The organism is Mesorhizobium sp. M0590, assembly GCF_040320905.1.
Taxonomy (GTDB): domain Bacteria; phylum Pseudomonadota; class Alphaproteobacteria; order Rhizobiales; family Rhizobiaceae; genus Mesorhizobium.
Window position 1 is genome coordinate 22,501 of the sequence record NZ_JAMYQN010000001.1, and the last position, 223,172, is coordinate 245,672.

The following is a 223,172-nucleotide window of genomic DNA, read 5'->3' on the forward strand; positions in this document are numbered from 1 at the left end:
TGACGAGAACATTCACACCTAGACACTTGCGTATCTTGGTAGATTTTATTCTCTCAAAACGTGTCCGCCAAAGTCTCGTTCGAACCGTCCCATCCCTGGCGGGATGAGGGGTTCAGCAGGACTCTGCCGCCCACGTTTCTCTTTCTTCAATATTCAATTTTCAAAGAACAGACTCTGCAGACGCAGTGTCGTGGCCCGTTACGCTTTTGGCTTCGGGGCCTGTCGAGTGTCGCTCACGCGGCTCTCTTGAATTTCGCGGAGGGCAGATTTAGAAGCGAACTTCTTCGTCGCCAGCGGCGCGCCGCCCTCGTTGTTGAGGCGTATATAGTCGGGGGGCGTCCAAAGTGTCAACAGCGATTTCGAACTTTTTTGAATTTTTTGCGACGAAAGTTGGGGCGCCGCTTTTCTGTAGCCGACTGCCGCTACGGCATGGGGACAACAAAGCCGGCTGTCGCGGTGGAGCCCTATTGCCGCCGTATTGCAGTTTGACACCAAGGCCAACGAAGCAGGCGAAAGCGCCACCCGCGCAGGGCCTTCTATAAGAGACCAAACGGCGCCTCCCAGGCGCTTCCTATAAGAGACTAAAGAGAACCCATAGAGACAGACGTGTGATTGGGGATTTCGGCCGGGGCCAGGCGCTTCGTTGACTTCACCCGCCGTGACAGGCAAATGTCATGGCCACAACAAGAACGACAAGCCGTTCCGCCCCGGGGAAGAAGCAGCCTTTCTGGATGCCAGACACGGAAGATGTCATAGCCGACCTCGGCAACGAGCCGCCGCTGATCGCGGACGGCCGCAGCGGCCCTCCCGACCGGCGCGAGGTTTCGGCGCGCTGGCTGTCGGGCACCTTCCTTACCGGCGTGACCTCGAGCGTGCTGATGGGCGTGGCGCTGTTTGCAGCGCTTGACGGCCGCCAGCAGTTGGCGACGCCACCCGAGATCGCCGAACTGATCAGCCTTGCCAGTGGCGACGATTCCGGTGAGATCGCCAAGACGACACGGCTGGTCGCGCTGCGCCAGATCGCCAAGGCCAAGGATCGCCGGCGCATGGAAGTGTCGATGGTGACCAAGGTTGGCGACCGCGACGTCATCCACACCATGCCTTTCGTGCAGATCAAGATGGCGCTTGCCGCCGGTCACACGACCAGCCGTTCCTATCCGCCTTTCGACCCGATGCAGGTGTTTGGCAATGGCGACGACAATGCCGCCCAGCCGGCAGCCGCCACCGCCAGCCAGATCTATGGCGCCAAGGTCGAAAGCGAGATGAGCCTGAAGACCGTCGATTTCCCGATCGAGACGGCGGCCTTCGACGAAAAGAGCGACCTTTCGGCCGACGAGGTGGAAAAGGTGGTGCACGAGGCCGGCACCGATCTGAGCGACGGCGCCGTCCAGGTCGCGTCGCTGCACTATGTCGACCCACAGCGGTTCGGTGACGGCTTCGCCGAGAGCATGGCCGGCTCCTATGACGTCAAGATCGTCCCGGAAAACGTCTCGGTGTCGCCGCGTGCCGCGGTCGACGATCAGGCGCCGGCCTTCGCCGAGGAAATCATCCCCTTCACCAAGGATCTCGACATTGCCGAGGCCTTCGCCGATTCGGGCTATACCGGTGACGACGCAACCGGGATGGCCGAGGCGATCGCCAAATTGCTGAATGCCACGGCCCTCAAGGCAGGAACCGTGCTGCGCGTTGGGCTCGAGGTCCATGGCGACGCCGCCAAGATCGTTCGCACCAGCGTGTACGACAGGACCCAGCACATCGTCACCATCGCGCTCGACGACCACGACCAGTACGTGCCGGCGCAGGAGCCGGAGCCAAATCCCGAATTGCTGACGGCGTTCGACGATTCGCCTGCGCCCATAGTGCGCGGCAATCTGCCGAACATCTATGACGGCATCTACCGCACCGCCTATTCCTACGGCATGTCCAAGGCGATGACGCAACGGCTGATCAAGTTGCTGGCATCCGGTGTCGACTTTCAGTCGCGCCTCAATCCCACGGACCGCATCGAGGTGCTGTTCTCGCAGCCCGATGGCGACGACCAGGCGTCTGACGAATCCGAGCTGCTTTACGTCTCCGCGACTTTCGGCGGCACGACACGAAATTTCTATCGTTTCCAGATGCAGGACGGCAGCACCGACTACTTCGACGAAAACGGCAGCAGCGCCGAGCAGTTTCTGCTGCGCAATCCCTTGCCCAATGGCCGGTTTACGTCCGGGTTCGGTGCCAGGCGTCACCCCATTTTGGGGTATGTGAAAATGCACACCGGCACCGACTGGGCAGCTCCCGTGGGATCGCCGATCATTGCCGCGGGCAACGGCGTCGTCGAAAAGGCCGGCTGGGCCGGCGGCTATGGCAAGCAGATCATCTTGCGTCACGCCAATGGCTACGAGACGTCCTACAATCACCAGAGCGCCTTTGCCAAAGGCATCGAGCCGGGTGTTCGCGTTCGCCAGGGTCAGGTTATCGGCTATCTCGGCTCAACCGGCCTCTCCACCGGTCCGCATCTTCATTACGAACTGATCGTCAACGGCACAAAGGTCGATTCGATGCGCGTCCGCCTACCGGTCGGTAAGACGCTGAAGGGCGACGACCTCGTCGCCTTCAAGCGCGAGCGCGAACGCATCGACGACCTGCTCAAGCAGGAAGACAGCAATCAGTTGAAGGTCGCGAGCGCCAAGATCGAAGGCTGAGCCGACGTTTTTCGTCGTCAGCCCTGCTGATTCGCCGTGTCGCGCGCCCATGGCAGCCGCTCGCCGGAAACCGTCGTCCACGCGGTGATTGCCGAAAACAGGCAAAGCAGCGCGGTCACCGCGGCAACGGCGGCGAATGCCGCGTCGCTGGCGGCAAGTCGTGCCGTATCGAGGCCGGGCGCCAGGCCGGCTGGCGGCGGTTCGCCGAAACCCGGAATGCCGGAGCCGGCAGCGGTGCCGAGCACGCCAGCATAGACCCAGGCCGCCAGCGATCCCATCGCCGCCACGGCAATCAGGCCGCCGATGCGCGAGACGGCGTTGTTGATGCCCGAGGCCGCACCCGTATCCTTGTCCTCGACCGCCCGCATGACCGCCGTGGCCACCGGCGCTACCACCAGCGCCATGCCGAACCCCATCAGAGCCATCAGCGGGAATACCCCGATCCAGAAATTGTGGATGCCCCAATAGGCCAGCAGGGCAAGTCCGGCAAAGGCAAGAGCCACAACCAGACTGCCGCTGGCGATCGGAAAGCGAGGCCCGATGCGGTCGGACCACTGGCCGACCGGTCCGGACAACACTGCGATCAATGCCGAAAGCGGCAGGAAGATGAAACCGACCTCGGCCGCGCTCAGCCCCCATCCGGCGATCATGAGCATCGGCAGATAGAACAGATTGGCCGACAGCGCGAAATAAAGGAAGAAGGTCGCCACATTGGCGCCCGCGAACGCGCCGATTCGAAACAACGACAGCTCGATCATCGGCTCGCGCCGCCGGCGCTCGAAGACGATGAACACGACGAGCAAAACCGCACCGGCGGCAATACTCGGGCCGGACATCAGCCCCTCCCCGTCGCCGCTCATCGAGGTCAGACCGTAAGCGAGAGCTCCGAACGCCAATATGGCGAGTGCAGCGCCGCCGAGATCGAGGCCGCGCTTTTCCGCCGGCGCGTCGGCAGGGACCTTGGCCAGCAGAAGATAGACCGAGATAAGGCCGAGCGGCAGATTGATGGCGAAGATCGCCCGCCAGATGCCGTCGCCGAACGCCGACAGCACGAAGCCGCCCAGCACCGGGCCGAGCGCCGTCGTCAGTGCTGATGCTGCGGCCCAGATGCCGATCGCCCGGCCGCGTTCCTTTTTCGGATAGGCTTTGGCGATAATGGCCAGGCTGCCCGGCACCATGATGGCCGCTCCGACACCCTGGATAGCCCGAAACGCAATAAGCACCGTCGGGTTAGGCGCCAGCGCGCAGGCAAGCGAGGCGGCAATGAACAGGACGATGCCGGCGACGAAGGAGTGGCGCAGGCCGAAGCGATCGCCGGCGGCGCCGCCGACGAGAATGAGGGCTGAGAGTGTCAATGCGTAGGCATTGGAAATCCATTGTGCCTCGGCGAGGCTGGCGCCGAGGTCGACGCGGATCGCCGGCGTCGCAATGGCCAGGACCGACCCGTCGATGAAGCCGAGCGCAGAAGCCAGGATCGCGGCGATCAGCACGAACCGCCGCTGCGCCTGCGGACAGAACGTATCGGCGGGAAGTGAGCCGGTCAGGGGAACGGCGCCGGTACCGACTTTGGTTGGCGTGTGCATGCCGCCTTACCTAGATCGCCGGCGCGCCGGCGACAACCGGCCAGCACGCTGTTCTCGTTGAAACCAGGCCCAACCTGGCCACACAGGCAGGATCACGCCGCTCAGGGTGCAAACGGCAAGTGCCGTGCTAAGCTTCTCGCAGCGCTACAGGCAAGGGGGAAATACCGCATGAAACGACCGCTCGAACCCTCGGCGGAAGGACGCGGGCGCGTCGTCGGCATCACCGACGGCGTGTTCGCCATCGCGCTCACCCTGATCGTTCTCGAGATCAGGGTGCCGGCGCATGAAACGGTGCATTCCGAACGCGAGTTGATCACAGCGATCACAGCACTGGCGCCGCGCTTCCTGACCTATGCGCTCAGCTTCCTGACGCTGACCATCTTCTGGTTCGGCCAGCAGGCGCAACACGGGCTGATTGCAAAATCCGACCGGCGGCTTGCCACGCTGAACCTCTGTGTCCTCGGCTTCATCGCCTTGCTGCCGTTCTCGACCGACCTTCTCGCCGACTTCCTCGAATTCAGGACTGCGGTGCTCGTGTACTGGTTCAATCTTTTGATGCTCGGACTGACGCTGCTCGCCAGTTGGCGCTACGCGGACAAAAACGGATTTCTGGCCGAAGGTGTCGACGCGGAGACCACCCGAACGGTCTATCTGCGCATCGTCAAGGCACAGATCCTGTGGGCCGTCGGCGCTGCACTCTGCCTGATCAGCCCGTTGCTCAGCGTCGGCTTCATCCTGGTGGTGCAGCTGATCTATGCCGCAGCGCTGCGCGCGCCACTGCTGCGCAAGGTCATCGGGTGATTCGGGCGAAGGCGTTGCGCTTTAGTCGACGAACTCCACGATAACGCCGGGCGTCACGATCTTGGCAAGCTCGCGCGCGTCCCAATTGGTCAGCCGCACGCAGCCATGGCTTTCGGTCTTGCCGATCTTGGACGGATCCGGCGTGCCGTGAATGCCGTAGGTCGGCTTGTCCAGCGCAATCCAGACCGAGCCGACCGGGCCGTTCGGCCCCGGCGGGATGGTCAGGATCCTGTCGTTTTCGCCCTGCTTGAAATTGATGTTCGGGTTGTAGGTGTAGTTCGGGTCCAATGCGACACGCGACACCGCATGCGTGCCGGACGGCGACGGCGTGTCGGACGAGCCGATAGTCGCCGGATAGGCTGCGACCAGCTTGCCCGCAGCATCATAGGCGCGGACCTGCTTATTGGACTTGTCGGCGATGATGCGCGCCACCGGCGTCGCCACCAGCCTGCCGAAATTGGCGACCTTGATGATGGTGCCCGGACGATTGAAATTGGCGTCCGGATTGAGCTTGTTCAGATAGGTTTCATCCATATGGAAGCGCTCGGCCAGCGCTTCGGGTACCGACGTGTAGCCCATCCGATCGAGCTGGGCCTTTTGGCTGTAGTCCTCCGGTATCGAGGCGACATAGGGGCCGGCCGCATCCTCGGGCGTGATCGTGTAGGAGGCGAAGGCATCGCCACCGGATTGCGCCAGGGCCGCCTGGATACCGACCGCGTCGGTCGATTTCAGATTGCTGCCGGTGATTTCGTTATAGGCGGCGAGTGCCTTGTCGACATTCGAGCCGAAGCGTCCGTCGATGACGCCGGGCGATGCACCGGCACGGTCGAGCAGCACCTGCAGTGCCGCCACGTCCTCGCGGGCGCCGAGCGCAAGCGACGGGTCGACCGCCGTCTTGCCGCCAGTGCTTGGCGGCGGGGCTGTGTCTGGCGGTAAGGCCGCCTGCTCGTTCGGCACCGTCGGCTCGACCGGCTCGATCGAGGCCTCGTTGAGCGGCTGGCGCTCGATGGTGCGCGGCTTTACCGGCTGCGCTGCCTCCGGATAACCGTTGCCGTAGCCGTCATCCCGTGGCGCTTCGGGGAAGGCTTCCACCGAATTGTCGCCATAGGGGTCGTACTCGTCAGCCGGCGGTATGATGACCCTGCCCTCGTCTTCCATCTGCCTGCGGCGGAACCGCGCCGTGTCCTCAGGGTCGTCGAGATAATAGGGGTCGTCCTCGACCGGTCCCAGGTTGCGCAAGCGCTCGCGGCGCAAGGCGCGGCGGTCGAGCCTGGTCTGCGGCGGCTGGATGGCGATGACCTTGCCGGTCTCCGCATCGACGATGACGCGGTTTCCCCTGGCATCGTAGTAGATATCGAGATTGCCGTTCTGGGCTACAAGAATGCCGCCGCCATTGGCGGCACGAACCACCCGTGGCGCGGTATCCACTATTGGCGAGGCCATCGCATTCGACGCCAGCAGCCCGGCAGCAAGCGCTGAAAGGGTGAAGATGGTGCGCAACATGATGGCCAAATTCTCCGGTCCGTAATTGCCGCCGCCGGCATTGTCTCTTCAAAGCGCCGCGCGTCTTTTCGACGCGCAAAGGACGCTCTAACGCTTTAAATCTCCGCATCGTGCTTTGCGAAAATCAAAACTCGATTTCGGGCCGATGTGGTAGGCGAACCCCTTCGCCAGCAAATCAGTTGCCAACGATAAGGTTCCAATATGAACCGGGCATGAAGATGGCGGATTTCTGACCGATTAACCGGCAGCGAGCCGCAATTCCTTGCGCGCCTGCTTCGTCAGCTTCAGCACGACAAGACGGTGGCTTTCGCGCAGGTAATCCTTCAGCGCGCCATCATCCATGCTTTCGCCGGTCTGGCGCTGGATCCATTTCATGCCGCGTGAGGCAAGATAGGGCGCGGGCCGAAGGCCCGGCTGCTCCCTCAGCACGTCATAGGCGATGTCGGAGCATTTGAAGGTAACGAACGGCTCCTTGCCCTCACTCCAGCCGCCGATCGCGAAGACCTTGCCGCCGACCTTCCAGACATGGGCGCCGCCCCACTGCACGACATGGATCGTCGAAGGCAGCGAGGCGCAGAAACTATTGTAGTCGTCCAACGTCATCTGCGCCCCACCAAGTTTCAGACCATGAACCGAAGGCCGGCGTAACAAAAGGGTATGCCGGTTTTTCGGAAAGGATCATGGTCGAGATTGAAGATAGGAATTCCATCCCGATTCGATCGGGATGGAACAGGCTCTTGGCTTGAGCTCAGGCGGCCGCTTCGGTTGCCACGACTGCCGGCTTCGAGCGGAAGTTCAAGCGGTCGGACCCAGCGGTGACCTTGACGGTCGAGCCGTCGAGGATCTCGCCGAGCAGGATCTTTTCCGCCAGCGGGTCCTGCAATTCCTTCTGCATCACCCGCTTCAGCGGCCGCGCGCCATAGGCCGGGTCGTAACCCTTGGCCGCTAGCCAGTCGATCGCCTCCTGATCGAGCGAAAGCGCGATCTTGCGGTCGACAAGCAGGTTTTCCAGGCGCTTGAGCTGGATCTCGACGATACGACCCATATCCTGCCGGCGCAGCCGGTGGAACAGGATTACCTCGTCGATGCGGTTGAGGAATTCCGGCCGGAACGAAGCCCTGACGACATTCATCACCTCGTCGCGCACGACGTCGACATCCTGGTCCTCGCCGAGATTGACCAGATATTCGCCGCCGAGGTTCGATGTCATGATGATCAGCGTGTTGCGGAAATCGACCGTGCGGCCCTGCCCATCGGTCAGCCGGCCGTCGTCGAGCACCTGCAGCAGCACGTTGAAGACATCAGGATGCGCCTTCTCGATCTCGTCGAACAGCACGACCTGATAGGGCCGGCGCCGCACCGCTTCGGTCAGCGCGCCGCCTTCCTCATAGCCGACATAGCCGGGAGGCGCGCCGATCAGCCGGGCGACCGAGTGCTTCTCCATGAACTCCGACATGTCGATACGCACCATGGCGCTCTCGTCGTCGAACAGGAAGCTGGCCAGCGCCTTGGTCAATTCGGTCTTGCCGACGCCCGTCGGTCCGAGGAACATGAACGAGCCGAGCGGCCGGTTCGGGTCCTGAAGGCCGGCGCGCGCACGGCGCACGGCTTTCGACACTGCCTGCACCGCCTCGCCCTGGCCGACGACGCGCTTGCCGATCTCGTCTTCCATGCGCAACAGCTTGTCGCGCTCGCCTTCCAGCATCTTGTCGACCGGGATCCCCGTCCAGCGCGAGACGATATGGGCGACATGATCGGGGCCGACCACTTCTTCGACCATGCCGGCCTTGCCATCCCTGGCTTCGGCCTGCTTCAGCTGCTTTTCGAGTTCCGGGATCTTGCCATAGGCAAGTTCGCCGGCGCGCTGGAATTCGCCCTTGCGCTGGGCAATGGCAAGTTCGTTGCGCGCCTCGTCGAGCTGCTTCTTGAGGTCGGCGGCAAGCCCGAGCTTCTGCTTCTCGGCCTGCCATTTCGAGGTCAGCTCGGTCGATTCCTCCTCCAGGTTCGAGAGTTCCTTCTCAAGCCGGGCGAGCCGGTCCTTCGAGGCATCGTCCTTCTCGACCTTCAGCGCCTCGCGCTCGATCTTGAGCTGCATGATGCGGCGATCGATCTCGTCCAGCGCCTCGGGCTTCGAATCGACCTGCATGCGGAGCCGCGACGCGGCCTCGTCGACGAGATCGATCGCCTTGTCCGGCAGGAAGCGGTCGGCGATGTAACGGTTTGACAGTGTAGCGGCCGCGACCAGCGCCGAATCCGAGATGCGCACCTTGTGGTGCTGCTCGTATTTCTCTTTCAGGCCGCGCAGGATCGAGACGGTGTCTTCGACCGTCGGCTCATTGACGAAGACCGGCTGGAAGCGGCGGGCAAGGGCCGCATCCTTCTCGACATGCTTGCGGTACTCGTCGAGCGTGGTGGCGCCGACGCAGTGCAGTTCGCCGCGGGCGAGCGCCGGCTTCAGCAGGTTCGACGCGTCCATGGCGCCATCCGCCTTGCCGGCACCGACAAGCGTGTGCATCTCGTCGATGAACAGAATGATGCCGCCGGCGGCAGACGTGACTTCGGAAAGCACCGCCTTCAGCCGCTCCTCGAACTCGCCGCGGTATTTGGCGCCGGCGATCAGCGACCCCATGTCGAGCGCCATCAGCTGCTTGTCCTTGAGCGATTCCGGCACATCGCCATTGACGATGCGCAGCGCCAGCCCTTCGGCGATCGCCGTCTTGCCGACGCCGGGTTCGCCGATCAGCACTGGGTTGTTCTTGGTGCGGCGCGACAGCACCTGGATGGTGCGGCGGATTTCGTCGTCGCGGCCGATGACCGGATCGAGCTTGCCCGCGCGGGCGTCCGCCGTCAGGTCGCGCGCGTATTTCTTCAGCGCGTCGTAGCCCTGCTCGGCGCTCGCCGAATCGGCAGTGCGACCTTTGCGTACGTCGTTGATGACCTGGTTCAGCGCCTGCGGCGTGACACCCGCCTTGGACAGGATGTCGGCGGTCTTGGCCGATTTTTCCATGGCCAGCGCCTGCAATAGCCGTTCGACGGTAACGAAGCTGTCACTGGCCTTCTTGGCCAGTTCCTCGGCGGTCGAAAACACCTTTGCCAGCGGCTGCGCCAGATAGAGCTGGCCATTGCCGCCCTCGACCTTGGGCATTGCCTCCAGTGCCGTTTCGACGCCGAGCTTGACGTCACGGACATTGCCGCCGGCGCGCTCGATCAGCGACGCAGCCAGGCCCTCGTCGTCATCGACAAGGACCTTGAGGATATGCTCGGGGGTGAATTGCTGGTGATTGCGGGAAAGCGCCATGGTTTGCGCGGACTGGATAAAGCCGCGCACGCGCTCGGAATATTTTTCAAGATTCATGCCTGTCTCCTTCCGTCACCGGCCCGCTTCGCGGCACCGGATCAGATTGCGGTGACGGACCCGCCCGTTCGAGCCGGATCCTGTTCACGCAAGATATGGGACGCAAACCACGGACCCTCAAGACGCCTCGACACTGGCGAATGCATAATATTCCGAGCGCGCAAAAAAAAACGGCGGAGATTTCTCTCCGCCGTCCAGGGTAAAGGATGCGCTAAGATCGGCTGAACGTTTTTCCGATCAATTCTCGACGTCTGCGATCACAGCTTGACCGCCGGGGCCTTCAGCCGGCGCTGCATCGACATTGCCAGCGTCGGTATTGCCAGTCTCGGCATTGCTTGTCTCGGCACTGCTTGTCTCGGCACTGTCACGGCCGGCGTTGTCGTTGCCGCCATTTGCCGGTTCGACATCGAGCCGCGGACGGCGCGGACGCCTAGGGCGGCGTGCCGGGCTGTTTTCGGCCGCGGCTTCGTTGAGCTCGGCCTGGGCGGCGAGACCCGCTGGCGAAAGGTTTTCGAATTGCGGTGCGGGCTCGCTCACAAAGACCGGCTCAGCGGCCGGCACGGGCTCCGCCTGCGCCGGCGTCTCGTCGCGCCGTGGCTGTTCGACGCGCTGTCCACCCTGCTGCTCGCCGCGCGCGCCATACTCGCCGCGCTGGCCGTTCTGGCCGTAACCGCCATTGGGGCGACGGTCGCGGTGGCGTCCGCCATTGTTGTCGCGTCCGTCACGGTTATCGCGGCCGCCCCGATTGTCGCGGCTGTTTTCCTGGTTCAGCGCCAGCTCGGCCGGCGTGCCATCGATGACCGGCTGCGGGCCGGCCCCGTGATTGACCGCCGAACCCGACGTCTCGTTGGCATTGTTGTTGCCGGCATTGTCGAACTCGTCGCGATCCTCGTCGCCGTCATCGTCGAAATCGTCGCGATTCTGCTGGGCGTTCTGGATCGGCATCTGCGCCTGAGCGGCTGCGATGATGCGGTTATAGTGCTCTGCATGCTGGAGATAGTTTTCCGCCATCACCCGGTCGCCGGAGCTTTGCGCGTCACGGGCAAGGGTTGCGTACTTCTCGGCAATCTGCTGAGCCGATCCGCGGATCTTCACGTCCGGGCCGTTGCTCTCATAGTTACGCGTCAGGGGATTCGGCCCCTTACGATTGTTGTTGTTATTGTTGTTGCCGCCGCCGCCACTGTTGTTGCGACCGCGCATGCGCCTGTTTTGCTGTTGTGGCCTCATTAGACTCTCTTCACTTTGAAATTTTCGAAAAACTCTTCACGAACGGAGGCGCTCATACGGCCAGCCGTTTCGTTCCTTCACCGGCGTTCGCCCGCATCAATTGCGTTGGCGCCACGTGCCATCCTGTTCCGGTTACTTCACTTGCCGGACGATTCCCGCACGAAGCTTGGGCGTCGTTTGCGCAAGAAGGCAGCTATTTCCAAGGAAAACCGAATCGCTAAGAGCACTGCCTGCTTCGTCTCATCCGGTTAACGCGACCCTAGCCGCATTCCCCGGTATTGCCAAGCGCTTTTTTCGCACTGCATCACGGCTTCCACCGTTCGAACACAAGAACTCTGTCGTTTCCGCCGAGATCACGAAACACCCCGACCGAACGGTACCCGGCCGCGGAGAATATCTCCGTAACCTGTTGGTGCTGCGTATGGCCGATCTCGACCGCAATCCTGCCTTGGAGTTCCAAATACGCTGCCGCTCCCGCGGCGATCTTCCTGTAGGGGCTCAGACCATCCACGCCGCCATCGAGGGCCTGGCGTGGATCGAAACCGCGGACCTCGTCCTGCAGATTTCCAATGTCGTCTGAGGGTATATAGGGAGGGTTTGCGACAATTACATGGTACAGGCCAGAAACTTTTTCAAACCAGTCGGATTTGACCGGCGTGAACCGGCCGACGAGCCCCAATTCCCCGGCATTACGCATGGCTGTGGCCAGCGCCTCCTGCGAAATGTCAACGCCGGTGGCGGTCGCGGCCGGAACGGCGCTGAGCAGCGCCAGCGCGATGGCACCGGTACCGGTCCCTAGATCGAGGATGCGGCAGCCGCCCTCGCGTGCCGCCATTGCCTTGACGAAGGGCAGTATAGCCTCGACCAGCGTTTCGGTATCCGGCCGCGGCTCCAGCGTTTGCGGCGAAAGCGAAAGGCGCAAGCCGTAGAATTCGCGGTAGCCAAGGATCCGGTGTACCGGCTCGCCGGCGATGCGCCGCCGCAAGGCGGCTTCGATTACCGCCGTCACGTCCGTATCGACAGCGCGCCCGGGATCGGCGATGGCCTGCGTGCGACTGGTGCCGGAAAAATGCTCGACGATCAGCCTGGCATCGAGCGCCGGATCCGCGATCCCGGCTGCGGCGAGCCGGTTTCGCGCCTCCCGCAGCAGCGGCGCCAGCGTGGCGGGCAGGCTGTCAGCCATCGATGCCGATATCGGCGAGCAGCTTCGACTGGTGATCGGCTATCAGCGCGTCGATGATCTCGTCGAGTTCGCCCATCATCACCCGGTCGAGCTTATAGAGCGTCAGGTTGATACGATGATCGGTGACGCGACCCTGCGGAAAATTATAGGTGCGGATGCGTTCCGAGCGGTCGCCCGAGCCGACCTGCGACTTGCGCGATTCGGAACGTTCCTCGTCCGCCTTGCTGCGCTCGAGGTCGTAGAGCCTGGCGCGCAGGATCTGCATGGCCTTCGCCCGGTTCTGGTGCTGCGACTTTTCCGCCTGCACCACCATGATGCCGGTCGGCAGATGGGTGATGCGCACGGCCGAATCGGTGGTGTTGACGTGCTGGCCGCCGGAACCCGAGGCGCGCATCGTGTCGATGCGGATGTCTTCGGCCCTGATGTCGATGTCGACCTCTTCGGCTTCCGGCAGCACCGCGACCGTCGCCGCCGAGGTATGAATGCGTCCGCCCGCCTCGGTCGTCGGCACGCGCTGCACCCGGTGCACGCCGGATTCGAACTTCAGATGGGCAAAGACGCCCTTGCCCGAAACGGTGGCGATGATTTCCTTGTAGCCGCCGACCTCACCCTCGCTGGCCGACACCGTCTCGAAACGCCAGCCATGCGCCGCGGCATAGCGCTCGTACATGCGAAACAGGTCGCCGGCGAAAAGCGCCGCCTCGTCGCCGCCGGTGCCGGCGCGGATCTCGAGGATGGCGTTCTTGTCGTCGGCGGCATCCTTGGGCAACAGCAGGATCTGGATGTCCTTCTGCAGCGCCTCGATGCGATGCTTGACCTCCGGCAGGTCGGCCTCGGCCAAGGCGCGCATCTCGGCGTCGGTGCCCTTGTCGGCGAGCATCGCCTCCAGATCGGCCTGTTCGCGCTCGGCGGCGCGCAGCGCCCTGATCTTTGCCACCATCTCCTGGATGTCGGCATATTCGGAGGCCATCCTGACATAGGCGTCCGGCGCTGGCCCGGCCGACATCTGCGCTTCGAGCATGTCGAAACGCTTGACGACTTGATCCATACGGTCGCGGGGCAGGTTGATCATGGCGAAGTCTATAGCGGTATCGAGCGGTCATCGGCAAAGGCTTGCAGCAGCGCCCGCATCGGCAGGCCATGCGCCGGCGCCATCAGATTGTCGTCGAAGAACGCTTCCAGTTCGCTGAGCGGCAGTTCCGTCAGCATCGCCTTGACCGGGCCGATCGATGCCGGCGACATCGAGATCGAGCGATAGCCAAGGCCGATCAGCGCCATCGCCGAGATCGGCTTGCCGGCAAGTTCGCCGCACAGGGTCACCGGCGTCTGGTTGCGAGCCCCGGCATCGGCAATTTGCTTCAAAACACGCAGGAACGGCGTCGACAGCGGGTCGAAGCGGTCGGACAATTGGGTATTGCCACGGTCCACCGCCATGACGAACTGGAACAGGTCGTTCGAGCCGACCGAGACGAAATCGACCGCCTTCATCAACTCGTCGAGCTGGAACAGCAGCGACGGCACCTCCAGCATCGCCCCCACCTTAAGGCTGGTCGGCAAATGATGGGCAAAGCGCGACAAATGCCGGACCTCGCGATCGATGATCTCGCGCGCCTGCACGATCTCACCGAGTTCCGTCACCATTGGCAGCATCAGCTTCAGTTCGCGCCCGCCGCACGCCTTGAGCAGCGCGCGGATCTGGGTGCGCAGCAGGCCAGGCCGGTCGAGCGTCAGGCGGATGGCGCGCCAGCCGAGCGCCGGGTTCTCCTCCTGGATCGAGCCCTTGAAATAGGGCAGCACCTTGTCGCCGCCAATATCGATGGTGCGGAACGTCACCGGCTTGTCGCGCGCCGCCTCGAGCACGTCACGGTACAAGCGCTCCTGGGCTTCCGCGCGCGGAAAGGTCGAGGCGACCATGAATTGCAGCTCGGTGCGGAACAGGCCGATGCCGGCCGCGCCCGCTTCGGCCAGTTGCGGCAGGTCGACCGCCAGCCCGGCATTCATCAGAAGGTCGACCTGGACACCGTCCTTGGTCACCGACGGCTTCTTGCGCAGCTCGCGGTAGACCTCCTGCCGCCGCGCCCGGAAACGCACTTTCTCGGCATAGGCCGCCTCGAGGTCGGGCTGCGGGCGCAGATGGATCGCGCCTTCCTCGCCGTCGACGATGATGGCATCGCCGTTTTCCGCCATGGAAACGGCGCCCTTCATCTGGCCGGCGACCGGTATGCCCATGGCCCGCGCCACGATGACGACATGGCTGGTCGCGGCGCCGTCCTCCAGCACCAGCCCGCGCAGCTTGTCCCTGGGATAATCGAGCAGCTCCGCAGCACCCATGGAGCGGGCGACGATGATGGCGTCCTTGGGCAGCGAGGCCGCGACGTCCTCCGGTCCGCGCCCCATCAGCTGCCGCAGCAGCCGATTGGCGAGATCGTCGAAATCGCTCATCCGTTCGCGCAGATACGGATCGGTCATGTGCAGCATGCGGGCACGCATGTCGCTCTGCACCTTTTCGACCGCCGCTTCGGCCGTCAGGCCGTTGCGGATCGCCTCCTCGAGCCGGCGCACCCAGCCGCGGTCGTTGGCGAACATGCGATAGGCTTCGAGCACCTGGCGATGCTCGCCCTCGAAGGCGACGTCGCGGCGCTCCAGCATGTCGTCGATGGAGAGCCTGAGCGAGCCGAGCGACGCGTCGAGCCGCCTGACCTCTTCCTCGCTGTCCTCGTTGAAAAGATTGGTGACGACGATGCGCGGCTCGTGCAGCACCACATGGCCGAGCCCGACGCCTTCGTTGAAGGACAGGCCGGTAAAGCTTACCGGGCGGCGCAGATCGAGCTCTAGGCCGGGCCTTGTCAGCCGCTCCAGATCGCCGGTGGCGATCATCTCGGCGATCACCATCGCCGTCGTTTCCAGCGCCTCGACCTCGTCGTCGCGATAATGGCGCATGGTCTTGTTCTGCACGACCAGGACGCCGAGTGTCCGCCCTGCCCGCAGCACCGGCACGCCGAGGAAGGAATTGTATATCTCTTCCCCTGTCTCCGGCAGGTAGGCGAAGGCAGGATGCTCCTGTGCGTTGGAGAGGTTGAGCGGCCGCGCCGAGGCCGCGATCGTGCCGACCAGGCCTTGCCCCAGCCTGAGCTGCGCCAGGTGGACGGCGTTCGGGTTCAGGCCTTCGGTGGCGTAGAGTTCGAGCACCGAATCGGCGCGCAGCACATAGAGCGAGCAAACCTCGGCAACCATGTTGGAGGCGATGTCGCGCACGATTCGGTCAAGCCGCTCCTGCGGCTCCAGCGGCTCTTGCATGAGCTCGCGGAGCCGTTTCAGCAAAACGCGCGGGCCACTGGCCGAATCACGCATCGCGGCTTCTTCTCCAATAGCGTTTCAACCGGTGCAGGTTGCCCTGCACAGCGGCACAAACGCAACAACTCAATTAGAGCGCCATCGTCCAATTGGACGCATAAAGACCGCTCCAAGATTTTCGATCCGCTGCATCCTGCCTTCCGAAAATCGATTCCGATTTCGGGCCGATGCAGTCCGCTACTGCTTATCCAGACCGTACACGGAATGCAAAGTGCGAACTGCTAGTTCCGTATAGGGACCGTCGATCAGGATCGAAATCTTGATTTCGGACGTCGTGATGGCGCGGATGTTGATCGCGCGGTCGGCAAGCGCCTTGAAGGCGGTAGCGGCGACGCCGGCATGGCTGCGCATGCCGATGCCGATGACCGAGACCTTCGACATGCCGGCTTCCGACTGCACCACGTCGTAGCCGATCGTCGCCTTCAGCCGCTCGAGCACGGCGAGCGCCTTGTCGACGTCGCCGGATGGCACGGTGAAGGTCATGTCAGTGAACTTGCCGTCCTCGGAGATATTCTGGACGATCATGTCGACATTGATGTTGGCCTCGGCCAGCGGCCCGAAAATGCCGGCGGCGACGCCCGGCCGATCGCCGACGCGGCGCAACGAAATCTGCGCCTCGTCCTTGGCGTAGGCAATTCCGGTGACGACCTGCTGTTCCACGATCTCTTCCTCGTCGCAAATAAGCGTTCCCGGCGGATTAAGCAAATCCCCCATTCCTGGTGCGTCGGGATCGTCGAAGGACGACCGCACGAAAGTACGCACCCTGTGCACCATGGCAAGCTCGACCGAGCGCACCTGCAGGACCTTGGCGCCGAGCGAGGCCATTTCGAGCATTTCCTCGAACGAAATCTTGGCCAGCCGCCGCGCCTTCGGCTCGATGCGCGGATCGGTCGTATAGACCCCGTCGACGTCGGTGTAGATATCGCAGCGGTCGGCCTTGACCGCTGCCGCGATGGCGACTGCGCTGGTATCGGAGCCGCCACGACCGAGTGTCGCGATCCGATTGTCCGGCCCGATGCCCTGGAAACCGGCAACCACCGCCACCTGGCCTTCGCCGAAGCGCTTGATCAAGAACGCGCCGTCGATGTCGAGAATGCGCGCCGCGCCATGCGCGTTGTCGGTCTTGATCGGGATCTGCCAGCCTTGCCAGGAGCGGGCATGCACGCCGATATTCTGCAGCGCGATCGCCAGCAAGCCGGCAGTGACCTGCTCGCCGGAGGCGACCACGGCGTCATATTCACGCGCATCGTGCATCGGCGAGGCCTCGCGCGTCCATTGCACGAGCTCGTTGGTCTTGCCGGCCATCGCCGAGACCACGACGGCGACCTCATGGCCGGCGTCGACCTCGCGTTTGACATGACGCGCCACATTGCGGATGCGGACGATGTCGGCGACGGACGTTCCGCCGAATTTCATCACGATGCGCGCCATAGAAGCGAAATGCCTTTGACTGGATGCCGGACCGAAGGCCGAAAAGCGGAAAAATGCGCCAAGCTGTGGCCGGGCGCTCAATGCGCGGCCTCCTTAGCCAAATGATCGCGGTTTCGCAAGGCATGCCGCCGCTGCCGGCCAGGCGACACACGAGCACAGCGTCACGCCTGCACTGCCTCTTGGCAAATGCCGCTCGCTTCAGCCCAGCTGTGCCGTGGCCTGCCACAGGCGCGGATAGTCGAGGACGAAACCGAGCGGCGAGACCTCCAGTGTCTCGTGGTAGCCGAACATCGGGGCGGCATAGGCGTAATGTGCAGCATCGACGCGCTGATAGATTTGCTCGAGGCGAACGAGCCTGAGTTCGGGAAATGTCAGATAGGCTGCCGGCGCGGGCGTCGCCATACCGACATCGAGGGCAAAGCGGCGAAGCGCCAAAAGGTTCGTGGCGGGCGTGAAGCCGAGATCGACATCGATGAGACCGTCGACTTCCGCTTGATGCTCGCCGTTCAGCGTCCATTGGCGCTCGGTCAGCCGGTCGATCCTGTAATGCAGCTCTTGCGTGCCGAGAAAGCCGTCGGCGCGCGCCGATCGTGTATGCCAATCGGCGTCGCAGTCCGCCTCGTAGGCGATGCTGCACGGCTCGCCGTCCTGGACGAAAAGCGCGTGTCCCCTGAGGTTCCACCCGGAACTCGCTTCCGACAGAAGGCAAGCGTCGTGGCCTTCCTGGTCAAGCCGGCGCCAAAGAATGGAAGCAACCGCTCGCATCATTGCGCACTCCTCCGAACCCGATGTCTCTGCTTCGTCCGCCAAAGCCTAGGCGTTTCCTTCCGGCACACCATCAACTGACACGTGCTGACACAAATGCAGCCGGCAAAAGGCGGCGCCGGAAGGCATCGCGCGCATCGCACCGCCGGCGGTGAATTTCGCGCCTTGACATTCGCAGCCTCGCGCCCGACTTCCTAGCGTCCGAGGAGACCACGCCATGCCTGAGCCCCGACGATCGACGATCGATGCCGGAGAGGTGGAACGCTTTTCCGCCCTTGCCGCCGAATGGTGGAACCCGAACGGCAAGTTCCGCCCGTTGCACAAGTTCAACCCGATCCGGCTTGCCTATATCCGCGACCAGGTGGCGGCCCGCTTCGGCCGCGATCCGCGTGCGGCACGGCCGTTCGAAGGCCTGCGCTTCCTTGACATCGGCTGCGGCGGCGGGCTTTTGTGCGAGCCGATGGCGCGGCTTGGCGCCGAAGTGGTCGGCGCCGATGCCTCCGCCACCAACATCGAAGTGGCCAAGCTGCATGCGGCGGAAGTCGGCGTGAGCGTGGATTATCGCGCCACGACCGCGGAAGACCTTGCCGATGCCGGCGAAAAATTCGACGTCATCCTCAACATGGAAGTGGTCGAGCATGTCGCCAATGTCGATCTGTTCCTGGCCAAATGCGGCGAGATGGTCAAGCCTGGCGGCATCATGTTCGTCGCCACCATCAACCGCACGCTGAAGGCCCTGGGCCTGGCCATCATCGGCGCCGAATATGTGCTGCGTTGGCTGCCACGCGGCACCCACCAGTTCGGCAAGCTGGTGCGCCCCGAGGAACTGGAAAAGGCGCTTGCCGGCGCCGGTCTGACCGTCATCGACCGCACCGGCGTCACCTACAACCCGCTCGCCGACCGCTGGCAGCGCTCGAAGGACATGGACGTCAACTACATGGTGCTGGCGGAGAAGGCATCCGTCTGAAGCTTACGCCTTCTGGCCCCTATGGCCTCTGGCTTTGCGCCTTGGTGGTGATGAACACGCCGGCGGTGATGATGACGGCACCGGCCCAGGTCAGCAGTTGATAGCGCTCGCCGAGGAAGAGGGTCCCGGCAAACAGCCCGACCGCCGCCGCGACATAGCCGATCTGGCTGAGATAGACCGGGCCGCCGACCGCTTGCAGGCGGAAGAAGAAGGCGAACATCGCCGAGGCAGATGCCACCTGTGCCGCTGCGACCAGCGGCACGCCGCCGAGCGAGCCGAATGCATTGCCGCCAAGCAGGACCAGAATGCCGGCAAACAGCATCAAGGCTGCTGCCAGATGGCTGCCGACGGCGAGCTCGATCGGGCCGGTGCCTTCGGGCCAGTCGACGGTACGGTAAATGTTGCCGGCGGCGAGGCTGACCGGGATGAGCAGGCCCATCGCAACCCAGAAAAATTCGGCCGGCTGGCCCGCTTCGCCGCGCGTCACCGCCACCATGACTGCGCCGACGAAACCGACGACTATGCCGACGATGCCCAGCATGGTCGGGCGCCTGACGCCGAGCAGCATCGAGAACACCAGCGTGACGACCGGCGACAGCGTGAACATGATGCCGCTGTAGCCGGCGCCCAGATGCGGAATGGCTGAAAACATCAGCAGATTGGGGATTGCATATGAGACGGCCGCGGTGACGAAGAAATAGCGCAGCCTGTGCGGCGTAAGCCGCATGCGCTTCCCGTTGAGCAGCAATGCGCACAAAAGCACGCCGCCGGCACCAAGCGAGATGACGAAGGCCCAGACCATGGCGGCCACGCCGGCCGCCGTCGCGATCTTGCCGAACGGCAGCGTCAGGCCGAGCAGTCCACCGGTGACAACCAGAAGGCCAAGCGCCGAGTCCCAGAGAAATTTCATCGCACCGTCCCGTCGCCCGTTCGCGGCACTTGGCCAATATCGCAAGCTGAGGTAAGATAAGCTAAAGATTCTTCACGTCAAGATACATAACGGTGAGAGACATGGATCGCGCAGCAAAAGCGATCGGGCAATGGAAAAAGGAACGGCCGGATCTCGATGTCTCGCCGATGGCCGTGCTCGGACGGTTGAACGAGGCCGCCTCGCTGATCGCACGAGAGCGGCTGGCGCCGCTGTTTGCAAGTTACGGGCTGCAATCCGGAGAATTCGATGTGCTGGCAACGCTGCGTCGTTCCGGGCCGCCATACGCGCTGACGCCGACGGCTCTCTACGAGGCGACGATGGTGACGTCGGGCGCGATGACCAACCGCCTCGACCGGCTCGAGAAATCCGGCCTGATCAAGCGCGGGCCGCACCCCGACGATCGCCGCGGCATTGTCGTGCAGCTGACTAAAAAGGGTCTGGCGTTGATCGACGAGGCGGTTACCGCTCACGTCGCCAACGAGCACCAGATACTTTCCGGCCTGATACGCCCGGAGCAGATCATGCTCGCTCGCCTGCTCGAAAAATTGATAGCGAGCCTGAACTAACCCAAACGGCAACCACTGGGACTCTGCGATCATTGCATTGGGAGTCGTAACTGCCAGAGGAGTTTGCCGATGACAGAACATGCAGTCGTGATTGCCGGAGGAGGTCCGACGGGCCTAACCCTGGCAGGCGAGTTGGCGTTGGCAGGCATCGACGTAGCCATTGTCGAACGCCGCCCGAACCAAGAGCTTGCCGGTTCGCGTGCTGGAGGTCTGAGTTCACGCACTCTCGAAGTTTTCGATCAGCGCGGCATCGCGGACCGGTTCCTCGCCGAAGGACAAATAGCCCAAGTCACGGGATTCGCGGCGATGCGTTTAGACATCAGCGATTTTCCGACCCGCCACAACTACGGGCTGGCGCTGAGACAGAAACACATTGAGCGCATTCTCGCTGGATGGGTCAGCGAGCTGGCAGTGCCGATCTATCGCGCCCGTGAATTAACGTGTTTCGTGCAGGACGACGCCGGCGTCACCATCGAACTGTCCGATGGTGCGTCGCTGCGGGCAAGCTATCTCGTCGGGTGTGATGGAGGCCGCAGTCTGGTCCGCAAAGCTGCTGGCATTGAGTTTCGAGGATGGGATGCGACGACCAGCAGCATCCTCGCCGAGGCCGAGATGGCGGAGGAGCCGCCACTGGGCATTCATCGCACCGCACTTGGCATCCATGCCTTCGGCAGGGAAGAGTACGAAATTCGTGACGGCAAGGTCGTCTTTGCCGATAAAGGTCCCATAGGCGTCATGGTCACTGAAAAGAATGTCGGCGCCACGACCGAGCCCACGCTGCGCGATCTCCGCGAAGCGCTCGTCGCCGCATGCGGAACAGATTACGGAATCCATAGCCCAACCTGGATTTCCAGGTTCACGGACATGTCGCGGCAGGCGGCGGCTTACCGCAAGGGCCGGGTTCTCCTAGCGGGCGATGCCGCCCATGTGCATTCCCCGGTGGGCGGACAAGGCCTCAATATCGGTGTGCAGGATGCGGTGAACCTCGGTTGGAAGTTGGCCCAAGTGGTGAAAGGAACATCGCCTGAACGCTTGCTCGACACTTATCACATCGAGCGGCATCCGGTTGCGGCCCGCGTGTTGCGTACGACAATGGCACAGGTCGCATTGCAACGTACTGATGATCGCACTGAAGCCTTGCGTGAAATCGTATCAGAGCTCCTTGGGATGGAGGAGCCTCGCAAACGGATCGCTGCCGAGATGTCCGGACTTGGTATCCATTACGACCTCGGCCAGGGGCATCCGCTGGTCGGCCGCCGCATTCCTGACCTCGACCTGGCCACGCCTGATGGTCCCATGCGCGTATTTGCGCTCCTCCAAAAAGCGCGGCCAGTGCTCTTGAATCTCGACGCGCCGGGCAGCCTCGACATCAAGCCGTGGTCAGACCGCATTAAGTTGGTTTACGCCAAATGGGACGATCCATGGGAGTTGCCTGCGCTAGGTTTGGTCTCCGCTCCAACCGCAGTTTTAATCCGACCCGATGGATATGTTGCTTGGGTAGGCGACAGGACGCAGGATGGTCTTCAAGACGCGATGAACACCTGGTTCGGACCACCGGGCTAAAAACCGCAAAAACCAGTTAGCTCGAATGGTCCCGAAATCAAACGGCTACGGAGGGCAAAAACTCAGATTCTGGTCGCAGAGCCTCGTTTGGGCCGGCGAACAGCTCTGATCTTGCCGCTGTTTCCGCCGCCACAGAAAAACTGGTCACCGCCATCGGATTCGAGCCCCGACACGCCTGTTCCCGGCGGCATATCGAGCTTCTCAAGGACCTTTCCCGTTTCAGGATCGATCCGTCTGACATCGCTCTCCTCGCCCTCCCAGGTGCCATGCCACAGCTCGCCGTCGACCCAGCTGACCCCGGTTACGACGCGGTTGGAAACGATGGTGCGAAGGATTGCCCCTGTCTCGGGATCGACCTGATGAATCTTTCGGCCCCGATGCTGCCCGACCCAGAGCGTTCCTTCGGCCCAGGCGAGCCCGGAATCACCGCCATTGCCAGGCGCCGGGATCGACGCCAGCACCCGGCCATTCCTCGGATCGATCTTCTGGATGCGATCCTCGGCGATCTGATAGAGGTGATGGCCGTCGAAGGCCGTTCCGGCGTGTGCCGCGACGTCGATCGAGCGCACCACTTTGCCGCTCGCCGGATCGAAGGCGTTCAATCTGTCGCCTGAGGCAAACCAGACATGCTCACCGTCGAAGGTAACGCCGTCCACGTGGTCGACACCCGGAAAGGGTCCATATTCTCGAAGGATTTCGGCTGCGGATCGTTCCATGATTCCATCCTAGTAGCCCGGCAGTGGGCCGGGGAGTAACAAGATTGTCGGGAAACCCGTCAGCGGCGGGGTCATCCAGCGACGCGCCCGTCCGCGGCCGAACGACTGCACCTTGCCGGCCTGGGCGAGCTGCTCGAGCGCTCGCTGCACGGTACGCGAACTGGCTCCAAGCGCAATCGACAGGGCCGAACTCGACCAAGACTCGCCGTCGGCGAGGAAGGCGAGCACGGCGGCATGCTCTTCTTCGACGGGTGGCGCCAGCACGACGACCTCACCTGCGCGGCGCGGGGCCAGCGCAAAGCCCCGCTTCGTCGCGCTCACATCCGCCAAGCTCCGAAGCTCCGCGCGAAGCCGCCCGACTTCGACCCGTAACCGTGCGCGATGTGATTCGTCCGCGTCCTTTCCGCGGAAAGCGCGCGCAATGAGCGTCGATCTTGCCACGTCCCCCGGCCAGGCTTCGGCCAGCGCGCGGGCCAGCGCGAACAGCACCGGGCGGGTCGCCAGCGAGACGACCGTGTCTGCGACCCGCACGACATTGCGGCATGCATCCACCACGAGCGCCCCCGACGCCAGGAGCGCTTCGACTTCGTCGAGCAGGAGGGGCCGTTCCCCGCCACGCGCGACAAGGCGTGCGGCCGGCGTGTCCAGCACCAGCGATGCGCTCTCCACCTCCGCGATCAGCGCGGGGATGCCGGACGCGCGCGCCGCCCGCGCCGCCAGGCCAAGCGCGGCGCGCGCAGGGCCGGTCCGCAAGCGGCGGATGGCGATGCCGGCGACAGCCAGCTCGTGGGCGGCCCGCGATGCCGGCGGCAGCGGCGAGGGATCGAAGCCGTCCAGCCTGCGCTCGGCTTCGTCGAGATGGCCGATCAGCAGCAGGCGCCGAACGTCGAGGTTGCGCGCATGCGCGGCGTTGACGCGGTCGCCATGCTTTTCAAGCGTCGCCCGTGCGGCGTCGAGTGCCTTGGCCGGCCAGGTAAGGTCGCGCGAGACGAGCGCGATCTCGGCCTCGGCGACGATACACCGCGCGCGGGCCACGGCCTCCCTCGGGCTGAATGCGCGCGCCGCCCTCTTGAGGAGAACCTTCGCCCGAACCAGGTCGCCAAGCTGCGCCATCGCGATACCGCGCAACGCCAGTGCCGGCGCATCGTCGCGCAGCGCAACCCGCTTCAAGGCGCCGAGCGGATCGCCCGCCGCGAGCGCATGCGCCGCCGCCGTGATCAGCGAGTCCATCGGAATCCCGTCACACTTGTCACTCCCACGGCTTCGACATCCGGCGCTAAGTCCATCTCACTAACCAGTCGTATCGACAACGGTGACTGTAGCCAACCTGAGTTGCGGCGCGCCAACCTTGAGTCGCGGCTAGATTGTGCACTAGCTCGAACGCAACGATAAGCACTAGGAGAGACGCAATGAAGATCGAAGGTTCAACCATCCTGGTGACTGGAGCCAATCGGGGCATCGGTCGGGCACTGGTCGAGGAAGCCCTGAGCAGAGGCGTAAAGCGCGTCTATGCCGCAACCCGCCAAGCCATGGCCCACCCGGACCGGCGTGTGACGTCCCTGACCATGGATGTGACCAACGCTGCGCAGATCCGGGAGGCGGTCGAGAAGATCGATGCCCTCGATATCCTCATCAACAACGCCGGCGTATCGCCCTTCGATGACCTCAGCGACCGTCGTGTGCTCGAACAACAGCTCGCCGTAAACCTCTTCGGCTCGTACGACGTTACCCAGGCTCTGCTGCCGTTGCTGGCCCGGTCGCGGGGAGCCATCGTCAACATTCTGTCGCTGGCCTCGATTGCCGCCGTGCCGTTCAGTCCGGCTTACTCGATCTCGAAGGCGGCCTCGTTCTCGCTGTCGCAGTCGTTGCGCACCCTTTTGGCCGGACGGGGTGTCAGCGTCCACAGGGTCCTTCCCGGCCCGGTCGACACGGACATGACACGGGGCCTGGACATTGCGAAGGCCTCTGCGGAGTCTGTCGCGCGGGCAATCCTGAACGGCGTGGAGAACGGCGAAGAGGAAATCTTCCCCGATCCCATGTCGGAATCCCTGGCGGAGGGCTGGCGCAGCAGTGCAGTCAAGGCGCTTGAACGCCAGTTTGCAGCCTATGCGGAAGCAAGCCCGTCAAGTGAAGCAAGCCCGTCAGGCAGTGGGCATGAAAGAAGCAGCGAAACGATTGCCCGCGAGCCCCATCCTTGCTGCTCGGCCTGAAACTGTAGACGCCTGTGCGGGGGTGGCGGCATCGCCGCCCTTCGGCGCCGCCCCGACCTTCACGGCGCTGCCTGGCGAAGAGATGCCTCGCTATGTCTGGAGCAGGTTGACGGATCAGTTGCGGTCGTCGGGGAAGCTTGGAATCGGCAAGAACTCGACGCCGTCTTCGGCCAGGCTCTTGGCCTCGTCCAGCGTCGCCTCGCCATAGATGCCGCGCGGATCGCTTTCACCGAAATGGATCTTGCGCGCTTCCTCGGCGAATTTGTCGCCGACATAGTCGGCATTCTCGCGCACCTTGTCGGCCATGGCCTTGAGCTGCGCCAGCGCCTGCTTCTGCGCCTCGCCCATGGCCAGCGCGATGCTTTCGCGCTTGCGCCCGGTGGAGACGGCAGGCGCCATCAGCGCCTTCTCGACCTTGTGCGAGCCGCAGGCCGGGCAATCGACGAAACCGCGCCTCTTCTGGGTGTCGAAATCGTCGTTGCTGCGGAACCAGGCTTCGAATTCGTGCTCGTGCTCGCAGAGCAGGGAAAAGCGGATCAAGAGGCGGCACCCCTGAGACGCGGCGCCTCCGCCGAACCGGCGTTTACGGCAAAATCGCGTGCGTTTTTGAGATTCGGTATCTTCTTGCGCGCAGCGACTGACTGCGCCGGGTCGATCTCGGCGACGATCACCGCCGGCTCGTCATGGGCGGCTTCGGCGACGATGCGGCCCCAGGGATCGACGATCAGCGAATGGCCATAGGTTTCGCGGCCGTCCTCGTGCACGCCGCCTTGCGCGGCGGCAACCACATAGGCGCCGTTCTCGATGGCACGCGCCCTGAGCAGCACGTGCCAGTGCGCTTCGCCGGTCTGGCGGGTGAAGGCTGCGGGCACCGAGAGCAGATCGGCGCCGGCCAGCGCCTCGGCACGGAACAGCTGCGGAAAGCGTAGATCGTAGCAGACGGCAAAGCCTAGCTTCGCGCCCTCGATTTCGGTGACGACAGCCTCGGTGCCCGGCTTATAAGCGGCGGATTCGCGCCAGCTCTCGCCATTGTCGAGATCGACGTCGAACATGTGGATCTTGTCATAGACGGCAAGGATTGCGCCGTCCGGCCCGAACAAAAGCGCGCGGTTGGCGAGCTTGCCGTCGACGCGCAGAATGGCGGTCGAGCCGATATGCAGGAAGATGCCGAGCTCCTTGGCCAGCCGCCGCGACGTCGAGACGACGATGTCCTTGTCCTCGGAGGTGAAGGAAGCAGCCCGTGCCTGGCTGTCGCGGATCAGCGCGCCGGTCATTTCCGGCGTCTGGATATAGGTCGCGCCAAGGCCTGCCGCCTCGCGCACCAGCCGTTCCAGATCGACCGCATTGCGCTCCGGGCTGGTTCCCGAACGCATCTGGATCGCCGCCGCCTTGAAACCACCCATCGTCATGTCCTTATCTGGCCGAGCCGTTGGCGAGCAATTTGTCCAGCCGTCCTTCCGCCTCCAATTCGTGGAGATCGTCAGAGCCGCCGACATGCGTGTCGCCGATGAATATCTGCGGAAAGGTGGAACGGCCGTGAGCGCGGGAGATCATCTCCTGGCGCAGCTCCGGCGAGAACGAGGCGTCGTGCTCGGTGTAGGTCACACCCTTCCTGTCGAGCAGCCGCTTGGCCGCGGTGCAATAGCCGCACATCATCCGCGTGTAGATCGTCACATCGACCATCGGTCAGCAATCCTGCCTCGTTCCTAGGCTATATAGGCGCCGATTCGTCGGCCCGAAAGTCCCCCGGCAGCACACGCGCAAAGGTCAGTACGTCGACCGCGCCGGCACCGCCCTTCTTCAACGCCTTGGCGACCGCGCGGACGGTGGCGCCGGTGGTGTAGACATCGTCGATCAGCAGCACCCGGCGGCCGGCGATTTCGATCTCCGCCTCATCAGGCACTTTGAATGCGGCGCGAACATTTTCCTCGCGTTCCCGCCGCTCAAGCCCGACCTGCTGGCGCGTGAGTTTGACGCGCCTGATGGCTGATGGCGCGAAAGGCCGCTCCCCGAGCTGCGCCACCGCCCGCGCCAGTTCCGCCGACTGGTTGAACTGCCGTCGGAAGAAACGCCGCCAGTGCAGCGGCACCGGCACGACCACGTCGGCCTCGGCGATGAGCTCGGCACCGGCGCGAAGCATCCAGCGCGCCATCCACGGCGCCAGATCGGTGCGGTCCTGGTATTTCAGCCCTTGCACCATCTGGCGGGCAACGCCGGAATAGGCGACCGCCGCCCGCGCGCGCTCGAACGGCGGCGGGTCGGCTATCGCCTCCGCCGACAGGAAACCCTCACCCATATTGTGGGTGAACGGCGTGCCCATCACCGGGCACCACGGCCGTTCCAGCAGCCTGAGTTTCGGCCAGCAGGCGCCGCACAACACGCCGGGCTGCGAGACATGGCGGCGGCAGCCGGCACAGACCGGCGGGAACAAGAGGCGCGCTGGCCAGCCCAATGCCTTGCGGGCAATGCTCTTGATCGCACTACGCTTGATCTCTGGCATGGGATCGGCCACGTGGTTGGTCCTCCGCATCACTATATCAGAGAGCGAAGCACAAGGACCTGCCCATTGCAGCCTGTAATTGACACCTCGCTCTGGCTGGCGCGCAAGCGCCGGGCACTGGCCCGCCCCATCGCCGGCGCGGATTTCCTCATGCGGCGGGCGGCCGAGGATCTTGCCGACCGGCTCGGCGCCGTCGAACGCAGGTTCGGCAAGGCGGCCTCGTTGTTTTGCCAGACGCCGGCTGCAGCAGAGGTGCTCGCCGAAAGCGGCAAGGTGACGGAAAACGTGCGCGTCGAGGCCGACGCCGCTTTCCTGGGTGGCCAGCCAGGACTGTTGGCGCCGTTGGAAACCGTGCCATTCGAGCCGGAAAGCCTCGACCTCGCAGTGTCGCTGCTGTCGCTGCAGGCGATGAACGACATTCCCGGCATGCTGGTGCAGGTCCGCCGGGCGCTGAAGCCGGACGGGCTTTTCCTTGGCGCCTTCGCCGGCACAGGCACGCTCTCCGAACTGCGCGAAAGCCTGCTTGCCGCCGAGACCGAGCTCTATGGCGGCGCCAGCCCGCGTGTGATCCCGTTCACCGACGTCCGCGACGCCGGCGCACTGCTGCAGCGCGCCGGCCTGGCACTGCCGGTTGCCGACGTCGAGACGATCACGGTGCGCTACGATTCGCTATTTGGCCTGGTCGCCGACCTGCGCGCTATGGGCGAGACCAGCGCGCTTGTCGACCGCAGCAGGCGGCCGGGCACGCGAGCGCTGTTCGCGCGCGCCGCCGAAATCTATGCGGAGCGGTTTTCGGATGCCGATGGCCGCGTCAGGGCGAGTTTCTCGGTGGTCTGGATGTCAGGCTGGGCGCCCGATGCCTCTCAGCAAAAGCCGCTGAAGCCGGGCTCCGCAAAAATATCGCTGAAGACAATCCTGGAAAACCCCGGCGGCCCCTGAGCGGATCCTTGCGCAAAAGCCAAGCGTATCCCACGCAAAAGCTAAGCCGGTCACTGTGCAAAAGCGTTGGCAAGCTTGCTGCTGTTGTCGCTGAACAACCACTGAATGGCGCCGGCAGCCTGGCCAATACCCGCGACAATGGCAAGCGACAGCACGGCGACGATCAAACCATATTCGATAGCCGTCGCACCCCTCTCGTCTTCTAAAAATCGTTGCAGCAAGATTTTCATGGGCGCCATCCCTCTTGCCCGAACCTAGCGCCGACCCGTTAAGAAAGGTTAATGCGACAGGCTTAACGCGCGGTGAACCAGCTGCATTCTAGGAACCAGCTGCATTCTAGGGTCCAGACTCGATCAGGTCAGCAACGAAGACCTCATATAAACTCGGCGGCCTGACCATCCTGAAGATAACCGAACACGCGAAAGCCGTCAGGCATTTCCTCGCCGGGCACATGCACCTTCTTGAGAGCCGAGCGGACAAGTTCTCGCTGGGCGGGCGTTTCGACCTGAATGTCTAAGTGAAGGATGGATTCGTATCCGCCCTCCCTGAAGTGGTAGAACCACTCGCGGTCGGGCTGTGAGTGGTAGCCGTTTGTGGAAAGCGTGCTCCAAGATGGTGGCGGCGTGAGCGCGTACATTTCTAGCCGAAGCTCATCCCATTTTGTGTTGTTCATCGCCGGATTGAGCATTTCGTCGCCTCTCAAAGCCAGAACGAGATCATGGTAGCCAATGCCACCCCAGACAGGAAGTTGGTGGCGAGTTTGTCGTAGCGGGTGGCGATGCGGCGGAAATCCTTGAGGCGGCAGAAGGCGTTCTCGATCAAGTGTCGTCCACGGTATCGCTCTTGGTCGTAACGGATTGCTCTCTTTCGATTGCGCCGTCCCGGGATTGCCGGCGTAGTCTTTCCCTCGCGCAGTGAACGGCGCAGTCGATCCGCATCGTGGCCCTTGTCGCCCAATAGGTAGCGCATCGGGCCAGCGCGTTCGAGTAGGGCTGGCGCTGCCTTCACGTCGCTGACGTTTCCTGCCGTCAACATCAACGCGTAGGGGCGGCCGACGACGTCTGTGAGTGCATGGACCTTAGTTGTCCAACCGCCGCGCGAACGGCCGATGGCCTGCGCTTGGCGCCCCCTTTTGCGCCGAATGCCGCCCGCTGGGCTTTGACGTAGGTGCTGTCGATCGCGGTGCTTTTCGTCACTGCGCCGGCCTGAACCAGCGCATCAAGCATCTTCAGCCAGAAGCCTCGTCGCGACCAGCGGTTGAAGCGATTGTAAACCGTGGTCGAGGGACCATAATCGGCAGGACAATCACACCAGCGGCAACCCACCTTCAGCACGTGCAGGATACCCGAAATCACCCGACGATCGTCCACGCGACGCGCACCACGCTGGTTCTTGGGCAAGTGCGGCTCGATCGTTGCCCATGCTTCGTCCGATAGCCAAAACAAAGCCATACTGCTCTTCCTGATCCACACCCGCTGGTGAATCAGGAAAGCGCCCTCCCTTCAAGGGGCTGATTGGGTTTTGGCCCTAGGAAACAGCCGAATCCTGGAGATCTGTTGAGGAGTCAGCAGTCGCCGCTGCTTCTGCCATCGGCCCGTATAACGCAGACCGAACTGGGCAGCGGCTGCAGCACGCTCTTGCGTAGCGTATAGCTGTCGCGCTGGCCGATCGAGCCGGTGCTCATCGTATCAAGCCCGTCGCGGGCAAACTGCGAGCGGGTCCGGCTGTCGAGGTAGGGCGTCGCGATCAAGGCCAGAGCCACCGCGGCCGAGCCGAACAAGAGGGCGATGCGCAATATTCCCATGCCGGCATTGGCGGCGCCAGGAAGGCGGTCGGGCCAAGGCGAGTCCCAGTCCTTTTCAAGGCTCATGCAAATCGCTCCCCAGCGGTGGAATCGGCGTAACCGCCTAGCGTCAATTTTTCACGGTCAGATAAATCTTTCATTAACGCTGCTGCCAGCGCGTTGCGGCGCTGCCCGATTTACGGCAGGTCGGCCGTTACAGCAGATCGATGAGGAACTGGATCAGCGGGGCATCGGCCGGCGGCATTGGAAAATCGCGCATCTGGCGCGGCCGCACCCATTTCAGCACCTGGCCTTCCTTCGGCTGGGCAATGCCGCGGAATCGACGGCAGACGAACAGCGGCATCAGCAGGTGAAAATCATCGTAGGAATGGCTGGCGAAGGTGAGTGGCGCCAGGCAAGGGATGTCGGTTTCGATGCCGATCTCCTCGTACAATTCGCGGATCAGGCATTGTTCCGGCGTCTCACCGGGCTCGACCTTGCCGCCCGGAAACTCCCACAGGCCGGCGAGTTGCTTGCCTTCGGGCCGCTGCGCCAAAAGCACGCGCCCGTCGGCATCGACCAGCGCGCAGGCCGCGACCAGGAGCAGGCGTTTGCCGATCGTATCCAAGCCGCTCATGCGCCGGGTGGCCGGCGATAGCGATAGCGATAGACTTCGTCGAATCCGAGCGAACGGTAGAGCGCCAGCGCCGGCGCGTTGTCAGCCTCGACCTGCAGCCAGGCTTCCCGCGCCCCGCGCAGCCGCGCCCATTTCAGCGCCGACCGGATGAGATGGCGGCCATGGCCCTGGTTGCGCACCGACCTGTCGGTGGCAATCTCGAACAGGCCGGCAAGGTCGCCGTCATGCACGCAGATCAACGTTGCCAGCGGTTCGCTGCCGGCCTCCAGCGCAAACAGCCCGGCCTCCGGCTGGATGGCGCCGATGATCTCCGACAGGCCCGGCCGCAGCGACACATCCGAGCCGCTCACCTTGAGCGCCGCGCCGATGAAACGGCTGATGTCCTTCAACGGAATCTGGTCCATGGCGTCGTCGAGCGTGGCGTCCGCCAGCGGCAGCCGCATGACCAGCGACTCCGCGAATATGCTCCAGCCCTCGCCGTCGAGGTACTTCGAAAGATCCGGCCCCGACAGCGGCGAGATGCGAAAGGTCAGCGGCCTGCCATAGGCGTCGAACCGACGGCTGGCGCGACCGATGCGCTCGGCAATGTGCTGGATGTCGCCCGGATCGAGCGGATTGACCGAATTCAGCCGCTTGGCCGGATGGCCGGCCGTCAGCCGCACCACCCAGGTGCCGTCATAATGGACGGCGGCCGCCGGCCAGGCGCGAAATCCGGCCGCCTCATAGCGGCGCACGATCGCCAACACGCTTGCCGGATGTCTGGAAGCCAACGCCATCAGCTCCGATAATCGCCGTTTATGGCGACATATTCCTTGGTGAGATCGCAGGTCCACACCGTCGCCTTGCCGCGGCCGATGCCGATATCGGCGCGGATGCGGATCTCGTCGCGCTTCATATACGCCGAAGTCGCCTCCTCGGAATAGGCGGCGTCGCGCTCGCCCTGATAGGCCAGGCGGTTGTCGCCGAACCAGATCGACAGAAGGTCGCGGTCGGCCGGTTCGCCGGCCTTGCCGACGGCCATGACGACGCGGCCCCAATTGGCGTCCTCGCCGGCGACTGCCGTCTTGACCAGCGGCGAATTGGCGATCGACAGCGCGATGCGCTTGGCCGAGCGGGCCGATTTGGCCCCGGTGACGGTGACCTCGACCTGCTTGCGGGCGCCCTCGCCGTCGCGCACCACCTGCAGTGCCAGCGATTTCAGCACCTTGCCGAGGGCACGGCGGAAGGCGCCGAGGCGCGCATCCTTGGGGTCGGAAATTGCCGGCGCGCCGCGCCTGGCGGCAGCACCCGTGGCGAACATCAGCAGCGTGTCGCTGGTCGAGGTGTCACTATCGACGGTAACCGCGTTGAAGGTCTTGGCCGTACCGCGCGACAGGAGGTCCTGCAGCACGGGTGCTGCGATCGGCGCATCGGTGGCGATGAAGGAAAGCATCGTCGCCATGTCGGGCGCGATCATCCCGGCGCCCTTGGCGATACCGTTGATGGTGACGTCGGCATCGCCGAGCTTGACCGTCGCGGTCGCCAGTTTGGGATAGGTGTCGGTAGTCATGATCGCCTTGGCGGCGTCGGTCCACAATTCCGGCTTGCCGTCCTTGACCAGCGCGGCCAGCAGATGGCTGAACTTGCCGGCGTCGAGCGGCTCGCCGATCACGCCGGTCGAGGCCAGGAACACCTCGCCCGCTGTGCAGTCGGCCGCTTTCGCCGCCACCTCGCCCGTGAGTGCGGTCGAGGCGCGGCCCTTCTGGCCGGTAAAGGCATTGGCGTTGCCGGAATTGACGACCAGCACGCGCGCCTTGCCCGCCGTGAGGTTCTGCCGGCAGAAGTCGACCGGCGCCGACGGGCATTTCGACCTGGTGAACACGCCGGCGACCGTGGTGCCGGCGTCGAACACCATGGCCAGCAGGTCGGTACGGTTCTTGTATTTTATGCCGGCCTCGGCGGTGGCGATGCGCACGCCCTCGATGGCCGGCATCTTGGCATATTTCTTCGGCGCGAGTGGCGAAACCTGTGTGGACATGGAAGACCCCGGGCGGGAAAAATCGCGAAAGGAACGCCGGTTTGCCCGATAGCACGCGCCGGCGCAAGGCGTATTCACAGCCGTTACGGGTGCCGGACGCCTGACACCTGCCGCGGCAGCAAGCAGGCTGTTGCAAATTTGTTGGTGTCGCTGCGACCGATAGCGCTATGATCCTGCCCCATGGGCAGGCTTGTGGTCTTGGCACTGGCGTTTCTGGGCTTTCTGCTGCTGCGGGCGGATGCGCAGACGGCGCGGCGCGTGGCGCTTGTGGTCGGCAACGGCAGCTACGCCGAAGCCGGCACGCTGGCCAATCCCGTCAACGATGCGCTCGACATCGCCGACAAGCTGCGCGCCGTCGGTTTCGAGGTGATCGAAGGCAACGATCTCGGCAAGCGCGAGCTCGAACGCAAGATCGGCGAATTCTCCGATGCGCTGCAAGGCGCCGGTGCCGGGCTGTTCTACTATGCCGGCCATGGCCTGCAAGTCGACGGGCGCAACTTCATCGTGCCGGTCGACGCCAGGCTGGACATGCCGGTCAAGCTGCAGCTCGAGGCGGTGCCGATCGACGAGGTCCTCGACATCATGGAGCAGCAGACCAAAGTCAGCCTGGTCTTTCTCGATGCCTGCCGCAACAACCCGTTTGCCCGAAGCCTCAGCCGCAGCGCCACGACGCGCTCGGCGACGGCTCTCGCCGGCCTCGCCCAGTTCGAATCGACGCGCGGCTCGTTCATCGCCTTCTCGACGGCGCCCGGCGCTGTCGCAATGGACGGGACGGGGCGCAACTCGCCCTTTGCGGCGGCACTTTTGCGGCATATGGCCGAGCCCGGACAGAGCATCAACGACATGATGATCGCGGTGCGCCGCGACGTCGTTTCTGCAACGCGCGAGGCGCAGCGTCCCTGGGAGCAGGGGTCGCTGCTCGAGCGTTTCGAATTCGTTCCGGGCGCAGACACTGCCCAGCAACCGAAACCGGCCGTCAGCCCGGCTCCCGCGTCGCAGGTGGCTGCGCTCGAACGCTCCGTCGGCGACGAGGGTGCCATCGAAAAATTCTTGCGCGAAAACTATCTGGCGCCTGATGCCAGGAGAATGCGCGAAACCGTCAAGCGGCTTTACGGTTCGTCGGCCACCATCTACGGCACGCGCTACGACAGCGAGGCGATCGTCAAGGTCAAGACCGACTGGTTCGCGCAATGGGCATCGTGGTCGTTCGGTCTCGAACCCGGCAGCCTTGAGGTGACGCCGCACGGCCAGGACCGTGCCGACGTGGTTTTCGCCATGCGCTACGACTATGTGCCGAAAGACAAATCGGCGCAGCGGCTGACCGGCAAGGCGCGGGTGACGCTGGAACTCGTGCTGGCCGATGGCGCGTGGCGCATTGCCTCGGAAACGTCGCAAGCGCTGGAATGAACATCAGCGGACCGCTGGGTTGATGAACCCGCGAAACGCCCGCTGCACGCCCGGAATCAGCCCCCAGATCATGATCGAGACCATCAGCGGCGCGATGACCAGCGTGCGCTGCCAGATTTGCCATTCCTGCGTCAGCGGAAAAACCACATACAGAATGGCAGTGATCAGCGGATACACGCCGAGCAGCACCAGCAGGGCGAAGCGCAGGCGCGAAAAGCGGGTCACGGCGGTCGAGTTCATCAAACTCTCCTTATCGTTACGGAACGTTTCGTTACATATAAAACGGATCGTTCCGTTTCGTCAAGAGTTGTATATGATGGCTGCTGAAATCGCGGGTAAGGAAGAAGAGATGGGCGAAATCACCGATCCCGGGCGCAAGTCGGCTGGCGCACGGCGTAGCCCGGAAAGCGCCGATGCCATTCTCGATGCCGCCGAGGCGGTACTGGTCGAAGCCGGCTATTCCGGCTTCTCGATCGAGGCGGTGGCGCGCCGCGCACGCGCCGGAAAACCGACGATCTATCGCTGGTGGCCAAGCAAGGCCGCCTTGCTGCTCGACGTTTACCAGCGGCAAAAGCGCGTCGACAATCCCGATACCGGGAACCTTGCGGAGGATCTCGTCGGCTTCCTGAAGAGCTTGTTCGCGCATTGGCGCGACACATCGTCGGGCAGCGTGTTCCGATCGCTGATTGCCGAGGCGCAGTCGGACGAAAAAGCCGCCGCCGCCCTCGCCGAATACGCAAGAGGGCGTCGCATCCACACCGGCCAGATGGTCGAACGCGCCAAGGCAAGGGGAGAGATAGCTGCCGACGTCGATGCCACTGTCGTCGCCGACCTGATCGCCTCGTTCGCCTGGACGCATCTTCTGACGAACCGCCTGGACGAGGACGAAGCGACGCTGCGCAGGGCGGTCGGCTATGTCTTGAAAGGCATCGTCGCTGACGATGCCGGCGACGCCACGGCGGTCCGGCGGCGGCGTCGACGCATCATCGCTCGCCCTACCAAATAGAAGCGACAGGGCGGCAGCGCGCCCTGTTGTAGCCCAATCTGGCCTATTTGGCGCTTTCCAGCGCGTCGACCGTCTTCTTCAGGTTCGCATCGGGGATGTCGACCTTGGCGTTGGCGCGCAGCGACTTGACCAGCGCGAAATACTTGTCGCGGATGACCGCCTGGCGCGCCTGGTCCTTGACCTGGTCGAACGCCGGCGGCTGCTTGGTGCGCTTGTCCTCAACCTTGATGACATGCCAGCCGAACTGTGACTGCACCGGCTGGTCGGTATATTTGCCGACCGCCAGCGCAAACACCGCCTTGTCGAATTCCGGCACCATCTGGCCAGGTCCGAACCAGCCGAGATCGCCGCCGCTGGTCTTGCCGCTCGGATCGCTGGTGTGCTCGTTGGCAAGCTTCTGGAAGTCGGCGCCGCCGTCGAGCTGCTTGATGATGGCGTCTGCCTCTTCCTTCGTCTTCACGAGGATGTGACGGGCGTGCACCTCATTGGTGGGCGGCGTGTTGGCGATTTCCTGGTCGTAGCGGGCGCGGACCTCGGCATCGGTAACCTTGTCGACGACGCCCTTCTCGACCATTTCGCCATGCAGCGCGCGCTGCTGCAGGAAGGCCATGCGGCGCTGGAAGTCGGGATCCTTGTCGAGGCCGGTGGTCACCGCCTGAGCCGCCATTACGCGGATTTCGATCGCCGCCGACAGCGCCGCGGCGCGGCGCTGCTCGGGCGGAAGCTGCGCGAACTGCTGCGACAGCTCGCCCTCGGCAAGCCCAAGGTCTGCCTCGGTCAGCGTCTGGCCGTTGATGGTGGCGACCACGGCGTTCGGATCGACCGGCTTGGCCGCCGGAGCGGGTGCTGCCGGCTGGGCAGGGGCGGCTTCCTGTGCCATCAGCGGCGATAGCGAGAGGGCCGACAGCCCGAATGCCAGACCAAGGCTGGCGAGCGACGCGCGGCGGAACAATACTGACATTACGATTATCTCCAAAGCGGGGTAGCTAGAGCGGAATGGCTTCCAGACCAGCAAGATTGTGGCGGAATTTGGCGCGGTCGACAGGGCGAGCGCGGCGTTGACATCGAATGAGCCCCCTCTTATCTGTCCAACGACTTTGCGTCCAGAACCGTTTTCCGGGCGCTTTTTGCGTTTGTCCGCGTTCACGTGGAGTTGATGGGGCCAGCCGGCGCCCGTCGCAATGACTTGGAATGCTATCGAAAGGGCCATTGGATGGTCAGTCTCGGCGGTCTCGCCCGTAAGGTTTTCGGCTCCTCCAACGATCGTCGGGTCAAATCGACCCGGCCGCGCGTCGAGGCGATCAATGCCATGGAAAACGAGATGCGGGCGCTTTCCGACGCCGAGCTTCAGGCCCGCACGGACAAATTCCGCCAGGACATTGCCAACGGCGCCAGTCTCGACGACCTCCTGGTGCCGGCCTTCGCCACCGTGCGTGAGGCCGCCCGCCGCGTGCTCGGCATGCGGCCGTTCGACGTGCAGCTGATCGGCGGCATGGTGCTGCACAATGGCGGCATTGCCGAGATGCGCACCGGCGAAGGCAAGACGCTGGTGGCGACGTTGCCGGTCTACCTCAACGCGCTCGCCGGCAATGGCGTCCATGTCGTCACCGTCAACGACTATCTGGCCACGCGCGACTCCGAATGGATGGGCCGCGTCTACAAATTCCTCGGCCTCAAGGTCGGCGTCATCGTCCATGGCCTGTCCGACGAGGAGCGCCGCGTCGCCTACGCCGCCGACGTCACCTACGCCACCAACAACGAGCTCGGCTTCGACTATCTGCGCGACAACATGAAATACGAGCGCGCCCAGATGGTGCAGCGCGGCCATAGCTACGCCATCGTCGACGAGGTCGATTCCATCCTGGTCGACGAAGCGCGCACGCCGCTGATCATTTCCGGTCCGCTCGAGGACCGTTCGGAAATGTACAACACCATCGACACCTTCATCATCCAGCTGCAGCCGCAGGACTACGAGATCGACGAAAAGCAGAAGACCTCGATCTTCACCGAGGAAGGCACCGAGAAGCTGGAGAACATGCTGCGCGATGCCGGCCTGCTCAAGGGCGAGTCGCTCTACGACGTCGAGAACGTCGCCATCGTCCACCACGTCAACAACGCGCTGAAGGCGCACCGGCTGTTCCAGCGGGACAAGGACTACATCGTGCGCAACGGCGAGATCGTCATCATCGACGAGTTCACCGGCCGCATGATGCCCGGCCGCCGTTATTCGGAGGGCTTGCACCAGGCGCTCGAAGCCAAGGAGCATGTGGCGATCCAGCCGGAGAACCAGACGCTCGCCTCGGTCACCTTCCAGAACTATTTCCGCCTCTACAAGAAGCTCGCCGGCATGACTGGCACGGCGCTGACCGAGGCCGAGGAATTCGCCAACATCTACAATCTCGACGTCACCGAGATCCCGACCAACCTGCCGGTCATCCGAATTGACGAAGACGACGAGGTCTACCGGACGGTCGAGGAGAAATACAAGGCGATCGTCAAGGAAATCAAGGAAGCCCGCGCCAAGAGCCAGCCGACGCTGGTCGGCACGACTTCCATCGAGAAGTCCGAGCAGCTGGCCGAACGCCTGCGCAAGGAAGGTTTCAAGGATTTCGAGGTGCTGAACGCCCGTCACCACGAGCGCGAGGCGGCGATCGTCGCCCAGGCCGGCAAACCCGGCGCCATCACCATCGCCACCAACATGGCCGGCCGCGGCACCGACATCCAGCTCGGCGGCAATGCCGACATGCGCATCGCCGAGGAGCTTGGCGACATGCCGGCCGGCCCCGAGCGCGAGGCCAGGGAAAAGGAAATCCGCGACGACATCGCCCGGCTGAAGGAAAAGGCGCTCGCCGCCGGCGGCCTCTACGTGCTGGCCACCGAACGCCATGAATCGCGCCGCATCGACAACCAGTTGCGCGGCCGCTCGGGCCGCCAGGGCGATCCCGGCCGGTCGAAATTCTTCCTGTCGCTGCAGGACGACCTGATGCGCATCTTCGGTTCCGAGCGCATGGACGGCATGCTGCAGAAGCTCGGCCTCAAGGAAGACGAGGCGATCATCCATCCGTGGATCAACAAGGCGCTGGAAAAGGCGCAGAAGAAGGTCGAGGCGCGCAACTTCGACATCCGCAAGAACCTGCTGAAATATGACGATGTCTCGAACGACCAGCGCAAGGTGGTGTTCGAACAGCGCATCGAGCTGATGGACGGCGAGGGCCTGTCCGAGACCATCACAGAGATGCGCGAAGGCGTCATCGAGGAGATCGTCGCCAAGAACATTCCCGAAAACGCCTATGCCGAGCAGTGGAACGTCGCCGGGCTCAAGGCCGAGATCGCCGAATTCCTCAATCTCGATCTGCCGGTCGAGGACTGGGTCAAGGAAGAAGGCATCGCCGAGGACGACATCCGCGAGCGCGTCAGCCAGGCCGCCGACGCCGCCGCCAAGGAGCGCGCCGAGCGTTTCGGCCCCGACGTGATGACCTATGTCGAACGTTCCGTGGTGCTGCAGACGCTCGACCATTTGTGGCGCGAGCACATCGTCAATCTCGACCATCTGCGCTCGGTCGTCGGCTTCCGCGGCTATGCCCAGCGCGATCCGCTGCAGGAGTACAAGGGCGAGGCGTTCGAGCTGTTCCAGGCGATGCTGGGCAATCTGCGCCAGGCCGTCACCGCGCAATTGATGCGCGTCGAGCTGGTCCGCCAGGCGGCCGATGCGCCGCCGCCCGAGGCGCCCGACATGTTCGGCAGCCACATCGACGGCTTCACCGGCGAGGACGATTTCGAAGGCGGCGAGACGGCCGTGCTGGTCCGCCAGGAGACCAATGCCATCGTCGCCCCCGAAGACCGCGACCCGAAGAACCCGGCCACCTGGGGCAAGGTCGGCCGCAACGAGGCCTGCCCCTGTGGTTCCGGGAAGAAGTACAAGCACTGCCACGGGGCGTTTGCGTAAGCGCCACCTTCCTTCTCCCCGTTCACGGGGAGAAGGTGCCCGAAGGGCGGATAAGGGGCAACGCCGGCGCTTGCGACTAGCCGATCTCCCCACCTGAGGGGGAGATGGCCGGCAGGCCAGAGGGGGGCGCTGTCCCGCCGGTGTTCGTTATTTGCTCGCGGTTACAGGGCGCGTGGTATTAATCGTTGAGCACATCGGCCGTGTATTAGGCGAACCAGTGATCTGCTGCACAGAACCCGGAACTTGGACTACGCTATCAAGGGTGAACGACCTGCGATCCAAGCCTCCACGCGGCGCTTTGATTCCGAATGAGGAATATCAGGCTCGGTGCCTGATGGAAAAAGAGCTTCCTTCTCGTGAACGATGCGCCGACACCTCCCCGGTGCGAATTTGGCGGTCAACTCTTCTGCGTCAGCATAAAAACAGTAGGCTAGGTCTCTCTTGCCCAAGCAAGCAAGAGTATCGCCAATCCACTGTCTGGCATACGCTTGGTTGCTGATGTGATGCCTACTATTGTCGCTTTCTAGGGCCTTAGCCGATTTTCTGTAGCAGACCAATGCATCCTGATATCTTCCTATCATCTGAAGGCAGCGGCCAACATTCCCTAAAACTGTAGGCTCATCGGAAGCTGTATCGTTTGTAGGATTCACAAGATCCGAAATGTCATAGGACTTCACAAAGAATTCGAGCGCCTTTTCCGGTTCCCCACCATCTCTCTGCGCCAAAGCCAAGGTATGAGAGCAATCATAAATAGTGTCAACAGTAGAAGAGTCCTTAAGATCTTGCCCCTTTGTTGCCCATTCAATTGCCTCTGCATGTTTATGCCGTTGCCACAAAGAATAAGCCATCACGTCACAGTACTTAATATATCTCGCTGTTTTTGATGTTAGCGTTCGCCCGTACCTCTCCAGCATGTCGTCTGCATCTAAGAAAGCCTCGCTCTGGTCCAAACAGCTAATTAGCGCTGCCAGCACACCATCAAAGTGCTTCATTGTGGCCGCAGCAACCATCCAGTCAATCGCCTCAAAAAGCTTCTTGGCGACTCTGATGAATTCCTCGGAATGGCCTGAACCTATTAAAGCATCCTCAGCGCTGGCTAATGTGTTGAATGCATCGTCATACAGCCCCGCCTCAATCTCAAGTTCGGCTTTCTGAGACCAACGCTCTAGAAGAGGCAATGGCAAAAAAACACCCAGAAGGGACTCCAACCCACGGATTATTACGACATATTGATTGATCACCGTTTGAATAATTCCAAACCTTTCCGGTCGATCAAACGTCTTCCTAACAAAATGCCTGACAAGCGGATGGAGATCATATAAGTCTGGCGAATTTATTTCTGGCTTTACCACTATTAGGTTAAAAGAAATTAGCGACTTCATCGCTCTCCGAAAATTCTTATAATTTATCTGGGCCGATATGAATTGTTCTATCGTTGCTTCAGTCTCCGGACGCATCGCCTCTGCCATTACCCGCAGAACGGTGCGTTCCCGGTCCGCCAGAGTTCCCCAAATAGAGGACAGTACATCCGGGGTTCCACCACGTTCTCTTCTAATATCCTCGATCAATTTCCTCAACGTGGCCCCAGGAACACGCGCGACCTGCACTGCCAAGAGATCGAGCCAAAATACATGACCATCAGTCATTTGGTGGGCAGCTTCAATATCCTCCTTTGGCACGGAGGTTGACCCTAAACGCTGATGGAAAAGCTCAAGCGTCTCCTCTAGAGAGATGCCTCCCAGCGCAAGCGTGATTACACTCGCTAGATCGTAACTAACTTTCGGTCTACAAGTTATTATGAGTCTACTTGATGTATTTGAGCTAGAAAATTCTCTAACAAGATTATTTAATATACCAACAAACTGCAATTTTTCCAAATCAACATAGTAATCTACATTGTCCAATACAAAAACCAGCGAGAGGTCGAATGAAATTCTTATAAAAAGATCTACTAACTCAGCGTCTGTAGCAGTGTCGAGAGGAGTTTCGTAATCTTCTGCGTTCAAAATTCGCTCAATCGCCGCGATTATCTGAGTTCGAATTCGGTCCCCCTCCTCCTTGCAGTCTCGCCAATCCCAGTGACGAAAGGCTGTATCGCCACGCGATACCGAATGCAGGAATTTGGCAGCGAGTGTCGATTTTCCCTGACCGCCAATACCACATATTGCCACGACCTTTGCGTTGGTGGTTTCAAGCGCCCGAAGCTCTGGCTCCCTTCCTACCCATGCGTCAAAATTCGGTGGCCGGTCACATTCAAGATCCTTGAGCTTAAATTTTGGCTTATCCGGCCTAGCAGCAACTGCAGGTTGGCTACTTCGAGCTTGCGTGACAGTAACTCGGCCCTGCCAAAACTTGGCTAATTTCGGAAGAAAGGCGTGGCAATCGATATTGCTGTACAGTGTCACGCGATTTCTAGCCAAACCAGGATCAAGAACCGATTTTAGGTGCGAGCTGATGGCCGGAGCAGAATCATGGAACGCCCATAATATCTCGGGAAAGGAATCGGAATTTCCAACGATGTTTTCAATAGATGCCGTAAAAACATCCCTCCATCCGCCATATGCCAAAACGACTACGGTTTTATTGGCTAGATATCCAAGTAACGAATTCTGTAGAAACGGCCTTTTTTGAATTAACTGATTACCGGTGTGAAGAGTATCTGTACCGTACCAGTAGCCGTGTATATGCAGCACTTGGTAACCGCTGGCTTTACTCTGGCTGAAGTCACCGTCCGTATGAATCGCCGTTCTCCATGCGGCGGCGCCAGAACGCTTTATTGCCACTGAGATCAGGGGGTCGAAATTTGACGTCACAACCAAATTTCCAAATGGTGCGTCTTGGCTAGACAGTAGGTCCCCCAAAGCTTGCACGCCTGGACTGAGCACCCATCCGTCAACGTTGTCATCAAGGTGGACGAGTTGGTCGTCCTTCAAATCAGCCAGCTTCTCCACGACTGCAGCAGCATCAGGTCCTTTGTAGGCGCCAACCACCGCTTGCCTAATAACTCGGTTTGCGATGTCCTGTCCGCGCCTGCCTTGCAAGAATTGAAACGCCGCCTGATAACGGTTCTCGCTGTCCCGAACTTGGCGGTCGAATTCTGATAGTTGTTTCACATCGGAGGTAAACTGTCCCCGTATCAGCTCAACAACCTTTGATACCCCGGCGACTCCGCGCGCCTCCTCCCCGCTTGGTGCGGTCAAGGGAGCGCCAAGAACAAACACGATCTCTCTTTTTGACGCGACCGCCCCGTTTGTGAGCCTCTCAAGAAGCGCGTCTTCGTCAAAGAAATAGTGATCCCCCAACTCCAGCAAAATTGCCCCCTATGCCCGTCGACAAATGACATCGAATTTCAAGCCAATCACGATTCTGAAGCTATTGGCAATGAATTCTGCTTGACGCGGTTCGATCCGAAACTTTTCAGTATCCCATACGGGGTGCGCGAGCAGCTGGCAGTGCTTTTTTTATCCCCAGATCATCTTCAGGTGGCGAACGTGGTTCCGTGCGAGAGCATGGCAGCGCCAGGTCATCTATCGGGATTACTGGGAGCACAGACAAGCCCTGCAGGCCGAGCCCCCGTTAGCACCGCAATTCCGTCGCCTGCCATTCGTCAATGTCACTGGCATGCCAATGCCCGAGCAACGCCCCCCACCCAACCGTTTCTTAATGTGTCTCCGCTACACCCAACCCCTGTAAATTGGCGGAAAACGGAGAGTATTGGGTGCGCTTTTCCGCGGCGACGACAGCCGGGCGGTTCTTGCCGCAGCGCCTTGCGCTGCGCATAAGGCCGCTGCTTGGCCTGATCGATGCCGTCCTGTTCAGCGCCGGCGCGCGCGGCGAGGCCGGCCGCATGTCGCTGATCGCCTTTTCGGTCCGCATCGTCAGCGCCGTCATCGCCTTCGTCAGCCAGGTCCTTATGGCGCGCTGGATGGGCTCGTTCGAATACGGCATTTTCGTCCTCGTCTGGGTGACCATGGTCATCGTCGGCAATCTCGCCTGCCTCGGCTTCCACACCTCCGTCATCCGCTTCATCCCGGAATATCGCGAGCGCGGCATGATGGCCGAATTGCGCGGCATCGTGCGGGCCAGCCGGCTGTTCGTGCTGGTTGCCTCGACGGTGATCGCCGGCCTCGGCGCGCTCGGCGTCTGGCTACTGTCGCCCTTTATCGAGAACTATTATGTCGTGCCGTTCATCCTCGGCATCATCTGCCTGCCGATGATCGCCATGTCCGACTTGCTGCAAGGGCTGGCGCGGGCCAATTCCTGGGCGCTGTTTGCGCTGTCGCCGACATTCCTGGTGCGGCCGCTGCTGATCCTGGCGTTCATGGCGCTGATGCTGCTGGCGGGCTACGCGCCCGATGCCAGAACGGCGATCTTCGCCGCGATCGCCGCCACCTACGCCACCACGCTCGGTCAGCTCGTCGGCGTCACCTCGCGCATCGACAAAAGAATTCCGGCCGGGCCGATGAAGCTGCATTTCGGCCAATGGTTCATCGTCTCGCTGCCGATCTTCCTGGTCGAGAGCTTCTTCTTCCTGCTCACCAATGCCGACGTGCTGATGGTCGGCGCCTATCTCGATCCCAACGACGTCGCCGTCTATTTCGCCACCGTCAAGACGCTGGCGCTGGTGCATTTCGTCTATTTCGCCGTCAAGGCCGGCGTCGCCCAGCGCTATGCGCAGTTCACCCATGGCGAGCCGCACAAGCTCGCCGCCTTCGCCCGCGAAACCGTGTCGTGGACCTTCTGGCCGTCGCTGGCGATGGCGCTGCTCGTGCTGGCGCTGGGCGAGCCGATGCTGACCCTGTTCGGCCCGGAATTTTCCGCCGGCTATCCGCTGCTGTTCCTGCTGGTGTTCGGCGTCGTCGCGCGGGCCGCCGTCGGCCCTTGCGAAAGCCTGCTCACCATGAGCGGCAACCAGAACATCTGTGCCGCCGTCTATGCCATGACGCTGGCCTTCAACATCGCGCTTAGCGTCGTGCTGATCCCGCTCTTCGGTCTGTGGGGCGCGGCGATGGCCACCGTCTTCGCCATGATCTTCGAGGCCGGCGCGCTGTCCTTTACGGTCTGGCGCAAGCTCGGCATCGCCATGGTCATTTTCGTGCCCGCCAAAGGAGCCGCCTGATGGCTGCCGTCCCCTTGCTCGAGGAAACCAGCGGCGGCCCGGCCGGCGCCATGGTGTCCGGCCTTGCCGGGCTTGCCCGTGAAGCCGATCCCGCCCATGTCGAGATCCTTGCCAACAACCGGCCCGAGCGCAAGCTTGCCATCTATCCGGCCTCCGCCGGCTTCGACCTGGTCGAGGAGCTCGACTATCTCTGTACCCGCACGATCGAGCCCAACGTCTTCTTCAATCCGCGCTTCCTGGCGCCGGCCATGCCCAGGCTGGAGGACCGCGAGGTGCGGCTGGCCGTCATCCGCGACGGCGACCAGTATCGCAACCGGCTGCGCCTGCTGGTGCCGTTCTCGGTCGAGCGGCCGATGGTGCCGCTCGGGGTTCCAGTCATGCGCACCTGGTCGAGCCCGTTCGGCCCGATCGGCACGCCGTTGGTCGACCGCGACGATCCGATCGGCGTGATCGAGGATTTCTTCTCGATGCTGTCCAGGCCGCATCTCAAGCTGCCGAAAGTCTTCGTGCTGCCCGACATAAGGCTGGACGGCCCGGTGGCGAGCCTGCTCGCCAGCGTCGCCGAAACGCGCGGCCTGACGCTGGTCACCACCGGCAAGGCCGAGCGCCCGGTGCTCGAAAGCGCGCTCGACGGCGAGGAATATCTGAAGGCCTCGCTGCGCGCCCACCATTATCGCGAGTTCCGTCGCCTGAAACGCCGCCTCGCCGACCTCGGCCGGCTGCAGCATGTGGTGGCGCGCGGGCCGGACGAGATCCGCCATGCCATCGAAAATTTCCTGACGCTGGAGGCAGCCGGCTGGAAAGGCCGCGAGCGCACCGCCATGGCGATCGACCGCTACCGCGCCGCCTTCGCCCGCGAAGCGGTGCACCGGCTGGCCGAGCAGGATCTCTGCCGCATCCATTCGCTGACGCTCGACGGCCGCACCATCGCCTGCCTGGTCGTCTTCGTCGAGGCCGGCGTCGCCTACACCTGGAAGACCGCCTATGACGAGACGCTCGCCGCCTATTCGCCGGGCACGCTGCTGATGATCGAGGTGACCAGGCAGCATCTCGACGACCCCAACATCATGATGACCGATTCCTGCGCGGTGCCCGACCATCCGGTGATGAGCCGGCTGTGGAGCGAACGCAAGCCGATGGGCACGCTGGTGATCGGGCTGACGCCGGATGCCGACCGCCCCGCCCGCCAGGCGGCGTCGCAGCTTCACCTCTACCGCGAAACCCGCAACATGGCGCGCCTGCTGCGCAACCGGATGAGGAGCCTGCTGCGCCGGCGCTAGTGCATGGGGTCCAAAGTGGGCCCGACCGTCCGTCTCTGCACCGTCGGCCCGCTCGGGCCTAGGTCGTCAGGGTTAATTCTCCCGATCAGCGGAAAGGATTAGCATCGACGCAGTCCCAACCGGGATGAGGCGATCAATTTCGGCCGCGCGTCCAGCATCACTGCCGCCTCGGTCCTGCACGGCCAGAAGAAAAAAATCTGGGAGGAATGCATGATGAAAACAACTCACCTCAGGCGTGTCGGTATCCTCGCCTTGGCAGGTCTCATTGGCGCGTGTCTGAACGCCGCCACTCCTCGGGCGGCCGAACCCGACAAAGCCGAGATCGATGCCCTGCGTAAATCGCTGTCCAGGTATGAAGACTACAAGGTTGCCATTCGCGAGCTTTATCTATCGACGGTAGGATGCGTCTTCTACAGCGGCGAAAAGGTAGAGGGGGCGATGGATTACCCGAAGGGCGCGATGGGCATCCATTTCGTCAACGTCACGACTGTCGGCCCGACCGCGGATCCGACGCGCCCCAATGTGCTGATCTATGAGCCGGTCGGCGGCGAATTGCGCCTGGTCGGCGCGGAATGGCTCGTGCCCTTGACGCCGGACACAAAGGAGCCGCCGAAGCTCTTCGGCCAGACATTCCAGGGGCCGATGGAGGGGCATTATCCGCTCATCCCGAAGGAGTTCCACCACTACGACCTTCACGCCTGGCTGTTCAAGGACAACCCGCTCGGAATGTTCAGCCCGACGAACCCGGACGTGAAATGCGACAACTATCCGTTTCCGATGCCTGAGCAGCCGACCAAGATGGTGCCGGGGCCAATGTAATAGCGGCCGGGCTGCGATCCGAGCCTACCAGGAAAGGCAGCCGGACCTCAAAGGCGTTATCCCGGAGGACGCTCCTGGGATAACGTCCAACCAAAAGTCCGTGCTCGGAACTTCGGACTCGTTTTGCCGTTTTGGCAATCACGACACTGCCGCGAATTCACAAGGCGTTCCAAGGAGCCGACCGCGAAACGACGGGAGGACCAAGTGAAAAGTCTGATCCAGACAGGATTATCCGCAGCCGTTTCGGGTACGATCGTCAGCTTCGCCACGACAGCTGCATTGGCCCTGCTTGCCAGGCGGGAAGGCAAAGGCGCCCTGCAGCCCACGAATGCGACCAGCCACTGGCTCTATGGCGAGCAAGCCGCGTCCGTGCGGCGCGGCGACGTGGCGCACACGCTCGTCGGCTATGGCACGCATCACGCTTCCTCCATGTTCTGGGCATTCCTTTTCGAACTATGGCTCGCCTCGAGGCCGCCGCGTCCGTCGCTTCTGATATTTCGCGATGCGTTGGCGGCAGCGGCCATTGCCGCGGCAACAGATTGGCAACAGATTATGGCTTCGTGCCGAAGCGGTTGACGCCAGGTTGGGAGACGGTGCTGCCGAAGCGATCTATCGCGGCGACTTTTGCGGTGATGGCGGTCGGTCTAGCGATGGGCGGCATGATCAACAAGGAATTGCGCCGGCAGCATTAGGGACAGGGATTTGAGACAGATGCTTCGCACGGCGCGTTCACATCATCGCGACGGGCGGATCGCCGCGCTCGTCCCATTCTGCGGCATCTCCACCTCATCGGGAACCTTTCTCAAGGGACATGGTTCCGAATGTGCGGCGAAAGCGTGCTGCTCATTCCTGCTATCGCCAAGGAGATTCGACCATGAAGCTTCGCGAGTTGTTGGATCAAGTAAAGGACCTGCCGCCGGACACCTTGGTCTGTGCCGCCGAAATCGATGAAGCCTTTGCAGTCAACGTTGTTGGCGTTGAAGCTGTCGAGAGCGCCAGAATCCAAAGCCGCAAACCGGATGGCACCGAAGCTGTCGAACTCGCCAACGGGACCGACAAAGTCATCGTGATCCGCTGGTGAAAACCGGGGAAGTTGCGTTCAACAGCATGACGTTCCGCTCCACTGTGGGGCGCTGAATTGCGAATGCTGGCAGCGTATCGATGGCGGCGGTCGCCTATGGCTTGGCGGGCATGGCTTGGACGAAAGCCGCCATCTGGCGTTCGAGCGCTTTGAACGCGCTGCCGCGCCAGCTCTCGGCCATGGAGGCCGATTTCGGATCAGGGAAGATTTCCTCCTCCCCTCGCGCCATGCCGTCCAGGATACCTTTCGCGACGCTCTCCGCGGAGCTCTTCGGTATATCGGCGTCTCTGCTCATGTCGGTGTCTATGGGACCGGACAGGACTGCATGAACGCTCACGCCACGAGCGCCGGCGAGAGCACGCAGCGATTGCGTCATGGAAAACGCGGCGGCCTTCGATAGTGAGTAAGACGGAATAATCGGGAAGGGAACGAGAGCCGCTTCCGACAGGATGTTGACCACGGCGCCGCGCGAATTCGTGAGCAGCGGCAGGAATGCGTGGGTTACGCCATGCACGCCGAGCAGGTTGACGGCGAGGTGTCGCTCGAGCGCAGCACGATCGCCAAGATCGTCGTAGAGCCCGATGCCGGCGTTGTTGATGAGGATATCGAGAGACCCGATCCGCTCGACAGCCGCCCCAATCTGCACCGCATCGGTCACGTCCAGGATCAGCGGCGTGACGCGCCGATCCGCGTGGGCGAGCGGTTTGCGCGCGCCGGCATAGACGCGCTTGGCACCCCGCCTCAATATTTCCTCGACCAGCGCCTTGCCGAGGCCGCGATTGGCCCCGGTCACGAGAACGGCTTTGTTTGTGACTTCCATCGATTTCGGCACGGCGATCTCTCTTCCTCTTGCATGAATGCAAGCCATTCGTTCTTGCATCATGCAAGTAGGCTATGGTTTTCTGTTCCCACGCTTGGACGCCGTCTGCCCCGTTGCATTGCTCCAGGGCAGCCGGCGCCGTGACCGGGCGAACCTTGCAACTAGGACCCGACTTCCAATGTCGTGTAGGAGATCGGCGAAGGCCGCTCCAGGAAGGCGCCGGTTATGGCCGAAACGAAATTCTTCGCGTCCGCCGAGCGTAGAAAAGCGTCGCGCTCCTGCTTCGATGCCCAGCGCTCGACGCAGATGGTAACATGGGGCTCTGCCTCCGAGCGAAAGACGCTATAGTCGATGCACCCGCTTTGCTTGCGGGCCGCCCCCGCCACGTCCCGCAGGGCATTCCGCACCTTGCTTTCGATGCCGGGCTTCGCCGCTGCCGTCGTCATGACGATCATCTCGGCGCCATCGCCTGCCGCCTTGCGCTCGACGGCGCCGAGGTCCTCGTTTTGCGGCACAACCGTTGGGTTGGCGTTCTCTTCGCCCTTGTTGGGTTGCCCCTTGCCCGTCGAAATCAGGTCGCGGAGACTCGCGACATAGAAGCGCCACGATTCATGGCAGACATCGTAGCATTCTTCGCTCGGCTTCAGCCCGACATGGGTGAAACGCAGCTCGGTCCCCTTATCGGTCGGCGCGATCTCGAAGACCACGTCCGTGCCGGTCCACTCGGTCGCATCCTTGACGAAGTTGAAGTAGTTCTGGACGACGTGCCAGACGACCTTCTTGCCAGGCACAAGCTCCGTGACCTTGAATGTGCCGCGGTGGATATCCTTGAAATGATAGTAGAATATCGCACCGAGCTTGTTGGTATCGCCATCTATATCTTCCGACCACCAGGCTCGCGGATTGACAACCGCGGCAAAAACCTCTTCGGGGCTTTGCTTAACGACGAATGACGTCGTGTAATCTTCTTCCTTTTTCATAACATATCTCCTGTCTGGATCTGATTGGTTGATGGACACCCGAAATCTCGGGCGATGAAGTGGAGCGACACTCTCTCGACCTCTGTCGCTTGCATCATGCAAGCACAATTGCGTACTTGCATGATGCAAGTCAATAGGGTATGTTCACACCATGCTTGGTCGTCTCTATGAAAAACAAAACTGCTCGGCCTCACGCGCCCTGGAACTGGTCGGCGAGCGCTGGAGCCTGTTGATCCTGCGCGACGCGATATTCGGCGGCTGCACGCGCTTTTCGCAATTCCAGAAGAGCCTGGGGATCGCCACCAACATCCTGGCCAAGCGCCTCGAGGATTTCGTCGAGGCCGGCCTGATGGACCGTCGCCCGGGTGCCGCCGGCGAGCAGGCCGACTACGTCCTGACCCGGAAGGGGCTGGAATTCAAAACGGTCATTATCGCGCTGACCGAGTGGGGCGACAAATGGGTGCGGCCCGGACCCATCGTCTACTGCGACCAATCCGACGGCAAGCCGGTCGAGGTGCAATTGCGTCGCGCCGGCAATGGCAAGCGGGCCGACTTCGCCGACGTCGTGGCGGCCCTGCGCTAGGCACGGCGGCGGCTCCGGCCCGCAGCACGATCCAAGACGAAGCTGTTTCGCATCGTGCCATAATGCCCGCATATCTCACCTCCCGAGGTTGCATCCGTGGGCCGGGTCTGGTGGGTAGTTCGCGGGAGGAAACATGTCCGTCGGGCAGCGATCGACTTTGCGGCAACGTCTTCTTGCGGGACCGCGGCACGCCTGATCGCGTGCGGTGAGGAACGCCAGATTGCGCTTGGGGCTGGTCCGCGCACCGTTCAGCGGAAGCTTGGGCAGCTTGCGGCAACAGGCAAGACGCAACCATTCGGTGGCCGTCGAGGGCGTCGTGGACGATCCCACCCACGCCATTGGATTTAACAGGAAGTGGCGTGGGAATTTTAGGAAATGGTGCCCCTAGCCGGGATCGAACCAGCACTCCTTGCGGAACTCGATTTTGAGTCGAGCGCGTCTACCAATTCCGCCATAGGGGCTCAGGCCGGGCGGCCTGGATGGGCGCGGACTATACGGTTGGAGGCCTGTTCGTCAACTGGCCAATTCCCGAGACCCCATGTAGCTCAAACCCAGGCTTTCGATTTCGTCGATCGGAGGCTTCGGTCTAAAGTGGGCATCTCAGCCCGTTTGAACCCTTCTACCGCAACAGCGGAATGCCGATGAATACCGACGCCCCATCCATGAGCCAATGCGCCGTCGCCAGCGGCAGGATGCGGCGCACGCGCAGGTACACGAGGGTGATGAATGTCGAATGCGCGATGGGTGCCAAGAGCCGGTAGAGCATGAAGTGTGGGTCGAACGTCAGCGGCATCACCGCATGCTGAAACGACCAGGAAAACGCTACGACGGCAACGGCAAATCCCGTGCTTCCCGACAAGACTTGGAAACGCGGCAGAAGATAGCCGTTATAGGTGGTCTGCTCCGTAATGCCCCAGACCAACGGAAAGATCAGCACCCCGTAGAGCGCAGGCAAGAGCGGCAAAGGTCCGTATATTTGCGGTGCGTCAGGGTTGCCATAGACCAACAGGCTGCTGGCGGTGATCCCAGCGTAGATGAAAACGAGGCTCGGGAGGATGAGCGCAACGCCCAACAACAGATCGCGCCCCAAGCGTTTGCGATCGAAACCGACCAAATCGAGCAACGTGATGCCCTCGCGCCGCGCAAGGCACCAAAGGAGTCCAAGGCAGCCCGCGTCGATCAAGCTGCCATATACCGGCAGCCAAGCCCGTGCGTCGCGCCAGGGCGTCGCCGAACCGTGCGCAGCGTACACGGCCGCAACCAGGCCCTGCGCGGCAACAGCGAAAGCCGACCGCGCGAACAACATCAGGGCGGGGCCGGACCATGTCAGCGCGCCGGCAGATCGCCGCTCGAGAATGGCGGCACGGGAGTTCGGGATTATGGCTTCGCTCATGATCGATGAAGTTGGGATCGGCTTCCGAACGTTATGGTGGAAACGAGTTCAGCCAAGTCCGGTTTCCGGAGTGAAAGCAGAATGTATCGAGCCGGCCATGAGCAAAACATCATCACCGAGGGCGGCTCACATCTCCTCGAGGGCGTCGGCAATATAGCCGCCGGTCTGAAGCTTCCACAGTCGGGCATAGAGCCCGTCGCGCTCCAGCAGCGCCGATGGTTTTCCCTCCTCGACGATGCGGCCTTTGTCGAGGACGACGATCCGGTCCATCCTGGCAATCGTCGACAGGCGATGGGCGATGGCGATCACAGTTTTGCCTTCCATCAGAAGAGCGAGCTTGTCCTGGACCGCCGCCTCGGCCTCGCTGTCCAATGCGGACGTCGCCTCATCGAGAACCAGGATTGGCGCGTCCTTGAGCAACACCCGGGCGATCGCGACGCGCTGACGCTGGCCGCCGGAAAGTTTTACCCCGCGGTCGCCGACGAAAGCGTCGTAGCCGGTGCGGCCTTCGCCATCTCTGAGATCGGCGATGAAGCCGTCGGCCTCGGCCAGCATCGCGGCGCGCTCCAACGCCTCCGGCGGGGCATCGGGCCGGCCATAACGGATGTTGTCGCCGACGGAGCGATTCAGCAGTGAGACGTCCTGGGTGACGACGCCGATGCTCTCCCGAAGGCTGGCCTGGGTCACGCTGCGGAGATCCTGCCCATCGATCAGGATCGCGCCGCCCTTCAGCTCGAAGAACCTCAGGAGCAGGCTGACAAGGGTCGACTTGCCGGCCCCGGAGAGGCCGACGAGCCCGACCTTCTCGCCGGCGCGCACGGTGAGCGACAGGTCTTCGATCACCCGTTGACCCTCGCGGTATTCGAACTGGATGTTCTTGAACTCGACTTCGCCGGCCGTGACGTCGAGCGGCTTGGCGTTCGGCGCGTCTTTTATGGTCGGCGGCGTCGTCACGACCAGCATTGCGTCGCGGATCGTGCCCACCGCCTGGAAAATCTGCTGGCCCATCTGCAGGAAGGCACGGGAGTTGGCATTGAGCCGCTGCACGATGGCGATCGAAGCGGCGAACTGACCAACCGTGACGAAGCCGGCGACAAATCCCCAGAGCCCTATGGCAACGTTGGTGAGAAAGAGGGCAACGTTGAGCAGGACGACGCCCATATCGGTCATCAGATAGATGCGCCTTTCGCGCTGCTGGGTCTCGATGGCGTTTTCCATCACGGTCCGCATCGCGCCCGCCTCGCTGTCTTCCGCCGCAAACAGCTTGACCATCTGAATGTTGCTGTAGAGGTCGGTCATGGCGCCGACCACGAGGCTTCGCCCCCGCGCCGAGCGGCGCGACCGCTCGGAATATTGGGGTACCGCCACCACCGCAATGGCGATGTTGGCGGAGATCCAGAGGAAAACCGGAAGCGCAAGCGGCCAGGACAACGCGCCAAGCAGAACGAGCGAACCGACGAGTTGCACCAGAAACAGCGGTATTCTGTAGAAGGCCACGACGATCTGCTGCTGCACGGCGGATGCGACTTGCGAAATGCGCGACGCCACCTGACCTGCGAAGAGGTCGTGGAAGAAGGCAAGATCCTGACGTTCCACCGCCTTGTGGCCCTGCCACTGCATCGCCGCCGGCATGCATACGGCCACCGTCTGCGAGTTCAGCGCATTGCCCACGAAGATGAGCAACGGCAGCACGGGGAAAACCAGCACGCCGAGCACGACCAGCGTCGGCCAGTCCTCCTGCAGGAAAACCGCCGCGCCCTTCGCGCTCACCCCATCGACGACGAACGAGGCCCCCCAAATCGTCGCAAGGTTGATCCCCTCGACCGCCATCATCAGGACGGTAATGGCCGCAAGGGTGCCGCGGAACATCCGCGCAAAATGCAGGAGCAGCGCAAACGGCCCGCTCGCAGGCAGCGGCGCGGGTGGAATATCCAGCGGACGGATGAGCTTCTCAAAGGCGCGATAAATGAAATCAGACAACGACATGGCGGCGCAAAGGGCGAAGCAGGGAGAGAGGATGCGACAGGAATCGCCGGTATTTAAACACGGATCGTGTTCGGCCGGAAAACCCACGATGTAATTGGAAACTGCCTTGACGCACTTCAGGCAGGCAAGTGTTCGACGCCATGGCTTGCTCGTCAATCAACTGGCCAAATCCCGACATCTGGGCTCGCTCAAGCCTCAGCCTTTCGATTTCGTGAAGCAGCTGCCATTGTGCAGCGCGGAAAATCTTTCTAGACAGGCGGCGCATGTCATTGAAGCGCACCTTGTCCGACGAGGTTGATGCGGGGCGCTTCCAAGTCTTGTTTGTACATGTCGTGATCCCAAGACCGCTTCTGGTTTGGGCGTGCATTAGGAGTGCCGATGCTTCGCGGACTTTACGACTGGACCTTGTCGCTGGCGGCGAGCAAATCGGCCGAATGGTGGCTTGCCTTCATCGCCTTCGTCGAGAGCTCGGTGTTCCTGGTGCCGGCCGACGTCCTCTATCTGCCGATGGCGCTGTCGCGGCCGGATCGCGCCTATCGTTACGCGCTGGTCGCCACCGTCGCCTCGGTGCTGGGCGGCATCGCCGGCTGGTTCATCGGCCATTATGCCTATGATGCGGTGGCGCGGCCGATCCTCGAATTTTATGGCAAATATGACGAGTTCGAAGCGATGCGCGTCTCATCGGGTGTCGGCTTCATCATCCTGATGCTGGTCACCTCCGGCCTCGCCCATCTGCCGCCGATCAAGGTTGTGACGATCCTGTCGGGCGTCATCGGTGTTCCCTTGCTGCTGTTCATCGTGCTGGCAATCGTGGCGCGCGGTGCTCGCTTCCTGTTTCTCGCGTGGCTCTTGCGCCGCTATGGCGAGCCGATCCGCCACTTCATCGAAAAGCGCCTTGGCCAGCTTGCAGGCGCCGCCGCCGCTGCCCTGATTTTGCTCTATATCGTCGTCAAATACGCCGTCTGAACGGCATCGAACCGAATGGACTGAGTCCGATGACAGCGACCGTGAATGCCGATACCGGACGCCAGCGGCTGCGCACCGCCCTGTTTCTCGCTGTCGCCATGGCCGCCACGGTCGGCTCGGCGCTGGCCTTCCAGTATCTCGGCGGCTACATCCCCTGCAAGCTCTGCCTCGAGCAGCGCACGCCTTACTACGTCGGCGTGCCCTTGATGCTGCTGGCGGTGCTTGCGTCGGCTCTTCACGCGCCAGCCTGGGTAAGCCGTGGCCTGCTGGCTATTGGCGGCCTGCTGATGCTCTACGGCGTCTATCTCGGCGTTTATCACTCCGGCGTCGAATGGGCGTGGTGGCCAGGCCCGACCGATTGCACTGCAGCCGCCGGGCCGGTGGACACCGGCGGCAAGGGCGTGCTCGATGCGCTCGACAAATTCGTCCCGCCCTCCTGCGACAAGGCGGCGCTCCGCATCCTCGGCCTGTCGCTGGCCGGCTGGAACGCCATCGCCAGCTTTGTCCTGGCAGTCGTAGCCTTCCGCAGCGCCTTCGCCCGCGACTGAGCGGCACAACGCAGAGTTCGTCCAGAAATTCGTCAGGCCGGAGTGCATGACGTGGCTTTCGAGAACCGGAGCGGAGCGTACTAAAGTACGTGAGCACCGGAAGCGCAGAAAGCTGCGTCAGGCGACCGGTATGGCGGATTTCTGCCGAACTCTATGGCTCGAGTTCGACATCCCAGTACAGATAATCCATCCAGCTTTCGTGTAGATGGTTGGGCGGGAACAGCCGGCCGTTATTATGCAAATCATGCACCGTCGGCTGGTAGGGCTTCTGCAGCGGCCACATCTTGGCGTGGGCCGGCATCATGCCGCCCTTCCTCAGATTGCAGGGCGAGCAGGCAGCGACGACATTCTCCCAGGTCGTGGCGCCGCCGCGATGGCGAGGAATGACATGGTCGAACGTCAGATCGTCCGGCGTGCCGCAATATTGGCATTGGAAACGGTCACGCAGGAAGACGTTGAAACGGGTAAACGCCGGATGCCTCGACGGCTTCACGTAAGCCTTCAGGCTGACGACGCTCGGCAGCTTCATCGAAAAGGTCGGTGAAGAGACGGCGTGTTCGTATTCGGCGACGATGTTCACCCTCTCGAGGAACACCGCCTTGATGGCATCCTGCCAGGACCAGAGCGACAGGGGGTAATAGCTGAGCGGACGGTAATCCGCATTCAGCACCAGCGCTGGAAGCCCATCCGGAGATACGGCAACCGTCACGTCGTTGACCTCCTTCACCCTAGAACCGGTCGACGCGGATACTGTAAGCCCGACATGACAGGGATGTGAAGCGGATTGTCGATCATGCCGGGTCTCAAAAACGCATGATTTCAATGCTTTTTTGCGGATTCAGGCCGGAGGCGCGGCATCCCTGCCCTTCAATTCGCGATAATAAGCCCAGAAAAGCCGCGATGCGACACCGCGCCACGGGCTCCATGATTCGGCAAGCCGGATCAGCATTTTCTCCGGCGGACGCGGGTCGATGCCGAGTGCATGGCCGACCGCGCTCTGCAATGCAACGTCGCGCGCCGGAAAGATATCTGGGTGTCCGGCGGCAAACAAAAGGTAGACTTCAGCCGTCCACGAGCCGATGCCCGGCACCTTGGTCATGGCCGCGATCGCCTCGCTTGCATCGAGCCGGCACAGGTGATCGAGGTCGAGTCCCTCGGCCACCGCCCGGGCGACGGCAACCAGGCCGCGCTGCTTGGGCCGCGACAGCCCGGCCTCGCGAAAGATCGCCTCGTCGGCGGCAAGTATCGCCTGCGGCGTCAGCGGATCGAGCAGTCTCGTCAGCCGGCCGAAGATGGCATCGGCGCTCGCGCGGGACACTTGTTGTGAAACGACGATCGAGGCAAGGCTCCTGAACCCCGGCTCCGACAGCCTGAGCGGCACCTCGCCGGCCATGCCGCGCACTTTTTCCAGGCGTGGGTCGAGTAAGCATAGCCTATCCAGCCCTTGCGCAATGTCGTCGAGACTGGCGATGCGTTGCATGTCTGCTTGTTCCAAAATCAAAAGTGCCGCACGCTTCGTCACGTGTCCCTCTGGACGCACGACGCCACCGGCGCAAAGTAGCAATTGGCGAAAGCGCCACACAACCCGATTGCCGCCGGACAATGACACTGCTGACATTCCGCTTCGCGCCGAGCCCGAACGGCGAACTGCATCTCGGCCATGCCTATTCGGCGCTGCTCAATCAGAAATTGGCAAAGGCGGCGGGCGGACGCCTGCTGCTGCGCATCGAGGATATCGACACGACGCGCTGCACGCCGGAATTCGAGGCAGGCATTTTTCGCGACCTGAAATGGCTGGGGCTTGGCTGGGAGGAACCGGTGCGCCGCCAGTCCGAGCATTTTGCCGAATATCGGGCGATGCTCGAGCGGCTGATCAAGGAAGAACTTGTCTACCCGGCCTTCATGAGCAGAAGTGATATCCGCGCCTTCATCGCCGACAGCGAGAAGCGTGGCCGCGACTGGCCGCGCGACCCGGACGGCGTGCCGCTCTATCCCGCCGCCGACAAGGCGTTGACGGCGAGCGAACGCAAGCGGCGCGTTGCCGAAAATGTGCCATTTGCCTGGCGGCTGGACGTCGATGCTGCAATAGCGCGCGCCGGCAAGGACCTGTCATGGGCCGAATACACGGACGAGACGCTCTCCGCGACGCGTCGTGTCGAAGCCCATCCGCAGGATTGGGGCGACGTGGTCGTGGCGCGCCGCGAAATCCCGACCAGTTATCACCTCGCCGTCACCATGGACGACGCGCTGCAGGGCGTCAGCCATGTCGTGCGCGGCCAGGACCTTTATTCCGCGGCCAGCGTGCAGCGGCTGCTTCAGCAACTGCTTGGCCTGCCGCAGCCGGCCTATTTTCACCATCGCCTGATCCTCGGCCCGGACGGACGAAAACTGTCGAAGAGCCTTGGCAATACCGGCCTTGCCGCCCAGCGTAAGGCGGGCGCATCGCCCGCCGATCTCAAGCGGCTGGTCGGTCTCTAGACTAGACCGGTGAGCTCGCGGCCATCAACGGCGCTCCTTCAATTCAAATGACTCTATGGATCAACCGTTTGGTTTTGCTTGCCGGCCCGAACGGCATTAAGCAGTCGCCGCAGTCGATCCCTCACCCGAATTCATCGCGGCCTCCGGAAATGCACAGCCTCAAGCGGTTCATCCCCGCCTCTTTCGTCGTCCTGTGGGCGACCGGCTTCATCGGCGCGCGCTATGCCATGCCGTGGGCGGAGCCCTTTACGTTCCTGGCCGCGCGCTTTGTCCTGGCCGCAATCCTGCTTGTCGCTTTGATGGCCGCACTTGGTTCGAGCCGCGCCACCCGCGATGAGGCGCTGCACGCGACCGGTGCCGGCATCCTGATGCATGGCATCTATCTCGGCGGCGTGTTCTGGGCAATCCACCGGGGCATGCCCGCCGGACTTTCAGCCCTGATCGTCGGCCTGCAGCCGCTGATCACGGCAGTGCTCGCCGGCCGGCTTCTCGGCGAGGCCATCCTGCCGCGCCACTGGGCCGGTCTCGGCCTCGGGTTGATCGGCGTGGTGATCGTGCTCTGGCCGAAGCTCGGCGCGCTCGGCGGCGGCGTGACGGCCGAGACACTGGGCGCCTCGCTGGTCTCGGTACTCGGCATGAGCGCCGGCATCATCTGGCAGAAGCGCTTTGCTTCCGGCGGCGATCTGGTGGCTGCCACGTTCTGGCAATATGTCGGCGGCGCATCGGTGATGGCTCTGGCCTCGCTCGCCTTCGAGACCCGAACGGTCCTCGTCAACGGCGAACTGATCTTCGCCATGGCCTGGCTCGTGCTGGTGCTGTCGATCGGCGCCATCTTCCTGTTGATGGTGATGATCCGCGACGGCGAAATGTCGAAGGTCGCCTCGCTGTTTTACCTCGTCCCGGCTGTCACCGCGGTCATCGCCTGGGCATTGTTCGGTGAGCACTTGAGCCCGCTCCAGATCGCCGGCATGGCGATCGCGACGCTCGGCGTCGGGCTGGCGACGGCTCAGCCGCCGACGCGGGCACGCGCCTCTAAATAGCGGCTGATCGCGGCGTTGAGCTCGCCACCGAGGATGAAGATCGCTGAGACGATATAGAGGAACACGACGGCGATCATGATCGAGGCGAGGCCGGCATAGGTCGTCACATAGGACGAGAAATGATCGAGATAGGCGGCGAAGATGGTCGACCCGATGAGCCAGCCGACCAGCGTGAAGATGATGCCAGGCACGATCGAAACGAGGCGGCGCTTGCCGGCCGGCAACCAGAAATGCACGGCGAACAGGCCGCCGATGATGACTACAGAGGCGATGACGTAACGCCACAGCGTGATCGTGCCCATATAGGGTTTTATCCATTCGAAATGCGACTCGGCCAGCCGTGCCAGCAATGGCGCGAAGACCAGCAGCACGCTGATGGCCAAAAACCCGGCCGTCGCGATCAGCACGAAGATGATGCTCTGCACCCGCCGATAGATGATGCCGCGCGTTTCCGAGACACGATAGGCCCGGTTGAGCGAGGTGCGCAGCGCCTCGATGCCGTTCGAGGCGAAATATCCGGCAAGCACGATACCGTAGGTCAACAGGTCACTGCGCCGGACGGTAAGCACGTTGAGCACCTCGCGCGCGATCGGTTTGGCGATCTGCTCGGGCCATGTGTCGAACACAAGGTGCACGGCGGTGTCGGCGAAAGCCTGCGCGCCGAAAAAACTCGCCAGCGTCGTGGCGAAGATCAGGAAAGGAAAAAGCGCCATCAGCGCGGTGATCGCCAGATGGCTGGCCATTGCCCAGCCGTCGTCGGTGTTGAAATGGCCGAGCGCGTCGTAGAGGACGCGTTTGAGGGCTACGATCTTCCGCAACAAGAACCGCGTTCCCTTCGATTGTCCCGACGCCGCGAATATGGGAAGGGTTTGCGGTAAATGACAACCCTAGGTCAAACCACCATTCCTCCCGGTGAAGAGTTGCGCACCATCATTGTCACAGGTGCCTCTTCCGGTATAGGCGCCTATTGCGCCCATGCTCTTAAGAAGGAAGGCTGGCGGGTGTTCGCGACGGCCCGAAAGCCTGAAGATATCGCTGCGCTCGAGGCCGACGGCATCGAGGCCTTTTATCTGGACTACACCGAGCCCGGATCGATCGAGGCGCTGGTGGCGTCGGTGCTGGAACGGACCGGCGGCCGGCTCGATGCGCTCTTCAACAATGGCGCCTACGGACAGCCCGGCGCCGTCGAGGACCTGCCGGTCGAGGCTTTACGGCAGCAGTTCGAGGCCAATGTCTTTGGCTGGCATGACCTCACTCGCCGTGTCGTACCGGTGATGCGCCGCCAAGGCCATGGTCGTCTCGTTCATTGCTCGTCGATCCTCGGCCTGGCGCCGGTGCCTTTTCGCGGCGCCTACTCGGCATCGAAGCACGCTATCGAAGGGCTGATGCTGTCCCTCTACCAAGAACTCCTCGGCAGCGGAATCCATGTTTCGCTGATCGAGCCCGGGCCGGTGAAATCGAAGATCGCCAGCAACAGCCTTGCGTGGTTCCTGGCGAATATCGATCACGAGAAGTCCGTTCATCGCCTCGCCTATGCGGCGCAACTCAAACGGCTGCGGGCCGGCGGCAGCACATCGCGGCTGAAGCCCGGGCCGGAGGTGGTTTATGCCGCCTTGCACCATGCGCTTCTGTCGCGGCGCCCACGCCCGCATTATGTGGTAACAGTGCCGGCCAGGATCGGCGCGATCCTTAAACGCATCCTGCCGTCATCGGTACTCTACCGTCTGCTCGCCAAACGCGCCTGAACGCAATCCAACCTGGAACACACCATGGCAACCGTCTTCAACATCCTCGCCGTTCTCGTCATGGTCGCCGTGGTGATCGTGCTGATCCGCGGCCTCATCAACATGATGCGCGGCGGCTCCAGCATGACCTCCAACAAGCTGATGCAGACGCGCGTGCTGTTGCAGTTCGTGGCCTTGGTGCTGATCATGCTGGCGGTGTATTTCACTCGTAAGTGACGCAGCAGCCACCAGCCGGGAGGTAACCCGTGGTCAAGCTCAACAAGATCTACACCCGCACTGGCGACGATGGCACCACAGGCCTCGGCTCTGGCGAGCGGCGGCTGAAATCCGACCTTCGCATCGACGCCTACGGCACGGTCGACGAGGCCAATGCCTGCATCGGCATGGCCCGCATTCATACCGCGGCAGTAAATCCGGCGATCGATGCGATGCTCGGCCGCATCCAGAACGACCTTTTCGACCTCGGCGCCGATCTGGCAGTTCCCGATAATGGCAAGCCGCTCGACTACGAGCCGTTGCGCATCATCGCCTCGCAGACCGACCGCATCGAACAGGATATCGATCTCCTCAACAAGGACCTTGAGCCGCTCAAATCCTTCGTGCTCAACGGCGGTACGCCGGCAGCGGCTGCCCTTCACCTCGCCCGCACGGTGGCCCGCCGCGCCGAGCGCATCATGGTGGCGCTGTCGCAAGACCCGGACGAGCACGTCAACCGCGAGGCGATAAGATACATCAACCGTGTCTCGGACTTTCTGTTCGTCGCCGCACGCGCGGTCAATGACAACGGAAATGCCGACGTGCTATGGGTTCCCGGCAAGAACCGCTGAATCCGCCGGAAGCGGGAGAGGCCCGATGTTCATCCCGCTTTACGACACCAACCGGCTGCGGCACATCAAGCTGCAATATGTGACGATCAGCCTGATCGCGCTCAACGTGCTGATCTACTTTGTCACCACACTGGGCGGCGAGGATTTCGCCAACGCCGCGGTGCTGGGCCTCGGTTTCATCCCGTCGGTTGTGCATGACAGCGTCGAGCTCGCTCCGCAATTTGTCGTCATTCCGGAGAGCCTGAGCTATCTGACCTATTCCTTCCTGCACGCGGATATCTTCCACCTCGGCGGCAACATGCTGTTCCTGTGGGTGTTCGGCGACAATGTCGAGGATGCACTCGGCCATGTCCGCTACCTCGTCTTCTACCTGCTTTGCGCCATCGCCGGCGCTTTCTTCCAGGGTCTGGTTGCCTGGGATTCGCCGGTGCCGCTGATTGGCGCGTCGGGCGCCATCGCCGGTGTGGTCGCCGCCTATCTGATCCTTTATCCGCGGGTGAAGGTATGGGTGCTGGTCTTCGCGCGCATCCCGTTGCGCATCCCGGCCTTCATCCCGCTGATCCTGTGGATCCTGTTCCAGATCTTCATGTTCGCCCAGGGGGGCGAGGATCAGGTTTCCTGGGCCTGCCATATCGGCGGCATCATCGCTGGAGCCGTGCTGGTGCTTGTCTTGCGCAGCCGCGGCGTACCGCTACTCGCCGGCGCAGACGAGGAGCCGGCCGTGGTCGCCGGTCCGGTGCCCGTAGCCGTGGAGCCGGCGCCAAGCGACCCACAACCTGCGCAGCCGGCGCCGCGCTGGGGCCGGGGGACCGTTTCCGGTCCGGACTGAACCGATTTGAGTGCTTCGCCGAGGATCCGAGTGCGCCCCGGATATTGACGCGCGGGGTCGCCGCAACTACGGAAGCGCCACCCTACTGGCGTGGCGAAGACCAGAATTCCGTCCGGAATGTCGGCTTTCGACAACTCTGAAGAGGTGCACGCTGCTATAGCGCGCCCGACGAGCGTGAAGAGACTATCGTGAAAGAGGTGACAGGCAAATGAAGATCCTTGTGCCCGTGAAGCGGGTTGTGGATGCGAACGTCAAGGTCCGGGTTAAGGCGGACGGTTCGGCGGTGGAACTCGCCAACGTCAAGATGGCGATGAACCCGTTCGACGAGATCGCGGTCGAAGAGGCGATCCGGCTGAAGGAAGCTGGCAAGGCCGAAGAGATCATCGTCGTGTCGATCGGGCCGCAGCAGGCACAGGAGACCTTGCGCACGGCGCTCGCCATGGGCGCCGACCGCGCCATCCTGGTCAAGACCGACGAGCAGACTGAGCCGCTGGGCGTCGCCAAGGTGCTGAAGGGCGTCGTCGAGGCAGAACAGCCCGGCCTTGTCATTCTCGGCAAGCAGGCGATCGACGACGATTCCAACCAGACCGGCCAGATGCTGGCCGCACTTCTCGGCTGGGCGCAGGGCACCTTCGCCTCCAAGATCGTGCTCGACGGTGACAAGGCCACGGTGACGCGCGAGGTCGATGGCGGCCTGCAGACGCTGGAACTGAAGATGCCGGCGATCGTCACGGCCGATTTGCGGCTGAACCAGCCACGCTACGCGTCTCTGCCCAACATCATGAAGGCCAAGAAGAAGCCGCTCGACGAGAAGAGCCCTGCCGATTACGGCGCCGACGTCAAGCCGCGGCTTAAAGTGATCAAGACCGAGGAGCCGGGCGGCCGCAAGGCGGGCGTCAAGGTCAAGAGCGTCGCCGAACTGGTAGACAAGCTGAAGAACGAAGCCGGCGTGCTCTAAGGAAATCCGATGAGGCCGGCCTGCAAACGGCCGGTTTCTCCGCTTCCGGTGCTCACGTACTGAAGTACGCTCCGCTCCGGTTCTCGAAACCAACCGTTTTCGACTCGGCCTGACCGGATTTCAGGAGCCTCGAAGACGAAAGTCAGGAAAACATCATGGCTATTCTTCTGATTGCCGAACACGACAACGCTGCGCTTTCCGACCAGACCGCCAAGGCGCTTTCGGCGGCGCTGCAGATCGGTTCGGACGTGCATGTGCTGGTTGCCGGCAAAGGTGCCAAGCCGGCAGCGGATGCCGCCGCCAAGCTCAAGGGCGTCACCAAGGTGCTGCTCGCCGACGCCGACGAACTGACCGAGCGTCTCGCCGAACCGCTGGCGGCACTCGTCGTTTCGCTTGCTGAGCCATACGAGACGATCATCGCGCCGGCGACCTCGTCGGGCAAGAACGTCGCGCCCCGCGTGGCAGCGCTGCTCGATGTCGCCCAGATATCTGAAATCATCGAAGTCGTGTCGCCCGACACCTTCAAGCGGCCGATCTATGCCGGCAACGCCATCCAGACGGTGCAGTCCAGTGACGCCAAGAAGGTCATCACGGTGCGTACCGCTTCCTTCCAGGCAGCACCCGAGGGCGGTTCCGCGCCGGTCGAGACGGTCCAGGCGGCGGCCAATCCCGGCCTGTCGAGCTTTGTCGAGAACAAGCTCTCCGAGACCGACCGTCCGGAGCTGACCTCGGCCAAGATCATCATCTCGGGCGGCCGTGCGCTGGGCTCCTCCGAGAAGTTCCAGGAGGTCATCCTGCCGGTCGCCGACAAGCTCGGTGCGGCGGTTGGCGCATCTCGCGCCGCCGTCGATGCCGGCTATGCGCCGAACGACTGGCAGGTCGGCCAGACCGGCAAGGTGGTAGCGCCCGACCTTTATATTGCCGTCGGCATCTCCGGTGCCATCCAGCACCTTGCCGGCATGAAGGATTCGAAGGTGATCGTTGCCATCAACAAGGACGAGGAAGCGCCGATCTTCCAGGTCGCCGACTACGGTCTCGTCGGCGATCTCTTCGTCATTCTGCCGGAACTGCAAAAGGCGCTTTGACGCCTTCTGCCAAAGCGTATTAAATTCTGAGGGGTGGGGTAGACGAAGTCGCCCCGCCCTTTTAGTTTGCACTGCACAAAAAACGGGCCGCAAAGGCCTCGACGGGATCGGGTAATGAGCAAGATCGAGACGATCGGCATCATCGGCGCGGGCCAGATGGGTGGCGGCATCGCCCATGTGTCGGCGCTGGCGGGCTATAAGGTGCTGGTTTACGATATTTCGCCCGACCGCATCGAAAAGGGCATCGCTACGATCAGCGGCAACATGGCCCGTCAGGTCGGCTCCGGCAAACTCGAGGAAAAGCTGCGCAATGAGGCGATGGCGCGCATTTCGGCGGCACCGGTCATGGCCGACCTTGCGGGCGCCGATCTGGTGATCGAAGCAGCGACCGAGGACGAGACGGTCAAGCGCAAGATCTATGCCCAGCTCTGCCCGCAGCTCAACCCCGAGGCCATCCTGGCGACGAACACATCATCGATCTCGATCACACGGCTGGCTTCGCAGACCGACCGGCCGGAACGCTTCATCGGCATACATTTCATGAATCCGGTTCCGGTGATGAAACTGGTCGAACTGGTGCGCGGCATCGCCACCGAGGACCAGACCTTCGAGGCGGCAAAAACCTACGTGAAGCAGCTCGACAAGACGATCACCGTCTCGGAGGATTTCCCGGCCTTCATCGTCAACCGCATCCTGCTGCCGATGATCAACGAGGCGATCTACACGCTCTATGAAGGTGTCGGCTCGGTCGACGCCATCGATACCGCCATGAAGCTCGGCGCCAACCATCCGATGGGGCCGCTGCAGCTTGCCGATTTCATCGGGCTCGATACCTGCCTGTCGATCATGCAGGTGCTGCATGACGGGCTGTCGGATTCGAAATACCGCCCCTGCCCGCTGCTGGTCAAATATGTCGAGGCCGGCTGGCTCGGCCGCAAGACCGGGCGCGGCTTCTACGACTATCGCGGCGAGCATCCCGTTCCGACACGCTGATCGCCTCGCTACCAGCGCACATAAAGTCGTCCGCCGAGCGCCCCGAGCACGGCAAGGATGGCGACCGCGATCGTATACCAGGTGCCGACGAAAAGCGGCGAATCGTCGAAGCAATGCGCCGCATAGAAGGTCGCCGCCAGCCCGCCGGCAAGCAGGCCCGCGGCCGCACCGGCAAGCACCGGCCTTGTCGGCGCGCCATGGCGCAGCACCGCGAGAAAGACGGCAAGCGGGCCGATCCCGATCAACGGAATGAAGGTCATGCAGATGACCATGTTCGTGCCGACCAGGCGCGTGCCCCAGTCGGACGCAGGCACGGCGAAGAGTTCGAGAATCACAGCCACAATCACCAGCAGCGGCGCGGCGACCATCCAGCTCACCGCCCGGCCGGTCGATGCACCGGGCGTCGACAGCCCACGCACCAGGACAAAGGCGCTGGCGGCAAGAGCAATCGTGAAGACGAATTTGGACAGGAACCGCATCGTGTGCATGGCGATCGCAATGTCGGGGCGCGGGCCAATCGTCAGCCAGAAAACCGCGGCCGCGATCACGATGGCCACGCCGGAGGCAAGCCACCAGGCGGTGCCTAGCGGCAGCGCCTTGCTGCGGGCATCGGCGTCGAGCGCCCTGATGAAATCTTCGGTCCTCATGTTATTCCCGCCCCGCCCTGAACCGTTTGGCAATGGCGGCAAGCCCGCGGTGCAGTGACACCCGCACAGCCGTCTCGCTGATGCCGAATTTGGCCGCGGTCTCACCGATTGACCGGCCTTCGACCGATACGGCCGAGACGACGGAACGCTGTGCCGGCGACAGGCTGTCGAGCGCCCGGTTGACGTCGCGCTCGCTCACCGTCTCCGATTCCGGCTCGGCAAAGGTCTCGGCGATTTCGTCGATCTCGATCTCGATCCGCCGACCGCGCCGCCGGAACGCATCGATCAGCTTGAAGCGGGCTATTGCATAGACCCAAGGCAGCACCGGCGCATCATGGCGCCAGGTGTGTCGTTTCACATGAATGGCCAGCAAGGTTTCCTGCACGACATCCTCGGGATCCACCCCGCCCTGCACGATCTTGCGCCGGGCAAAGCCACGAACGAGCGCGGCGATCCGGTGCAGAAAGTCGGCATAGGCCCTTTCGTCTCCGGCGATCGCGGCCCGCAGCAGCCGTGAAAGCTCGGCTTCGTCCTTGCCGCTCACAAGAGTTCACTCCCCAATATTCGCGTCTCGGCGCTGATTTGTTACGGGGCCGGCGAAATAATGTCCAAGGCAAATTAGCTGAGCATCACGAAAGTTTGCTCCTTTTGAGCGATTGAGTGGGCCAGCAATGTTGACTGCACCAGTCAGGTATTGGTAGGTGCAGCGTGCCAAGCCAAAGACCATCGAAATCGAGGACGACGCCATGAAATATGCTCTTTCCGCCCTTGCCGGTGCGACAGCACTTGCAATCAGCCTGATCGCCGGCCCGGCAATAGCAGAGGACGAGGGCATCGTCGTCTACAACGCCCAGCACGAAAACCTGACCAAGGCCTGGGCGGAGGGATTCACCAAAGAAACCGGCATCAAGGTTACCGTCCGCAATGGCGGCGACAGCGATTTCTCCAATCAGATCGTTGCAGAAGGCACCGCTTCGCCCGCCGATGTATTCCTGACGGAGAATTCGCCGGCCATGGCATTAGTCGAGGCGGCCGGCCTGTTCGCACCGGTCGACACCGAGACGCTGGCCCAGGTTCCGCAGGAGTACCAGCCGGCGAGCGGCAAATGGGTCGGCGTCGCCGCGCGCAGCACCGTCTTTGCCTACAACAAGACCAAGCTGAGCGCCGACCAGCTGCCCAAATCGCTGCTCGATCTCGCCGATCCGAGCTGGAAGGGCCGCTGGGCCGCTTCGCCCTCCGGCGCCGATTTCCAGGCGATCGTCAGCGCGCTTCTGCAGCTCAAGGGTGAGGCGGCGACGGCCGAATGGCTGAAGGCGATGAAGGAGAATTTTACCGCCTATAAGGGCAACAGCACGGTGATGAAGGCGGTCAATGCCGGCGAGGTCGAAGGCGGCGTGATCTATCACTATTACTACTACGGCGATCAGGCCAAGACCGGCGAGAACAGCAAGAACGTCGAGTTGCACTATTTCAAGCATCAGGATCCCGGTGCTTTCCTCTCGATTTCCGGCGGCGGCGTGCTGGCCTCGAGCAAGCACCCGAAGGAAGCGCAGGCTTTCCTGAAATGGGTCACCGGCAATGGCGGCCAGGACGTGCTGAAAACAGGCGATTCGTTCGAATACGCAGTCGGCAAGGGCGCCGAGTCCAATCCGAAGCTGGTGCCGCTGGCCGATCTGCAGGCGCCGAAAGTCGACCCGACGACGCTGAACTCGAAAAAGGTGACCGACCTGATGACGGCGGCCGGCTTGCTTTAGCCGGCGTTCGTCCTAAAAGGGCAACCGACTGCGCTCCTGTGGGAATTCGCTTTCCACAGGAGCGCTCTGTTTTCAAGATGGCATTTGCCTATGACCACAAGCTACCCGCGAGATTATCCGCCGCCGATCGTTTCCGCCTCCGGGCGGAGCTGGCGCAACGTCTGATCTGATGCAATCCGCGATCGATCTCGCACGCCCAGGCTTGCCGGCCGACGCCACGGCCGTGCGGGCACGTCGTTGGTCGGTCTCATGGATTGCGTTGGCTGCCGTCTTTGTCTCGCTTTTCGCGCTGCTGCCGCTTGCCTTCATCGTCTGGGTGGCGGTGCAGACCGGCTGGGAAACGGTGGCGGCGCTGGTGTTCAGGCCGCGCGTCGGCGAACTTCTGGTCAACACCAGCCTGCTGGTGGTGTTGGCGGTGCCGATCTCGATCGTGCTGTCGGTCATGCTGGCCTGGCTGACCGAGCGCAGCGATCTGCCGGGTGCCCGCCTATGGGCCTGGCTGTCGGTGGCGCCGCTCGCCATTCCGGCCTTCGTCCACAGTTACGCCTGGGTCACCATGGTGCCCAGACTGCACGGCCTGTGGGCCGGCGTGCTTGTGTCGGTCATCGCCTATTTCCCCTTCCTTTATCTGCCGGTGGCGGCGGCATTGCGCCGGCTCGATCCCGCTCTCGAGGATGCAGCGGCAGCCCTTGGTCTCGGCCCGTGGCGTGTGTTCAGGCGTGTCGTGCTGCCGCAGCTCCGGCTCGCCATTTGCGGCGGCTCCCTGCTGGTCGGCCTGCATCTCCTGGCCGAATACGGGCTCTATGTCTTCATCCGCTTCGACACCTTCACCACCGCGATCGTCGACCAGTTCCAGTCGACCTTCAACGGTCCCGCCGCCAACATGCTGGCCGGCGTGCTGGTGACCTGCTGCCTTGTGCTGCTCGGGCTGGAGGTGCTGGTGCGCGGCGAGGAGCGCTATGCCCGCGTCGGTTCGGGTGCTGCGCGCCAGCAGCAGCGCACGGGCCTTGGGCGCGCCACCATTCCTTGCCTGCTGCTGCCTGCCATTACCACGCTGCTGGCGCTCGGCGTGCCGTTCGCCACTATCGGCCGCTGGCTCATGGCCGGCGGCGCCGATGTCTGGCGGCTCGACGAGATCGGCCTGGCGCTTGGCCAAACGCTGTTCCTAGCAATTGCCGGCGCGCTGCTCGCCACCGTCGCGGCAATGCCGATGGCGTGGATTTCGATCCGCGCGCCGGGGCGGCTGCAACGCGTCCTGGAGGGCTGCAACTATATCGTCGGCGCGTTGCCCGGCGTTGTCATCGCCCTGGCGCTGGTCACCATCGCCGTGCGTATCGCCATGCCGCTCTACCAGACCCTGTTCACCATCCTGGTCGCCTATGCGCTGATGTTCCTGCCGCGCGCCCTGATTAGCCTCAGGGCGTCGATCGCACAGGCGCCGGTCGAGCTCGAACGCGCCGCCTCCAGCCTCGGCCGGTCGCCGCTCAAGGCGCTGTGGTCGACGACCATCCGCCTGTCGGCGCCGGGCGCCGCAGCCGGCATGGCGTTGGTCGCGCTGGGTATCATGAACGAATTGACCGCAACCCAGATGCTGGCGCCCAACGGCACCCGCACGCTGGCCATGGCGTTCTGGTCCTATAGCGGCGAGATCGACTATGCGTCGGCGGCGCCTTATGCCCTGATCATGGTGGCGATGTCGCTGCCTTTGACCTGGTTGCTCTACGTCCAGTCGAAGCGGATGGCCGGGCGATGAGCTTTCTCGAGCTGAGCGGCATCCACAAGCACTACGGGCCGGTCGCAGCACTTGCCGGCGTCGACCTCAGCGTGGCCAGCGGCAGCCGTACGGCTGTCGTCGGGCCGTCCGGTTGCGGCAAGACCAGCTTGCTGCGGCTGATCGCCGGCTTCGAGGCGCCGGACCAGGGCCGCATCGTGCTTGATGGCGAGGTGCTGGCCGATGGCGACACGGCCGTGCCGGCGCATCGCCGCGGCATCGGGCTGGTGGCGCAGGACGGCGCTCTATTCCCGCATCTGAGCATCGCCGCCAATATCGGCTTCGGCATGGGGCGTCACGAGGAAAAGCGCAGTGAGCGCATCGCCGAGCTCGCCTATGTCGTCGGGCTGGACAAAGGTATCCTGAAGCGCCGTCCGCACGAACTCTCCGGTGGCCAGCAGCAGCGCGTCGCGCTCGCCCGCGCCATGGCCATGAAGCCGCGGCTGATGCTGCTCGACGAGCCGTTCTCGGCGCTCGACACCGGCCTGCGCGCCTCGATGCGCAAGGCCGTGGCCGAGCTCCTTGAAACCGCCGGCATCACCACCATCCTGGTCACCCACGACCAGGCCGAGGCGCTGTCATTCGCCAGCCAGGTCGCGGTGATGCGCGACGGCAAATTCTCGCAGGTCGGCACGCCGCGCGAGCTCTATTTCAAGCCGAAGGACAGGATGGTCGCCGAGTTCCTTGGCGACGCCATCGTCCTGCCGGCAAGGATCGCCGATGGCTTCGCAATCTCGCCGCTCGGCCGCATCGCTGTCGACAGCTCGGAGCGGCGCGACGTCGCTCGCATCATGCTGCGGCCGGAGCAGGTGTTGCTGAAACGCACATCGCGTGAAGGCATGTCCGGCACGCCGGACATGCTGTTCGGCGAGGTGACGGAATCGGAGTTCGCCGGCTCGATGTGCACCATCGCGGTGCGTCTGTTGAACAGCCCCGATCCGCCCGACGCCGCCGCCATCGGCAATACGCCGTTGATCCTGCGCAAGCCGGGCATGGACGCGCCGGCGATCGGCGAGATCGTCCGGCTGACCGTGTCGGGCAAGGCGCATGTGTTTGCCTGAACGGTTTTGCGCAAGGCCGACTTCAATCGACCCGTTTGCCCGCCTGATCGAACCAATGCAGCTTTTCGGACCTAGCCACGACGCGCAATTGGTCGCCTGGCTTGGCGCTAGCGCGGCCTGAGACGCGCACCACGATGCGGCTGCCGGCTGCCACGCAATGGAGAAAGCTTTCGGCACCGACCGGTTCGACCGCTTCCACTGTTGCCGGCAGCGCGAGCGCGCCGGCCGGCGCCTCTGCCGCGAAGGTGATGTCGGCGTCCTCCGGACGAAAGCCTAGTGTCACTGCCTTGCCCTGTCGAGGCGCCAAGCCAATCACAGTGCCGTCCGCCAATACCGAGCTTGGGGAGGCCCCTGTGAGCGCCAGCAGATTCATCGGCGGTGCGCCTATGAACGAAGCGACGAAGGTCGAGGCCGGTTTCTCGTACACATCAAGCGGCGCGCCGGTCTGCTCGACCAGGCCGGCGTTCATGACGACGAGGATGTCGGCCAGCGTCATCGCCTCAAGCTGGTCGTGCGTGACATAAACCGAGGTGACGCCAAGCGAGCGCTGCAGATTCTTGATCTCGATGCGCATCTGCCCGCGCAATTTCGCATCGAGGTTGGACAGCGGTTCGTCGAACAGGAAGACCTTCGGGTTGCGTACGATGGCGCGACCCATGGCGACGCGCTGGCGCTGACCGCCGGAAAGCTCGCGCGGGCGCCGGTCGAGCAGCGCCGAAAGCTCCAGCACCTTGGCAGTCGAGCGTACCCTGCTGTCGATCTCGTCATTCGGCGTGCCGCGGTTGCGCAGGCCATAGGCCATGTTGTCATAGACCTTCATATGTGGGTAGAGCGCGTAGTTCTGGAACACCATGGCGATGTCGCGCTCGGTCGGGCCAATGGCGTTGACCACCTTGCCGTCGATGGCGACAGTACCGGCAGAAATCGTCTCCAGCCCGGCGATCATCCTCAGCAGCGTAGACTTGCCGCAGCCGGAGGGGCCGACCAGCACGCAAAGCTCCTTGTCGGGAATGGCGATGGAAACGCCCTTCACGGCCTCGACACCGCTGGGATAGATTTTCCTGACATCCTTCAGATCCACGGTCGCCATCGGCTTCTCACTTTTCGGATTCGACCAGACCGCGCACGAACCAGCGTTGCATCAGCACGACCACCAGGATCGGCGGCACGATGGCCAGCATTGCCGTGACCATCACCAGGTGCCATTGGGTGTCGGCATCGGCGAAGGAAACCATCTTTCTCAGCGCGATGACGATGGTGTTCATGTCGTTGCTGTTGGTGACGAGCAGCGGCCAAAGATACTGCGTCCAGCCATAGATGAAGAGGATCACGAACAGCGCGGCGATGTTTGTCCGCGACAGCGGCACCAGAATATCGAAAAAGAAGCGCCATGGCCCGGCACCGTCGACACGCGCCGCCTCGACCAATTCGCCCGGTATGGTCATGAAGAACTGGCGAAACAGCAGCGTTGCGGTGGCCGAGGCGATCAGCGGGACGATCAGGCCGGCATAGGTGTCGATCATGCCGAGATCGACCATCACCTTGTAGGTCGGCAGGATGCGCACCTCGACTGGAAGCATCAAGGTGATGAAGATCAGCCAGAAGAAGGTCATGCGCAGCGGAAAGCGAAAGAACACAATCGCGTAGGCCGACAGGATCGAGATGAAGATCTTTCCCACCGCAACGCCGAGCGCCATGATCGTGGTGTTGAGGAGCAGCCTGCCGACGCTGACCCCGCCGATACGACCGATGCCGCCGAACAGCGCCTCGCTGTAATTGTTCCATAGCTGGTCGCCGGGCAAGAGCGGCAGGGGCGGCCTGAGGATCGTTTGCAGCGTGTGCGTCGAGGCAACGAAGGTGTAGTAGATCGGAAAAGCCACGATCAATATGCCGAGGATGAGCACGGCATGGGCGATGAAGGTGCGGAGCGGGGACTGGCCGATCATCGCTGCCCTCAGCCGTAATGGACTTTGCGTTCCACATAGCGGAACTGGATCGCTGTGAGCGCAATGACGATGGCCATCAGGATGACCGACTGCGCCGCCGAATCGCCCAGGATCAGATTGACGAAGCCGTCATTGTAGACCTTGTAGACCAGCGTCTCGGTCGTCTTGCCCGGCCCGCCGCCGGTGACGGCATGAACGATGCCGAACGTGTCGAACAGGGCATAGACGGTGTTGACGACCAGCAGGAAAAAGGTTGTCGGCGCAAGCAGCGGGAAGACGATGGTCCAGAAGCGCTTGGTTTCGCCGGCGCCGTCCATGGCCGCCGCTTCGATCAGCGTTTTCGGCACCGCCTGCAGGCCGGCGACGAAGAACAGGAAGTTGTAGCTGATCTGCTTCCAGGCAGCAGCCGACACCAGCAGGATCATGGCGTGGGTGCCGTTGAGCAGCGGGTCCCATACGATGCCGAGGCTTCTCAGCAAATAGGCCAACGAGCCGATCGAGGGATTGAACAGGAAAAGCCAAAGCATGCCGGCAATCGCCGGCGCCACGGCGTAAGGCCATATCAACAGTGTGCGGTAGAGGCCTTTGCCGCGCACGGCCTTCTCGGCCATGACCGCGAGCAGCAGGGCCACAACCATGGCAACGATCGCGGTCGCAAGAGAGAACACTACGGTGACCTTGATCGAGTTGAGGTAGGCCGGATCGGCCAGCACCTTCCGGAAATTGGCAAACCAGACGAACCTGCTCTTCAGCCCGAACGGGTCTTGCCTGAGCATCGACTGGTAAAGCGCCTGACCGGCCGGCCAGTAGAAGAAAACCAGGGTGATGGCGAGTTGTGGCGCCACCAGCAGGTAGGGCAGGATCTTGTTGGGAAAGACGACGCGTGGAGACAGGCTGATTTCCCTCGCTATCCAGGTATCGCCCACGCCGGCTCGCGTGGGCGATATTCCAACCGACTAACCGAGATAATCCCGTCAGTTCTCCAGCGCTTCCTTGATCGCCGCGTTGCCGCGCGCAACCGCATTGTCGAGTGCCTGCTGGGCGGTTTGCTGGCCGGCCAGCATCTTCTCCAGCTCCTCGTTCTGGATATCGCGCACCTGCGGCAGATTCGGCAGGCGCACGCCCTTCGAATTGTCGGTCGGCGACTTGCCGATCATCTGCAGGATGGGTGTCTCGCGGCCGGGGTTCTTGTCATAGAAGCCTGATTTCTTCGTCGCCTCATACGCGGCGAGCGTCACAGGCAGGTATCCCGACTTCTGGTGCAGATATTCCTGCACATCGGTCTTGGACAGATAGGCAAAGAAGGCGGCGACACCCTTGTATTCCTCGTCCGACTTGTTGCCGAACACCCACAGGCTGGCACCGCCCGGCGTCGTGTTCTGCGGGGCACCCTTGGCGTCACTGTCGTAAGGAAGCTGGCCGATGCCATAGTTCATGCCGGACTTGACGATATCGCCGAGGCCGCCCGACGATTCGGTGAAGATGCCGCATTCGCCGGCGAGGAATATCTGCTTGGCTTCGGAGGTGCGCCCGCCATATTTGAATGTGCCGTCCTTGGCCAGGTCAGCGAGCGCCTGGAAGTGGTTGACGAAAATCGGCGCATTGATCTTGAGTTCGACATCACCGCCGGCCAGGCCATTCTGCTGGGTGGCCCAAGGCACGTCATTCCACGCCGCGAAATTCTCCAGGTGGATCCAGGTCAGCCAGGTCGAGGTATAGCCGCAAGGGGCGGCGCCGCTCGTCTTGATCTTCTTGGCAGCTTCCCACACCTCGTTCCACGTCTTGGGCGGATTGTTCACGTCGAGGCCTGCCTTCTGGAAGATGTCCTTGTTGTAGTAGAGGATCGGCGAGGAAGAGTTGTAGGGGAACGATAGCATGGTGCCGTCCGGCTTCGAATAATAGCCGACGATGCCGGGCAGATACTGGCTCTTGTCGAAAGTCATCCCGGCGCCGGTCATCACATCGGCCACCGGCTTTATCGCACCCTCGGCCGCCATCATCACGCCGGTGCCGACGTCGAACACCTGGAGGATATCGGGCGCTTGCCCGGCACGAAAGGCAGCGATGCCGGCATTCAGCGTCTCCGGATAGGTGCCCTTGAACACCGGAACGAGCTCATAGTCGCTCTGGCTGGCGTTGAAATCCTTGGAGATCTTGGCGACGACCTCGGCGTTGGCGCCGGTCATGGCGTGCCACCAGCTGATCTGCGTGACGGCGAAGGCGGAGGTGGTGGAAAGCAGGGTCACGGTGGCGGCGATACCGGCCGCAAAGCCGAAGAACTTCATGTTTCATCTCCCGTTTGTCATTGGCGAAAGGGGCACTTCCGCAAAGCCAATATGTGGCGCTGATGACAATCGGACAACGGTTTTATTGCGGATCAATGAACATCATTCCTTCCTAAAGTGCACTCGCTACCGAACCGGGCGCAAGAAATCACATCACCGTCTTTTCGGCGCAGCGGCGTCGGTTTTCCCCCGAAAAGACCCGCCTCATGGCCCGCGGGTTAACCATTCGTTAAAATCTCCAAGAACTAATCAGTCACACCTCCCCTGTTAGTTTTGGCAGACCGAGTGAACCAGGATGCTGACGGTCTATAATTGTATTGTAAGTCAGCACGATCCGAGACTGGTTGCGCTTGCCGCACTCGTCTGTGGAATTTCTTGCTTCTCAGCGGTTAATCTCCTTAAGCATGTCGGCCGATCGACCGAGCGAAACCGGCTTGTCTGGCTGATGATCGCCGCAGCCTCGACCGGGTTCGGCATATGGGCGACGCATTTCATCGCCATGACCGCGTTTACGCCGGGAATACCGAACGCATACAATCCGGGATTATCCGCCTTTTCGCTTGCCGCCGCCGTTATCATGACCGCGCTTGGGATGTGGGTCGCCACCTTGCGCCGCGGCATCGACCATTTCCTCGCCGGTGGCGCCATTCTGGGCGGCGCCATCGCGACGATGCACTACATCGGCATGGCAGCTTTCGAGGTCGAAGGCCGGGTCGTATGGAACCTGCTCCTTGTCGCGATATCGCTTCTGGCCGGCGTGACCCTCGCGGCACTGGCGCTCCTTGTCGTCTTGCGCCGTCCGTCAGCGCTCGCGACTTTCGGCGGCGCCGCGCTTTTAACGCTGGCGATTTGCAGCTTGCATTTCATCGCGATGGCTGCGGTGTCGATCATTCCGGATTCCTCGATTGAAATATCCGAACATTCCATCGAGCCCATTTCCCAGGCCTTTGCCGCAGCGGTCGCCAGCCTGATAATCCTTGTGCTATCGGGTGCCGCGCTGTGGATCGACCTGCGCTTTCGCCGCCAGAAGCTCGAGGCCGATCGCATGCACGATCTCGCCAATGCGGCGGTGGAAGGTCTGATCGTTTGCGATGGCACCCGCATTGTCAGCGCCAATGACAGTATGGCGAAGCTGACCGGAACAGCGACAGCCACCCTGAACACGATGCAATTCGGCGAGCTTTTCGACGGACAGAGCGCAGCCGATATGTCCGGCTTCGGCGAACAGGCGCAGGAAGCGAAGTTAAGGGGCAGCGACGGGGCGAGAATTCCTGTCGAGCTGATCGCCAGGAAAATCACCTACTGCGGCAGGCCTCATACGGTGCTTGCCGTTCGCGACATCCGTGAGCGCAAGAAGGCAGAACAAGAGATCCTCCGCCTCGCGCATTTCGATCCGCTTACCGGGCTTGCCAATCGGCGGAGCTTTTCTTCCCGGCTGGAAGCAGAATTCGCCTCGATGGATCGTGGCGGCAAGGATGGACATCTGGCGCTCCTGCTGCTTGACCTTGACCGGTTCAAGCAAGTCAACGACCTCTATGGCCACGGGGCCGGCGATGCTATGCTGCAGAAGCTGGCGCACTGCATTTCCGGCATCCCGCGCCACGGACAGATGCTCGCGCGTCTCGGCGGCGATGAATTTGCCATCATAGCTCCGAACCTCCCCGACCCCCTGGCCGCAGGCCGGATAGCCGAGGACTTGCTGGCGGCGATCCGGGAGGAAAACAGGGTTTCGGTCGGCTCCGGCCTCGTCTCGGCCAGCATCGGCATCGCCTTCTTTCCGCTGGATGCCGAAGACCAGGCCGGCCTGATCAGCCATGCCGACACGGCACTCCATCGCGCCAAAACCGAAGGCAGGGACACTTATCGGTTTTTCGAGATAGCCATGGGCACCGCGGCCCGCGACAAGCGCGTGATGGAGCATGAATTGCGCCAGGCGATCGCCCGCAAGGAGTTCCACCTCGTCTATCAGCCGCAGAAGGAGATCCGCGGCGGCAGGATGATCGGCTTCGAAGCCCTGGTCCGTTGGCAGCACCCTGAGCGGGGTGACATTTCTCCGGCCGTTTTCATCCCCGTGGCCGAGGACAGTGGCGCTATCGCGCAGATAGGCGACTGGGTGCTGACGACGGCTTGTAACGATGCTGTTCGCTGGACAAACCCGCTGATGGTCGCCGTCAACGTCTCCGCCGTGCAACTTCACAATCCGAACTTCAGCCGCAAGGTGCACGACGCATTGACGAGATCCGGCCTGGCCCCCGGCAGGCTCGAACTGGAGATCACCGAAACGGCCCTGGTGAAGGACATGCCGCGCGCGCTGGCAACCTTGAGGCAGGTCAAGGCGCTTGGCGTGCATGTGGCGATGGACGATTTTGGCACCGGCTATTCTTCGCTGTCCAACCTCAGCGCCTTTCCCTTCGACAAGATCAAGATCGACGGGTCGTTCATCAAATCGGTCGACAAGAACGCCCAGTTCGCGGCGATCGTTCGCGCCGTGCTGGGGCTTGGACGCGGTCTCGGCCTACCGGTTCTGGCAGAAGGCATCGAGACGCCGGGTGAATTGCAGTTCCTGGACGCCGAGGCTTGCGAGATCGGGCAAGGCTACTACCTCGGCAAACCGGCTCCGATCGAGACATTCGGGGAACTGACGGGCGTGGCCGCTCCGGCAATCCGCACCGCCAGCCGACGCGGCGCAAGCATTGCCGTGCTCAAGCCGCGCCTGCGCACGGTCTGAGCCTATCCCGGCTGAAGCGCCGCCTCGACCAGACGCTTGGCATCCGGCCCCGACCATTCGGCCGGGCCATTCATATGGGCGATCAGGCAGCCTTGCCCATCGATCAGCATGGTGACCGGCAGACCGAGCGCCAGGCCGCGCGTCTTGACGTCGTTGAACAGCGCCATCGTGGCATCGCGATAGTAGCCGAGCGACTTGACGCCGGTGTCCTCCAGGAACTTCTTCGGTTTGGCATCGTCGCCGGCATCGACGTTGACGGCAACAACCTGAAACGCATCGCTGCCCATCTCCTTCTGCAGCGCATCGAGCGCCGGCATTTCGGCGCGGCAAGGTGCGCACCATGTCGCCCACAGATTGAGCAGCACCGTCTTGCCGGCATGATCGGCGATCGTCGTCGGCTTGCCGTCGGGGCCGTTGAAGGCAAGGCTTTTCAGCGATTGCGGCGGATCCGCCGGCAAAAGCGCGGCAACCTGGCCGGTGGCAGCGGCGGCGATCTTCTTGGCACGGTCGGTCTTGGCGGCGCAGGTGACGTCGTCCTTGCCGCCGCCGGCGGCCACTTGCGCGGGCGCCTTGTTGCCAGAACTGCTTTCCCTGACATATACCGCGACCGCGCCGGCCAGCACGCCCGCAACCAAAGCGGCGAGGATGAGACGCAAAGCCGGGAAAAATCTATTGCCGTCTGCCATTTTTGAAAAACTGCTCCGGAGCACGGGTTATAGCGATGAACGACAAGAAGGCCAGCAACCAGATGTGGGGCGGACGTTTTGCCTCGGGTCCGGCCGCAATCATGGAAGCGATCAACGCGTCGATCTCGTTCGACCGCAAACTCTATGCGCAGGATATTCGCGGCTCGATCGCCCATAGCCAGATGCTGGCGCAAACGGGCATTATTTCGGCGGCCGATCAAGAAAAAATCGCTCACGGGCTGAACACGATCCTCGCAGAGATCGAGGCCGGCACATTCGAGTTCTCGACCAGGCTGGAAGACATCCACATGAATGTCGAGGCCCGTCTGGCCGATTTGATCGGCCCCGCCGCCGGCCGCCTGCATACCGCCCGCTCGCGCAACGACCAGGTGGCGGTCGACCTCAGGCTGTGGGTCAAGGACGAATGCTTTCGTGTCGCCGAGGCGCTGAAGGGCCTGATCACGGCGTTCCTGGATCGGGCCGAGGAGCATGCGGCAACGGTGATGCCGGGCTTCACCCACATGCAGGCGGCGCAGCCGGTGACCTTCGGCCACCACTGCATGGCTTATGTCGAGATGTTTGCACGCGACCTGTCGCGTGTCCGCGACGCCATCGAGCGGATGGATGAAAGCCCGCTCGGCGCCGCCGCCCTTGCCGGCACCAGCTTTTCCATCGACCGGCACCAGACGGCGAAGGCGCTTGGCTTCCGCGAGCCGATGCGCAATTCGCTCGACAGTGTTTCGGACCGCGATTTCGCGCTCGAGTTCCTGGGCTTGGCGGCGATCTGCGCGACGCATCTGTCGCGGCTGGCCGAAGAGATCATCATCTGGTCGACGCCGCAATTCGGCTTCGTCAGGCTGTCGGATAGTTTCTCGACGGGTTCGTCGATCATGCCGCAGAAGAAGAACCCGGACGCTGCCGAACTGGTGCGCGGCAAGACCGGCCGCGTCACCGGGCACCTCGTCGGCCTGCTGACGGTGATGAAGGGCATGCCGCTGACCTATGGCAAGGACATGCAGGAAGACAAGGAATCCGTCTTCGACGCGGCCGAGACGCTCGACCTGATGCTGGCGGCAATGACCGGCATGGTGCGCGACATGACGGTGAACACTGCCGCGATGAAAAAGGCGGCCGGCGCCGGCTATTCGACTGCGACCGACCTCGCCGACTGGCTGGTGCGCACGCTCGGGCTGCCGTTCCGCGAGGCGCACCATATCACTGGCCGGGCGGTGGCGCTGGCCGAGGACAGGAAGATCGGGCTCGACAGGCTTTCGCTGGAGGATCTGCAGTCCATTCACCCCGGTATCAGCGCCGACGTGTTTTCGGTTCTTGCCGTGCAGAATTCTATAAAGAGCCGCACGAGCTTCGGCGGCACCGCGCCGTCCGAGGTGCGCAAGCAGATCCGCTACTGGAAAAAGCGGCTCGCCAAGGCGTAAGACGCGGGGTGCAATGGCCGCAAAACTCGGCTAGAAGCGGCTGCGGGCAACAGTTTTGGACGGATGGCACGATGACCGGAAGCAGGATTTTGGTGACGCTGACGCTGCTGGCGGCAATGGCCACCGTTGCGGCCTGCGGCAGGAAGGCTGCGCTCGACACGCCGTACGCGGCAGCCGTGCAGGCCCGCAAGGACGCCGAGAAGGCCAAGCAACCTTTGCCGCCGGAGCCGGAAAAACCTGTCGAGGACAAGAAATTCATCCTCGACCCGCTGCTCTGATTTCGGACCAATCTCGTGAACCATTTCGACTACCGCGACGGCGCGCTGCATGCCGAGGACGTGGCGATATCAGACATCGCCGCCAGCGTCGGCACGCCGTTCTACTGTTATTCGACGGCGACGCTGACCAGGCATTTTCGCGTCTTCACCGAGGCCTTTGCCGGGCTCGATGCTCTCGTCTGCTATGCCATGAAGGCGAATTCCAACCAGGCCGTGCTGAGGGTGCTGGCAGGGCTCGGCGCCGGCGCCGACGTGGTCTCGGAGGGCGAATTGCGCCGCGCTTTGGCGGCCGGCATCCCGGCAAGCAAGATCCTGTTTTCGGGCGTCGGCAAGACCGCGCGCGAAATGGATTTTGCGCTCTCGGCCGGCATTCTCTGTTTCAACGTCGAATCCGAACCGGAGCTGGAGCTGCTGTCGGCCCGCGCCACCGCGCTGGGCAAGATCGCGCCGATCTCGCTGCGCATCAATCCGGATGTCGACGCCAGGACGCACAAGAAGATTTCGACTGGGAAGGCCGAGAACAAGTTCGGCATTCCGTGGCAGCATGCGCGGAAGGTCTATGCGCGCGCGGCTGAGCTGCCGGGCATCAAGGTCACCGGCATAGACACCCATATCGGCAGCCAGATCACCGAATTGCAGCCCTTCGACGACGCCTTTGCGCTGCTGGTGGAGTTGGTCGGCGCCTTGCGCTCCGACGGTCATGCCATCGAGCACATCGATGTCGGCGGCGGCCTTGGCATTCCCTACCGCCTCGACAACAACCCGCCGCCTTTGCCCGATGCCTATGCCCAGATCGTCAGGAAGCATGTTGCCAAACTTGGGCTGAAAGTGATGTTCGAGCCAGGCCGGCTGATCGTCGGCAATGCCGGCATCCTGGTCTTGCAGGTGATCTTCGTGAAGGAGGGCGACGCCAAGAACTTCCTCGTCGTAGACGCCGCGATGAACGACCTGATCCGGCCGACGCTTTACGACGCTTTCCACGACATCAGGCCGGTGGCGCAGCAGCCGGCCGCTGCACCACGCATGAAGGTCGACGTCGTTGGCCCGGTTTGTGAGACCGGCGACTATCTCGGGCTCGACCGTGACCTGCCCCGGCTGAAATCCGGCGACCTGATCGCTGTCTCCACCGCCGGCGCCTATGGCGCCGTTCAGGCCGGCACCTACAATACCAGGCTGCTGGTACCGGAAGTGCTGGTCGACGGCGACCGCTTCCACGTTGTGCGCCCGCGCCAGACCTATGACGAGCTGATCGGACTGGACTCGGTGCCGGACTGGTTGGAGTAGAACTCTGCAGCTACAGCCGGTGCTGAATGAGCGCCCTGGTCTCAGCGATTCTGTCCTCATTCCGGCGATAGAATATCCACTGCTTGATGCGCTTGCTGCGCAAAAGCCCTGCCTGGGTGAGCACGCGCATATGCTCGCTGAGCGTTGCCTGGGTGATCCCCAGCTTTTCCGCGATCAGCAGCGCGCAGACGCCGTCCTCGACCAGATCGCCGTCCGTCTGCGGCGGAAAATGCGCGCGCGGGTCCTTCAGCCAATCGAGGATCTGGAGCCTGCGCTCGTTGGCGATTGCTTTGAAGACATCGACCTCTTGCATTTAGGCACTTTGCCAAGTTACTAAGTAATGTCAACTCTGAATGTCAACTCTGGGAGTGAAATCATGCTGCACGGCCACACGATCACACGCGAGCGCATTGCGGCGATAGAACCCCGCATCCGGCCCTTCGTGCGCCACACGCCGGTGCTGCGCGTCGACATGGCCGATTTCGGCCGCCCGGCTCTGCCTGTCGACCTGAAGCTTGAGTGCTTGCAGCATTCCGGCTCGTTCAAGGCGCGTGGTGCGTTCACCAATCTCCTCGAACGGCCGGTTCCTGCGGCCGGCGTCGTCGCCGCGTCGGGCGGCAATCACGGCGCCGCCGTCGCCTACGCCGCCATGCGACTCGGCCACAAGGCGACCATCTTTGTTCCCGAAGTGAGCCCGCAGGCCAAGCTGGACCGCATCCGCGGCTACGGCGCCGAGCTGATCGTCGGCGGCGCCCGTTATGCCGAGGCGCTGGCCGCCAGCGAGAGCTTCGCCGAAAAATCCGGCGCGCTGCAGATCCACGCCTTCAACCAGGAGGAGACGCTGGTCGGGCAAGGCACGCTCGGCCTCGAGATCGAGGCTGACCTGCCGAAGCTCGACACCCTGCTGGTCGCCGTCGGCGGCGGCGGGCTGATCGGCGGCATCGCTGCCTGGTTTTCCGGCCGCATCAGGATAATCGCGGTCGAGCCGGAGGGTGCGCCGACGCTTCATCGCGCCTTCGAGGCGGGCCGACCCGTCGACGCGCCGGCTGATGGCATCGCCGCCGATTCGCTCGCGCCAAAGCGTGTCGGCGAAATGATGTTTCCTATCGCCGAGGCATTCGTCGAGCGCTCGATCCTGGTCGGCGACGACGACATTATCGCCGCCCAGGCGGCGCTGTGGGACCGCGTGCGAATCATCTCCGAGCCGGGCGGTGCGGCCGCCTTCGCGGCGCTCCTGTCCGGCCGCTACGCACCGGCTGCAGGCGAGCGCGTTGCCGTACTGGTCTGCGGCGCAAACGCCAATCCGGCGAAATTCTGACAATATCCGGGGCATTATTGTTCACGTTTTGGGGAACCGCCTCGCCTTCGCCGTGTTTGTTGGTATCCTTAGGGCGATGTGCATCCGCTTGGACGCACGAAGTACGCGCTAAGATTTTAGGTCTTCGCATCGTGCTTCCCGAAAATCGACTTTTCGGGCCCATGCGATAGACTCGTGAGGCCTGGGCTATCCCGCCCGGCCAGGAAGGGCCGATGACACAACGACCCATTTTCACCAGCGATCGCAGTCTGGCCAGGCGCCTTGCCTTGAGCCGGCTGGGGACGCAGGTCTCGATAATCGTCGAACGCGGCTGGCCATTGCTGCTGCCACTGATCATCGTCGCCAGCCTGTTCCTCAGCATTTCGTGGCTCGGCCTGTTCCCATTTTTGCCCGATCTGGCGCGGATCGGTCTTATCACGGCATTCGGCGTCGCAGCGCTTGCCGCACTCTATCCACTGCGTTTCTTCCGCACGCCATCCAGTGCCGAGGTCGACCGCCGCATCGAGGCGGCCAACCGATTGCTGCACAGCCCGGTGCAGGTCCAGACCGATCGCCCGAGCGGCAAGGAAAGCATTTTTTCGCAAGCCCTGTGGCGCGAGCATCAGCGGCGCATGGCGGACCGGCTGGGCGAGCTTGGCGGCGACGTGCCGCGCACACGCGTGCCGGAACGCGACCCGTGGGCGCTGCGCGCCGTTGCCGCGCTTTTGTTGGTCACTGCCTTTGCCTTCTCATTCGGGCCATCGGGCGGCAGGCTGAGTGACGGTTTTGTTGCCCGTGCCGCCCGCGACGTCGTGCCGCCGCGCATTGATGCCTGGGTGACGCCGCCGGCCTATACCGGCAGGCCGCCGGTATTCCTGAACGCCCCGGTCCTGGCCAACAACGCCACTCAAGCGCCGCCGACCTTCACGGTTCCGGAGGGCAGCGATGTGTCGCTGCGCGTCACCGGCGGTTCGGGCGAGGAAACGCTGAGCTACGCCGACACCGGCGGCAACACCCGCGCCATCGATCCGACCGGGCCGCAAGCCGCCAAGACTGAGGCAAGTCCGGCAACGCCTTCCACCGTGCGCCAGTTCAGCGGCAAGTTAACGGCCGACGGCACGCTGACGCTGCAGTCCAGCGACGGCGAGCTCGGCCGCTGGGCCTTCGCCATAATTCCCGACAAGCCGCCGCAGATCCGCTTTGTCGGCGAGCCGAAGCGCGCCGTCAACGGCGCCTTCGAACTCAACTACCAGATCGACGACGACTATGGCGCGGCCTCCGCCAAGGCGGTTTTCGCATTGGCCGATCCGCAAGTGCCCAACGCGCATCCGCTCTATGGCCCGCCGGAAATGCCGCTGACGTTGCCGCGCCGCGGCGGCAAGGCCAATGCCGCTAAGACGACGAAGGATCTGACCGACCATGTCTGGGCAGGTGGCAACGTCAAGCTGTCGCTTGTCGCCACCGACGGTGCCGGACACACGGCGACCAGCGAAACCAAGACGCTGGTGATGCCGGAGCGGCCATTCTCCAATCCGTTGGCACGGGCTGTGGTCGAGCAGCGCCGCATACTGGCGCTCGACGCCTATGCCAAGGACCGCGTGCTCGACCTGATGGATGCAATCACGCTCAGGCCGGAAGACACGTTCGACAACATGGCGCACTACCTCGCCATCATGAGCGCCCGCACCCGGCTGAAGATGGCCGACAGCGACGACCAGTTGCGCGACGAGGTCGCTTATCTCTGGGAGATCGCGCTCGGCATCGAGGAAGGCAATCTGGCGGCGGCCGAGAAGCGGCTGCGCCAGGCGCAGCAGGCGCTGCAGGATGCGATCAAGAACGGCGCCAGCGACCAAGAGATCGAGAAGGCGATGAAGGAACTGCGCGAGGCGATGAACCAGTTCCTGCAGGAATTCGCGGCGCGGGCGCAGCAGAATCCGAATGCGCCACAGATGCAGCAGAACGGTCAGGAACTGCGCCAGAGCGACATCGACCGCATGATGGACCAGATCGAGAACCTGGCGAAATCCGGCAATCGCGACCAGGCGCAGCAATTGCTGTCCGAGTTGCAGGACATGATGAACAATCTGCAGGCAGGCCGCCAGCAGCAAGGCGGCCAGCAAGACAGCGAGATGCGCCAGCAGATGGACAAGCTGGGCGAGATCATGCGGCGCCAGCAGGAGATGATGAACGACACTTTCCGTATGGACCAGATGCAGCGCGGCCAGCAACAGCGCGGGCAGAACCGCGACGAGCAGCTCGGCGAGAACGGTGAGCCAGGCCCGATGGGCGAAGAGGGCAAACCCGGCCCGGGTGACGACCGCGATCCGCTCGGCCGGCCGAAGCCGATGACGCCGCAGGAATTTGCTGATGCGCTGAAGCAATTGCAGGAAGGCCAGGGCAAGCTGCAGGGCGAGCTCGATCAATTGAGGAAGAGCCTCGAAGGCATGGGTCTCGACCCCAATGAGGGGTTTGGCGAGGCCGGCAAATCCATGGGCAATGCCGAACAGGCGCTCGGCGAGGGCGAAGGCGATCAGGCCGTCGGTCACCAGGGCCGCGCATTGGAAGCCTTGCGCAGGGGCGCCAAGGACATGATGAAGCAACTGCAGGCGATGCAAGGCGACCAGGGCGGCAACGGGCAGGGCGGACGCCAGCAGAATGCCGACCGTGACCCGCTCGGGCGGCCCCGCACCAGCGAGGGTCCCGATGACGGAAGTTCGGTGAGAGTGCCTGACGAGATCGATGTGCAGCGTGCCCGCCAGATCCTCGAAGCGATCCGCAAGCGGCTCGGCAACGCACTCAGCCCCGATATCGAGCGCAGCTATCTGGAGCGGTTGCTGGAGCTGAAGTAAGGCTGCCCCCCAATATTCGGAAGATCGCCGTGCGGTCCGTGGAGGCCGCCACCGCCGGACTGAGCGGCACTTTTAACGGTTGGTGAACGCCTCGCGGATCGCCTCTTCCATGCCGTCGATGGCCTCGCCGGAAGCGTTCGGATTGCGCCGCAGCACCACGTTCGAGGAATCGATGTCGCCGAACCCGTCGGCGGCCGTAAGCTCGCGGCAGCCGGCCGGGATGTTGCTGCGCGAGATCGGCGCAATCGCCAACCCGGAGGTGACGGCGAGCCGCAGGCCGCCATTGGTATCGCTGGTGTAGGCGACACGATAGGCGAGACCGCGCTGTTCCAGCGACTTTATAGCGAAATCCTTGCACCAACCGGCACGGTTGTAGAGCGCGATCGGCACCGGCCGCTCCTCATGCATGTGATGCAGCTCCGACGTCACCCATACGGTCGGGTCATGCATCAGCACCTCACCGCCGGACAGATCCTGCCATTCGAACACCACCGCCAGATCGAGCTCGCCGGCAGCGAGCGCCGCGATCTGCGCACCGGAATGCGCGTAGCGGACGGTGATGTCGACCTGAGGATGGCGCTTGGCAAAGGCGCCGAGTGCCCGCGACAGGATCGCGTGGCCATATTCCTCCGGGATACCGATGCGCACCGGCCCGCCAAGCGGCGCCGCGACCATCGATGCCGCCGTCTCGTCGAGCAGTGAAACGATGCGCCTGGCGTTGGCTATGAGTTCGCCGCCGCGCTGCGTCAACGCTACACCGCGCGACCCGCGCTCGAACAGGCTGTCGCCGATCATGCCTTCGAGCCTCTTCATCTGCATCGAGACCGCCGACTGGGTGCGGCCGGCCCGCTCCGCCGCTTTGGTGAAATTGCCGGTGTCGGCGACCGCCACGAAGGTGCGCAACAGGTCGCTGTCGAGATTGGGTCGCATGTGCCCGCCATAAGAAAATCTGATTGCTGGCATCATTCCAATTCGTTTGCAACATGTCAAACGGCGGACGATAGTCGCCTTACCCATTGGATATGCGGCCGGGAAATCGGCTGCGGACCAATCAAAAGTCCTCACTCGTACCCGCTGCCCGAAACGGTGGCGGGTTCTTTTTACCCGGATGCAGGCCTGCTTTCGGCCGCGCACGCGGGAGACAGGAGCGCCTATGCAGAATCGGCTTGTGCTCGGCATCCTCAGCCTCTGTCTCGGCGTGCTGGTCTTTTCGCTGCAGGACCCGCTGGTCAAGGCGGTGTCGAGCCACTATCCGGTCACCGAGGTGATGGCGATCCGCTCGATCGTCGCCCTGCCGATCCTGGTTTTCCTTGTCCACGCCGATGTCGGATTCCAGGCGATCCTGTCGAAGCGGTTCGGCATGCTGACGATGCGCGCCTTCATCCAGTTCACCTCCTATACGGCCTACTACCTGGCAATCGCCGCCCTGCCGCTGGCTGACGCGGTGGCGCTCTATTTCATGGCGCCGCTGTTCATCATGGCGTTGGCCGGCCCCTATCTCGGCGAACGCGTGTCCTGGCAGGCGCTCGCCACCGTCCTGGTCGGCATGCTCGGCGTGCTGGTGATGGTGCGCCCGGGCGCCGGCTTGTTCGACTGGGCAGCGCTGCTGTCGCTAGGTTCGGCTCTGCTCTACGGTTTCTCGCAGCTGATGGCACGCAAGATCGGCGACACCGAATCCTCGACTGTCATGGCTTTCTATCAGAACGGCGCTTATCTGATCGGCGCCGCATTTGTGGCGGCATTGTTTTGGCTGGCAGGCATTGACCACGCCGTGCATCCGAGTCTCGAATTCCTCGTCCGGCCATGGGTCTGGCCGGCGACGCCGGATCTCCTCAAGATGGGGGCATGCGGCTTCGTTGCCTCGGCCGGCATGATCCTGTTGTCGCAGGCCTACCGGCTGGCGCCCGCCAACAGCGTCGCCACCTTCGAATACACCGGTATCATCTGGTCGCCGCTATGGGGTTTTCTGTTCTTTGCCGAAGTGCCGCGACCAGCGACGGCGGCGGGCGCAGCCCTCATCATCGGCGCCGGCCTGTTTGCGCTCAATGCCAGCCGGCGCCTGAGCGGCGCGCCAGCCATTACGGCGACCTGCGACCCTGCCTGAAGGCGGTCGGCCTTGGGCTTTAGGCGAAGCAGGCGAGCGCCTGTTCGACGCGGGCGCGGATTTCAGCCAGCGTGAACGGCTTTTGCACGACGTCGAGAATAATGCCGTCCAATTCCTCGGCGCGCTCGCGCTGGTCGGCATAGCCGGTCATCAGCATGATCTTCATCGCCGGGAACAGCGCTGCTGCCGCCTTGGCCATCTCGATGCCGTCTATTTCCGGCATGCGGATGTCGGACAGCACAAGGTCATAGCTCCCTTGCGCCGCCCGGATCAGAGAAAGGCCATGTGCGCCGTCGGCGGCAACAGTGACATTATGCCCGGCGCGTTCGAGCGCGCGAGCGGCGAGAGTGCGGACGGATTCATCGTCCTCGACGATCAGGAGCTTTGCCATGGGCAGGATATTTGGCGGGGAAAAGTTGATGTTTCCTGAAGGCGCCAAGGGTCGATGAGGCCTTTTCAGAATTCGCTCCGCCAAGTCAGATAGCGTGGTTTTCGAGAACCGGAGCGGAGCGGACGTTCGAGTCCGAGAGCACCGGAAGCGCAGAAAACTGCGTCAGGTGGCCGCCGGAGTAGAATTATCAAAAGGCCTCAAGCGTCGCCCTTGACGATGCCGACGAAGGGCAATTCGCGAAACGCGTGGGCGACGTCCATGCCATAACCGACGACGAAATAATCGGGGCAGTCGAAGCCGACATAGTCGGCGTTGAGCGTGGTCTGGCGGCGCATGCGCTTGTCGAGCAGCACGGCGATGGCACAGCTCCTCGCGCCGCGCGACAGCATGAGGTCGCGGGTGAAACTCAGCGTCTTGCCGGATTCCAGAATGTCATCGATCAAAAGCACATCGCGACCGGCGACCTCGTTGTCGATGTCGCGCAGCACCCTCACCTCACCGCTGGTCGTGCCGGCGCCATAGCTGGAGATGAAGATGAACTCGACCTCCGGCGACAGGCCGACATCGTGCATGGCACGGATAAGATCGGCGGCGAAGATGAACGATCCCTTCAGCACCGAGATTACCAGAAGGTCGTGGTAGTCGTGCCCGGCGATCTCCTTGGCAAGTTCCAGGTTCCGCCGCGCGATGGCGGACGCCGAAAACAGGACTTCGATGTCCTTGCCGCGCACAACTGGCATTGGCTGCCCTCCCACAATGATCGCCTTGTAGGCGAAGCCGACCGAAAACGGTCTTCAACCTGTTTCTAGGCATGTCGAGCCGGCTGGCAAGGCCAAATCTTTCGCAGGGCGCCCGCGAACGGTCGGATGTCCCAGAGCGTCGCGAATCGTTTATCTGGTGACCTGTTGATTTTCTGGCGCCGCTCTAACGAACCAGCGCATGGCCGCCCGAAATCCAGAAGGCGGCAAAGGCGGCACCGACGCCGACAATCCAGAAGATCGGCCCACCATGCACCCACAACGGCCGTTCGACGGCGGTTTCGGGCTTGCGCAACATGTCCATGCCTTCGATCGAAGGCATGGAAATCATGCGCGCAGGCGGCGGCGCAAAGTCTGGACGTGTAAAATGGCGGGGCAGCACCTCATAGTCGGCATCGATGACCTCGGCGGTCACGTCGCGCATGATGCGTTCCGGCTCGGCGGCCGGATCGGTCATGATTTCGCCGGAAACCGGGCGCGCGGTTCGATCCTCAGCCATCATGGCCCAACACTACCGCACCTGTTCGCTGTTCGTTTCTTTTGGGTAAACGGAAATGGTTAACGCTTCCCCACCGGAACCCCTGTGACTCGCTCGAAAAGCCCCCAAATTAACCGTCGGTTAACCATGCCGGCCGATGGTCTTTCCACAGAAGGGGCTGGCATCTTGCCGCCGAGAATTTCAGGTCGTCGAAAGTGATCCGCTTCGAAAATGTCGGCCTCCGCTATGGCATGGGTCCGGAGATTCTCCGCGACATCTCCTTGCACATTCCGGAGCGCTCCTTTCAGTTCCTGAGCGGACCTTCAGGCGCCGGCAAGACGACGTTGCTGCGGCTTTTGTTCATGTCGCTGAAGCCGACGCGCGGCCTGATCACCATTTTCGGCAAGGATCGCTCGCGCATCTCGCGTACCGAGTTGCCGCATCTGAGACGTCGCATCGGCGTGGTGTTCCAGGATTTTCGCCTGCTCGACCATATGACTACCTACGAGAACGTGGCCTTGCCGCTGCGCGTGCGCGGCCGCGAGGAGGCGACCTATCGCACCGACGTCACCGAGCTGCTGAAATGGGTCGGCCTCGGCGAGCGCATGCATGTGCTGCCGCCGGTGCTGTCTGGCGGCGAGAAGCAGCGCGCCGCCATCGCCCGGGCGTTGATCGAGCAGCCCGAGATCCTCCTCGCCGACGAGCCGACCGGCAATGTCGACCCGCCGCTGGCACGACGCTTGCTGCGGTTGTTCATCGAGCTCAACCGGCTGGGCACCGCCGTGGTGATCGCCACACACGACCTCGGCCTGATGGAACAGGTCGACGCACGGCGAATGATCCTGGCCGGCGGAAGGCTGGACATCTATGACTGAGCTCTCCGTCGAACATTTCGAGGGTCACGACGCCGCGGCGGCAAAGCCCCGCGTCCAGCGCAAAATGGCGCCGATCGTGCCGGCGCAGAACATCGCCGGCCGGGCGCTGGTGCTGGTCATCGCCATCATGACGTTTCTGTCCTGTCTGACGTTTGGCGCAGTCACGCTGGTGCGTGACACCGCCTCCGTCTGGGAGAACCAGATCTCGCGCGAGGCGACCATCCAGATCAAGCCGGTCGACGGCCTCGACATGGAGGCCGCACTTGCGCTGGCCTCGCAGATCGCCGGCGAATACCCTGGCGTGAAAAGCGCCCGGATCGTCGACCGCGAAGCGACGGCCCGGCTGCTCGAGCCTTGGCTGGGCTCGGGCCTGAACATCGATGAGCTGCCGGTGCCGCGCTTGATCATCATCACCATCGACGAGAATAGTCCGCCCGATTTCGCCGCACTGCGCGCGGCGATCACGCCGAAGCTGCCGAGTGCCTCGCTCGACGATCATCGCACCTGGGTCGACCGGCTGGTTGCCATGGCCCGCACCACGGTAACAATCGGTGTCGCAGTGCTGGCGCTGATGCTGTCGGCGACGGTACTGACCGTTGTGTTCGCAACGCGCGGCGCCATGGCCGGCAATGGTCACATCATCGAGGTGCTGCATTTTGTCGGCGCCGAGGCGCGCTTCATCGCGCGCGAATTCCGCCGGCATTTTCTGGTCACCGGCATGAAGGGCGCCGCGGCAGGCGGCGGCGCGGCGATCCTGGTCTTCATCGTCTTCTCCTGGTGGTCGTCACGCAACATGGCAACGCCGCAGGCCGACCAGGCGACCGCCCTGTTCGGCAATTTCGCCATCGGCTCGGCGGGTTATCTCGGGGTCGCTGTCATGGTGCTGGTGATCGGCGCGCTGACGGCGGCAACCTCCCATTTCACCGTGGTTACCTATCTCAGCGACATCGACATTCGCCAGCCGGACGCCGGCTAAAGGAAAGATCGATCACGGATGAAAACGCATCGTCACGAAAATTGCATTTTTTTCCTACCAAAGGCCGTATTTCGGGATTAACCATTTCATGATGGACGTTCGGGACTCGACCGATACCGCTGGATGCATGCCAGTGCTGGTTGCGCGCCCGCCTGTATTCGCCGAGCCTGATGAATTTGCCAAGCCGGGTCAGTTCGCCAAACATGGGCGGCTGCTGGCAGCCCGCTCCTTGCGCATCTCGGCTCTCCTTCTGCTCGCCTTTATGGCGCTGTTTGTCGCCGGCTTCGGCTGGTTCGCCAATACCGTCAGCCGCCTGACTACGCCCGCCAATCCGGCAAGGGCCGACGCTATCATCGTGCTGACCGGCGGCCAGTCGCGCCTCGACGCTGCGATGGGCCTGCTTGCGTTAGGCAAGGGCGAGCGGCTGCTGATCAGCGGCGTCCATCCCTCCGCCAGCCGCCGCCAGCTTCAGGCCGCGACCGGCGGCGACAAGAGGCTGTTTTCCTGCTGCGTCGACATCGACCGCGCCGCGCTCGACACGATCGGCAATGCCGAGGAAAGTGCCAAATGGGTCGAGGACCATGCCTACGGCACGGTCATTCTCGTCACCAACAATTATCACATGCCGCGCAGCCTGCTGGAAATGGGCCGGCTGCTGCACGGCGCCAGGCTCGAACCCTATCCGGTGGTCAACACCAACCTCGAGAATGGCGGCTGGCTGACCAAGCCAGAAGCGCTGCGCGTGCTGTTCACCGAATATAACAAATACCTGCTGGCGCTGGCGCGCGGCATCATGCCGGTGAAGCAATCGCCCAACGGCGTCACGCTGGCCGACGCCGCGGGCGGAAACTGAACGGCACCGGCACTTTTATTCCCTAGCTGCTGCACCCGAGCGCAAGCGTGCGATCTCCTGTTCGAGCCGTTCGATGCGCTTGTCGCGTTCGCCCAGCGCCGCCGCCACGTCGGCCGCTTCGAAACGCTGCGGGATGTGCTGCGAGCAATTTGAATCCCAAGCCGAAACCGTAAACAGGATGACCTGCTCGGGTCGCGCCTTATAGTCTTGCGGCATCAGCTTTGCCGTCAGCTCGGCATCGCCCTCGACGACTTGCGCTTTGCCCCAGATCTTGATGCGCTGCCGGTGCGCATAATCGATCAGGAATAGGAAAGCCTGTGGGTTGTCGCTGAGGTTGCCCTGGGTGATGAACTGCCTGTTGCCGGAAAAATCGGCAAAGCCGATCGTCCGTTCGTCGAGCACCTTGAGGAAACCGGCAGGCCCGCCGCGATGCTGGATGTAAGGCTGCCCGTCCGCATTGGCGGTCGACAGAAAGACGCTGGTCTGCGCCTCGATGAAGGCGGCGAGATCGGGCGTGATTGCCGCCTGCCAGCCGCCACGCTCCTCGACACGGGCATAGGCCTGGCGCGAGCCCTTGCGCGCCTGAATCGCCTTCACCGTCGGGGTGAAAGCAACATCGCTGGTGTGAGCGTTCATGGAAGCCTCCTCAAGCGCCGAGCTGCGCTGCATTGCTAGTCAGGAAATAGGTCCTTCCATCTTCGAGATGCAGATGCCATATCTGCAATCTATCCTTCCGTTTTTCGGGAGGGCAACTTTTCGGGAGAGCTATGGATCGCCTCCAGTCCATGTCGCTTTTCGTTGCCGCGGCAGAGACAGGCAGCCTCTCGGCTGCCGGGCGCCGCTTCGGCATTCCGCTGACGACGGTCAGCCGCAAGGTTTCGGACCTGGAAAAGCACCTGAAGACACGGCTGTTGAACCGCTCGGCGCGGCAGCTGTCGCTGACCGATGCAGGCCACGCCTATCTCGCCGCCTGTCGTCGCATTCTCGATGAGGTCGGCGAGGCCGAGCGAATAGCCGCCGGCGAATACAATGCCCCGACCGGCGAACTGATCATCACTGCGCCGATCGTCTTCGGCCGCCTGCATGTGCTGCCGGTCGTCACCAGCTTCCTCTCCGTCTATCCTGAGGTAGGTGTGCGGCTGACACTCGCCGACCGGATAACCCAGTTGGTCGAAGAGCACATCGACCTCGCCATCCGCATCGGCGAGCTTGCCGATTCGAGCCTGATCGCCACCCGCCTGGGTTCAATCCGCCGCGTCGTTTGCGCGAGCCCGGCCTATCTCGCCGAGCACGGCACGCCGAAAACGCCGCAAGAGCTTGCGGCGCACAGTGCCATCACCTTTGAAGGGCTCACCGCTGCCAGTTGGACCTTCGCCACCGGCAAGGCCGAATTCGCCGTGCCGGTCCGCTCCAGGCTACGGGTCAACACCGCTGAGGCAGCAATCGATGCAGCGATTGCCGGCGTCGGCGTGACGAGGCTGCTTTCCTACCAGATCGCCGCCGCGGTTCGGTCGGGTACGCTGCGCCCGGTGCTGCAAGAGTTTGAGCCAGACCCATGGCCGGTGAGCCTCGTCCATGCCGGCCAGGGGCTACTGCCGGTGAAGCTGCGCGCATTCCTCGACTTCGCCGCCCCGCGCCTGAGACAGCGCCTGCTGCAGGCGGCGTGGCAAACGTGACGAAGACGGCCCATCGCAAAACCGGAACCGATCGCCCGCCTCGCAGCGTTTCCTTTTTGCCGGCGCTTGGTGTAACCAACGCACACCTCCTCACCGGGCACATGCTGTATGCTGTATTTCCGCTCGCTGGCGTTCAATCTCGCCTTCTACCTCAATTTGATCGTCCAGATGATCCTCTGGACCCCGTATTATTTCCTGTCGCCACGCCATCGCGCCTGGTTCGTGCCGAAATTCTGGTCGCGCACCAGCATGTGGCTCTACGACAAGATCGCCGGCACCAGAAGTGAGATCACCGGCCAGGAAAACCTGCCTGAAGGCTCCTTCATCCTGGCGCCGAAGCACCAGTCCTTCTGGGACACGATCGCTTTCCTGCCGTATCTCGACGATCCCGTTTACATATTGAAACGGGAGCTGACCTGGATCCCGTTCTTCGGCTGGTACATTTTGAAGATGCGGATGATTCCTGTCGACCGCGGCAGCCGCTCGAAGGCATTGAAGACGGTGATCGCCGCGACCAAACAGGAATTGGCGCGCAATCCGCGCCAGCTGATCATCTATCCCGAGGGCACCCGCCGGGCGCCGGGCGACGAACCGGTCTACAAATACGGCATCGTCGAACTCTACGCGCAACTTGGCATTCCGGTGGTGCCGGTCGCTCACGTCGCCGGCCTCTATTGGCCGCGCCGCAAGTTCCTGCGCTATCCCGGCACGATCAAGGCGCGCTTCCTGCCACCGATCCCGCCCGGCCTCGGCAAGGACGAATTTATGCAACGGCTGATCGGCGAGACGGAGGCCGCCTGCGACCAGCTTCTCGTCGAGGCGGCGCAGACGCCGAACCCGCCGCCGATGCCGCCGACGGCAATGAAACGGCTTGGTGAGCTGGATGCGAAACCTGAATTGAAAGGCTGAAACAACGGCCTCAGATGCCACAAAGACTTATGGCAGGGCAGCCAGCGCGGCCGTCGCAACCAGCGTCACGGCAAACACCAGATTGATGATCCGCGACGCCAAGGGTTTGCGCAACAAACGTGCAAAAGCCGCGCCGGCGAGAAGCCACAAGAGATGAATGGCAACAATCATCAACGCGAGGACCGCCAGCTTGGCTGAAATAGCAAGACCGCCGGTGCCGGAAGACGCGCCGGCAAACACGGCGGCAATCGCCACATAGGCTTTCGGATTGGCAACGGCCAGAAGGAACCCGCCCAGGAAAGTGGGAAGCGCCGCCCCACCAATGCGTGCCGCCAGTGGCGGCGCCGTCGCTATCTTGAACGCCAGATAGAGGATGTAGGCTGCTGACGCGACCGCCAACAGCGCTGCGAGCTTCGGCAGCGCGGTGAGAACGGCCATGATGCCCGTCGCCACCACCAAAAGCACGAGGACCGTCCCGACAACGATTCCCGAGGCATAACGGAGCGAATCGCGCAGGCCGAATGCGGCGCCGATCGCGGTGACGCTTATCGTCGCCGGCCCCGGGCTGCCCATAACGATGGCCGATGCCAGCACAAGCGCCAGCAATTGCTGCCATAGCTGCTGATCGAGAAGACCCTGTCCGGCCATGCGGCGTCCCTGCATCCTGCGACGATGCAGGGACGGTAGGGCAAGGCAGCGGCGCCGGTCTTGAACGATCGTGCGCGGCTATGCGCTGGCCTTGTCGAGCTCGGCGATATCGTCCGGGCTGAGCTGCAACGACGCGGCACGCACCAGGCTGTCGAGCTGGTCGAGCGTCGTCGCGCTGGCGATCGGAGCGGTAACGCCGGGCCGTGCCATGACCCAGGCAAGCGCCACTTCCGCTGGCTTGGCCGAATGTCTGGCTGAAACGGCATCGAGCGCTGAGAGAATGCGCATGCCGCGGGTGTTGAGATAGCCTTTCACACCGCCACCGCGCGGGCTTTTGCCGAGGTCGGCCTCGCTGCGGTACTTGCCGCTCAGAAACCCCTTGGCGAGGCTGAAATAGGTGATGACGCCGATGTCCTCGGCCGCGCACAGATCGCGCAGCGGACCATCGAAGGACGAGCGGTCGTAAAGGTTGTATTCCGGCTGCAGCACCTCGTAGCGCGGCAGGCCGCGCAGGCTTGCTACGTCGAGTGCGGCCCGCAACTGGGCGGCGTCGAGGTTGGAAGCGCCGGCATAACGGATTTTGCCCTTGTCGAGCAGTTTCTGGTAGGCGCCGAGCGTTTCCTCATAGGGAGTGGCCGGATCAGGCCAGTGCGACAGATAGAGATCGATTGTATCGACCTGCAGCCGCTTCAGCGTGGCGTCGATGGCCTTTTCGATGTAGGCGGCGGACAGATCCCTCTTGCCCTGCCCCATATCCGAACCGACCTTGGTGATAACGACAACCTTGTCGCGGTTGCCGCGGCTTTTCATCCATTTGCCGATAATGGTTTCGGATTCGCCGCCCTCGTGGCCGGGAATCCAGCGCGAATAGGAATCGGCCGTGTCGATGGCGTTGAGGCCAGCGTCGACAAAGCGGTCGAGCAAGTCGAACGAGGTTTTCTCATCGGCGGTCCAGCCGAACACATTGCCGCCCAGAACCAATGGCGCGATGGATAGGTCGGTGCGACCGAGACGACGTTTCTGCAAGGCTGATCTCCATGGTGATTCATGCTGGGGCGGGTGGGAGCCGCCGACCGAGCTAACCTATGTCGCACCGTGGCAACGTCAAACGCATAGCCTCTTTTCCAGCCCGCCGGCGCTTCACAAAACCGCGACCCGCCGCGCCGTGTCGGGCTTCAAGACGCTGTCCCGAATTTCCAAACCAATACCCACTGAGGAAACAATCTGGCAAGTTTAGCACATAGATTGTCAAATCTGCCAATTCAGACCTTTGCCGGCCGGCCATAGGTTCCGCGGCGCCGACGCAAATCTCGGCACGGCCTGGCCAAGCCCGGACTGTTTGCCCCGGATCGTTTGTTGTGGAGACCGGAATGAAAGCAATTGTATTTGACGCCATCGGCTCGCCGCGCGACGTGCTCTATGTGGACGACCTGCCGATGCCGCGGATCGGCGACGGCGAGGTGCTGGTCAGGATGGTCTCGGCCTCGATCAATCCGGGCGACTTCCTGTTTATCCAGAACCTCTATCCCGAACCGAAAAAGCCGCATTTTCCCCGGCAGATCGCCGGAAACCATGGCGCCGGCATCGTCGAAGCCGTTGGCGCGGACGTTTTGCTGGAACCGGGGACGCTTGTCGCATTCAGCTATTATGGCAGTTGGGCCGAGTACGCGGCCATTCCCGCCGAATGGCTGATCCCGTTGCCTGCCGGCTATCCGGTCGAACGCGCCGGGCAGATGGTGAACCCCATTACCGCGTGGGATCTGCTGGTGGATTCCCGTGTGCGGCCTGGCCAGTGGCTGGCTGTCACGGCCGGCTATTCGTCAATTTCGACAATGGTGATGCAGTTCGCCCAACGACGAGGTATCAACGTCATCGCGCTGGTGCGGCGCTCGCACCAAAGCTTCGACCTGAAGACGCTTGGCGCCGCCGCCATTCTTGACCTTTCGGACTTGAAGACAAGTATCCGGGAAGCGGTGATGGATATCACCGGTGGCGCCGGATTGAACGGGATTATCGACAATGTCGGCGGACCTGTCAGCGGCGAATTGATCCGCACCCTGGCGCTCGGCGGGCAGATGGTCATCAATGGCGGCATGAGTGCCGAGCGCTTCGAACTGCACAATTTCGATGTGTTGCTGAGCGGCGTCGAGATCAGGGCGAATATCTATCGCTATTTCTTTTCGCCGCCGGTCGAAGCCGACCGGCCTGTGCTACGCGAGATCATCGACATCTTCGGCCAGCCCGGCTTCCACGTTCCTGTCGGCGGTCTCCACCCGCTGACCGAGTTCAAGCTTGCCGTGGCAAACAGCCTGGATCGCGCCGATCTTGGCAAACAGATTTTCAGGATGTAGCCCGCTCACGACACCGAAGCTACGTCGCGACCCGTCTTGTCACGTCTTCCAGCCAGTGGTCGCTTATACCCAGTGCTTCGAGGTGCTCCAGCGTGCTGAGCACGTAATCCTCATTCCTCCCCGACTGGCCGACGGCGCCGCGGACGACGGCCGCCGCCTCGGCAGCGTCGAGCGCACCGGCATATTGCTCATGGCTGCGGTCCACGACATAGGCGACGGCGTCGACCGTCTCGCCCCCATCCGTTTTACCCTTGTCGAGGCGAACGCTGAGCACACGTTCGAGATAGACGTTGGTGACCAGCTCGCGTTCGCGCAGATAGGTAATGACCTCGTTGCGCAGCTCGCCTGGAACCCGGAACGCGAGCCCGATGCAGGAGCCGCCGCGGTCGAGGCCGAGCACCAGGCCCGGCCGTTCGCGCGTGCCGCGATGCACGAAAGAATAGACGCACAGCGAACGGCGGTAGCCATGCAGGCGGGCGCGCCGCGTCTCGACATGCGCGAATCCCGGTCGCCAGATCAGTGAGCCGTAGCCAAAAACCCAAAAATCGCCCATATCGCCAAGCCTGATTGTGACGAACCACCCACCGGTGGTGTTTCAGTCCGTCTACCTGTTGTTGCCGCAAGCGACAGCCCGCCCGTGCCACCCGCGTTAACGAAAGCCGCAGCATGACGTCAAGTGACGAGCGCCCGCCGCCCAGCCAACGTCGCCGCCTGTTGTGGCTTGCCGCTTTCATTCTCGTGCTGTTCGGCATCTACAGCGCGGGCTGGTTCTACCTGGCGGACCTGGTCGAGAGCGCGACCGACAAGGCGGTCGCCGATCTCGACGACAAAGGCATCAGGGCCGACTGCGCCAATCTCGCGATCAGCGGCTATCCCTTCAGCTTCACCCTTTCCTGCGATAGCCTGGCTTACGAGGACGACAGCCGCAACGTCGCGGCATCGACAGGCAAGATCAACGCCGCCACGCAGATCACCCGGCTTTTGTCGCCTGCCGCCGAGCTCAGGGGGCCGCTCAGGACCTCTGTTCCCGGCATGACCCCGCTCTGGATCGACTGGGATGATCTGCGGGCCGACATGAAGCTGTCCTGGCCGCTGCCGAGACGCCTCTCGCTGCAGGCAGAAGGCCTGTCCGGCCAGACCGATCCGGCAGACGACACCGATCCCGTCTCGCTGTTCAGCGCCGGAACCGCCACCGGACAATTGCGCCCAAACGGCCCGGACATCGACTATACCGGCAATTTCACCGATCTCGAAATCGACGCGGCGGCCATCGACGGGCGCGTCTTGCCGCCGCTCGACGGCAGCGGCGACGTGACGCTGAAGAACGGCGTGACGCTGATCAAGGCAAATCCGAAGAGCCTGCGCGGCCAGGCGGCCGAAATCCACGAGCTCGATCTGTCGTCCGGAACTGCGCGCATCACCGTTTCCGGACCGCTGTCGGTCGATGACGATGGTCTCATAAATGCCGACCTGACGATCAGGCTCAATGATCCGAAGGCCGTGGCGGCAATCCTCGCCACCGCCATCCCCGAGCAGAAGAAAGAGATCCAAACCGGCTTTGCCGGACTGGCGCTGCTCGGCAACCAGCCGTCGATGCCGCTGAAGATCGTCAGGGGCAAGGCCTCGCTCGGCTTCATCCCGCTCGGCAAGATCAAGCCGCTCGACTAGAGCAATTCCAGGAAAAGTGTGAAACGGTTTTCCGTCCGGAATTGCGCAAAAACAAAGAGATAGAGCGGTTCGGCGTTTCTGTGAAACGATGAACCGCTCTAAGCCGAGCCGGCCTGCGATCGGCCTGCCGCGGCTTATCCCTTCGGCGGGTGTTCGACTGCCTGGCGGCCGAAATCCGGTACGTCGATATCCTGGCCGGCCTCGATGATCGAGCGGCGGACGGCGCGGGTGCGGGTGAACAGGTCGAACAGTTTTTCGCCGTCGCCCCAGCGGATCGCCCGCTGCAGCGAGGACAGATCCTCGGAAAACCGCGCCAGCATTTCGAGAATGGCGTCCTTGTTGTGCAGGCAGACGTCGCGCCACATGGTCGGGTCCGACGCCGCGAGACGGGTGAAGTCGCGAAAGCCGGAAGCCGAGTATTTGATGACCTCGGACTTGGTCACCGACTCCAGATCGTCGGCGGTACCGACGATGTTGTAAGCGATGATATGCGGCAGGTGCGAAACGATGGCCAGCGTCATGTCGTGATGCTGCGGGTCCATCGTGTCGATGTTGGAGCCGCAGCGGCGCCAGAATTCCGAGAGCTTTTCCAGTGCCGCGGGATCGGTGCCGGGCAGCGGCGTGAAAATGCACCAGCGGTTCTCGAACAGTTCGGCAAAACCGGCGTCCGGTCCCGATTTTTCGGTGCCGGCCAAAGGATGGCCGGGGATGAAGTGCACGCCATCAGGCACGTGCGGCTGCATCTGCGCGATCACCGACGCCTTGGTCGAGCCAACATCGGTGAGGATGGCGCCCTTCTTCAGCGCCGGCGCGATCTCTGCGGCGACCGTGCCTGAAGAGCCGACCGGCACCGAAACGATAACCAGATCAGCATCGCGAACCGCCTCTTTCGCATCCGGCGTATAGGTGTCGCCAAGGCCGAGTTGGCTCGCGCGTGCCAGCGTCGCGTCGCTGCGCGTCGAAATCGCGACTTGGCCGGCGAGTCCCTCGCGGCGGATGACGCGGGCCAGCGACGAGCCGATCAGGCCGATGCCGACCAGCGCGATCTTTTCGAACATCGGTGAGGTCATGGTGTTCTAGCTTTTCAGGAATGTCGCGAGTGCTGCGACAACGCCGCGATTGGCCTCTTCGGTGCCGATGCTCATGCGCAGCGCGTTCGGAAAACCGTAGCCGGAAACGCGCCGCAATATGTAGCCGCGCGCACTGAGGTAGTCGTCGGCGGCCGCCGCCGAATGCTTTTTGTCCTCGGGAAAGTGGATGAGGATGAAATTGCCGACGCTCGGCGTCACCCGCAGCCCGAGCCCGCTTAGTTGCTCGCTCAGCCAGGCTAGCCAGGTCTCGTTGTGCGCGACGCTGCGTTGGATATGGGCGCGGTCGTGGATCGCCGCGATGCCGGCCTCGATCGCCGTCGCATTGACGTTGAAAGGCCCGCGCACGCGGTTGATCGCGTCGATGACGTGCATTGGCGCATACATCCAGCCGATCCGCGCCCCGCCCAGGCCCAATTTGGAGAAAGTGCGGGTCATGACCACGTTTTCCGCGCTGCCCACCAACTCGACGCCGGCTTCATAATCGTTTCGCCGGACATATTCGGCGTAAGCTGCATCCAGCACCAGAAGCACGTTTCGCGGCAGGCCGGCATGCAGGCGGCGCACCTCCTGGAACGGCACGTAGGTGCCGGTTGGATTGTTTGGATTGGCAAGGAAGATGATCCGGGTAGCCGGCGTCACCGCGGCGAGGATCGCATTGATGTCGGCGCGTTCATCGGTCTCCTTGACCGTTACCGGGACGGCACCGGCCGACTGTATGTAGATCTTGTAGACCATGAAGCCGTGTTCGGTGATGATGGCTTCGTCGCCGGGTGCGAGATAGGTCTGCGCCAGCAGGCCCAGAATCTCGTCGGAGCCGTTGGAGCAGACGATGTTCGCCGGGTTGAGCCCGTGCACCTCGGCGATCGCTTCCCTCAGGCGCCTGGCGCTGCCGTCGGGATAGACCGCGAGCTTGTCGGCGACCGCGCGCGCGGCCTCTATCGCCTTTGGCGAAGGACCGAGCGGGTTCTCGTTCGCCGACAATTTATGGACCTTGGCGACACCTTCAGGCGCCGCGCTCTTGCCGGGCACATAGGCTTCGATGTCCATGATGCCGGCGCGGGGCCTTGGACGTGTCTGATCCGGTGTCTGGCTCATTTCATGAAATCCGTCGAGAGTGCCTCCATCCGGAGGCCGCAGCGGAAATACAAGCCGTGGCCCGGAATGTCGAGGGGCGGCAATTCGGGATCAAGAACTTGCCGTTGACGAAGCCATGCGTCGGTCCTAGAAGAGCAGCAACAGTTCCGTGGTGATTTGGCCGGTCGGCTTGCAGCCACGTTAAACAACTTGCTAAAGGGCCGTTTGCATCTTGTAACCGGCTTTGCGAAGGCATGGCCGGTTTTTTGTTGCCCTGACTGGCTGTTGCCCGGACCGGTGGACAACTGAAGGCCGGGCAAGGAGATGTGATGGTCGCTTTGCGCGCTCGAAAAACCAACAACGAGGCCGACCAGCCGTCGAGCCCGGTGTTGCGTTTCGGCGCCGACAAGCCGCTCAAGCTCGACGCTGGCACGCTGCTGTCGCCGTTCCAGATCGCCTACCAGACCTATGGCACGCTCAACGACGCGCGTTCCAACGCCATCCTCGTCTGCCATGCGCTGACCGGCGACCAGCACGTCGCCAACACCAATCCGGTGACCGGCAAGCCGGGCTGGTGGGAGGTGCTGATCGGCCCCGGCAAGATCATCGACACCGACCGTTTCTTCGTCATCTCGTCAAACGTCATCGGCGGCTGCCTCGGCTCCACCGGCCCCGCCTCGACAAATCCCGCCACAGCCAAGCCTTACGGGCTCGACCTGCCGATCATCACCATCCGCGACATGGTGCGGGCGCAGTTGATGCTGGTCGAGCATTTCGGCATCGAACAGTTGTTCAGCGTGCTTGGCGGCTCGATGGGCGGCATGCAGGTGCTGCAATGGGCCTCCAGCTATCCCGAGCGCGTCTTCTCGGCGCTGCCGATCGCGACCGGCGCCCGCCATTCTTCGCAGAACATCGCCTTCCACGAGGTCGGCAGGCAGGCGGTGATGGCCGACCCCGATTGGCACGGCGGCAAATATTTCGAGCATGGCAAGCGGCCGGAAAAGGGGCTGGCGGTGGCGCGCATGGCCGCCCACATCACCTATCTGTCGGAAGCAGCGCTGCATCGCAAGTTCGGCCGCAACCTGCAGGACCGCGAAGCGCTGACCTTCGGTTTCGATGCCGACTTCCAGATCGAGAGCTATCTGCGCCATCAGGGCATGACCTTCGTCGATCGCTTCGATGCCAACTCCTATCTCTACATGACCCGGGCGATGGACTATTTCGATCTCGCCGCCGACCATGGCGGCCGGCTGGCCGATGCCTTCGCCAGCACCAAGACGCGCTTCTGCCTGGTTTCGTTCACCAGCGACTGGCTGTTCCCGACCGAAGAGAGCCGCTCGGTCGTGCACGCGCTGAACGCGGCCGGCGCCTCGGTATCGTTCGTCGAAATCGAGACCGACCGCGGCCACGACGCCTTTCTGCTCGACGAGCCCGAACTGTTCGCCGCCATCAAAGGCTTCATCGCCTCGGCCGCTCGGGCGAGAGGGCTCGGCGCATGACCCCGAAAAGTTGCCGGCTTTTCGGATCAGGACCATGCGCCAGGCATCAGCGCATGACCCCGAAAAGTTGCAGACTTTTCGGATCAGGATCATGCGCCAGGCAAGAGGCGAACGCATGAGCGTCAACCGCGCCCAGCGCGTCGACCTCGAAGTCGTCGCCGATCTCATCCCGCCGCAGTCGCGGGTGCTGGATGTCGGTTCCGGCGACGGCCTGCTGCTCGAATTGCTGCAGGCGACCAAGAAGGTCGATGGCCGCGGCCTGGAGCTGTCGCAGCGCGGCGTCAACGAATGCGTGGCGCGTGGCCTGTCGGTCATCCAGGGCGATGCCGACAAGGATCTCCAATTCTATCCCGACAAGGGCTTCGACTTCGTCGTCTTGTCGCAGACCTTGCAGGCGACACGCAATCCGAAGCTGGTGCTCGACGAACTGCTCCGGATCGGCAACCGCGCCATCGTCTCATTCCCGAATTTCGGCCACTGGCGGGTGCGCTTTTCGTTGCTCTTCAACGGCCGCATGCCGGTGACCAGGGACCTGCCCTATTCCTGGTATGACACCCCCAACATCCATTTCTGCACCATTCGCGATTTCGTCAATCTGTGCGACGAGCTTGGCGCGACGGTGGAAAAGGCGACCGCGCTCGACGCCAATGGCCAGCGGATCGGCTTCTCGATGCCGTGGTGGTTCTGGAATTTTTTCGGCCAGCAGGCGGTGTTTCTGCTGAAACGATAAGAGCCAATCGTCGCAGATCGTCCCCTTATTCGAGAACGTCGGTGGCCTTGTGCGGATGCGCAACGCCATCGACCAGGACCACGTCGGACTGAGAATTCTCGGTGCGCAGCGGCAAGATCTCCTGATAGGCGCGCGAGCGGTACCATGCGCGCGCCTGCTGCATGTCTGGAAATTCGATCATGACGAGGTGGCCCGGCCAGGTGTTTTCAACGACTTCCACCTCGCCTCCGTGCACCACGAAGCGGCCGCCAAACGGTTCCAGCGTTTCATCGATCTTGTGCAGGTACTCGACGATCTGCGGCCCCGGCGTGACCTGGCGCATATGGGCGACGGCGTAGGCGGTCATGGCGTATCTCCTTGTGGTCGAAGGCCGGACAACCGGCTTGATGGGAGCAGTTTGCCGAGACGTAATGCGCTGGTCGATTACCCCAGAGGTAATGACACTGAATACAAAAACGAAGCGCGGCTGCCGTCACCTGAAAGATATTTCCACCTGGCACCGATGATTTTGGCACACCTGCGCTGTCCTTATCGATGAGCGCGCCTGGATGGTCCGGCGGCCGGGAACGAGAGGTGATCCATGGGATCGTTGCAAAATCAGAATGTCGTCGTCGTCGGAGGCAGCCGTGGTGTCGGCCGCTCGATCGCGGAGGCCGCTCTCAAGGAGAAAGCGGCGGTGCTGGCCGTTGCCCGCGGAAAACAGGCCCTGGCGCAATTTGCCTGGGAGGTCTCGGGCGTGAAGACGCTCGCGGTCGATGCTACGGTGGACTCCGCCCCGGATAAGGTCTTCGCCGCGCTTGAGCCGGACGTGCTGGTGATCTGTGCAGGCGCGCTGGCGCCTTCTGCGCCGGTGCATGAACAGAACTGGAAGGCGTTCTCGGCAAATTGGGACACGGACGTCAAGGCGTCGTTCCTGTTTTGCCGGGCCGCTCTGCGGCGTCCGCTCAAGCCGGGGACCCGGATCGTTCTGATCTCCAGCGGCGCGGCCTTGACCGGCGGACCACCGAACGCCGGCGGCTATGCCGGCGCAAAACGCATGCAGATGTTCCTGGCCGGTCATAGCCAGAAGGAGGCCGACCGGCTTGGCCTCGGCCTGCGCTTCATGGCGCTCGCGCCGATGCGCATCATGCCGGAAACCGGCGTGGGCAAGGCCGGCGTCGACAGCATAGCGGCCTATATGGGCATCCAGCCGGCGGACTTCATCGCCGCCATGACCGACATGCAAACGCCGGCCGATGTCGGACGGGCGGTGGTCGCACTCGCCACCGGCCAGCCGCAAGGCAGTTCCTTCATGGTGAGCGGTAGCGGGCTTGCCCCGGCCGCCTGAGGGGCGCGTAATGCAACGCTCGCTCGTAACCGCACAAGCCACATGACAGACGCTCAACCACCTCTGGAACCAGCACGCCAGCCGATCCTCGATCGGCTGGCCTTCGAGAAGGTCACGGCCGCCCATCGCCGCGAGCTCAAGCTGCATTGTTATCGCATGATGGGTTCGCTGCACGAGGCCGACGACCTCGTCCAGGACACGTTGCTTCGCGCCTGGCGCGCAAGATCGGAGTTCGACGGGCGAGGTTCGGTTCGCGGTTGGCTCTACATGATCGCGACCAACGCTTGCCTCAACGCCATCAAGGCGAGGTCGAGGGCGCGTCGCATTCTCCGGGAACCCGGACGGCAGCCCTCGCACGGGGCGGCCATAGGCGGGCCCGTAGCCGACATCGCCTGGCTGGAGCCCTACCCCGACGCCGAGCTTCCAGACATTGCCGGCAGCGAGCCAGGTCCGGAAGCCCGTTACGAGAGCCGCGAGGCCGTCCAGCTCGCCTTCGTCGCGGCGATCCAGGATCTGCCGCCCAGGCAGCGCGCCGCGCTGCTGCTTGCCGACGTCCTCGGATGGTCGGCTGTCGAGACGGCGCGTTTGCTGGGCGGATCGACGGCTTCGATCAACAGCGCGTTGCAGCGGGCCCGCGTAACGCTGGCGGCGCGCTATCCTCAGGGACGGCCGGCCAGCCGATCACGGCCCAGCCGCGAAGAAGGCCTGCTGCTCGAACGCTACATGCAGGCCTGGCAGGCCGCCAATCTCGACAGCTTGATCGAGCTGCTGCGTGAGGACGCCATCTACACCATGCCGCCTTGGCGTGAATGGTATCAAGGCCGCGAAGCGATCCGCGGTTTCTTCGAGACCGTCTGGCCGAGGTTTGGCGGCTTTCGCACGCTGGCCACCCGGGCCAATGCCCAGCCGGCGGTCGGGGTTTATTCCCGCAGCCACGATGGCCCTGAATGGCGGGCCCATTCCCTGCATGTGTTCGACGCAGCCGAGGGCGGGATCGCTTCCTTGACGATCTTCATAGGGCCGCTCGGGCCATCTCTGTTCCCGGCCTTCGGCCTGCCACCAGCCTAGCTTACCCCTGGGCCAGCCTTATCGGTCAAGTTCCGGGAAATATGGGTCCGAGAAAAACCTTCGGTCGCGCTCGCCTTGCAGGCAGTCGATCGGTGCGTCGATGCGGATCGTCCTCGGATCCACCTTGGGATACTCGATGCCGCTGACCTCGAGGATCAGTTTGCGGCGAGTGGCGGTGGCGAATTCGGAAGCAGCATAGATCGGCAGCACGAACGAGCCCGGCCCGCCGGTAACGCATTCGGCATAATACCGGTCGAGATGGCTGAAGGTGGGTGACGGGCTGATCAGGATCGGCAGCCCGTTGATGACGATGCCCTTCGCCAGCGCCGCATCGCGTGCCGTTGTGACCGGCAAGCCGGTGTTGTTTGGGCCGTCCCCCGAGACGTCGATGACGCGGCGTTTGCCGGTGAAGGCCGTGCCGTTGAAAAGCTCGGCGCCGAAAGCCACAGCACCGGAAATCGAGGTGCCGCGAAAGCTCCTGAACGGGCGGGCCGCGATCTTGTCGGCGAAAGCGTTGGCGCTCTCCTTGCTGTCGACGACCTGCCAGGCAATGACCGCATCGTCGCGGATGGTGCCGGCCCATTCGAAATAGGCGATGGCGATGCGGCCGAAGGTGCCGGCACGCACGGCGTTGATGAAGTCGGGGTGGCGCAGCGCCGCGACATAGCCGGCGCGCTGCAGGGCAAACTCCCTTTCATCCATTGACTGCGAGATGTCGACGGCCAGCACCAGCTCGACATCGACGGCAATTGCATTGGCCGGTGCGGCCGCAGGTGCCGCCGGGGTGCAGGCAAGGCAGGCGAGCAGGGCGAGAGCGTCAAGCATGGCTGATCGGAACGTTCCCATCTGAAACGATCGCGACAGTTTTTCGCCGCGATCGCGGCGAAATAAAGCTTGCCTTCTATTTCTTTCGGCCAGCCGAAACGATAACCGGCGGCGGTTCGATGGCACCTGCCCTGATACGGGCCGGCTTGAGTGGCGGTTGGCCGGCATCCTTGACGATGGTCAACGCCCGCCGGAAGAAGCGGGCATTGTGCTGGCCGCGGCCGATATTGAGGATCGCGGCGTCGGGAAGGCGCTTCTCCAGCATCGACAGCACTTGCCTCAGCGTTGGGCCGTCGAACGCGTCCAGCGCCTCGTCGATGATCACCCATTTCGGCCGTCGCAAGGCCAGCCTGGCAAAGGCCAGCAGACGCTGCTCGTCGTCGCTGAGCTCACGCTCCCAGCGCGCCGAGCGATCGAGCGAGGACGACAGGCGTTGCAGCCCGACATCGGCCAGCACCTCCGAGATCTCGGCATCGCTCGCCTCCGCCGCGCCGTCTGAATGGTTGAGCACCTCGCGCAGCTTGCCGAGCGGAAAATAGGGGGTACGCGGAACAAAGATCGGCGCTTCTCCGGCCGGCATGCCGATCCGTCCGCTGCCCCATGGCCACAGACCGGCAATGGCCCGGAAGAACAGCGTCTTGCCGGCGCCCGGATCTCCGGTGATCATGACCCGGTCGCCGGCGCGGATTTCGACATGCGGCTCGGCAAGCTTGGTGCATCCCTCCGGCGAGGCGATCTCGAGTTTCTCGAATGTCAGGCTGCCGTCCGGGTTTTCGCCGAACGAAATGCGCCGTTCCGTATCGTGCAGCGCGTCGGTGTCGCCAAGCGCGATGCGGAAGTCGGCGACCCGCATCAGCGTAGCGCGCCAATCGGCGATGCCGCCGATATTGTTGATGAACCAGCGCAGCGACGAATGGACCTGGTTGAAAGCGCCGACTGCCATCATCAAGCCGCCAAAGCTGATATCGCCGGCGAAATAGACCGGTGAGGCGACCAGGATCGGCGCGACGACAGTGATCCAGCCATAGGTGTCGGTAACCCAGGAAAGATTGATCTGGGCGCTGTAGATGCGCCGCATGGCGCCCAGCACCGTGCCGAGATCGAATTCGAGCCGGCGCCTGGCATCGGCCTCGCCATGCGCCAGCGCGATGGCATCGACATTCTCGTTGACGCGAACCACCGAGGAGCGCAGCTCCGCTTCACGCGTATAGCGATCGTTGTTGAAGCGGATCAACGGCCGCCCAACCAGCCAGCTCAACCAGGAGGCGGTGCCAGCATAAAGGATCGCCGCCCAGACCATGTAGCCGGGTATGGCCAGCGAATGGCCGCCTATGTGGAAGACGAAGCCGGAAGACAGCGACCACAGGACGCCAACGAACGAGGCAAGCAGGATGCAGGACTGCAGCAGGCCGATGCCAAGACCGGTGGAAAGATCGGAGAGATGCCCGGCATCCTGCTGCAGGCGCTGGTCGGGATTGACGCCGATGGCGCCGGCATGGGTCAGCCGGAAGGCACGCGCCGGCCGCATCCATTCGTCGATCAGGTCGAGCGTCAGCGCCTCGCGCAGCTTCAGGCGGAGCATCTGGTCGAGCCAGGTCTGGCCGACATTGAGCACCACAAGCCCGCCGGCGATGCCGGCAAAGACCAGAAGCTGATGCAGGAAAGCCGGCATGTCGCGCCGCGCCAGCGCGTCGTAGAAAGGCTGGTTCCAGCGATTGAGCAGAACCTGCCCGATCGAGCTCGCCACGATGACGGCGACGATGCCGATCGCTGCCCAAAGCAATTGTTTTCGCACCGGCGAGGTGGTCAGCGCTATCTTGATTGTTGCCAGCTGCTCACGCAGGCTGCTGGCTTCGATCGACGTGGCAAGCTTCTGGGCGCTGGCCTCGACATCCGGACGATCATCCATCGGTTAAATCCTTGCATTCGGAGCAATGCCAAACCGGTCATAGGGATCGGCCGCACGGCCTTCAATCGGACAGCAAACCTGATATCGTCAGATAGGCGTGAAAAAGCACGTCTCGGATCACGAACGCGTCATCCTGGCGGTGCCGGGTGTTCGGCCCGCGACAGCCGGCCAAGCGTCGGCGCGCCATGCGGCGAGAGAACCGGCACGAAGACGCGGCGGGACGCGCGCTGGGCGACCGGCACGCCTTGATAGAGCCGCTTCTGCGCCTCGACGACGATGACGCCGGAGAAGATCGGCCAGAAGCGCCGGCCGGCGCGTTCCAGCACATTATGGAACTGCATCATGAAACGTCGCGGCGACGGCGGGAAGAACAGCGCATCGGACCACGCCGCCGGTGTGAAATTCGCTTCGCGCAGCAATTCGGTCAGCTGGCCGCGCGAGAACGGCCGGCCATTGCCGAAAGGCGTATGCTCGAAGCGTGCCCAGACGCCGCGCCGGTTGGGCACGACGATGACGACACGGCCGGCCGGCGACAGCACCCGCCAGATCTCGTTCAGCGTCTCGCGTGGGTTCTCGACATGTTCGAGCGAATGGACGAGCAGCATGCGGTCGATGCAGGAATCGACCAGCGGCAGTTCCTCATCGAAGACCAGGGCGGTCGCCGTCGGCCCCGTCGCCGGCCAGACCACTGCGCCCTGTGTCGCCGGCATGAAGGCAAAGACGCGCTCGGCATCGCTGCCGAAGCGCTCCAGCCACGGCAAGGTGTAGCCGAGGCCGACCAGCCGCTCGTTGGGCACGACGGCCCATATCGAGGACAGCGCCATGGTGATCGAGCGTTCGGCCAGGCGGCCGAGCGTGGTCGAATAAAACGAACGGAGATCGACAATGTCTGAATGCATGCGCGGAACGGTAGCTTCGAAGCAGTCCAAGTTCAACAAAGGCAGATGACATCGGCTGGCAGGCGCCCTATGTCTGCGGCAATAAAGGGAGAGATGCGATGCCGGTCGAGATCGAACAATTCATGTGCCGCAGCGACAATTTCGGCGTGCTGGTGCATGACCCGAAAAGCGGTCAGACGGCGCTCATCGATGCGCCCGAGGAGGCGCCGATCCTGGCAGCGATCAAGCGCACCGGCTGGACGCCAACGATGATCCTGACCACCCACCACCATCTCGACCATGTCGAGGCCAATCTGGCGCTGAAGGAGCGCTTCAAGCTGCGCATTGTCGGGCCGGAAGCCGAAAAGGCAAAGATTCCCGGCATCGACGAAACCGTCGAGCAAGGCTCGGTCGTCCACCTCGGCGATGAGCGGATCGAGGTCATCGCCACACCCGGCCATACCGCCGGCCATGTCACCTATCATCTGCCGGCGTCGAAAGTGGCTTTCGCCGCCGACACGCTGTTTGCGCTCGGCTGTGGGCGGCTGCTCGAATGCAAGCCGCCGGTGATGTACGAATCCCTGAAGAAGCTCGCGGCGCTGCCGGCCGAGACGGTCGTCTATTGCGGCCATGAGTATACGCTGGCCAATGCCCGTTTCGCGCTCACCGTCGACCCGACCAATTCGGCGCTGAAAGAGCGCGCCGCGAAAGTCGAGGCGCTGCGCGCCGACGGCAAACCGACGCTGCCGACGACCATCGGCGAGGAACTGTCGACCAATCCGTTCCTGCGCTGGCACGATCCGGCGATCCGCAGGCATCTCGGCCTCGAGAACGCCTCCGACGCCGAAGTGTTCGCCGAGATCCGCAAGCGCAAGGACAATTTCTGAGCGGCACCAGGAGCTAGGGCATGACCAGTTCCGCCGAAATCATCGCCCTGCTCGGCCTGAAGCCGCATCCGGAAGGCGGCTGGTATGCCGAGACCTTTCGCGACGGCGCGGCAGGCACGCGCGGCCATTCGACGGCGATCTATTTCCTCCTCGAGAAGGACCAATTGTCGGCCTGGCATCGGGTCAAGGACGCGGCCGAGGTCTGGCATTTCTATGACGGTGCGTCGCTGGCGCTGTCGATACATCGAGAAGGCGGTCCCGTCATCGAGGAGATCCTCGGTACGGCGCTTGCCGCGGGCGAGCGGCCGCAGATCGTCGTGCCGGCAGGCTGGTGGCAGTCGGCGCGCAGCCTCGGCGAATGGACGCTGGTCGGCTGCACCGTGGCGCCGGGCTTCGATTTCGCCGCCTTCGAACTGGCCGAACCAGGCTGGCTGCCGGGAACGCCCTAGGCACCTAGCCCAGCAGCAAACCCAGCGTGATCGCCAGTTGGCCGGCATAATACAGCGTCCAGACTGCGTGGCGCATCCAGGCGCGGTGCGGCGAGATGGCGGGCAGCAGGAACTTTTCCGCGGCGAGCAGCCCGTCGGACAGCATGAGCAGGACGACGCCGCCGACGACCCAGACGCTGTTCAGGGTGAGCGCCGCAATGCCCATGCCAAGCAGCGCCGCGGCATGGATGCCAATCGGCAAACGCAAGGCCGGGCCGATGCGGCGCCGGAGCGCGAAAACCATCGCCACCGCCAACACGGCCATCGCCAGGGCAATAATTCCTCGCCACGGTTCGGCCGAGAGCAGCCCGAGGCCGCTGCCGGCGCGCAGGAACAGCACGACGTAAAGTACGTGCGCGGCAAGAAAACTGGCCGTGCCGCCAAGAAATGCCTTCTCGCCGTCGCGCGACAGGAAGGCGTCGCCGACGGCACTGACGCCCAGCGCGGCGACGAGCAGCCATGGGCCGCCCTGCTGCGCGACCAGCACCGCCAGCATCGCCACCGCCAATGTCCTTGCCGCCGACCGCGAAAGGCGCGGCGGCATGCCGAGGCTGAACGCGTAAATCACCGCCGCCGCCAGCGAAAACAGCAGCGTCGCATTGGCATTGGCATCGATGCCGCCGGGAAACGGCATCATGCGTTTGCCTCGCTCGCGGCCCTCTTGCGCAGGAACAGCGATTTCGCCGCCAGTGCCGCGCCGCCGGTGATCAGCACGCAGGCGGCGAGGATGCGCCATGACGGCTCGGCGAAGCCGGCGGCGATCAGCACCAGGGTGGACAGCAGCGGCGCGGCATAGCTCGCCGCCCCCAGCACCTGGATGTTGCCGCGCTTGACGCCGATGTCCCAGGCATAGAACGCCGCCCCCACCGGCATCAGACCGAGGCCGAGCACGGCCAGCCACTGGCCGGCGCCGGCGGGCAGCACCGTCTCTTCCAGCAACAGATGGCAGACGAGCGAAAGGGCCGCGGTGGCGGCGCAGAACCAGGTGACGATGCTGGTCGGCACCGACGGGAAGCGCCGCGACAACAGCGAATAGGACGACCACAGCACCGCGCAGACGCCCGCCATGGCATAGCCGAAGGCATAACGCGCGTCGAAGGCAAGCCCGCCGCCCTTGGTGACGATCAGGACCGTGCCGGCAAGGCCGAGCAGCGCGCCGGCGACGTGGTTCCAGGCCAGCCGCTCGCCAGGCATCAGCGCCGACCCCAGCACGATCAGCAGCGGCCACAGATAGGCGATCAGGCTGGCCTCGACGGCCGGCGCATTGCGCAGCGCGGTGAAGTAGAAGAAGTGGTAGCCGAACAGGCCGGCAATGCCGATCACCCAGACCTGGCGCGGTATCTTCGCGGCGCCATCGGCTGCCGGCATGAACAGCCGGGCAACCAGCCCGACGCAAGTGCCGATCGTGAAGGTGATTGCCGAAAGCAGGAACGGCGGCACGGCGCCCGAAGCATCCGTAAGCAGCGCCAGCAGCGCCCACATGGCGACCGCGGAGAAGCCGATCAGTGTTGCGCGCGCCATATCCGTCGCCCCCGTGCCCCGTTGGCGGCGCACCATCACGCCTATTCGTTCGCTTCGAACCGCTCCGCGCTGATCGTCAACGGGCCGATTTGCGTGCTGACCGTGGCGCGGATCGGCGCATATACGCCGCTTTGGCCGACCGGTGCAAACGTCACCATGATGCGGCTGCGTTTCTTCAGGTAGTTCAGCGCCTTGCGGTTCTTGCGGTAGCCGGCCACCGGCTCGAAGCCCAGCCTGCAGGTGACCGTATCGCCCTCGTAGCCGGTCACCGAGATCGACCCTTTGGACTCGTAGGTCAGTTTGAGATCGGCACGCATTTCGCCGTCATAGAGCTTCACCGTGCGCCCGCAGACCTGGTCGAGGCTGTCGGCATGGATGACGGTCGCGGCCATCGGATCGAGGACCGATACGAGATGGCTGCCGACCAGCGGTATCCAATTCTCGGGATTGCGCTTCTTCGGCTCAGGCACGACCTTGGTCGAGGTGACGACGCCGTTGGCAAACTGGATGTCGATCATCGATGCCTTCTTGCCGGACGTGTAGTCGGCGTGGAACGCTTGCGGCTGCAACTGCTTGCCCGAAATCTTGCCCTTCGACGAGATCGTGCCTCGCGTATCGTCGAACAAAGTGGCGAGCCCGGCGGCGGAAACGCTGCCCTCGATCGAATAGGTGTCACCCTCGTAATGGCTGGAGAATTTCGCCTTGGCCACGGAGAGGCCGAGGAACGACACCGAATATTCGCCCGTGAAGGATTGCGGCTCAGCGGCCGAAACCGTCGTCGAAAGCGCGACGGCCATCAGCACGACCAGGGCATGGAGGAAAGAACGAGGCATGGCGGGTCCTTGATTGTCGACCGGACGGGCGGCTCCGGTCTGGCATGTCCCTGTGCGACCGCTTATAGGCTGAATTCCGGCCTTAATGTGAAAGGCGCCGTCGGCAGGCAACGTTGGGGCTGGTCGACGGCCAAAATAAAAAACCCGCCTCGGCGGGCGGGTCGTTGGAGCCAATTGGCACCATACCAAAATTAGTACCATAGCTGCCGGCACAAAGCAAGAACAAAATGTGGCGACCTCGACGAATTTGCCGATCTGCCTCGGCCCGGCAGAGGGAAAGGGTTGCGGCTTCACTCCAGCTTGCGTTCCTCGCCCCACGAAAGTGGGGGAGAGGTGGCTCGGCGAAGCCGAGACGGAGAGGGGGAACCGCGCTCTACGAAAAGGCTCCTCTCCGGCCGCGTCGCGGCCACCTCTCCCCCGCTTCGCGGTGGGCGAGGAACCCAGGTCTTGAGAGATCCGCGGGACAGCAACATCTCCTCCTGAGGGGGCGATCAGCAGCTTCACCGACGACACCTACTCCGAAAGTGCGATTCCCCATCCCCGAAGCAACCCCAAGCTTGACGCCTCGGCGAAATGCAACTATGGAACGCCAACTTTTTCCATAAGGCCGCCTGACCGAAACCGCGCGCCACCCGGCGCGGGTCGAATGTTTGGCCAGGACCGAGAACCGAAGGTTAGAACCATGTCCCGCACCTGCGAACTCACTGCCAAGGCAGTCATGTCCGGCAACAATGTGAGCCACGCCAACAACAAGACCAAGCGTCGCTTCCTGCCCAATCTCGTCAATGTGACGCTGATCTCGGAAGCGCTGAACCAGAATGTGCGCCTGCGCATTTCGGCCAACGCGCTGCGTTCGGTCGAGCATCGCGGCGGCCTCGATGCCTTCCTGGCCAAGGCCGATGCCAAGGAATTGTCGCAGCGCGCCCGCCTGTTGAAGAAGCAGATCGCCAAGAAGCTCGCCGAACAGCCGGCCGCCTGAGTTTTTCGGCGGCAGCCGCCTTCCAGGGCGTGATCCGGTTCCGGATCGCGTTCCGCTGGTTCCATTACCCAGGATAAAAAAATGACTTTCCTCTCGCGGTACCTGCCCTTCGTGGCGGCCATGGCGCTCGTCGTCGTGGCCTCGAACATCCTTGTGCAGTTCCCGATGCAGGGTTCAATCGGCGGGTTGTCGCTGGCTGACATCCTGACCTGGGGCGCCTTCACCTATCCGTTCTCCTTCCTGGTCACCGATCTCGCCAACCGCCGCTACGGCCCGGCGGTGGCGCGCAGGATCGTCTTTGTCGGCTTCATGACAGCGGTGGTCTGCTCGATCGTCATCCCACCGCTGCTGTTTCGCCACGGCCTGATCGAATTCGAGACCGCCGCCGACCGGCTGGTGCGCATTGCCGCGGCGTCGGGTGCCGCCTTCCTCACCGCTCAGTTGCTCGACGTCACCGTGTTCAACCGGCTGCGCCGGCAGAGCTGGTGGCGCGCGCCGATCGTCGGCACGCTGGTCGGCTCCGTTTTCGATACGGTGGTGTTTTTCACCGTCGCCTTCGCGGCGGCTTTCGCCTTCGCCGGGCCGAACGACGGCTTTGCGCTGGAAACCGCACCGCTGATGGGCGTGCTGCCGGTCGAGACGATGCGCTGGGTCTCCTGGGCGCTCGGCGATCTCAGCGTCAAGCTGGTCATAGCGGTGGTGGCGCTGATCCCCTACCGGCTGCTTGCCGCCCGCTGGAGCCAGCCGGCACTGGCGGCATAGAGCATGATCCCGAAAAGTGGGAACCGGTTTTCGGACAAGATCATGCTCAAAGACTATCGAGCATGATCCCCTGGCTTCAACTGGACTCGGCAAAAACGCCTGACGGCGGACAGGAACTCCGCCTGAAGCGGCGCGGCAGCGAATTCTCGATCATGCTTGGCGCGAACGAGCTTATGAATAGCCGGCTCAGCGGTTCCGAAGAGGCGCTGGCGAAACTGTCCTGTCAAAGGATTGCCGGCCGCCGGACCCCAAACATCCTGATCGGCGGCCTCGGCATGGGCTTTACCTTGCGCGCAGCGCTGGCCGAGCTCGGCGACGATGCGCAGGTCACCGTTGCCGAATTGGTGCCGGCGGTCGTGGCGTGGGCGCGCGGCCCGATGGCCGAAGTTTTCGACGGTTGCCTTGACGACCGGCGTGTCGGCATTCGCGAGGCCGATGTCGGGCAGCTCATTCGATCGCAAGCTTCGGCCTGGGACGCGATCCTGCTCGATGTCGACAACGGCCCCGAGGGCATCGTCTACAAGGCCAACGATGCGCTCTACGACGCAGCCGGCCTCAGCGCCGCACGCGCTGCGCTCAAACCCGGCGGTGTGCTGGCGGTCTGGTCGCAAGGCCCTGACGCAGCTTTCACCCGGCGGCTCAGGCAGGCCGGCTTCACGGTCGAGGAGGTCAAGGTGCGGGCTCACGGCAAGCGCGGCGCCCGTCACATCGTCTGGCTCGCGAGCAAAGGGCAATAGGCCACCTCGCAATCCGGGCGGGCCTTGTGGACGCCGCCCGGTACGCCCACGAACCTCTACTTCGCCTTCTGAAGCTCGGCGGCGAGCGCCTGCAGCAGCCCGCGTGTGCCCTCCTCGCGCCCTTGCGCTGAATCGACGCCATCGAAGAACGCACCCTGTTCGGTATAGGTCAGGCGGGTGCCCTCGCCGGAAGGTGCAAGCTCGACCGTGGTGAGCGACGCCGACAGCGGCTGCGCCCCGACCGCCATCCGGTATGAAAATACGATGCGCCGGTCAGGGACGATGTCCTGGAACTGCGCATCGAGCCTGATCTCCGGGCCGCCCTGGTAGCTGAACCGCGAAACCTCGCCGCCGCCGACACGGAAATCGAAGGTGAATTCGGCGATGGTGAAGCCGTCGCCTTCGACGCGCCAGCGCCGCACCGTCGCCTTGTCGGCAAAGGCGAAGAAGACGCGCTCGGGCGATTGCGGATAGGTCCGCTCGATCGTGAAGGTCGAATGGATGACGGAGTGCTCGTCGTTAACAGGGGCAATCTGGTTCATTTCTTTTCGTCCTTTTCCTGCTCGTGGATTGTTGCTTTCGATTGGTCAGTCTCCGCCAGGATCTGGCCGAGACGGTCGAGCTGGCGTTCGGCCGGCGTACGGCGCGCGGCGATCCAGTCGGCAAGCGGGGCTAGCCCGCCGGGCTCGATCCGGCAGGTGCGCACGCGCCCGATCTTTTCGCTGCGGATCAGCCCGCACGCTTCAAGCACCTGGAGGTGCTGGAGCACGGCGGCGAAGGTCATGCCGAACGGCTCCGCCAACTGGCTGACGGTGGCCGGCCCGCGGCTCAGCCTTTCCAGGATTGCCCGGCGCGTCGGCTCGGCAAGAGCCCGCAGGATGCTGTCGATCTCGGAATACTTAAGCATGGACTTGAGTATTTCGCCGATGACACAAATTGTCAAGTCACGGCTAAAGTATTTTTGCTGATGGTGAGAGCCGGCTGGAAAACCCGCGACGCGGGTCATTGCCAGGGGAAATTGCAAGGGAAATTGCCTGCGTTGCAAAACGGCGCGGAAACGCCAGCGATGCTGTCAGCCAGCAGGCCGGTCGCGCGTCAATCCTCGTGCAGCACAAATTCCAGGTAAAGATTGCGCTGCAGGATCGAGTGGTTGTCGTCGGACATCAGCGACACGATCAGCGCGCCATCGTCGCGGGTCCACACGTCGAGCGCTTCCATGTTGTCGATCTGGTAGCCCATGTCGGCTTCGAGCAGCACCGGCCCGTCGGCGACGGCGCCCTTCTCGACGCTTTCGCCATATATGCGCCGCAGCCGCATCTTGACGCCGCCGGCCATCGAAAAACTGCGCTCCAGAAGCAACAGGTCGCCGTCCGGCAGGAAGGCGCCGTCGGTGATGTCGAAATCGCCATTGCGCTTGATGGTGAAGACGCCCTTGCGCGGCCCTTCGATGATCGCGGCAAAGATGTTGCCGGTCTTGTCGAGGCTCTTTTCCGACACCACGACCAGCCCGCCCGCGTGCTGCCCGTAAGGATGGGCGCGGGTGACGGTCTCGAAGCCGCGATTGCGGCGGAGTTCCCAGGCCGGGATCAGGAAGTCCAATTGCCTGAACGGCGCCTTCATGTCGTCCGGATCGATCTTGAACTCGGCGATACGGTGATCGCGCTCGAAACCGACCGTGGCAATGCCGTCCTTGACCGCGAGGCCTTCGGCATCGACCGCCCATTTCTCGTCGATCGGCTGGCCGGCCGCATCGACCATCTGCTGCATGCGAAAATTCTGGATGCCGGAAGGCCGCTTGTCGGCATCGTGGACGAGGGTGCCGAAGAACCAGAAGCCGGTGTCGGCGACGCCGATGAAATCGCTGCCTGGCTTGAGGAAACGAAGCGCCGACAGCGCGCCGAAATCGCGCGTCGACGAGGTCATTTCGAGCCCGCCGACGAATTCGAGCGGCCCGAACTGTTTTTCGTCATTGCCGATGCGAAACTGGGTTATGGGCCGGGCCGAGATTTCGGCCGGCTCGACCGAGGCCGGCCCGGCAGCGACAGCCGGGGCCAAAGTGATGCCGAACAACGCGATGGCGGCCAAAAGCTTCTGCCAAAAGCCGCCGCGGGAAAAAATCATCCGGCGCGCCGCATGCCGCCGCGCCGCGTGTCGCGCACGGTTTCCTCGGCGAACAGCGAGGCCAGCTGCTCGGTCATGGCGCCGGCCAGTTCTTCGGCATCGACGATGGTGACGGCGCGGCGATAGTAGCGGGTGACGTCGTGGCCGATGCCGATGGCCAAAAGCTCGACCGGCGAGCGCGTCTCGATGAGCTCGATGATGGCGCGCAGATGCCGCTCGAGATAATTGCCCGGATTGACCGACAGCGTCGAATCGTCGACCGGCGCGCCGTCCGAGATCATCATCAGGATCTTGCGCTGCTCCGGCCGCGCGATCAGCCGGTTGTGCGCCCACAGCAGCGCCTCGCCATCGATGTTTTCCTTGAGCAGGCCCTCGCGCATCATCAGGCCGAGGTTGCGGCGCGCCCGCCGCCACGGATGGTCGGCGGATTTGTAGATGATGTGGCGCAGATCGTTGAGCCGGCCGGGGTTCGGCGGCTTGCCTTCCTTCAGCCATTTCTCGCGCGCCTGCCCGCCCTTCCAGGCGCGGGTGGTGAAGCCGAGGATTTCGACCGAGACGCCGCAGCGTTCCAGCGTGCGCGCCAGGATGTCGGCGCAGGTGGCGGCGACTGTGATCGGCCGGCCGCGCATCGAACCCGAATTGTCGAGCACCAGCGACACCACCGTGTCGCGGAATTTGGTATCGCGCTCCTGCTTGAAGGACAAAGGCTGCATCGGGTCGATGACGACGCGCACCAGCCGTGCCGGATCGAGATAGCCTTCTTCGAGGTCGAAATCCCAGGAGCGGTTCTGCTGCGCCATCAGGCGGCGCTGCAGCCGGTTGGCCAGCCGCCCGACGACGCCGGAAAGGTTGGCGAGCTGCTTGTCGAGGAAGGCGCGCAGCCGGTCGAGCTCCTCCTCCTCGCACAGTTCCTCCGCACCTACGGTCTCGTCGAAGGCCGTGGTGAAGACCCTGTAGTCGATCTCTTTCGGCAGATTGGTGAAGGGATTGTCGTTGCGGCGCGCCTCGCCGGGCGTCTCCGCATCGGCGTCGTCATCGTCGGAGAGATCCTCGGCGGTGGCGTCGGAGGCCTCTGTCTCGGCCGATTGCTCGTCGTCCGACGATGCCTCTGTATCCTCGGACTGCGACTGCTCGGAGCCCGAATCGTCTTCGCCGCCCTCCTCGCTCTGCTCCTCGCCTTGCGGCTGGTTTTCGTCGTTGTCCTCCGAGTCTTCCGTCTCCTGGTCATCGCCGAGCTCCTCGGCCATTTCCATGGAGGCGAGCATCTCGCGCACCACGCGGGCGAACGCCTGCTGGTCGTCGAGCTTTGCCGACAGCCCGTCGAGATCGGCACTGGCCTTTTCCTCGACCCAAGGGCGCCAGAGATCGACCAGCCGTTCGCCGCTCTTCGGCACAGTGCGGCCGGTCAGCTTTTCGCGCACCATCAGCGCCAGCGCCTCCTCGATCGGCGCGTCGGCCTTGTCCTTGACGTCGATGAGGTTGGCCCTGGCGTATTTGTCCTCCAGCATCGAGCCGATATTGTCGGCGACGCCCTGCATGGCGCGGCTGCCGATCGCCTCCACCCGGGCCTGCTCGACCGCGTCATAGATGGCGCGGGCCTGCTTGCCTTCCGGTGCCAGCCTGGTGTGGATGCGCGCATCGTGGCAGGCGCGCTTCAGCGCCATGGAATCGCCGAGCCCGCGGGTGATGGCGATGTCGGCCTTTGATGCCTTCTTCGGCAATTCGGGCAGCCGGGCGCGGCTGCCGGCCAGCGCCGGCCGGTCCTTGGCGAAGCCGACCTCGAGATCCTTGTCGCCGGCAATGGCGCGCATGCAGACGGTGACGGCGCGCTTGAAGCTGTCATTCTCAGCGCCGGTCTTGGATTTGTTTCGCGTGTTGTCGCCCGGACCCGCCATCGAGACTCTGCTTAGCCCAGCACCACATTGGCAGCCGATTCCGGCAGATCTTCGCCGAAGGCGCGCTGATAGAATTCGGCGACCAGCGAGCGTTCCAGCTCGTCGCATTTGTTGAGGAAGGTCAGCCGGAACGCCATGCCGATATTGCCGAAGATTTCGGCATTCTCGGCCCAGGTGATAACCGTGCGCGGGCTCATAACCGTCGACAAATCGCCGTTGATGAAGGCCGAGCGCGTCATGTCGGCGACGCGCACCATCTTGTTGACGATCTCCTTGCCCTTGCCATCGCGGTAGTGCTTGGCCTTGGCCAGCACGATGTTCACTTCATTGTCGTGCGGCAGGTAGTTCAGCGTGGTGACGATCGACCAGCGGTCCATCTGCGCCTGGTTGATCTGCTGGGTGCCGTGGTAGAGGCCGGTGGTGTCGCCCAGCCCAACCGTGTTGGCGGTCGAAAACAGCCGGAAGGCCGGGTGCGGGCGGATGACCCGGCTCTGGTCGAGCAGCGTCAGCCGGCCCGACGATTCCAGCACGCGCTGGATGACGAACATCACGTCCGGACGGCCGGCATCGTACTCGTCGAAGCACAGTGCGACATTGTGCTGGTAGGCCCAGGGCAGGATGCCGTCGCGGAATTCGGTGATCTGCAGCCCGTCCTTGACCACGATGGCGTCCTTGCCGACGAGGTCGATACGGCTGACATGGCTATCGAGATTGACACGCACGCAGGGCCAGTTGAGGCGGGCGGCGACCTGTTCGATATGCGTCGACTTGCCGGTGCCGTGGTAACCGGACACCATGACCCGGCGATTGTAGGCAAAGCCGGCGAGGATCGCCATGGTCGTGTTCTTGTCGAACAGGTAGTCCGGATCGATGTCGGGGACATGCTCGCTCGTCACCGCATAGGCCGGCACCACCATCTTGGAGTCGAAGCCGAATGTCTCCTTCACCGACACCGTGGTGTCGGGCAGGTTGGCGATGTCGCGATCGACCTTGTTCATCTCTATCAACGTCTCCACAAGCGAAACGCCGCGTTTCGCCGGCAATCGATTTTGTTCGGGGGCGGTCTTAGAGCCTTTTCCAACCTTATGAAAGTTGGAAAGCGACACGAACCGTATGGTCGCTCAGCACAAACCTGCCTGCTTGAGCACGCGATACGCCTGGAGCACATCGCGGAACCGGTCTTCCGAACCTCTGTCGCCGCCATTCGCATCCGGGTGGTGGCGTTTCACAAGTTCCTTATAGCGCGCCTTGATATCCTTGCCAGTTGCCTTTGTATCAAGGCCAAGCGTTTCCAGTGCCTTGGCCTCAAGCGGCTTGGCCTTGCGCTCGCGTGCTTCGCGCGGGTCTTTCGGGCCTTTGAACAGGTCGAACGGATCGCGCATGCGATTGTAGTAGCCGGCGCGACCGGAGCGCGCCTGGGCAAAGTCCGGCGAGGAGCGGGTCGAGGCGCCGTTGACGCCCATTTTCCAGGTCGGCCGATGGCCGGTCATGGCTTCCTTCTGGAAGCGGGCGATCTCGGTGTCGGGAACGCCCGAGAAATAATTGAAGCCTTTGTTGTACTCGCGCACATGGTCGAAGCAGAACTGGAAATACTCGCCTTCCTTCATCCGTCCGACCGGGGCACGGTGGGTACCGGCCTCCTTGCAGCCATCCCACTGGCAGATCGGCGAACGCGACTTCAGCTCCGCGTCCTTCTCCGGGCGGATGCGAATCTTCTCGAAATATTTTGGGTACGGCTTCATCTCACCCATTTATGGGCTGTTCGCTGATGCGAAACAAGAATTGACATTTTCGCGATGATCGCCCTAACCGCTGAATCGCGGCATAAAACCGGCGAATTGCGAATTTTGTGCGATGACATAGATGTGGTGAAGGGAAGCGGCGATGTCCATACAGGCAACGATGGAAGGTAAGCTGAAAAAGGCGTTTTCGCCGGAACGGCTGGACGTCATCAACGAAAGCCATCTCCATGCCGGGCATCATCATGTGGATTCCGGCCATCACGCCACCTTCGACGGCACTGGCGAGACGCATTTCCGCGTCCGCATCGTCGCCCCCGCCTTTGCCGGCATGAGCCGCGTCGAACGTCACCGCGCAGTCAACGATCTGCTGGCCGAGGAGTTGAAATCCGGCGTCCACGCCCTGGCAATCGAGCCGGTGGCGCCCGGTGAAAAGACCCGCTGGTAAATTTCAGCCGAGGCTCGCCCTCAGGAAGGCCATCACCGCTGCGGTCAATGCATCGCCTTCGGTGCCGAAGTCGCGATTGATCGACATGTGCGAATAGTCGCTGCCGTCGAACAGCGTGACCTTGGTTCCGGTGGCGCGCAGACGCTCGGCGAAGGCCTGCGCGTCCGCCGCGCGGGCTTTCGCGCGCGAATGGGCGATGAAGGTCGGCGGGTGCTTGCGGCCTTCCACATAGGTGACAGGCGACAGCGCGCGCCACTGCGCCGGATCGGGAAAGGCGCGGGCATAGACCCCTGCCATGCCGCCGCTTCTGGCCAGCGCCTCCAGATCGTAGGCCCTGGTGTCGTCGAGAACCAGCGCCGCGACGCCGGGCAGGCCGCCGCGCAGCCCGGTCAATGCGACGAGATGGCAGCCGGCCGAATGGCCCATGGCGACGATCCGGTCCGGATCGCCGCCATGCCTGGCGATGTTGGCGCGGACGTAACGATAGGCCAGTTCGACATCTGCCGCCTGGGTGGCGACGTCGGCTTCAGGCAGCATCCGGTAGTCGATCGAGACGAAGCCGAAGCCATTGTCGAGCAGGAAACCAGGCTTGGAATTGACATTGTTGCGGTTGCCGACCCGCCAGGCGCCGCCATGGACGAAGAAGACGACCGGCAGGCCGCTTGCGCCATCGCGGGAATAGATGTCGAGCTTGGCCGGCCCATAGTCGAAGGTTTCGGGCGACGGCGAACGCAGCCGCAATGCCGCCGCCTGTCCCGGCAGCAGCGCCGCCATCGACGCCAGAAGCAGGCTTCGCCGATCGATCGTCATCAACTCCTGACTGCCCACGGCTGCCACAAGGTGCGCACTGTCATTCTCCAAGCATCGCCGGCTTGATCCTCAGCCGCGCGATACGGTTCTTGTCGCGCTTCATGACGACGAAGCGCTTGCCGTGAAACGTAAAGGCCTGCTTTTCGTCCGGGATCGACTGCGCCTCGTGGATGACAAGGCCGGCGATGGTGGTGGCTTCCTCGTCCGGCAGGTTCCAGTCGAGCGCCCGGTTAAGGTCGCGGATCGGCACCGTGCCGTCGACGACGACGGAGCCGTCGGCCTCCTGCTTGACGCCCTGGATGTCGATGTCGTGCTCGTCGGCGATCTCGCCGACGATCTCCTCGATGATGTCTTCCAGCGTCACCAGCCCTTCGACCTCGCCATATTCGTCGACGACGATGGCGAAATGCGCCTTGCGGCGCAGGAAGGCATTGAGCTGCTCCTGAAGCGTCGTGGTGTCGGGCACGAACCACGGTTTCGACGCGATCTTCATCACGTCGATCCTGGAAAAATCGTTGCCGACCTCGTTCAGCGCGCGCAGCAGATCCTTCGCGTGCAGCACGCCGACAATGTTGTCGAGCGAACCCTTCCACAACGGCATGCGGGTGTGCGGGCTCTGCAGGATCTCGCGAACCACCGCTTCGGGCGGGTCGTCGGCGTTGACGGAGCGCATATTCGTGCGGTGGACCATGACGTCCGACACTTCGAGCTCCTCGAGGTCGAACAGGCCGCCGATGCGGGCGCGGTCCTCGCGCACCACCTGGCCGTCGCGGCGGAAATCGTCGACGGCGCCGCGCAGTTCCTCGCGCGCAGAGCGCTGCGGCTCGATGCGTTGCAGCTCGTAGCCGAAGGCGGCGAGCAGGCGCCGGCGCAAGACGAAGCCCAGCAGGCCGAGGCCGGCGAGCACGGCAGCCGCGATCCAGCCGGCCTGGCTCATCCCGGGCGGCTTTCCTGCCGACCCGGATGGTTCTCCCGGAGGAACGCCAGCACTTCCGAGGCCGGCACATCCCGGGCGATAAAGGCCTGGCCGATGCCGCGCGTCAGGATGAAGGTCAGCGCGCCGCGCGACACCTTCTTGTCCTGGGTGATGAAGGAGAACAGCGTCTCGGCATCGGGCAGTTCGCCGGGAATGTCGGCCATGCGCCAGGGCAGACCGACGGCGCGAAGATGCGCCTCGACACGCGCCGCGTCGTCGGGGCTCGCCAAATTGAGCCTTGACGAAAAGCGGTGCGCCAGCGCCATGCCGATGGCGACGCCCTCGCCATGCACGAGCCTTGCGCCGTCATAGCCGGTCGCCGCCTCCAGCGCATGACCTAAGGTGTGGCCGAGATTGAGCAACGCGCGGTCGCCGGTCTCGAACTCGTCGCGGGCAACGACGTCGGCCTTGGCACGACAGGCCTCGGCGATGGCCGCAGCCCGCTCCGGCCCGCCGGCAAACACTTGACGCCAGTTTTCTTCCAGCCAGGCGAAAAACTCGGGCCGGTCGATCAGCCCGTATTTGGCCAGTTCGGCATAGCCGGCGCGAAACTCGCGGATTGGCAGCGTGTCGAGCACTTCGGTGTCGGCCAGCACCAGCCTAGGCTGGTGGAATACCCCGACCAGGTTCTTGCCGCGCTTGCTGTTGATGCCGGTCTTGCCGCCGACGGAGGAATCGACCTGCGCCAGCAGCGAGGTCGGAACCTGCACGAAGTTCATGCCGCGCCGCGCGATGCCGGCGGCAAAGCCGGCGAGGTCGCCGACGACGCCGCCGCCGAGCGCGATGACGACGTCGCCGCGCTCCAGCTTGGCGGCCAGCACGCCGTCGACCACCTCTTCGAGATGCGCAAAGCTCTTGGTCTTTTCGCCTGGCGGCAACGTGATGACGGCATGTTGGATGCCACCGCTTGCCAGGCCGGCCGCAAGCGTCGCGAGATGCGCGGCCGCGACGTTTTCGTCGGTGACGACCGCCGCCCGCGTCCCCGGCAGACGGCGCGAAATCTCGGCGCCGGCGCGTGACAGCAGGCCGGGACCGATCAAAATATTGTAGGCACGCTCGCCAAGCCCGACTTCGACAGAGACCGTTGCATCAGCGCTCACGACCGCACCTCGTCAATATCGGCAACGCCGAGATGGCCGCGCAGCGCGTCCACCACTTCGGCGGCAATGATCTCCTTGCGGTCGTCGCGGGTCGGCACGACGACGTCGGCCGCGGCATAAACCGGGTAGCGTTCCGCCATCAGCCGTTCCAGCACGGCGCGTGGATCGGCGCTTTTCAGCAGCGGCCGGTTCTGTTTCTTGGAAACGCGCTCCATCAACAGGTCGATCTCGGCTTTCAGCCAAACCGACACGCCATGGCTGGCGATCGCCTCGCGCGTCTGCGCGTTCATGAAGGCGCCGCCGCCGGTCGACAGCACCTGCGGCCCGTGCTCCAGCACACGCAGGATGACGCGCTGCTCCAGTGCTCGGAACTCCGCCTCGCCATAGCGCTCGAACAGGTCCGGGACGCTCATGCGCGAAACAGTTTCGATCTCCTGGTCGCTGTCGATGAAGGGCAGTGCCAGCATCGCCGCCACCTTGCGGCCGATCGCCGTCTTGCCGGCGCCCATCAGCCCGACGAAGACGATGGAACGGCCGCCCAGCCGGCCGAGCAGCGCGGCATGGCTCTCGCCCGGAGGATTTGCTGGTAGCGCGTTCATGCTTCTAGGGCCTCTTTGGCGGCGTATCGACATCAAAAGCCTGTTTGCGTCAAGCGCGGCGCAACCGGGACTATGGGCTTCACCCTTGAATTGGCCGGATTGGCGTCTCATAAGGGCACAGGGTTGGAAATGCAGAATAAGACGACGGGCGAAAATTAATGCCAACACTGTTTCGCTTTGTCGTGACGCTCGCGATTCTGGCCGGCATTGTCTATGGCGCGATGTTCGCCCTGGTCATGTTCGTCGAGCCGAGGAAGGCGGAAATGAGCGTGCGTATCCCTCCGGAAAAGCTCAATCCCAAAAAATGAACAGCGCCGCCCGCATCGAAGCCTTCCTGGAGATGATGAGCGCCGAGCGCGGCGCGGCCGAAAACACGCTTTCCTCCTATCGCCGCGACCTCGAAGACGCTTCCGTCGGGATCGGCGGTGGGCTTGCCGCTGCCACCAGCGCCGACATCCGTACCTATCTCGACGACATCGCCGCGCGCGGCTTTGCCGCCACCTCGCAGGCGCGCAAATTGTCGGCGATCCGGCAGTTCTTCAAGTTCCTCTACGCCGAAGGCCTGCGGGGTGACGATCCGACCGGCACGCTGGACAGTCCGAGGAAAGGCCGGCCGCTGCCTAAGACGATGAGCGAGGCCGATACCGGCCGGCTGCTCGACCGCGCGGCGCAGGAGGCGGTGGACCCCTCCATGCATGACGGCGACAGGCTGGCGGCGCTGCGCCTGCACGCGCTGGTCGAGGTGCTCTACGCCACCGGCTTGCGCGTTTCGGAGCTGGTCGGCCTTCCCGTGACGGTGGCACAGCGCGACGACCGCTTCTTCATGGTGCGAGGCAAGGGCAACAAGGAGCGCATGGTGCCGCTGTCGGCCAAGGCGCGCACCGCGATGCGGACATGGCTTGCCGCACGGGGGGCGGTGCCGGCTCTTGCCGACAGCCCGTTCCTGTTTCCGGCTGCCTCCGACAGCGGCTATCTCTCGAGACAGGTCTTTGCCCGCGAGCTGAAAGAGCTTGGCGCTCGGGCCGGCATTGCCACGGCGAAGATATCGCCGCATGTGCTGCGCCATGCTTTCGCCAGCCATCTGCTGCAGAACGGCGCTGATCTCAGGGCCGTGCAGCAGTTGCTTGGCCATGCCGATATTTCAACGACGCAGATCTACACGCATGTGCTGGAGGAGCGGCTGGTGCGTCTGGTCAACGATCATCATCCGCTTGCCGACTAGGCGTCATGCCGCTATGTGAGAACGACGTTCCACCGCGCCCAGCCTGCATTTTCAGGCTTGCGTCAGTCATTGCCTTCCGACTTGCCGGTCCGCCCAAGAATGTACAATTACCTCGATTTCGAAAAGCCTGTGCAGGATCTCGAAGGCAAGATCCTTGAGCTGAAGAAGCTTGCCGAGAACGGCGAGGCGGTCGATGTCGGCGATGAGATCGCCCGTCTCGAGAAGCGCTCGCGCGATGCGCTGCGCGACGCCTACAAGGCGCTGACGCCGTGGCAGAAGGTGCAGGTGGCGCGCCATCCGGACAGGCCGCATTGCATCGACTACATCAAGGGCCTGCTTACCGATTTCACGCCGCTCGCCGGCGACCGCAATTTCGGCGAGGACCAGGCGATCGTCGGCGGCTTCGCCCGCTTCCGTGGCGAGCCGGTGGCGATCCTCGGCCAGGAAAAAGGTTCCGACACGGCAAGCCGGCTGAAGCATAATTTCGGCTCGGTCCGGCCGGAGGGCTACCGCAAGGCGGTGCGGCTGATGGAACTCGCCGACCGCTTCCAAATCCCGCTGCTGACGCTGGTCGACACTGCCGGCGCCTATCCCGGCGTCAACGCCGAAGAGCGCGGCCAGGCGGAAGCCATCGCCCGCTCGACCTCGGCCTGCCTTGGCCTGAAGGTGCCGTCGATCTCGGTGGTGATCGGCGAAGGCGGCTCCGGCGGCGCCATAGCGATCGCCACCGCCAACCGCGTCTACATGCTCGAACACGCCATCTATTCGGTGATCTCGCCGGAGGGCGCCGCCTCGATCCTGTGGCGCGACACCACGCGGTCCAAGGACGCGGCGACCAACATGAAGATCACGGCGCAGGACCTGCTGGAGCTGAAGATCATCGACGCCATCATTGCCGAGCCGCTCGGCGGTGCCCATCGCGCCCCCGAAACGGTGATCGCCGCAACCGGCGACCACATCGCCAGGACGATGAAGGAATTCTCCGGCGCCAACACCGATTTCCGCGAGCATCGCCGCGAGAAATACCTGGCGATGGGCCGCAATCTATAACATCCGGCAGGCACGCGGCCCGAAATGTGGCGGCGTGAACCAGTTTCGCCACAAAAATGCCGCCGCATTCGGCTCAGTGGGGTTGCCGTAAGGGGACGCGCCAGCATGATTGCGGTAAGGAATTTTCAAGGTTAACGGGCTTAGGGTCCGTCAGTGGTCAGTTTAGCAGCCGCGGCGTCCGCGGTGCAGAGATGAAGACGATAGCCATATCCATGTTTGCCAAGCTTGCCCGCACCGGAGTTCTGATCGCTGCGATCGGCGTCGCCGGTTGCAATGATGCTTCGATGAAGGATTTTGCGCCGCAAGCCAACAAGCCGCTGCCGGACAAGATCCTGGCCGAGATGAAGGCCAAGGGCATGGTCCGCACCTCCTCGGTGATGGCCCGCATCTTCAAGGAAGAAGGCAAGCTCGAAATCTGGAAGGCCAAGACCAACGGCCGCTACGACCTGGTCGCCAGCTACGACATCTGCAAATGGTCGGGCAAGCTCGGGCCGAAGTTCACCGAAGGCGACCGCCAGGCGCCGGAAGGCTTTTACACGGTCCGCCCGGCACAGATGAACCCGCGGTCGAATTACCACCTGTCCTTCAATATCGGCTACCCGAACGCCTATGACCGCGCCAATGGCCGCACGGGTTCCAACCTGATGGTCCATGGCGCCTGCTCGTCGTCGGGCTGCTATTCGATGACCGACGCGCAGATCGAGCAGATCTACGCCTTCGGCCGCGACGCCTTCCAGGGCGGCCAGACCGAATTCCAGATCCAGGCTTTTCCGTTCCGCATGACCGCCGCCAACATGGCGCGTTACCGCAACGACCCGAACTACGAATTCTGGAAGATGCTGAAGGTCGGCTACGACAATTTCGAAGTCACCAAGGTGCCGCCGAAAGTCGACGTCTGCGAGAAGCGCTACGTCTTCAACCAGGTTGCGGCCGACGGCTCGACCTTTAATCCGACCGGCGCTTGCCCTGCGACCACCCAGCCCGATTCGCTGAAGAGCGCCATCAACGCCTATCAAAGCACCTATGAGGCGGCCTTCAACGGCGCCATGAAGGCCAGCGTGCCGGCACCCAAGCCGACCATCGCCGGGATCAAGGAAGCCAGCATCGTTTCCGACTGGTCGAAACGGCGTGCGCGCGGCGAACGCGTTCCGATCGAGCCGCCCTCGCTCAACCCGGACGGCACCGTGGCCGAAACGGCGCGCATGGGCCGCATCGATTCGCCGGCGGGCCGCAAGATGGCGGCGCTCGATGCCGAAAAGGCCGCCAAGCAGAAGGCCGAGGAACAAAGGCTTGCCGCCATAGAAGCGGCCAAGGCCGCGAAAGAGGCAGCCAAGGCACAGGCCTTGGCCGAGAAGGAAGCTGCCAAAGCCCAGCCGCTCGCCGAAAAGGAAGCTGCCAAGACCGCCGCCGAGATGCCTGTCGCCACCGCCACCGTAGCGCCATCGGAAGCCGCCCCGGCAGTCGAAACGCAGGCTGCGGACGCCGAAAGCACGGCGACAAGGTTGAAGAAAAAGCTGCTCGGCATGTTTGGCGGCTGAACTTCATGCTTGAGCAAGAAGATGGGGGCCAAGAACACAGGCCCTCAACTAGCCCCGCCGCCGTCTACGACCTCAAAGGCTTGAACTGCCCGTTGCCGGTGCTCAAGGCAAAAAAGCGCCTGGCCGCAATGCAGCCGGGCAGCCGGCTGTGGCTCGAAACCACCGACCCGCTCGCCGTCATCGACATTCCCGCCTTCTGCGCCGAGAGCGGCCATCGGCTGATCGAAACGGCGGCGGCGTCAGGCGGCCACCGCTTCCTGGTCGAGCGCGGGATCGGCTGCGTCTCGACTTAGCTCGTTCGGGCGAAAGCGGCTGAGCGGGATAATCTCCCCCCTTGAGGGGGAGATGGCCGGCAGGCCAGAGGGGGTTGCCGCGCGTGAAGCGCCAACCTTTTCTTTCGTCCCACAGGGGGTCGCGCCAGCCGAGGCGACCCCCTCTGTCGCCTTCGGCGACATCTCCCCCTCAAGGGGGGAGATCACGATCCGGCAATAGCCAGCGGGTTGCTTTCCAGTGCTGCGCGATCCGGCGTGTCGATCGACGGCCGGTTGGTGAAGGCGGCGAACAGCCGCCGGACATAGTCTTCGGGCATGTCGAGCGTGATCAGCACCAGTCTGGTGCCGCGCTGGCTGTCCGGCCAGGCCGGCAGTTGCACCGGCGGATGCAGGATCTTCTGCACGCCATGGATAACCAGCGGCCGCGACGGGTCTTCTGCAAGCTCGATGACGCCTTTCATCCGCAAAAGGCGCTCGCCATGCGCCGAGCGCAACAGATCGAGGAACATCTCGATTGCCGAAAACGGCACCGGCCCGTCATGAACCAGCGAATACGAACGCACGCGGGAATCGTGCCTGTGGTCATGGTGATCATGGTCGGCATGGTCATGCCCGTCGTGATCATGCCCGCCGTGGTCATGCCCGCCGTGGTCATGGTCGTGGCCGGCTTCTTCGCCGAGCCAACGCTGCACATCGACGGATTTGGTGGCCGGATTGTAGAGGCCGCTATCGAACAGGGTCGCGGTGCTTGCCTCGCCGGCGTCGAGCACCACGGCGCCCGGGTTGAGCTGCCTGAGCCGCGCCCGCAACGCCTCGACATCGCCTGCATCCGTGGTCAGGTCGGCCTTGCTGAGCACGATGCGATCGGCGACGGCCACCTGCTTCACCGCCTCGACATGCGCATCGAGCGTCGCATTGCCGTTGACGGCATCGACCAGGGTGATGACGCCGTCGAGCCGGAAGGCCTGGACCAGGGCCGGGTGTGCCATGATCGACTGCAGTACGGGGGCGGGATCGGCGAGCCCGGTGGTTTCGACGATGACGCGGGCAAGCCGGTCGATGCGGCCGGTCTGCAGGCGGTCGACGAGGTCAGCCAGCGTGTCGACCAGCTCGCCGCGCACCGTGCAGCAGAGACAGCCGTCGGAGAGCTGGATGATGCCGTCGGAGGCCTGCTCGACCAGGAGATGGTCGATCGCCACCTCGCCGAACTCGTTGATGATGACGGCGGTGTCGGCGAGCGCCGGATCCCGGAGCAGCCGATTGAGCAGCGTCGTCTTGCCGGCACCGAGAAAGCCGGTGAGCACCGAAACGGGGATCGGGAAACCGGCCATGCGGCTAGTTCAGCGCCTTGGCCGGCTGCTGGACCTGCGCGGCGGTGGCGGATCCGGCCACAACTGGCTCGGCGCCGGCCGGCGGCGCCCGGTCCGGCCGCCATGTCGGCAGCGGCACGTCGGCATATTCCTGCCCGGAGGCGTCGAGCATCGCCTTCGGCTTCGGTCCCGTGGCGCCGCCGAGGCCGACGGCGATCAGCGTCGGTACATGGTCGAGCTTTTCCTGATAGGGCGATTTCGGCACGTCCTTGCCCTTGTCGCCGACGGCGGGTGCGGTTTCCGACTGCTCCTCGACCGGCTTCTTCTTGCAGATTTCGTCATTCATGTCGTTGGCCGACATGGTGTCGCCATAGGCGGGCAGCGCCGCTACCGTCAGCCAGCTCGGCGCCGGCGTTGCAAAGCCCTGGTCGAGCAATTTTGCCGCCGCCTCGGCGCGGGTAATGGCCGATTGCTCGCCGAGCACTACGGCGACCAGGGTGCGGCCGTTGCGGGTCGCCGAGCCGATCATGTTGAAGCCGGACGAGCAGACGAAACCCGTCTTCATGCCGTCGGCACCCGGATAGCGGCCGATCAGCAGGTTGTAGTTGGAGATCGCCTTCTTGCCGACGGCAAGGCCTTCGATCGAGAACCAGGGGGCATATTGCGGAAATTCCTTGCGAATCGCCATCACCAGCAAAGCGAGATCGCGCGCTGTCGTATACTGGTCCGGCGAATAGAGCCCGTTCGGATTGACGAAATGGGACCCGCTCATGCCGAGCCTCTGCGCTTCGGCGTTCATGCGTTCGGCGAAAGCCGCTTGCGAACCGCCGATATTCTCGCCGACCGCCATGGCGATATCGTTGGCCGATTTGACCAGCATCATCTTCAGCGCATTGTCCAACCGCATCACCGAGCCCGGGTTGAAGCCCATTTTGCTCGGCGGCTCGCCGGCAGAATGTTTCGTTACCTTGATCGGCGAATCGAGCTGGACCTCGCCCGCGGCAATCGCCCGAAACGCCACATAGGCGGTCATCAGCTTGGTCAGCGAAGCCGGGTACCAGCGCCTGAACGCCTCCTGGTGCTGCAGGATCTTGCCGCTGTTCAGGTCGAACAGGATTGTCGGATTGGCCAAGGCAGGCCCGGCCAGCGCCGCAAGCACCACCGTGCCCGCCACCAACAGTTTGAGGAAATGCCTGTAGCGCATCATGAAAACCGAAATAGCCTCTTGCCGCAGTCCCACCTGGCTCCGTAAGATTTCGTTACACGATCGCCAGGATAATGGTCCGGCCCTCTGTTCCCGGACCACAGTCGCGGTGCTATTTACTCTATGTGACGTCAACATGGCAAAGTGCTGCCGATCACAATGTGGAAGCAGCAGCACAATGCAAAGCAGCGTGCATGGTTGCAAGGCAGCAGGCACAATTGCAAAGCAGCAGGCCAAGACCGCCTGCTCCAACAGCGAAATGGAACCATCATGCCGATCCTGAACCGAGCCGCCGAAATGCAGGACGAGGTGGCCGGCTGGCGCCGCCATTTGCACCAGACGCCGGAGCTGAATTTCGACGTCTTCAAGACCGCCGCTTTCGTCACCGAGAAGCTGAAGGCTTTCGGCTGCGACGATATCGTGACGGGTTTGGGCAAGACCGGCGTCGTCGGCATCATCCGCGGCCGCCACGGCGAAGGCTCGACCATCGGCCTGCGCGCCGACATGGATGCCCTGCCGCTCAACGAGATCACCGGCAAATCCTATGCTTCGACCGTCCCCGGCAAGATGCACGCCTGCGGTCATGACGGCCACACCGCGATGCTGTTGGGTGCCGCCAAATACCTCGCCGAAACGCGCAATTTCGCCGGCTCCGTCGCGGTCATCTTCCAGCCGGCCGAAGAGGGCGGCGGCGGCGGCAACGAGATGGTCAAGGACGGTATGATGGAGCGCTTCGGTATCTCCAAGGTGTTCGGCATGCACAACATGCCGGGCCTGCCGGTCGGTCAGTTCGCCATCAGGCCGGGTCCAATCATGGCGGCGACCGCCGAATTCACCATCACCGTCAAGGGCCGGGGCGGCCACGCGGCGATGCCGCACGGCACCATCGACCCGATCGTCATCACCAGCCAGCTTGTCGGCGCATTGCAGACGATCGCCTCGCGCAGCACCGATCCGGTCGAGGCGGTGGTCGTCTCGGTGACGAAATTCCACGCCGGCGACGCCTATAACGTCATTCCCGAGACGGCCGAGATCGCCGGCACCGTACGCACGCTGAAGAAGGAGGTCGCCAAGAAGGCCGAAGAGCGCATCCGCGCGCTTTGCCAAGGCCTGGGCGCTGCCTTCGGCGCGACAATCGAGGTTGATTACAATGCCAATTACCCCGTCACCTTCAACCATCCGGAAGAGACGGTCTTTGCCAGCGACATCGCGGCCGACGTCGCCGGCGACAGCCATGTGCACCGCGCGATCCAGCCGGTGATGGGCGGCGAGGATTTCTCCTACATGCTTGAAGCGCGGCCGGGCGCCTTCATCTTCATCGGCAATGGCGATACCGCCGGCCTGCACAACCCAGCCTACGACTTCAACGACGAGGTCATCCCGCACGGCATGAGCTATTGGGTGAAGCTGGCGGAAACGGCGCTGGCGGCGTAGCCGTTCGGCATCGGCGGTGCGGCAACCGCGGCACCTCTGGGCGGCAAAACCGGGCAGGACATGCTCTGCTGGTCACTTCCGGCCGGACGACTTCCGGGCAAGGCCGAAGGCAATGCCCAGAGCAATACCTATACCGATGCCCGCAACAATGTTGTCCAACACGACGCCGATAGCCACGCCGATCACGACGCCAAGTGTGAGGTGTTTGGCATCCATTATGCCCGGTCATGTAGCGTGGAAGGGAAGAGCCGCAACCGCTACGGTCCGCTCTTCGGATCCTCGACCTCCAGCGCCTCCATGACCGGCGCCAGCTCATTGTCGTCGGCAGCCTGCGGCTCTTCGCCTGTCCTCGCCTTCGTCAGGGCTGCCTCGATCGCCTCCTGGATATTGCCGAGCTCGTCTTCGCGAACCTCGTGGCCATAGCCGGCAGCGTCGGCATCCTGTTCGAATTGCTGCGCCAGGACGGCGACGCTCACCTCGCTCTCGGCCGGCAGATTGCCGACATTCTCCTGCAGCCAGGTTTCAAAGAACTCTTTGGTCGCGCTCATGCGGTCTCTCCTTCGGGACACTAAAGCGCGCCGGCATCCCGAAAGTTCCGCTATCTGAGCCGTCTTTGCGCCCGTTGCCGGCTGCCCCGCAATTCAGCGCGGCCAGGCGGCGTTGGCGCCGCCTGGCTCGGCTGCTTACTGGCTGGCAGCAGTCGTCGGTTCACACGACACGTTCGGGTTCATATCGGCGAACGCGCCGGTCGGGTTGCCCTTCCAGGCCCAGACATGCAGCTCGTAGAACGGACCGAGGCCATAGCGATTGGGCGCACTGTTGAAGTTGAACAGATGTCCGTCGAGCGAGGCCGGGCCTTTCGAGGTGATGTATTCGACCGCGATCAGTTTTAGCGTGCCGTCGGCCATCGGCTCGTACATGACGGCTTCAGGCTTGGCGACATCGACCGCGTCGTCCTTGAGGTAGCCCGGATTGACGTAATGGATGCCCATTGCGCCGCCGGTGATGCCGCTGGCGCAAGGAATGGGCGCATAGCCCTCAGCGGTCGCCGCCGCCACATTCTCGAAGCGGCTGTTGGCCGCGCGTACCTTGTCGGCCAGCGGATTGGGACCGGACGCGGGCGCTGCCTGATGCGCCTGCGCCAGCGCAGTGCAGGCCGACAGCAGCGCCGCGGCAGCGAGAACTCTATTGCGAAAGTTGATTGTCATAGTCATTCCATTCTTCTTGAAAAGCACAGCCCGGCTGGCCGCCGGAGGTAAGGAGGTCCGGCAGGTGGGCGCTGTGGCTGTTGTTGCTGGGAGATCCCTATCCCGATGCGACGAATGCAGGGGAAGATCATCCCTTCGGCAGATACGGGATCGTCCCAGCCAGATCGGAGTTGTCGATCAGCTGGAAACGGCTGTCGCTGCCGCCCTGACGGGCCGAAACGAACGGTGCGTAGGCAGGATCGTCGGTGAAGGCGCGCGCCGCTGCCTCGGTCGGGAACGCCATCAAGGCAATCAGCGTCGTGTCGAGCGGCTTGCCTTCGAGTGTCTTCACATTGCCGCTGCGCGACAGATATCTGCCGCCGTGCTTGTGAACGAGGTCGTGGACCGACGCGGCATAGGCCGGCATCCACTTCGGGTCCCTCACCTTGATGTCTGCGATAACGTAAGCGGTCATGGGTCATGTCTCCTGGTCGTGCACAGGGGTATCCCGTGCAGCGGCAGAGGGGTCGCACGGCAAGGGTCGCGCCAGCCAGTCCGCGATCTGTACTGGTGTGGTACAGTTTCTGTACTCGCCGTGCCGCGGGGGAAGGCCTATGATCCCGGCTGAGTTTGAGGGGAAGGCAACATCATGACCCAGTCCGGATACAAGCAGTTCTGCCCGCTATCGATGGCCGCCGAGGTGCTGTGCACCCGCTGGACCATGGTTCTGCTTCGCGAATTGGTGGCGGGCTCGACCCGTTTCAACGATCTGCGCCGCGGCGTCCCCAAAATGTCGCCGACCCTTCTGTCGCAACGCCTCAAGGAGCTCGAGCTGGCCGGGATCGTCGAGCGCAAGGAGGTGCGCGGCGAGAAAGGCATCTTCGAATACCGGATGACCGAGGCAGGCAGGGATCTGCGTTCCGTTGTCGAGGCGATGGGCTTTTGGGGGCAGAAATGGGTCGAGTCGCGGCTGTCGCTGAAGAACCTCGATCCGTCGCTGCTGATGTGGGACATGCGGCGCAACCTCAACGCGTCACCGCTGCCCGACGGCCGCACGGTGATACAATTTCTGTATCAGGAGCTCCCCGCCTCCAAGCGGTCATGGTGGCTGATCGTCGAGAAGCACGGCGAGGTCGACCTCTGCTGGTACGATCCGGGCTTCGATGTCGATCTCTACGTCTCGACCGACCTGCACACCATGACCGAAATCTGGATGGGCCTGATCACCGTCGAGAAGGCCGGGGCGAAAGTCATCTTGACGGGAGACCAGAATATCGCCCGTAAAATGCAGACCTGGCTGGGCCTGAGCCCGTTCGCGGTCGAACCCAAGCGAGCTGCCTAGCTGCCTCTTGGCGAAACGTCCCGAAGCGGTTATGTGTCGGGCGCGATGGTCCCGTAGCTCAGTAGGATAGAGCGGCAGATTCCTAATCTGTAGGTCACAGGTTCGATTCCTGTCGGGATCACCATGTTTTTCAAGTACTTAGCGCGAAATCGCCGTACTTTTTTTGCAGGATTTTTGCGAAATAAGTACGGCGAATTTCGCAGACCTTCAGACTTTGGGCACACATATTCCAGGGCGAAGCGGCCCAAAACCGCTGCGAAGCGCGGCGCTACGATGCCTAAATCGAGGTAGGTAATCGTTGTTCCCAATCAACTTGCCCGTTTTTCGACGCACCGAGACGACGGACGACAGCCGCTACCGACCGTCAGCGTCGACGTCTCCTTGGCGGCGCCGAAAGGTCTCGCTACTTCGTCGTTCAATCGAGACCGCGGCGAGTAAGAATGCGAACATCGGCATCATCGATCACGAGGTCGAACTCGACTCGTGTGTCCATCCGTCCCCTTAGGGCGGATTGTCCACCAAAGTCCGCATCATAGGGGGAATGGACGCGCCCGGTCTGGCGGCTAGAGGAACGGAACGCTATCATTTTATTGTATTAGTAATGACGCATGAAATGGCCTACAATTGACTCTACCCGGCAGCGCCACTGGCAGCCGGTAGGCCCGGCGGCCCGCTGGAACCCCCGATCGGCTGTCGGCCCGTCCCCATGAAAGTTACGTGCGGTGGCGACCAACGTGAGACGAGATCGAACCAACAACCCCGCAACCGGCATCAAGGGCAAGCGCCACGGGCCGCCGGCCAACGACGAAGCAGGATATTTCGAGTTCTGCCCCGTTTGTGGCCAGACGTTCGACAAGCGAAACCTTGGCGAGGTGCTGCATCACTGTCTCCCCGACCATGAGCCGTTGAACTCGATGAATAGGTGACTAGCGTTCGAACAGATGGTTTCGCTCATCCAAGATCGTGATCGGTCCCAACCAGACGATCTCAAAAGTGATTGCGGATGTGGTCGTTAAAGTAGTGGGCTTGGCGAAGGCCGCTTTGAACCCGGCAAAGGTCTCAGGTGGTACCCGGAACCATTGCACATTGAGCGGAATTGGCTGAAAGTGATCGAACCACAGGACAGGGATGTCGGACGGCCACCTATTCAAGGTGGCCGGGGCGCGGGTTAACGTGATTCGGGTCGATCGGCAGGACAGGGGGAGAAATGCACCCTTGGACGAAGGCTGAGCTTGCGGAGATCACCGGAGGCATATGGGAAGGCGAGTTGCCGGAAGCCTGGACGACCGACTGCATAGCCTTCTGCGACGCACTGATCGGCCCCGGCGCGCTCGTCATCCCGCGCGTTGGCACCTACCGTTACGGAGTACACCCCAGGAAGATCAGGCGCTTCAGGCGACAGGGGCTCGCGCTCCTCGCGGACCGAGAGTACCGGCCCAACTTCGAAGGCTTGCCGTTGCTCCGGGTGGCTTCGGTCCGCGTCGCCATGAAGTATCTCGCCGAGCGAGCGCGGTCTGCTTACGGCGGACGCCTGATCGCGGTTGGCGGCAGCGTCGGCAAGACGAGCACCACGGCGATGATCAACGTCATTCTCACCGCAGCTGGTTATCCACCTTTTCCGGGCGAAAACTTCAATACCGTCTCCGGCGTGCTCGGCCTGATCGCCAACCTTCCCCCTGATGGCATCCACGCTGTCGAGGTGTCGATTGGCTTTTTTCGGCGGCTCCTTGAGGTATCTGCGCTCAAGCCGCATGTCGCTCTTATCACGACGATCGGCGACGCCCATCTCGAAGAGTACGGCTCGCGTGAGGCCATCGCCAAGTTGAAAGCCCGCCTGTACGATGTCGCTGAGGGCGGCACTGCGATCATGCCTCGGGATTCCGAGCATTTCGAATATCTCCGAGCCCGCGCGCTGTCGTTCGGGGCGAAGGTCGTGTCCTTCGGTGGACATGCTAAGGCCGACTACCGGCTCGTGGACTATTCGCACGAAGATCAACTGGTGCGTGCGGTCCTGAAGGGCCGGGATTTCGCCTACAAGCTAGGTAATCCAGGGCGGCACATGGCAGTCAACAGCCTCAGCGCGCTGGCGGCTGTCGATTCGCTCGGCCTTGATCTGGGAGCTGCGACCAATGCGCTCGGGGAGGTGCAGGCCATCCACGGACGTGGCGAAGTCATACGCATCGCCCTCGCGTCCGGCGAGATCCATGTCGTCGATGAGGCCTACAACGCGAATCCGACATCGGTGGCCGCCGTGCTGGCGGCACTCGCTGAGGGGAAGCGCGCAAGTGGGGGCCGAAAGCTTGCCCTTCTTGGCGACATGCGGGAACTCGGGCCACGATCGGCCGAATTTCACGCCGGTCTGGCGGAACCCGTTCTCGCGGCCGATCTGGATATGGTGATCACGGTTGGGACGCAGATGACATATCTCCGTCGTGCCCTGCCGGAGTACCTCCTCGGCCCACACTTCGCGACAGCAGACGATGTGTTGCCCGAGCTCGCCACTATCCTGCGCGCGAAGGACCGCCTTCTTGTGAAAGCTTCGAATGCCATGGGTCTGCATGAAGTTGTAACTCGCTTGCGCCGGCAATTTGGACGCTAGTCCGCCGCGATATAGCATCGGTGTTTGAGGAGTGCCCGAAACGTTGAGATTCGTCGAATTTCGCTGTTTTTTTGGACCAAAGCAGAAAAATTGACCGGAGATCAGCTCCGCCCATGACTGGTTCCACTACCAAACAGTCTCAGGCACTTGGCGGAAAATTGTGCTTCGCCGCCTGATTCGATCTGTGCTGCCTCCGGGTGACCAGGGTAGCGCCGGCTGGACGCCGCCAACCGAAGAGCTGCGCACAGTCATGCCCGCTCGGTCATTTCGGCCATGCATATAACGGCAGCCGCCGGGAATGGTTGGTTGGTCCGAGCCCAATGCAGCAACAACAAAGATTAGCCCTGTGCCGAGCACTGACATCAGTATTGCTTCAGCGAAGGAGCACTATTCCTAAGTCTCCAAGGCCTTTCGGCGGAGTCGCACCATACCAGTCCAGGGCCACACTCGAGTTGCCACTATAGAAAAATTGCCACGCAACAATCCAACCTGAGTTGGCAGTCGACTTCAGGTCTGTTGTCCCTCTCATCCGAAAACGATGATGGGGCAGGTAGATAGCCCCTTCAATTAAGTAGTTTTTGTTTCCGGACAATGAGACCGTGGGCACAGAGGGCGTAACTGTGCGTGACCCGAAGATAGCGATGCCAGCGTAAATGCCACTCGTGGGAGCCGAAATCCTTACGCCACCTTTGCCTGCTGACTGAATAATGCTTGACTCGGAGTCAACGAATATCGTGACTTCGTCGCCCGAGAGATTCACATGGCTGCCGATGCTCACTGTTGCGTTCTGAAAATAGTGAACTCCGGGAGAAAGAACGACATTTCCATCGAGGTCAATGTTTCCACAGAACACCCGGCCGGCCGGAATGGTAACATCGGTCAGCATCTGATCACTGTAGTCGCAGCCGTTCGGTGGAACGGGCTGCGGTAGATCGACAAGGGGGTCTGCAAGTTCGGGTTGGTTGGTTTTCGGGATGATGGTGTAACCGCCGCCTTGGTAATTGCCCACTATAGAGATTTTTCTGGCGACAATCTTTCCGGTTCCAACGTGCCTCAGTGCCCTTGGACTGGAGGAATTCACTTGGATACCGCAGTTTGGCACCGAAAGCCCCCCGGAACCCATTACCGTCAGCGCTCCATTTGAGGCAGGATCGAGGACATAGAAGCAATAATCCGGCGCGGCTTTTCGGGCCGTTGCCGCCGCGTGAAGGTTAATGCTCCGAATTCCAGCAAGACTCATGAAAGCGGTTGGCATTCCAGCTGAGATTTCAACCGCCGCCTCTCGCGTCCCAGCAGAAGGAGTGGTGATGCTCACCCCAACGACAGCGCCGGTCACGAAGGAGCCATTGGCCAGCGCCCAATTCTTCGCGGCCTGGACGGCTGCTTCGTTTCCTCCGTCGCTCTCGACAGCAACAAGAGCCGCCGAATCGGCTATCTCCTGCAGCTTGGATCTCCAGGAAGCGGCGTTGGTAAAGTCAATGCTAAGGCCGAGGGCCAAGCCCAGTGGCACCACCATTAAGGCCATCGCGACGGCAAAGTTCCCCCGTTTTTCGGGCGGCAGATCTTTCAGTCTCCGCATCCAGAAGCCCTCTCTTAAGAGCAACTTAGACCGAAGATGGTTTAGAATTTACTAAATTAGAACAACAAAACGCAGCGGCAATTCACGCTCGGCAAAAAGGCGATGCAAGCTGTCTCGCTGCTCATTGAGCTGAGTGAAACGCGGCAGACCTTGAAGTCAGCGATGTGCTAATTCTTTACTTAAGGCCGAAGACTTGCTGAGCCTGGTCAGACTGCAACAAGTCGCGTGCCGAATGTCCGACACCCGGCAAAATCACGAGACGCCAATTGAAAGGCCACCCGTTAGCGGTCGCGACAGCTTGCGCCAGCTCAAAAGTGAACTGCCCCCGATCCAAACGCGTCTCTCCTTGGCGCATAGCAGCTGCGCTTTCGTTTAGATCGACATCGCCAGTGTCGTCTTCTCCAAGATAGATCGTTAGAGGCAAAGCCAGATAGGCCTTCAACTCCTGAGAGGCTTGATCCGGCGTATAGACGCAGCCCGAGGAGAGACATCCCAGCCCGTAGGCTGCCGCCTCTGCTAGGGAAGGCAATACGTAGGTCGACGGATTGGCTACGACCACTCTCTTGGCATCCGACAAGGCAAATGCTGCAACACGCGACATGAATTGACCTCCCGCCGAGTGCCCAAAAAGGTAATACTGGGCAGTCGGCAGCCCCTCTCGGGCCCTCGCCCAGTTTACCAAGCCCTTCACGTACCAGACAGTCCACCTGTCCCGAGGTTGAATTGTGCCCGAGTTGACAATGCCTCCCCGCTGATAGCTCCAGCCTGGGAACCTTTCCAGGTCGAAAAGCGGCGCCATAACGATCAGGCAATTTCGATCCGCAAGAGGCTGCGCGTAGTCTCGGTAGGATTCGGCCGTTCGGCTTAGTCCATGGAACACGAACAGGATCGATGGATTGGAACAGTTCTTCGGATGATAGGTGTATACTGTCAACTTTATGCCGTTAATAGTTGCTGAGGTCGTACCTTTGCCGACCTTCCAGGCAAGTACTTGGCCTGAATACGTCAGACTACAGCCTAAGACGACTGCCCCTAACAGACGGATTAGAAATCGCACCTGTCGCTCCCATGGACGATCCCGCAGGGATGACATATCCCATTAGCGGCAGCTAAACAAATCAAAACCGGCTGAGCAGTAAAGAGTTCGTTCCTCCACGTCTGGTCCTCGCAATGTTCGCAAGCGACGCCTCCGCGGCACCTCAGCGTCCTGCGTGACAGGGTATCGGCTCCTTGTTTTGTCGGCACGTATCGCTCGCGCCGCCATTGCGATCGAGGAACCCAGTGCAAATCCGCGTACGGCATACGCATGAGCTTCGGAGCCTCACGCCAGTGCAGGGATGGCCAATCTAAGGCATCTGTCTTGAACGGCTACGACAACATCGGCGAGTCCAGGCGACAACGCCAGCAACCGATCGATTGTCGCGCGACCGGCTGCTCCTCCCATTGTCTTTGGTTGGTAGTCGAGGCGCGGATCTCTGTTTTGAGCGTAAACTGGATAAATATCTAAACGGATCTGCTTCGCACCAAAGTGGAAGCAAGGCAGAATGGACTCCCCTTTGCTGTTTCCGGACCCAAATGCAAAATTGCCGACACTGTATAATATCGGCCGACCATTATAAATCTCGATCGGCTGAAGGATGTGGGGATGATGGCCGATGACTGCGTCCGCACCCAGGTCGATAAATAGCCGTGCTTTCATGCGGTCTTGCTCGGTAGGTTGGCGCTGGTATGGCAAACCCCAATGTACCATCACGGCGATCCGATCGACCAGTGGACGAAGTTGGGCCAGATCACGCTCGACGAATTCGGGCACATCTTGTGCGGAGCCTGGAAGTTCGCCACGAGCCGCTGTTCGACGGTTCCAGTAATATCCGAGAAGTCCGATGCGGATATCTGCGCCATCAAAAATCGCCGGGTGGTAAGCAGAGCTCTGGTTCCTACCACCACCGTACGGTTGGATATACTGTCGCTCTAACGTGGCTAGCGTCTCAACCACGCCACCCCGACCGCAGTCTTGAATGTGGTTATTCGCGACAGTCATGGCAGCGAAGCCTGCACGACGTAAGACAGAGGCTGACTTGGGGTCCACTTTGTATGAGTAGTTCCGAGTGGTACCTGCTTTCTCAGAGATGGTGGAGAACGGCCCCTCAAGGTTTCCCGTTATCAAAGCGCAGCGTCTAAAGATCGGCCTGACCCAGGCGAAGGCATAGTCTGGGCCAAACCTGCGGATACGATGACGCATCCGCATCCCGGTCATCACATCTCCGACCGCCGCCAAATGGTACGGAGCGCTGGCGGACGAAGAGAGGAACTGTTCAAGTTGGTCCGGGTCGATGAGATCGATGTCATCCGGAATTATGACCTCTGAAAACTTCTCGCGAATTTTTACAACATGGCGCCGGACTTCTTCCGATTCACCGAGGCGGTAAAGGGGTGGCTGAACGGAGGGTGCCAACAATGTCTCAACCGCTGAAGAACTAAAGCCGATCCCACGCTTCTCAAAAACGCTTCGGATCAGTGTTTCGTAACGGCTGCTGAATCTCATTCGGTCTGCATGAAGCAAACACGAGGCAAAGCTCTTCGGAAGTGACCTGAGGGCGCGCGTTCGAATTCCGGAAGGAGCATACGGGCTATCAGAAAGTCGTCCCAGCGCCAAAAGGGCAGCTACAACTAACGAAATGCAAGTAAGTTCGTCTCCCGGAAAAGCCTTGTGTAGGTCCCACATTGTCGCCGCTATGACTTGCGCGACCAGCGCCTCCGGCGGTGGCATCTCGGCGTCGTCCATACGCGAATCATTGGCAAGAGTATCCGATGGTACGAACTCGGCATCATGACGGAGGTGCCAACACCATACGTAGGGAGTCGACAGCATCGCGGCCGCAAAGTATGCGCTCAAGGCGTACTCAAGGGGACCAGGCTTACTGAAACTGGCGCGCGGTGCATGCAGCCTGTCAGCTTGGATGTCAGCGGTATGGCGCACCACGTGAAACCCGAATGCCTGATATATGAAACTGGCATTGTGCGAGGGGTCGCACAGATAAGCACCGCCTGAAATTCGTGGAAGCCACCCTTCCGCTGTGACTGCACGCCCCGGGCCGAACAGCAATTCCCCACAGAGGGGGATCGAAAAATCATCGAGATTTTCGATTCTTGCTGGATATCGGTATTTGGTCCCTTTGACCGGCACCAACCGAAGCAGATCCCCGTTAACTCCCCCTTGTTTCGGCTGGTGCGCATTAACGATCGCTCTGACCTTCGGCAACGGGCCCTCGCCGAGTGAACGCAGCACTTCGTTCACTCGATGAGCTATCAAGGAGACGTGGTAGTAGACGTTGACCTGGCCGAAGCGTGCCGCGGCCTCACAACCTTCCTGTTCACCAAGAATTCCGCCGCCGAAAGGCTTGAAAACATAGTTACCTTGCTTGTCGGGCAGTGCTTCGCCCATCTCACCCGTGGGCCAGTGAACATCCGTGGCTGGATGACCGATTACGTCCACGTACCGCCCACGCAGCCCTTGCCTCCCCGTGTTTTGGCAAAGATAAGGCAGTTCGACCTCGGTTGAATGCACCCGGCCGCCAGTAAAATCTGAATCGCAACGCTCCCAGACGTAAACAGATCCAGTCGCCATCTTTTTCTCCAAAGCTACTGCTTCTTCTGCGAACGCTGAGACGCAAGAATTCACAAGTCTTGCGCTCCGCAATCCTGCGAACCTTTCGCCGACGGGTGCTGAAATTGATCGAAAGGACATGCCGTCGGTTGCCCTGAGGCCAACTCTCTACAGGGCGTGGAGATTGTCCTTCAACATGCTCTGAGGCCGCATTTTCGCTCCATGGTGGGAAGCTGGATCCGAGTCTGCAGCCCAGCTTCCGGCAGCGTTTTGGCCTCAATTCGCCTGCCCCTGATGGGGGCTACACAAATCAATCTCCTGACGAGGCACATCTATCCGATGCTTGCGACCGGCTTTTTCTTCTCTCCGCTTATTCGAACTGCCTTACTGAGGCCGCCTGCTGAACCGTTATTCTCACCCGATCCAGCGAGCTCTTGCCGAGCACTCTCCAATGCCTTCGCCGCAGATCCCTCCTTAATCACCTTAAGTTCTTCCGCGACCATATTTGATTTTATGAGACGCCACTTGTCGAGGGAGGCGGCGCGCACGAAGCCGTAAGCCGATGGCATACGGACCATCAGCCAGCCTAGCTTCAACAATTCCTCCGTGAAGCCTCTCACGAACGCCGCCCCGCCGACACGCCGTCCAGTCAGGCGCCTGAATGTCTTGTACGACATTCTTGCACGGGTTCGCGGCTGTCCCGCTTTGTTTGTGGTGCGTTTCAAAGTCAAAGCAACGAGTGTCGCCGCATCACTTAGCGAAACACTCGGTGTTGCAGTCGGCGAAACAGTGTTCATAACCTTACTCTCCTTAGCTTGAGCAGAATCGATAAACTCATCACTGCTATCGAACGTCGTTCGTCTCGGGCCGAACTGAAGGAAACGGGGCCACTTCATCGAACCAGCCATCCTTTTTTGCCAAATACGACATTGCCATTGCGTGCATGGCAGACCTTATTTGCTGTGGCCGCGACTGAGACATAGATGCGAGGGGTTCCGCGGCTAGCTCACCAGATCTCGACAAAAGCGCCATTTTGGCACCCGATCCGTCAGTGCTCCATCTCAAAGTTAGAACCAAACCACCACTCTGTAGGTGCCGACGAAGGTCGGTATCAGTATCAGGCTCGGAACTGACCAATATTAGTCGTGTGGTCGGCAAGGTCGACAGCGCACGGCGGGGCCATTCATCTTCGCTGTTGACAATGAAATAGCCCTGGTTTCCGCACTGCAACACTCGCTGAGCGAGATCTTCGAGAACTGTACCATTGTCTGCATCCGTTCGAGTCATCGAGACCGCACGGCAAGCACCCAGACAAAGACCGCTCGCCCAAAGTCTGTCCGGAGAGGCTGCATAAACCAGGGCTTCCAGGAACGGGTCTCTGGCCAGCATTTGCGGGGTTGTCCGCCGCCCAAATTCCTGGGGTACAGTGTTGATGTAAGCGCCTCTTTTCGACAAGAGACCAACTCTTCGCCCTTCCGCCTGGAACCGATGATCGATTGCTGTCGCCACCGCACCAGTGTGTCGATCGCCGATGACGAGTACGGTGGCAATTTCCGAAGAGCCCGGCTCATTGTACATATTGGCCAGGATTATCTCACTCACATCTCTCGAGGTCCCCGCTCGCGGCCAAAGATGAAACTCGATCCCCGGCCGTGCATTTACCTCGATGACAGTACACCCGACCTCTTTGTATGATCTTGCAATATCGGGCATGATGAGATCTATCCCGGCAATGTTAAGGCCGATGACTCTCACGATGCGCTCGCACAGTTGCCTGTTATCTGGATGAACGGAGTTTGTAACATCGACCGGGACGCCTCCACGGGCGAGGTGGCCGGTAGGTCGGAGAACCAAAGGCTGCCCGGAAATTGGGACGGACTCCAGCGTAAGACGACGCAAGGCTAGGTGCCGTAGCAGCTCATCGTCAATCTCTACAGGAGAAAGACGTCTCCCGTCTCTGTCGGGTTCTCGGTTCAAATCATGAATCAGGTCAACTATCGTTTTTTCACCGTCGCCAACGACTTGGGGGGGGCAACACATGACCGCCGCCACGAGATGATAGTCAACGACTGTCGCTCGAAATTCCGGGCCGGCGATGAACTGCTCAACCAGGACGCCAAACCGCTCTGACTGAGTGACGTCGTGCGCTATATCGAATGCAGCCTCAACTGCACGGCGTCCCCGCAGTTTAACCGAGACTCCCCGCCCCTGATTTCCCTGAACCGGTTTGACCACGACGGTCTTACCCAGCTGTTTGGCGGCAGCGACGGCCTCAGGTTTGGTGCGAACGGTAATCTGACGGGGTACTGGAATCCCCGCTTGCGCCAAAAGTCTGTTGCCCAGCCTTTTGTCCAAGGCCACCTTCGCCGACGCAAACGATGTAGAACCCGATATCGTCGAGAACAGCTGCTTCTGGTGCTTGCCTTGGCCAAGGCGAAGGTGGTTACGGGCAATGAATTCGAACGGGATGTGATTTCTCTTAGCTGCAGCTACAAGCACAGCGGTCGAATTTGAAAGACGTCGCCTCTTCGCCCTTTCCAGGTTTAGCTCCCGAGTCTGAGCGTATTTCGCTGCCCCGTCCTCGCCTCGCGCCGCCTCACCAATCGCGTCAACGACAGCCGAAGCAGCCGCGCGCGACATCTGCGGGTCATCCGACTCCCAAACGATTGCAAGATGGCTTTCGGACGGATCGCCTATTAGCGACGCCGTCGGCGAAAACGAATAGAAATTCATCGCGCGGCGAAGCTCAAGATCAGCGGACAGGATTGCGTCGGCAATGTAGCGAGGGACCAAAGCGTTTTGTGCACAACCGGGAAACATTTCGGACAGCGCTGAGCGAGCCAGCGCAGTAAAATCGGAGATGCAAGAAACCGCTAGCCGCCCGATATTCAGGGTTAATTTGACCACCGTGTTCGTGCTATGCACGTTAAGTCCCGATAGCACCTTAAAACTGACAATCTCAATTTGTCCCAACTCTTCAGATAGGCTGACCATAACCCCACTTTTGACCCCGGATGTTCACGCTCCGCCTGCTTTTCGACCGTCTCCCACAATACAGACTTCCTGACCACGCTTCCGCTGCAGCCACTTCAAATGCATCTCGAAACGGGCACCGCATCGATGGGCATGAGCGGCTTCGGCAAGACCCGATGTGAAGGGGCGAAGATGTGGCGCATTCCACCACATTTAAGCACGCTTTATCTCTGATCCCCCACGTTCAGTCGGCCTAAACGCTACGGCCGCAGCATCCGGAAGTCGCGTTCTTATTCTCTTGAAAGACCAGTGGATTTCCCGCCGGCCTGATCCGGACAATGCAACTGGATGGTATGTGGCCTCGCGGGGAGATGTCGTCATGCATTCGAATGGCAGAGATCCAGACATTATAGTGTTAATAGCCGTTAAAAGTCGTTAGCTTGGGTATGTATTTTAGGCATCTAATGCTATTTAGCTAATCATATTTATCTAATCATATTGGTTATTGGATAATCGATTGCAAACGGAGAGGAGTATAGAAAAGGGCTTAATCTTATACATAGAAAAGAAAAGACTTCTAAATGCCATCCAAATGTAAGTTGGGGGGTTCATGTCCGTTTCAAGAATTAAGCGCGGGCGCCTGAAGAGAGCTAAACGAGCATTCGCCACCCGCCGGGTCGCCGCATCTCACATGCGCACACTCGTCACCGGACCTATACAGCCCGTCGCTGGCGATCTTGTTTTGGCGCGCGTTGATGAACTCGGCAATCACAGCAGACTGGAGCTCATCTGCGGGCGAAAGGCGATCATGTTTCGCGGAGATGAGATAATCCTCTGTTATGGAAACAGGTACGCTCCTGACCAGTTCGAGGCGGTAATAGGCCCCGATCTGGGGCCGTGCGACTTGGTAGCGGGGGGCGGCATCGCGGCATGTGAGCTTTCCAGGCATGCTCGCATGCTGGCGCCAACCAAGATCACCCCGCTCGGCCTGATTGGCGACAAGTTCGGCCGCCGGCTAAACGTGTGGGATTACAAGGTCAGCTCAGACGATTTACCCCCTTCCCTGCCGATTGTTCTGTCGCTTGGGACGTCAATGAACGCCGGCAAGACATTGACGGCAACGTCATTGGTCCGAGGATTCAAAAAAGCGGGACTGAAGGTCGCGGCACTGAAAATTACAGGAACTGGCTCGGGTGGCGACACCTGGATTGTGCGGGATGCCGGAGCCGACATCGTTCTTGATTTCACAGATGCCGGATTTGCAACGACGTATTTAGCCCCGCTAGAGTTGATTGAGAAGGGTGCTTTCCGCCTACTGAACCATGCCGCTGAAAATGGATGTGACGTCGCTGTTATTGAGATTGCCGATGGGCTGCAGCAGAAGGAAACTTCCGAGCTAATTCTGGCTGAATCTTTTCGGAGCATGGCTCTTGGCGCGATTTTCGCTTCCTATGACGCGATGGGAGCAAAGTATGGAGTTGATACCCTCCGCGCTGCTGGCCACAAGGTACTTGCAATTAGTGGCAGGATCGGCCGATCGCCGCTCGGTGTGAGGGAGGCTGAAGAAGCCACTGGCCTGCATGTCTATTCCCCATGGGAGCTCCAGGATGGGGCACTCAGCCCCGTTCTAAAGGCTCGCGCTTCTGAAAAACTGGCTAACGGACAGGGCAATAATCCATATCTACGGCGTATTGCTGATTCCCCAAATCCAATGACGGCACTCGACCAAGGTCGAGCCTACTCTTCCCAGCTGCGAATTGATTTTTTAGGGAAGCTCGCGCACGAACTGATTCTGGCAGAGTTGGGAGAAACACCTGGCCCCGGAAGGCCTGCCAGTGACAGCAGGGCGACATGGCCGAGTCCCTTTGGGAGCGTCTCGGTCACCTTGCCCGAGTTGCTATCGCAAAGCTCGAACCCCGCATTTATGTCGATCCAGGCGCCCGCTGAGTTGATAGAAGCGGCAGTTTTGGCAAAAACCCGTGGAGCCCTCAAGTCATCTCTGGGCAGCCTGGTCCAAGCCCTCGGGTGCCCTCCCCTGTCCGCCACCCAAATGTACAACCTCGTGAGCGGAGCTTGGTCGATGTTCGAGGCAGTTGATCACGATGAACGCCTTTGGGCAGCAAATCGGCTTCAGCCAAATGTTCTTGCGGGACCTGCTTTGAGCCCTCATGACGATTTGGAGGGGATGATCATGAATTTCTCGGGAATTTTCAACGAGGACCCCGACCAGCATGCCCCGCTTGGACGGGCGTGAAAGACGGTGTCCTTGCTGAGAACACGAGGTAGGCGGCGGTACAGCGCCCCCCTCAGCGAAATGTGGCGAAGGTCGATACCTGGCCTTGCTGCGGTTGTGGGTTTTGGTGTCTGTATCAATGCGCTCCGATTTGCTGGGCCGCTTTATTTTATACAAATATTCGACCGGGTCATTTCCAGCCGCAGCGTGGAAACCCTCGTTATTCTGACCTTGGCCGCCTTGCTCGCTCTGGTAACCGGCGTCGTGCTGGAAGCCATTCGTCGTCGTATGCTTTCCCGCTGGAGCGTTTGGATCGAGCACCACTTGACCAGCCAGTCCGTGAAAGCCGGATTGACGGCAGGCGTCCCCAATCCGCCGCTTCTGACCAGCATCGAGAAAGTCTCCAGCTTTGTTGAGCGAGGGCTAGCTGCTTGGCTGGACGTGGTCTGGGCTCCCGTTTTCCTGTTATGTGTATACTTGATCCATCCTGTTCTCGGCCTGATCGCGTTGGCAGGCATGGCTGTGCTGACAGGTATGAGCCTGCTCAAAGAAAAGATCACACAAGAGCCCCGCCAAGCTGAACGTGAAGCTGCCAAGCAGGCGAAAGAGGTATTGATTTCAGCGGAAAGGCACAAAGACGTAGTCGGCGCCTTCGCAATGGCCGACGCGATCGCCGGTCGCTGGGGTAGGAACAGAGTAGATGGCTTTTTGCAGCGGGAGCGGCTTAATGCCAGAGGATCGAGCCTTGATGCAGCGATCCGGGCGCTGAACCGTTGCGTTTACATAGTTCTATTGGCATCGGGCATCTGGCTGTTCCTGAACGATTCGGCGTCCCTCGGAGGCGTATTTGCAGCCCGGCTCATTGCCAGATTTGCTTACAGAATGGTGGAAAAGGCAGTTCGGGAGCTCAGAAGCCTCAGGGAAGCGCGGGAGGGATACTCTCAGATCAAGGCGGAGCTTGCCAAACCGTTGGACGTAGAGCCGTCTCTGCTTCCTGGAACGCCGCAAGGCTCGTTAGTTCTCGATCAAGTTACATTCAGGCATGCTGGATCGCGAGCAGACGTATTTAGGAAACTGTCGCTTTCTCTGGCTCCTGGGGAATTGCTGCTGGTCATAGGACGTGCAGCCACCGGCAAGACGACGCTTTCTCGTCTTCTCATTGGTTTGCTCAAGCCCCGCACCGGTCAGATCCGCTTGGGAGACATGGACATAACCAGGCTTCCGGATAATGTTAGAGTTCGAGGCATCGGCTATTTACCTCAGCACGTTGAACTTTTTGACGGAACCGTCGCGGAAAATATTGCACGTTTTCAACAAAGTTCTATCGATGACGTGGTTTCCGCAGCAAAAATAGCCGGAATACACGAAGTTATCATTCGTCTGGGCCAGGGTTATGACACTTTGCTTAACGACTCGGTCGGCCTGTCCGGGAGTGAACGGAAGCGAGTAGCCCTTGCCCGCGCGCTCTTTCGTGCGCCGAGACTTATTGTCTTGGACGAGCCATTCGCCAATTTGGACGCTGCCTCGAAGAAGACCCTCGAGTCGGCGGTTAGGCTTATGAAGGATGCGGGAAGCTCGGTAATTGTCACCATATCCGGACAGACCAACCGTCTTGCCGGATTAGTTGATAGGTCGCTGATCCTAGGAAGTCGATCGCCCGAGCTCACCGGAGGTTCCGTTCGTCCCGTTGCTTTCGGGAAAACTGAATTGCGGAGCGTTAAGTGATAGCTTCGCTCGCCCTTGGCACCAAACACCCCGGTACCCAGCGAGCCGAAGATCCGCCGCCGTTTGGTAGGCGTTTAGTGATCTCTGGTTTCGCGATTGTCGCTGCCTTCTCGACCCTGACCGGCATGTGGCTTGTCGCGGCACCTATCCAGGGTGCGGTCTTGGCCACCGGGGTGGTGAATGTCGCGTCAAACGTAAAGACAGTTCAGCACCTCGAAGGCGGCATCATATCAGAGATATTGGCTCAAGAAGGAGATCGCGTGTCGCCAGGCCAGGTGTTGATACGATTGCAAAACACCGCTTCGGCGGCCGCTGCAAATGAAATCAAGGCGCAGTGGTACGAGGCGAAGGCTACGGAAGCGCGCTTGGTCGCGGAAAGAGATGGAAAGGACTCGATCGAAATTCCGCCTGAATTGAAAGCGTCCGGCAAATTGGCAGCGGATGCTGTTTCCGGGCAGGAGAGTGTCTTTCGGACACGTCAAAACCTCTTCAGAGAGCAGCTCTCCCTGCTGCAGCAAGCAACCGGAAGCATGGCGAAGGAGATAGAGGGTTTTGAAGGGCAAGTGGTAGCGGCTACCCGGAAGCTCGAGCTGATCGAGGAGCAATTAGGTGATGTGCGCAGCCTGTACGAAAGGAAGTTGGTAGTCAGGACGCGCCTTGTAGATTTGGAAAGAGAAAAGGCGGACGTGGGAGGTGCCCTAAGCGGGTATGTAGCGTCGATCGGCGCGACCCAGCAAAAGATGGAGGAGACGAAATTCAAGATTGCCGAACTTAGCGCCTCGACGACGGCCGATATCGTCGAGACACTAGGAGAAACCCGCGCCAAAATATACGAATACGAGCAGCGAATGGCCGCTGCTGATGACGTGGCGACGCGTACCGAGATACGTGCTCCTATCGGAGGCACCATAGTGGGACTTAAGGTCCACACGAACGGAGGGGTCGTAACGGCGGGAGAGCCGCTGATGGACATCGTCCCTCAGGAGGATAGCTTCGTTGTTGTGGCAAACGTTGACCCCCTCGACGTCGATCAGGTGAAAGTGGGGCTGCACGCGACGGTGTGGCTTAGCGCTGTGAACAGACGTTACCAGCAACCGATGAGCGGTGACGTTCGCACTCTTTCAGCTGACCGGCTAATTGACCCTCGGACCGGTCAGGCTTTTTATTCAGTCCGAATTGTTCTGAGGCCGGAGTCTTTGAAGCCTGGAGCATTGCAAGCTGGAATGGGCACACAGGTCATGATCGAAACTGGAGCGAGATCAGCATGGGAGTATCTCAGCGCGCCGGTCTATGCCGCTATGGGACGTGCTCTTCGTGAATAAAGAGAACGAGCAATAGACAAAGACTTTTACGCTCCAGTTCAAGTATAATTGGGGCGAGTATCGAGTATTATGTCTTCTTCCAGATTCGCGGCCACCAGTCGACGCGTCGCCGCCGCTCGGCCCTGTCGACGCCGCGCATGCGCAGGCCGAACTCGACATTCTCGCGCACGGTGAGGAATGGAAACAGCGCCAAGCTCTGCCAGGCCATCGGCGTATCCCGCTGCCAGGTGACGGCTTTCGTCGATCAGCACGGCCATTGAACACCAAGTGCCTGGATCGCTGCCATTCGAATGCACGACGACATCGCTCCCGACAGCCACATATCATCCAACTGAAACGCAATTTGTATTTTATTTCTTTGATTAAGGTCATCTCAATAAGGGTGGAAACCATGGCCAGCAACGCCAAACTCGCTGAATCAGCTCGCGAAACGCCAAAGCTTAACATGAAACCGATCGAGGAGATTGACAGCAAGCAAATCTCCACGGCAATCCGACAAAATCGGCCGTTTGTTGTTCGAGGCTGGGTTGCAGCCTCCGACGGTTGGGGATTGGATGACCCCAAATGGGCGCGGCATACCGGGCAGGTTACGGTGGTTCCAGGGGACGAGACCACGGTTTCCACTGCATCCTATGTCTTACGCAAGAGCGGGATGACACACGAGATGACCTTCCGTGAGTTGTTCGAGCGGATCCTAGGCCAGGGGGAATGGCAACCACTGATCGATGCAAACGAGCGCTACTACATGTTTGGTGGGAAAGTCCCGAGCAGTCTTCTCGAGGCATTGCCTTGGCCAAGCGACCTGGAGTTCGTTGGCTCGTCTCCTTATGTTGCTTCCGAAGGGGTTACCGCCAAGGCGCATTATGATCATTGGTACGCATTCCTGGTGCAGCTACACGGGACAAAAGCCGTAAAAATGTTCCCCCCTTGGGATTATAGTTTCATCTATCCGCAGCATGAAAAGACGGCCGACAAGCCCAGGCGGGCGCTTGTGGATTTGAATAATCCCGATTTTGACCAGTTCCCGTTGTTGAATCAACTGCATGGAGAGATTGCCGTACTGAATGCAGGTGACGTTTTGTATATGCCGGTCGATTGGTGGCATGAGGTTGAAACCGAGGGATTCTCTGTCAGCATCAACCGGCGTTTGAGACGGAGTGCGCTGGACTGGGCCGGCGCTCTGCTTGTATTCGGCTATCAGGTCCTGCAAGGCGCATACCGTTACGGCATCGAACCGATCCCCACCGACGAAATTAAGACTCTGGCCCAGCATGCCTATGTTGAGTGGAAGAGCGACACCGGCAAAACGGAATACGATCAATGGTGCGCATTCCTGGCGCAGTTGGGGCGGGACCAAGCAAAGGCGTTGTGGATCCCCGAAGATCTCGGAGTCCTCATGGCGCGGTGGTTTCAGACCGAGCAAGACCTAACGAAGGCCGAGTTTGAGGCGCTCTCGCATCCCGCGGTTGGACTACCTGTTCGGCAGTGACCTGCATCCCGGATTTCTGACCATTCTGAGCTGGAATTTTCCACTGAGTTGAAGTTTTCGGAGGTGCAGATCGCCTTCATCCTGCGACAAGCTGAGGAGGGGACGGCGGTTACGCGATGGTTTGGCTGAGCGCTGTGAGCAGACGTTACCAGCAAGCGATGAGCGGCGACATGCGCACTCTTTCAGCTGACCAACTGATTGATCCTCGGACCGGTCAAACTTTCTATTCAGTTCGAATTGTTCTGAGACCGGAGTCTTTGAAAGCAGCGCCTGTAGCATTGCAAGCTGGGATGGGCACGCAGGTCATGATCGAACCTGGAGCGAGGTCTGCATGGGAGTATCTCAGCGCTCCTGTCTGCGCCGCTATGGGTCGCGCCCTTCGTGAATAACGAGAACGAGCAATAAAAAAAGAATTGGGAGCTCAAGTTAAAGTATAATTTTGGCGAATATAATGTCTTATTCCAGAATTCGCGGGACCAGAAGAGAGCTAAACGTGAATTCTCTACCCGCCGGGTCGCGGCATTTCACATGCGCACACGTGTCACCGGACCCATACAGCCCGTCTCTGGCGATCTTGTTTTGGCGCGCGGAAACACCGCTTACGATTTTCTTTGCTATTGTGCTTCATATGGCGCGCCGACAAGCGGACTCTGCTCACCGGCAGCAACGCAGCTTGAATTGGCAGCTCGACGAGTGTGGGGAAAGGCGGTAGCGCTCTACCGACTCGACCCCCCGAACACATTTGATGCCGCTAATCCTTGCCGCTCATCAGCTCAGAAAGTAGGCGCCTGCTGGGAAGGACGGGCCAGGCGCGAAGCCTCGTTTGATTCCCTCGCGACCGCCCAGCTTCGAGCATCCGACGTGAGATTGCTTCCTGTTGCTGTCGCAGGTGATCGCTTCAGCAGCTTGTTGCGCGTGATGTAGCCTGCGTTAACCCCCGGGATCGAGTGGTTCATCAGAAGATGGACGTCCAACTCCGCAACGCCTGCAGCCTGGGCGATTGTCCGGAAAGTCTGCCGCAGGTCGTTCCCCCATTTCGACAGATCGCTGCGTTTCTCTTGTGCTCAATGACGTGACCGCGTTCGCTCTCTGCTGGGAATAGCCAGTCACGCGATTGCTCGGGGTAGAGAGTCCTACCGATGCGCATCACTCGAACCAGGCAGCGGACGCAGACCAGGACCATGGAGTGCAGTCACCTGGCCAATGTTTCGGCTTGAGAAGCAGGGACGGAAGCCGCACCGAGCTTCGTATAAGCCGAAGGAACGCCGCGTTGACTAGCCGATAACCCACTAAAACCGTGGATTTATTGAAACGCACGAGCATATTACGGGTCGGGCGCGCAGTGGTTGAAAATGCCTGCGTCGCGCTATGTTATTTGCATGCTGCGCCGTTTCTTTCTCTGTCGTTCGTGGCGCTGGCATGCTCTGATCCCTCAAAAAGGGTGTGTCATTAGTTTTCAGTTTTTGAGACGGCGGTGGGCCTATCGTTTGTCCGCTTGCCGAACAGGGAGGAAGACAATGGACGGAGAATCGCATTCCAAATCAAGGCGAAGCTTTCTGAAGTCGAGCGGACTTGTCGCCGGGCTGACGGCGACGGCGGTTACCGCTCCCTGGGTTCGAAGGGCAGGAGCCGCTGACACAATCATCTGGAAAATTCAAACCTCGTGGCCGGCTGGCGTCGGACTTGAAACTTTCCAGAGCTGGTGTGGGGCCATCAAGGAAAAGACCGGAGGCCAACTCGAATTTCAGCCGTTCAAGGCAAAGGACATCGTTGGTGACTTCGAACTCCTCGACGGGGTGAAGAACGGCGTTCTGGAAGCGATGAACTCGTTTTCACTTTACTGGGCCGGTAAGCTTCCCGCTGCGGCGTTCCTCTCCTCTTACACGATGGGGCTACGCTATCCGCACGAATGGGACATCTTTTTCTATTCGAAAGGTGGTCTGCAGGCCGCGCGCGACCTTTATGCGAAACAAGGTCTTTACTACGTCAACCGCATTCATCACGGCCCGAACATCATCCACTCAAAGACACCGATCCGCTCGATCGAGGATTTCAGAGACCTGAAGCTGCGCGTACCTGGCGGCATGATCGCCGAGACATTCGCAAAAGCCGGCGCCAAGACGACGCTGCTGCCGGGCGGCGAGGTGTTCTCCGCGCTGGAGAAAGGCACGATCGATGCAGCCGATTACACTGGGCCGGGGGTAAACTGGGCGCTCGGGTTCCAGCAGGTGACCAAGTACATTTCCATGGGCCCAGCCGGTCTGATGTCCGTATACCAGCCCGTCGACCTGATGGACTTTGCCGTCAACATGAATGTCTGGAACCAACTCCCGGACAACCTCAAGAAGTTCGTGGAAGACGAAATCCAAGTCTATTCCAATGTCCATTTCGGGGCCATCCAGAAGGCCGACATGGAGGCCTGGCAGAAATTCCTGGATGCCGGCATTGAAATCAATCGGCTTGGACCGGAGGACCTCCAGAAGTTCCAGGAAATCGCGGTGCCAATCTGGTTCGAGTGGGCCAACAAGGATAAGGACGCGGCGCGCATCTTCAAACTGCAGCTTGAGGTGATGGAGAACCCGACCGTCGGTTACGTGACCCCGGACATGTATCAGGGATTGTCGATCAACCTCTGAGGCTCTCCGCGCCCGTCCTGTCCGGGCGGGCGCACTCTCCTGCAAGAGGCAGTCGCCGATGCCCTCACTCACATTTGTGCTGCCGCACTGGCTATACTGGTCAAGCCTCGTGCTTTTCCCGCTCGTTGCGGTCTTCCTTGTCCATCGCGAGCGGGCACAGCGCGATGCCGGCCGTCCAAATCTCTTTCTTGCTTACCTGTTCCTGGTCACTGCAGGCTTCCTCGGCATGCACCGGTTTTATCTGAAGAGCAGGTGGGGATTCATTTTTATCCCGCTGTTCATTGCAGTGCTTTGGACGAGCGCCCAGGTACGCGACGGACGTGAGGCAGTGTCGCTCGCGCGATCCCAGAGCGAACACGCCGAAAGGCTGTTGCCGCGTGCCAAGGCAGATGTAGCAGCCAGCAAAGAAGGCGCTGCCGATCGCCTGGCGAAAGCTGAGGCAGACGCCACGGTGGCGCGCGATAATCTGAGCGCCGCCGCCCATGGGCTCGAGCGCGCCAACAGCATTGGCCGAATTGCCGGACTTCTGCTTGGTCTCGCTCTCGCAGGCGACGCCCTTCTAATACCCGGTCTTGTGCGGCGCACCCGCACCCGTAAGATCGCGCGCGCCGCGGCCGACCATCCGCTCGTAGTCGATGTGCCAGCCACGCCCGTCAAGCAACCGCTCGCGTTGTTCCAGCCGGTCGACTGGCTGGTACGCGTGACGGGCGAGTTCGTCGCGTATTGGTCGGTTCTCGCAGTGGTGGCGTACTACTACGAAGTGGTGGCCCGTTTTGTTTTCAACTCACCGACCAACTGGGTGCATGAAAGCATGTTTCTTATGTTCGGCATCCAGTACATGCTGGCAGGCGCCTATGCCTACCGTGACGAAACGCATGTCAGGGTAGACATCGTCTACAGCCATCTCTCCGAACGCGGTCGTGCTGTCTGCGACATCATCACCTCGGCCTTCTTCTTCTTGTTCACCGGCACCATGCTGGTCACAGGATGGCGATTTGCGAGCGATGCCACGGCGGTTGGCGAACGCTCATTCACCGAATGGGGCATCCAATACTGGCCGGTAAAGCTCGCGATCCCAATCGGGGCAGCGCTCCTGTTGCTTCAGGGCCTATCCCGGCTGATGCGAGACATCGCCACTGCATTTGGAAGGATCGGCTGAGCGATGGGCCTCGAGCTTCCGATCCTGTGGCTCAGCATATTGATGTTCGGGGGTCTGGGCGTACTTTTGCTGCTCGGATTACCGATGGCCTTTTGCACCGGCAGCCTTGCCGTGCTTTTCCTCTTTCTGTTCGGCAATTCGGCCATGCTGAACATGCTGCCGTCTCGGGTCTTCCCGTTCATGACGGATTATCAGCTCTCGGCGGTGCCGCTTTTCATCTTCATGGCCGCGATTCTCGAGAAGGCGGGCATCATCGAGGAGCTGTTCGATGTCGTCTACAAATGGCTGGGCGGACTCAAAGGCGGGCTCGCATCGGCCACGGTGATCTCCTGCACTCTGCTGGCCGCGATGGTCGGTGTCGTCGGGGCGACGGAAGTGACGATGGGCATGATCGCGCTCCCGGCCATGCTGCGCCGCAACTACGACGCCAAGCTCGCCTGCGGCTCGCTTCTTGCTGGCGGGACCCTTGGCATTCTCATACCCCCTTCCGTCATGGCGATCGTCTATGCCGTCGTGGCGCAGCAGTCGCTGGGCGAGCTTTTGATCGGGTCGGTATTTCCCGGGCTGCTGCTGTCCGGGATGTATGTCGCCTACGTGACGGCGCGCTGTTACATCGACCCCAAACTCGGCCCGGCGTTGCCGCCGAACGAGCGCATTGACTTCGCCCAAAAACTCAAGCTTTTGCGCCGGACGTTCATGCCGATACTGCTGATCCTGCTTGTGCTCGGGGTCATCTTCATGGGCATTGCCACGCCGGTCGAAGCCGCCGGCATCGGTACGTTCGGGGCTTTCATCGTCTGCGCCGCACATCGGCGCCTGACCTGGGACACGATCCGGGAGGCCTGTGTCGCGACGCTCAAGGCCACGGCGATGGTCATGTGGATATTCTTCGGCGCCACCATGTTCGTCGGTTTCTTCATCCTGAAAGGTGGGCAGAACTTCGTAGCCGAATCGATACTCGGAACAGGCTTGGCGCCTTACGGCGTTCTTGTTCTGATGATGATCATTCTGTTCGTCCTGGGCATGTTTCTGGACTGGGTGGGCATTCTCCTTCTCACCGTACCGATATTTCTGCCCATCCTAAAGACACTCGAATTCGGCGGCACGTTTGGGCTAGCCGGTGTGGCTCCTGAAGACGTGCCACTGTGGTATGGTGTCATTTTCATGGTCAACATGCAGATGGCGTTCCTTAGCCCGCCTTTCGGCTATTCGCTGTTCTATCTGAAGAGCGTTGCGCCGCCGGAGATCTCGATGGCGACGATCTTTCGATCCGCAGTCCCCTTCTTGTGCCTGCAGGCGATCGGAGTGGGACTGTGCATCGTGTTCCCCTCAATCGTCGTCTGGCTCCCGAAGGTCATGTACGGAGGCAATTGACCACATTTGCGGCTTGCCGACACCGAGGATCAGTCGAATTTGATAGCTTTTCGCTTGAACGGCGTCACCTTTTTGCCTTCCTTTGCGCGTCGTCATGAGATCGCTTCTTGAAACAATCCTGGCTGCGAGTGCGGGTGTATCCCACTCGACCAGTCTTGGTTATCTCGCCTACGCCGCCCCGGGAATGCCGCGCCATCTGTCCTTGCCGAGATGGCCAAGGAACCCGCCGCCGATCAGATCGTTTCGCGATAGATCAACCGGACGAGGAGAGACATGCTCGAAATTCTGCATGCTCACAATCGCGGGACACCGAACACGCGCCGGTTCGGGGCTTGGCGCGATGCTGCGTGACGTCGATTATGTCCTGCAAAAACTCGACTGGATGCGCGGCGAAGGCATCTGGCCCAACGGCTTGCGATATCTGTGGACCGATGCATTCGGGGTCGTGCTCTACGTCTCGCTTTATGCGGAAACTGGCGAAGAGCGCTGGCTGGGCGAAGCCGAGCGGCTGGTGGCCGATGTCGAGCGTGTGCTCGGCCGCCGGCGCGGACTGAGGATCGGCGAAGCGGCGGATCGCGACGGCCAGTATTTCCACTATCTGGCGATGTGGCTGTTCCCCTTGGCGCGTCTCGGCGATCTGAAGCCGGAATACCGCAAGCGCGGCATTACGCTGGCGCGGGACATTCACCCGGCGTTTGTGGTCCCCGGCCGCGGCGTGATCTGGAAGATGCAGGAGGATTTGAGCGGTCCTTACCCCGGCTACGGCCTCGGCAGCATGGATGCCTATGACGGCTACGTCTCTTACCGAATGCTCGACGACGAGCAACTGGCGCCCGAGATCGCGCAGATGCGTGACCTGATGGAGCGCGATTGGCGCAGCCTCGACATCGACCAGGACCTCGGCCTCGGCATGATGCTGTGGCTCGCCCATTTCTTTCCCGACGAGCCGTGGGCCGAGGCCCAGACGAGGCGTTCGCTGCGAACCCTGGAAACGATGTGGGTCGACCCGCCCGGTTATTTCAGCCGCGCGCCATGGCTGCGCGATACCAAGTTCGCCTTCACCAATTACGGCGTTTCGCTCGGCCTGCAGGCCGCCGGTATCTGGCCGGGGCGTGTCGATAGGCTGAACGCCTTCTTCGAGGACTGGCGCTCCGGCGACGAATACGACCGCGAGGCGATCACCTGGGTGATGGCCTGCACCTCGCACCTTCCCGGTGCTTTTCTGACCCGGGGTGGCGAGAGAACGATTGAAAGCGACGAACCTGGGGAACGTTCCTCAGCCGGCGCGGTTGTCGATGAAAGTGCATCGAAAAGCAAAAGCAAGGAACGCGGTTGAAATGGCCACTCTCTTGGGAAAACCGGGGAGCTGTTGGGTGGCGACGGCCACCTCCACGAACTATCCCCAGCTCGAAGGTTTGGTCCGTGCGGACGCCGTTATCGTGGGGGCTGGAATCGTCGGGCTGACGACGGCGCTTCGCCTTTGCGAGACGGGCCGGTCGGTGATCGTCTTGGAAGGCTTGCGGACAGGTGGCCAGGTGACCGGCCGCTCGACGGCCAAGATCACCACGCAGCATGCGCTGATCTATCGTCATCTCATTGACAGCGTAGGCCGGGACCTGGCGCGGACCTATGCCGATGCGAACTCCGCCGGCGCCCATCAAATCCGGGATTGGGTTAACAACTACGCTATCGCCTGCGATCTCGAGAGCAAGGACGCCTATAGCTACACCTGCGATGAAAGCCGGCGCGCGGAGGTCGCGGCCGAGGCGAAGGCAGCGCGCCAGGTCGGGCTGGAGGCCGAGGTCCTCGAACGCGTACCGCTGCCTTTCGAAACGGCCGCGGCATTACGGTTCCCCGACCAGGCGCAGTTCAATCCGGCGATGTATCTGGTTGGCCTGGCGGAAGCGGTGACGGCCCGTGGCGGTCGGATCTTCGAAAACAGCCGCGCCACCTCGATCGACGAGGCAAGCCGCTGGCGCGTCGTCACCGATGGTGGCGCCGTTGATGCCGGGCACGTCGTCGTCGCCACCAACATGACGGTGAAGAGCCCCGTCGGCATGGCGAACCGGACGCAACCGCGCTGCCACACCGCCATGGCCTTTCGGATCGATGATCCCCTCCCTGTCGACGGCATGTTCATCGGCATCGACGACCCGACGCATTCCATCCGGACGGGCCGTGATGCCGAAGGTCCACTGCTGGTCACGCTCGGCCCCAAGTTCAACACCGGCTGGGACGGCGACGTGGCGAGGCGGTTTGTCGAACTGGAAAAATGGGCAAGAAAGAACCTTCCGGTCGGCGATGTCGCCTGGCGCTGGTGCAACGAGGATTCTGATACGGCCGACAGGATCCCATATGCCGGCGAACCCGATCCCGCCAAGGCCGCCGGCTTCCACATTGCCACGGGTTTCAACGCCTGGGGCATCACCAACGGGACGGCCGTGGGCACGATGATCGCCGACCTGATCTGCAGCCGCCCGAGCCCTTGGCAAAAACTCTACGATCCGGCGCGGCCCTATCCCGAGGACTTCCACAAGAACGGCCGCAGTCAATCGATAGTCTCGAGCACCCACGACATTGCGCCTGGCATGGGTGGCGTGATCGTCAGGGGAGACGAAAAGATTGCGGCGTGGAGAGACACCGAAGGCGCACTCCAGGCGGTTTCGGCGATTTGCACCCACAAGGGCTGCACCGTAACCTGGAACAATGCGGACCACACCTGGGATTGTCCCTGCCACGGCTCGATCTTCGCCGCCGACGGTTCGGTCATCCACGGCCCTGCCCGAAAACCGCTTGCCCAGATTACATTGTGAAGGCGGCGACCGACACGGCCCGCGTCACGCCGGCCGTTCGTAGGTTCCGACCAACTCCGTCTCCTCCAATGCGTGTTTCTGGGCTTGCTTCCAGACCTGATGCACGCCCGCCTGTCCTGGTACGCTGAGGCTCGGCACATCGAGCGCGGCCAGCAGGAAGTGGTAATGGTGGACGCCGTGCCCTGCAGGCGGCTGCGGACCATCGTAATAGGCATTGCCGAAATCGTTGGTGCCTTGCCTGAGTGCCGACGGGCCGGGCTTGCCGTCTTCGGCCTCGGCGAGTCCGCCGGCATCCGGCGGGATGTTGAACACCGCCCAGTGCCCGAAAATCCCGCTTGGTGCATCGGGATCCCGCACGACAAGAACAAGGCTCTTGGTACCATCCGGGACACCGGACCACTTCAGCGGCGGCGAGACGTTCTGGCCGTCACGCGCATATTTTTCGGGAAGTCTTCCGCCTGCCCGGAACGCCGGGCTGATAAGGGTGAGTGGCATTGCTATTTCCCCAAGGAGGTTGCGACCGAGAAGCCCGCGCCTGCGCCGTTCACGCCGCTTGCTGAGCTTCGGCGACTCGTCTTATCTCGCCTGGCAGGGATTCCCAGACCTTGTGCATCTGTCCTTCTCCGACGTGATGGGCGAGCACCTTGGACACGACCCTGAATGCATCCTTGGAATCGACCGGACGGGTAAATTCCAGCTCCGCCTTGAGCTTGGCCAGAAACTCGTCGAGCGACCGCATCTTCTCGGGAGCTTTGGAAGGCTGATATTGGTCATAGAAGGCGCCGCGCACCAGGATCGGCAGCTGCGAGCCGAGGTGGGCTGCAAGATCCGGCTGCATACGGTCGCGCAGGGCGTGCAGCACCGCTCCGAGAACGTGCCAGGCGACCTGCCGATCCGGTCCAATCTCGTCCATGATCTCGTCGAGCCAGATGTTCGTGGTCTGCAGTGTCTTGTCGAATACGTCGAGTCCGGTGGCGTTCATCGAAATCCTCCTTCCGTTCAAATCCGACTAGGTGATGTGACCAAACAGCCGTACCTGCCCGTTGTTCCCCGATGCGCATGTCCTGATGCGCATTTATTGTCGGAGGTCCCGTCATGAGGGAATTCGGGCCGGCTTTTTGCCGCTGTTTTTCGACCACCTTTCTTGGCCGGCACTCGGAACATCCTCATGGGTGGACGAGTTTTGTTTACCGTCGCCGATCACATGGCGACGAGTGATGCAGACACAAAAAAAAACAGGAGAAGAACCATGGCACATCACGATTTGGCGCCCCGGACGCCATCGCGCAGCCTCTACCCATCCGCGCGCGACCCGCTCACGTCATTCCACCGGCAGATTGACCGCCTGTTCGACGACTTCTTCGCGCCGATGGCCGAAGCGACTACGGCCGGCGATCTTTGGCCGAGCGTCGACGTACATGAAACAGACCAAGCCTATAAGGTCACCGCCGAATTGCCGGGGCTCGAGCAGAAGGACGTTGAGCTCAAGCTGCGCGACAACATCCTCTCCATTACGGGCGAGAAGCGTTCGGAGCACAAGGAAGGCGACGGCGGCCGCACTTACAGCGAACGCAGTTATGGCCGGTTTCAGCGGACCATCCCCCTGGAAGCGGAGATCGATGCCGACAAGGTGCAGGCCACTTTCAGGAACGGCGTTTTGGTTGTCGAGCTTCCGAAGAACCCCGCTGCAAAGGACAAGACACGCCGCATAGAAGTGAAAGCGCGATAGTTGCCAAACTGAAGGCTGCCTGAGCAGGCGGCGTTCAGCCCAGATGGAGAAGAACGGCGAGCACGGCGGCAACCGCCCAGGCGAGCGTCTAGCGCCGGGGATCGTCCGTCGCCTCGGAAACGCCTTCGAGAGCGATCTTGGCGGCTTCCTCATCGGTCCGCCCGAGGTCGGCCAGGGCAATGACGCCGACGAGGCGCTTGTCGTGATTGATCACCGGAAGACGACGCACCTGATGCTTGGCCATGATCTTCGCCGCATCGGTGATATCGGCGTCGTCGAAGCACCAATAGACATGCTCGGACATGACCTCGCGAACGGTCGTGTTGCCGGCTGAGCGCTCCTCGGCGACGCCGCGCATCACGATGTCGCGGTCCGTCACCATGCCGACCAGCCTGTCATTCTCGCCGACCGGAAGGGCGCCGAGATTGTCGGCCCGCATTTTCCGGGCGGCATCCCTGATTGTCGTGTCCGGGCCGACCAGTTCGGTCCGACGGCTCATGATCTCCTGAACTTGCATGGGATATTCCTTTCCCTGATTGCTGAGGCAACAAGCCGCCAAACGCGCCTGCTGCCACGCATCGCTAGATTGCCAGCTGGCCGGACGAGGCATGTACGGATCACTATCTTCGATCTTCCCGATCCGCGCTGAGCCGCGTGCCGGTGCCGGCACCTCGCGATCGAAACTATTCTTGGAACGTCCAGGCAGCGAGCGAGTTCCAAAATGGTACCGGTGCCGCAGCCATCCCACGGAATGTGGTCGCAGGCTGGTGAAAAAACATCCACCGGGAAAACAGATGCACGCGGATTGAAGGTCATGGCTATCATCTTTTCAGATCGCCGCGAGGCCGGGCGGCAACTCGCCGGGGAACTCGTTCGCTTTGCCGGCCGCGACGATGTGATCGTATTGGCGCTGCCCCGAGGCGGCGTGCCGGTCGGCTACGAGGTCGCGCAGGCACTCAAGGCACCGCTCGACGTCTTCGTCGTGCGCAAGCTCGGCGTCCCCGGTCACGAGGAATTGGCCATGGGGGCGATCGCGCCCTCAGGTGTACGTGTCCTGAACGACGAGATCGTCAACGGTCTCGCGATCCCGCCACATGTCATCGACGCGGTCGCTGCAAAGGAGGAAAAAGAGCTTCTGCGCCGCGAGCACCTCTATAGGGACGGGCGACCCCCACCGCAGTTGAATGGACGAACCATTATCCTCGTGGATGACGGGCTTGCGACCGGATCGACCATGCGGGCTGGGATCAAGGCGCTGCGAAAAAACCACGCCGCCCATATTGTCGCGGCCGTTCCCGTCGGTAGCCCCGACACTTGCGACGCGATGCGGGCGGACGCCGACGAGGTCGTTTGCGCGACGACACCAGAGCCGTTGCTGGGTGTCGGGCGCTGGTACGTGGATTTCTCGCAGACGAGCGATGAAGAGGTCCGCGCGCTCCTCGCCAGGTCCGTGCCCAAGCCTGCGGCTTCCCACAAGCCTGCCGCTTCCGAAGAGGAATTGGCTGGGCGCGCGAGCGCGGGTCCGGCGCCTGGCACCAGATCGACATAGCGGAGGTGGATATGGACCGAGATAGCGAGCACGTCGTGCATGTTCCCGCGGGGCTTGTCACGCTTGAGGGCAATCTTTCGTTGCCCTCGGATGCTCGCGGCCTTGTGCTCTTCGCCCACGGCAGCGGAAGCAGCCGCCACAGCCCGCGCAACCGCCACGTGGCCGAAAGGCTGAACGAGGCGAACCTCGCCACCTTCCTCATCGACCTGTTGACGGCCGAAGAGGAGCGGATCGACCAGGTCACGGCCGAGTTGCGCTTCAATATCGGACTGCTCGCCGACCGGCTGGTCGGCGTCACGGATTGGCTCGGCGCCTCGCCGGAAACGTCGGGGTTGCGTCTTGGCTATTTCGGCGCGAGCACGGGCGCCGGTGCCGCCCTGGTGGCGGCGGCCGAGCGGCCCGACCAGGCCGCGGCCGTAGTTTCGCGTGGTGGCCGGCCCGATCTTGCAGCGCACGCCCTGCCGCGCGTCCGGGCGCCGACCTTGCTCGTCGTCGGAGGCGCGGACACGCAAGTGATCGCACTCAACCGCTCGGCGCTGGCGGCGCTCCGCAGCGAGAAGGAGCTCGCCATCGTCCCTGGCGCGACACATCTGTTCGAGGAGCTTGGCGCCCTGGACGAAGTCGCGGGTCTGGCGAGCCGATGGTTCTTGCGCCATCTGGTTTCGGACAGATCGGCGTCAACGTCCTGACGGCTGGGGCTTGGATCACCAGTGCCGGGATCATTTGCGTCCTCAACGCGTTATGATCCTCATAAGACCGCGCGCAGCTGCAACCCGAATGGCTGTCGCAACCCGTATGTGGGAGAAAGACAATGCCAGACAAGAAAACCATCGAGAAGGCCCGAAAGGACAAGCGCGAGGGCAAATCGCCGAGCACACAGGCCGGCGAGTTCGTGCACGAGGAGATCGATAAAATCCGCCGCGGCGAGCACGGCGCGCGCTCGACCCAGCAGGCCATCGCCATCGGGCTTTCCGAGGCAAGACGCGCAGGCGTAGACCTGCCCCCGCCCAAAAAGGGCAAGGTGAAGGAGAGCACGCGCAAAAGCGCCGAATACGCCTATGAGGCCGGCCAGGGTGAACGCACGCCGAAACGCCGCCCGCGGGTCTCGAAAGCCGTCTCCAAGGTGCTCGAGCACGAGCCGAAGAGCACGGCGTCGCACGAGGCGCTGGCGCAGCAGGCCAAGCGTGCGGCCTCGCGCCGGACGGCTGAGGAGCGATCGGCCGCCGCCAAGAAGGCCGCCGAGACGAAAGGCGCCAGCGGAAGGAAGGCGGCGGCGCAGAAGGCCGCCAGAACGCGCGCACACCATGCATAGTTCAAAGACGGCAGTTCGCCTCCTGGAAATCCGATATGGCCCAAACGACCGGTATCGAGCTCTGCCCCGGCAGTGCGGGACAACGCCGCTGCCCAAGGCGAACCAGAGCCTGCATCTGCGGGACAACATCGACTTCGAAATCACCGCTGACGACACTGTGGCGCTGAACGAGCAATACTCGTCGCTCGCGATGCTGCCTGACGCGTGACACCGACCGGAGGTACTCGGCGGCAAGGGCAGCGGGAGACCGGTCAGGAAAGCGCAGCCTGTTTCTTGAGCATGATGCGTATCGCCCATAACGCGGAGAACTCTGATCATGGCCTCAGCTGCCAGCACAATGCCGCGAGCCACCACTCAGACGAGACATATCGCTTTGCTCGGCGCGCCCTCTAATCTTGGGCTGATGCCGCAGGAGGGTGAGCCGGAGCCCGGCGTGTGGAAGGCGCCGGAGGCACTTCAATCGCTTGGTCTCGCCGACCGTTTGGGCGCCGGTCCGTTGCGCTCGGTTCGGGCTCCGCTTTATCGGCCTGAGGTGGATCCTGCTACGGGCGTGCGCAATGCCCAGGCCCTGCGCCAGTATTCCAAGACGCTTGCCGAAGCGGTCGACGAGGAGCTGAACTCGGGAGGGTTCCTGCTCATGCTCGGCGGCGATTGCAGTGTGTTGCTTGGCCCTGCGCTCGCGCTACGGCGTCGTGGCCGCTACGGCCTTATCTTCTTCGATGGGCACACCGATTTCAAATTGCCGGATACCTCGCCGTCAAAGGGAGCCGCGGGCATGGATTTGGCCTTCGTGACCGGCCATGGCCCGACGCTCCTGACCGATTTCGGCGAGCACACTCCTTTGGTCCGTGAGGCCGACGTAGTCGCGTTTGGCTATCGCGATGTGCAGGACCCCGCGACTTACACGTCCAAGGCCGTCTTCGACACCGATGTTCACCGGATGGATTTGGCTGAAGTGCGGCGGCGCGGCTTCGCCGATGCGGCACGCATAGCGCTTGACGCGGTCGCAGGGCAGGACGTCGAGGGTGTATTCGTTCACTTCGATGTCGACGTGCTGGACAGCGAGATCATGTCGGCTGTCGATTCGCCGGAGGCCGGCGGTGTCTTGCCCGACGAAGCTGTCGAAGCCCTTCGCACATGGTGCAACGATCCACGCGTGATTGGGATGGAGGTGACGATCTATGATCCCGACCGCGATCCGGATCGTCGCTGCGGCAAGCTGCTGATCGACATTCTGGTCGCTTCCCTTCGCGGCCGGTAGACCAATGGGAGTCCTGCACTTGTGCACGAACGCAATCCGCCGGCACGAATGGCCGTCGGTCTGACGGATCGCCGCGCGCACCCATTCTGTGGTGCTACCTCATCGGGAACCGTTCTCAACGAACATGGTTCCGAGTGTGCGACCGAAGCATTCGGCCTCTTCTACCCGGCTATCGCCAAGGAGATTCGCCATGACCGGCAAAACCCGTCCCACCGTCCTGATCACAGGCAGCAGCGGGTTTCTGGGCCAAGCCATCGCTCGCGGCTTGATGGAGCGCTACGACATCATCGGCCTTGATGTTGCCAGACGATCCTTGCTCGGCGTCGAGACGATCGAGATCGACCTTACCTCGGACGCGAGCGTGGCGAAGGCACTGGCCGAGGTGCGCGAGCGGAGCGGCGGCCGCGTTGCCTCGGTGATCCATCTTGCGGCCTATTACGACACGACCGGCGAGGATAATCCGAAATACGGCGCGGTGACCGTCGAGGGAACGCGCCGGCTGCTGAACGCGCTGAGAGGGCTCGAGACGGAGCAGTTCGTGTTTTCGAGCACGTTGTTGGTGCATGCGCCGAGCCCGGCAAAGGGCGCCAGGATCGACGAAGAGTCTCCGATCGATCCGGCCTGGGCCTATCCGAGATCGAAGGCTGAGACCGAGACGCTGATCCTGAAAGAGCACGGCAACGTCAAGGTTGCGATCCTGCGACTGGCGGGCGTCTATGACGAGGATTGTCACGCGGCCTTCATCGCCCAGCAGATCGCCCGCATTTTCGAGCGCATGCCGACCGCCTATCTTTTCACCGGCGACATCACCACCGGCCAGCCCTACCTGCATCTGGACGATCTCGTCGACGCCGTGGTGCGCACCGTCGACCGGCGCAGCGCGCTTCCCGACGAGACCGTACTGCTGATCGGCGAAGAAGAGACGCCGTCCTACGACGAGATGCAGAAGCAGATCGGGCAGCTCCTGCACGGCGAGACCTGGCGGACCCTGTCCCTGCCGAAAGAGGTGACGAAGCTCGGCGCCTGGATGCAGGAGAAGGTTTTCGACCAGGAGACCGACATCAAGCCATGGATGATCGAGAACGCCGACGATCACTACGAGATCGACATCTCCCGCGCCAGGCGCCTGCTTGGCTGGAAGCCGCGGCACAGCCTGACCGCTACATTGCCGGAAATGATCCGGCGGCTGAAGGCGGATCCTACCGACTGGTACAAGAAGAACAAGCTTGAACCGTCGGCGGTCGCCGCTTCCGCGCCCGAGCTCGACCAGGCCGCCGAACGGCTGCAGCGCCCGCTCGAGCGCTCGGACGACGAGGTCGAGGCCGAAACCGAACGCCACCGGGCCGCAACGCTCTGGGCGCCGCTGACCAACGTTGCGGTCGGGCTGTGGCTCGTGGCGTCGCCCTTCACGCTCGGCCTGTTCGATCCCGCTTCAGCACCGATTCCGCCGGCGCTCGGACATGAGATCGCCTCGCCGGAGACGCGCGACGGCAGGCTCGGCATCAGTGAGATTGTATCCGGCCTCGCCATCCTGTCGCTGGCGCTTGTCGGCATGCGCCGGCGCTGGCACGGGCTGCAATGGCTCACCGCCTCGATCGGGGTTTGGGTGATGTTCGCGCCGCTGCTGTTCTGGACCACCAGCGCCGGAGCCTACGCGACCGACACGTTGGCCGGCATGCTGATCGTCGCGTTCGCGGTGATGATCCCGCCGACGCCGGGTATCAGCCGGCGTGCCCTTGCCGCCGATGACGACCGCCCGCTCGGCTGGAGCTATTCGCCCTCCCTCTTCACCCAGCGCATTCCCATAATCGGCCTCGCCTTTGTCGGCCTGTTCGTCTCGCGTTATCTCGCCGCCTATCAGCTTGGCCATATCGATGGCCTTTGGGAACCGTTCTTCGGCCCGGGCGAAACGCCGGCCGGCAATGGCAGCGAGGCGGTGGTCACCTCCTGGGTCTCCAAGGGCTTTCCGATCGCCGATGCCGGGCTGGGCGCCTTCGCCTATGCGCTGGATATCCTCGCCGGCGCGATCGGCGACCGCCGCCGCTGGCGCACCATGCCATGGATGGTGCTTTTGTTCGGCTTGCTGGTCGTCCCGCTCGGCGTGGTCAGCGTCGGCTTCATCATCATCCAGCCACCGCTCATCGGGGCGCTGTGCACGCTCTGCATCGTCCAGGCTGCCGTCACCGTCGTGCTCATCCCCTATTCGGTCGACGAGGTGCTGGCGAGCTGCCAGTATCTTTGGCGTGCCAAACAGGCGGGAGAGCCGTTCTGGCGCACATTCTGGTGCGGAGGAGCGGCACTTTCGGAAGACCAGACGCCGACGCCCGACCTCGACCGGCGGCTGTCGGCAGTGGCGCTGGACTTCGTCACCGGCGGTGTGAACTTCCCGTGGACCCTTGTCGCCAGCACGCTCGCCGGCGCCCTGCTGATGATCACGCCGCTCAGCTTCGGCACAAGCCCGCCGCTCTACTTCAGCGACCATGTCATCGGCTGCCTGGTCATCATGGTAGCCGTTACCGCGATGGCCGAGGTGGCGCGCGCCGTCCGCTTTCTGAACATCGCGCTTGGAGCCTGGATTGCCCTCTCTCCGTTCATCCTCGCCGGCGGTGCGGCCGCGAGCCTCGCCAATCTGGCGATCGGAGCCCTCCTGGTCGGGCTCAGCCTGCCGCGCGGCACGCGCAGCGCTGCGCATTATGGCGGCTGGGACCGGGCCATCGTCTGAGGATGTTCAGCAGCGCTGGACGATCGGCCAGGTGACTGCAAAGATTGATCCGCATCAACCTGTCGAACATATCGAGCGGGAAGTCGGCGAAAGGCGCAAAGGCGGCCGTACCCTTCCAACTTGAATTTTCCGCGTATCTGGGTTTCATAAGTCGGCAAATAACTTAGGGAGGAATTTCAACATGATAAAAAGGGCAATTCTCGGCGCCGGCATCCTCGCCGCCGGTATGTGGGCCGCGTCGTCATCGGCGTCCGCCGAAAGCCTGACCATGTATTGCGGCGTTGACGAGGTCTGGTGCCAGCAGACGGCGCGGGCGTTCGAGGAGAAGACCGGCATCACCGTCAATATGACCCGCAAGAGCGCTGGCGAAATCTATGCGCAATTGCGCGCCGAGGCCGCCAACCCAAAGGCAGACATCTGGTGGGGCGGCACCGGCGATCCGCATCTGCAGGCAGCCGAGGAGGGCCTGACAGTGGAATACAAATCGCCGCTGCTCAACCAGTTGCAGCCCTGGGCGATCAAGCAGGCGGAAACGTCCGGCTACCGCACGGTCGGCATCTATTCGGGTGCGCTGGGCTTCGGCTACAACAAGGATTTGCTGGCCAAGAACAATCTGCCCGAACCGAAATGCTGGGCCGATCTGATCAAGCCCGAATACAAGGGGCACATCCAGGTCGCCAACCCCAATTCCTCGGGGACCGCATACAATATGCTGGCGACCATCGTTCAGCTGTTTGGTGAGGACAAGGGTTTCGAATACATGAAAGCCCTGCACAAGAACGTCAACCAGTACACCAAGTCGGGTTCGGCGCCGATCAAGGCCGCCGGTCTCGGCGAGACCACCATCGGCATCGTCTTCATCCACGACGCCGTGTCGCAGGTCGTCGCAGGTTTCCCGATCGTTCCGGTCACCCCTTGCGAGGGAACCGGCTACGAGATCGGCTCGGAATCGATCATCAAGGGGGCGCGGAACCTGGAGGCTGCGAAAAAATTCTACGACTGGGCGCTCGAGGCCGACGTCCAGTCCATGGCGCAAAAGGCGGGGTCGTTCCAGGTTCCGTCGAACAAGGCGGCAAAAACCTCCGACAAGGCGCCCGACCTCTCCACCATCAAGCTGATCGACTACGACTTCAAGAAGTACGGCTCGAGCGAAGAGCGGAAGCGGCTGCTGAAAAAATGGGACGAGGAGGTCGCATCGCTGCCGCAATAGCAGATGCGCTTCCGCGAAACCCGCTGGCCGATTGAACCGGTCGCCGTCCTTTGGATGGCGGTCGGATGGCTGGGGTTTGCCGTGCTGCCCTGGTACGGCATCGAGGACGGGTTCTTCGGCTTTTCCTGGCTGTTCGACGGTTACCCGTCCGACAGCGAATTCGCGCCGGCACTGGTTCTGGCCCTCAAGGGCGAGAAACTGTGGCTGGCGCCGCTCGGCCTGCTGCTGGTGGTGCCGCTGCTTCTGTGGGGCCGCACCAAATCCGATCCGGTTTTCAGCCGGCTGCTGATCATTGTCGGCGCCGCCGGATTTGGCTGGCTGTTGTTCCAGGGCTTCGCCATCGGGCTGCGCGGTTGGCAGTTCGGCTGGCTCACCAGCCTGTTCGGCGAACTTGGCGACCGCCAATTCGGCATGGGCTACGGCGCCTTGCTGGTCAGCGGTGCCTTTCTGTTCCTTTTCACCCTGGGTGTTGCCGCGCGCGGCGCCGTCTCTGGCGACGTCTTCGTCGTCGGCTCGATCGGCTTTGTCGTCGCCATGGTTGCCATTTTCATCTTCATGCCGATCCTGATGATGCTGGCCAATGCCATGCAGACCGACGACGGCGGCTACTCGCCTGTCGCGTTCCTGGCCAAGCTGTTCAGTTCGCGGCTGTGGAGCCTGGCTTGTCTTGCCGGCGGCAGCCGCTGCGGCGTGGCCTGGAATTCGCTGCTGCTGGCCGTGCTCGTCGGCCTGCTGACCATGTTTCTGGGGCTGGTGTTCGCGCTGGTCGTGACCCGTACCGGTTTCCGCCACGGCAAGCTGCTCCGCGCCCTGACCGTGTTGCCGATCATCACGCCGGCTTTCGTCATCGGCCTTGCCATCATCTTGTTGTTCGGACTGTCAGGGGCAGTGACGCAGAGCGTGGCCGGTCTCTTCGGTTTCCAGCCGACACGCTGGGTATATGGACTTCCCGGCCTGCTCATTGCCCAGGTTCTCGCCTTCACGCCGATCGCCTTCCTGGTGCTGATGGGCGTCGTCGAAGGCGTCAGCCCGTCCATGGAAGAGGCCTCCCAGACGCTCCGAGCCAGCCGCTGGCAGACCTTTTGGACCGTATCCCTGCCGCTGATGCGGCCGGGCCTTGCCAACGCCTTTCTGCTCGGCTTCATCGAGAGCATGGCCGATTTCGGCAATCCGCTGGTGCTGAGCGGCAATTACGACGTGCTGTCGACAGAAATCTTCTTTGCCATTGTCGGCGCGCAGAACGATGCGGCACTTGCCGCGATCCTGGCGCTGGTGCTGCTGGCCTTCACGCTCGGCGCCTTTTATGCGCAGCGCTTCTGGATCGGCAGGCGCTCTTACACCACCGTCACCGGCAAGGGCGACGCCGGCGTCCATCCGCGCTTGCCTGCCGGGCTGACATACGCGCTCTATGTCATCGCCGGACTGTGGACGGCATTCACCGTACTGGTCTACACGGTGATCTTCTATGGCAGCTTCGTCAAGCTGTGGGGGGTCGACCAGAGCCTGACACTGGAGCACTACCGGAAGGCGTTCTCCGTCGGCTGGAACGAATTCGGCATCCACTGGTCGGGCTCGGCATGGAGCTCCTTCTGGACGACCATGGAGATCGCGCTGATATCGGCGCCTCTGACGGCCGGGATCGGGCTTCTGACCGCCTATCTTCTGGTCCGCCAGAATTTCCGCGGCAAGAACGCCTTCGAATTTGCGACCATGCTCTCGTTCGCGATTCCGGGAACCGTCATCGGCGTCAGCTACATTATTGCCTTCAACGTGCCGCCGATCGAGCTGACCGGGACCGGCATCATCCTCGTACTGTCGTTCATCTTCCGCAACATGCCGGTGGGCGTGCGCGCCGGCGTCGCCTCGATGTCGCAGATCGACCGTAGCCTGGATGAATCCTCACTGACGCTTGGCGCCAACTCGTGGCAGACCTTCAGGCGCGTCATCCTGCCTTTGCTGAGATCGGCAATGCTGGCGGCGCTCGTCTATTCCTTCGTGCGCGCCATGACCGCGATCAGCGCCGTCATCTTTCTGGTCAGCGCGCGCTACGATCTCTCGACCAGCTACATCGTTGGACGTGTCGAGAACAATGAATACGGCATCGCCATCGCCTATTCGACGGTGCTGATCGTCGTCATGCTGATGGTAATTGGCTTGATGCAGCTGCTTGTCGGCAGCCGCAATATCGGCCGGCGCGGCATCCAGCAGGGCGACGGCGGCTGGAGCGTGCGCACCAATGTCAGCCTGCCCGGAACGGCCGGCGGCCCGACCACAATAGCAGGAGCCGGGTGATGGCCGAAATTCGCAGCAACGCCGCCTCGGTAACCTTCGACCATGTCACCAAGACATATCCGGGCGCCAGCATGCCGGCGGTCGACGACATCTCGCTTGCGATCGAAGCCGGCAAGCTGGTGACGCTTCTCGGGCCCTCCGGCTGCGGCAAGACGACGACCCTGCGCATGATCGCCGGCCTTGAAATGCCGTCCAGCGGCCGCATTCTGATAGGCGGCAAAGATGTCACCCGCCTGCCCGCCACCGACCGCGACGTGTCCATGGTTTTCCAGTCCTATGCACTGTTTCCGCACATGACGGTGATGGAAAACGTCTCCTATGGCTTGCGCTTCTCCGGCCATGACAAGAAGGAGGCTGCGTCTCGGGCCCGTGCCGGGCTGGAATTGGTCGGCCTGACCGGTTTCGAGGCGCGTCTGCCAAGCGAGCTGTCGGGTGGCCAGCAGCAGCGCGTGGCGGTGGCGCGCGCGCTGGTGCTCGAACCGCAAGTGCTGCTGTTCGACGAGCCGCTGTCAAATCTCGACGCCAAGCTGCGCCGGCACGTGCGCGAGGAAATCAGGGAAATCCAGATCAAGCTTGGGCTGACGGTGGTCTATGTCACACACGACCAGGAAGAGGCGCTGGCGGTTTCGGATCGTATCATCGTCATGAACAAAGCGGTGATCGCACAGGACGGCACGCCACGCGAACTCTACGACGCACCGGCCAACGCTTTCGTCGCCGACTTCATCGGCGAAGCCAATATCCTCGATTGCGAGGTGGTTTCGGTAGAAGGTGATGAAGCTGCCGTCCGGCTGGGTTCGCTGGCCTTGAAACTGCCGGCGCGAGGCCAGCTGGTCGGCCCGGCGAAGCTGGCCGTCCGTCCGAGCCGCATCGAGATCGGCCCTGCCGGTGCACCACGGACGATCGCGGGCAGGCTGGAAAAGGTCACCTATATCGGTAGCCATCTCGAGCTTGTCATCGCCACGCCGCACGGCCAGGTGTTTGCAATATCGCACAACATCGATGCGCCGTTTCAGGCAGGCGACAGCGTCGGCATCGGCTTTCCGGAGCGCGGACCGGTTCTGATCAAAGCTTGAAGGATTGCACGCAGAGCTGGCGGACCTGGGCGAACACACCGCTGCCGGCGCAAATCACCAGCGCGCCGTTTTCCAGAACCGTCTTTGGGTCGGGCTTGACGATCGTGCCGCCGGCTTCTTCCACCAGCAGCATGCCTGCCAGGCAGTCCCAGGCGTTCATATGCTCTTCGACATAGCCGAGCAGCCTGCCGGCGGCCGCATAGGCGAGCATCAACGCGCCGGATGCGTTACGGAAAAACACGCCGCCTTTTGAAAACAGCAAGCCGATGAGCGTTGCGACGTTTTGCATTTCGGCGCGGTTGGAAAAGCCGGTGCCCAACGAGCCGTCGGTCAGGCTGGTGGCCGCGCTTGCCCTGATCGGCTTGCCGTTGAGAAAAGCGCCGCCGCCCTTGCGGCAATGGAACGTTTCGCCGGTAGAGGGCTCGTGGATGACACCCACGACAGTGTCGCCGTCCTTGGCGCAGGCGATGACCACGCACCAGGCCGGGATGCCCCGCACGAAGTTCGCGGTGCCGTCGATCGGATCTATCACCCAGACATGCCCGCTCGATCCGGTGACCGAGGCATGCTCCTCGCCGACAATTCCATCGGTCGGGTAGGCGGCTTTCATTGCCGCACGGATGAACAGCTCGACCTCGCGGTCAGCCTGCGAGACCATGTCCTGATGACCTTTGCTCTCGATGGCGAGGCTGTCGAGGTCGCGAAAATACTTCAGGCCGAGCGCGCCGGCGCGCCGCGCGAGATCGATGGCGAACTGTTCGCGCGTTGCTGTGTCGGGTGTCATGATATCCTTGGGATGGCGAATGTGATCTGAGGAAAATACCCCAGCCAGAGAAGCTTAGCGGTGAAGATAAGAGTGTGCAAATGACGAGCCCTGCCTTTTGCGGGGCGGGCCCGAGGCCGACCGATCTTCCATGCGCCCGACAGCGACAGTCACGCTCATACGGGTCCGGTCATGTCGCCGTCGACATAGATCATCTGGCCGGTCATGAAGCTCGACGCGTCGGAAACCAGGAAGATCGCGGCACCGCCCAGTTCATCGACCTCGCCCACGTTGCCAGCGGCCGACCAATGCCGCGGCTCAATCCGGAAATTAAGGCGGTTTTACCGGCGAGGCCGAACAGGCCCGATAGGTCATCAATGCTTTGTTTCCCCAGAGATGCGGCCAGAGACAGGCGATCGAGGCCCCTGCCGGACATCGTAGGCGCGGACGATCGTTGTCAGCAATGGCGAGATTGCCGGCGATAAACGCCTATCCCCGCCAGGCACCTTCGCGGCGCAGATCGTCCATCGTGCGCGAAATGCCTTCGCGCAGGATCGACACCATGTCGTCGATCTGGTCGCGCGTGATGATCAATGGCGGCGACATCACGCGCATGTTGATCAGTGGCCGGACCAGCAGGCCGAGCTCGTGGCAATGCGCGTCGATGCGCTCGGCACCTTGATCCGCCTCGCTTATGACCCCGAGGCTCTGCTGGCGATGGCAGACTGAATAATTCTTAGCGCAGCAATGCGGCCGGCGACGATGGCGCCCTCGACGTAGCCCGGAAATGATGGCGACAGCTCCGACGAGGCGAAATGGATCCGCGACGCGCCGGCGCGGATAATGCGTTCGGCATCGGTTGCCGTCGCATCGACGATCAGATCACTGTAACCGCCGCCGCTCCAGCGATCCCCAGTCCAGTCGCGATAACTGAGATCGATGATGCCGGCCGCCTCGATACCGAGCGCCTCTTCCAGCTTTGACGTCACCTTTGCGCGCAACGCCGCGTCGTCCAGATCCCGCCAGCGCTGCGCCAGCGGCCCGCCGATGAAGACGACAAGGGCTGCGTGATCCTCGTCCCTGCTGGCATCGCAGGCAAAAAGCCCGTGCGGGTCGCGCCACATCACCATGCCGCTCAAGCCCCTGTCGCGCCAGAAAGCCTTGGGGTAGCGCACCAGCATTTTGATCACCGCGCCGCTTTGCCAGACGCCGAGGGCTCTCTTCAGCACAGCCGGCAGCGGCGGCACGAAATCCACTCTCGAGGCCATCATCGGCGGTACGGCGACCAGTACCGCTCGTGCCTCGATCGCGCCGGCAGGCGAAACGACGCGAACCCCTCCCGGCCCGTGCTCAATGGCCTCGACAGCTGTATTCAGCCGCAGTCGATCGCCGAGATCCCGCGCAAGATCATCCGCTAGCGAATGCATGGTTTCGCCCACGAAATACTGCAGCTCCGACACCTCGTTGGTGATGCGGCGATCATTGTCGATCAAGTACCACAGCGGCAGCCTTTCCATTGCCAGGCACCACAGGCCCTCGATCATCGACCGAAAGGCGGCCTTCGCATCGTCGGGATCGGCCTGGCGATCGAGCCATGCCGCGACCGTCAAGCCGACAATGGTCGGGTCGGTCGGTGCGATCGCATTCATCCGCTCGCGCATTCGCATCGCGGTGCCGTTAGTGCGCCCGGCTTGCGCCTCGCTCATTCGCGGCTGCGTGACGAATTCGCCTGCGACATGGGTCTCGACCAATGTCTTGCCGCGCGCTCGCACCAGCGCCATTAATTCCGGCATGTCTTCGCACAGGAACTGGCCGCCGCTGTCGATCCGCTCGCCGAGCCCGTTCTGCACGGCTTCGACGCGGCCGCCGACACGGTCGCGGGCTTCGAGCAGCACGACATCGATGCCGGCGTGGTTCAATTCACGCGCGGCCGACAGGCCGGTGAAGCCGGCGCCGACGATGGCCACATCGGCTCGTTCAATCTTGAACTTCATTAGCCGGCCTTGCTCTTCTCGAATGTCAGGGGCCGGATCATTGTCTTCATTGCTGGTCCACCCTCTTTTTGATGGTTCACGCCGGCCTGCCACCGCGGGCTGCAGAGTTCGGATAGTGCTTGGGGAATGCCGCAGACAGGAACTCGTTCGCGGCCTGCAGCGCCGTCTCGCGTGTGGCGTCCTCGGTGCCCATCATCAAACGCAGCCACAGACCATCCAGCATGGCGCTGAGCGCCAGCGCCATGACTTGCGGCTCATAGGCATAGAAGCCGCTCTGCTTGAGCGCCGCGCAAAGATCGATGAAGATGTTCTGGTAGACGGCATCGCGTGCGCTGCTCAGCGCCTGATATTTCGGTCGCGATTTGGCCTCGCCCCAGAAGGCACACCAGGCAGCCAGCTTGCGCTTGTTGCAGATCGAGCGGTCGAAATCGGCCGCCACCAATGCCTGCAACTGGCAGGCGGGATCATCGCCGGCCTTTTGCAAGGCGCTGCGCCAATGCGCCGAATACTCGTCATACATGTATTGCAAGGTCGCGACGAGCAGCTTCTCCTTGCTCTCGAAATGGAAATTGACGATGCCGCGAGACAGGCCGGCGCCGTCGGCAACGTCGGCCATCGTCGTCTCCGAATAGCCGCGCTTGGCCAGTGAATCGATCGTCGCTTCGATCAATTGAAGCTGCCTGGTCTCTTTCGACGCCTTGCGGCCGCGCTTATCGGAATCGCTTTTTCGCGCCGGTTCGAGGAGGGCTTCGCGCGCCTCTGTTGTCTTCATCGGGGTGATGGTCTCCAGCATCGCCGGCTAGCCGATCGGCTTCGGCCGCGAAGATCAGTGGGGCGGTGTTTGCCACTGTCAAGCACCTTCTGCACGGCTGCCCATATTCGAATGTTCTCGTCGAGATTGCATCCTTGGAGAAAACGACGTCGAAGGCACCGTCGGCGAAAGGCAGCGATCCCGGCGATGCAGACCAGATCAGCGCCGCCGAGCCCGCCTGCAGCGGACCTTGGGTCGAGATCTACGCCAGGCGCGAGCTGCAATATCAAAAGCTGCTGAGGCGTGCCAAACTGGCGCCGCGGCTGGTCATCAAACTCGACCGCCGCACCAGTCCGCCCGCGGATTTCTAAATATGGCCGACGACACCGACAGTCCCGAACTCGACACCGAAGCCGCCGAACAGTGGCAGCTGATCAACACGCCGCTCGGCGAAAAATGGTCGGGCCGCACCCGCTATGCCGCGGCCATGTTCTTCTACAAACGCGGCGAGATGAACGCCGAGACGCTCGAGGTCTACCGCATCTGCGCACGCCTGGATTCGACGGATCCGCTGCCGATCATCCGTGATCGCGGCATTGGCCAGGACTGGCTTAAACGCATGGGTTTCGAATAGTCCGCCCCCAAAACGCGTTCCGGTCAAGCCGGCATCACCCGCTTAGCCGATGGTCCTTTCCAGCATGCCTAGCCAGTTGCGATAGGCGATCTTCTCGATCAGCGCGCGCCCGAAGCCGCGTGCCGCGAATGCGTCGAGCAGTCTTGGCAGGCCGGCAACATCGCCTATCACGGCCGGGATCATGGCGCCGTCGAAATCCGAGCCTAGGCCGACGCCGTCTTCGCCCAGCGCCTGCAGCAGCGAATCGACATGGCGCACCATGACGTCGAGGCCGGTGTCGGCGTTCATCCTGCCGTCCTCGCGCAGGAACCCGGTGGCGAAGTTCAGCCCGACCATGCCGCCGGAGTCGCGGATCGCGCCGAGCTGCCATTCGGTGAGGTTGCGCGAATGGCCGCAGATCGCGTGCACGTTGGAATGGGTCGCGACCAGCGGTGCGTCGCTGATCTCGACGACGTCGCGGAAACCTTTTTCGTTGAGATGCGAAAGATCGATCATGATCTTCAGCTGGTTGCAGGCTTTCACCAGCGCCTTGCCGGCATCGGTCAGCCCCGCCCCTGTATCGGGCGATGACGGGAAACGGAACGGCACGCCGTGGCCGAAGGCATTGGGACGGCTCCAGACGATACCGAGCGAGCGCAGGCCGGCTGCGTGGAGAACGTCGAGCAGGGTGAGCTCAGGGTCGATCGCCTCGACCCCTTCGATATGGAAGACCGCCGCGATCGAGCCTTGCGCCATCGCCTTCCTCACATCGCCGGCGCTGCGGCATACAGTAAGTGCCGAAGCCCGCTCCAGCCTGAACAGGATCGAGGCCATCGCTACGGTGGAGTTGAGCGCATCGGCGCGCGGAATCTCGGGTGGCAAGGGCTCGCTGTCGCTCGGCGCCAGCGGCACCGCGCCGCGTTTGGATTTCTCGACAGGCGGCGGGAAGATCGCGAACATGCCGCCGGCAAACCCGCCTTTCTTCGCGCGCGGCAGGTCGATGTGGCCACCTGGCGTCCCCTCGACGAACAGCTTTTCGACGTCCGCATCCTTCGACTGGTAGAGCCGGAGCAGCGTGTCGTTGTGGCCGTCGAAGACGGGAACGAGATCGGATTCGGTCATGGAGAGCCATTCGGTTGAAGTGGTCGGGCCGCGGACGGCGAGCCGGTTGCTGGCAATACTTAGGCAAGGTTGGCGCTCTGCGCAAATCCCGCATGTTGCCGCTGTGTTTGTACGCCTCCAATGGCCAAAGGGGCACGCGGTAAAGCCGCGCACCCCTTCTCCTGTCATTCATCGAGGGGCTGTGCTTACCGCTTCAGCACGTCCGCCCATTCCGGATGGCGGCGGAATTGGGCATTGGCGAACGGGCAAAGCGGGATGATCGTCTTGCCCGCCGCACGTGCATCCTCGACGGCACGGGTGACCAGGCGAAGCCCCGCGCCCTGGCCGCGAAATGCATCCGGCACTTCGGTATGGTCGATGATGATCTGGTGCTCGCCGATCTTGGTGAAGGTCATCTCAGCCTCGGCGCCGCCCGGCCCACGCAGGAGGTAGCGGCCCTTCGAGCCGCGGTCCTCCATCTCGATCTCGGGCAATAGGTCAGACATGGCTTGCGGTCCTTTCATCCGGCGCAAGGGCGAACAACCGCCGCGCCGCCTCGATCTCGCTCGGCCGCACCTCATGGCCGCCGTCATGCCACTCGACTGTGACATCGGCGCCATCGGCGCGCAAATAGGCTTCAAGCCGCGCCGTCAAATCAGGCGGACAGATCGGGTCCCGCCTGCCGGCGGTGACCAGGATGCGGCTGCCGCCAAGGCTGCCCTTGACCTCCGGCTCGAACGGGATCAGCGGATGCATCAGCACCGTTGCGTCGAACAGCGACGGTTCGGCAAACAGCACCGAGGCCAGGATGTTGGCGCCGTTGGAGTAACCGAGGCCGAGCACCGAAGATGGCCTTGCCGTCTCGACATGTGCCTTGACGAAGCCGGCCATCTTGTCCGTCGCTCGCGTGATGTCGCCCATATCGTAAACGCCCTCGCCGGTCCGGCGGAAGAAGCGTGCGGCGCCTTGTTCCGAGACATCGCCGCGCGGAGCGACGATCGTCGCTTGCGGCGCGAGATCGCTTCCAAGCGACAGAAGCTGGGCCTCGTCGCCGCCGGTGCCATGGAAGACGAAGAGCAGCGGTCCATCAGGCGAACCGGGCAGCACTTTGTGAATATACGAATCCTTGCTCATGACCTTGCCCTCAGTCTTCCAGTTTCTGCAGATGCTGCTCGAGATAGGGCCGCAAATGCTGGTGTTGCGACGGCAGCTTCAGCGCCTCGCCAAGATGGGCGGTATCCTCGTCGCGGTCGAAGCCCGGCTCGTTGGTGGCGACTTCGAACAGCACGCCGCCCGGTGTGCGGAAATAGATCGCCCAGAAATAATCGCGGTCGATCACCGGCGTCACCTGATAACCTGTATCGAGCAGCGCCTTGCGCACTTCGATCTGCTTGGCGCGGTTCTCGACGGCGAAAGCGACATGGTGGACCGAGCCGGCGCCGAGATTGGCGAAGCCGGCCCCTGGCAGCGATTCGATATCGACGACGTCGGCGCCGTTGCCGTTCCTCACCGCCAGCCGCCTGACGTTGCCGGACTTGTCGACCTCCTCATAACCCATGAATTTCAGCAGCTCTTCGGTGGCGCCGCCATCTTTCAGCCTGAGCGACACCGAGTGAAAGCCGCGGATCGCCTCGTCGGTGGGAATGCCACCCTTGGCCCATGGCGCACGGTTGTCCGCTCTGTCCTCGACCAGCGCAAACCCGTCGCCGTCGGGACCGGCGAACGCAAGACGCTTCTCGCCAAACGTCTCCTCGCGGGACAGCCCAGTGACACCTTGCTCGGCAAACCGTTTCTCCCAATAACCGAGCGTGCCTTCGGGCACCGAGTAAGCGGTGGTACCGACTTCGCCGATTCCATGGCGGCCTTTGCCGATGTTCGGGAACGGGAAGTAGGTCATCACCGAGCCGGGCGTGCCGACCTCGTCGCCGTAATAGAGGTGGTAGACATCGGGTGCGTCGAAATTGACGGTTTTCTTGACCCGCCGCAGACCGAGCGTCCCGGTGAAGAATTCATTGTTCTGGCGCGCATCGCTGGCCATCGAGGTGACGTGATGCAGGCCCTTGACTTGGTCGAGCATGTTTCTGCTCCTTTCCTTGTGCCGGTGCGGCCCTTGCCGCTGTCCACGCAAATATGAGCATCCGCCTCCTGGCCGCAAAGGCGGCAAACACAGAATGGACTGTGCTGTTAAAGTGAACGACGAAGCAGGTTTTGTTCACCATTCGGCAAACTGGACCGGCTTGCATACTCGCCGAAATTGCGCTCCATGAGCGACGCATGTAGCCAGCATGAGGATACAGCGGTTGAGTGGAAAACGCCCCAATATTCTCCTGATCACCTGCGACCAGTGGCGGGGCGACTGCCTGTCAGCTGCTGGCCACAAGGTGGTAAGGACGCCGAATGCCGACGCGCTGGCTGCCGAGGGCGTTTTGTTCCAGAAGCACTATGGCGGCGCCGCACCTTGCTCGCCGGCGCGCGCCTGCCTCTACACCGGCCTCTACCAGATGAACAATCGTGTCTGCCGCAACGGCACGCCGCTCGACGCCCGCCACGGCAACATAGCCCTCTGGGCACGCGCCCTCGGCTATGATCCGACGCTGTTCGGTTATACCGACATGGCGCGCGACCCGCGCACGCTGGCGCCTGGCGACCCGCAGCTGAAAAGCTATGAAGGCGTGCTGCCCGGCTTCACCGTGCGCCAGCTTCTGCCCGAGCACCAGAAGCCCTGGCTGTCATGGCTCAAGGCGCGCGGCGTCGATGCCGGCGCCGGCTCCCCCGCCATTCACCGCCCGGCGGGCGAAATCCTGGAAAACGACGGCGCGATCAGCAACGGTCCGCCAATCTATTCGAAGGACGAGACGCCGTCGGCCTTCCTGGCCGGCGAATTCATCCGCTGGCTCGGCGAGCAGGAGCGCGATGCCCCGTGGTTCGCGCATCTTTCCTTCATCAGCCCCCACCCGCCCTTCATCGTGCCAGCGCCTTACAACGCCATGTACGATCCGGCCATTGGTCCAGCTTTTGACCGCGCCGAAAGCTGGCAGGCCGAAGCAGCAAGCCACCCTTATCTCGCCTATGAACTTGACCGGCAGGAACGGTCGAAATTCCGTCCCGGCTCGGAGGGCAAGGTGCGCGACTGGGGCGACGACAATTTTCGCCGCATCCGGGCGCTCTATTACGGCATGATCTCGGAGGTCGACGCGCAGCTTGGCCGGGTCTGGCAAGCGGTCAAGGCGGCCGATGCATGGGACGACACCGTCATCGTGCTGACCTCCGACCACGCCGAGATGATGGGCGATCATTTCATGCTGGGCAAGGGCGGTTTCTTCGACGGCAGCTTCCATATTCCGCTGATCATTCGCGATCCGCGCCACCGCAAGGCTGCCGGCAGCAGTGTCGACCGCTTCACCGAGGCGGTGGATTTGGCACCGACCTTGCTCGATCTCACTAGGCTCGAGCTCACTGGCGGCGAAGTGCTGCCGCATCTCGACGGCCGCTCGCTGGCGCCTTTCCTGGACGCGACGGAGCCAGACGATTGGCGCGACGCGGCGCATTGGGAGTTCGATTTCCGCTCGATCGCGGATGGTGATGCCGAACGGTATTTCGGCATCGGTTCACGCCAGTGCAATCTCGCCGTCATCCGCACGCAAAAGTTCAAATATGTGAATTTCGGCGGCGGCCTGCCGCCCTTGCTCTTCGACCTGGAGAAGGATGCGCGCGAGTTGACCAATGTCGCTGACGACCCAGCCTATCTGCTGGCACGGCTGGAATTTGCCGAGAAGTTGCTCGCCTGGCGGGCCGAGCATCTCGATCAGTCGCTGGCGCTCGCCGAATTGACGGACAATGGCGTTGCCGGCCATGTCGCCGGCTTCCCCTCGAGATAAGCAAAGCCCGCGCCGTTGCCGGCGCGGGCTTCTCTGTCGGCCTGTGCGCAGCTTAGCGCATGATCATGCGCTGTTTCTCGCGATTTTGCGCATAGCTGGCCTTGTCATAGGGGGCCTGCGCCTCAAGCTGCTCCTTGGTGAAGTTCGTGTAGAGATAGCGCTTGCCGTTCTTGTCGGTCATGAATTTCAGGTTGTCCATGCCGACCGCCACCTCCTTCTCGCCGATGCCAAGGAAGCCGCCGACGTCGATGATGACTGCGTCGACCTTCTTGTCGCCGCCCAGCACGATATCGCCGATCTCGCCGACGTTGACATCGTTGGCGCCGTAAACGGTTGTTCCAACCAGATCCTCGGCCCGGATTTCGCCCATCGGCATTTCGGTTAGCGTCGACTTGTCGATCGACCCGGTCTTGGTCTGGTCGGCCGTGGAATTAGCCGGAGGCGCCGCTGCCGGAGCATTTTGAGCCGTCTTACTGGCCTGGTCAGTGTTGTTGGTCGTCGCAGTGTTATCGGTCGTGGCAGTGTTGCTGGCCGTCACGGTAGGCGTGACGACGGCTGGCGCATTAGCCGCGGCATCGTTCGACGCTGTGGTCGCCGGGGCCGGATCATAGGGCTTGCGGTCGAAATCCGGCTGCGCCGTCAGCTCTTCCCTGGTGGTTTGGGCAACCAGCCAGCGATCGCCGTTCCTCTCGGCCCACTGCGCCTTGTCGAAGTCATAGGCGACGTTCTTTTCACCTATGCCGAGGAAGCCGCCGACACCGATGACCAGCGATTGCGCCTTGGCTTCCTTGTTGATGACGATGTCGTTTACGTCGCCGATGTTCTGGGCGTCGTCGCCGGTACCGTTGTAGACGGTCTCGCCGATGATATTGGTGGCAAGATTGCCTTCCGCGCGCTTCACGACCGGAGCGGGGTTGTTACCGGCCGGCGCCGCCGGGGCGTTCTGCGCCGTATCGGTGGAGGTCGACGGAGCGGCAGGAGCCGTAGCCGTGGTGTCTGTCGCTGCAGGCGCCGGATCATAGGGCTTGCGGTCGAAATCCGGATGACCCGTCAGCTCATCCTTCGTCGTTTGCGCTATCAGCCAGCGATCGCCATTTCTTTCGGCCCATTGCATCTTGCTGTAGTCGAAGGCGACGTTCTTGGTCCCAATGCCGAGGAACCCGCCGACGCCGATGACGATGGATTTTACCTGGCCGCGTTCGTCGAAGACGACATCGGTGACCTTGCCGATATTCTCTGCATTGTCGCCGGTGCCGTTATAAACCGACTCGCCGATGATATTGGTGACAAGGCTGCCCTCGGCGCGTTGCACCGGAGCGGCTGGAGCGGAATTCTCTACGGCGGGTGCTTGCGCCGGCGCCGGGGTCGTCGCCGATTGCGCAAATGCACCCGTCGCAATCAATGTTGCGACTGCTGTCGTGGTTAAAAGGGTGCGGATCATCTTAGTGTCTCCTCGTCGGTGATTTCGTGCACGCCGTGCCCGCATAGCGTCGCTGCGGGCGCAGCGTCTTCTGCATGTTCACAACGTTGTGACCACACTGTTGTTCCGAAAAAAGCCGTGGCGCACCCGGTGCCATGTCGAAGGTTCTCGGATTCGTCACGCTGGTCGAAAGGAACATTTTCTCGGCCGCCCCGTTCCACTCCCGGCTGGGACCCCGTCCCGGCCGGATAGGTGCTGGAAAAATGGAGCGGCCATGCGGTTTGCAGCGGTGCTGAACAAGGACGGCGGCACCCTGCGCACCATCGATCTTGAGGCCTTCGCCGGCCGGATCCGCGGTACGCTTGAGGCTGCTGGTCACTCGATCGATATCGACATCGCCGCCGGCAAGGATATCGTCGCCACGCTGGACGACATAGCTTCCAGGCGCGGCATCGACGTCGTGCTGGCGGGCGGCGGCGACGGCACCATCTCGGCCGCGGCAGCCCGTTTGATGAATGGGGAGAAGGCGCTTGCAATTCTGCCGGCTGGCACAATGAATCTTTTTGCGCGCGGCCTCGGCATTCCGCAGACCCTTGATGCGGCACTGAAATCGTTTGCCGACGGCGAGGTGATGGCGATTGACATTGCAACAGCCAACGGCCGGCCTTTCGTGCATCAATTCTCGATCGGCATGCACGCCAGGATGGTGCAACTGCGCCAGAAGATGGAATTCGGCTCGCGGTTGGGGAAGATGCGCGCCTCGGTGCGAGCCGCTTGGGCAACGATCAACAACCCGCCGGCCATGAACGTAACGCTGACGGTCGGTGAGGCCGAGATCAGAACGCGGATCACCGGCATCGGCATCACCAACAATCTGTTCGGCGAGGGCCACCTGCCCTATGCCGATAATCCGGCAGGCGGCGTGCTGGGCATCTATGTCACCGTGGCAAGGCGGCGCGGCGAGTTGATCAGGTTCCTCTTTGACGTCGCCCGTGGCAAATGGCGCGGTAACGAGCATGTCGAAATCCATCAGGCAAACCGCGCCGTTTTGACAATCCATTCGACGAACAGGAAAGTTCAGGCCGTCATGGACGGCGAACTGGTAAAGCTCGATCGCGAGACGACCGTCGAAATCCATCCGCGCGCGTTGAATGTTCTCGTCCCGGCGCGCGCCGCCGAGGCAAAGGTTGCCTGACGTGGGATGCGTGATGTGGGGTTGTGTGATGCAAACTGGCGCGAGCGATGGAGAGAACCTAGCCGCTGGGCGTGTTGCCCTGTTCGGTCTTCGGCGTCTCGATCATCCAGCCGTAGATTTCGGCGACGCCCCAGGCGATAAAAGCCAGCAACAGCGCGGCGATCAGGATACGAAGGACATGCCGACCCCGCCGCCCTTGACGGGCTTTGTTTTCAGGAATGGTTTTTGGCATTGTCTGGCTCCATATTTGGCGCCGGCAGGCGTAACTGGCGGGGCGTTGGCTGGTAACGGTCCCCCGCCGCGAAAGTTCCGGCTCTGCAAGGCGGCAGACGGGCCGGTTGGCCTGACCAATCAGCGGAGCCGGCCACCGGGGGCATAGTGGACGACAATAGCCAGAACACGCCGGGCCTGCCGGCCGATATTCGCCGTGTGGTGGGCGCCGCGGACCGTCTTGCCGTGCTGCACGGCCTCGACACGCTGGACGGGGCTGCCGACCCTGATTTCGATCGTATCGGCGGTCTTGCCGCTTCGGCGATGCAAACGTCTGTCGCACTGATCACGCTGGTCGATGCCGAGCGGCAGTGGTTCAAGTCCTGTATCGGCCTCGACGAGACCGAAACCGCAACCGAGACATCGTTCTGCGCCTATACCATCGCAGCCGGCAACGTGCCGATGGTGGTGGCCGACGCGGCGGCGGATCCGCGGTTCAAAGCCAATCCGCTGGTCACCGGCGAGCATCATATCCGCTTTTACGCAGGCGTGCCTATCGTAATCGACGGCGCGCTGATCGGCACGCTGTGCGTGCTCGACCGGAAGCCGCACGCACGTCCCTCCTCTGTCCAGCTCGACCAGCTGTCGGCGCTGGCCGGCCTTGCCGCCAGCCTGTTCACGCTGAAGGATGCAACCCGCAGTGCGGCGATTGCCAAGGCAGCACTGGTTCGAGAGGAAAAGCGGCGCGCCATCGCGCTCGACGCGGCTTCGCTTGCCAGCTGGGCATGGGATATCCGCAGCGATATGATCGACTGCGATGTCCTGCTGTCCGAATTGTTCAACCTGCCGAAGTCGAACAGGCTGAGGGCGCGCGACATCCTGACCGCCATCGACCCGCGCGACGTTCACCAGACCGAAACACGCTTTCGCGACGCGTTGACCGGCAGCGACGATTATTTTGGCGAATACCGTGTCAAAGGCCTCGATCCGCCGCGATGGATCGCAACGCGCGGCCGCGTCATAGAGCGCGACGGCGAGGGCAAGCCAACGCTGATCTTCGGCGTCAACTACGATATTACCGAACGCAAGCTTGGCGACGAACGTCAACGGCTGTTGCTGCGCGAGCTCAATCACCGCGTCAAGAACACTTTGGCAACCGTACAGGCGCTGGCGACGCAGACCGTTCGCCATGCCCGCCAGCCAAGCGAATTCCTCGAAGCCTTCAGCGCCAGGCTGCAGGCACTGGGCGTTGCGCACAGCCTGCTGTCGGACCGCGAGTGGCGCGGCATCGGCATCCGCGAGCTGGTGGAGATCGAGCTAAAGCCGTTCCAAGCCGCCGGACAATCGCGCATGGCGATCTCCGGCGCCGATGTCCTGCTGTCACCCGACCAGGCAGTCGGGCTCGGGCTGATCCTGCATGAACTGGCAAGCAACGCACTGCAATACGGGTCGCTCTCGGTTTCCTCCGGAAAGGTCGATCTCGATTGGAGGGTACAAGGCAGGAAGGGCGCACGGCGTCTGTTGCTGGCCTGGCGTGAAAGCGGCGGCCCGCGGGTTGCGCCGCCCAAACGCCATGGCTTCGGCTCGATCCTGATCCGCCGCAGCCTGGCCAAGGTCATTTCCAGCGAGGTGACCCATGAATTCCGGCCGGAAGGCGTGGTCGCCGAAATATCGATTCCGCTCGAAGATTTGTGACGCCAGCATTTTGCGACCGGCGCCAGAATCGTTTGCCCCGAACTATCCCTCCGAACTATTCCCGTTTGCCGATATCCGGATCATCGGAGCCGCGCTTCACGTTCTCGCGGTAGATAGCGTAGGCAGCGAGTGCTATCGCCGGGCCGAGAATCGCGCCCAGTCCGGCCTTCCCCGGGCCACCTTTGCCCTTGAGCAGCGCCGGCAGCACGGCGAGTACCGCAGTGATGCCGATAGCCTTCATGTCGGCGTTGCGTCGCTTCGCCCGGCGCCTGGCGCGCGAGCCGGCCGACATCCGGTAGACGAGCAGGATGAGACCGGCGATTGCCAGAAAGCCGATCCCGAAGTTCAGGGAAGCTGCCATCGGCCCATAGCGGGCCGCCGTCCAGATATAGGCCGCCCCGACGAGGAAGCCGAGGCCGCACAGCGCCGCGAGCGCTGCGATCGAATAGACAATCGCAGCGACGCGTGCGCGTTGCACCGCCGCAATGGTTTCGCCCGAGGCGAGGCCCGAGATCAGCGATGCAAGCATTCCCATGCGTGCAGAACTAACGGCGCGCGAGAAGAGCGAAGAGGAATCCGACGCCTGCGGCGATCGCCAGCGAAGTCACCGGTTTTTCGCGCATATGCGCTATCATCTGCGCCTCGATGTCCCTGGCGTTGCTGCGCAGGCTGTCGAAGGCTGCCTCGCCCTGGGTTCGCAACTGCTCGACGCTTTCGGCGGCGGCTCGCCGTGCTGCCCCGTAGCCATGTTCGCCAGTTTTGGCCAACAGCTTGGTAAGTTGGTCGATGTCGGCCTTCAATTGTGCGATGTCGGCCTCAATATCGGAATTCGTGCGGGCTTCGTTCGCGGCCTTTCCTGCGGCAGTCGCCATTGCTTCACTCTCCATGCTTTTGCTCGGTCGAAACGCCCGACAGACCCCAAGGTTCCGGCACGAACCTCTTCTGACCCTATCTCCGGCAGCGCGCGTTGCAAATGCCTTGCACGGGCCGAGGCCGACGCATCCGCGCCGGCACATCTTTTTTAAATGACAGCATGCCAAATACCGATCATGACTTCCCCCGTTTCACGTTAGAGACGCATTTAAGGAGATATTGCTGCGTGCGCGCATCACTTGACGGTTTGCGGATTCTTATCCTGGAAGATGAGTTCCTGATTGCCATGGATATCGAGCAGCTTTGCCGCGACTACGGCGCGCTCAATGTGGTCATCGCCCGTGAGCTGACTGAGATCGAACAGCAAGACGTTGCGGCGCAGTTCGATGTGGCCATCGTCGACCTCATGCTGAGCGGCGTTTCGACGCTCCAATTTGCTTCGCGGCTGCGTGAAGCGGGCATCCCGTTCGTCTTCGCCTCGGGCTATTCGGATACGGACGAGATCAAGGAATCCTTTCCCGGCGTCAGACTGGTCACCAAGCCCTATTCGGGAGACGATCTCGTCGAGGCAGTGGCGGCGGCCTGCAGGCGAACGCCTCTCCGCTGAGGCGCGGAGCGGTTCGAAGACGCCGCGCTTCACGCAGCCGTCGACCCGGTTACCTGAGCCGAAATTGCGTCCGGGCCATACTCGTCTTCACCGGAGATCTTCAGAATTTCCTGCAGCCGTGTGCGGGCGCGGCTGACGCGGCTCTTGATCGTTCCGACGGCGCAGCCGCAGATCTCGGCCGCTTCCTCGTAGGAGAAGCCCGACGCGCCGATGAGGATAATGGCTTCGCGCTGGTCTTCTGGCAGCAACTCGAGCGCGCCGCGAAAGTCTTCGAGGTCAAGCTGGCCGTGCTGGGCCGGGTGAACGGCAAGCCTGGCCGTCATGACGCCATCGCTGTCCTGCACCTCGCGGCCGCGCTTGCGCATCTGCGAATAGAATTCGTTGCGCAAGATCGTGAACAGCCATGCCTTCAGGTTGGTGCCGGGCTGGAAGCTTTCATGCTTGTCCCAGGCCTTGACCAATGTTTCCTGCACCAGGTCGTCGGCCTTGTCGGCGTTTTGCGTCAGCGACACGGCAAAAGCCCGCAGGCTCGGGATCGAGCCGAGCAAGTCGGTCTTGAAGCCCTGGGAGACGGCCGCCATGCCTCAGTCCTTCTTTTGTACAGGTTCGGCCTTTTCCAACTGGCTGAGCAGTTGGGCGAAGCGATCCGGCACATTGTCGGAGACCAGCTCGTCATAGTATTGTTTGAGTTTGCGGCCGATTTCCGAGTTCGGCCCAAGCGGGTCGCGGGAAGCAGCCCGGCGCCCGTTGCCAACGCCACCCATGGTAGCTTTCGTCATGTTCTTCATTTCGCCCTTTTGTCCCAGCCTTAAGCCGCCCTTCAACACATAACGCAATGCAAGCGGCAGCCTCGTCTGGTTGCCCAACCCGCCCCTAAACGCCAGCCCATATATTTAGTTCCGCATGATCGGAACTTTTTCGCAGAACCCGCGTTTTCAACTTTGGGCTTGCGAACCGTTTTTAGCTGTAACATGCAATCACGTCATATGAGGGAGACGTCCAATATGAGCCTATCAGCAACCATCGCTCCGCACCTGCCGTTCCTGCGCCGCTTCTCGCGCGCAGTATCCGGATCGCAGGAGAGCGGCGACGCGCTGGTCGCCGCAATGCTCGAAGCCATCATTGCCGATGTCGACATCTTTCCGAACGCATCGGACGACCGCATCGCGCTCTACAAGGTCTTTGCCAAGCTCTTCACCTCAGTGGCCATTCGCGTTCCGCAGGAGCATGCCCAGTCGGCATGGGAACAGCGTGCCGCGGCCAATCTGAATGCAATTGCGCCTCGCCCCCGCCAAGCCTTTCTGCTGGTGGCGGTCGAAGGCTTCAGCGAAGACGAGGCGGCGGAGATTCTCGACGTCGACGAACAGGAATTCTCCGAACTCCTCGCGCAGGCGAGCAACGAGATCTCCCGTCAGGTGGCAACCGACGTGCTGATCATCGAGGATGAGCCGCTGATCGCCATGGATATCGAGGAAATGGTCGAAAGCCTCGGCCACCGCGTCGTCGGAACGGCGCGCACCCACGCCGAGGCGGTGGCGATGTTCGGCAAGGCGCGGCCAAAGATGGTGCTTGCCGATATCCAGCTTGCCGACGGAAGTTCGGGCATAGCGGCCGTCAATGAGATCCTGTCGTCGACCTCGGTACCGGTGATCTTCATCACCGCCTTTCCCGAGCGCCTGCTCACCGGCGAGCGGCCGGAACCGGCTTTCCTGGTTACCAAGCCGTTCAATCCGGACATGGTCAAGGCTCTTATCAGCCAGGCCCTGTTCTTTGACCGGCACGCGAAAGCCGCGGCATGAAACAGCGGACGGCCGAACTGCGGCCGCCGAGACAGCCGCTCTCTCGGATCAGATGGGCGTGACGCCGGCTCAATTCACTGGCAACCAACTGGGGCAACCAACTGGACCTTTCCATACACCGCGGCAATTCGGGCCCTGAAGATTTTCAGCATCGTCTTTTTCGGAAAATGGTGGAACAAACGGAGGCGAATCACGTTTTCACCGCAGCATTGGAAGGAGATCGATCATGCTTTACTGGGCGCTCGTATTTCTCGTCGTGGCGATTATCGCCGGTGCGCTTGGTTTCGGCGGCATCGCTGGCACCTCGGCCGGCATAGCGCAGATATTGTTCTTCATCTTTCTCGCCTTCCTGATCATATCGCTTATTGCCGGCCTGATCAGACGAGCGTGAATGCCAAGCGGCCATTCAAGCGAACACTGGAAGCCGCACCCCTCAAACGGTTTCCAGCCACCGCCGGGCAGTGTCCTCCAACGGGATGCCGCTCGGCGGACCGCTTTTTAAGGCTTGATACGAACCTCCTCCTTTTGGAACCCATTTTTCCGCGAACCGTTCAGCCCGACATGGGTTGAGCAAATTGACCGATGCGTTCCAGAGTCGGAAAAATGAAAGACCGCGGCCAGAGTGATGAGATCATCGCTTTGCATCCCGCCGAAAGCGGGATGCAGCTTGGCCGGGCCCTTCTCCATGCACTGCACAATGCCGGGATTTCCGTCCTGTACCAGGATCGCGAGATGAAGACGGTGTGGGCGCGCAACATGCGCGCGCCCTGGACTTCCGATGCCTCCGACAACACCGGCATCTTGCCGCCGGCGCAGGCAGAGCGTATCGGCGCCGCCAAGCACGACGTCATCGTCTCCGGCAATCCTCAACATCTTGAACTCAGCGTGCCGGCCGATGACGGCGCCCGCTGGTTTCAGGTGTGGATAGACGCCGACCGCAGCGAGACCGGCGCGGTGCAGGGCGTCGTGACCACCATGGTCGAAACAACCGAGCAGAAACGCCGGGAGCAGACGTTGAAGGCGCTGCTGCGCGAAGTCAGTCATCGCTCCAAGAACCTTTTGGCCATCATCCAGAGTATCGCCACCCAGACGGGCCGTTATTCCGGCAGCATTGACGATTTCCTGACGCGCTTCCGCGGCCGATTGCAGTCGCTGGCCTCCTCGCAGGATTTGGTTACGTCATCCAACTGGCGGGGAGCGGCGCTGCGCGAGCTGGTTTCCGGTCAGGTCGGCAGGTACGGCGCGGATCCCTTGCACAGCCTACGCTTCCGCGGCGCAAATCCATATCTCAACCCCAATGCCGCCTTGCACATCGGCTTGGCCATGCATGAGCTCGCCGTCAATTCGGTCAGCTATGGCGCACTGTCGCGCAGCGACGGTTTCGTCGAGGTGACGGCCGATCTGACGGCAGCTTCCGCTGGCGAGCCTGCGCTGTCGCTGACATGGGCCGAAGTGATCGGAGCCAACGACAATCAGCGCAGTGAGAAGCGTTTTGGCAGCGTCGCGCTCGAACGCGTCGTGCCCACTTCATTGAATGGAACGGCGACACTTGAGATCACCGGGAACCGCCTCGAATACCGCCTTGTCGTTCCTCACGGCAATTTCGAGACGGATTAACGAGCGGCGGTCGCCGCGCGAAGGCTTGCTGCGCATCGCCATCTTTAACCGACTGTTCACCATAAAGTCCGATCCTGTGCGAACGTGCCGATCCACCGGATTGAGTTTGGCACAAAATGAAGGGAATGGGCCTTGACGGCTGCCGACTTGAACAGACTGGAACAGGCCGCTCGCGTCTCGATGGGCGGTTTTCAGGATCCCGACGCGTCCGCAGCGCCCGCGCCTCGTGCTTCGCCCCTCCGCTTCGCCGCTATCGCGCTTATGGCCGCGATCGTCCTGACCGCCGCGTCCCAACTGATCTGAATCGAACTCGCCTCTGCTTGATCGCTTTGAAACCACTGCCCGAGTGCTCGGCCGTGCCCGTTCGCGGTCACCGACCTGCCGGGCCAGGCCCAACATGTCGTCGCCAGATGCCTTGCCGTCGATCCGGTGCTCGAGGACGACTATGACAGGATCGTCTGGAACGTGCGTCCCAGCGGCACGCTCGATGCGTCCTTGGAGATTTCCGGGTTCGTGGTAGCATCGAACGGCGCACGCCCCGAAAAAGACTATCTTAATCAACAATGAAATCGTGCGGGCAAAGGCCGTACTTTCATGCTAAATGGCGGCTGGAGCTTATTAAAGTGAGGACAAAAGTGAGGATGACTCCATGCGGAAGATGATTATTGCCATGGTTGCCGTGGTTGCGGTCAGCGGCTGCACCACCACGGAAGAGAACGTGGGTATCGGCACTGTGGGCGGCGCGCTCATTGGTGGCGCTGTCGGCGGCGGCAAGGGCGCTTTGATCGGCGCCGGCGCTGGTGCGATTGGCGGTCTGCTCGTTCGCCGTCTGCAAAATGGCTACTGCCAATACAGAGATCGTCACGGCCGGATTTACACAGCTCGCTGCAACTAGTTTCGAGCTCCAGGCGAACAGCAAACGCGGAGGCAGGCCACCTGTCTCCGCGTTTGCCCTTTTAGAGCGCTGTTGCGACGCGGCCCACGAGACGGCGTTTCAGGCCGGCAGCGGAACCTTGATTTCCACGTTCAAGCCATCTTCGCGAAAATCGCGCCTGATTGTGCCACGCAATTCGCGCGTGACGTTGAGATCGATCAGTCTGGTGCCAAAACCGCTCTTTGCCGGTGTCTCGAGCTTCTTCTGACCGGCCTCGCGCCAGTTGAGAGCCAATGTCCGGGTGCCGCTACGGGCGTCGAGCGACCAGTCGACCTTCAGCGCACCGACTGAATTGCCGGCTTCGCCATGCTTCAGCGCATTCGTCGCCAGTTCGTGAAAGACGAGGCCGAGTGCCTGCGTCGTCTTTTCATCGAGAAGAACCTGCGGTCCCGACAGCAGCCCTTCAGGAAGCTCGCTGCCGAACACCTGGCCTAGCTCGATGCGCAGCAGGTCGCCGAGATCGGCTTTCTGCCAGCGTGAGCGCGTCAGCATGTCCTGGGAAGCCGCCATCGCCTGCAGCCGGGCCGAGAAAGAAGCCGAGAATTCCTGGACGTCGGTGGTGTGCGATGCTGTCTGGCGCGCGATTGCCAGCACCCGCGTGATCGAGTTCTTGATGCGATGCTTCATCTCCTGCAGCATCAGGTCTTTTTCCAGCAGGCTCTTTTCGGTCGTTTCGTGAAGCAGCGAGACCGCCTCATAGGCCCGCTCCTGATAGCGGGCCACCAGCGCGATGGCGCCCGCAAGCAGCAGTCCGAACAATCCGAGCATCACCGGGATGGCGCGCGAGGAAGGTTGCGAGAAAGCACTTGTCGGCCTGAACAGGACGACCCACGGCCGGCCGGCGACGGTGATCTTGCGGGTGACCAGCAGCCTGTCGCCGAGGCTCGAAACAGGCGGCGTTTCCGATTGGAACAGCAGGTTGTCGCTGTCCACCGTGCCGTCATAGATCTCGGTGTTGACCGGCAGCAATGGTGCCCGGCTGAGCGCAGCCTGGAACAGATCACGGGCGCGGAAGGCCGCATAAAGGAAGCCGGCAGTCGAGGATCTCGTCGCGTTCACGGCGTCCGGCGCGGTTTCGACATTGAGCCGGACGAAGACGAGGAACCCGGTAAAGGTCTGCGCGGCACCCGTATCCTTGCCGAACTGCACGAGCCCGCTGGCGTGCTGCTGGTCGTCGGTCATCGCCTTTTCGATCGCCTCGCGCCGCGCCGGCCCGGTGAACATGTCGTAGCCGATGCTGGATTTGTTGGACGGATCCAGCGGTTCGAACAGCACGATGGGCGTACGCCACGGTAAGTTCGTGTCGGGATAGATCGGATGGCTTGCGCCGTGATCGTGCAGGATGTCGCGCTCGACCGCCGCCTCGTTGCCAGTTTTCGCCAGGCGAAGGAAACCGATGCCGCGCAGGCCGGCGAAATTATTCTCGATGTCGAGCGCGTTGAAGAAGGCCTTGAACTCGCCCTGCGAGATACCGCCATTGCGTGCGTCGAACAGCGCCCGGGTCGAACGCAGCAGCGACAGGTCCAGGTCGATGCGGCTTTCGATCCGGTTAAGCGCGTCGTCTGCCGTCGCCTCGAATTTAATGCGGGCCGCCTCCTGGGTGGCAAAATAGGCAAAACCCGCCATCGTCAGGCTGATCAGCGCGACGGCGATAAAAGCGACGGTCGGAAAAAGCTTCTTCAATTGCTGATACGTCCCGTGGACGGTTCGGCATCTTTATGGGCAAGTCCTGACGCCAACACAATGGCGAGGCCAATGCATGGTGACGGCTGGCACATTTTGGCGGCTTGTGATTAGCCGGCTAATTCTCGTTCATGCGGCGATCTTCAGCGCGCCCGGCCCCGGAATGGCGCCGGGTGGGCACTTGCCGAGGATGATCATGCCGAGCACCTCGTCCTGGGTGACGTCGGTTGTGCGCGTCGTTCCGACAACCCGACCGTTCTTCATGACGCAGACACGGTCGGCAAGCTCGAACACGTCGTGAATATCATGGCTGATCAGGAAGATGCCGATGCCGTCGGACTTGAGCTGCCTGACCAGTTCGCCGACCTGCGCCGTCTCTTGCGGCCCGAGTGCCGCCGTCGGCTCGTCCATGATCAGGATGCGAGCATTGAACAGGATGGCGCGGGCGATCGCCACCGACTGCCGCTGGCCGCCCGAAAGCTTTACCACCGGCTCCTTGAAGCGTTGGAAACGCGGATTGAGCCTGCCCATCACCTTGCGCGCCTCGGCCTCCATGGCGACGTCGTCGAGCGTACCCCAGCCGGTCATCAGCTCGCGGCCGAGAAACAGGTTGGCGGCCGCATCGACATTGTCGGCCAGCGCCAGCGTCTGGTAGATCGTCTCGATGCCGTACTTCTTGGCGTCGCGGGGATTGGAGATCGAAGCTTCCTCGCCGTTGACGAAAATCTGGCCCGCATCGCGCTTGTAGGCGCCGGACAGGATTTTTATCAACGTCGATTTGCCGGCACCGTTGTGACCGAGCAAAGCCATCACCTCGCCCGGGAAAAGGTCGACAGAGGCATCGTCGACGGCGCGAATGCCGCCGAAAGCGATGGAGATGTTGCGCATGTCGATCAGCGGCGTGGGAGCGGTTTTGTCTGCCATGCTCGTCCTTCCTCCCTATAGATCCTGCTTGAGCATCAAGTTGTACGAAAACCGGTTTCCACCTTGCGGGATCATGCTCAGACCCGTTTGCGATAGACGGTATCGAGCCACACCGCGACCACCAGCACGGCTCCGACAACGATGCTCTGCAGCGGCGAATCGATGCCGAGCAGCACCATACCGGACTGCAGCGACTGCATCAAAAGCGCGCCGAGCATGGCGCCGAGCACTGTGCCGGAGCCGCCGGCGAGCGACGTGCCGCCGATCACCGCCGCCGCGATGACCAGGAGCTCGTCCAGCGTGCCCAGCGCATTGGTCGACGAGTTCTGCCTGGCTGACGAGATCGCTGCGGCGATCGTCGCCAGCACGCCCATGATCATGAACACCTTCATGGTCACCCAGCGCGTGTTGATACCGGCAAGGTTGGCTGCTTCCGGATTGCCGCCGATGGCGAAGACATAGCGGCCGAAACGGGTACGCTTGGCGATGAAGGTCATGATCAGCCCTACGGCTACAGCCATCAGCACGGGTATGGCGATGCCATGGGCGATGAACAGCCCGCCTTCGGGAACGGTTATATTGTTGGCCGCCGCATATCTGTTCACGATGCCGACCGGCCAAGGATAGGAATTGGCAAGCCATATGGCGCCCATGATGACAAGGCAAGTGACGGCCCCGAGGAACGTCTCGGCCCAGATCGGGCGTAACGGGAAGCGGAACCGCTTGCGCTGCACCCGCCCGTTGAGCAGCATGAACACAACCGCCAGGCACGCGACAATTCCGACGATCCAGCTCCATCGCGCACCGATCGAACCCGTCGGTCCGCCGCCCATCAGCTGGAAAGTGGCATCCAGCGGCGCAATCGTCTGCCCACTGGCGACCCACCATGCGGCACCCCGCCAGACCAGAAGGCCGCCCAGCGTCACGATGAAGGCCGGCACCTCGAGATAAGCGATGATGTATCCCTGGAACGCTCCGATCAGAAGGCCAAGCGCGAGGCCGATGGCCAGCGCCAGGATCCAGATCCAGGGGTTGCCTAATTGCAGACCGACCATTCGCACCAGGAAATGCACCTGCGCAAAACCCATGACCACGCCGATCAGGCCTTCGGCGGAGCCGACCGACAGGTCGATATTGCGCATGACGATAACCAGCACCATTCCGGCGGCCATTATGGCCACGGCCGAAGTCTGCACCGACAGGTTCCAGAGATTGCGTGGCGTCAGGAAGGTCCGGCTGTCGAAGTCGAACGGATTGACGCCGAGCCGTACGCTAGAAATGACATGCAGGCCGACCCAGATGACCAGCAGCGCGCCGACCATGCCGAGCATGCGCGTGTCGAGTTCGGTTGCCTTGAGAAATCGGGCAACAATGCCGAGTTCGGATTCCCGTGCCCGGTCTGTCGTGCTGTCGACCGGCGTGTTGGACGTCGTGTCGGTCATGATGTTTCTCCCGCCGGGTTGCCGTCTGCCGCGGATGCCGGAAGCAGCCTAGAAGTTATCCGCCGGAAGCGGAAAAACAACTCTTGTTGGAAAAACGCCGCGGCGAGCGGCCGCGGCGTTCGGACTTTTCGGAAACGTCGGCTCAGTTGCAGACTGCAACAGTGCCAGCCGTCACCCCGGCGCAGACCTCTTCTTTCTTGATCCAGCCGGCGTCGATGACGACGTTGAGGTTGTCCTTGGTGATGGCGACCGGGGTCAGGAACAACGACTTGACGGTATTGCCGCCGGGCGTGGTGAAATCCTTCACGCCGGCAATGTCGGTCATCTGCTTGCCGTCGGCCAGTTGCGAGGCGATCTCGGCGGCATTCTTGCCGAGCTCGCGCGCATCCTTCCACACCGACACGGTCTGTGTGCCGAGCGCGATGCGGTTCAGCGCGGCGTGGTCGCCGTCCTGGCCCGAAACCGGAACCGATCCGGCCAGCCCTTGCGCCGTCAGCGCGGCGACGACGCCGCCGGCAGTGCCGTCATTAGCGGCGACCACGGCATCGACCTTGTTGTCGTTGGCGGTCAGGAACTGTTCCATGTTCTTCTGAGCGTTGGCCGGCAGCCAGCCGTCCGTATAGGCCTCGCCGACATTCTTGATCTTGCCGCCGTCAATGGCCTCCTTCAGCACCTCCATCGAACCGGCAAACAGGAAATCGGCATTCGGATCGGAACCCGAACCCTTGATGAAGACGTAGTTGCCTTCCGGCTTCACCTTGAAGACTTCGCGGGCCTGCATGCGGCCGACTTCCTTGTTGTCGAAGGTCAGATAGAACACGTCCTTGTTCTCGATCAGCCGGTCATAGCCGACGACCGGGATGCCTTCGTCCAGTGCCTTCTGCACGGCCGGCCCGATGGCCGAGGCGTCCTGCGCCAGGATGATCAGTGCGCTGGCGCCCTGCGAGATCAGGCTCTCGACGTCGGTGAGCTGCTTGCCGGGGTTGGACTGTGCGTCGGCGGAAATATACTTGTCGCCTGCGGCCTCAATGGCCGCCTTCATTGCGGCCTCGTCGGTCTTCCAGCGCTCTTCCTGGAAGTTCGACCAGGAAACGCCGATGACCTTGTCTTTAGCCTGCGCCACCGACGCCAGCGCCAGCGTCATGGCGACACCCGCCAGAATGGCGGTCGTGAATTTCTTCATCATATCCTCCCTGCGCCGCGTACGGCGTGACCAATTGGCTCAAAGACCAGCTTAGAAGCTCTAATTTTTTCGAGCCTCGAAAAAATACTGGCCCGATCTCCGGCTGCTGTCAACATCGATTCTGATGGATTTTGATGACTCTGCGAGTTTTTTCGAGCGTCGGAATAAACGATGACAGCGCCACCTGCATCTGACACTATTTGCCTGCGTCCGACACTATTTGTCGGACATTACCGACGGCTTCCGGTTCATGAGCGGCCGCGGCAACCGGGAGGAAAGCAAAACAATGTCGGTCGGAATCCGCCATGACGATTTGCGCCGGCGCAACCGGGCGATGGTGATCTCGGCGGTGCGCCGGGCCGGCCAGCCATCGCGTACTGAGATCGCAGCTACTACCGGCCTTAGTCATTCGACCATATCGGCGATCTCTTCCGACCTGATACGGGAAGGCATCCTCGCCGAGAGCAAGGCAAGTGAGCCCGTTTCGTTGAAACGCGGTCGTCCGCAGGTCGGCCTCGCCCTCAACCCGGAAGCGGCGGCGGTGCTGACCGTGGTGTTGTCGCTGAATTTCCTGTCGGCCGCCATTATCGACTATACGGGACAGGTGGTCGCCGAGGAACAGCGCCGGCTGGACACGCTGACCATGCCGCGCGACGAGCTGATCCGTGAATGCATGGCCATCGTCCGGCGCCGGCTGCAGGATCCAGACCTTGACGTCCGCAGTGTCGCCCGCATCGCCCTGGCGATTCAGGGCATTACCGACTCCCCTGCACGCGCCATGCTGTGGTCGCCGATCACGCCGCAGACCGACATCGCCTTTGCCGACATGCTGGAGGACGAATTCGGCATCCCGGCAACGGTGGAGAACGACTGCAACATGATGGCGGTGGCTTTGCGCTGGCGCAATCCGGATCGCTATCGCGACGACTTCATCGCCATCCTGCTTTCGCATGGCATCGGCATGGGGCTGGTGCTGAAGGGCGAACTGTTCACCGGGACGCATTCCTCGGGTGGCGAATTTGGCCACATGATCCATCGTCCGGGCGGCGCGCTCTGCCGTTGCGGGCGGCGCGGCTGCATCGAGGCCTATGCCGGCAACTACGCCATCTGGCGCAACGCCAGGCAGATGAGCGAAGAAAGCGAACCGATCGCCGACGTCAGCGACGCCGACATGCGAGCACTGGCGGCCCGGGCGCGCGAGAAAGATGGGCCGGAACGCGAGGCCTACCGCAAGGCCGGCGAAGCGCTGGGTTTCGGTCTCGGCTCGCTGTTCGCGCTGATCGATCCGGCACCGGTCGCGATGGTCGGCGCCAGTGCCGCCGCCTTCGATCTGATCGAGCCGGCCATGCGGAAGGCAATCGCCCAGACCGCCGGCGGCCAGCATTCAGGCTCGATCTCCTTCGATACAGAGCCGAACGAATTGCCGCTGATCCGCGAAGGCTGCGCGATGCGGGCGTTAAGCTTCGTCGACCAGGAGATTTTCGCGCCGGGCGCGCAAATGAGGCCCAGCGTCAGAAAGAACGTAGCCTGACCAGGCGGGTCAATCTTCCCTGATCGCATAGCCGGCACCGCGGATGGTGCGGATGACATCCGGCATCCGGCCGTTGTTGACGGCTTTGCGCAGCCGCCCGACATGCACGTCGACGGTGCGTTCGTCGATGTAGATTGTCTCGCCCCAGACATTATCGAGTAACTGGCTGCGCGAGAAGACACGGCCCGGATGCCGCATCATGAACTCGAGCAGCCGGAATTCGGTCGGCCCGAGCCTGATTTCGCTCTTCTTGCGATAGACCCTGTGCGATTCGCGATCGAGCACGATGTCGCCTACCTTCAGCACGCTGGACAGCACTTCCGGCTTGGCGCGCCGCAGCAGCGCCTTGACCCTGGCCATGAATTCCGGTGTCGAAAACGGTTTGACCAGATAGTCGTCGGCGCCGGTCGAAAGACCGCGCACCCGGTCGCTCTCCTCGCCGCGCGCGGTCAGCATGATGATCGGCAGCCGCTCGGTTTCGGGGCGCACCCGCAACCGACGACAGAGCTCGATGCCGGAAACCGCTGGTATCATCCAGTCGAGCACCAAAAGGTCGGGCACATTCTCCTGCAAACGGATCTCGGCTTCGTCGCCGCGTGTCACCACCTCGACCTGGTAGCCTTCGGATTCGAGATTGTAGCGGAGCAGCACACCCAACGGCTCCTCGTCCTCCACCACCATTATGCGTGGTGCGATCATCGGCTGGGCACCCCCATCATGTCACCGGTGCGGACATTGTCGTTTCGTCCTGCTTCGGACGATTGACCGGCAATTGCTCGCCGGTCAGCACATAATACGCATTTTCGGCGATGTTGGTGACATGGTCGCCGATCCGCTCCAGATTCTTGGCGCAGAACAGCAGGTGCGTGCAAGCGGTGATGTTGCGCGGATCTTCCATCATGTAGGTCAAGAGCTCGCGGAACACGGACGTGTATTTGACGTCGATGCGCTCGTCGGCGGCACGCAGCTTGGCCAACGCGGCCGCATCGCCTGCAGCATATTCCTCGATGACACCCTGCACCTGGATGAGAACCAGCTGCGCCATCGCGTCGATGGAATGCGACAGGTCCCGCGGCGTGGCGCTGAGGCCGACCGCACTCACGCGCTTGGCGATATTCTTGGCAAGATCGCCGATGCGTTCGAGGTCGCCCGCCATGCGGATCGCTCCGACCACATGGCGAAGATCGTGGGCCATCGGCTGGCGTTTGGCGATCAGGGTTATGGCGCGGTCGTCCAGTTCGCGTTGACGCGCATCCATGATGGCGTCGTCGGAAACGACGCGTTGCGCCAGCACGTTGTCGGAATTCAACAGGGCCTTGGTGGCCCCGCCGACCATCGAACCGGCGAGGTCGGCCATGTCGCGGATCAGCTTGCTGATCTGCTCGAGATCCTCGTCGAAAGAAGCGACTGTGTGTTCGCCCATGGTCCTGTCCTCATATGCATGATCGGAACGGCTCAGCCGAAGCGGCCAGTGATGTAGTCCTGCGTGCGCTTCTCGCGGGGCGACGTGAAGATCTTCTCGGTCCGGTCGAACTCGACCAGTTCACCCAGATACATGAAGGCGGTCTGGCGCGACACGCGCGCCGCCTGCTGCATGTTGTGGGTGACGATGACGATCGTGTAGTCGGCTTGCAATTCGTCGATCAGTTCCTCGATCTTGGCAGTCGACAGCGGGTCGAGGGCCGAAGCCGGTTCGTCGAGCAGAATGACTTCCGGCTTCACGGCCACGGTGCGGGCGATACAGAGCCGCTGCTGCTGGCCGCCAGATAGGCTCAAGCCGCTGGCGTTGAGCTTGTCCTTGACCTCGCTCCACAGCGCGGCGCGCTTCAACGCCTGTTCGACGCGGCCGTCCATCTCGGACTTGCCGAGGTTCTCGTAGAGCCTGACGCCGAAGGCGATGTTCTCGTAGATCGACATCGGGAACGGCGTCGGCTTCTGGAACACCATGCCGATCTTGGTCCTGAGGAGGTTGAGATCCTGCGACCGGTCGAGAATGTTCTTGCCGTCGAGCAGCACCTGGCCCTCGGCCGTCTGTTTTGGGTAGAGCTCATAGATGCGGTTGAACACACGCAGCAGCGTCGATTTCCCGCAGCCCGAAGGGCCGATGAAGGCCGTGACACTGCGCTCAGGCAGCGACAGGCTGATGTCCTTCAGCGCCTTGCTCTGGCCGTAGTAGAAGTTGAGATTCTTGACCTCGATCTTCGTCTTCTCGGCGACCGTTTCGGCCATCGTCATGTCTGGGGACAACATCTGTGTCATCTGTCCTCTCTGCGTCCGGTAAGGCTGCGGGCGAGGATGCTCAAGCCCAGAACCGTCAGGGTGATTATGAGTGCGCCGGTCCACGCCAGTTGCTGCCATTCCTCGTAAGGGCTGAGAGCGAACTGGAAGATGGTCACCGGCAGGCTGGCCATCGGCGCGTTGATATTGCTGCTCCAGAACTGGTTGTTGAGCGCGGTGAAGAGCAGCGGCGCCGTCTCGCCGGAAATGCGTGCTATCGCCAGCAATATGCCGGTGACGATGCCGGACAATGCGGCGCGGTAGGCGACCGAACGGATCACCACCCAGCGTGGCGCGCCGATCGCGGCACCGGCTTCACGCAACGCGTTCGGCACCAGGTTGAGCATGTCTTCAGTGGTGCGCACGACCACCGGAATGACCAGGATGGCAAGCGCAACGGCGCCGGCAATGGCCGAGAAATGTCCCATTGGCCGCACCATCAGCTCATAGACAAACAAGCCGATGATGATCGACGGCGCCGACAACAGGATGTCGTTGATGAAGCGGACGACGGTGGTGATGCGCGAAAAGCGTCCATACTCGGCCATGTAGGTTCCCGCCAGCACGCCGATCGGCGTGCCGACGACAACGGCGATGATCGTCATCAGCAGGCTGCCCGCGATGGCATTGAGCAGGCCGCCGGCCTCGCCCGGTGGTGGCGTCATCTCGGTGAAGACCGCGAGCGAAAGCCCGGCTGTGCCCTTATAGACCAGTGCGCCGAGAATGAGCGCCAGCCAGGCAAGCCCGATGCCGGCGGCGACGACGCAAAGCGCCATCATCACCGAATTCCTGGCTTTGCGGCGGCTGTGGAGCGATGAGGATGTCGACATCGGTCAGGCTCCCGTACGGGCGTCGATCCGCATCAGCATATAGCGGGCGGCGGCAAGGATCAGGAAGGTGATGGCGAAGAGGATCAGGCCGAGCGCCACCAGCGAGGAGGTGTAGAGGTCGCCGTCGGCCTCGGTGAATTCATTGGCGATGGTCGCCGAGATCGTGGTGCCCGGTGCGAACAGGGAGGCACTGATGCGATGCGCGTTGCCGATGACGAAGGTCACTGCCATGGTTTCGCCGAGTGCCCGGCCGAGGCCAAGCATGACGCCGCCCATGATGCCGATGCGGGTATAGGGAATGACCACGCGCCGGGTCACTTCCCAGGTCGTGCAACCGATGCCGTAGGCCGATTCCTTCAGCACCGCCGGCACCGTATCGAAGACGTCTTTGGTGATCGAGGTGATGAAGGGCAGCACCATGATGGCAAGGATCAGCGCCGAGGTCAGAAGGCCGATGCCGTAAGGAGGGCCAGCGAAAAGGCTGGATAGTCCCGGCACGCCGTGGAAGACGTTGATGATGAAGGGCTGTATCGCCGTCTGCAGGAACGGCGCGAACACGAACAGGCCCCAGATGCCGTAGATGATCGAAGGAATGCCGGCCAACAGCTCGACCGCTATGCCGATCGGGCGCCTGAGCGGGCGCGGGCAGAGCTCGGTGAGAAAGACTGCAATGCCGATGCCGATCGGAACCGCGATCAGTATGGCGATGGCCGCCGTGACCAGGGTGCCGTAGATCGGCGCCAGTGCGCCAAATTTTTCAGTGACCGGATTCCAGCTTTCAGTCGTCAGGAAGGAGAAACCGAAGGACGACAGCGCCTGCCACGAGCCGGCAAACAGCGAGATCGCGACACCGCCGAGGATGACCAGCACAAGAATTGCGGAAGCGCGGGTGAGTCCGCGGAATATGGCATCTGTGAGCGCGAAGCGCCGCACCGTAGCTTCCCTGGCCCGGGCTGCTGCAGATGATGGCATGGCATCGGAAGCGATGGTCATTGGGTCCTCGCGATTAAAGGCAACAGGGAGGGCGCCATCGACGCCCTCCCTGGAGGAGATTACATAGCCGAGTAGAGCGGCTTGCCGTCGTCGCCGACGACTTCCTTGGCCCACATGGCCTTGACGCTCTCAACCACCTTGTCGGGCATCGGAACGTAGTCTAGCTCGCCGGCCATCTCGTCGCCCTTGTCGTATGCCCAGGCGAAGAATTTGAGCGCTTCGCCGGTGGTCGCGGCATCATCCGGCTTCTTGTAGAGCAGGATCCACGTTGCCGCCGTCATTGGCCAGGACTCGGCGCCCGGCTCGTTGGCGAGGATGACGCCATAGCCCGGCTGCGAGCTCCAGTCGGCATTGGCCGCTGCCGCCGAGAACGCCGCCGCGGCGGGCTCGACCTTCTTGCCGTCCTTGTTGATCATATCGGTGTGGGTGAGCTTGTTCTGCTTGGCGTAGGCATATTCGACATAACCGATCGCGCCGCCGGTCTGGGAGACGTTGTTGGCAACGCCCTCATTGCCCTTGGCGCCGATGCCGACCGGCCATTCCACGGCCTTGTCGACGCCGACCTTTTCTTTCCAGTCCGCGCTGACGTCGCCGAGGTAATAGGTGAAGTTGAACGTCGTGCCCGAACCATCGGAACGGTGAACGACCGCGATCGCCTGCGAAGGCAGCTTGACGTCGGGATTAAGCTTCTTGATCGCTTCGTCATCCCAGCTCGTGATCTTGCCGAGGAAGATGTCGGCCAGCGTCGGGCCGTCGAGAACCAACTCGCCCGGCTTGATGCCTTCGAGATTGACGACGGGAACGATGCCGCCCATCACCATCGGGAACTGAGCCAGTCCGGTCGCTTCAAGCTCGTCGCCCTTGAGCGGCGCATCCGAAGCGCCGAAGGTAACGGTCTTGGCTTTGATCTGCTTGATGCCGCCGCCGGAACCGATCGACTGGTAGTTAAGGCCAACGCCGGTGTCTTTCTTGTAGGTGTCGGCCCACTTCGCATAGATCGGGTAGGGGAAGGTGGCGCCGGCGCCGGAGATGTCCGCGGCGAGCGCGGCGGACAGGGTGAGGGTGGTCGTCGCCGCAGCCATTGCAATCGCAACGGCCGCCGAGCGGATGAAATGTCTCATGTGGCCTGCTCCTGTTCGGAATATGGTCTCTCGGCGCCATTCCTCCGGCGCCCGCTGAGGCCAGTAGTCCCCGATTATTACAGTCGCATGACAGTTTCATGTCGCTCCGGTAACGTCGCCCAGCCGGAGTAAGAAGGAGCGGCCGCGGGCTTTGTCGGAATGGCCGCGGTTTGCCGCTGGAATCAGCAGCTTGCGTGAATTCCGGCCGGCATCGTCTGCTCGGCGATCGTAGCCACCGGCTTTAAAAGAAAAAAGCCGGACGGGAGCGCGTTGCATGCAGCCAGAACGTGTCATGGCCGCGCCATCGCCGAAACAGGTCCGTTGGGGTAAATCTGACCCTGTTTCTTGCCGGCGGTCGCTGCTCCCGCCCGTAACTGGAGGAGCGGAACTTCGAATATCCCATTGTCGCCACTGAGCGCGGCTTTGGTATGGTGCGATCGCACCATGGCCTTACGCTGGAAGCGTTGACGAATCGCAAGGTTCTAACTCGCGCTGGACCTCCATCCGCGCCCGACCCGGCGCTCGATCTTCGAGCACCGCCTTCGACTGGAAGTGCGACGACTCTACTTCACGGTATCTACTCCCTTCGCCCTATTCCGCCGGTTGTCGGTTAGGCCGAAGCAGCGTTATAAGCTTGCAGGGGTATTGCTGATGTCTCGACGGATTCTGCCTGTCTTCCTGTGCCTGGCGCTGCCTCTGGGAAGCGGCTGCGCGCGCAGCTATGACGGCACCGTCATCATTCCCAAGCCGCTCGATGTTCGCCGTTTCTGGGACAGGCCTTCGCCGCAGGCGCAAGCCGAACAGTCGCAACTGGAGACCGACGTCTTTCCAGTGGCGCCGCAAACGCCGAAAAGGCCGGCGGTGCGCAGGAGCGCGGCTTCCGTTGCAGCGCCTCGGAGGAGGGTCACGAACAACCCGCCCATGCTGTCGCCGGAGCCGACGAAGCCGCTAACTTGCAAGAATGTCAGCGAGCCCGGCAAACGGGCCCGCATGGTCTGCGAATAACCAGCCGACGTCGGTCGATGCGCACGGCTCCAGGCCTTGAAGCGGCTATCCGGCCAGCCGTCTCGGAACATCGCCCGCCTTGGTCAGTCCGCCGGGAAGAAGGCCGGCCCGACCACTCTCACCGGCCGCGCGCCGATCGCTCTTTCGATCGACTGATGCTGGGCAGCCCCTTGCACTTCGGCAGCCTGCGTTTTTGCCTCTGCCGGAGCGGCACCGGCGGTTTCGATCCCGGATTCAGGAATTTCCGCGACGATGCCAAAATCCGGCTTTGACGTCGGCAACGGTATGATGGCGTTGGTCATGTTGGCCGGTGTCACGGTTCGTGCCCTGAGCTCGGCGACGCGCCGGTAATAGCGCTTGACGTCGCAGGCCTTGAAGTTCGAGTCGTCGCGGTACCGGAACGCGGCAGGTAGCTCCACATAGGGTTTTCCCGACTCGAGCGCGACCATCTCCTCGGTCTCGCGAGTGGCGTCGCTCAGCGTATAGAGGTCGACGCCGGCATCGTCGCAGATGTAGCGACACTGATCGACCGTTTCCTTCAGATCGTCGCTCTTGGCGAACTGCGATTTTGGCGCGGGGAAGAAATATCCGTCCGACAAGCGAACGCAAAACAGCATCCGATTGCCGCCAATTGTTGTGCCTGCGGACTGGGCCTTGGGTGCCGTGCGTTGCTGCGCCGGCTGTTTCTTGGCAGCGGGGGCGGCGCAGCCCAGCGCGACAAACCTGGCCTTCAATCCGGACGTGTCCCTGCTCGAATTCGACAGTCTGGCGATCTGCCGTTGCACCTCCGCCTTGCTGCTGACCAGGTCGGCGCAGGGATTGAAGAAGAAGCCGGCCGTTTTCGCCGTGCATCTGCGTTGTCTCTCAAGCTTTTGAATCGCGGCGAGTTGCCGGCGCAGTTGGGCAAGCTCGGGGCTGGTCCCGCCGCTGCGCCCCGCCGAAAGCAATTGGCTCCTGATGGCACCGCAGCTATCCGCGTAGGAGAAGGATGTGCCGAGCGCAACGGCTATTGCCGACACCAGCATCAGAATCGTGAGGGGCCAGAAGCGTGTCATTGGAACGACCATTATCCTTGTTGCACCGAGAACAGGATTTCTTTGTCGACTATGGATAAGTACTAGGTAAATCAGTTTTTCCTAATTGAAGTAGATCAAACCGCCACCAGAGACTTTTAGCTCTAGTGTATTAGATCCACTCGTGTAAATTCAATATTACATTTTTATTTCAAGATTGAGACGAACCGGCAGCAACGCCGGCGGACGCCCGCCACGGCGAAGTTTGATGCGCGCGGCGGGTTCGGCATCGCGATCAATCTGGCGTTACCGGCCGGCCGTTGCTGAAACCTTAGCCCTGGGATCGGCGTTGAGCGGCCAAAGGAGGAGACCGCAAATGTCGATCCACTTCACTGTCGCGGACCTCACCAGGAATCTGTTCCATTCACTTGGGTTGGACCATGAACGCGCACCGAGGCCACTCGACCACGAGCAGAGGCTTTTGCTGGAGTGCTATCTCGCCGGCCAGATACCGGAATCGGCCTGGAGCGACTATGTCTTCGAGATGCCGGAACTGGCGCGACATGTCGAGGCGAGACGAAGGCGCCACTAGATCCCGAAAAGTGGAATCCGGTTTTTGGAAAAGATCAAGGCGAAGCCTTCACTCGCGGTGCAACCTGTTCTTGTTTGGGCGAGTTGAATTGCAGAGTGAACACCTTGCCCGGGATGCCTTGAGCCAGCGCCGGTGAAAAGCTCAACGGCAGGCAATGGTCCACGGCCGCGACCGCCGCGTCGACAAAAGCTTGGCGCGTCTTCTCCTCGCCGGCGACGCGGATGGCGGTCGGCTTGGGCCGGCCGATCAGCGTGCCATCGCGCCTGAAGCTGAAGCTCAGGGTGACGGTGGAATTCCCGGCATTCGCCGGAGGGGTCCAGCACGCCTGGATGGCAGCCCCGACCTCGGGCATGGTGTTGAGCGTCGCTGCATTCGATTGACCGGTTGCGCCCACCAGCATGGCGCCTGCAATCACCATCATTCCAGCAATGCTTTTCATGGCAGGGCCTCTGTCCTTGAACCGCCCTCGAGGACGGGACGAACTTCGATGGTAGGGCCGACAGCGGCGATGACAAGATGGCGGCGACGCGTTTCATCAGCCATGCAGGCGTCGTGAAACGCCGTCTGGCGCAACTTCGACAGGGGCTGAAATAAGCAAAAGGCCGGCGCGCAGCCGACCTTTGCTTTCCATCCGCGCCAGTACATCCGTGGTCGCGGGCTGGAGGTGGATTCAGTAGAAAGGGTTTAGGTTAACGAAACCTTAAGCTCCCCACATCGTGCAAACAGGGGAGATTAAGAAAATCCCCAGTTCATTACCGGCTCCTGCAGACGTGCGGACGACCGCTATTGGCTTGTGCCTCAGGCGTTGGCCTGCGACCGCACATAGGCGATATAGCCGCGCACGTCGGCGGCCGGGTCGGCATAGGCCTTGCCGAGCTTCTTCTCGATCGCCGCCATATAGTCTTTTGCCCATTGGGGCAGCGCGTAGTCGATGACGGCGAGGAACTCGAGCGTCGCCGCCAAACGGATGTCGGCGATCGACGGGTTCTTGCCGCCGATGAACGGCTTGCCGTTCCTGAAGAAGCTGTGAAACACCTCCAGCGGCTCGGCTATCGCTTCTATAGCGGCCTTCTGGGCTTCCGACTTCTTGTCGGGATGAGCGTCGCTGTGGCCGACCTCGCCGGCATATTGCGGGAAATTCAGTACAGGATATGTGGCGCGCGCCACATAGGGGTAGAGCGTGCCGATCAGGTAGAACATGGCGCTGTCGATCATTGCCCGCTTGGCCGGCGCCTTGGGATATAATTTCTCCAGCCCGTGCTTGTTGGCGAGATACTGCATGATGGCGCAGCTTTCCCACAAGACACCTCTCGGCAGGCCCTTGTCCTCGATCATCGGCGTAAGATGGGCCGGGTTTCGCGCCATATATTCGGGCGAGCGCGTGAGGCCCCAAACGTCGGTTTCGGAATGATCGAGCCCGGCGGCGCGTGCAAACACCCGAACGCTCATATTGTTGACGCTGGGCTTCAGCATGCTGAGCGTGAGCGCCGGCTTTTTCGCAGGCTTCGCCTTGGCCTTCGCGGGCTTTTTGCCGGAGACCTTCGTCGCCGGCTTTGCCACTTTCGCCGCTGACTTGGCGGCGGCTTTGGCCGCCGGCTTCGCTCCTGGTTTGGCTGCCTTGGCGGCGGGCTTTTTCGCACTCTTCGTTGCTGTCTTTGCCATTATGTCCTCCCTTTGTTTGGCGTGTCGTCAGTATGGATTTTTCGGTGCGCGATCCTCCGACAAGGTTGCGCGCAAGTGCTCGACAAGCGCCTGGATCGCATCGGCAAGGTGCACTTCGGCGATGTTGTAATCGCCGCGCGCGACGCGGATCTTGTGCGCCTGCATCAGCACGTCGGCATGGGTGAAGCCCGCCGGCGGCTCGAAACGATAGGAGGCGAGCTCGATTAGCAGGCCGAGCGGATCCTCGAAGTAGATCGAATCCATGAAACCGCGATCCTTGACGCCGCTGTGCTTGATTTCACGCTCGTTGAGCCGGGCGACCGCCTGCAAGAAGGTGACGCGCGACACCGCGAAAGCGATGTGATGGACGCAGCCCGTATCGGTCGGCGTGCGCCGCTTGACCGGCGTGCGGCTCTCGTCGGTGAAGACGGTGATCAGCCGGCCGTCGCCCGGATCGAAATAGAGATGGCTTTCGCTTGGCTTGTCGAGGTTGGGCTGCTCGAAGATGAAAGGCATGCCGAGCACGCCCTCCCAGAAATCGATCGAGGTCTGACGTCCGGCGCCGACCAGCGTGATGTGATGGACGCCTTGCGATTGTAGTTTTTGCATCTGACTCCTCCCGGCCACGCCGTCTTGCCGCCGAACGGAAGTTCGGATGCCCAGTCGCGCTTGGATCGGCGCCCGGCATGTGACCGCGCCCGGCCTCGCTCGCCTGCGCTCCGCATTCCGCATCCTGCAGGAGTGCGGCCGGAGCTTTGATGAACGGATGCTAATTCAATCCGAGACGTTGCGCCAGAAGCGCTGAGTTTCAAGAACTCCACGCAGGCGCCAAGAGCGGCACCGGGATCGCGGACGCCTTCGCCGAGCTCGCTGAAACGATCCGTCGCCGGCAGCTGTAATGGTGCGGCGGCCCGCAGGTCGCTGGGTTTCCCGAGCGGCCGGTTTGGCGACGGCAGGTCAAAGGGGCCTCGTTGACGCATGCCGCGCCTGGTTCGGATTACGGGCATCCGTGGCCCTTAGATGAAAATCACATATTCTTCATCGGCACATCGGGATCGACATGTCCCCCATCGGCAGTGATCTTCAGCCTTGAGAGGTAGTGCTCCCATCCCCTTCGGTGGCTGTCACGCTCCTTTGCGTTCGGCAGTCCGCTGTGCGTGAAGCGGATCAGTGTCCCCGCATCCCTCGCGATCAGGTCGATCTCGACATGGCTGGAGCCGGGCGGCACTGTCTCGTTGTCTTCCCAGCCAAAACTGTAGGCAAGACGGTGGACCGGGATCACCTCGGTGAACTCACCGCGCGCCATATGGCGACCACCGACATTGACGAGGAACAGACCGCCCGGCGATGCATCCAAATTCGCTTCGGTCCCGATCCATCGCACGATCTGGTCCGGATCCGTCAAAAGCGCGAACACGGTCGCTTGTGGCGCGGCGACCTCAATTTCTGTGTAAACCGATTCCGCCATCGCTCACTCCAGGTCACATCCGCATCGAATGCCGTGCATGATTGAAGCGAATATGGGGAGTTGCAAGAAGATGTTCGAGGCGTAAGCATAAGCCGGAGCCGAGTGACCTTCTACCGATGCTTCTCGCAAAGTCGCTTTCATTCCTTCTGGACGACGCCGCGCATATTGGCGACGGTGGGCGACTTCTATTGCAGCTCTCAACGCATTTGCTGGAAGACGGCTTGCCGATCATCGCCGGCGCGCTGGCGCAGGATGCTCCCGACCCAATCATTTCACGCCGTATCTGGCTCTGGCGAGCGTCTGGGGGTGAAGTGGTCGAGGGTTTGGGGATAGGCGCCGACCGCCAGAATGCCGATCCCCGGCTCGTGCTGCGGGAGTGGCTTGGCACGACGCGGGCGATCGTGTTCGACGAGCGAGCGGGCGGTGTCGCACCGACTTTGGTGTGGGCGTTCGATCATACTCCGGATGAGGCGCAGTCAGAGCTGCTGCGGCAAATCTCCCGGTTTGCTGCGGCTCCGATGACCGCACTCGCAGAACGGTCCGCGAAACGCGCATTGCTCGAAGCATATTTGGGAAAGCGCAGTGCAGCACATGTGCTCAACGGTCATTCTCGTCGATTAAAGGGAGAGACGATACGGGCTGCGCTTCTGTGCGCGGACCTTCGAGGTTTCACCGATCTATCCGAGGTTCATGATGCAGACGAGATCGTATTGGTACTTGATGCCTGGTTCGATTGCGTCGCCGGCGCGGTGCACGCATTTGGTGGTGAGGTTCTCAAGTTTATAGGTGATGGCGTCCTCGCGATTTTCCCGATTGGCGAGCGCGATGCAAATGCCGCATGTGACGCTGCGGTACGCGCCGTGAAGGCCACGCGCGCCGGGATAGATCATCTCAACCAAACTCGGCGCCGCAATGGCGGCCCTGAGCTCGGATATGGCATTGGCCTGCATGTCGGCGAGATACTCTGGGGGAATATCGGCACTGCCGGCAGGTTGGACTTCACCGCGATCGGCAAGGCTGTAAATCTTGTCAGCCGCATCGAAGGGCTGTGCAAGCCGTTGGGACGGACGGTGCTCGCGTCGACAGTGTTCGAGGCAGAAACTACCGAGCGGATGATCGCCATGGGCAGTCATCCGCTCGGAGGAATAGCAGGCGCGCAAACACTTTTCGGCTTGCCGGAATAGATCGAATGGTTGAGCCCCGCCGTGGATGTGTCGTTCGCAGCATATCTTGGTATCGTGCGAAGCCATGACCGAGAGAAATTCGAACGGCAAAGAAGCTACGATACTGCAACTAAAGTATGGCGCGTTTAGAGCCCAGCCATGCGCGTCGCGCGCAGCTTCGCTGGCCGGTGCTAAGGGCCTTCCCGGCATCCACCCTTCGAGGGAGAGGCGCCTTCGCCGAGCTCGCCAAAACGATCCGCCGCCGGCAGCTGTAGCTCAGGTCGGCTCCAGGCAGTGCCGACCAGCGTGATGGACGCCTTGCGATTGTAGTTTCTGTATCTGGCTCCTCCCCGCGTGGCATCGACTGCCCTGTTCAGCGCGACGTTCTGCGCGCCGCTAACGCTGTGCCTCAAGACCCACGATGCAATGCTAATGCAATCGGCTCCGCTGCGCCAGAAGCGGCAATGAGCCAAACCCGCCGCGACTCAAGGCGATGGATCGGATTGATGGTTTGCCGAGAGCTTGGAGAGACTTGGTACGCCCAAGGGGAATCGAACCCCTGTTCCCGCCGTGAGAGGGCGGTGTCCTGACCGCTAGACGATGGGCGCGTTCAAGAACCGGCGATATAGGCTGACGGCTGGGAAAAAGCAACTAGGCTTACGGCTGCCGATCGCGCCGGTGAAATATCCGCTGCAAGCCTAGCGTTTTGGCTCGATCAGGTCCCAGAGATTTCCATAGAGATCGGCGAAAACCGCCACAGTGCCATAGGTCTCGTGCCGGGGCGCCTCGCGGAATTCGACGCCCTTTTCGAGCATCAACGCATGGTCACGGGCAAAATCGTCGGTTTCGAGGAACAAAAAGACCCGCCCGCCGGTCTGGTTGCCGACGGCGTGCCTTTGCGCATCGCCGGATGCTTCGGCGAGAAGCAGCCGCGCGCCCTGCCCTTTGCGCGGCGTGATCGTGACCCAGCGTTTGCCGCCGCCGAGATCGACATCTTCGGTGAGGACAAAACCCAGTTGGTCGACATACCACGAGATCGCCTCGTCATAATTTGCGACGACAAGCGCGACCGTGGCAATGCTGCGGTGTTCGGCAAAACCGGTCATTTGTTCCTGATCGAAAAACGCCCGACGATGCGGCGCTCGGTGATGTCATAAACGAAGATGGCGCGGCTGCCGTCGGGCAGCTCGGCGTCGATCGACAGGTGATTGCCGGAGAGCGATTGGCTGATCACCCTGGCGCCGACCGGCAGCACGATGTCGCCGTTGACCGTTTCGCCGATCGGCACCTGGATGTCGCTGCTTAGCGGAGGGGCGGTAGGCGGCGCGTTGCGCGCTTTGTAGACAAGTGCTGCGATCACCACCATAAGGGCGAGGAACAGCAGGCCGAGATTGATGGCGACGAAGCGGACGAGCTTCCTCCGCACCTTTTCGACCTCGGGGTCGAGCGGCTTTTCCTCGTCTTCGTCGGCAAGCGGCCGGGCCATGGCAGCAGATTCCGGAACTGTTTTCGATGAGCGCTCATAACGAAGAGGTCAGACAATTAATAGGGGCCGGACCGATCGTCCTGGAGGCGGGCGCTGATGCGGCCGGCCAGCGGCTCGACCAATGGCTGGCGGCCAGGCTCGGCCCCGACATGTCGCGCAGCCGGGTACAGATGCTGATAAAGCAGGGCGCCGTCAGGATCGGCGGCAGGCAGGTCGACGAAACGAAGCGCAAGATGGCACAAGGTGACAGCGTGTCGGTCGACATGCCGGAGCCGGAACCGGCGGAGCCGCAAGGCGAAGATATTGCGCTGGACGTCCTCTACGAGGACAGCGAGCTGATCGTCATCAACAAGCCGGCCGGGCTGGTCGTGCATCCCGGCGCCGGCAACTGGACCGGCACGCTGGTCAACGCGCTGATCCATCATTGCGGTGATAGCCTGTCGGGCATCGGCGGGGTGAGACGGCCGGGCATCGTCCACCGCCTCGACAAGGAGACCAGTGGCGTCATGGTCGTCGCCAAGACCGATCGCGCCCACAAGGCGTTGTCGGAGGCCTTTGCCGACCACGGCCTGACCGGCGATCTCGAGCGCGCGTATCTGGCGTTGGTCTGGGGCATACCGGCAAGGCCGACCGGGACGGTCGACGCGCCGCTCGGCCGCGCCGCCGACCGGGTACGCCGCGCCGTGGTGCCGCAAGGCCGCGACGATGCCCGCCACGCCGTCACGCATTTCACCGTTGTCGAGCGCTTTGGCGAGCAGCAGCAGGAATTCGCCACGGCGAGCCTGGTCGAATGCCGGCTGGAAACCGGTCGCACTCACCAGATACGCGTCCACATGGCCCATATCGGCCATCCGGTGATTGGCGACCCCGAATACGGCCAGGCTTTCCGCACCAAGGCCAATCGGTTGCCCGAGCCGCTAAGAAGCAAGGTAAAAGCGTTTCCGCGACAAGCTTTGCACGCCCGCCTCCTTGCATTTCGGCATCCGGATACCCATCTAACGATGAGGTTCGAAGCACCGATACCGTGGGACATGGAGGAACTCGTCGACGGCTTCCGCAAGCTCTGAACCAACCACCTGAAAACCTGACCGGCGCTGTTCACTTCAACGTGACACACTGTTTCGTGTTGAACAAATGCCTGTCTTTCTGGTTTTGTTCCTATATATGTCGGTTGGCGCGAATGTGCCTTTGGCATTCGCGCCACATGCCCGCCGCGTTTCGGGGGCATCACTCCAATAGAGAGGGGGCGCTATCATGGCCCAGTCATTACCCAGTATCGTTTCCGGCGAAGGCGGTCTCAGCCGCTACCTGGAAGAAATCCGCCGCTTTCCGATGCTTCAGCCGCAGGAAGAGTACATGCTCGCCAAGCGCTATGCCGAGCATGAGGACACCACGGCTGCGCACAAGCTCGTCACCAGCCACCTTCGGCTCGTCGCCAAGATCGCCATGGGCTATCGCGGCTATGGCCTGCCGATCGGTGAGGTGATCTCGGAAGGCAATGTCGGCCTGATGCAGGCCGTCAAGAAATTCGAACCGGAGCGCGGTTTCCGTCTCGCCACCTATGCGATGTGGTGGATCAAGGCCTCTATCCAGGAATACATCCTGCGCTCGTGGAGCCTGGTCAAGATGGGCACCACCGCCAACCAGAAGCGCCTGTTCTTCAACCTGCGCAAGGTGAAGGGCAAGATCCAGGCGCTCGACGAAGGCGATTTGAAGCCCGACCAGATCACCGAGATTGCCACCCGGCTGAACGTCTCGGAAGCGGAAGTCGTGTCGATGAACCGCCGTCTGTCGGGCGACGCCTCGCTCAATGCGCCCATCCGGGCCAGTGAAGGCGAGTCCGGCGAATGGCAGGACTGGCTGGTCGACGACCACGAAAGCCAGGAAGAGATGCTGATCGAGCAGGACGAGCTGGAAAACCGGCGCGGCATGCTGTCGGGCGCTCTTGCCGTGCTCAACGACCGCGAACGCCGCATCTTCGAGGCGCGCCGCCTCGCCGATGAGCCGTTGACGCTTGAAGAGCTGTCGGCCGAGTTCGATATCAGCCGCGAGCGCGTGCGCCAGATCGAGGTGCGCGCCTTCGAGAAGGTGCAGGACGCGGTCAAGGCCGCGGCCAAGCGCCAGACGCAGGCGCTGCGCACCATCGAGGCGCAGCCGGCGGCGTAAGACCTTCCGGTAGAAACAAATAACGGCGGCGTCAGGTAACTGGCGCCGCCGTTTTTTCTAAAGCGCGTCGCGTTCGGCCGGCCTTGTGCGACGCGCTTTAGATTCTTGTTTTTATGCATGTCGTTATCGCAAAACCGCTGCACACTTTTGCGCGACATGCATTAGCGGGTTGCCGGTTCCGCGGCGCCTTCGCGGATGTCCGATCCGCCGCCATAACTGCTCAGTAGCCTTGCCATGGCGTCTCCAGACGATCGCATCGATAGCGGCATTACCGCAATTTTCCCCAAGCCCTGAAAACCGCAAGACTGCAAGCTGTGGCGGCAATGTTGCGGCGCCGACCGGGGCATTTCAAAACCCGGCGCTTGCGACAGGCGGGGGCGACAACGGGCGCCGGGGCCGCGCCGGGCAGTTGAGCCTATTGAAAACGAAAGGCAGTGTGACGATGACCATTTCTCCGTTCCTGGCCGCTCTCGGATCCGAAGGTCCGCCAGCCGACCGAGCGAAAGACATGGCCCTGTATGGATGGCTAATTGGAAGCTGGGAAATGGACTCGGTCCACTACCTCGACGACGGCGCAATCCAAAAATGGGATGGCGAATGCCATTTTGGCTGGGTGCTCGAAGGCCGCGCGATTCAGGACGTTTGGATCAGGCCCAAGCGCCCTGCGCCGTCGACGATGTATGGTACGACCTTGCGCATCTTCGACCCTGGGATCGATGGCTGGCATATCATATGGAACGACCCGCTCAACCAGGATCGCTCGCGCCAGATCGGCCGGGCCGAGGGTAAGGACATTGTCCAGCTCGGCAATGACTCGCGCGGTCTGCAAACTCGATGGCGTTTCACTGAGATCACTGCCACCAGCTTCCATTGGATCGGCGAGGAAAGATCTTCCGAGAGCAACCCTTGGCAAATCACGTATGAACATTTAGCCCGCCGAACAAAACCCTGACGCTGGACTAAACACTTAGCTGGCGTCTGCGCCGCTCCTCATCCGGCTACCGCAACCGTCTTCCGCATGGACCTATCGGATGCAAACATCGCAAAAATCGAATCAGGATCAATAACTTGGATGACCATCGCAGAACGATGAGGGCGGCGCCGAGTCTGAAATAGCATTGTAGTGCCAGCGACCCATCTCCTCACAGGCAATCGAGCGGAAATTTCAGATAGCGCCGCCCGTTGGATTCCGGTTCCGGCAGGCGTCCACCATTCATATTGACCTGCAGCGCGTGCAGGATCAGCCGCGGCATCGGCAACGTCCTGTCGCGGGCCTGGCGGAGCGCGACGAAGTCGGCTTCCGTCTTGCAGCCGGCAACATGGATGTTGCCGGCTTTCTGCTCCGCGACCGTGCTTTCCCACCGCGCTTCGCGACCGCCCGGCTGGTAGTCGTGACCGACGAACAGACGTGTCTCGTCCGGCAGCGCCAGGATGTCCTCGATCGAACGCCAGAGCCGCTCGGCACTGCCGCCCGGAAAGTCTGTCCTTGCGGTGCCGCTGTCCGGCATGAACAGCGTGTCGTGGATGAAGGCGGCGTCGCCAATGACGTAAGCGATCGAGGCCAGTGTGTGGCCCGGCGAGAACAGCACTCTTGCCGGAAGGCCGCCGACCGAAAAAGTTGCGCCGTCGGCGAACAGCCTGTCCCATTGCGAACCGTCGGCGGGGAATTCCGGCCAGTTGTAGATCACCTTCCACAATTTCTGGACGTCGATGACCTTTTCGCCGATTGCCGTCGGCGCTCCGGTTCTCCCCCTCAGATAATGGGCGGCGGAGAAATGATCGGCATGCGGATGCGTGTCGAGGATCCACTCGACCTCCAGCCCGCTTTCCCTGACGAAGTCGAGCAGGGCGTCGGCGTTTTTCGTTGCCGTTGCACCGGACCTTTCGTCGAAGTCGAGCACCGGATCTATGATGGCGCATTTGCGGGTCGCCATGTCGGCGACCACATACTGGACGGACCCGCTCGGCTTGTCATAGAAGCCGGTGACCTGCGACCTGGCCGATAATGCGTCCAATCCCAGCCCCCTTGATCCTCACCGTGGCAGGAATGACTTTCTCTGCCACGGCAAATGAAAGGCATGGTTGTCCGTCAACCAGGCGCCGTCAAGCACCCCATACTCACACGACCAGGAAAACCGAAAATTCTCCGTGCCGCCTCTGCCTGCTCAGGCGGAAGGCTGCTTGGTTTTCCTGAGATATGGCAGGATCGTCTCGTAGGCGCCGAAGCGCTTGATGGCATCCTCATTGGAGACGGCAGCGGTGATGATGACGTCCTCGCCCTGCTTCCAGTTCGCCGGCGTCGCCACCTGGTGCTTGGCGGTCAGCTGCATGGAATCGATGGCGCGCAGGATTTCGTCGAAGTTGCGGCCGGTCGTCATCGGATAGGTGAGAACCAGCTTGATCTTCTTGTCGGGCCCGATGACGTAAACCGAACGCACCGTGGCATTGTCGGCGGGCGTGCGGCCTTCCGAGCTCTCGCCGGCACCCGCCGGCAGCATCTCGTAAAGCTTGGCGACCTTGAGATCCTTGTCGCCGATCAGCGGGTAGTTCACCGAATGACCGGTCGCGGTCTTGATGTCGTTCTGCCACTTTTCATGGCTTTGGACGGGATCGACCGAGATGCCGATGATCTTGACGTTGCGCTTCCTGAACTCGCCTTCGAGCCCGGCCATTGTGCCGAGTTCGGTCGTGCAAACCGGCGTAAAGTTCTTGGGATGGCTGAACAATACCGCCCAGCCGTCGCCGATCCATTCATGGAAGCTGATCGGTCCTTGCGTGGTCTCAGCGGTGAAGTCCGGTGCGATATCGTTGATGCGAAGGCTCATGACGTGTCCCTTACCCTGTGCGTGCAGATCGCAGCCGGCGTTGCCCGGCGCTGCTTTTGCCTTTCTATCACTCCGGCGTCATCCTTCAAACGCCTGTTGCGCCGGCATCAAGGCCGGCGGCGAAATATTTTCATTGCTTCTCGGCAAATGCAGCAGGAATTTTCGCTGCGCTGGTTCAGGCCTTGTTCACTGCCAGCGTCGTCGCCAGGTCTTCCATGCGCTGGGCCAGTGCGCCGAGCGCCCCGGTCAGCACGGAATCGTTCTTGTCGGCCTTGGTCAGTGCGTCGTCGCGCGTCTTGCGCAGCGTCAGCACTTCGCTTTCCATGCCCTTGACCCGCTTCTGCAGTTCCGAAAGCTCGTCCATGACCATGATGCCGGCCATCACGGTCAGCCGCTGGTCGCCGATCTCGCCAAAAGAATCCTTCAGATGCGAGACATAGCGGTCGAAGCGCTCGGCAAGATCGATCAGATGCTCTTCCTGGCCCTCGTCGCAGGCCATCCGATACTGCTTGCCGTCGATGGAAACCGTGACTTGTGCCATTGGCCTACCTGTCCAGTACCGCGCGGATGGTTTCCATGGCTGTCACCAGCCTTCGCGACACTTCCTTGTTGGCATCTTCCAGCCGTTCGGCGCGGGCCTCGGAATTGTCGAGCTCCTGCGCCAGCCGCGAGCGGTCGGCGTTCATCCGCTGCACTTCGGCCTCGGCTTCCGAATAGTCCCGCTCGTGCTCGAGCTTGGCCGCGACGGCGTTTTCCAGCCCTTCGATGGCCTTACCCAGCCTGGCAATGACTTCCTTGAGGGTCGTTTCCCCGGTCATGGCTTTCGTCCTGCGCCCTGCCCATCACCGAATCATCCACGTTCAGAACGCGTTATCCCTGAAACATTACGCGTCGTGTGAACCGCACGTCAATAAAGCTGTCGCGACTGTCCCCTGCTAACGCTAATGTAAGTCGCGCATGGCCATCACAAGACCGGCAAAAGCACACCGATTTGTTGACTAAAAGGCCGCGCCTGCTATGTGTCGCGCACCCTTTTCAAGGGCTTTCCCAAGGCCCAAACCCCCATTTTGGAGGAAGCATGACTTCGCGCGAACAACATGACCGGATGGCCAATGCGATCCGTTTTCTCGCCATGGACGCTGTGGAGAAGGCAAACTCCGGCCATCCCGGATTGCCCATGGGCTGCGCCGACATCGCCACGGTGCTGTTCACCCGCTTTCTCAAATACGATCCGAAGAACCCGCATTGGCCGGACCGCGATCGCTTTATCCTGTCGGCCGGCCACGGCTCGATGCTGCTTTACTCGCTGCTCTATCTGACCGGCTACGAAGACATCACCATCGACCAGATCAAGCAGTTCCGCCAATTGGGGTCGAGGACCGCGGGCCACCCGGAATACGGCCATGCCGCCGGCATCGAGACGACGACAGGCCCACTCGGCCAGGGCCTTGCCAATTCGGTCGGCTTCGCACTCGGCGAGCGCATCATGAATGCCGCTTTCGGCAATGATCTCGTCGACCACTACACCTATGTGCTGGCCGGCGACGGCTGCCTGATGGAAGGCGTATCCCAGGAAGCCATCGCGCTTGCCGGGCATCTGAAGCTGAACAAGCTGATCGTCTTCTGGGACAACAACAACATCTCGATCGATGGCCCAGTGTCGCTCGCCGATAACACCGATCAGGTCGCCCGCTTCCAGGCGTCCGGCTGGAATGCCAGCCATATCGACGGCCAGGACCCGGAAGCGATCGCCTATGCCATCGAAGCGGCCCGCCACTCCGACAAGCCGACGATGATCGCCTGCAAGACGACCATCGGCTTCGGCGCGCCGACCAAGGCCGGCACCAACAAGGCGCATGGCTCGCCGCTCGGCGCCGAGGAAATCGCTGGCGCCAGAAAATTCTTCGGCTGGGATTATCCGCCCTTCGAGGTTCCGGCCGATATCCTCGACGCATGGCGTATCGCCGGGCGGACCGGCGTCAAGGCGCGCACCGACTGGGAAAGCCGGCTTGCCAAGGCTGATGCCAAATTGCGCGCAGAGTTCGAACGCCGCATCAGTGGCACGCTGCCAGCCAACTTCGACGCCGTCATTGGCGATTACAAGAAGAAGCTCGTCGCCGACAAGCCGAAGGTCGCCACCCGTAAGTCATCGGAAATGGCGCTGGAGGTCATCAACGGCGCCGTGCCCGAAACCATCGGCGGCTCGGCCGATTTGACCGGCTCCAACAACACCAAGACTAGCCAGACCAAGAACATCACCGCCGACGATTACGGCCAGCGCTACGTTCATTACGGCGTTCGCGAGCACGGCATGGCGGCCGCGCTCAACGGGCTGACATTGCATGGCGGCATTATCGCCTATGGCGGCACTTTCATGTGCTTTTCCGATTATGCCCGTCCGGCGATGCGGCTTGCTTCGCTGATGGGCATCCGCTCGATCTTCGTCATGACCCATGATTCCATCGGCCTTGGCGAAGACGGCCCGACCCATCAGCCGGTCGAGCATCTGGCAGCACTTCGCGCCATTCCGAACCACAATGTCTTCCGCCCGGCCGACGCGGTGGAAACCGCGGAATGCTGGCAGTTGGCCATTGAGTCGGAAAAGACGCCTTCGACATTGGCGCTGACCCGGCAGAACCTGCCGACGGTACGCAACGACTTCGTTGCGGAAAACCTCTCCAGCCGCGGCGCCTATGAACTTGCCGCCGCCAGTGGCGAGGCGGCGGTGACGATCTTCGCTTCGGGCTCCGAGGTCGAGATCGCGCTGGCCGCCCGCGAGGCCTTGGAAAAGCACGGCCACGCGACCCGCGTCGTCTCGGTGCCGTGCTTCGAATTGTTCGACAAGCAGAGCGCCGACTATCGCAGCAGGACGATCGGCAATGCGCCGCTCAAGATTGCCATCGAAGCCGGCATCCGTCAGGGCTGGGATCACTTCATCGGCACCGACGGCATCTTTGTCGGCATGACCGGCTTCGGCGCCTCCGGCACCATCGAACAGCTCTACCCGCATTTCGGCATCACAGCCGAGGCAACGGTGAAGGCGGCGGAAGCCCGTCTGCATGGCAAATGAAAGTGAGCCCCGCCCGGCAAAGGCTGGCATAGCGGTTTTGCCGGGCGGTGGAGCACTAATCGATTTAAATCCACGCCTCGGCGGCTGGATTCTTTGCCCGTCCGCCGTTATGAAGCTGCGGACTTGATCTTCGGCCTCCAACTCCCAGGGAGAGAACAATGACCGTCAGAGTTGCCATCAACGGATTCGGCCGCATCGGCCGCAACATCCTGCGCGCCATCCATGAATCCGGCCGCAAGGATATCGACGTCGTCGCGGTCAACGATCTCGGCCCGGTCGAGACCAACGCGCATCTGCTGCGCTTCGACAGCGTCCATGGCCGCTTTCCGCACGAGGTGACGGTTGACGGTGACCAGATCATCGTCGGCAAGGAAAAATTCAAGGTCACCGCGATCAAGGATCCGACGCAACTGCCCTGGAAGGAGCTTGGCATCGACATCGCGCTCGAATGCACCGGAATCTTCACCGCCCGCGACAAGGCCGTCGCCCATCTGACCGCCGGTGCCAAGCGCGTTCTCGTCTCCGCTCCGGCAGAGGGCGCCGATCTCACCGTCGTCTATGGCATCAATCACGACAAGCTGACCAAGGACCACATCGTCATCTCGAACGCCTCCTGCACCACCAACTGCCTGGCGCCGCTGGCGGCCGTGCTGAATGAGGCGGTCGGCATCGAGAAGGGCATGATGACGACGATCCATTCCTACACCGGCGACCAGCCGACGCTGGACACCATGCACAAGGACCTCTACCGCGCCCGCGCCGCCGCGCTGTCGCAGATTCCGACCTCGACCGGTGCTGCCAAGGCCATCGGCCTGGTACTGCCCGAACTCAAGGGCAAGCTCGACGGCATCTCCATCCGCGTGCCGACCCCGAACGTCTCGCTCGTCGATTTCAAGTTCATCGCCAAGCGGCCGACCACCGTCCAGGAGATCAATGACGCGGTGATCGCCGCCTCGAACGGCAAGCTGAAGGGCATCCTCGCCGTTACCCGTCACCCCAATGTTTCGATCGACTTCAACCATGATCCGCATTCCTCGATCGTGGCGCTCGACCAGACCAAGGTCATGGACGGCAACTTCGTTTCGGTGCTGTCGTGGTACGACAATGAGTGGGGCTTTTCCAACCGCATGGGCGATACCGCCGTCGCCTTCGGCAAGACCATCGCCTGATCGCAGAGCCAGCTTCTCGACCTGGAGACGCCCGGCTCAGTCCGGGCGTTTTTCATTGCAGCACGAACCGCCGAGGCACGCTCCGCTGCTCGGGGGTGCCAAAACTTTCGACGATCGGCAGCGTGGGGCAAAAAGCCACGCTGCTGCCTTGCAGCGGCCATGTCTTCGCCCCACTCTCCCGTGATGCCGGAGCATATCGACTAGGGGCGACCAACGAATGGAGCATGGTATCTATCTTGTGACGCTCGTTGGCGCAGCACTTGTCGTTGCCGCCGCGTTTTCAAG

General features: G+C 62.3%; 220 protein-coding genes, 3 tRNA genes, 2 pseudogenes and 1 riboswitch (1 of these 226 running past the window's edge). Of the genes and pseudogenes, 103 read left to right on the top strand and 122 right to left on the bottom strand.

Going from position 1 to position 223,172, the window contains the following annotated elements:
* Nucleotides 1-731: 731 nt before the first annotated feature.
* Nucleotides 732-2,690: a M23 family metallopeptidase gene (locus NKI52_RS00120; RefSeq protein WP_352577119.1), complete on the top strand. Its 1,959-nt coding sequence runs from the start codon at nt 732-734 to the stop codon at nt 2,688-2,690.
* A gap of 17 nt (nt 2,691-2,707) precedes the next feature.
* Here the strand turns inward: NKI52_RS00120 and NKI52_RS00125 are convergent, their stop codons facing one another.
* Nucleotides 2,708-4,273, bottom strand: a complete 1,566-nt coding sequence (locus NKI52_RS00125; protein ID WP_352696729.1) for an MFS transporter — start codon at nt 4,271-4,273, stop codon at nt 2,708-2,710.
* 168 nt (nt 4,274-4,441) lie between these two features.
* Between NKI52_RS00125 and NKI52_RS00130 the strand changes: the two genes are divergently transcribed.
* On the top strand, nt 4,442-5,074 hold the full coding sequence (locus tag NKI52_RS00130; RefSeq protein ID WP_352646607.1) for a TMEM175 family protein: 633 nt from the start codon (nt 4,442-4,444) through the stop codon (nt 5,072-5,074).
* A 21-nt stretch (nt 5,075-5,095) separates the two neighbouring features.
* Here the strand turns inward: NKI52_RS00130 and NKI52_RS00135 are convergent, their stop codons facing one another.
* The 9 genes from NKI52_RS00135 to NKI52_RS00175 form a co-directional block, all read right to left on the bottom strand.
* On the bottom strand, nt 5,096-6,577 hold the full coding sequence (locus NKI52_RS00135; protein WP_352577123.1) for a L,D-transpeptidase family protein: 1,482 nt from the start codon (nt 6,575-6,577) through the stop codon (nt 5,096-5,098).
* A gap of 237 nt (nt 6,578-6,814) precedes the next feature.
* Nucleotides 6,815-7,180, bottom strand: a complete 366-nt coding sequence (locus NKI52_RS00140) for an MmcQ/YjbR family DNA-binding protein (RefSeq protein ID WP_352646609.1) — start codon at nt 7,178-7,180, stop codon at nt 6,815-6,817.
* 145 nt (nt 7,181-7,325) lie between these two features.
* The gene (clpB, locus tag NKI52_RS00145; protein WP_352646612.1) at nt 7,326-9,932 is read right to left on the bottom strand and encodes an ATP-dependent chaperone ClpB; all 2,607 of its coding nucleotides are present in this window, start codon (nt 9,930-9,932) and stop codon (nt 7,326-7,328) included.
* A 237-nt stretch (nt 9,933-10,169) separates the two neighbouring features.
* Nucleotides 10,170-11,132 carry a DUF4167 domain-containing protein gene (locus tag NKI52_RS00150; protein WP_352570513.1) on the bottom strand — a complete coding sequence of 321 codons (963 nt, stop codon included), beginning with the start codon at nt 11,130-11,132 and terminating at the stop codon, nt 10,170-10,172.
* A 331-nt stretch (nt 11,133-11,463) separates the two neighbouring features.
* Nucleotides 11,464-12,342: a peptide chain release factor N(5)-glutamine methyltransferase gene (gene prmC, locus NKI52_RS00155; RefSeq protein WP_352621700.1), complete on the bottom strand. Its 879-nt coding sequence runs from the start codon at nt 12,340-12,342 to the stop codon at nt 11,464-11,466.
* The gene (gene prfA, locus NKI52_RS00160) at nt 12,335-13,414 is read right to left on the bottom strand and encodes a peptide chain release factor 1 (protein WP_352633855.1); all 1,080 of its coding nucleotides are present in this window, start codon (nt 13,412-13,414) and stop codon (nt 12,335-12,337) included. The genes prmC and prfA overlap by 8 nt, the downstream gene beginning before the upstream one ends.
* A gap of 8 nt (nt 13,415-13,422) precedes the next feature.
* A complete protein-coding gene (ptsP, locus tag NKI52_RS00165) occupies nt 13,423-15,693 on the bottom strand; it encodes a phosphoenolpyruvate--protein phosphotransferase (protein WP_352621697.1) in 2,271 nt (756 codons plus the stop codon).
* A 180-nt stretch (nt 15,694-15,873) separates the two neighbouring features.
* Nucleotides 15,874-17,127 carry an aspartate kinase gene (locus NKI52_RS00170; protein WP_352634310.1) on the bottom strand — a complete coding sequence of 418 codons (1,254 nt, stop codon included), beginning with the start codon at nt 17,125-17,127 and terminating at the stop codon, nt 15,874-15,876.
* A 198-nt stretch (nt 17,128-17,325) separates the two neighbouring features.
* The gene (locus NKI52_RS00175; protein ID WP_352696731.1) at nt 17,326-17,895 is read right to left on the bottom strand and encodes a putative glycolipid-binding domain-containing protein; all 570 of its coding nucleotides are present in this window, start codon (nt 17,893-17,895) and stop codon (nt 17,326-17,328) included.
* 214 nt (nt 17,896-18,109) lie between these two features.
* Between NKI52_RS00175 and ubiG the strand changes: the two genes are divergently transcribed.
* Nucleotides 18,110-18,859: a bifunctional 2-polyprenyl-6-hydroxyphenol methylase/3-demethylubiquinol 3-O-methyltransferase UbiG gene (gene ubiG, locus NKI52_RS00180; RefSeq protein ID WP_023675148.1), complete on the top strand. Its 750-nt coding sequence runs from the start codon at nt 18,110-18,112 to the stop codon at nt 18,857-18,859.
* Between the two features lie 19 nt (nt 18,860-18,878).
* Here the strand turns inward: ubiG and NKI52_RS00185 are convergent, their stop codons facing one another.
* Nucleotides 18,879-19,769: a DMT family transporter gene (locus NKI52_RS00185; protein WP_352503215.1), complete on the bottom strand. Its 891-nt coding sequence runs from the start codon at nt 19,767-19,769 to the stop codon at nt 18,879-18,881.
* Between the two features lie 101 nt (nt 19,770-19,870).
* Here NKI52_RS00185 and NKI52_RS00190 point away from each other — a divergent pair, with 101 nt between their 5' ends.
* Both NKI52_RS00190 and NKI52_RS00195 read left to right on the top strand, forming a co-directional pair.
* Nucleotides 19,871-20,356 (top strand): MarR family winged helix-turn-helix transcriptional regulator, encoded by a 486-nt coding sequence (locus NKI52_RS00190; RefSeq protein ID WP_352542481.1) that lies wholly within the window; start codon nt 19,871-19,873, stop codon nt 20,354-20,356.
* A gap of 69 nt (nt 20,357-20,425) precedes the next feature.
* Entirely contained in the window at nt 20,426-21,919 is a 1,494-nt protein-coding gene (locus NKI52_RS00195; RefSeq protein WP_023675145.1) for an FAD-dependent monooxygenase, read from the top strand.
* Nucleotides 21,920-21,981: 62 nt separating this feature from the next.
* On the opposite strand, the gene NKI52_RS00200 is transcribed toward NKI52_RS00195, so the two are convergent.
* Together NKI52_RS00200 and NKI52_RS00205 are read right to left on the bottom strand one after the other, a co-directional pair.
* Nucleotides 21,982-22,635 carry a Vgb family protein gene (locus tag NKI52_RS00200; RefSeq protein WP_352621693.1) on the bottom strand — a complete coding sequence of 218 codons (654 nt, stop codon included), beginning with the start codon at nt 22,633-22,635 and terminating at the stop codon, nt 21,982-21,984.
* Nucleotides 22,636-22,644: 9 nt separating this feature from the next.
* Nucleotides 22,645-23,865: a winged helix-turn-helix domain-containing protein gene (locus NKI52_RS00205; RefSeq protein WP_352621692.1), complete on the bottom strand. Its 1,221-nt coding sequence runs from the start codon at nt 23,863-23,865 to the stop codon at nt 22,645-22,647.
* A 179-nt stretch (nt 23,866-24,044) separates the two neighbouring features.
* Between NKI52_RS00205 and NKI52_RS00210 the strand changes: the two genes are divergently transcribed.
* A complete protein-coding gene (locus NKI52_RS00210; RefSeq protein WP_352696733.1) occupies nt 24,045-24,845 on the top strand; it encodes an SDR family NAD(P)-dependent oxidoreductase in 801 nt (266 codons plus the stop codon).
* Between the two features lie 114 nt (nt 24,846-24,959).
* Here NKI52_RS00210 and NKI52_RS00215 read toward each other — a convergent pair whose 3' ends face one another.
* The 4 genes from NKI52_RS00215 to NKI52_RS00230 are packed head-to-tail and all read right to left on the bottom strand — an operon-like array spanning nt 24,960 to nt 27,357.
* Complete coding sequence (locus NKI52_RS00215; RefSeq protein ID WP_352696735.1) at nt 24,960-25,385, bottom strand: DUF1178 family protein; 426 nt, start codon at nt 25,383-25,385, stop codon at nt 24,960-24,962.
* Nucleotides 25,382-26,248: a carbon-nitrogen hydrolase family protein gene (locus NKI52_RS00220; RefSeq protein WP_352696737.1), complete on the bottom strand. Its 867-nt coding sequence runs from the start codon at nt 26,246-26,248 to the stop codon at nt 25,382-25,384. The genes NKI52_RS00215 and NKI52_RS00220 overlap by 4 nt, the downstream gene beginning before the upstream one ends.
* Before the next feature lie 10 nt (nt 26,249-26,258).
* Nucleotides 26,259-26,528 carry a glutaredoxin 3 gene (grxC, locus tag NKI52_RS00225; protein WP_352491813.1) on the bottom strand — a complete coding sequence of 90 codons (270 nt, stop codon included), beginning with the start codon at nt 26,526-26,528 and terminating at the stop codon, nt 26,259-26,261.
* A 28-nt stretch (nt 26,529-26,556) separates the two neighbouring features.
* On the bottom strand, nt 26,557-27,357 hold the full coding sequence (locus tag NKI52_RS00230; protein WP_352570523.1) for a ComF family protein: 801 nt from the start codon (nt 27,355-27,357) through the stop codon (nt 26,557-26,559).
* Between the two features lie 54 nt (nt 27,358-27,411).
* Here NKI52_RS00230 and NKI52_RS00235 point away from each other — a divergent pair, with 54 nt between their 5' ends.
* Nucleotides 27,412-28,284 carry a methyltransferase domain-containing protein gene (locus NKI52_RS00235; protein ID WP_352577157.1) on the top strand — a complete coding sequence of 291 codons (873 nt, stop codon included), beginning with the start codon at nt 27,412-27,414 and terminating at the stop codon, nt 28,282-28,284.
* 50 nt (nt 28,285-28,334) lie between these two features.
* Here NKI52_RS00235 and NKI52_RS00240 read toward each other — a convergent pair whose 3' ends face one another.
* The 7 genes and pseudogenes from NKI52_RS00240 to argJ all read right to left on the bottom strand — a co-directional run bounded on the left by NKI52_RS00240 (nt 28,335) and on the right by argJ (nt 32,721).
* Complete coding sequence (locus NKI52_RS00240) at nt 28,335-28,514, bottom strand: Flp family type IVb pilin (protein ID WP_352453066.1); 180 nt, start codon at nt 28,512-28,514, stop codon at nt 28,335-28,337.
* A gap of 143 nt (nt 28,515-28,657) precedes the next feature.
* Complete coding sequence (locus NKI52_RS00245; RefSeq protein ID WP_352646616.1) at nt 28,658-28,972, bottom strand: DUF6678 family protein; 315 nt, start codon at nt 28,970-28,972, stop codon at nt 28,658-28,660.
* A gap of 11 nt (nt 28,973-28,983) precedes the next feature.
* Nucleotides 28,984-29,735 (bottom strand): annotated as a pseudogene (locus NKI52_RS00250) (IS5 family transposase).
* A gap of 113 nt (nt 29,736-29,848) precedes the next feature.
* Nucleotides 29,849-30,154, bottom strand: a complete 306-nt coding sequence (locus NKI52_RS00255) for a hypothetical protein (RefSeq protein WP_023677980.1) — start codon at nt 30,152-30,154, stop codon at nt 29,849-29,851.
* 127 nt (nt 30,155-30,281) lie between these two features.
* On the bottom strand, nt 30,282-30,704 hold the full coding sequence (locus tag NKI52_RS00260; RefSeq protein WP_023677979.1) for a (deoxy)nucleoside triphosphate pyrophosphohydrolase: 423 nt from the start codon (nt 30,702-30,704) through the stop codon (nt 30,282-30,284).
* Complete coding sequence (locus NKI52_RS00265; RefSeq protein WP_352570524.1) at nt 30,701-31,480, bottom strand: GNAT family N-acetyltransferase; 780 nt, start codon at nt 31,478-31,480, stop codon at nt 30,701-30,703. The genes NKI52_RS00260 and NKI52_RS00265 overlap by 4 nt, the downstream gene beginning before the upstream one ends.
* Nucleotides 31,480-32,721, bottom strand: a complete 1,242-nt coding sequence (gene argJ / locus NKI52_RS00270) for a bifunctional glutamate N-acetyltransferase/amino-acid acetyltransferase ArgJ (RefSeq protein WP_352696739.1) — start codon at nt 32,719-32,721, stop codon at nt 31,480-31,482. Before argJ ends, NKI52_RS00265 begins: the two co-directional genes overlap by 1 nt.
* Nucleotides 32,722-32,901: 180 nt before the next feature.
* Between argJ and NKI52_RS00275 the strand changes: the two genes are divergently transcribed.
* Nucleotides 32,902-34,128, top strand: a complete 1,227-nt coding sequence (locus tag NKI52_RS00275; RefSeq protein ID WP_352696741.1) for a caspase family protein — start codon at nt 32,902-32,904, stop codon at nt 34,126-34,128.
* Between the two features lie 3 nt (nt 34,129-34,131).
* Here NKI52_RS00275 and NKI52_RS00280 read toward each other — a convergent pair whose 3' ends face one another.
* Nucleotides 34,132-34,368 (bottom strand): putative antibiotic biosynthesis monooxygenase, encoded by a 237-nt coding sequence (locus NKI52_RS00280; protein ID WP_352471336.1) that lies wholly within the window; start codon nt 34,366-34,368, stop codon nt 34,132-34,134.
* 109 nt (nt 34,369-34,477) lie between these two features.
* Between NKI52_RS00280 and NKI52_RS00285 the strand changes: the two genes are divergently transcribed.
* Nucleotides 34,478-35,134 carry a TetR/AcrR family transcriptional regulator gene (locus NKI52_RS00285; RefSeq protein WP_352677711.1) on the top strand — a complete coding sequence of 219 codons (657 nt, stop codon included), beginning with the start codon at nt 34,478-34,480 and terminating at the stop codon, nt 35,132-35,134.
* A 43-nt stretch (nt 35,135-35,177) separates the two neighbouring features.
* Here NKI52_RS00285 and NKI52_RS00290 read toward each other — a convergent pair whose 3' ends face one another.
* Nucleotides 35,178-36,095: a peptidylprolyl isomerase gene (locus NKI52_RS00290; protein WP_352456658.1), complete on the bottom strand. Its 918-nt coding sequence runs from the start codon at nt 36,093-36,095 to the stop codon at nt 35,178-35,180.
* 252 nt (nt 36,096-36,347) lie between these two features.
* On the opposite strand from NKI52_RS00290, the gene secA reads away from it, so the two are divergent.
* Nucleotides 36,348-39,080 carry a preprotein translocase subunit SecA gene (secA, locus tag NKI52_RS00295; protein WP_352696743.1) on the top strand — a complete coding sequence of 911 codons (2,733 nt, stop codon included), beginning with the start codon at nt 36,348-36,350 and terminating at the stop codon, nt 39,078-39,080.
* A 248-nt stretch (nt 39,081-39,328) separates the two neighbouring features.
* On the opposite strand, the gene NKI52_RS00300 is transcribed toward secA, so the two are convergent.
* A complete protein-coding gene (locus NKI52_RS00300; protein ID WP_352696745.1) occupies nt 39,329-42,391 on the bottom strand; it encodes an NB-ARC domain-containing protein in 3,063 nt (1,020 codons plus the stop codon).
* A gap of 407 nt (nt 42,392-42,798) precedes the next feature.
* Between NKI52_RS00300 and NKI52_RS00305 the strand changes: the two genes are divergently transcribed.
* The 5 genes from NKI52_RS00305 (at nt 42,799) to NKI52_RS00325 (ending at nt 47,379) form a co-directional block, all read left to right on the top strand.
* The gene (locus tag NKI52_RS00305; protein ID WP_352696747.1) at nt 42,799-44,199 is read left to right on the top strand and encodes a lipopolysaccharide biosynthesis protein; all 1,401 of its coding nucleotides are present in this window, start codon (nt 42,799-42,801) and stop codon (nt 44,197-44,199) included.
* Complete coding sequence (locus NKI52_RS00310) at nt 44,199-45,479, top strand: GNAT family N-acetyltransferase (protein ID WP_352696749.1); 1,281 nt, start codon at nt 44,199-44,201, stop codon at nt 45,477-45,479. Before NKI52_RS00305 ends, NKI52_RS00310 begins: the two co-directional genes overlap by 1 nt.
* A 213-nt stretch (nt 45,480-45,692) precedes the next feature.
* Nucleotides 45,693-46,298, top strand: coding sequence for a hypothetical protein (locus NKI52_RS00315; RefSeq protein WP_502897732.1), 606 nt, complete (start codon nt 45,693-45,695; stop codon nt 46,296-46,298).
* A 204-nt stretch (nt 46,299-46,502) separates the two neighbouring features.
* Nucleotides 46,503-46,874: a hypothetical protein gene (locus NKI52_RS00320; RefSeq protein ID WP_352696753.1), complete on the top strand. Its 372-nt coding sequence runs from the start codon at nt 46,503-46,505 to the stop codon at nt 46,872-46,874.
* Between the two features lie 298 nt (nt 46,875-47,172).
* A complete protein-coding gene (locus tag NKI52_RS00325; RefSeq protein WP_023677964.1) occupies nt 47,173-47,379 on the top strand; it encodes a hypothetical protein in 207 nt (68 codons plus the stop codon).
* A 94-nt stretch (nt 47,380-47,473) separates the two neighbouring features.
* Here the strand turns inward: NKI52_RS00325 and NKI52_RS00330 are convergent, their stop codons facing one another.
* Nucleotides 47,474-48,199: an SDR family NAD(P)-dependent oxidoreductase gene (locus NKI52_RS00330; protein ID WP_352696755.1), complete on the bottom strand. Its 726-nt coding sequence runs from the start codon at nt 48,197-48,199 to the stop codon at nt 47,474-47,476.
* Between the two features lie 161 nt (nt 48,200-48,360).
* Entirely contained in the window at nt 48,361-49,179 is an 819-nt protein-coding gene (locus NKI52_RS00335; protein ID WP_352696757.1) for an antibiotic biosynthesis monooxygenase, read from the bottom strand.
* Between the two features lie 151 nt (nt 49,180-49,330).
* On the opposite strand from NKI52_RS00335, the gene NKI52_RS00340 reads away from it, so the two are divergent.
* Nucleotides 49,331-49,762, top strand: a complete 432-nt coding sequence (locus NKI52_RS00340) for a winged helix-turn-helix transcriptional regulator (RefSeq protein WP_352456668.1) — start codon at nt 49,331-49,333, stop codon at nt 49,760-49,762.
* 376 nt (nt 49,763-50,138) lie between these two features.
* Here NKI52_RS00340 and NKI52_RS00345 read toward each other — a convergent pair.
* The 3 genes from NKI52_RS00345 to NKI52_RS00355 form a co-directional block, all read right to left on the bottom strand.
* A tRNA-Leu gene (locus tag NKI52_RS00345) sits at nt 50,139-50,223 on the bottom strand.
* Between the two features lie 158 nt (nt 50,224-50,381).
* Nucleotides 50,382-51,155: a CPBP family glutamic-type intramembrane protease gene (locus tag NKI52_RS00350; RefSeq protein WP_352570539.1), complete on the bottom strand. Its 774-nt coding sequence runs from the start codon at nt 51,153-51,155 to the stop codon at nt 50,382-50,384.
* Nucleotides 51,156-51,281: 126 nt separating this feature from the next.
* On the bottom strand, nt 51,282-53,141 hold the full coding sequence (locus NKI52_RS00355; RefSeq protein WP_352696759.1) for an ABC transporter ATP-binding protein: 1,860 nt from the start codon (nt 53,139-53,141) through the stop codon (nt 51,282-51,284).
* Between the two features lie 378 nt (nt 53,142-53,519).
* Between NKI52_RS00355 and NKI52_RS00360 the strand changes: the two genes are divergently transcribed.
* Nucleotides 53,520-54,107 (top strand): YqaA family protein, encoded by a 588-nt coding sequence (locus tag NKI52_RS00360; RefSeq protein ID WP_352570542.1) that lies wholly within the window; start codon nt 53,520-53,522, stop codon nt 54,105-54,107.
* A 29-nt stretch (nt 54,108-54,136) separates the two neighbouring features.
* On the top strand, nt 54,137-54,655 hold the full coding sequence (locus NKI52_RS00365; protein WP_352570543.1) for a disulfide bond formation protein B: 519 nt from the start codon (nt 54,137-54,139) through the stop codon (nt 54,653-54,655).
* A gap of 151 nt (nt 54,656-54,806) precedes the next feature.
* Here NKI52_RS00365 and NKI52_RS00370 read toward each other — a convergent pair whose 3' ends face one another.
* Nucleotides 54,807-55,364 carry an HNH endonuclease gene (locus NKI52_RS00370; protein ID WP_023677956.1) on the bottom strand — a complete coding sequence of 186 codons (558 nt, stop codon included), beginning with the start codon at nt 55,362-55,364 and terminating at the stop codon, nt 54,807-54,809.
* Between the two features lie 129 nt (nt 55,365-55,493).
* Nucleotides 55,494-56,135 carry a DNA-3-methyladenine glycosylase family protein gene (locus NKI52_RS00375; RefSeq protein WP_023677955.1) on the bottom strand — a complete coding sequence of 214 codons (642 nt, stop codon included), beginning with the start codon at nt 56,133-56,135 and terminating at the stop codon, nt 55,494-55,496.
* Nucleotides 56,136-56,257: 122 nt separating this feature from the next.
* On the opposite strand from NKI52_RS00375, the gene gluQRS reads away from it, so the two are divergent.
* Both gluQRS and NKI52_RS00385 read left to right on the top strand, forming a co-directional pair.
* Nucleotides 56,258-57,133 (top strand): tRNA glutamyl-Q(34) synthetase GluQRS, encoded by an 876-nt coding sequence (gene gluQRS, locus NKI52_RS00380; RefSeq protein ID WP_352570545.1) that lies wholly within the window; start codon nt 56,258-56,260, stop codon nt 57,131-57,133.
* 149 nt (nt 57,134-57,282) lie between these two features.
* Nucleotides 57,283-58,173, top strand: a complete 891-nt coding sequence (locus NKI52_RS00385; protein ID WP_352696762.1) for a DMT family transporter — start codon at nt 57,283-57,285, stop codon at nt 58,171-58,173.
* Here the strand turns inward: NKI52_RS00385 and NKI52_RS00390 are convergent.
* Nucleotides 58,140-58,994, bottom strand: coding sequence for a YihY/virulence factor BrkB family protein (locus NKI52_RS00390; protein WP_031212039.1), 855 nt, complete (start codon nt 58,992-58,994; stop codon nt 58,140-58,142). The two genes, NKI52_RS00385 and NKI52_RS00390, sit on opposite strands and share 34 nt — an antisense overlap.
* A 57-nt stretch (nt 58,995-59,051) precedes the next feature.
* Between NKI52_RS00390 and NKI52_RS00395 the strand changes: the two genes are divergently transcribed.
* The 7 genes from NKI52_RS00395 (at nt 59,052) to NKI52_RS00425 (ending at nt 64,610) form a co-directional block, all read left to right on the top strand.
* Nucleotides 59,052-59,918 (top strand): SDR family oxidoreductase, encoded by an 867-nt coding sequence (locus tag NKI52_RS00395; RefSeq protein ID WP_352570547.1) that lies wholly within the window; start codon nt 59,052-59,054, stop codon nt 59,916-59,918.
* A 24-nt stretch (nt 59,919-59,942) separates the two neighbouring features.
* Nucleotides 59,943-60,134, top strand: coding sequence for a twin transmembrane helix small protein (locus NKI52_RS00400; protein ID WP_023677950.1), 192 nt, complete (start codon nt 59,943-59,945; stop codon nt 60,132-60,134).
* A 29-nt stretch (nt 60,135-60,163) separates the two neighbouring features.
* The gene (locus tag NKI52_RS00405; protein WP_023677949.1) at nt 60,164-60,745 is read left to right on the top strand and encodes a cob(I)yrinic acid a,c-diamide adenosyltransferase; all 582 of its coding nucleotides are present in this window, start codon (nt 60,164-60,166) and stop codon (nt 60,743-60,745) included.
* A 25-nt stretch (nt 60,746-60,770) separates the two neighbouring features.
* Nucleotides 60,771-61,574 (top strand): rhomboid family intramembrane serine protease, encoded by an 804-nt coding sequence (locus tag NKI52_RS00410; RefSeq protein ID WP_352570548.1) that lies wholly within the window; start codon nt 60,771-60,773, stop codon nt 61,572-61,574.
* Nucleotides 61,575-61,782: 208 nt separating this feature from the next.
* Nucleotides 61,783-62,532, top strand: a complete 750-nt coding sequence (locus NKI52_RS00415) for an electron transfer flavoprotein subunit beta/FixA family protein (protein WP_023677947.1) — start codon at nt 61,783-61,785, stop codon at nt 62,530-62,532.
* A gap of 155 nt (nt 62,533-62,687) precedes the next feature.
* Nucleotides 62,688-63,617, top strand: a complete 930-nt coding sequence (locus tag NKI52_RS00420) for an electron transfer flavoprotein subunit alpha/FixB family protein (protein WP_023677946.1) — start codon at nt 62,688-62,690, stop codon at nt 63,615-63,617.
* A gap of 114 nt (nt 63,618-63,731) precedes the next feature.
* Nucleotides 63,732-64,610 (top strand): 3-hydroxybutyryl-CoA dehydrogenase, encoded by an 879-nt coding sequence (locus tag NKI52_RS00425; protein ID WP_352570549.1) that lies wholly within the window; start codon nt 63,732-63,734, stop codon nt 64,608-64,610.
* A gap of 8 nt (nt 64,611-64,618) precedes the next feature.
* Here NKI52_RS00425 and NKI52_RS00430 read toward each other — a convergent pair whose 3' ends face one another.
* Entirely contained in the window at nt 64,619-65,257 is a 639-nt protein-coding gene (locus NKI52_RS00430; protein ID WP_352696763.1) for an NrsF family protein, read from the bottom strand.
* A 1-nt stretch (nt 65,258) separates the two neighbouring features.
* The gene (locus NKI52_RS00435) at nt 65,259-65,801 is read right to left on the bottom strand and encodes a sigma-70 family RNA polymerase sigma factor (RefSeq protein ID WP_352489432.1); all 543 of its coding nucleotides are present in this window, start codon (nt 65,799-65,801) and stop codon (nt 65,259-65,261) included.
* A 202-nt stretch (nt 65,802-66,003) separates the two neighbouring features.
* On the opposite strand from NKI52_RS00435, the gene NKI52_RS00440 reads away from it, so the two are divergent.
* The 3 genes from NKI52_RS00440 (at nt 66,004) to NKI52_RS00450 (ending at nt 69,843) form a co-directional block, all read left to right on the top strand.
* Complete coding sequence (locus NKI52_RS00440) at nt 66,004-67,011, top strand: iron ABC transporter substrate-binding protein (protein ID WP_352697061.1); 1,008 nt, start codon at nt 66,004-66,006, stop codon at nt 67,009-67,011.
* A 169-nt stretch (nt 67,012-67,180) separates the two neighbouring features.
* Entirely contained in the window at nt 67,181-68,764 is a 1,584-nt protein-coding gene (locus NKI52_RS00445) for an ABC transporter permease (RefSeq protein ID WP_352577202.1), read from the top strand.
* Nucleotides 68,761-69,843, top strand: coding sequence for an ABC transporter ATP-binding protein (locus NKI52_RS00450; RefSeq protein WP_352696764.1), 1,083 nt, complete (start codon nt 68,761-68,763; stop codon nt 69,841-69,843). The genes NKI52_RS00445 and NKI52_RS00450 overlap by 4 nt, the downstream gene beginning before the upstream one ends.
* A 22-nt stretch (nt 69,844-69,865) precedes the next feature.
* On the opposite strand, the gene ugpC is transcribed toward NKI52_RS00450, so the two are convergent.
* The 4 genes from ugpC to ugpB all read right to left on the bottom strand — a co-directional run bounded on the left by ugpC (nt 69,866) and on the right by ugpB (nt 74,074).
* Nucleotides 69,866-70,933: a sn-glycerol-3-phosphate ABC transporter ATP-binding protein UgpC gene (gene ugpC / locus NKI52_RS00455; protein ID WP_352452447.1), complete on the bottom strand. Its 1,068-nt coding sequence runs from the start codon at nt 70,931-70,933 to the stop codon at nt 69,866-69,868.
* Between the two features lie 7 nt (nt 70,934-70,940).
* The gene (gene ugpE / locus NKI52_RS00460; RefSeq protein ID WP_023677937.1) at nt 70,941-71,789 is read right to left on the bottom strand and encodes a sn-glycerol-3-phosphate ABC transporter permease UgpE; all 849 of its coding nucleotides are present in this window, start codon (nt 71,787-71,789) and stop codon (nt 70,941-70,943) included.
* A gap of 8 nt (nt 71,790-71,797) precedes the next feature.
* Nucleotides 71,798-72,682: a sn-glycerol-3-phosphate ABC transporter permease UgpA gene (ugpA, locus tag NKI52_RS00465; RefSeq protein ID WP_023677936.1), complete on the bottom strand. Its 885-nt coding sequence runs from the start codon at nt 72,680-72,682 to the stop codon at nt 71,798-71,800.
* A gap of 81 nt (nt 72,683-72,763) precedes the next feature.
* The gene (gene ugpB / locus NKI52_RS00470; protein ID WP_352471403.1) at nt 72,764-74,074 is read right to left on the bottom strand and encodes a sn-glycerol-3-phosphate ABC transporter substrate-binding protein UgpB; all 1,311 of its coding nucleotides are present in this window, start codon (nt 74,072-74,074) and stop codon (nt 72,764-72,766) included.
* Between the two features lie 295 nt (nt 74,075-74,369).
* Here ugpB and NKI52_RS00475 point away from each other — a divergent pair, with 295 nt between their 5' ends.
* Entirely contained in the window at nt 74,370-76,802 is a 2,433-nt protein-coding gene (locus NKI52_RS00475; protein ID WP_023677934.1) for a bifunctional diguanylate cyclase/phosphodiesterase, read from the top strand.
* A 2-nt stretch (nt 76,803-76,804) separates the two neighbouring features.
* Here NKI52_RS00475 and tlpA read toward each other — a convergent pair whose 3' ends face one another.
* Nucleotides 76,805-77,488, bottom strand: a complete 684-nt coding sequence (tlpA, locus tag NKI52_RS00480) for a thiol:disulfide interchange protein TlpA (protein WP_352696767.1) — start codon at nt 77,486-77,488, stop codon at nt 76,805-76,807.
* A 35-nt stretch (nt 77,489-77,523) separates the two neighbouring features.
* On the opposite strand from tlpA, the gene argH reads away from it, so the two are divergent.
* The 3 genes from argH to lysA all read left to right on the top strand — a co-directional run bounded on the left by argH (nt 77,524) and on the right by lysA (nt 80,486).
* The gene (gene argH, locus NKI52_RS00485) at nt 77,524-78,924 is read left to right on the top strand and encodes an argininosuccinate lyase (protein WP_352696769.1); all 1,401 of its coding nucleotides are present in this window, start codon (nt 77,524-77,526) and stop codon (nt 78,922-78,924) included.
* Between the two features lie 71 nt (nt 78,925-78,995).
* Nucleotides 78,996-79,202: a hypothetical protein gene (locus NKI52_RS00490; protein WP_023677931.1), complete on the top strand. Its 207-nt coding sequence runs from the start codon at nt 78,996-78,998 to the stop codon at nt 79,200-79,202.
* 15 nt (nt 79,203-79,217) lie between these two features.
* Nucleotides 79,218-80,486, top strand: coding sequence for a diaminopimelate decarboxylase (gene lysA, locus NKI52_RS00495; RefSeq protein ID WP_352696771.1), 1,269 nt, complete (start codon nt 79,218-79,220; stop codon nt 80,484-80,486).
* A gap of 10 nt (nt 80,487-80,496) precedes the next feature.
* On the opposite strand, the gene NKI52_RS00500 is transcribed toward lysA, so the two are convergent.
* Entirely contained in the window at nt 80,497-80,799 is a 303-nt protein-coding gene (locus tag NKI52_RS00500; RefSeq protein WP_023677929.1) for an ArsR/SmtB family transcription factor, read from the bottom strand.
* A gap of 63 nt (nt 80,800-80,862) precedes the next feature.
* Here NKI52_RS00500 and NKI52_RS00505 point away from each other — a divergent pair, with 63 nt between their 5' ends.
* Nucleotides 80,863-81,804 (top strand): threonine/serine dehydratase, encoded by a 942-nt coding sequence (locus tag NKI52_RS00505; RefSeq protein WP_352696773.1) that lies wholly within the window; start codon nt 80,863-80,865, stop codon nt 81,802-81,804.
* A 212-nt stretch (nt 81,805-82,016) separates the two neighbouring features.
* A complete protein-coding gene (locus NKI52_RS00510; RefSeq protein ID WP_352696775.1) occupies nt 82,017-84,632 on the top strand; it encodes a TIGR02302 family protein in 2,616 nt (871 codons plus the stop codon).
* Nucleotides 84,633-84,704: 72 nt separating this feature from the next.
* On the opposite strand, the gene NKI52_RS00515 is transcribed toward NKI52_RS00510, so the two are convergent.
* Complete coding sequence (locus tag NKI52_RS00515) at nt 84,705-85,562, bottom strand: LysR substrate-binding domain-containing protein (protein WP_023677927.1); 858 nt, start codon at nt 85,560-85,562, stop codon at nt 84,705-84,707.
* A 223-nt stretch (nt 85,563-85,785) separates the two neighbouring features.
* Between NKI52_RS00515 and NKI52_RS00520 the strand changes: the two genes are divergently transcribed.
* Nucleotides 85,786-86,736, top strand: a complete 951-nt coding sequence (locus NKI52_RS00520; protein WP_352696777.1) for a DMT family transporter — start codon at nt 85,786-85,788, stop codon at nt 86,734-86,736.
* A gap of 19 nt (nt 86,737-86,755) precedes the next feature.
* Here NKI52_RS00520 and NKI52_RS00525 read toward each other — a convergent pair whose 3' ends face one another.
* From NKI52_RS00525 to NKI52_RS00535, 3 genes are all read right to left on the bottom strand, one after another.
* Nucleotides 86,756-87,127 (bottom strand): response regulator, encoded by a 372-nt coding sequence (locus NKI52_RS00525; RefSeq protein ID WP_023677925.1) that lies wholly within the window; start codon nt 87,125-87,127, stop codon nt 86,756-86,758.
* Between the two features lie 197 nt (nt 87,128-87,324).
* A complete protein-coding gene (hpt, locus tag NKI52_RS00530; protein ID WP_254816654.1) occupies nt 87,325-87,867 on the bottom strand; it encodes a hypoxanthine phosphoribosyltransferase in 543 nt (180 codons plus the stop codon).
* A gap of 184 nt (nt 87,868-88,051) precedes the next feature.
* Nucleotides 88,052-88,342: a hypothetical protein gene (locus tag NKI52_RS00535; RefSeq protein ID WP_352456694.1), complete on the bottom strand. Its 291-nt coding sequence runs from the start codon at nt 88,340-88,342 to the stop codon at nt 88,052-88,054.
* 236 nt (nt 88,343-88,578) lie between these two features.
* On the opposite strand from NKI52_RS00535, the gene ftsE reads away from it, so the two are divergent.
* From ftsE to NKI52_RS00550, 3 genes are all read left to right on the top strand, one after another.
* Nucleotides 88,579-89,238, top strand: a complete 660-nt coding sequence (gene ftsE, locus NKI52_RS00540; protein WP_023677923.1) for a cell division ATP-binding protein FtsE — start codon at nt 88,579-88,581, stop codon at nt 89,236-89,238.
* Nucleotides 89,231-90,214: a cell division protein FtsX gene (locus NKI52_RS00545; RefSeq protein ID WP_352456695.1), complete on the top strand. Its 984-nt coding sequence runs from the start codon at nt 89,231-89,233 to the stop codon at nt 90,212-90,214. Before ftsE ends, NKI52_RS00545 begins: the two co-directional genes overlap by 8 nt.
* A gap of 88 nt (nt 90,215-90,302) precedes the next feature.
* Nucleotides 90,303-91,067, top strand: a complete 765-nt coding sequence (locus NKI52_RS00550) for a YdcF family protein (protein WP_352696779.1) — start codon at nt 90,303-90,305, stop codon at nt 91,065-91,067.
* Between the two features lie 15 nt (nt 91,068-91,082).
* Here NKI52_RS00550 and NKI52_RS00555 read toward each other — a convergent pair whose 3' ends face one another.
* Complete coding sequence (locus NKI52_RS00555; protein WP_352570568.1) at nt 91,083-91,703, bottom strand: pyridoxamine 5'-phosphate oxidase family protein; 621 nt, start codon at nt 91,701-91,703, stop codon at nt 91,083-91,085.
* A gap of 131 nt (nt 91,704-91,834) precedes the next feature.
* Here NKI52_RS00555 and NKI52_RS00560 point away from each other — a divergent pair, with 131 nt between their 5' ends.
* Nucleotides 91,835-92,743 carry a LysR family transcriptional regulator gene (locus NKI52_RS00560; protein ID WP_023677919.1) on the top strand — a complete coding sequence of 303 codons (909 nt, stop codon included), beginning with the start codon at nt 91,835-91,837 and terminating at the stop codon, nt 92,741-92,743.
* A gap of 108 nt (nt 92,744-92,851) precedes the next feature.
* Complete coding sequence (locus NKI52_RS00565) at nt 92,852-93,652, top strand: lysophospholipid acyltransferase family protein (RefSeq protein ID WP_352456697.1); 801 nt, start codon at nt 92,852-92,854, stop codon at nt 93,650-93,652.
* A gap of 27 nt (nt 93,653-93,679) precedes the next feature.
* On the opposite strand, the gene NKI52_RS00570 is transcribed toward NKI52_RS00565, so the two are convergent.
* Nucleotides 93,680-94,300: a LysE family transporter gene (locus tag NKI52_RS00570; protein WP_352456698.1), complete on the bottom strand. Its 621-nt coding sequence runs from the start codon at nt 94,298-94,300 to the stop codon at nt 93,680-93,682.
* A 78-nt stretch (nt 94,301-94,378) separates the two neighbouring features.
* The gene (locus tag NKI52_RS00575; protein ID WP_352634041.1) at nt 94,379-95,326 is read right to left on the bottom strand and encodes an aldo/keto reductase; all 948 of its coding nucleotides are present in this window, start codon (nt 95,324-95,326) and stop codon (nt 94,379-94,381) included.
* A gap of 344 nt (nt 95,327-95,670) precedes the next feature.
* On the opposite strand from NKI52_RS00575, the gene NKI52_RS00580 reads away from it, so the two are divergent.
* Nucleotides 95,671-96,651, top strand: a complete 981-nt coding sequence (locus NKI52_RS00580; protein ID WP_352696782.1) for a quinone oxidoreductase family protein — start codon at nt 95,671-95,673, stop codon at nt 96,649-96,651.
* Nucleotides 96,652-96,670: 19 nt separating this feature from the next.
* Here NKI52_RS00580 and NKI52_RS00585 read toward each other — a convergent pair whose 3' ends face one another.
* Nucleotides 96,671-97,204 carry a gamma-glutamylcyclotransferase gene (locus NKI52_RS00585; protein ID WP_023677914.1) on the bottom strand — a complete coding sequence of 178 codons (534 nt, stop codon included), beginning with the start codon at nt 97,202-97,204 and terminating at the stop codon, nt 96,671-96,673.
* Between the two features lie 113 nt (nt 97,205-97,317).
* Between NKI52_RS00585 and NKI52_RS00590 the strand changes: the two genes are divergently transcribed.
* On the top strand, nt 97,318-98,319 hold the full coding sequence (locus NKI52_RS00590; RefSeq protein ID WP_023677913.1) for a DUF2125 domain-containing protein: 1,002 nt from the start codon (nt 97,318-97,320) through the stop codon (nt 98,317-98,319).
* Between the two features lie 134 nt (nt 98,320-98,453).
* Here the strand turns inward: NKI52_RS00590 and NKI52_RS00595 are convergent, their stop codons facing one another.
* Together NKI52_RS00595 and hisC are read right to left on the bottom strand one after the other, a co-directional pair.
* Nucleotides 98,454-99,389: a prephenate/arogenate dehydrogenase family protein gene (locus NKI52_RS00595; protein WP_352696784.1), complete on the bottom strand. Its 936-nt coding sequence runs from the start codon at nt 99,387-99,389 to the stop codon at nt 98,454-98,456.
* 6 nt (nt 99,390-99,395) lie between these two features.
* Nucleotides 99,396-100,505, bottom strand: coding sequence for a histidinol-phosphate transaminase (hisC, locus tag NKI52_RS00600; protein WP_352696786.1), 1,110 nt, complete (start codon nt 100,503-100,505; stop codon nt 99,396-99,398).
* Between the two features lie 138 nt (nt 100,506-100,643).
* Nucleotides 100,644-100,721, top strand: a riboswitch (SAM riboswitch).
* A 92-nt stretch (nt 100,722-100,813) separates the two neighbouring features.
* On the opposite strand from hisC, the gene metX reads away from it, so the two are divergent.
* Both metX and metW read left to right on the top strand, forming a co-directional pair.
* Nucleotides 100,814-101,983 (top strand): homoserine O-acetyltransferase MetX, encoded by a 1,170-nt coding sequence (gene metX / locus NKI52_RS00605; RefSeq protein WP_023677910.1) that lies wholly within the window; start codon nt 100,814-100,816, stop codon nt 101,981-101,983.
* A 115-nt stretch (nt 101,984-102,098) separates the two neighbouring features.
* Nucleotides 102,099-102,713, top strand: a complete 615-nt coding sequence (gene metW / locus NKI52_RS00610; protein ID WP_023677909.1) for a methionine biosynthesis protein MetW — start codon at nt 102,099-102,101, stop codon at nt 102,711-102,713.
* A gap of 25 nt (nt 102,714-102,738) precedes the next feature.
* On the opposite strand, the gene NKI52_RS00615 is transcribed toward metW, so the two are convergent.
* Nucleotides 102,739-103,059 carry a DUF1330 domain-containing protein gene (locus tag NKI52_RS00615; protein ID WP_023677908.1) on the bottom strand — a complete coding sequence of 107 codons (321 nt, stop codon included), beginning with the start codon at nt 103,057-103,059 and terminating at the stop codon, nt 102,739-102,741.
* Nucleotides 103,060-103,293: 234 nt separating this feature from the next.
* Here NKI52_RS00615 and NKI52_RS00620 point away from each other — a divergent pair, with 234 nt between their 5' ends.
* Together NKI52_RS00620 and NKI52_RS00625 are read left to right on the top strand one after the other, a co-directional pair.
* A complete protein-coding gene (locus NKI52_RS00620; RefSeq protein WP_023677907.1) occupies nt 103,294-104,040 on the top strand; it encodes an SDR family NAD(P)-dependent oxidoreductase in 747 nt (248 codons plus the stop codon).
* A 42-nt stretch (nt 104,041-104,082) separates the two neighbouring features.
* Complete coding sequence (locus NKI52_RS00625; RefSeq protein WP_023677906.1) at nt 104,083-105,108, top strand: RNA polymerase subunit sigma-70; 1,026 nt, start codon at nt 104,083-104,085, stop codon at nt 105,106-105,108.
* 18 nt (nt 105,109-105,126) lie between these two features.
* Here the strand turns inward: NKI52_RS00625 and NKI52_RS00630 are convergent, their stop codons facing one another.
* The 3 genes from NKI52_RS00630 to NKI52_RS00640 form a co-directional block, all read right to left on the bottom strand.
* The gene (locus NKI52_RS00630) at nt 105,127-105,933 is read right to left on the bottom strand and encodes a DUF1194 domain-containing protein (protein ID WP_023677905.1); all 807 of its coding nucleotides are present in this window, start codon (nt 105,931-105,933) and stop codon (nt 105,127-105,129) included.
* 76 nt (nt 105,934-106,009) lie between these two features.
* Nucleotides 106,010-107,842, bottom strand: a complete 1,833-nt coding sequence (locus tag NKI52_RS00635; RefSeq protein ID WP_352593900.1) for an ABC transporter ATP-binding protein/permease — start codon at nt 107,840-107,842, stop codon at nt 106,010-106,012.
* Between the two features lie 128 nt (nt 107,843-107,970).
* On the bottom strand, nt 107,971-108,741 hold the full coding sequence (locus NKI52_RS00640; protein WP_352451212.1) for a class I SAM-dependent methyltransferase: 771 nt from the start codon (nt 108,739-108,741) through the stop codon (nt 107,971-107,973).
* 98 nt (nt 108,742-108,839) lie between these two features.
* On the opposite strand from NKI52_RS00640, the gene gloB reads away from it, so the two are divergent.
* Together gloB and NKI52_RS00650 are read left to right on the top strand one after the other, a co-directional pair.
* Entirely contained in the window at nt 108,840-109,607 is a 768-nt protein-coding gene (gloB, locus tag NKI52_RS00645; RefSeq protein ID WP_352570579.1) for a hydroxyacylglutathione hydrolase, read from the top strand.
* A 20-nt stretch (nt 109,608-109,627) separates the two neighbouring features.
* A complete protein-coding gene (locus tag NKI52_RS00650; RefSeq protein WP_352696788.1) occupies nt 109,628-110,056 on the top strand; it encodes a cupin domain-containing protein in 429 nt (142 codons plus the stop codon).
* Between the two features lie 4 nt (nt 110,057-110,060).
* Here NKI52_RS00650 and NKI52_RS00655 read toward each other — a convergent pair whose 3' ends face one another.
* The 3 genes from NKI52_RS00655 to NKI52_RS00665 are packed head-to-tail and all read right to left on the bottom strand — an operon-like array spanning nt 110,061 to nt 112,449.
* Nucleotides 110,061-110,732 carry a lysoplasmalogenase family protein gene (locus tag NKI52_RS00655; protein ID WP_352696790.1) on the bottom strand — a complete coding sequence of 224 codons (672 nt, stop codon included), beginning with the start codon at nt 110,730-110,732 and terminating at the stop codon, nt 110,061-110,063.
* Nucleotides 110,729-111,616, bottom strand: a complete 888-nt coding sequence (gene yddG, locus NKI52_RS00660) for an aromatic amino acid exporter YddG (RefSeq protein WP_352577248.1) — start codon at nt 111,614-111,616, stop codon at nt 110,729-110,731. Before yddG ends, NKI52_RS00655 begins: the two co-directional genes overlap by 4 nt.
* A 41-nt stretch (nt 111,617-111,657) precedes the next feature.
* Nucleotides 111,658-112,449 (bottom strand): DUF3108 domain-containing protein, encoded by a 792-nt coding sequence (locus tag NKI52_RS00665; RefSeq protein WP_023677897.1) that lies wholly within the window; start codon nt 112,447-112,449, stop codon nt 111,658-111,660.
* 682 nt (nt 112,450-113,131) lie between these two features.
* Here NKI52_RS00665 and rpmB point away from each other — a divergent pair.
* The 3 genes from rpmB (at nt 113,132) to NKI52_RS00680 (ending at nt 114,927) form a co-directional block, all read left to right on the top strand.
* Complete coding sequence (gene rpmB / locus NKI52_RS00670; RefSeq protein WP_006328411.1) at nt 113,132-113,428, top strand: 50S ribosomal protein L28; 297 nt, start codon at nt 113,132-113,134, stop codon at nt 113,426-113,428.
* Between the two features lie 81 nt (nt 113,429-113,509).
* A complete protein-coding gene (locus NKI52_RS00675) occupies nt 113,510-114,190 on the top strand; it encodes a queuosine precursor transporter (protein WP_352574911.1) in 681 nt (226 codons plus the stop codon).
* 62 nt (nt 114,191-114,252) lie between these two features.
* The gene (locus NKI52_RS00680; RefSeq protein ID WP_352574909.1) at nt 114,253-114,927 is read left to right on the top strand and encodes a polyamine aminopropyltransferase; all 675 of its coding nucleotides are present in this window, start codon (nt 114,253-114,255) and stop codon (nt 114,925-114,927) included.
* Nucleotides 114,928-114,983: 56 nt separating this feature from the next.
* On the opposite strand, the gene NKI52_RS00685 is transcribed toward NKI52_RS00680, so the two are convergent.
* From NKI52_RS00685 to NKI52_RS00710, 6 genes are all read right to left on the bottom strand, one after another.
* Nucleotides 114,984-115,469 carry an SRPBCC family protein gene (locus NKI52_RS00685; RefSeq protein ID WP_352570584.1) on the bottom strand — a complete coding sequence of 162 codons (486 nt, stop codon included), beginning with the start codon at nt 115,467-115,469 and terminating at the stop codon, nt 114,984-114,986.
* Nucleotides 115,466-115,834: an ArsR/SmtB family transcription factor gene (locus tag NKI52_RS00690; protein WP_352570585.1), complete on the bottom strand. Its 369-nt coding sequence runs from the start codon at nt 115,832-115,834 to the stop codon at nt 115,466-115,468. Before NKI52_RS00690 ends, NKI52_RS00685 begins: the two co-directional genes overlap by 4 nt.
* 188 nt (nt 115,835-116,022) lie before the next feature.
* A complete protein-coding gene (locus NKI52_RS00695; protein ID WP_352570587.1) occupies nt 116,023-117,048 on the bottom strand; it encodes an esterase-like activity of phytase family protein in 1,026 nt (341 codons plus the stop codon).
* Nucleotides 117,045-118,943 carry a cobaltochelatase subunit CobT gene (gene cobT / locus NKI52_RS00700; RefSeq protein ID WP_023677891.1) on the bottom strand — a complete coding sequence of 633 codons (1,899 nt, stop codon included), beginning with the start codon at nt 118,941-118,943 and terminating at the stop codon, nt 117,045-117,047. The genes NKI52_RS00695 and cobT overlap by 4 nt, the downstream gene beginning before the upstream one ends.
* An 11-nt stretch (nt 118,944-118,954) precedes the next feature.
* Nucleotides 118,955-119,941 (bottom strand): cobaltochelatase subunit CobS, encoded by a 987-nt coding sequence (gene cobS / locus NKI52_RS00705; RefSeq protein WP_352451201.1) that lies wholly within the window; start codon nt 119,939-119,941, stop codon nt 118,955-118,957.
* A gap of 123 nt (nt 119,942-120,064) precedes the next feature.
* On the bottom strand, nt 120,065-120,694 hold the full coding sequence (locus NKI52_RS00710; protein ID WP_036238769.1) for a J domain-containing protein: 630 nt from the start codon (nt 120,692-120,694) through the stop codon (nt 120,065-120,067).
* Nucleotides 120,695-120,827: 133 nt separating this feature from the next.
* On the opposite strand from NKI52_RS00710, the gene NKI52_RS00715 reads away from it, so the two are divergent.
* Nucleotides 120,828-121,130 (top strand): BolA family protein, encoded by a 303-nt coding sequence (locus NKI52_RS00715; RefSeq protein ID WP_023677889.1) that lies wholly within the window; start codon nt 120,828-120,830, stop codon nt 121,128-121,130.
* A 3-nt stretch (nt 121,131-121,133) separates the two neighbouring features.
* Here NKI52_RS00715 and NKI52_RS00720 read toward each other — a convergent pair whose 3' ends face one another.
* The 4 genes from NKI52_RS00720 to NKI52_RS00735 are packed head-to-tail and all read right to left on the bottom strand — an operon-like array spanning nt 121,134 to nt 124,615.
* Nucleotides 121,134-121,940 carry an alpha/beta hydrolase gene (locus NKI52_RS00720; protein ID WP_023677888.1) on the bottom strand — a complete coding sequence of 269 codons (807 nt, stop codon included), beginning with the start codon at nt 121,938-121,940 and terminating at the stop codon, nt 121,134-121,136.
* 40 nt (nt 121,941-121,980) lie between these two features.
* On the bottom strand, nt 121,981-122,877 hold the full coding sequence (locus tag NKI52_RS00725) for an HlyC/CorC family transporter (RefSeq protein ID WP_023677887.1): 897 nt from the start codon (nt 122,875-122,877) through the stop codon (nt 121,981-121,983).
* A complete protein-coding gene (aroB, locus tag NKI52_RS00730) occupies nt 122,874-124,016 on the bottom strand; it encodes a 3-dehydroquinate synthase (protein ID WP_023677886.1) in 1,143 nt (380 codons plus the stop codon). The genes NKI52_RS00725 and aroB overlap by 4 nt, the downstream gene beginning before the upstream one ends.
* Nucleotides 124,013-124,615 carry a shikimate kinase gene (locus tag NKI52_RS00735; protein ID WP_352457618.1) on the bottom strand — a complete coding sequence of 201 codons (603 nt, stop codon included), beginning with the start codon at nt 124,613-124,615 and terminating at the stop codon, nt 124,013-124,015. The genes aroB and NKI52_RS00735 overlap by 4 nt, the downstream gene beginning before the upstream one ends.
* Nucleotides 124,616-124,773: 158 nt before the next feature.
* Here NKI52_RS00735 and NKI52_RS00740 point away from each other — a divergent pair, with 158 nt between their 5' ends.
* The 5 genes from NKI52_RS00740 (at nt 124,774) to NKI52_RS00760 (ending at nt 128,718) form a co-directional block, all read left to right on the top strand.
* The gene (locus NKI52_RS00740) at nt 124,774-124,923 is read left to right on the top strand and encodes a hypothetical protein (RefSeq protein ID WP_023677884.1); all 150 of its coding nucleotides are present in this window, start codon (nt 124,774-124,776) and stop codon (nt 124,921-124,923) included.
* Nucleotides 124,920-125,837 carry a site-specific tyrosine recombinase XerD gene (locus tag NKI52_RS00745; protein ID WP_023677883.1) on the top strand — a complete coding sequence of 306 codons (918 nt, stop codon included), beginning with the start codon at nt 124,920-124,922 and terminating at the stop codon, nt 125,835-125,837. The genes NKI52_RS00740 and NKI52_RS00745 overlap by 4 nt, the downstream gene beginning before the upstream one ends.
* A 99-nt stretch (nt 125,838-125,936) precedes the next feature.
* Nucleotides 125,937-126,887, top strand: a complete 951-nt coding sequence (locus tag NKI52_RS00750) for an acetyl-CoA carboxylase carboxyltransferase subunit alpha (protein ID WP_023677882.1) — start codon at nt 125,937-125,939, stop codon at nt 126,885-126,887.
* Nucleotides 126,888-127,099: 212 nt separating this feature from the next.
* Nucleotides 127,100-128,425, top strand: a complete 1,326-nt coding sequence (locus NKI52_RS00755; RefSeq protein ID WP_352574939.1) for a L,D-transpeptidase family protein — start codon at nt 127,100-127,102, stop codon at nt 128,423-128,425.
* A 5-nt stretch (nt 128,426-128,430) separates the two neighbouring features.
* Entirely contained in the window at nt 128,431-128,718 is a 288-nt protein-coding gene (locus NKI52_RS00760) for a sulfurtransferase TusA family protein (RefSeq protein ID WP_352574904.1), read from the top strand.
* A gap of 182 nt (nt 128,719-128,900) precedes the next feature.
* Here the strand turns inward: NKI52_RS00760 and NKI52_RS00765 are convergent, their stop codons facing one another.
* Both NKI52_RS00765 and NKI52_RS00770 read right to left on the bottom strand, forming a co-directional pair.
* The gene (locus NKI52_RS00765; protein ID WP_352589741.1) at nt 128,901-130,028 is read right to left on the bottom strand and encodes a CobW family GTP-binding protein; all 1,128 of its coding nucleotides are present in this window, start codon (nt 130,026-130,028) and stop codon (nt 128,901-128,903) included.
* 4 nt (nt 130,029-130,032) lie between these two features.
* A complete protein-coding gene (locus NKI52_RS00770; RefSeq protein WP_352457638.1) occupies nt 130,033-131,211 on the bottom strand; it encodes a D-alanyl-D-alanine carboxypeptidase family protein in 1,179 nt (392 codons plus the stop codon).
* A 270-nt stretch (nt 131,212-131,481) separates the two neighbouring features.
* On the opposite strand from NKI52_RS00770, the gene NKI52_RS00775 reads away from it, so the two are divergent.
* The gene (locus NKI52_RS00775) at nt 131,482-132,645 is read left to right on the top strand and encodes a M20 aminoacylase family protein (RefSeq protein ID WP_352451192.1); all 1,164 of its coding nucleotides are present in this window, start codon (nt 131,482-131,484) and stop codon (nt 132,643-132,645) included.
* Nucleotides 132,646-132,717: 72 nt separating this feature from the next.
* Here NKI52_RS00775 and NKI52_RS00780 read toward each other — a convergent pair whose 3' ends face one another.
* From NKI52_RS00780 to NKI52_RS00795, 4 genes are all read right to left on the bottom strand, one after another.
* A complete protein-coding gene (locus NKI52_RS00780) occupies nt 132,718-132,861 on the bottom strand; it encodes a glycine zipper domain-containing protein (RefSeq protein WP_198023575.1) in 144 nt (47 codons plus the stop codon).
* Between the two features lie 41 nt (nt 132,862-132,902).
* A complete protein-coding gene (locus NKI52_RS00785; RefSeq protein ID WP_352451191.1) occupies nt 132,903-133,193 on the bottom strand; it encodes a hypothetical protein in 291 nt (96 codons plus the stop codon).
* 135 nt (nt 133,194-133,328) lie between these two features.
* The gene (locus NKI52_RS00790) at nt 133,329-133,859 is read right to left on the bottom strand and encodes a hypothetical protein (protein ID WP_352570595.1); all 531 of its coding nucleotides are present in this window, start codon (nt 133,857-133,859) and stop codon (nt 133,329-133,331) included.
* Nucleotides 133,860-133,980: 121 nt separating this feature from the next.
* A complete protein-coding gene (locus NKI52_RS00795) occupies nt 133,981-134,307 on the bottom strand; it encodes a DUF1330 domain-containing protein (RefSeq protein WP_023677873.1) in 327 nt (108 codons plus the stop codon).
* A 174-nt stretch (nt 134,308-134,481) separates the two neighbouring features.
* Here NKI52_RS00795 and NKI52_RS00800 point away from each other — a divergent pair, with 174 nt between their 5' ends.
* From NKI52_RS00800 to NKI52_RS00810, 3 genes are all read left to right on the top strand, one after another.
* Nucleotides 134,482-135,174 carry a winged helix-turn-helix transcriptional regulator gene (locus tag NKI52_RS00800; protein ID WP_352696794.1) on the top strand — a complete coding sequence of 231 codons (693 nt, stop codon included), beginning with the start codon at nt 134,482-134,484 and terminating at the stop codon, nt 135,172-135,174.
* A gap of 47 nt (nt 135,175-135,221) precedes the next feature.
* Nucleotides 135,222-135,298 (top strand) — tRNA-Arg (locus NKI52_RS00805).
* Nucleotides 135,299-136,381: 1,083 nt separating this feature from the next.
* Nucleotides 136,382-137,773, top strand: coding sequence for a UDP-N-acetylmuramoyl-tripeptide--D-alanyl-D-alanine ligase (locus NKI52_RS00810; RefSeq protein ID WP_352570596.1), 1,392 nt, complete (start codon nt 136,382-136,384; stop codon nt 137,771-137,773).
* A 373-nt stretch (nt 137,774-138,146) separates the two neighbouring features.
* Here the strand turns inward: NKI52_RS00810 and NKI52_RS00815 are convergent, their stop codons facing one another.
* The 5 genes from NKI52_RS00815 to NKI52_RS00835 form a co-directional block, all read right to left on the bottom strand.
* Nucleotides 138,147-139,352 (bottom strand): TadE/TadG family type IV pilus assembly protein, encoded by a 1,206-nt coding sequence (locus NKI52_RS00815; protein WP_352574895.1) that lies wholly within the window; start codon nt 139,350-139,352, stop codon nt 138,147-138,149.
* A 175-nt stretch (nt 139,353-139,527) separates the two neighbouring features.
* The gene (locus NKI52_RS00820) at nt 139,528-139,953 is read right to left on the bottom strand and encodes a hypothetical protein (protein WP_352451186.1); all 426 of its coding nucleotides are present in this window, start codon (nt 139,951-139,953) and stop codon (nt 139,528-139,530) included.
* A gap of 720 nt (nt 139,954-140,673) precedes the next feature.
* A complete protein-coding gene (locus tag NKI52_RS00825) occupies nt 140,674-142,992 on the bottom strand; it encodes a CapA family protein (RefSeq protein ID WP_352696796.1) in 2,319 nt (772 codons plus the stop codon).
* A 299-nt stretch (nt 142,993-143,291) separates the two neighbouring features.
* Nucleotides 143,292-143,756 carry a hypothetical protein gene (locus tag NKI52_RS00830; protein ID WP_352696798.1) on the bottom strand — a complete coding sequence of 155 codons (465 nt, stop codon included), beginning with the start codon at nt 143,754-143,756 and terminating at the stop codon, nt 143,292-143,294.
* 46 nt (nt 143,757-143,802) lie between these two features.
* A complete protein-coding gene (locus NKI52_RS00835; protein WP_352696800.1) occupies nt 143,803-145,953 on the bottom strand; it encodes an ATP-grasp domain-containing protein in 2,151 nt (716 codons plus the stop codon).
* A gap of 670 nt (nt 145,954-146,623) precedes the next feature.
* On the opposite strand from NKI52_RS00835, the gene NKI52_RS00840 reads away from it, so the two are divergent.
* The 3 genes from NKI52_RS00840 (at nt 146,624) to NKI52_RS00850 (ending at nt 151,212) form a co-directional block, all read left to right on the top strand.
* Nucleotides 146,624-148,186, top strand: a complete 1,563-nt coding sequence (locus tag NKI52_RS00840; protein ID WP_352696802.1) for a hypothetical protein — start codon at nt 146,624-146,626, stop codon at nt 148,184-148,186.
* Nucleotides 148,187-148,282: 96 nt separating this feature from the next.
* Complete coding sequence (locus NKI52_RS00845; protein ID WP_352621588.1) at nt 148,283-149,890, top strand: ATP-binding cassette domain-containing protein; 1,608 nt, start codon at nt 148,283-148,285, stop codon at nt 149,888-149,890.
* A complete protein-coding gene (locus tag NKI52_RS00850; RefSeq protein WP_352618839.1) occupies nt 149,887-151,212 on the top strand; it encodes an HlyD family type I secretion periplasmic adaptor subunit in 1,326 nt (441 codons plus the stop codon). Before NKI52_RS00845 ends, NKI52_RS00850 begins: the two co-directional genes overlap by 4 nt.
* A 67-nt stretch (nt 151,213-151,279) precedes the next feature.
* On the opposite strand, the gene NKI52_RS00855 is transcribed toward NKI52_RS00850, so the two are convergent.
* On the bottom strand, nt 151,280-151,420 hold the full coding sequence (locus NKI52_RS00855; protein ID WP_352457634.1) for a hypothetical protein: 141 nt from the start codon (nt 151,418-151,420) through the stop codon (nt 151,280-151,282).
* Between the two features lie 183 nt (nt 151,421-151,603).
* On the opposite strand from NKI52_RS00855, the gene NKI52_RS00860 reads away from it, so the two are divergent.
* The 7 genes from NKI52_RS00860 (at nt 151,604) to NKI52_RS00885 (ending at nt 160,683) form a co-directional block, all read left to right on the top strand.
* Entirely contained in the window at nt 151,604-152,701 is a 1,098-nt protein-coding gene (locus tag NKI52_RS00860; protein WP_352696804.1) for a cupin-like domain-containing protein, read from the top strand.
* A 116-nt stretch (nt 152,702-152,817) separates the two neighbouring features.
* Nucleotides 152,818-153,090, top strand: coding sequence for a beta-barrel domain-containing protein (locus NKI52_RS32710; RefSeq protein WP_502897733.1), 273 nt, complete (start codon nt 152,818-152,820; stop codon nt 153,088-153,090).
* A gap of 990 nt (nt 153,091-154,080) precedes the next feature.
* A complete protein-coding gene (gene dctP, locus NKI52_RS00865) occupies nt 154,081-155,337 on the top strand; it encodes a TRAP transporter substrate-binding protein DctP (RefSeq protein WP_352696806.1) in 1,257 nt (418 codons plus the stop codon).
* Between the two features lie 109 nt (nt 155,338-155,446).
* Nucleotides 155,447-156,496 carry a TRAP transporter small permease subunit gene (locus NKI52_RS00870; protein ID WP_352696808.1) on the top strand — a complete coding sequence of 350 codons (1,050 nt, stop codon included), beginning with the start codon at nt 155,447-155,449 and terminating at the stop codon, nt 156,494-156,496.
* Between the two features lie 3 nt (nt 156,497-156,499).
* Nucleotides 156,500-157,870 (top strand): TRAP transporter large permease, encoded by a 1,371-nt coding sequence (locus tag NKI52_RS00875; protein WP_023677869.1) that lies wholly within the window; start codon nt 156,500-156,502, stop codon nt 157,868-157,870.
* 289 nt (nt 157,871-158,159) lie between these two features.
* Nucleotides 158,160-159,206, top strand: a complete 1,047-nt coding sequence (locus NKI52_RS00880) for a hypothetical protein (RefSeq protein ID WP_352696810.1) — start codon at nt 158,160-158,162, stop codon at nt 159,204-159,206.
* A gap of 1 nt (nt 159,207) precedes the next feature.
* A complete protein-coding gene (locus tag NKI52_RS00885; protein ID WP_352696812.1) occupies nt 159,208-160,683 on the top strand; it encodes an FAD-dependent oxidoreductase in 1,476 nt (491 codons plus the stop codon).
* 24 nt (nt 160,684-160,707) lie between these two features.
* Here NKI52_RS00885 and NKI52_RS00890 read toward each other — a convergent pair whose 3' ends face one another.
* Both NKI52_RS00890 and NKI52_RS00895 read right to left on the bottom strand, forming a co-directional pair.
* The gene (locus NKI52_RS00890; protein WP_023677865.1) at nt 160,708-161,178 is read right to left on the bottom strand and encodes a YbhB/YbcL family Raf kinase inhibitor-like protein; all 471 of its coding nucleotides are present in this window, start codon (nt 161,176-161,178) and stop codon (nt 160,708-160,710) included.
* A gap of 49 nt (nt 161,179-161,227) precedes the next feature.
* Nucleotides 161,228-161,665 carry a DUF2267 domain-containing protein gene (locus NKI52_RS00895; protein ID WP_352574866.1) on the bottom strand — a complete coding sequence of 146 codons (438 nt, stop codon included), beginning with the start codon at nt 161,663-161,665 and terminating at the stop codon, nt 161,228-161,230.
* Nucleotides 161,666-161,932: 267 nt separating this feature from the next.
* Between NKI52_RS00895 and NKI52_RS00900 the strand changes: the two genes are divergently transcribed.
* Nucleotides 161,933-162,412 (top strand): Hsp20/alpha crystallin family protein, encoded by a 480-nt coding sequence (locus NKI52_RS00900; protein ID WP_352574864.1) that lies wholly within the window; start codon nt 161,933-161,935, stop codon nt 162,410-162,412.
* An 88-nt stretch (nt 162,413-162,500) separates the two neighbouring features.
* Here the strand turns inward: NKI52_RS00900 and NKI52_RS00905 are convergent, their stop codons facing one another.
* Nucleotides 162,501-162,911 (bottom strand): CBS domain-containing protein, encoded by a 411-nt coding sequence (locus NKI52_RS00905; RefSeq protein ID WP_352574862.1) that lies wholly within the window; start codon nt 162,909-162,911, stop codon nt 162,501-162,503.
* Between the two features lie 315 nt (nt 162,912-163,226).
* Here NKI52_RS00905 and NKI52_RS00910 point away from each other — a divergent pair, with 315 nt between their 5' ends.
* The 8 genes from NKI52_RS00910 (at nt 163,227) to NKI52_RS00945 (ending at nt 173,834) form a co-directional block, all read left to right on the top strand.
* Complete coding sequence (locus NKI52_RS00910; protein WP_023677861.1) at nt 163,227-163,961, top strand: phosphoribosyltransferase; 735 nt, start codon at nt 163,227-163,229, stop codon at nt 163,959-163,961.
* An 11-nt stretch (nt 163,962-163,972) separates the two neighbouring features.
* On the top strand, nt 163,973-164,650 hold the full coding sequence (locus NKI52_RS00915; RefSeq protein WP_352574858.1) for a dienelactone hydrolase family protein: 678 nt from the start codon (nt 163,973-163,975) through the stop codon (nt 164,648-164,650).
* Nucleotides 164,651-164,772: 122 nt separating this feature from the next.
* On the top strand, nt 164,773-165,273 hold the full coding sequence (locus tag NKI52_RS00920) for a DUF6496 domain-containing protein (protein WP_023678569.1): 501 nt from the start codon (nt 164,773-164,775) through the stop codon (nt 165,271-165,273).
* A gap of 373 nt (nt 165,274-165,646) precedes the next feature.
* On the top strand, nt 165,647-166,534 hold the full coding sequence (locus tag NKI52_RS00925; RefSeq protein WP_352570617.1) for an arginase family protein: 888 nt from the start codon (nt 165,647-165,649) through the stop codon (nt 166,532-166,534).
* Between the two features lie 190 nt (nt 166,535-166,724).
* Nucleotides 166,725-169,256 (top strand): NAD-dependent epimerase/dehydratase family protein, encoded by a 2,532-nt coding sequence (locus NKI52_RS00930; protein ID WP_352574856.1) that lies wholly within the window; start codon nt 166,725-166,727, stop codon nt 169,254-169,256.
* A gap of 181 nt (nt 169,257-169,437) precedes the next feature.
* Complete coding sequence (locus NKI52_RS00935) at nt 169,438-170,466, top strand: ABC transporter substrate-binding protein (protein ID WP_352570620.1); 1,029 nt, start codon at nt 169,438-169,440, stop codon at nt 170,464-170,466.
* 3 nt (nt 170,467-170,469) lie between these two features.
* Nucleotides 170,470-172,758 (top strand): ABC transporter permease, encoded by a 2,289-nt coding sequence (locus NKI52_RS00940; RefSeq protein ID WP_352574854.1) that lies wholly within the window; start codon nt 170,470-170,472, stop codon nt 172,756-172,758.
* Nucleotides 172,758-173,834, top strand: a complete 1,077-nt coding sequence (locus tag NKI52_RS00945; protein ID WP_352589796.1) for an ABC transporter ATP-binding protein — start codon at nt 172,758-172,760, stop codon at nt 173,832-173,834. The genes NKI52_RS00940 and NKI52_RS00945 overlap by 1 nt, the downstream gene beginning before the upstream one ends.
* Here NKI52_RS00945 and NKI52_RS00950 read toward each other — a convergent pair.
* The 5 genes and pseudogenes from NKI52_RS00950 to betI form a co-directional block, all read right to left on the bottom strand.
* A complete protein-coding gene (locus tag NKI52_RS00950) occupies nt 173,824-174,618 on the bottom strand; it encodes an inositol monophosphatase family protein (RefSeq protein WP_352570624.1) in 795 nt (264 codons plus the stop codon). The genes NKI52_RS00945 and NKI52_RS00950 overlap by 11 nt on opposite strands.
* A gap of 155 nt (nt 174,619-174,773) precedes the next feature.
* Nucleotides 174,774-174,920, bottom strand: a complete 147-nt coding sequence (locus tag NKI52_RS00955) for an SDR family oxidoreductase (RefSeq protein WP_502896713.1) — start codon at nt 174,918-174,920, stop codon at nt 174,774-174,776.
* Between the two features lie 166 nt (nt 174,921-175,086).
* A pseudogene (locus tag NKI52_RS00960) lies at nt 175,087-175,269 on the bottom strand (aspartate aminotransferase family protein); the annotation flags it as partial.
* Between the two features lie 20 nt (nt 175,270-175,289).
* The gene (locus NKI52_RS00965; protein WP_352589800.1) at nt 175,290-176,591 is read right to left on the bottom strand and encodes a flavin monoamine oxidase family protein; all 1,302 of its coding nucleotides are present in this window, start codon (nt 176,589-176,591) and stop codon (nt 175,290-175,292) included.
* 76 nt (nt 176,592-176,667) lie between these two features.
* Complete coding sequence (betI, locus tag NKI52_RS00970) at nt 176,668-177,384, bottom strand: transcriptional regulator BetI (RefSeq protein WP_352891294.1); 717 nt, start codon at nt 177,382-177,384, stop codon at nt 176,668-176,670.
* Between the two features lie 113 nt (nt 177,385-177,497).
* Here betI and NKI52_RS00975 point away from each other — a divergent pair, with 113 nt between their 5' ends.
* Together NKI52_RS00975 and NKI52_RS00980 are read left to right on the top strand one after the other, a co-directional pair.
* Nucleotides 177,498-177,713, top strand: a complete 216-nt coding sequence (locus NKI52_RS00975) for a hypothetical protein (protein WP_352574940.1) — start codon at nt 177,498-177,500, stop codon at nt 177,711-177,713.
* Nucleotides 177,714-177,715: 2 nt separating this feature from the next.
* Entirely contained in the window at nt 177,716-177,976 is a 261-nt protein-coding gene (locus NKI52_RS00980; protein ID WP_023678557.1) for a hypothetical protein, read from the top strand.
* 42 nt (nt 177,977-178,018) lie between these two features.
* Here NKI52_RS00980 and NKI52_RS00985 read toward each other — a convergent pair whose 3' ends face one another.
* The 4 genes from NKI52_RS00985 to NKI52_RS01000 form a co-directional block, all read right to left on the bottom strand.
* Nucleotides 178,019-179,077: a dipeptidase gene (locus NKI52_RS00985; protein ID WP_023678556.1), complete on the bottom strand. Its 1,059-nt coding sequence runs from the start codon at nt 179,075-179,077 to the stop codon at nt 178,019-178,021.
* A gap of 185 nt (nt 179,078-179,262) precedes the next feature.
* Nucleotides 179,263-179,562, bottom strand: coding sequence for a GNAT family N-acetyltransferase (locus NKI52_RS00990; protein ID WP_023678555.1), 300 nt, complete (start codon nt 179,560-179,562; stop codon nt 179,263-179,265).
* Complete coding sequence (locus NKI52_RS00995; RefSeq protein ID WP_352696815.1) at nt 179,555-180,190, bottom strand: alpha/beta hydrolase; 636 nt, start codon at nt 180,188-180,190, stop codon at nt 179,555-179,557. Before NKI52_RS00995 ends, NKI52_RS00990 begins: the two co-directional genes overlap by 8 nt.
* Nucleotides 180,191-180,200: 10 nt before the next feature.
* Nucleotides 180,201-181,133: a VOC family protein gene (locus NKI52_RS01000; protein WP_352574845.1), complete on the bottom strand. Its 933-nt coding sequence runs from the start codon at nt 181,131-181,133 to the stop codon at nt 180,201-180,203.
* Nucleotides 181,134-181,341: 208 nt separating this feature from the next.
* On the opposite strand from NKI52_RS01000, the gene NKI52_RS01005 reads away from it, so the two are divergent.
* Nucleotides 181,342-182,934 (top strand): alkaline phosphatase family protein, encoded by a 1,593-nt coding sequence (locus NKI52_RS01005; protein ID WP_352646711.1) that lies wholly within the window; start codon nt 181,342-181,344, stop codon nt 182,932-182,934.
* A 52-nt stretch (nt 182,935-182,986) separates the two neighbouring features.
* Here the strand turns inward: NKI52_RS01005 and NKI52_RS01010 are convergent, their stop codons facing one another.
* Nucleotides 182,987-184,375, bottom strand: a complete 1,389-nt coding sequence (locus tag NKI52_RS01010; RefSeq protein ID WP_352574842.1) for a PRC-barrel domain-containing protein — start codon at nt 184,373-184,375, stop codon at nt 182,987-182,989.
* 253 nt (nt 184,376-184,628) lie between these two features.
* Here NKI52_RS01010 and NKI52_RS01015 point away from each other — a divergent pair, with 253 nt between their 5' ends.
* Complete coding sequence (locus NKI52_RS01015; RefSeq protein ID WP_352574840.1) at nt 184,629-185,549, top strand: diacylglycerol/lipid kinase family protein; 921 nt, start codon at nt 184,629-184,631, stop codon at nt 185,547-185,549.
* 58 nt (nt 185,550-185,607) lie between these two features.
* On the opposite strand, the gene NKI52_RS01020 is transcribed toward NKI52_RS01015, so the two are convergent.
* Nucleotides 185,608-185,781, bottom strand: a complete 174-nt coding sequence (locus NKI52_RS01020) for a hypothetical protein (protein WP_292659198.1) — start codon at nt 185,779-185,781, stop codon at nt 185,608-185,610.
* Between the two features lie 146 nt (nt 185,782-185,927).
* On the opposite strand from NKI52_RS01020, the gene NKI52_RS01025 reads away from it, so the two are divergent.
* Nucleotides 185,928-187,454: a sensor histidine kinase gene (locus tag NKI52_RS01025; RefSeq protein WP_352571968.1), complete on the top strand. Its 1,527-nt coding sequence runs from the start codon at nt 185,928-185,930 to the stop codon at nt 187,452-187,454.
* Nucleotides 187,455-187,509: 55 nt separating this feature from the next.
* On the opposite strand, the gene NKI52_RS01030 is transcribed toward NKI52_RS01025, so the two are convergent.
* Nucleotides 187,510-187,989: a hypothetical protein gene (locus NKI52_RS01030; protein WP_352696817.1), complete on the bottom strand. Its 480-nt coding sequence runs from the start codon at nt 187,987-187,989 to the stop codon at nt 187,510-187,512.
* A gap of 10 nt (nt 187,990-187,999) precedes the next feature.
* Nucleotides 188,000-188,326: an ElaB/YgaM/YqjD family protein gene (locus NKI52_RS01035; protein ID WP_023678546.1), complete on the bottom strand. Its 327-nt coding sequence runs from the start codon at nt 188,324-188,326 to the stop codon at nt 188,000-188,002.
* Between the two features lie 161 nt (nt 188,327-188,487).
* Between NKI52_RS01035 and NKI52_RS01040 the strand changes: the two genes are divergently transcribed.
* Nucleotides 188,488-188,934, top strand: coding sequence for a response regulator (locus NKI52_RS01040; RefSeq protein WP_352574839.1), 447 nt, complete (start codon nt 188,488-188,490; stop codon nt 188,932-188,934).
* Between the two features lie 29 nt (nt 188,935-188,963).
* Here NKI52_RS01040 and NKI52_RS01045 read toward each other — a convergent pair whose 3' ends face one another.
* Nucleotides 188,964-189,515, bottom strand: coding sequence for a sigma-70 family RNA polymerase sigma factor (locus NKI52_RS01045; protein ID WP_023678544.1), 552 nt, complete (start codon nt 189,513-189,515; stop codon nt 188,964-188,966).
* Between the two features lie 3 nt (nt 189,516-189,518).
* The gene (locus NKI52_RS01050; RefSeq protein ID WP_023678543.1) at nt 189,519-189,722 is read right to left on the bottom strand and encodes a NepR family anti-sigma factor; all 204 of its coding nucleotides are present in this window, start codon (nt 189,720-189,722) and stop codon (nt 189,519-189,521) included.
* Nucleotides 189,723-189,938: 216 nt separating this feature from the next.
* Here NKI52_RS01050 and NKI52_RS01055 point away from each other — a divergent pair, with 216 nt between their 5' ends.
* From NKI52_RS01055 to NKI52_RS01075, 5 genes are all read left to right on the top strand, one after another.
* A complete protein-coding gene (locus tag NKI52_RS01055) occupies nt 189,939-190,733 on the top strand; it encodes a response regulator (protein WP_352574837.1) in 795 nt (264 codons plus the stop codon).
* Nucleotides 190,734-190,959: 226 nt separating this feature from the next.
* A complete protein-coding gene (locus NKI52_RS01060; RefSeq protein WP_023678541.1) occupies nt 190,960-191,124 on the top strand; it encodes a DUF1328 domain-containing protein in 165 nt (54 codons plus the stop codon).
* Nucleotides 191,125-191,315: 191 nt separating this feature from the next.
* Nucleotides 191,316-192,350 (top strand): sensor histidine kinase, encoded by a 1,035-nt coding sequence (locus tag NKI52_RS01065; RefSeq protein ID WP_352574835.1) that lies wholly within the window; start codon nt 191,316-191,318, stop codon nt 192,348-192,350.
* A gap of 132 nt (nt 192,351-192,482) precedes the next feature.
* Complete coding sequence (locus NKI52_RS01070) at nt 192,483-192,653, top strand: hypothetical protein (RefSeq protein WP_352480855.1); 171 nt, start codon at nt 192,483-192,485, stop codon at nt 192,651-192,653.
* Between the two features lie 346 nt (nt 192,654-192,999).
* The gene (locus NKI52_RS01075) at nt 193,000-193,245 is read left to right on the top strand and encodes a YMGG-like glycine zipper-containing protein (RefSeq protein ID WP_006328050.1); all 246 of its coding nucleotides are present in this window, start codon (nt 193,000-193,002) and stop codon (nt 193,243-193,245) included.
* 99 nt (nt 193,246-193,344) lie between these two features.
* Here NKI52_RS01075 and NKI52_RS01080 read toward each other — a convergent pair whose 3' ends face one another.
* From NKI52_RS01080 to xylF, 4 genes are all read right to left on the bottom strand, one after another.
* Nucleotides 193,345-194,967, bottom strand: a complete 1,623-nt coding sequence (locus NKI52_RS01080; protein ID WP_352480856.1) for a CHASE domain-containing protein — start codon at nt 194,965-194,967, stop codon at nt 193,345-193,347.
* A 129-nt stretch (nt 194,968-195,096) separates the two neighbouring features.
* Nucleotides 195,097-195,891, bottom strand: a complete 795-nt coding sequence (locus tag NKI52_RS01085) for an ATP-binding cassette domain-containing protein (RefSeq protein ID WP_352480857.1) — start codon at nt 195,889-195,891, stop codon at nt 195,097-195,099.
* Nucleotides 195,892-195,968: 77 nt separating this feature from the next.
* Nucleotides 195,969-197,333, bottom strand: coding sequence for a sugar ABC transporter permease (locus NKI52_RS01090; RefSeq protein ID WP_352574833.1), 1,365 nt, complete (start codon nt 197,331-197,333; stop codon nt 195,969-195,971).
* 142 nt (nt 197,334-197,475) lie between these two features.
* Nucleotides 197,476-198,516, bottom strand: coding sequence for a D-xylose ABC transporter substrate-binding protein (gene xylF, locus NKI52_RS01095; RefSeq protein WP_352480859.1), 1,041 nt, complete (start codon nt 198,514-198,516; stop codon nt 197,476-197,478).
* A 286-nt stretch (nt 198,517-198,802) separates the two neighbouring features.
* Between xylF and NKI52_RS01100 the strand changes: the two genes are divergently transcribed.
* On the top strand, nt 198,803-200,047 hold the full coding sequence (locus tag NKI52_RS01100; RefSeq protein ID WP_352696820.1) for an ROK family protein: 1,245 nt from the start codon (nt 198,803-198,805) through the stop codon (nt 200,045-200,047).
* A gap of 9 nt (nt 200,048-200,056) precedes the next feature.
* Here NKI52_RS01100 and phoB read toward each other — a convergent pair whose 3' ends face one another.
* Genes phoB through pstS form a run of 6 tightly spaced genes read right to left on the bottom strand, consistent with a single transcriptional unit; the run spans nt 200,057 to nt 205,268 of the window.
* The gene (gene phoB, locus NKI52_RS01105) at nt 200,057-200,746 is read right to left on the bottom strand and encodes a phosphate regulon transcriptional regulator PhoB (RefSeq protein WP_031212149.1); all 690 of its coding nucleotides are present in this window, start codon (nt 200,744-200,746) and stop codon (nt 200,057-200,059) included.
* A gap of 16 nt (nt 200,747-200,762) precedes the next feature.
* On the bottom strand, nt 200,763-201,470 hold the full coding sequence (phoU, locus tag NKI52_RS01110; protein WP_023678534.1) for a phosphate signaling complex protein PhoU: 708 nt from the start codon (nt 201,468-201,470) through the stop codon (nt 200,763-200,765).
* 32 nt (nt 201,471-201,502) lie between these two features.
* Entirely contained in the window at nt 201,503-202,306 is an 804-nt protein-coding gene (pstB, locus tag NKI52_RS01115; protein ID WP_352451144.1) for a phosphate ABC transporter ATP-binding protein PstB, read from the bottom strand.
* Nucleotides 202,303-203,154, bottom strand: a complete 852-nt coding sequence (pstA, locus tag NKI52_RS01120; protein WP_023678532.1) for a phosphate ABC transporter permease PstA — start codon at nt 203,152-203,154, stop codon at nt 202,303-202,305. Before pstA ends, pstB begins: the two co-directional genes overlap by 4 nt.
* Nucleotides 203,155-203,157: 3 nt before the next feature.
* A complete protein-coding gene (gene pstC / locus NKI52_RS01125; protein WP_352691628.1) occupies nt 203,158-204,147 on the bottom strand; it encodes a phosphate ABC transporter permease subunit PstC in 990 nt (329 codons plus the stop codon).
* A 59-nt stretch (nt 204,148-204,206) separates the two neighbouring features.
* A complete protein-coding gene (gene pstS, locus NKI52_RS01130; RefSeq protein ID WP_352451140.1) occupies nt 204,207-205,268 on the bottom strand; it encodes a phosphate ABC transporter substrate-binding protein PstS in 1,062 nt (353 codons plus the stop codon).
* 651 nt (nt 205,269-205,919) lie between these two features.
* Between pstS and NKI52_RS01135 the strand changes: the two genes are divergently transcribed.
* Nucleotides 205,920-206,273 carry a hypothetical protein gene (locus NKI52_RS01135; protein WP_352457960.1) on the top strand — a complete coding sequence of 118 codons (354 nt, stop codon included), beginning with the start codon at nt 205,920-205,922 and terminating at the stop codon, nt 206,271-206,273.
* Between the two features lie 83 nt (nt 206,274-206,356).
* Here the strand turns inward: NKI52_RS01135 and NKI52_RS01140 are convergent, their stop codons facing one another.
* A complete protein-coding gene (locus tag NKI52_RS01140) occupies nt 206,357-207,328 on the bottom strand; it encodes a DUF2865 domain-containing protein (RefSeq protein ID WP_352696821.1) in 972 nt (323 codons plus the stop codon).
* 334 nt (nt 207,329-207,662) lie between these two features.
* Here NKI52_RS01140 and NKI52_RS01145 point away from each other — a divergent pair, with 334 nt between their 5' ends.
* Complete coding sequence (locus NKI52_RS01145) at nt 207,663-207,878, top strand: hypothetical protein (RefSeq protein ID WP_023678527.1); 216 nt, start codon at nt 207,663-207,665, stop codon at nt 207,876-207,878.
* A gap of 34 nt (nt 207,879-207,912) precedes the next feature.
* Here the strand turns inward: NKI52_RS01145 and tolA are convergent, their stop codons facing one another.
* The 4 genes from tolA to NKI52_RS01165 all read right to left on the bottom strand — a co-directional run bounded on the left by tolA (nt 207,913) and on the right by NKI52_RS01165 (nt 211,008).
* Nucleotides 207,913-208,296 (bottom strand): cell envelope integrity protein TolA, encoded by a 384-nt coding sequence (gene tolA / locus NKI52_RS01150; protein WP_352641851.1) that lies wholly within the window; start codon nt 208,294-208,296, stop codon nt 207,913-207,915.
* A 380-nt stretch (nt 208,297-208,676) separates the two neighbouring features.
* Nucleotides 208,677-209,540 carry a glutathione S-transferase family protein gene (locus NKI52_RS01155; protein ID WP_352451135.1) on the bottom strand — a complete coding sequence of 288 codons (864 nt, stop codon included), beginning with the start codon at nt 209,538-209,540 and terminating at the stop codon, nt 208,677-208,679.
* Between the two features lie 27 nt (nt 209,541-209,567).
* On the bottom strand, nt 209,568-210,149 hold the full coding sequence (locus tag NKI52_RS01160; RefSeq protein WP_352619700.1) for a VOC family protein: 582 nt from the start codon (nt 210,147-210,149) through the stop codon (nt 209,568-209,570).
* 418 nt (nt 210,150-210,567) lie between these two features.
* Complete coding sequence (locus tag NKI52_RS01165) at nt 210,568-211,008, bottom strand: SRPBCC family protein (protein WP_023678521.1); 441 nt, start codon at nt 211,006-211,008, stop codon at nt 210,568-210,570.
* Nucleotides 211,009-211,124: 116 nt separating this feature from the next.
* Between NKI52_RS01165 and NKI52_RS01170 the strand changes: the two genes are divergently transcribed.
* The gene (locus tag NKI52_RS01170) at nt 211,125-212,192 is read left to right on the top strand and encodes an adenylate/guanylate cyclase domain-containing protein (RefSeq protein WP_031212146.1); all 1,068 of its coding nucleotides are present in this window, start codon (nt 211,125-211,127) and stop codon (nt 212,190-212,192) included.
* 512 nt (nt 212,193-212,704) lie between these two features.
* On the opposite strand, the gene NKI52_RS01175 is transcribed toward NKI52_RS01170, so the two are convergent.
* The 3 genes from NKI52_RS01175 to NKI52_RS01185 form a co-directional block, all read right to left on the bottom strand.
* Nucleotides 212,705-212,779 (bottom strand) — tRNA-Glu (locus NKI52_RS01175).
* A gap of 90 nt (nt 212,780-212,869) precedes the next feature.
* Nucleotides 212,870-213,277: a VOC family protein gene (locus NKI52_RS01180; protein WP_352696823.1), complete on the bottom strand. Its 408-nt coding sequence runs from the start codon at nt 213,275-213,277 to the stop codon at nt 212,870-212,872.
* On the bottom strand, nt 213,274-213,657 hold the full coding sequence (locus NKI52_RS01185) for a fimbrial protein (RefSeq protein ID WP_352634139.1): 384 nt from the start codon (nt 213,655-213,657) through the stop codon (nt 213,274-213,276). Before NKI52_RS01185 ends, NKI52_RS01180 begins: the two co-directional genes overlap by 4 nt.
* 26 nt (nt 213,658-213,683) lie before the next feature.
* Here NKI52_RS01185 and NKI52_RS01190 point away from each other — a divergent pair, with 26 nt between their 5' ends.
* From NKI52_RS01190 to NKI52_RS01200, 3 genes are all read left to right on the top strand, one after another.
* Nucleotides 213,684-214,724, top strand: coding sequence for an RluA family pseudouridine synthase (locus NKI52_RS01190; RefSeq protein WP_352634141.1), 1,041 nt, complete (start codon nt 213,684-213,686; stop codon nt 214,722-214,724).
* A 187-nt stretch (nt 214,725-214,911) separates the two neighbouring features.
* Nucleotides 214,912-215,823 carry an RNA polymerase sigma factor RpoH gene (rpoH, locus tag NKI52_RS01195; protein ID WP_023678514.1) on the top strand — a complete coding sequence of 304 codons (912 nt, stop codon included), beginning with the start codon at nt 214,912-214,914 and terminating at the stop codon, nt 215,821-215,823.
* Nucleotides 215,824-216,265: 442 nt separating this feature from the next.
* A complete protein-coding gene (locus NKI52_RS01200) occupies nt 216,266-216,775 on the top strand; it encodes a hypothetical protein (RefSeq protein WP_352696825.1) in 510 nt (169 codons plus the stop codon).
* Between the two features lie 190 nt (nt 216,776-216,965).
* Here the strand turns inward: NKI52_RS01200 and NKI52_RS01205 are convergent, their stop codons facing one another.
* The 4 genes from NKI52_RS01205 to NKI52_RS01220 all read right to left on the bottom strand — a co-directional run bounded on the left by NKI52_RS01205 (nt 216,966) and on the right by NKI52_RS01220 (nt 219,466).
* On the bottom strand, nt 216,966-217,838 hold the full coding sequence (locus NKI52_RS01205) for an MBL fold metallo-hydrolase (protein WP_352574809.1): 873 nt from the start codon (nt 217,836-217,838) through the stop codon (nt 216,966-216,968).
* Nucleotides 217,839-217,988: 150 nt separating this feature from the next.
* Nucleotides 217,989-218,648, bottom strand: coding sequence for a peroxiredoxin (locus NKI52_RS01210; RefSeq protein WP_023678511.1), 660 nt, complete (start codon nt 218,646-218,648; stop codon nt 217,989-217,991).
* A 175-nt stretch (nt 218,649-218,823) separates the two neighbouring features.
* Nucleotides 218,824-219,189 (bottom strand): cell division protein ZapA, encoded by a 366-nt coding sequence (locus tag NKI52_RS01215; RefSeq protein ID WP_254816554.1) that lies wholly within the window; start codon nt 219,187-219,189, stop codon nt 218,824-218,826.
* 4 nt (nt 219,190-219,193) lie between these two features.
* Complete coding sequence (locus NKI52_RS01220) at nt 219,194-219,466, bottom strand: DUF4164 domain-containing protein (protein WP_006200774.1); 273 nt, start codon at nt 219,464-219,466, stop codon at nt 219,194-219,196.
* A 260-nt stretch (nt 219,467-219,726) separates the two neighbouring features.
* Here NKI52_RS01220 and tkt point away from each other — a divergent pair, with 260 nt between their 5' ends.
* From tkt to NKI52_RS01235, 3 genes are all read left to right on the top strand, one after another.
* Nucleotides 219,727-221,718, top strand: coding sequence for a transketolase (tkt, locus tag NKI52_RS01225; RefSeq protein WP_352696827.1), 1,992 nt, complete (start codon nt 219,727-219,729; stop codon nt 221,716-221,718).
* Nucleotides 221,719-221,876: 158 nt separating this feature from the next.
* Complete coding sequence (gene gap, locus NKI52_RS01230) at nt 221,877-222,887, top strand: type I glyceraldehyde-3-phosphate dehydrogenase (RefSeq protein WP_023678507.1); 1,011 nt, start codon at nt 221,877-221,879, stop codon at nt 222,885-222,887.
* Nucleotides 222,888-223,104: 217 nt separating this feature from the next.
* Nucleotides 223,105-223,172 carry the 5' end (the start) of a potassium/proton antiporter gene (locus NKI52_RS01235; RefSeq protein WP_352696829.1) on the top strand. 1,822 nt of this gene lie beyond the right edge of the window, so the window shows 68 of its 1,890 coding nt (coding positions 1-68); its start codon is at nt 223,105-223,107; its stop codon lies beyond the right edge, outside the window.

Excerpts from the sequence above, each read along its gene's own strand:
- NKI52_RS00120 (WP_352577119.1), top strand. The coding sequence starts at position 732 with ATGCCAGACACGGAAGATGTCATAGCCGACCTCGGCAACGAGCCGCCG.
- NKI52_RS00125 (WP_352696729.1), bottom strand. The coding sequence starts at position 4,273 with ATGCACACGCCAACCAAAGTCGGTACCGGCGCCGTTCCCCTGACCGGC.
- NKI52_RS00130 (WP_352646607.1), top strand. The coding sequence starts at position 4,442 with ATGAAACGACCGCTCGAACCCTCGGCGGAAGGACGCGGGCGCGTCGTC.
- NKI52_RS00135 (WP_352577123.1), bottom strand. The coding sequence starts at position 6,577 with ATGTTGCGCACCATCTTCACCCTTTCAGCGCTTGCTGCCGGGCTGCTG.
- NKI52_RS00140 (WP_352646609.1), bottom strand. The coding sequence starts at position 7,180 with ATGACGTTGGACGACTACAATAGTTTCTGCGCCTCGCTGCCTTCGACG.
- clpB (WP_352646612.1), bottom strand. The coding sequence starts at position 9,932 with ATGAATCTTGAAAAATATTCCGAGCGCGTGCGCGGCTTTATCCAGTCC.
- NKI52_RS00150 (WP_352570513.1), bottom strand. The coding sequence starts at position 11,132 with ATGCGCGGTCGCAACAACAGTGGCGGCGGCGGCAACAACAATAACAAC.
- prmC (WP_352621700.1), bottom strand. The coding sequence starts at position 12,342 with ATGGCTGACAGCCTGCCCGCCACGCTGGCGCCGCTGCTGCGGGAGGCG.
- prfA (WP_352633855.1), bottom strand. The coding sequence starts at position 13,414 with ATGATCAACCTGCCCCGCGACCGTATGGATCAAGTCGTCAAGCGTTTC.
- ptsP (WP_352621697.1), bottom strand. The coding sequence starts at position 15,693 with ATGCGTGATTCGGCCAGTGGCCCGCGCGTTTTGCTGAAACGGCTCCGC.
- NKI52_RS00170 (WP_352634310.1), bottom strand. The coding sequence starts at position 17,127 with ATGGCGCGCATCGTGATGAAATTCGGCGGAACGTCCGTCGCCGACATC.
- NKI52_RS00175 (WP_352696731.1), bottom strand. The coding sequence starts at position 17,895 with ATGATGCGAGCGGTTGCTTCCATTCTTTGGCGCCGGCTTGACCAGGAA.
- ubiG (WP_023675148.1), top strand. The coding sequence starts at position 18,110 with ATGCCTGAGCCCCGACGATCGACGATCGATGCCGGAGAGGTGGAACGC.
- NKI52_RS00185 (WP_352503215.1), bottom strand. The coding sequence starts at position 19,769 with ATGAAATTTCTCTGGGACTCGGCGCTTGGCCTTCTGGTTGTCACCGGT.
- NKI52_RS00190 (WP_352542481.1), top strand. The coding sequence starts at position 19,871 with ATGGATCGCGCAGCAAAAGCGATCGGGCAATGGAAAAAGGAACGGCCG.
- NKI52_RS00195 (WP_023675145.1), top strand. The coding sequence starts at position 20,426 with ATGACAGAACATGCAGTCGTGATTGCCGGAGGAGGTCCGACGGGCCTA.
- NKI52_RS00200 (WP_352621693.1), bottom strand. The coding sequence starts at position 22,635 with ATGGAACGATCCGCAGCCGAAATCCTTCGAGAATATGGACCCTTTCCG.
- NKI52_RS00205 (WP_352621692.1), bottom strand. The coding sequence starts at position 23,865 with ATGGACTCGCTGATCACGGCGGCGGCGCATGCGCTCGCGGCGGGCGAT.
- NKI52_RS00210 (WP_352696733.1), top strand. The coding sequence starts at position 24,045 with ATGAAGATCGAAGGTTCAACCATCCTGGTGACTGGAGCCAATCGGGGC.
- NKI52_RS00220 (WP_352696737.1), bottom strand. The coding sequence starts at position 26,248 with ATGGGTGGTTTCAAGGCGGCGGCGATCCAGATGCGTTCGGGAACCAGC.
- grxC (WP_352491813.1), bottom strand. The coding sequence starts at position 26,528 with ATGGTCGATGTGACGATCTACACGCGGATGATGTGCGGCTATTGCACC.
- NKI52_RS00240 (WP_352453066.1), bottom strand. The coding sequence starts at position 28,514 with ATGAAAATCTTGCTGCAACGATTTTTAGAAGACGAGAGGGGTGCGACG.
- NKI52_RS00245 (WP_352646616.1), bottom strand. The coding sequence starts at position 28,972 with ATGCTCAATCCGGCGATGAACAACACAAAATGGGATGAGCTTCGGCTA.
- NKI52_RS00255 (WP_023677980.1), bottom strand. The coding sequence starts at position 30,154 with ATGAGCCTTGAAAAGGACTGGGACTCGCCTTGGCCCGACCGCCTTCCT.
- NKI52_RS00260 (WP_023677979.1), bottom strand. The coding sequence starts at position 30,704 with ATGAGCGGCTTGGATACGATCGGCAAACGCCTGCTCCTGGTCGCGGCC.
- NKI52_RS00265 (WP_352570524.1), bottom strand. The coding sequence starts at position 31,480 with ATGGCGTTGGCTTCCAGACATCCGGCAAGCGTGTTGGCGATCGTGCGC.
- argJ (WP_352696739.1), bottom strand. The coding sequence starts at position 32,721 with ATGTCCACACAGGTTTCGCCACTCGCGCCGAAGAAATATGCCAAGATG.
- NKI52_RS00275 (WP_352696741.1), top strand. The coding sequence starts at position 32,902 with ATGGGCAGGCTTGTGGTCTTGGCACTGGCGTTTCTGGGCTTTCTGCTG.
- NKI52_RS00280 (WP_352471336.1), bottom strand. The coding sequence starts at position 34,368 with ATGAACTCGACCGCCGTGACCCGCTTTTCGCGCCTGCGCTTCGCCCTG.
- NKI52_RS00285 (WP_352677711.1), top strand. The coding sequence starts at position 34,478 with ATGGGCGAAATCACCGATCCCGGGCGCAAGTCGGCTGGCGCACGGCGT.
- NKI52_RS00290 (WP_352456658.1), bottom strand. The coding sequence starts at position 36,095 with ATGTCAGTATTGTTCCGCCGCGCGTCGCTCGCCAGCCTTGGTCTGGCA.
- secA (WP_352696743.1), top strand. The coding sequence starts at position 36,348 with ATGGTCAGTCTCGGCGGTCTCGCCCGTAAGGTTTTCGGCTCCTCCAAC.
- NKI52_RS00310 (WP_352696749.1), top strand. The coding sequence starts at position 44,199 with ATGGCTGCCGTCCCCTTGCTCGAGGAAACCAGCGGCGGCCCGGCCGGC.
- NKI52_RS00315 (WP_502897732.1), top strand. The coding sequence starts at position 45,693 with ATGAAAACAACTCACCTCAGGCGTGTCGGTATCCTCGCCTTGGCAGGT.
- NKI52_RS00325 (WP_023677964.1), top strand. The coding sequence starts at position 47,173 with ATGAAGCTTCGCGAGTTGTTGGATCAAGTAAAGGACCTGCCGCCGGAC.
- NKI52_RS00330 (WP_352696755.1), bottom strand. The coding sequence starts at position 48,199 with ATGGAAGTCACAAACAAAGCCGTTCTCGTGACCGGGGCCAATCGCGGC.
- NKI52_RS00335 (WP_352696757.1), bottom strand. The coding sequence starts at position 49,179 with ATGAAAAAGGAAGAAGATTACACGACGTCATTCGTCGTTAAGCAAAGC.
- NKI52_RS00340 (WP_352456668.1), top strand. The coding sequence starts at position 49,331 with ATGCTTGGTCGTCTCTATGAAAAACAAAACTGCTCGGCCTCACGCGCC.
- NKI52_RS00350 (WP_352570539.1), bottom strand. The coding sequence starts at position 51,155 with ATGAGCGAAGCCATAATCCCGAACTCCCGTGCCGCCATTCTCGAGCGG.
- NKI52_RS00355 (WP_352696759.1), bottom strand. The coding sequence starts at position 53,141 with ATGTCGTTGTCTGATTTCATTTATCGCGCCTTTGAGAAGCTCATCCGT.
- NKI52_RS00360 (WP_352570542.1), top strand. The coding sequence starts at position 53,520 with ATGCTTCGCGGACTTTACGACTGGACCTTGTCGCTGGCGGCGAGCAAA.
- NKI52_RS00365 (WP_352570543.1), top strand. The coding sequence starts at position 54,137 with ATGACAGCGACCGTGAATGCCGATACCGGACGCCAGCGGCTGCGCACC.
- NKI52_RS00375 (WP_023677955.1), bottom strand. The coding sequence starts at position 56,135 with ATGCAACGCATCGCCAGTCTCGACGACATTGCGCAAGGGCTGGATAGG.
- gluQRS (WP_352570545.1), top strand. The coding sequence starts at position 56,258 with ATGACACTGCTGACATTCCGCTTCGCGCCGAGCCCGAACGGCGAACTG.
- NKI52_RS00385 (WP_352696762.1), top strand. The coding sequence starts at position 57,283 with ATGCACAGCCTCAAGCGGTTCATCCCCGCCTCTTTCGTCGTCCTGTGG.
- NKI52_RS00395 (WP_352570547.1), top strand. The coding sequence starts at position 59,052 with ATGACAACCCTAGGTCAAACCACCATTCCTCCCGGTGAAGAGTTGCGC.
- NKI52_RS00400 (WP_023677950.1), top strand. The coding sequence starts at position 59,943 with ATGGCAACCGTCTTCAACATCCTCGCCGTTCTCGTCATGGTCGCCGTG.
- NKI52_RS00410 (WP_352570548.1), top strand. The coding sequence starts at position 60,771 with ATGTTCATCCCGCTTTACGACACCAACCGGCTGCGGCACATCAAGCTG.
- NKI52_RS00415 (WP_023677947.1), top strand. The coding sequence starts at position 61,783 with ATGAAGATCCTTGTGCCCGTGAAGCGGGTTGTGGATGCGAACGTCAAG.
- NKI52_RS00420 (WP_023677946.1), top strand. The coding sequence starts at position 62,688 with ATGGCTATTCTTCTGATTGCCGAACACGACAACGCTGCGCTTTCCGAC.
- NKI52_RS00425 (WP_352570549.1), top strand. The coding sequence starts at position 63,732 with ATGAGCAAGATCGAGACGATCGGCATCATCGGCGCGGGCCAGATGGGT.
- NKI52_RS00430 (WP_352696763.1), bottom strand. The coding sequence starts at position 65,257 with ATGAGGACCGAAGATTTCATCAGGGCGCTCGACGCCGATGCCCGCAGC.
- NKI52_RS00440 (WP_352697061.1), top strand. The coding sequence starts at position 66,004 with ATGAAATATGCTCTTTCCGCCCTTGCCGGTGCGACAGCACTTGCAATC.
- NKI52_RS00445 (WP_352577202.1), top strand. The coding sequence starts at position 67,181 with ATGCAATCCGCGATCGATCTCGCACGCCCAGGCTTGCCGGCCGACGCC.
- NKI52_RS00450 (WP_352696764.1), top strand. The coding sequence starts at position 68,761 with ATGAGCTTTCTCGAGCTGAGCGGCATCCACAAGCACTACGGGCCGGTC.
- ugpC (WP_352452447.1), bottom strand. The coding sequence starts at position 70,933 with ATGGCGACCGTGGATCTGAAGGATGTCAGGAAAATCTATCCCAGCGGT.
- ugpE (WP_023677937.1), bottom strand. The coding sequence starts at position 71,789 with ATGATCGGCCAGTCCCCGCTCCGCACCTTCATCGCCCATGCCGTGCTC.
- ugpB (WP_352471403.1), bottom strand. The coding sequence starts at position 74,074 with ATGAAGTTCTTCGGCTTTGCGGCCGGTATCGCCGCCACCGTGACCCTG.
- NKI52_RS00475 (WP_023677934.1), top strand. The coding sequence starts at position 74,370 with ATGCTGACGGTCTATAATTGTATTGTAAGTCAGCACGATCCGAGACTG.
- tlpA (WP_352696767.1), bottom strand. The coding sequence starts at position 77,488 with ATGGCAGACGGCAATAGATTTTTCCCGGCTTTGCGTCTCATCCTCGCC.
- argH (WP_352696769.1), top strand. The coding sequence starts at position 77,524 with ATGAACGACAAGAAGGCCAGCAACCAGATGTGGGGCGGACGTTTTGCC.
- NKI52_RS00490 (WP_023677931.1), top strand. The coding sequence starts at position 78,996 with ATGACCGGAAGCAGGATTTTGGTGACGCTGACGCTGCTGGCGGCAATG.
- NKI52_RS00500 (WP_023677929.1), bottom strand. The coding sequence starts at position 80,799 with ATGCAAGAGGTCGATGTCTTCAAAGCAATCGCCAACGAGCGCAGGCTC.
- NKI52_RS00505 (WP_352696773.1), top strand. The coding sequence starts at position 80,863 with ATGCTGCACGGCCACACGATCACACGCGAGCGCATTGCGGCGATAGAA.
- NKI52_RS00510 (WP_352696775.1), top strand. The coding sequence starts at position 82,017 with ATGACACAACGACCCATTTTCACCAGCGATCGCAGTCTGGCCAGGCGC.
- NKI52_RS00515 (WP_023677927.1), bottom strand. The coding sequence starts at position 85,562 with ATGCGACCCAATCTCGACAGCGACCTGTTGCGCACCTTCGTGGCGGTC.
- NKI52_RS00520 (WP_352696777.1), top strand. The coding sequence starts at position 85,786 with ATGCAGAATCGGCTTGTGCTCGGCATCCTCAGCCTCTGTCTCGGCGTG.
- NKI52_RS00525 (WP_023677925.1), bottom strand. The coding sequence starts at position 87,127 with ATGGCAAAGCTCCTGATCGTCGAGGACGATGAATCCGTCCGCACTCTC.
- hpt (WP_254816654.1), bottom strand. The coding sequence starts at position 87,867 with ATGCCAGTTGTGCGCGGCAAGGACATCGAAGTCCTGTTTTCGGCGTCC.
- NKI52_RS00535 (WP_352456694.1), bottom strand. The coding sequence starts at position 88,342 with ATGACCGATCCGGCCGCCGAGCCGGAACGCATCATGCGCGACGTGACC.
- NKI52_RS00545 (WP_352456695.1), top strand. The coding sequence starts at position 89,231 with ATGACTGAGCTCTCCGTCGAACATTTCGAGGGTCACGACGCCGCGGCG.
- NKI52_RS00550 (WP_352696779.1), top strand. The coding sequence starts at position 90,303 with ATGATGGACGTTCGGGACTCGACCGATACCGCTGGATGCATGCCAGTG.
- NKI52_RS00555 (WP_352570568.1), bottom strand. The coding sequence starts at position 91,703 with ATGAACGCTCACACCAGCGATGTTGCTTTCACCCCGACGGTGAAGGCG.
- NKI52_RS00560 (WP_023677919.1), top strand. The coding sequence starts at position 91,835 with ATGGATCGCCTCCAGTCCATGTCGCTTTTCGTTGCCGCGGCAGAGACA.
- NKI52_RS00565 (WP_352456697.1), top strand. The coding sequence starts at position 92,852 with ATGCTGTATTTCCGCTCGCTGGCGTTCAATCTCGCCTTCTACCTCAAT.
- NKI52_RS00570 (WP_352456698.1), bottom strand. The coding sequence starts at position 94,300 with ATGGCCGGACAGGGTCTTCTCGATCAGCAGCTATGGCAGCAATTGCTG.
- NKI52_RS00580 (WP_352696782.1), top strand. The coding sequence starts at position 95,671 with ATGAAAGCAATTGTATTTGACGCCATCGGCTCGCCGCGCGACGTGCTC.
- NKI52_RS00585 (WP_023677914.1), bottom strand. The coding sequence starts at position 97,204 with ATGGGCGATTTTTGGGTTTTTGGCTACGGCTCACTGATCTGGCGACCG.
- NKI52_RS00590 (WP_023677913.1), top strand. The coding sequence starts at position 97,318 with ATGACGTCAAGTGACGAGCGCCCGCCGCCCAGCCAACGTCGCCGCCTG.
- NKI52_RS00595 (WP_352696784.1), bottom strand. The coding sequence starts at position 99,389 with ATGACCTCACCGATGTTCGAAAAGATCGCGCTGGTCGGCATCGGCCTG.
- hisC (WP_352696786.1), bottom strand. The coding sequence starts at position 100,505 with ATGAGCCAGACACCGGATCAGACACGTCCAAGGCCCCGCGCCGGCATC.
- metX (WP_023677910.1), top strand. The coding sequence starts at position 100,814 with ATGGTCGCTTTGCGCGCTCGAAAAACCAACAACGAGGCCGACCAGCCG.
- metW (WP_023677909.1), top strand. The coding sequence starts at position 102,099 with ATGAGCGTCAACCGCGCCCAGCGCGTCGACCTCGAAGTCGTCGCCGAT.
- NKI52_RS00615 (WP_023677908.1), bottom strand. The coding sequence starts at position 103,059 with ATGACCGCCTACGCCGTCGCCCATATGCGCCAGGTCACGCCGGGGCCG.
- NKI52_RS00620 (WP_023677907.1), top strand. The coding sequence starts at position 103,294 with ATGGGATCGTTGCAAAATCAGAATGTCGTCGTCGTCGGAGGCAGCCGT.
- NKI52_RS00625 (WP_023677906.1), top strand. The coding sequence starts at position 104,083 with ATGACAGACGCTCAACCACCTCTGGAACCAGCACGCCAGCCGATCCTC.
- NKI52_RS00630 (WP_023677905.1), bottom strand. The coding sequence starts at position 105,933 with ATGCTTGACGCTCTCGCCCTGCTCGCCTGCCTTGCCTGCACCCCGGCG.
- NKI52_RS00635 (WP_352593900.1), bottom strand. The coding sequence starts at position 107,842 with ATGGATGATCGTCCGGATGTCGAGGCCAGCGCCCAGAAGCTTGCCACG.
- NKI52_RS00640 (WP_352451212.1), bottom strand. The coding sequence starts at position 108,741 with ATGCATTCAGACATTGTCGATCTCCGTTCGTTTTATTCGACCACGCTC.
- gloB (WP_352570579.1), top strand. The coding sequence starts at position 108,840 with ATGCCGGTCGAGATCGAACAATTCATGTGCCGCAGCGACAATTTCGGC.
- NKI52_RS00650 (WP_352696788.1), top strand. The coding sequence starts at position 109,628 with ATGACCAGTTCCGCCGAAATCATCGCCCTGCTCGGCCTGAAGCCGCAT.
- NKI52_RS00655 (WP_352696790.1), bottom strand. The coding sequence starts at position 110,732 with ATGATGCCGTTTCCCGGCGGCATCGATGCCAATGCCAATGCGACGCTG.
- yddG (WP_352577248.1), bottom strand. The coding sequence starts at position 111,616 with ATGGCGCGCGCAACACTGATCGGCTTCTCCGCGGTCGCCATGTGGGCG.
- NKI52_RS00665 (WP_023677897.1), bottom strand. The coding sequence starts at position 112,449 with ATGCCTCGTTCTTTCCTCCATGCCCTGGTCGTGCTGATGGCCGTCGCG.
- rpmB (WP_006328411.1), top strand. The coding sequence starts at position 113,132 with ATGTCCCGCACCTGCGAACTCACTGCCAAGGCAGTCATGTCCGGCAAC.
- NKI52_RS00675 (WP_352574911.1), top strand. The coding sequence starts at position 113,510 with ATGACTTTCCTCTCGCGGTACCTGCCCTTCGTGGCGGCCATGGCGCTC.
- NKI52_RS00680 (WP_352574909.1), top strand. The coding sequence starts at position 114,253 with ATGATCCCCTGGCTTCAACTGGACTCGGCAAAAACGCCTGACGGCGGA.
- NKI52_RS00685 (WP_352570584.1), bottom strand. The coding sequence starts at position 115,469 with ATGAACCAGATTGCCCCTGTTAACGACGAGCACTCCGTCATCCATTCG.
- NKI52_RS00690 (WP_352570585.1), bottom strand. The coding sequence starts at position 115,834 with ATGCTTAAGTATTCCGAGATCGACAGCATCCTGCGGGCTCTTGCCGAG.
- NKI52_RS00695 (WP_352570587.1), bottom strand. The coding sequence starts at position 117,048 with ATGATTTTTTCCCGCGGCGGCTTTTGGCAGAAGCTTTTGGCCGCCATC.
- cobT (WP_023677891.1), bottom strand. The coding sequence starts at position 118,943 with ATGGCGGGTCCGGGCGACAACACGCGAAACAAATCCAAGACCGGCGCT.
- cobS (WP_352451201.1), bottom strand. The coding sequence starts at position 119,941 with ATGAACAAGGTCGATCGCGACATCGCCAACCTGCCCGACACCACGGTG.
- NKI52_RS00710 (WP_036238769.1), bottom strand. The coding sequence starts at position 120,694 with ATGGGTGAGATGAAGCCGTACCCAAAATATTTCGAGAAGATTCGCATC.
- NKI52_RS00715 (WP_023677889.1), top strand. The coding sequence starts at position 120,828 with ATGTCCATACAGGCAACGATGGAAGGTAAGCTGAAAAAGGCGTTTTCG.
- NKI52_RS00720 (WP_023677888.1), bottom strand. The coding sequence starts at position 121,940 with ATGACGATCGATCGGCGAAGCCTGCTTCTGGCGTCGATGGCGGCGCTG.
- NKI52_RS00725 (WP_023677887.1), bottom strand. The coding sequence starts at position 122,877 with ATGAGCCAGGCCGGCTGGATCGCGGCTGCCGTGCTCGCCGGCCTCGGC.
- NKI52_RS00735 (WP_352457618.1), bottom strand. The coding sequence starts at position 124,615 with ATGAACGCGCTACCAGCAAATCCTCCGGGCGAGAGCCATGCCGCGCTG.
- NKI52_RS00740 (WP_023677884.1), top strand. The coding sequence starts at position 124,774 with ATGCCAACACTGTTTCGCTTTGTCGTGACGCTCGCGATTCTGGCCGGC.
- NKI52_RS00745 (WP_023677883.1), top strand. The coding sequence starts at position 124,920 with ATGAACAGCGCCGCCCGCATCGAAGCCTTCCTGGAGATGATGAGCGCC.
- NKI52_RS00750 (WP_023677882.1), top strand. The coding sequence starts at position 125,937 with ATGTACAATTACCTCGATTTCGAAAAGCCTGTGCAGGATCTCGAAGGC.
- NKI52_RS00755 (WP_352574939.1), top strand. The coding sequence starts at position 127,100 with ATGTTTGCCAAGCTTGCCCGCACCGGAGTTCTGATCGCTGCGATCGGC.
- NKI52_RS00760 (WP_352574904.1), top strand. The coding sequence starts at position 128,431 with ATGCTTGAGCAAGAAGATGGGGGCCAAGAACACAGGCCCTCAACTAGC.
- NKI52_RS00765 (WP_352589741.1), bottom strand. The coding sequence starts at position 130,028 with ATGGCCGGTTTCCCGATCCCCGTTTCGGTGCTCACCGGCTTTCTCGGT.
- NKI52_RS00770 (WP_352457638.1), bottom strand. The coding sequence starts at position 131,211 with ATGCGCTACAGGCATTTCCTCAAACTGTTGGTGGCGGGCACGGTGGTG.
- NKI52_RS00775 (WP_352451192.1), top strand. The coding sequence starts at position 131,482 with ATGCCGATCCTGAACCGAGCCGCCGAAATGCAGGACGAGGTGGCCGGC.
- NKI52_RS00780 (WP_198023575.1), bottom strand. The coding sequence starts at position 132,861 with ATGGATGCCAAACACCTCACACTTGGCGTCGTGATCGGCGTGGCTATC.
- NKI52_RS00785 (WP_352451191.1), bottom strand. The coding sequence starts at position 133,193 with ATGAGCGCGACCAAAGAGTTCTTTGAAACCTGGCTGCAGGAGAATGTC.
- NKI52_RS00790 (WP_352570595.1), bottom strand. The coding sequence starts at position 133,859 with ATGACTATGACAATCAACTTTCGCAATAGAGTTCTCGCTGCCGCGGCG.
- NKI52_RS00795 (WP_023677873.1), bottom strand. The coding sequence starts at position 134,307 with ATGACCGCTTACGTTATCGCAGACATCAAGGTGAGGGACCCGAAGTGG.
- NKI52_RS00800 (WP_352696794.1), top strand. The coding sequence starts at position 134,482 with ATGACCCAGTCCGGATACAAGCAGTTCTGCCCGCTATCGATGGCCGCC.
- NKI52_RS00810 (WP_352570596.1), top strand. The coding sequence starts at position 136,382 with ATGCACCCTTGGACGAAGGCTGAGCTTGCGGAGATCACCGGAGGCATA.
- NKI52_RS00815 (WP_352574895.1), bottom strand. The coding sequence starts at position 139,352 with ATGCGGAGACTGAAAGATCTGCCGCCCGAAAAACGGGGGAACTTTGCC.
- NKI52_RS00820 (WP_352451186.1), bottom strand. The coding sequence starts at position 139,953 with ATGTCGCGTGTTGCAGCATTTGCCTTGTCGGATGCCAAGAGAGTGGTC.
- NKI52_RS00830 (WP_352696798.1), bottom strand. The coding sequence starts at position 143,756 with ATGAACACTGTTTCGCCGACTGCAACACCGAGTGTTTCGCTAAGTGAT.
- NKI52_RS00835 (WP_352696800.1), bottom strand. The coding sequence starts at position 145,953 with ATGGTCAGCCTATCTGAAGAGTTGGGACAAATTGAGATTGTCAGTTTT.
- NKI52_RS00840 (WP_352696802.1), top strand. The coding sequence starts at position 146,624 with ATGCGCACACTCGTCACCGGACCTATACAGCCCGTCGCTGGCGATCTT.
- NKI52_RS00855 (WP_352457634.1), bottom strand. The coding sequence starts at position 151,420 with ATGGCCTGGCAGAGCTTGGCGCTGTTTCCATTCCTCACCGTGCGCGAG.
- NKI52_RS00860 (WP_352696804.1), top strand. The coding sequence starts at position 151,604 with ATGGCCAGCAACGCCAAACTCGCTGAATCAGCTCGCGAAACGCCAAAG.
- NKI52_RS32710 (WP_502897733.1), top strand. The coding sequence starts at position 152,818 with ATGGTTTGGCTGAGCGCTGTGAGCAGACGTTACCAGCAAGCGATGAGC.
- dctP (WP_352696806.1), top strand. The coding sequence starts at position 154,081 with ATGCTGCGCCGTTTCTTTCTCTGTCGTTCGTGGCGCTGGCATGCTCTG.
- NKI52_RS00875 (WP_023677869.1), top strand. The coding sequence starts at position 156,500 with ATGGGCCTCGAGCTTCCGATCCTGTGGCTCAGCATATTGATGTTCGGG.
- NKI52_RS00880 (WP_352696810.1), top strand. The coding sequence starts at position 158,160 with ATGCTCACAATCGCGGGACACCGAACACGCGCCGGTTCGGGGCTTGGC.
- NKI52_RS00885 (WP_352696812.1), top strand. The coding sequence starts at position 159,208 with ATGGCCACTCTCTTGGGAAAACCGGGGAGCTGTTGGGTGGCGACGGCC.
- NKI52_RS00890 (WP_023677865.1), bottom strand. The coding sequence starts at position 161,178 with ATGCCACTCACCCTTATCAGCCCGGCGTTCCGGGCAGGCGGAAGACTT.
- NKI52_RS00895 (WP_352574866.1), bottom strand. The coding sequence starts at position 161,665 with ATGAACGCCACCGGACTCGACGTATTCGACAAGACACTGCAGACCACG.
- NKI52_RS00900 (WP_352574864.1), top strand. The coding sequence starts at position 161,933 with ATGGCACATCACGATTTGGCGCCCCGGACGCCATCGCGCAGCCTCTAC.
- NKI52_RS00905 (WP_352574862.1), bottom strand. The coding sequence starts at position 162,911 with ATGAGCCGTCGGACCGAACTGGTCGGCCCGGACACGACAATCAGGGAT.
- NKI52_RS00910 (WP_023677861.1), top strand. The coding sequence starts at position 163,227 with ATGGCTATCATCTTTTCAGATCGCCGCGAGGCCGGGCGGCAACTCGCC.
- NKI52_RS00915 (WP_352574858.1), top strand. The coding sequence starts at position 163,973 with ATGGACCGAGATAGCGAGCACGTCGTGCATGTTCCCGCGGGGCTTGTC.
- NKI52_RS00920 (WP_023678569.1), top strand. The coding sequence starts at position 164,773 with ATGCCAGACAAGAAAACCATCGAGAAGGCCCGAAAGGACAAGCGCGAG.
- NKI52_RS00930 (WP_352574856.1), top strand. The coding sequence starts at position 166,725 with ATGACCGGCAAAACCCGTCCCACCGTCCTGATCACAGGCAGCAGCGGG.
- NKI52_RS00935 (WP_352570620.1), top strand. The coding sequence starts at position 169,438 with ATGATAAAAAGGGCAATTCTCGGCGCCGGCATCCTCGCCGCCGGTATG.
- NKI52_RS00940 (WP_352574854.1), top strand. The coding sequence starts at position 170,470 with ATGCGCTTCCGCGAAACCCGCTGGCCGATTGAACCGGTCGCCGTCCTT.
- NKI52_RS00945 (WP_352589796.1), top strand. The coding sequence starts at position 172,758 with ATGGCCGAAATTCGCAGCAACGCCGCCTCGGTAACCTTCGACCATGTC.
- NKI52_RS00950 (WP_352570624.1), bottom strand. The coding sequence starts at position 174,618 with ATGACACCCGACACAGCAACGCGCGAACAGTTCGCCATCGATCTCGCG.
- NKI52_RS00965 (WP_352589800.1), bottom strand. The coding sequence starts at position 176,591 with ATGAAGTTCAAGATTGAACGAGCCGATGTGGCCATCGTCGGCGCCGGC.
- betI (WP_352891294.1), bottom strand. The coding sequence starts at position 177,384 with ATGCTGGAGACCATCACCCCGATGAAGACAACAGAGGCGCGCGAAGCC.
- NKI52_RS00980 (WP_023678557.1), top strand. The coding sequence starts at position 177,716 with ATGGCCGACGACACCGACAGTCCCGAACTCGACACCGAAGCCGCCGAA.
- NKI52_RS00985 (WP_023678556.1), bottom strand. The coding sequence starts at position 179,077 with ATGACCGAATCCGATCTCGTTCCCGTCTTCGACGGCCACAACGACACG.
- NKI52_RS00990 (WP_023678555.1), bottom strand. The coding sequence starts at position 179,562 with ATGTCTGACCTATTGCCCGAGATCGAGATGGAGGACCGCGGCTCGAAG.
- NKI52_RS00995 (WP_352696815.1), bottom strand. The coding sequence starts at position 180,190 with ATGAGCAAGGATTCGTATATTCACAAAGTGCTGCCCGGTTCGCCTGAT.
- NKI52_RS01000 (WP_352574845.1), bottom strand. The coding sequence starts at position 181,133 with ATGCTCGACCAAGTCAAGGGCCTGCATCACGTCACCTCGATGGCCAGC.
- NKI52_RS01005 (WP_352646711.1), top strand. The coding sequence starts at position 181,342 with ATGAGGATACAGCGGTTGAGTGGAAAACGCCCCAATATTCTCCTGATC.
- NKI52_RS01010 (WP_352574842.1), bottom strand. The coding sequence starts at position 184,375 with ATGATCCGCACCCTTTTAACCACGACAGCAGTCGCAACATTGATTGCG.
- NKI52_RS01015 (WP_352574840.1), top strand. The coding sequence starts at position 184,629 with ATGCGGTTTGCAGCGGTGCTGAACAAGGACGGCGGCACCCTGCGCACC.
- NKI52_RS01020 (WP_292659198.1), bottom strand. The coding sequence starts at position 185,781 with ATGCCAAAAACCATTCCTGAAAACAAAGCCCGTCAAGGGCGGCGGGGT.
- NKI52_RS01030 (WP_352696817.1), bottom strand. The coding sequence starts at position 187,989 with ATGGGAATGCTTGCATCGCTGATCTCGGGCCTCGCCTCGGGCGAAACC.
- NKI52_RS01035 (WP_023678546.1), bottom strand. The coding sequence starts at position 188,326 with ATGGCGACTGCCGCAGGAAAGGCCGCGAACGAAGCCCGCACGAATTCC.
- NKI52_RS01040 (WP_352574839.1), top strand. The coding sequence starts at position 188,488 with ATGCCAAATACCGATCATGACTTCCCCCGTTTCACGTTAGAGACGCAT.
- NKI52_RS01045 (WP_023678544.1), bottom strand. The coding sequence starts at position 189,515 with ATGGCGGCCGTCTCCCAGGGCTTCAAGACCGACTTGCTCGGCTCGATC.
- NKI52_RS01050 (WP_023678543.1), bottom strand. The coding sequence starts at position 189,722 with ATGAAGAACATGACGAAAGCTACCATGGGTGGCGTTGGCAACGGGCGC.
- NKI52_RS01055 (WP_352574837.1), top strand. The coding sequence starts at position 189,939 with ATGAGCCTATCAGCAACCATCGCTCCGCACCTGCCGTTCCTGCGCCGC.
- NKI52_RS01060 (WP_023678541.1), top strand. The coding sequence starts at position 190,960 with ATGCTTTACTGGGCGCTCGTATTTCTCGTCGTGGCGATTATCGCCGGT.
- NKI52_RS01065 (WP_352574835.1), top strand. The coding sequence starts at position 191,316 with ATGCGTTCCAGAGTCGGAAAAATGAAAGACCGCGGCCAGAGTGATGAG.
- NKI52_RS01075 (WP_006328050.1), top strand. The coding sequence starts at position 193,000 with ATGCGGAAGATGATTATTGCCATGGTTGCCGTGGTTGCGGTCAGCGGC.
- NKI52_RS01085 (WP_352480857.1), bottom strand. The coding sequence starts at position 195,891 with ATGGCAGACAAAACCGCTCCCACGCCGCTGATCGACATGCGCAACATC.
- NKI52_RS01090 (WP_352574833.1), bottom strand. The coding sequence starts at position 197,333 with ATGACCGACACGACGTCCAACACGCCGGTCGACAGCACGACAGACCGG.
- xylF (WP_352480859.1), bottom strand. The coding sequence starts at position 198,516 with ATGAAGAAATTCACGACCGCCATTCTGGCGGGTGTCGCCATGACGCTG.
- NKI52_RS01100 (WP_352696820.1), top strand. The coding sequence starts at position 198,803 with ATGTCGGTCGGAATCCGCCATGACGATTTGCGCCGGCGCAACCGGGCG.
- phoB (WP_031212149.1), bottom strand. The coding sequence starts at position 200,746 with ATGATCGCACCACGCATAATGGTGGTGGAGGACGAGGAGCCGTTGGGT.
- phoU (WP_023678534.1), bottom strand. The coding sequence starts at position 201,470 with ATGGGCGAACACACAGTCGCTTCTTTCGACGAGGATCTCGAGCAGATC.
- pstB (WP_352451144.1), bottom strand. The coding sequence starts at position 202,306 with ATGACACAGATGTTGTCCCCAGACATGACGATGGCCGAAACGGTCGCC.
- pstA (WP_023678532.1), bottom strand. The coding sequence starts at position 203,154 with ATGTCGACATCCTCATCGCTCCACAGCCGCCGCAAAGCCAGGAATTCG.
- pstC (WP_352691628.1), bottom strand. The coding sequence starts at position 204,147 with ATGACCATCGCTTCCGATGCCATGCCATCATCTGCAGCAGCCCGGGCC.
- pstS (WP_352451140.1), bottom strand. The coding sequence starts at position 205,268 with ATGAGACATTTCATCCGCTCGGCGGCCGTTGCGATTGCAATGGCTGCG.
- NKI52_RS01135 (WP_352457960.1), top strand. The coding sequence starts at position 205,920 with ATGTCTCGACGGATTCTGCCTGTCTTCCTGTGCCTGGCGCTGCCTCTG.
- NKI52_RS01140 (WP_352696821.1), bottom strand. The coding sequence starts at position 207,328 with ATGACACGCTTCTGGCCCCTCACGATTCTGATGCTGGTGTCGGCAATA.
- NKI52_RS01145 (WP_023678527.1), top strand. The coding sequence starts at position 207,663 with ATGTCGATCCACTTCACTGTCGCGGACCTCACCAGGAATCTGTTCCAT.
- tolA (WP_352641851.1), bottom strand. The coding sequence starts at position 208,296 with ATGGTGATTGCAGGCGCCATGCTGGTGGGCGCAACCGGTCAATCGAAT.
- NKI52_RS01155 (WP_352451135.1), bottom strand. The coding sequence starts at position 209,540 with ATGGCAAAGACAGCAACGAAGAGTGCGAAAAAGCCCGCCGCCAAGGCA.
- NKI52_RS01160 (WP_352619700.1), bottom strand. The coding sequence starts at position 210,149 with ATGCAAAAACTACAATCGCAAGGCGTCCATCACATCACGCTGGTCGGC.
- NKI52_RS01165 (WP_023678521.1), bottom strand. The coding sequence starts at position 211,008 with ATGGCGGAATCGGTTTACACAGAAATTGAGGTCGCCGCGCCACAAGCG.
- NKI52_RS01170 (WP_031212146.1), top strand. The coding sequence starts at position 211,125 with ATGCTTCTCGCAAAGTCGCTTTCATTCCTTCTGGACGACGCCGCGCAT.
- NKI52_RS01180 (WP_352696823.1), bottom strand. The coding sequence starts at position 213,277 with ATGACCGGTTTTGCCGAACACCGCAGCATTGCCACGGTCGCGCTTGTC.
- NKI52_RS01185 (WP_352634139.1), bottom strand. The coding sequence starts at position 213,657 with ATGGCCCGGCCGCTTGCCGACGAAGACGAGGAAAAGCCGCTCGACCCC.
- NKI52_RS01190 (WP_352634141.1), top strand. The coding sequence starts at position 213,684 with ATGAGCGCTCATAACGAAGAGGTCAGACAATTAATAGGGGCCGGACCG.
- rpoH (WP_023678514.1), top strand. The coding sequence starts at position 214,912 with ATGGCCCAGTCATTACCCAGTATCGTTTCCGGCGAAGGCGGTCTCAGC.
- NKI52_RS01200 (WP_352696825.1), top strand. The coding sequence starts at position 216,266 with ATGACCATTTCTCCGTTCCTGGCCGCTCTCGGATCCGAAGGTCCGCCA.
- NKI52_RS01210 (WP_023678511.1), bottom strand. The coding sequence starts at position 218,648 with ATGAGCCTTCGCATCAACGATATCGCACCGGACTTCACCGCTGAGACC.
- NKI52_RS01215 (WP_254816554.1), bottom strand. The coding sequence starts at position 219,189 with ATGGCACAAGTCACGGTTTCCATCGACGGCAAGCAGTATCGGATGGCC.
- NKI52_RS01220 (WP_006200774.1), bottom strand. The coding sequence starts at position 219,466 with ATGACCGGGGAAACGACCCTCAAGGAAGTCATTGCCAGGCTGGGTAAG.
- tkt (WP_352696827.1), top strand. The coding sequence starts at position 219,727 with ATGACTTCGCGCGAACAACATGACCGGATGGCCAATGCGATCCGTTTT.
- gap (WP_023678507.1), top strand. The coding sequence starts at position 221,877 with ATGACCGTCAGAGTTGCCATCAACGGATTCGGCCGCATCGGCCGCAAC.